The following is a 230,686-nucleotide window of genomic DNA, read 5'->3' as shown; positions in this document are numbered from 1 at the left end:
CGGCTACATGTTCCAGAACGACGCCGTGCAGCCGTGGCGGTCCGTGCTGGACAACGTGGCCGCCGGCCCGCGCTACCGCGGCGCCTCCAAGGCCACGGCCCGGGAACTGGCCCGGGTCTGGGTGGACAAGGTCGGCCTGGGCAAGTTCGCGGGCTACTACCCGCACCAGCTGTCCGGGGGCATGCGCAAGCGCGTGGCGCTGGCCGCGACCCTCGTGAACGAGCCGTCGATCCTGCTGATGGACGAGCCGTTCAGCGCGCTGGACGTGCAGACCCGGGCCCTGATGCAGGACGAACTGCTGCGCCTGTGGTCCGGCTCCAACGCCACTGGATCAATTCTCGACCCTGCCAGCAGGTCTTCGGTCATCTTCGTCACCCACGACCTCGACGAGGCCATTGCCTTGGCGGACAAGGTGATCGTGATGACCGCCAGCCCGGCGACCGTGAAGGCCGCCTTCGAGGTGAAGCTGCCGCGGCCGCGGCTGGTCGAGGAGATCCGGATGACGCCGGAGTTCCAGTCCGTGTACCGGGAGATCTGGGAATCGTTGCGGGAAGAGGTGGACAAGGCCCGTGAGCGCAGCAGTGTCGTTGCCAGCTGAGACCGTGCCGGCGCGAGAGCTCGCCAGCGCCGCCAGCGCACGGCGTAACCGCAAGCTCAAGGTGTGGTCGATCCGGGCCGCGCTGGTGGTGGCCTGGCTGGCCAGCTGGGAAATCGCCGCCACCTACTGGATCGACCCGTTCTTCTACTCCAAGCCCAGCCAGGTGTGGCTCAAGCTGGTGGACTGGTTCACCGTCGGCACCAGCCAGGGCTCGATCTGGACGAACATCGCCGCCACCATGGAGGAGGCCGTGATCGGCTTCCTGATCGGCGCGGCGGCCGGCATCGTGCTCGGCGTGCTGCTGGGCCGCAGCCCGCTGCTGTCGGACATCTGCGCGCCGTTCATCAAGGCGGTCAACGCCGTGCCCCGCATCGTGCTGGCGTCGCTGTTCGTGATCTGGTTCGGCCTCGGCATGCAGTCCAAGATCGCGACGGCGTTCATCCTGGTGTTCTTCGCCGTGTTCTTCAACGCCTTCCAGGGCGCCCGCGAGGTGGACCGCAACCTGATCAACAACGCCCGGGTGCTGGGCGCGAGCAGGTTCCAGGTGCTGATGACCATCGTGCTGCCCAGCGCCACCTCCTGGATCCTGGCCTCCCTGCACTCCGCCTTCGGCTTCGCCCTGATCGGCGCCGTGGTCGGTGAGGTCGTCGGCTCGGAGACCGGCCTCGGCCTGCTGATCGCCCGCTCCCAGGGCAACTTCGACACCCCCGGCATCTACGCCGGCATGATCGTCATCACCGTGCTGGCCCTGCTGGCCGAGGCGATCCTCACCGCGCTGGAGAAGCGGCTGCTCAAGTGGCGGCCGACCGCGGCGCACGAGCAAGGAGCCCAGATATGAACCTGCGTACCCCTGTCACGCTGGTCATCGCCGCGGCGACCGTGCTCAGCCTGGCCGCCTGCCGCGACTCGCGCACCGACTCCGCCGCCTCCGACCACCTGCGGATCATGGTTGGCGGCATCGACAAGGTGATCTACCTGCCGGCCAAGCTGGCTGACCAGCTCGGCTACTTCAAGGAGCAGGGCCTCACCGTCGACCTGGCCACCCAGCAGGCCGGCGTGAACGCGGAGAACTCCCTGATCTCCGGCGACGTGCAGGGCGTGGTCGGCTTCTACGACCACACCATCGACCTGCAGACCAAGGGCAAGTGCCTGACATCGGTGGTGCAGCTGGCCAACATTCCCGGCGAGGTCGAGATGGTGTCGCCCGCCCAGGCCGGCACGATCAAGTCGGCGGCCGACTTCAAGGGCCGCAAGCTGGGCGTGACCGACCTCGGCTCGTCCACCGACTTCCTCACCCAGTACCTGGCCCAGCAGCACGGGCTCAAGGCCGGCACCGACTTCTCGGAGGTGAAGGCCGGGGCCGGGTCGACTTTTGTCGCCTCGCTGGAAAACGGCCAAATTGACGCCGGCATGACCACCGACCCGACGGTGGCCCAGCTCACCGCCACCGGCAAGGGCAAGGTGCTGCTGGACATGCGCACCGAGGCCGGCACGAAGGCGGCGCTGGGCGGGCTGTACCCGGCCAGTTCGCTGTACATGTCGTGCGACTACGTCAACGCGCACAAACCGGTCGTGCAGAAGCTGGCCAACGCCCTGGTCAAGACCCTGCAATTCATCTCCACGCACTCCGGCGCGGAGATCGCCGCCAAGATGCCGGCCGACTACGCCGGCAGCGACAAGTCCCTGTACGAGAAGGCGATCGGGGACACGAAGTCGATGTTCAACGCGGATGGCAGGATGCCGGCGGACGGTGCCGCGAACGTGCTCACCGTGCTGAGTCAGTTCTCCCCCAACGTCAAGGGCAAGAAGGACAGCGTCCGGCTGACTGAGACGTACACCACGGAGTTCGTGGACCAGGTTAAGCCCTGATCCCTACAGCCCAGGGCTTGACCGGCCGACTAGCTTATTGAGGGTCGTGACGTACCAAGCGGTAACTCCGCTCGGGGCACAGTCGGCTCAACCCTGGGGTGCAAGGAGGATCGGTGGTACGCGCGTTGATGGCTTCGTCGGCCGTCGCGGTCGGTGCCTCGGCCATCGTCGGTGTGTTACTCGGCGCCTATCTGCACGAGCTCGACGCGAACGCGGCGACTCCGCCGCCCGCGGTCTCGTCCCTGCCGACCACGGTGAGCACCCAGGTGTCCACCGTGGTCGTCACGGTAACGCCGACGACCACGGCGACCAGCACCACCACGGCGACGCAGCAGGTGGACAGCCACCCACAGCAGACCACCACCAGGAACACGCCCACGACAACGAAGGCCACCCAGCCGCCGGTGCAGACGACCCAGCCCGCGCCGCCGCCGACCACCACGACCACGTGCTGGTTCCTCTGCGGCCACTGAGCCTCACGCGGCGGAAACCGGTCGGAAACAGCGGGCCGGCACGCTGGGTCACATGGGCACTTCCACTTGGCGACTACGGGTTCGGCTGGCCGACAGCCCGGGCGTGCTGGCCCGGTTGACCGTGCGACTGGCCGACCAGTACTGCAATGTGCTCGCGCTCACGGTGCTGCCGGTGCCGGACGGCGTGGTCGACGAGCTCGTGGTCACCGCGCCGGATCGGTTGCGGCCGGCTGATCTCGTGGCTCTGCTGGAGGCCGAGGGCGGTCGGGAGGTGTCGATCGCCGCCGCCTCGATGCACGACCTCGTCGACGAGCGGGCCGCCGCGCTGCGGGCCGTCGGCCGGGCGCTGGCCGAGCCGTCCGAGCTGGCGGCGTCGCTGCGTTCCGTGCTGGGCGCGGATTCCGTCACTCCGGTGACCCCAGGGCCGCAGATGACCGGCTGGGGCGTTTCCGCGCTCGACGGTCACCAGTTCGTGGTCAACCTTCCGGGTGGCAGCACGCTTCTCGTACGCAGAGCGTGGGCACCGTTCACCGACACCGAGCTGGCGCGGGCGTTCGCGTTGCTGGAAGTGCTGGGCTCGGCCGGACGTGAGGTCAGCGAGCCCCAGGCCGTGCTGACCACCGACGGCGCCGGTCTGGTGCTGCGCGTCGGCCGTCCCGCCGACGCCGACGACGTTGCCGCGCTGCACAAGCGCTGTTCGATGCGAACCCTGTTCACCCGCTACCACGCCGGCGTGCGGACCGTGCCGCGACGCTGGCTGCACCGCCTGCTGAGCCCGCCGCGCGGCATCACCGTGCTGGCCATGGCCGGCAGCGAGGTCGTCGCCGTCGGACAGCTGATCGGGATGTCGACCCCCGGGCTGGCCGAGGTGTCCCTGCTCGTCGAGGATGATTGGCAGCGGCGCGGCGTCGGCACGGCCCTGTTGTCCCATCTGGCTTCCGTCGCCCGCGGCGCCGGCTACGAAGAGCTTGTCGGGTGGTGCCTTCCGGCCGAGGACGCGCTCACCCGAACGGCCGCGCGGGCCGGTCTGAGCACACGACAGCGTGTGGAGGACGGGTTGCTCAGAGTGGCCGTTTCCGCGATCCGAACCGGTTCAGTTGCGCGTGTGAGCGCTTCCACGAATGACTTCAAGCGTTAAGCTCCTTGCCGAAAGCCGCCTCGTGCGAGAGCGGCTCGTGAGGAGCAGACGTGGTCGTGCACCGTCCCAACGACCGGCCGACCCTGGAGGACGTCGCGGCCCGCGCCGGGGTGTCCCGGGCGACCGCGTCCCGGGTGCTCAACGGCTCGCCGAAGGTGAGCCCGGCCGCGCTGGAGTCGGTCAACTCCGCGGTGCTCGAACTCGGCTACCAGCCCAACCAGGCCGCGCGCACCCTCGTCACCCGGCGCACCGGGGCCGTCGCCGTGCTCATCTCCGAGCCCCAGCCCAAGATATTCAACGACCCCCACTTCGCCGGCCTGGTCAAGTACTCCGCCATGGCCCTGGGCGCGCGGGACTCGCAGATGGTGCTCGTGCTCGTGCACACGCCCGAGGACCAGCTGCGGGCCCAGCGCTTCCTGGCCGGCGGGCACGTCGACGGGGCCCTGCTGTTCACCCCGCACCAGGACGACCCGCTGCCCCTGTCGGTGCGCAAGCTCCCGCTGCCCATCGTCTTCGGCGGCCGGCCGTGGGGCAGCCTGCGCGGGCTGCACACCGTCGACAACGACAACGAGAACGGCGCCGCCATGGCCACCCGGTACCTCATGGAACGGGGCTGCCGGCAGGTCGTCAGCGTCACCGGCCCCACCGACGAGCTCGCCGCCACCGACCGCCTCGCCGGCTTCCGCGCCGCCACCGGCGCCGCGTCCGATTCCCAGCTGGCCCAGATCACCGAGTGCGGCTTCTTCTCCCGTGAGGGCGGCGAACGCGCCATGACCGCGCTGTTGGCCCGGGTCCCCGACCTCGACGGCGTATTCGCCGCCAACGACCTGATGGCCGCCGGCGCCATGACCGCCCTGCGCGCCGCCGGCAAACGCGTGCCCCAGGACGTCGCCGTCGTCGGCTTCGACGACGACGAGTCCGTCGCCCCCCACACCGACCCGCCGCTCACCTCCGTCCGCCAGGACATCGGCCGCCAGGTCCAGTCCATGGTCGACCGCCTCTTCGCCCTCATCCGCGGCGAAGAACCCCGCCAGCGCCACCAACTCCTCCCCGTGGAGCTCGTGCACCGCCACTCGGCCTGAGTGATCTCGACGGGCAAAGCGGCTGCCTTCACGGCCTTTGAACGGCCGTAAAAACGGGCAGCCGGTTTGACATGCGAGCAGGCCACCTGGGGAAAGTATTCTTCGATAGCATCCTATAGCGACGTTGCTTGACGGTGACTCGGATCACATGAAGGCATCCTTTGCTGGTCTCGCACATCTTTATGTGCAACTAGGCAAACACGCCGGCAAATACACGAGCACTTGTTTCGAGGGGCGGATTGTGAACATCAACGCGAAGGTGATCCGGCGGGGCGCGACGGCGGTTGCGGCGGTGGCCGTGATGGGCGCGATGGGGGCGTGCTCGGCGAACGGGACGCTCACCGTCACGCCGGCGTCGCCGGGGGCCACGACCAGCAGCAGCGCGGCGGCCCAGGGCACGAATACCAGCGGCGGGGCAACGCAGGGCACGGACACCAAGGGCACGCCGGTGACCAACGGGCAGGGCTCGGGCGGCTCGGGCGGCCACCCGGCGTGCGCGAACATGAAGGTGTCGGACGTGTCGCCGGACGTGACCAACGGCGGCTCGCAGTGGAAGCTCCCGATCAAGCTGATCAACCAGGGCAGCACGGCCTGCACGGTGCAGGGCTTCCCGGGTGTCCGGCTGAACGGGGCGGACGGCACCACCTGGGACCTGGTCCGCACCGGCGACCCCATCACCCCGGTGCTGCTCGCCCCGGGCGAGTTCGCCATCGCCGACCTCACCTACCTCACGGCCGGCAGTGACGACGGCGGCAAGGGCTGGCACGTCTCCACGGTGTCGATCACGCCGCCCAACGGCACCAACACGCAGACCATCCCGTGGGCCGACAGCCTCGACCTGGTCAAGCAGGACGCCGCCACCCACCCGGGCACCTACATCGGCCCGGCCCACGCCGGCAGGTAACGACGTCGAATGCCGTGGGAATCGGGGGTTCCCACGGCATTCGACGTTTTTCTACACGGCGATGGCGGCCGGATGGCGCTGGGTGTTCTCGGTGACCATCAAAGGCAATTCCGGATAGTCGATGCCGAGACGGAGCATGAGCTCGGCGAAGGCCTCGTCAGTGCCGTCGGAGAACTGGGTGGCGAGCAGGCGAACGCCACGCAGGCCGGGGTGGCCGCCGCCGGTGACGCCGAGGGCGTCCTCGGCGGGAACGACGCGGGTGGGCCCGTAACAGGTGACGCCGTACCAGTTGACGGGTTCGGCGATGACGTCCAGGTCGCCGTCAAGGACCACGGAGTCCCAGGGGCCGAGCCACGCGGTGTCGGCGAGGACGTCGGCGGGGTAGCCACGGCCGAAGAGGGGGTCGAGGAAGAAGCGGTTGCGCAGGCCGTCGACCTTGCGGAAGGCGGTGGTGTGCGCGTGGTCGTCCCGGTCGACGAGCACGGTGGTGAGGTTCAGCACGATGGAAACCTCCTGCTCGGGGGCTCGGTCGCGAATCTCTGAGACCGCGAGGCCATGCCCGAGCAGGAGGTGGTGGGCGGAGCGCAGCGCGCCGACGGGGTCGTGGGGGAAGCCGAGGAAGGCGGCGCGGGAGGGCTCGTCGAGGGTGGTCCACAGCCGGACCCGGTCGCCGAGGGCGTCGTGCACGGCGGCGGTGTACTCGCCGAAGCGCAGGGCGGTGTCGCGGTCGGCCCAGCCGCCGGCCTCGTCGAGGGCCTGCGGCAGGTCCCACTGGTAGAGGGTGACGATCGGGGTGACGCCCTTGTCCAGCAACCGGTCCACGAGCCGGTCGTAGTAGGCGAGGCACGCCCGCGGCACGGGGCCGCGTCCGTCGGGCTGGACACCGGCCCAGGCCACCGGGAAGCGGTAGGCCGGCCGGCCGAAGCCGGCGAAGGTGTCCCAGCAGCCGTCGGCGGTGGCGGCGACCGTCCGGCTTCTGCCCATCGTCCGTCCTCCCTCGACAGCGAGCGGTGAGAGCGCTCTCACCTTGACCGTGACAGCGCTCACTGTCAAGGCGTTGACAAGTTTCCGCAGCTAGTCGCAACCGAGCCGGTACCATGACCGACGGTGACGAGAGGAGGTGGTCGTGGTGAGTAGCGACGGAAGTAGTAGCAGCTGTCCCACGGCCGCCCGGTACCCGTCTGTCTGATCCCCAGCCAGCGCACCGCGGGGCCTTCACCCACGCGCGCTGGGAGTCCCGTCATGACCAGGACGACGCAGGCCGTCGCCGCCACGCTCACCGAACTGTCCGCGATGGACGCCGCGATGCTGATCCGCCACCTCGGCGCCAGCCCGGCCGGCCTGACCACCCTCGAACGCAATGCCCGGCTGGCCCGGCACGGCCGCAACGAGGTCGCGGGCCGGAGCCCGCACTGGACGGCGCGGCTGCTGCGCGGCCTGCGCAGCCCGTTCGTCGGCCTGCTGCTGGGCCTGGACCTGGTGCTGGCGCTCACGGCCAACTACGCGGGCGCCGTCACGGTCGGCGTGATGGTCCTGGTCAGCGTCCTGCTCCGGATCACCCAGGAGTACCGCTCGGACCGGGCCGCCAAGCGCTTGCGGGACCTGGTCGCGACGACGGCGGTCGTGGCCAAGCGCGGAACCGGCTCGCCGCGCCGGTTCACCGAGCCGGCGGCCGCGGCGCTCGGCGCGGTCACCGCCGAGGTGCCGGTCGAAGAGCTGGTGCCCGGCGACGTCGTACACCTCAAGGCCGGTGACCTGGTGCCGGCCGACTGCCGGCTGCTCACCGCCAACAACCTCGTGGTCGAGCAGGCGACGCTGTCCGGGGAGTCGCTGCCGGTGCGCAAGACCGTGACGACCGACCGGATCGCCGGCAATGTGCTCGACTCGCCGGTGTTCTGTTTCCTCGGTTCCACGGTGGTCGGCGGTTCGGCGACGGCGGTGGTGGTCGGCACCGGCCGGTGCACCTACCTGGGCGCCATCGCCAGCCGCCTCACCGACCACGACCGTGACACCGACGCCGGGATGCGCTCGGTGAGCTGGACGCTGATCCGGTTCACGCTGGTGCTGGCGCCGATCGTGCTGCTGGTCAGCGGCCTCACCCACGGCGACTGGACGGAGGCGGCGCTGCTGGCGGTCTCGGTGGCCGTGGGCCTGACGCCGGAGATGCTGCCGGTGATCGTCGCCGCCAACCTGGCCAAGGGCGCGAGCGACCTGGCCAGGCAGCAGGTGATCGTGAAGCGGCTGCGGGCCGTGCACGAGTTCGGGCAGCTGGACGTGCTCTGCGTGGACAAGACCGGCACGCTCACCGACGACCGGATCGTGCTGGCCGACCACACCGACAACCGCACGCTCGAACTGGCCTACGTCAACGCCGCGCTGCAGACCGGACTGCGCAACCCGTTCGACCGCGCGGTGATCGACGCCGTCGAGCCGGACCACCGGCTCATCCTCGAGGCTGGCTGGCGGCTGGTCGACGAGCTGCCGTTCGACCACGAGCGCCGGCGCATGTCGGTGGTCGTCCGCGACACCGAGGGCCGGCACCTGCTGGTGACCAAGGGCGCGGTCGAACACGACGAGGCGGCGAACGGCACAAGGGTGCTCGGCGTGTGGTGCAAGGAGGTTGACGCCCGGCATATCTACCAGCTGGCCGACGAGGACGGCGCTGACCTGGTGGGCCACCTCTTCTTCCAGGACCCGCCGAAAGAGTCGGCGGCCCAGGCCGTCAAGCAGCTGCGCGAGCTGGGCATCGAGATCGTCGTCGTCACCGGCGACAACGAGCGGGTGGCCGGCAAGGTGTGCCGGGACATCGGCATTCCGGACGCCACCGTGCACGCCCGCGCCACGCCGGCCCGCAAGGCCGAGATCGTCCGGGAGTTGCGGGAAGCCGGCCACACGGTCGGTTTCCTCGGCGACGGCGTGAACGACGCGGCCGCGCTGCGCGAGGCCGACCTGGCCATCTCGGTCGGCGGCGCGCTGCCGGTCGCGCGGGACACCGCCGAGGTGATCCTGCTGCGCAAGGACCTCACCGTGCTGGCCGGCGGCGTGCTGGCCGGCCGCCGCACCTTCGCCAACACGATGAAGTACGTGAAGCTGACCGCCAGCTCCAACTTCGGCAACGTGCTCAGTGTGCTGGCGGCGGCCGTGCTGCTGCCGTTCCTGCCGATGCTGCCGGTCCAACTGCTCGTCCAGAACCTGATGTATGACATTGCTCAACTGGCGATCCCGTGGGATGGCGTGGATCGTGAGCAGGTGAGCTCCCCTCGCAAGTGGGCCGGCGGCGACCTCGCCCGGTTCATGCTGTTGGTCGGCCCGCTCAGTTCCGTGTTCGACCTCGCCCTGTTCGCCGCGATGGGCCACTTCGATCCCGCGACCTTCCAGACGGGATGGTTCGTCGAGGGTTTGCTGTCCCAGCTGCTGATCGTGCACGTGATCCGCACGCAGCGACTGCGCTCCCGGGCCAGCCTGCCGGTGCTGGCCGCGACCGCCGTCGTGGCGGCGATCGGCCTGGCGCTGCCGTTCACCGGGCTGTTCGGCCTGGTGGCGCTGCCCACCGGCTACTTCCCGTGGCTGGCCGCCGTCCTCGTCGGCTACTGCGCGCTGGTGCAGGCCGTGAAGTCCCGCTATGTCCGCAAGTTCGCCACCTGGCTGTGAGGAATTCTCGTGAACACCCTTGACATGGCCCTGCGCCTGCTGGCGGGCGTCGGACTCGGCTCGGCGATCGGCTTCGAGCGGCAGTACCGGGCCCGGATGGCCGGCCTGCGGACCAACGCGCTGGTCGCCGCGGGCGCGACCCTGTTCGTGCTGCTGTCCGGGTACGGCTTCGACGCCGTGCCCGGGCACGCCAGCGCCGACCCGACCCGGGTCGCCGCGCAGATCGTGTCCGGCATCGGCTTCCTCGGCGCCGGCGTGATCATGCGGGATGGCCTGAACGTGCGCGGCCTGAACACCGCGGCCACGCTGTGGTGCTCGGCCGCGGTCGGCGCGCTGGCCGGGGCCGGGCTGTTCGAGCCGGCGGTGGCCGGCACGGCGGTGGTGCTGGTGGCCAACGTGGCGCTGCGCTGGGTGGGCCGGGTGGTGGACCGCCGGCCGGCCTCGGGCGAGGAGACCACCACGGCGTACACCTTCATGGCCGTCACCAAGGACGACGCCGAGGCGCACATCCGGGCGCTGCTGGTGCAGTCCATGACCGGCACCTCGTTCCAGCTCCAGTCCGTGTCCAGCAAGAACAGCTCGGTCGAGGGCTACGTGGAGGTGCGCGCCGACCTGCTCACCGACAACCGCGACGACAAGCAGATGGAGTCGGCGGTGTCCCGGCTGAGCATGGAGCCCCAGGTGACCAGCGTCCGCTGGACGGCCCGGGCCACCCGTAACGGTGCTTCCCGGGACGACGACTGAGCCGCATTGGTAGGGTCACGCGTCGGCGGGGGCCGGCCTCGAGACGGGGGTACCTGTGGGACTGATCGATAAGATCAAGGGCGAGTTCATCGACATCATCGAGTGGACCGACGACAGTCGGGACACCATTGTCTGGCGGTTCCCCCGCTACGACAACGAGATCAAGATGAACGCGAAGCTGACGGTGCGCGAGTCGCAGGCGGCGGTGTTCGTCAACGAGGGCCAGATCGCCGACGCGTTCCCGCCCGGCATGTACACGCTGCAGACGCAGAACATGCCGATCCTGTCGACGCTCAAGGGCTGGAAGTACGGCTTCAACTCGCCGTTCAAGGCCGAGGTCTACTTCGTCAACACCCGGCAGTTCACCGACCTCAAGTGGGGCACGCAGAACCCGGTCATCCTGCGCGACCCCGAGTTCGGCATGGTGCGGCTGCGCGCCTTCGGCGCGTTCTCCATCCGGGTCATCGACCCGCCGGCCCTGCTGCGCGAGCTGGCCGGCACCGACCCGCAGTTCCGCACCGAGGAGGTCTCCGAGTACCTCCGCCAGATCATCGTCGGCCGGCTGGGCACCGCGCTGGCCACCTCCGGCGTGCCGATGCTGGACCTGGCCACCCAGCAGGGCTCGATCGGCGACCGGCTGGCCCAGGCGCTGAGCCAGGAGCTGGCCTCGGTCGGCATCGCGATCCCCAAGTTCGTCATCGAGAACATCTCGCTGCCGCCCGAGGTCGAGGCCGCGCTGGACAAGCGCACCCAGATGGGCATCGTCGGCGACCTGAACCAGTACACCCAGTTCCAGGCGGCCAACGCGATCCAGGACGCCGCCAACAACCCGGGCGGCGCGGGCGAGGGCCTGGGCGTCGGCCTGGGCATGGCGCTGGGCCAGCGGGTCGGGCAGCAGTTCCAGCAGCAGCAGCCCTATCCGCAGCAGGGTTACCCCCAGCAGCAGCCGGGTTACGGCACTCCGCCGCAGGGTTACCCCCAGCCGGGGTACCAGCAGCAGGCCCCGCCGCCGATGGCGCCGCCGCCGCTGCCGCAGCAGACCCAGTGGTACATCGGGGCGAACGGCCAGCAGGCCGGCCCGTTCGACCAGAACGGGCTGCAGCAGCAGGTCGCCGCGGGCGTGCTGACGCCGCAGTCCCTGGTGTGGCACCAGGGCATGGCGCAGTGGACGCCGGCCGCACAGGTGCCGGAGCTGACGCCGCTGTTCGGCGCCACCCCGCCGCCGCTGCCCCCGCAGGGGTGACCCGGTGACCGGACCCTTCACGCCCGGCGGGACGGTGTCCCCCAACGCCTTTCCGTGTGGCGGCTGCGGCGCGCGCGTCGAGTTCGCGCCCGGCACCACCGCCATGCGCTGCCCGTACTGCGGGTACGAGCAGCAGATCAGCCACGGCGACAAGCAGATCCAGGAGCACTCGTTAGCCGAGCTCGGCACGCTGTCCCGCAAGCCGGTCGCCCAGCTCGGCGCCTACGTCTACGTGTGCCAGCGCTGCGCGGCGCAGACCCAGAGCAACGACACCGCCACGCTGTGCCAGTTCTGCGGCAGTCCGCTGGTGCTGGATCCCAATGCCAGCGGGCAGATCGTGCCCGAGGCCGTGCTGCCGTTCATGCTGGACCGCAACGGCGTGCGCGAGTCGCTGCGCAAGTGGATCAACTCCCGCTGGTTCGCGCCGAACGCGCTGAAGAAGGTCAGCGAGGCGGAGTCCACCCGTGGCACCTACGTGCCGCACTGGACCTACGACTCGCAGACCTACTCCAGCTACTCCGGGGCCCGCGGCGAGCACTACTACGTCACCGAGCGGTTCACCAACAGCGACGGCAGGACCGAGACCCGGCAGGTGCAGAAGACCCGCTGGTACCCGGTTTCCGGTCAGGTCAGCCGGTTCTTCGACGACGTGCTGGTGCCGGCCAACACGGCCAACGTGCCGCCGGCCAAGGTGGACGCCATCGCGCCGTGGCCGCTGCCCGAGGCCGCCCCGTACGCCCCGCAGTACCTGGCCGGCTTCAACTCGCTGCGCTACGACGTCGAGCCGGAGGCCGGCCTGGACGAGGCCAAGCGGCGGATGGCCGGCGTCATCCACGACGACTGCCGGCGCGACATCGGCGGCGACGAGCAGCGGGTCGACGGCGTCAACACCAACTACACCGCCGTCACCTTCAAGCTGATGCTGCTGCCGATCTGGATCGCCTGCTACCTCTACGGCGGCAAGACCTGGCAGATCCTGGTCAACGGCCGCACCGGCGAGGTCAACGGCGAACGCCCGTACAGCAAGCTGAAGATCTTCTTCGCGGTGCTGGTGGCCATCCTCGTGCTGGTCGTGATCGCCTACTTCTGGCTGCACGGCCACAGCACCACAACCACCGTCCACAGCCCGACGACAACCCACCATCATTAGCGCGGGGCAGGTCCCCGCGCAAGCCCTTGATGTTGTGAAAGGACCATTCCTCTCATCCAACGAGAGGAATGGTCCTTTCCAACTATGGGGTCAGGGGCCGAGCAGGGTGGTGAGGCGGGTGGGTTCGGGGGCGTGGCAGCGGGCGTAGAGGTCGCGGGCCTCGCGCCAGTGCGGCTGGGCGGCGAGCGCGCCGACGGTGCCGCGTAAGGCGATTCCCAGTGTGCACAGGGTGGCGGCGACGCCGAGGCGGTCGCCGGACTGCCGCTGCACGGACAGGGCCTCGGTGGCCAACTCGGCGGCGCGAGAGGGCTGCGGCCCGCCGAGCGCGATGTCGGCCAGCACGGACAGCGCCCGCCCTTGCAGGGCAAGGTAACCGGCGTCCATGGCGATGCCGAGGGCGTGCTGCGCGTAGTCGGAGGCCAGCGTGAGTACGCCGTCGCACACCAGGTTGGCGGCCATGACGATCAGGGCCTCGCACTCGACGTGCCGCGCGCCGATGGCCCGCGCGAGGGTGAGGGCGCGCTCGCATTCCTCGGTGCCGCCAAGGATCGCGCCGAGCATCATCCGCCCGCACGCCTCCGTGCGCTGGTCCCCGAGGTCGACGCCGAACTCGACGGCGGCGTGGGCGGCGGCCAGCGCCTCGTCCCGCCGGCCGGCGGCGTGCTGGATCCCGGCGATGTACGCCTGCAACTGCGCTTCCTCGATCCGCGCGCCGATCTCATGGCAGCACGCCAATCCCGTGACGCAGCTGTCCAACGCCTCGTCGAGATCACCGCGCAGGCACAACGCCCCACCGAGGTAGACCAGCACCGCGCCCTCGCCACGGGGGTTGATCTCCCGCTGCACGGTCAGCGCCCGCCGATGGAAATCCACCGCCCGGTCGGCTTCGCCCCGCAGGTAGCAGACGATGCCGAGATTGGTCAGCGCCATCTCCTCGGTGTGCCGGTTGCCCAGCCGCAGCCCGATCCGCAGCGCCTGCTCGCAGTGCACGGCCGCCTGCTCCAACTCGCCGGTGGACATGGCGATCAGGCCGAGATTGTTGAGCACGGACGCCTGCCCGGAGAGCCATTCGGTCTCACGGCACAGATCCAGCGCCGCGGTGCACAGCTCGGTCGCCTCGCGGTACTGGTTCACGGCGTAGTGCGCGGTGCCGAGGCTGAACAGGGCGGCGGCCTTGGCCCGGGGGTCGCCGGTGGCCAGCGCGAGCGCGAGGCGGGCGGTGGCGAACCAGTCGGCGAATTCCCCGCCCTGGAACAGATATCCGCGGATGGCGTCGGCCAGCAGCCAGGCCCGCGTCCGCTGCCCGGCCCGCGCGGCATGGTGGATGGCGGCGATCAGGCTGGGCCGCTCCACGTCCAGCCAGGCCAGCGCGGACGCGAAGTCGTCGAACAGATCCTTGGTCGGCGGGGCCAGTTGCAGCATGTGCGGGTACAGCACGCCGACCGCCGCGCGGGCGTGCCGCAGGTACTCGTCGAGCAGCCGGCACAGCACACTTTCCCGCTCCTCGGCGCTGTCCTGCTCGTCGGCGCGGTCACGGGCGTAGTGCCGCAACAGGTCGTGGCAGGTGTAGCGGCCGAACACCGGCTGGTCGACCAGGTGCGCGGCGGCCAACTGGTCCAGCAGCCGGGCCGTCTCGCACGGGGTCGACTCGATCAGCACCGCCGCGGTCTGGGCACTGATGTCCGGTCCAGGGGCCAAACCCAAGCGGCGGAACAGTTCCTGGGCCTCCGGCTTCAGCCCGGAGTAGGACAGGTCGAACGCGGCCCGCACGGCGCTCTGCTCGTCGCCGTCGATCCGCAGCGACGTCAGCAGGTCGTTCTGGTCCAGGGTGGCGACGTAGTCGGAAATCGGCCGCGACGGGTGGTTCACCAGCTGGGCGGCAGTGATCCGCAGCGCCAGCGGCAGGTGCGCGCACGTGTCGGCCAGCTCCCGCGCGGAGTCCGGCTCGGCGTCGATCCGCTCGCCACCGATCATCCGACGCAGCAAGGAAAGCGCCTCGTCCGGGGACATCACGTCCAGCGCGAGCCGCTGGGCCGCGTCCAACGCGACCAGCCCGTCGAGGCGGTCCCGGCTGGTGATCACGACCTGGCACCGCGGGCCGGCCGGCAGCAGCGGCCGCACCTGCTCGGCGCTGACCGCGTTGTCCAGCAGCACCAACATCTTCCGGTCGGCCAGCAGCGAGCGGTACAGGCCGGCCGCCTCGGCCGGGTCCACCGGCACCTGGTCCGGCGGCACGCCGACGGCCCGCAGGAACTGGGACAGCGCCTGCAACGGCTGCACCGGCGGCCCGACCGAGTAGCCGTTGAGGTTGACGTAGAGCTGGCCGTCCGGGAACGTCGCCCGCGACCGGTGCCCCCACTGCACAGCCAGCGCTGTCTTGCCCACGCCGGCCGTACCGACCAGCAGCGTCACCGCGCCGGCCCGGTCCAGGGCCGCGAACTGGGCCTCGCGGCCGGTGAAGTCGCCGATGGCCGGCGGCAGCAGCGCCGGCGCGGTCATCGTCACCGCCGGCTGGCCGGCGCTGATCGTGAGGGCCGGGTCATTGCGCAGGACGGCCAGCTCCAGCCGGCTCAGCTCCTCGCCTGGGTCGATGCCCAGCTCCTCGGCCAGCACGGTCCGGGTCCGCCGTGACACGGCCAGCGCCCGGCTGCTCTGGCCGCCGCGGTGCAGCGCCAGCATCAGCTGCCCGACCAGGCGTTCCCGGGTCGGATGCTGGTCGGTCAGGGTGGTCAGCTCACCGAGCGTCTCCTGGTGCCGGCCCAGCCGCAGCAGCGTGTCGAACCGGTCCTCCTGGGCCACCAGCCGGGTCTCGGTGACCCCGCCGACCAGCTCCTCGACCACCTCCGGGTCGGCCGTGTCGACCAGCGCCGGCCCCCGCCACAGCGCCAGCGCCTCGTCCAGCTCGGCCAGCCGGGACTGGTCGTCAGCGGCGTCCCGGGAGCGGGTCAGCAGCTCCTGGAAGCGGTGCACGTCGATCAGCATCGGATCGGCCCGCAGCTGGTAGCCGGAACCCCGGGTGACGACCGTCAGGTCGGCGCCGGCCTCGGAGAGCAGGCCCCGGATGCTCGACACCGACACCCGAACCGCGTGTGAGGCCGTGCGGGGCGGCCGCACCGGCCATACCAGCTCGACCAGCCGGTCCACCGGGACCAGCCGGTTGACCTCGATCGCCAGCACCGCCAGCACCAGCCGGCGCTGCCGGGGACCGAGGTCGACGACTCTCTCCCCGATCCGCGCCTGCACCGGCCCGAGAAGCCGAATTTCCATGTGTCCCCCAGGACATTCCGCCGCTGGGAGACAGGAGCGCATCCCCTGTTCCTGGATACACGAATGGCGCTCGCCCCCGACGGACGAGCGCCACCCGGCTCTTGGAATTGGCTTCTAGGCTTCGGCCATGCCCGCGACGATGGACGTCCGGGCCGCCCGGCGGGCCGGGGCCAGCGCCGCCAGCACCGCGGCCAGCACCGCCGCCACCAGCAGCACACCCAGCTGGCCGCCCGGGATCGCCAGCCCCAGCTGGAGCTGCGGCGTGGAGATGGCCGTGATCAGCACCCAGGCGAACGCGCCGCCGAGCACCACGCCGAGCAGCGCGCCCATCACGCCCATCAGCACCGACTCGATCACCAGCATCAGCCGCAGCTGGCCCTTGGTCAGGCCCAGCGCCCGCAGCAGCGCCGACTCCCGGGTGCGCTCCAGCACCGACAGGCCCAGCGTGTTGGCGATGCCGAACAGGGCGATCACCACCGCCAGCCCGATCAGCGCCCACATCAGCGCCAGCAGGTTGTCGACCTGGCTGTTGAGCTGCTGCTTGGTCGCGGCCGCGCTGCTGACCTTGGCCACCGGCACGTTCGCGGTCGCCTGGTCCATCGCCGCCTGGCCGTCGCCCGGCGACACGCCCGGCTTGGTCTTGACCAGCACCTGGCTGTAGCCGACGACCTTGGGCGCGAGCGACGCGAAGGTGTCCAGCGTGACCAGGGCGTCGTCCAGGCCCTGCGAGTCGTAGACGGCCACGAGCTTGAGCATCTTGTTGCCGTCCGGCGTGCTGACCAGCACCTGGTCGCCCAGTTTGGCCCCGCCGACCGCCGACTTGTACAGCGCGACCGCGCCCGGGCCGAGCTGGCTCAGGTCGCCGCTGACCAGCGTCGGGTTGACCATGCTGCCCAGCGCTGACTGGTCGACGCCCATGACCTCCTGGTCGCCGGACTGGCCCACGGTCATCACCGTCTGGGCGCTGGCCGCGACCTGCCCGATCTGGGACACCGAGCGCAGCTGGCCGGGCAGCGTGGCCGGCAGCGGGTGGTCGTACACCGAGGACGTGACCACGAAGTCGGCCGGGAACCGCTGGTCCACCTGGGCGCTGGCGGCCTGCTTGCCGCTGGTGGCGACCACCGTCACCATCGTCACGATGGTCACGCCGATGATCAGCGCGGCCGTGGTGGCGGCGGTGCGCCGCGGGTTGCGGCCGGCGTTGACCGTGGCCAGCTTGGCCGGCACGCCGAACAGCAGCGCGGGGATCGCGCCGAGCACCTTGTTGATCGGGCCGACGATGAGCGGGCCCACCACGATCACGCCCAGCAGCATCACCATCGTGCCGCCGCCGACGACGAGCATCGCCGACATCTGGTCCAGCCCCATGCCCAGGCCGATCAGGCCGGCCCCGCCGAACAGCAGCACCGCGGCGCTGACGATGCGCCGGACGCCGGTGCGGCGGACCTCGTCGCGGCTGTCGGGCTGGCTGCGCAGGGCGGCCAGCGGGGCCACCTTGGTCGCCCGCAGCGCCGGCAGGGCCGCCGACGCCACCGTGACCAGGACGCCGACAGCGAAGGCCGCGAGCACCACGGTGCCGGTCATCGGGAGGCCGGTCGGAGCGGTCTCGCCGCCGCTGGCCAGGCTGACCGCCTGCTCCAGCAACGCGGCCAGGCCTACGCCGGCGCCGAGGCCGAGCACCGAGGCCACCAGGCCCATCACCAGGGCCTCCAGCAGCACGCTGCCGAACACCTGGCGGCGGTCGGCGCCCAGGCAGCGCAGCAGCGCCAGCTCACGGGTGCGCTGGGCGACCAGGATCGTGAACGTGTTGTAGATGACCATCGCCGCGACCACCAGCGAGATCAGCGCGAAGATCAGCATGATCTGGGTCAGGCCGCCGGAGCCCCGGGCCGCGTGGGTGAGCGTGTCCTGGGTGAAGGCGTCACCGGTCTGCACCGAGTAGGCCTTGCCCAGCTGGGCCGTGATCCGGTCGACCAGCTGCTGCTGGCTCACGCCCGGCGCCCCGGCCACCACGATCTGGTAGATGCCGGACTGCTTGCTCAGCGACTGCATCGCCGTCGACGTGAGCAGGACCTGGTAGTCGCTCAGCGACATCGTGTTGGCACCCTGGCTGTACGTGCCGACCACGGTCAGTGGCACGGCCTTGTCGCCGTCGGCCAGCACCGACACCTTCTGGCCGACGCCGATGCCGGTCGTCTTGGCCGTCCGCACGTCCAGCGCGATCTCGTTGTCCGCCTTGGGGAACGCCCCCGAGGCCAGGTCGAACTCCCGCAGCTGCGGCGTGCTCTCGATGGTGGAGACGAAGGCCGAGGCCGCCTTGCCGTTCGGCTTGACCAGCGGGATCTCCGTGGCGCCGCGGCCGTCCGCGCCGGCCACACCCGGGATCTTGCGGATCGCCTCGACCGTGTCCTGGCCCAGCTTGGCCTGGTTGGCGGTCGGCGTGTTCTCGGTCTCGTCGTCCCGGTTGATCGTGATCGACGCGTCGACGCCCTTGGTCTGGCGGGCGAGCTCGTCGTGCACCTGCTCGTTGAGGGCGTTGCCCAGGACCAGCGTGCCGCTGACGAAGGCGACGCCGAGGATGATCGCTATCGAGGACAGCACCATCCTCGCCGTGCGGGCGCGCAGACCCGCGAGCGTGGCCCGGAACATCACGCTCCCAGGTGCTTGAGGGCCGACAGCACGGAGTCGGCGGTGGGCTGGTTGATCTCGCCGGCGAGCCGGCCGTCGGCCAGCAGCACCACGCGGTCGGCGTAGGAGGCGGCCACCGGGTCGTGCGTCACCATGATCACCGTCTGGCCCAGCTTGCGCACCGACATGCGCAGGAAGTCCAGCACCTCCGCGCCCGAGCGGGAGTCCAGGTTGCCCGTCGGCTCGTCCGCGAACACCACTTCCGGCCGCGCCACCAGGGCCCGCGCGCACGCCACCCGCTGCTGCTGGCCGCCCGACAGCTCACTCGGCTTGTGGGTCAGGCGCTGGCGCAGGCCCACCGTGTCCACAATCGTGTCGTACCAGGCCTTGTCCGGCTTGCGGCCGGCCAACTCCAGGCCCAGCAGGATGTTCTGCTCCGCGGTCAGCGTCGGCAGCAGGTTGAACGACTGGAACACGAAGCCCACCCGGTCGCGGCGCAGCCGCGTCAGATCCCGGTCCGACAGCTTCGTGATGTCCGTCTGTCCGATGTAGACCTGGCCGTGGTCCACCGAGTCCAGGCCGGCCAGGCAGTGCATCAGCGTCGACTTGCCCGAGCCGGACGGCCCCATGATCGCCGTGAACTTCCCGGCCGCGAACGCCACGCTCACCCCGTCCAGGGCCCGCACCGCCGTGTCGCCCCGGCCGTAGACCTTCACCAGCTCGCGGGCCTGCACCGCGGTACGCAGCCCGACGTCGGACGCCACAGCAGACATTGTCGCTCCTCACCTGGAATTCGATGAGGCAGAACCTATGGTCGCCCGGGGTCCGCCAACATCCACTCGCGGGCGGGAAGCCACGTCGTCCCCGAGGCTGACGGACGTCATCCCCCAGGCGTACAACCCCCGGACCACCCGCACGTCGGTCCTGCCCGACCCGCCGGCGGACCTGGGAGACTTGCCGCCATGACGGAGATGTCCGAAGAGCGCAAGGCCGCGTTCCGGCTGGAGGTTCTCGCCACTGTCGTCCGGGCGGAGCTGGTGGCGGCGGGGTTGCCGGTGATGCCCGAGGACGACCCGCCAGGGACCGCCGGCGCGCTCGTGCGCGTGGATCGGCCGGACATGCGGGGTGTGCTGGTGGACTGGCAGTCGCACAGCGTGCTGATGGACGCGGCGCTGGAGGCCTGGGCTGAAGACCCGTTACAGGAGGGCGAGGAGACCGCGGCGTTCAAGCGGCTGAACGACGGCATCGGCGAGGCGATGCAGGAAGCCATGCGCAAGATCATGACCACCGCCGGGCTCGAGGTGGTCGACACGGACAACGACTACGCCCCGCACGAACTCCTGGTCACCCGCCTGCTCACGAAATCCCCTTGGCAGCAACGCCGTAGTGCGGCGCACGAGCGCCGTGGCGACCGAATGCGGGCGGCCTGGAACCAGCGCCACGAGGACGAGCGGCGCAAGCAGCAGGACTCCGACGGCCAGGCGTGATCTGACGTGGACCTGCTACGAGAGCGGATCGACGCCAGTGCTCAGGACTCCAGCAAGCCTCGGTCGTAGGCCGTGGCGACGGCTTCGGCGCGGCGGCTGGCGCCGAGTTTGGCCATGATGCGGGAGAGGTGGACGCTGACGGTCTTCTCGCTGATGTAGAGCTCTTCGCCGACCTCGCGGTTGGTGCGGCCCATGGCCACCAGCGCCAGCACGGAGCGTTCGCGAGGGGTGAGGAGGTCGACGGTGTCGCGGGGGACGGCGTCGCCGAGTTGGATGCGGCCACGGCGGGCGAGTTCGGCGATGGCGGTGCCGAGGGGGACGGCGCCGAGGCGGCCGGCGGACTCGGCGGCGAGGCGGAGTTGTCGGGCGGCGCCGTCTTTGTCGTCGTCGGCGAGCAGGGCGGCGGCGAGGCGCCAGCGGGCGAGGGCGCGTTCGTAGCCATGGCCGTAGCCGAAGGCGTCGACCACCTGCCGCCAGGCGGCGGGATCGCCGGTGCCGTCGTCAAGGCGGGTGATCTCGGCGGCCAGGCGCGCATGCCAGGCCCGGCCCTCGGGACCGAGTTTTCCGCTGCGGGGCCTGGACTTGGCGGCGACGAAGCCCAGCTCGGCGAGTCGCCGGGCGGAGTCGAGGGCTGCGGCCTCGGCGTCGGAGTCACGACGACGCCGAGCGCCCCGGGCGATGTCGGCGGCGGCGGAGACACCCAGGGCGGCGAGGCGAACCTCGCCGGTGAGGCCGGCCTGGAGGGCCTCAAGCGAGTCGATGCCGTCCTCGGCGGCGGCCAGAGCCAGGTCGAAACGGCCACGCCAGCTGTGCAACTCGACGGCGGCGGCGGTGCAGTTCAGGGGCAGCTGGTAGTCCCGCTGCCACTCGGGCCGCAGCCGGTGCAGCAGCTGCTCGGCGTGGTCAAGACGACCGGCGCCGACCTCGGTGGCCAGGCCGGAGGCGGCGACGATGGCGGTGCCGATGCTGGCCACGGGGTCGCCGGGCAGCCGGGCGGCCTCGGCGCTGCCGGCCCAGTCGCCAGCCACATAGCGGGCGGTCACCAGCAGCGCCCGCAGCTGGAAGCCCGAAGGGCCCCAGGACAGTCCGTTCTGCTCGGAGCGGCGCAGGCCCTCGGAGAAGACCTTCACGGCCTCGCCGATCAGGCCCTGCTCGTACCGGTTGACGCCGAGGTTGTACCAGGCCCGCAGCTCCACGGTGAGCGCGCCGGCCTCGATGGCCCGGTCCCGGGCGATGAGCAGCCGGGAGCACGCGTCGTCGACGAGGCCGTCCTTCTCGTCCATCAGGGCGATGGTGATCAGCGCGTCAGCCTCGGCGCTGCGCGAACCGGCGTGCATCGCGGTCCGCACCGCCTCCTCGGCGGCCTCCCGGGCCAGTGGCTCGCAGGTGGCGCGCAGCATGCGGGCCCGAACCGCCAGCACCCACGCCTTGTTCACCGAGTACGGCTCGTCCCGCACCAGCTGCCAGGCCCGGTCGATGACCTCGGCGGCCTCGTCCTCACGACCGTCCAAATTGACCAGTGCCAACGACAAGCGGCGCAGCGCCTCGATCTTCTCCTCGCCCTCGGCCACCCGCACGGTCTGGCGGGCGAAGGCGATGCCCCGCTCCAGCTCGCCGGCGCTGACCGCGAACATGCTGGCCAGCTTGGTCAGCTTCACCTCGTTGACGCCGGCGTGGGCCTCGGCGTCGGGCACGGCGGGCCATATCTTCAGGGCCTGCTCGGCGTAGTGCAGCGCCTCGCTCGGCGCGCCGGCCTCGTCAGCCTCCCGCGCGGCCTGCACGGAGGCCTGCAAAGCCTGTGGCAGGGCATGGCTTTCCATGCTGTGGTAGGCCAGTTTCGCCGCATTGCCACGGATTCCCGACTCGGAGGCGATCAGCTTGGCATACGCCGCGTGCAACCGGACCCGTTCGCCCGGCAGCAGGTCGGTGTAGATCGCCTCGCGCAGCAGGGCGTGCCGGAAGGCGTAGTGCTCGTCGGCGTCGATCGTCTGCAAAACGTTGTGCTGCACGGCTTCCCGCAGCGCGTCCTCCAGCTCCGGCGGCGCCATCGCGGCGACCTCGTGCAACCGCGCGTAGCGGACCCGACGGCCGCCGGCCGACGCCGCGCGCAGCACCTGTTGCGCCTGCGGGCTGAGGCGTTCGATCCGGGCCAGCAGCACATCGGCCAGCGCGGTCGGCACGCCCGGGTCGCAGTCGGCGGCGCTGGCCACCAGCTCCTCGGCGTAGAACGCGTTGCCCTCGGAGCGTTCGGCGATGCGCAGCACCTGCGCGTCGGTGAGGTCGTCCTCGGCCAGCGAGCGGACGAACAGGGTCGCGTCCTCGGGGCTGAACGGCGTCAGGTCCAGCCGCTCCACCGCGGACAGCCGCACCAGTTCGGCCAGCACCGGCCGCAGCGGGTGCCGGCGGTGCAGCTCGTCGGCGCGATAGGTGACGGTGACGAGCAGCCGCTGGGTGCTCAGCCGGGACAGCAGGAACGTCAACAGGTTGCGGGACGACGAGTCGGCCCAGTGCACGTCCTCGATCGTCAGCAGCACGGTCCGGTCGGCGGCCAGCTCGGCCAGCAGGCTGTGCACGGCGTCGAACAGCTGGAGCTGCCCCAGCTCCGCGTCGTCCTCACGGCTCGACGTCTGCACGGCCAGGTCGGGCAACAGCCGGGCCAGCGCCGGACGGCTGTGCAGGGCTTCCGGACAGTCGCCACGCAACTGCGCCAGCACATCGGCGAACGGCAGGTACGGCAGACCCGCCCCGGAGCCGACGCACCGCCCGGTCAGCACCAGCGCGCCGTCCCGTTCCGCGGTCGCGGCCAGGTCGGTCACCAGCCGCGTCTTGCCCACGCCGGCGTCCCCCGACATCAGCACCGCGGCGGCCCCGCCCTGCCCGGCCCGCACGAGGGCGGCACGCAGCCGGCCGATCTCGGCGCTGCGTGCCACCAGCGGAATTCCCGATCCCAGACGCGGCACGGTGGGCATATTCGCACACCTCAGGCGGCTCGGTGGGCGGCTTTCCCGTCATGCCCGTCACTCGACTCGTGCCAGTGGAACAGCCGCGACAGCCAGGTCGGGGACTCCTTCGCCGACACCGGCTGAGCCAGCTCACGGGCCCGCGCCTGCCGGTACTCGATCTCGGCCCGCAGCGACTCGGGGGCACTGAACTCCAACATCGTTTCCTCCTCAGCGTTTCCGACGAGAAGGAGATTCGTCCTGAGGGTGCGCGGCCGACATCGGGCGAACACCTACCCGCCCCCTTACCTGGCCGGGCCAAGACAGCCTGAGGGCCGAGTAAGGCCCCTCAGCATCACTCGCGAGTCCCGCTCTCAGGCAACTGAATGTCGAGTTCCGGAACTCGACACATGGTTGATCGAGAGCGGGACTCGCGAGGGTTCAGGCGGGGGTGCGGACGGAGACCCGGGCGCGGGCCAGGCGGGCGCGGACGGCGTCCGCCTCGGGGGCGCCGAGGTCGGTGAGCACGGACAGGGAGCGCTGCCAGTGCGGCAGGGCCGACTGGTCGCCGAGGAAGTCGAGCGCCTGGGCGATGCGGTCGTGGGCGATGCCCTGGTGGTAGACGCTGCTGGCCTCGACGGCCACCTCCAGCGACCGCTTGGCCGCGACGAGGGCATCCGTCCCCTGCCCGAGGGCGAGCAGGGAGGACACCAGGTCGCTGAGCCCGGCGGTCTCGCCGACGGCGTCGCCGAGCTCGCGGTAGATCGCCAGCGCGGCGGTGACCTGCTGCACGGCGTCGGTGTGCCGGCGCTCCCCCGCGTACAGCACGGCCAGGTTGTGCAGGTTGTTGGCCTCGGCGAACTGGGCGCCGGTGCGCTTGCTGATCTCGGCCGCCCGCAGGTACTGGGCCTCGGCCTCGTGGGCCCGGCCGGTGGACTGGAGGATGTTGGCGATCGAGGTGTACGCCCGCGCCTGCCACTCGCCGTGCCCCTGCCGCCGGCTCACGGAAAGCGCTTCCCGCTCGGCGTCGAGGGCTTCGTCGTAGCGCTCGTGCAGGGTCAGCGCGACGCCGAGGTTGTGCAGGGTGACGAACTGCGCCAGCGGATCCTTCAACCGCCGCACCACGGGCGTGGCGGCCTCGTGCGTGGCCAGCCACGAGTCGCGGTCGGCCAGCAGCCAGCACAGTCGGCTCAGCGTGTACGGCAGCTGCCACGCGTGCACCGGCCAGTCGTGCGTGACGGCGTACGCGGCGACGGCCAACAGGTTGACCCGCTCGGCCTCCAGCCACGCCATGGCGGTGGCGGCGGAATCGATCACGGGGATCTCCGCCGGCACCGACGAAGGCGATATCTCCACGGTGCCACGGGTGATCGGCAGCAGGCCGTCGGCCAGGTCGGCGCAGTACAGGTAGTAGTCGAGCATCCGGCCGGCCACGGCCCGTTGCTCGTCTTCGCTGAGCTCCTCGCCGGCCAGGGTCACGCTGTAGGCCCGTACGAGGTCGTGCGGCAGGTACCGGCCGAGCTCGACCACCGTGAGCAGGTGCGCGGCCTCCAACGAGTCCAACGCGCGCAGGGCGTCGCACAGCCGGACCTCGGCCAGCGCGGCGACCATGTGCGGGGTGATGTCGTGACCGGGGTGCATGCCCAGCAGCGCCAGCAGCCGCGCGGGCAACGGCGGCAGCGCGCGGCGTGAGGCGTCGAACGCCGACCGCACGGCACTCGCGCCGCCCTCCAACCCGAGCGCCGCCAAGCGCCCCTGCTCGTCGTCGAGCTCGGAGACGAGCGCGGCCACGGGCTGTCGTGGCGCGACGGCCAGCCGCGCGGCGGCGATGCGCAGCGCCAGCGGCAGGCGGTCGCACAGCGAGGCCAGCCGCGCCACCTGGGCCGGCTCCTCCCGCAGGCGGGCGCTGCCGGCGATCCGGCCGAGCAGGTTCACGGCCTCGTCGTCGTTGAGCATGTCGACGTCGAGCAGCTTGGCGTCGGCGTGTGCGACCAGCCCGTCCAGCCGCCGCCGGCTGGTCACCAGCACGCAGCAGCCGGAGCCGGCCAGCAGCGGCATCAGCTCGTCGGAGTTGCGGGCGTTGTCCAACATGACGATCATTCGGCGGTCCGAGACCATGGTCCGGAACAGCGCCGCGCGCTCGTCAACGGTGGACGGCACCTCACCGGCGGCCACCCCCAGCGCCCGCAGGAAGCGCCGCAGCACCTCGTTGGCGTCCAACGGGTCCCGCTGCGGGTCGTAGCCGTGCAGGTCGACGTGCAGCTGGCCGTCGGGGAAGTCGGCCCGCACCCGGTGCGCCCAGTGCACGGCCAGCGCGGTCTTGCCCACGCCGGCCGGGCCGGTGATCGCCACCACCAGGCCCGAGGGCGTCTCGGCCCGCAGTGCGTCCAGCCGGGCCAGCAGGTCCTGCCGGCCGACGAAGGTGGCCGTGTCCGGCGGCAGCTGCCCGGGCGCGGCCGCGGTGACCACGACCTGGGGCCGCTGCTCGGAGCCGGACAGGTCCTCCCCGGCCAGCACGGACTGGTGCAGGCGTTGCAGCTCCGGCCCCGGCTCCACGCCCAGCTCGTCGATCAGCACCTGGCGGGCGGTGCGGTAGGCGGCCAGCGCCTCGGCCTGCCGGCCGGTCTGGCACAGGGCCCGCATGGTCATGCCGTACAGGCGTTCCCGCAGCGGGTACTCGGCGACCAGTCGGCTCAGCTCGGCCACCACGTCGGCGCCGCGGCCCAGCTCCAGCCGGATGTCGGCGCGCTCCTCGATCACGGTGAGCCGCCGCTCCACCAGCCGGCTGCGCTCCACCTCGGCGAACAGGCCCGGCAACCCGCCCAGCGGGTCGCCGCGCCAGAGCCTCAGGGCAGCGTCCAGCTCCTCGGCGGCGCCGGCCAGGTCGCCGACGGCGCGCAGCCGGGCGGCAGCCGTGGTCCGGGTGTCGAACACGTCCAGGTCCACCCACGACGGGTCCAGTCTCAACCGGTAGCCGTCGCCGGAGGAGCGCAGCAGGTCGCCCTGCGCACGGCTGGCCCGGCTGGGCTCCAGCGCCCGGCGCAGGCCGGCCACGTAGGTGTGCACGACGTTGACGGCGCTGCTCGGGGCCTGTTCGCCCCACAGCGCGTCGATGATCTGGTCCCGGCCCACGACTGTGTTGCGCCCCAGCACCAGGACCGCGAACACGGTCCGCTGCTTGGGCGCCCCCAGCGCCACCTCCTGGCCGTCCCGGCTGGCGCGCAGCGCGCCCAGCACCTCGAACCACCAGGTCGATCCGTCTGACAAGCGATCAGCCCTCCATGCCGCCACGGTGCGGCGGTCGAAGCCTAATCGGGCCTCCAGACGTACTCCAGAGGTTGTGTGGACGGATCAGTAATCATTGTTACCAGTTCCACCCGATGGAACCAGCCGGAGCCCGCAAGCTCCCCACAGACGACGCGGGCCGATCGATGTGCAGAGGGCAACAGCCCGCGGCGGCGGAACATCGATCGGTTCGCGTCCCCCAGTGACCGGCCTCGGACGCGCGCCTTCGTCCGAGGCCGGTCCCATGCGCCGATGCGGGTCGGGTTCCCCCACGGCGCCGACGGCTCGCGCGGGCTCAGGTCCGCCGGAACCCGTCCCTGCTGGCGGTGGCCAGGAAGCGCCGCCAGCTCGACTCGCCGACCAGCAGCGAGCCGCCGGCCGGGTTCTTGGAGTCACGCACGGCGGTGTCCGCCCCGGCGAAGGCGATCTCCACGCAGCAGACGTCGCGGGGACCGCTGTAGCTGCTCTTGCGCCAGGTCAGGTCGGCCTGGGTTTCGATCACGACAGCACACTCCTTGGTTGCAGCCCCTCGCCCGCCTGCCGTACGGACCGGCCGGGGCCTAGTCGAATTGACTGGCCGCGTCCTCGATGAAGGCGACGGAGTCCTTGGGGCTCAGCCCCGCGGCGACCAGATGCCCCCACAGCATCGAGTAGTAGTCGACCTCATCGGCGTTCTCCTGGAACGTCCCGTCGACGGTGCCTTCGACGTAGACCACGTCGCGGTCGGCGGGGTCGGGGAATTCCATGATCACGAATGACGCGCCCATACCGGGGTACGAGCGGTGTGCGAAAGGGATCACCTGGAAGGTGACGTTCGGCCTGGTGGACAGGTCCACCAGGTGTTCCAGCTGGGTCCGCATCACGTCGGGGCCGCCGACCGGACGCCGCAGCACGCTCTCGTCGAGCACGAACGAGACCCGCGGCGGGTCCTCGCGCTCCAGGATCCGCTTGCGCGTCAAGCGCATCGTGATCCGACGTTCCGCCTCGTCCGGCGACATGTCCGGCGCGCCCTCGGCGATCAGGGCCCGGATGTAGGCCTCGCTCTGCGCGAGTCCGGGCACCAGCATCGCGTTGTAGGTGCGCAGGAGCGCCGCCTCGGCCTCGAAGCCGAGGAAGGCTCCGCGGCCGACGTCGCCGAAGGACTCCCACCAACCCTTGATCCGGGCCTCGCGGGCGATCTGCACGAGATACTCGCGCTGTTCCTCCGGCACCCCGTAGAGCAGCAGCATGTCGCGCACGTCCCGGGGCGTGACCCCGACCCGCAGCGTCTCGATGCGACTGATCTTCGACGGCGAGCACTCCAGTTTCTCGCCGACGTCCTCGATGGTCAGCCCGGCCGCCTCTCGCAGCCGGCGCAGCTCACTGGCGAGACGACGCTTGCGAACCGTGGGGCTCGGTTGCATGGTCACCTGTCAACCGCCTTTCGCACGAAACTCAGTGTGGAACGGGACTTGAGGGCCGGCAAAGGCCTGTCATCCAATCGTGTAGTGCAACTTGCAGAAAACCGTTGCCCGGTCGCAGGCTGCTAGCCAACACGCCGCTCCGGGGATGTCAAGCGGATGCCACCCACCAACCGTGGAAGGACCAAGGATGACCGAGTTCACCGGACGTCGTTGGGACATCGCCTGCCTGGACGCGCTGGACCGGAAGCGGCAGGTGCAGGTGTGGTCCGGACCCGGCCGGATCGTCATGATCTCACCGCCCGCCGAGACCTCCACCCTGTCCATCGCCGAGGCCAACCAGCTGCGCAAGAGCCTCGAGCGCGCCATCGAAGAGGCCACCGCCCTGCTCGTGAACAGGGCCGGGTGACCCGACCCCATGCCCACCAGCGTGTTCAGTCAACTCGACAAGTCCCTGCACGAGCATTTGTCCGACCTGATGCGACTGGCCGCCAAGGCTGACGACCGTACCGCGATCGGCCTGGCGCGGGCCGAGCTACCCCGCATGGTGACCGCCCTCAAGGCCCTGCTCGACGAGCACCAGCCCGACGAGAACGGCCGCTGTCCCACCTGCCGCACCCGCCGCTTCAGCCGGCGGCTGCCCTCGCCGTGCCGCGCCTACCTGGCCGCGCACCTGTGCCTGACGATCACCCGCGAGGAACAGCGGACGACCAGGGACGAGCAGCCGGCCGGCCGCCGTCACCTGCGCAGCGCCGGCTGAGGGTCCAGCCCCGGCGCTCGAGAAAACCCCACAGACGACGCGGACCCCGAGTCCGTGGTCGATCCGGGTGGCGCTTCACCCCGTACGCCCCCTCCCCCGCGCCACCCGGACCACACACGATCCCCGCCCCACTCCCAGACCATCGCCGGGCGGGGATCGTGTGTGTTTATCACCCGTTCGAGTGACCCTTTCGCCACATGTGGCGCACATGTGGCACTGGAAGCCACATGTGGACCACATGTGGCGAAAAAGCCGGGTGGAGGGTCAGCGACGTGAGGAATCCTCGGATGCCGCGACGCCGCTGATGTTCTTGATCACGTAGGTCGCGCCGTCCACGGTGTCGAGCAGGTCTCGCATCACCGCCCGCAGCGCCCTGCTCCGCGGATCGGGCCGCAGCAGCGCGACCTGGGCCATGGCCCAGTCCTGCACCCACTTCCCGACCGGATGCCGCTGTTCGTGATACGTGTCGAGCAGCCCCGCCGGCGCGGTGCCGCGAATCGTGTCGGCGAGCTTCCAGCCGAGATCGGCCGCGTCGCCGATGCCGAGGTTCATGCCCTGGCCGCCGTAGGGCGGGTGCACGTGGGCGGCATCGCCGGCCAGCAGCACCCGCCCCTGGCGGTACGTCGCCGCCTGGCGGGTCGCGTCGGTGGAACGGGAGCCGTAGTGCAGGCGCGTGATCGTCACCGGCCGACCGCTGATCTTGCGCAGGGTTTCCTGCACCAACTCGGCCGTCACGGGCACATCCCGTTCCACCGCACCGGAAACGTATTCAGTGGTGCCGACCAGGTGCGCGTCTCCGGGTAGCGGGCCGTGCACATAGAAGCCGGCGTCGCCGAATCCCTCGCTGGGCAGATCGCCCGCCAGCTCCACGATGGCCTGGATCGACACCTGTTCCGGCTCCACACCGGGAAAGTCGATGCCGGCAATGCGGCGCACCCGGCTGTGCGCGCCGTCGCAGCCGACCAGCCAGCCGGCCCGAATCTGTTCTGTACCAACATGAATCGTCACGCCGTTGTCGTCAGCCTCGAAGCCGGTCACCTCGGCCCCGTGCCGGATCTCGACCCCGAGTTCCCGCGCCCGATCGGCCAGCAGCTCCACCAGGTCCGCCCGGTACACGAAGCCGCCGCCGTTGACCGCGCGACCGACCCGCCGGATGTCCGGGTCCTCCTGATCGAGCAACCGGCTCTGGATGAACAGCAGCGAGAAGTGCCCGACGACGGCGGAGTCGCCGTCACCGTCCTTGCCCCACGGGTTGGGTGCCTTCTCCTGCGCCTCGCGCAGCGCTGCCCCCAGGCCACGCCGGTCGAGGTGCTCGACCGTGGGCACATTCATCGCCCGCATGCCCATCGGGCCGTCGGCCTCGCGCCGCTGCTGCGGCGTCAGCTTCTCCAGCACCAGCACGTCCAGGCCGGCCAGCCCCAGTTCGACGGCCAGCGTCATGCCGACCGGGCCGCCGCCCGCGATCACCACGTCCACAGTTCTCCCCCTTTAATCGAGAACATCGTTCGCGGTTTTCACGCTACCGAACTGGGTACAGTGTTCGCAATGAACGACTCGACGATCTGGGAGCGCCCCGAGCAGGGCGACCGCGGGCCTCGGCGGGCGCACAGCCGGGAGCGGATCGCCGTGACCGCGGTGGCCATCGCCGACGCCGAGGGCATCGAGTCGGTGTCGATGCGGCGAGTGGCCCGGGAGTTCCGCACCGGGGCCGCGTCGCTCTACCGCTACGTCGACAAGAAGGACGAGCTGTTCGACCTGATGCTCGACGCGGTGCTCGGCGAGGAATGGCTGACCCCGCACACCGGGGACTGGCGGCGGGACCTGCGTGAGATCGCGTACCGCGCCCGACGGCTGATCCTGCGGCACCCGTGGGCCGCGGCGCTCACCGCCGGCCGGCCGATCCTCGGACCGAACAGTCTGCACAGCACCGAGCACGCACTGGCCGCCCTCGACGGACTGCCGCTGGACGCCAACCAGTCGATGCTCGTCATCGAGACACTGCTGGCCTTCGTGCGCGGCCACACCATGAAGGAGGTGGCCGAGAGCGAGGCGGTCCGCCGCTCCGGCCAGGATTTCGCCCAGTACATCCAGGGTCAGGCCCGGTACGCGGAGACCGTCGTGGCCAGCGGCCTTTACCCGAGGCTCACTCGATACTGGGTGGAGGCGACCACCCCACACGCCCCGGACCGCGAGAACCTGGCTTTCGAACAGGGCCTGAGCAGCGTCATCAACGGATTCGCCACCCTGTTGCCGCAGCAGTGATCACGTTGCGTGGCAAGCAAACGGGCAAACATCACCAAACACTCATCCAAAAGAGCGTGATCGTCACCACTTCTCCGGTCAAGGCTGAGGGTAAAGTAATATTTACGTACCGTTGACCTCCCCAGGGGGTGACTCTCGGCATCATGGAGGTCACGGTCCATCGGCCACCGAGTTCTGGGGAGTCCCACCTTGTCCGTTTCCGAGTCACGCTCGAAGAAGGCGCATCCGGGCAACGAAGCCGACACCGGCCCGCCCACGGGTCTGCGGGCCGTGCTGCGCTACGACCTGCCCGCCTCCTTCGTGGTCTTCCTGGTGGCGGTCCCGCTGTCGCTGGGCATCGCCGCCGCCTCCGGCGCGCCGCTGATCGCCGGCCTGATCGCCGCGGTCGTCGGTGGTGTGCTGGGCGGCCTGCTCAGCGGGGCCCCGCTCCAGGTCGCCGGCCCGGCCGCCGGCCTGACGGTGATCGTCGCCGGCCTGGTCGCGCAGTTCGGCTGGGCCGCCACCGCCGCCATCACCGTGGGCGCCGGCCTGCTCCAGATCCTGCTCGGCCTGACCAGGGTCGGCCGCCTCGCGCTGTCGCTGTCGCCGGCCGTGGTGCACGGCATGCTGGCCGGCATCGGCGTCACCATCGCCGTCGGCCAGCTGCACGTCATGTTGGGCGGCTCCAACCAGGGCTCGGTCCTGGAGAACCTGGCCGGGCTGCCGGCCCAGATCCTCGGCCTGCACCCGGGCGCGCTGCTGGTCGGCGCGATCACCATCGCGGTGATGATGCTGTGGCCGAAGCTGCCCAAGGTCAACGTCGTGCCGGCCCCGCTGGTCGCGGTAGGCCTGGGCACGGCGGTGGCCGCCGGCTTCCAGCTCGACCTGGTCCGGGTGGCGCTGCCGTCGGACATCATCAACGAGGTCGTGCTGCCGCAACTGCCCAGCGGACCGGTGCTGGCGATCGTCGGCGGCGTGCTGACCGTGGCCCTGGTGGCCAGCGTGGAGTCGCTGCTGTCGGCGGTGGCCGTGGACAAGCTGCACGACGGCCCCCGCGCCAACCTGGACAAGGAGCTGGTCGCCCAGGGCGCGGCCAACATGGTGTCCGGCGCGCTCGGCGGCCTACCGGTGACCGGCGTGATCGTGCGCAGCTCCACCAACGTGGCCGCCGGCGCGAAAACCCGCTGGTCCACGGTTTTGCACGGCGTCTGGATGCTGCTGGCGGTGCTGCTGCTGGCCGGCGTGCTGCGGCAGATCCCGATGGCCGCGCTGGCCGCGGTGCTGGTGGTGATCGGCGTCAAGCTGGTCAGCGTCGCCCACATGAAGCAGCTGTGGCGGCACCGGGAGATGGTGGTGTACGCCGCGACCCTGCTCGGCGTGATCGCGTTCGGCCTGGTCGAGGGCGTGCTGGTCGGTCTGGCGGTAGCCCTGGTCCGGGCGTTCTACCGGCTCACGCACTCCACTGTGGACGTTCAGCGGGTGGACGGCCGCTGGTGGGTGACCGTGCGCGGCTCCCTGGTCTTCCTGGGCGCCGGCCGGCTGGTCCGTGAGCTGCGGGCGATCCCGTTGCGCGAGAGCGTGGTGCTGGAGCTGCACGTCGACTTCATGGACCACGGCGTGTTCGAGGTGATCAACGACTGGCGCGTCGGCTACGAGCGCACCGGCGGCAAGGTCCGCGTGGACGAGGTGCTGGACAGCTGGTACCACCGGGCCATCGGCGGCCGGCCGGCGCGGCGCAAGTCCATCCGCTCCACGGTGCCGCCGCGCTGGTTCGCCCCGTGGTCGCACTGGCAGCTGGCCGAGCCGGCCGACGTGCAGCTGCCGGCCCAGGCCGCGGAGGACGACCACCTCATCGCCGGCGTGCGGGCGTTCGACCAGCACGCCGCCGACCTGGTGCGGCCGTTCCTGAGCGAGCTGGCCGAGCACGGGCAGAAGCCCAAGCAGCTGTTCATCACCTGCTCGGACTCCCGGGTGCTGCCCAACATGTTCACCAGCAGCGGCCCCGGCGACCAGTTCAGCCTGCGCAACGTCGGCAACCTGGTGCCCGCCCACGGCGTGGACGCCTCGGTCGGCGCGGCCGTCGAGTACGCCGTGGACGTGTTGGCCGTGCAGGAGATCGTGGTCTGTGGGCACTCCGACTGCGGCGCCATGAAGGCCGTGCTGGCCCAGTCCGTGGGCGAGGGTTCCGCGCTGTACGACTGGCTGCGTTACGCCGAGCCCAGCCTGCTCCGGCTGGCCGCCACCGCCGGCGAGGACGCCGAGCTGCCGGCCAACGAGCGGCTGTGCCTGGCCAACATCGCGCAGCAGCTGGAGAACCTGCGCAGCTACCCCAACGTCGCCGCGGCCGTGGCGGCCGGCAAGGTCAAGCTGGTCGGCATGTACTTCGACATCGCCGCGGCCAAGGCCTTCCTGGTCGACCCCGACCGCCGGGCCCTGCGCGACATCACCGTGTGACCGAAGGGGGTTGGTGGGACGGCAGCCGCACGCCCACACCACCCCCGCGAGTCCCGCTCTCGGGCAACCATGATGCGAGTTCGCGAACTCGACATTCAGTTTCCTGAGAGCGGGACTCGCGCGACAACACGGATGGCGGCCGGGGTGGCGCGCCCCCCTGCCGCGCCACCCCGGTCACTGCCAGATCCTCAGATCAGGCCTTCGCGCACCGCGAAGGCCACCGCGTGCGAGCGGTTGCGCAGCTCGAACCGCACGGTCACGTCGTGCAGCAGGCTCTTGACCGTGCGCTCCGAGTAGCACAGCTTCTTGGCGATCTCCCGGGTGCTCAGGCCCTGGGCGATCAGCCGCAGCACGTCGGTCTCGCGGGCGGAGATGCCCGACAGCCGCAGCCCCCGCGGCTCGAGCACCTTGGTCTGCAGCCGGCCCACCCGGTCCAGCAGGCGGCCCAGCAGGTCCGGCGGCATCGAGCCCTCCCCGGCCCGGGCCGCGTTGACCAAGCGGACCAACGCGTCGGCGTCGATCTCGCCGCGCCGGGCCACCGCGCAGACCCCCGACTGCACGGCGGCCAGCACCTCGTTGTCGTCGATGTCACCGGCTACCAGCACGATGCGCCGGTAGCCACGGCCGCGCATGCGTCGAAGCAGCGCGGTCACCCGCTCGTCGAAGCGGTCCCCCACCGCGAGCACGACGGTCCGGGCCGGATCGGCCTGGGCGTCGTCGACGAGCTGGATCTCCGGTCGCCCGCGCAGCGCCATCACGATGCCACCACGCAGGATCGGGTCGGTCGCGCACACGAATACCGCGGTGCGAGTCATGGTGTTGAGCACGATTCCCCTGCCTCCCCATCAGGCACGTCCACGTTCGGCGCGCCGTGCACTCACGATGCCCTTTGGGGCTTCCCGAGCGCATGGGTGCACAGTCCCGACATCCCGGGAGGGCGTACCCAAATTTGGCCACTACCGGGTCATTTGGGTCACGGACCGGTCACGGTCGGGCCACCGCGCCGCAGGCGGTCGGACTGTTGGAGGCGGACAGTCTCATCGCGACTCGACCTAGCTGCGACTGCTGCCGGCGAGCAAGACTCAGAAAAGCGTGACGCCGCAGCCGCCGGGGAGCGGATGCGGCGTCACGCCGAGCGCACGGCCAGGCTCGTGCACAGACTACTCAAAACCGTCTAGCAGCTGTGCGTCCACGAGCACTCCAGGCTCGCCCGAGGGTCGGTCGCCTTGCCGGCGGTCTGGGACCGCGGGGCGAACTTCGGCGCGTGCGAAGTGTCGTTGGCCCCGTTGTACTGGGCCAGCCGGACCGCCACGGCGTCCTCGACGTCCTTCACCGAGCCGGGCACGAAGTTGTTGGACAGCAACGAGAACACCAGCTTCTCGCCGTCAGCGGCGGTGACGTAGCCGGACAGGGCGCTGACGCCGGTCTCCGAACCGGTCTTGGCGTGCACGTTGTTCGCGGCGGCGGTGCCGACCATCCGGTTGGCCAGCGTGCCGCCGATCGCCGGGTTGGTGTTGCCGGCCACCGGCAGCGCGTTGTACCAGGTCTGGAACCACGGCCGGGACTGGGCGTTGATCAGCAGCTGGGCGATCTCGGCCGGGCTGACGATGTCCATCCTGGACAGTCCGGAGCCGTCGAACTGGTTGTACTTGTTGTAGTCGATGCCCAGCGCGGCCAGCTTCGAGGTCAGCGCGTTGACGCCGGCGACGAAGCTGCCGGAGGCGAACCGCTGCACGCCGGCGGCCTTGGTCAGCGTCTCGGCGACCAGGTTGTCGCTCTGTTTGAACAACGGCGTCAGCAGCTGGCTGATGGGGGCCGAGGTGTGGCTGGCCACCGCTGTGGTGCCCGAGGGCATCTTCTGGAACGCGGTGGTGCCGGCGACCGACACGCCCGCGTCGGACAGGGCCTTGCCGAACAGCGACGCCACGAACCCGGTCGGGTTGTCCACCGACATCTGCTCGGTGGACGGGGCCGCGCCGGCAGCGATCGAGCCGCTGACGGTGATCGTGTTGGTGCCGTGCACGCGGTTCACCGACAGGCCCGTCGAAGTTCCGGTGGTCGCGGTGTTGTTGACGGTCAGGTAGGTGTTGGGCGGCGTCATGGTCACCACCGCCGGCTGGCCCTGCGCGCCGGGCGCGACCGTCACGTTCACCGAGCCCGAGGTGGAGTTGGCGTCCGGGGACACGGTCAGCGCCGACACCTGGGCGCTGTACCAGTACGGCTCGTCGTCCCAGGCCCAACCGGGGCCGAGCCGCACGCTGTCGTAGTACGAGTCGTCGGCGATCAGGTGGCCGGTGACGCTGGTGATGCCGGCCTGCTTCACCTGGGCCGCCATCGCCTGGTAGTCGGCGAGAGTGGTGCTCGGATCGCCGTAGCCCTTGAGGTACAGGTCGCCGTTGAGCGTGCCGTTCGACAGCGTGCCGGTGGACCGGACCAGGGTGTCGAACGTGTAGTCGGCGCCGAGCAGGTCCAGCGCCGTCGCCGAGGTCACCAGCTTCATGTTGGACGCCGGCACCATCAGGTTGTCGCCGAGGCGGGAGTACAGGGTGGCGCCGGTGTCGGCGTTGCGGACCACCAGGCCGGCCTGGCCGCCCGCGAGTTCGGGGTTGGCCAGCAGGGAGTCGAGATCCGTGCCGAGGGCCGAGGCGTTGGCCGAGCCCGCGCTGGCCGCCGCCGGCAGCGCGAGCAGCACGGCCGCGACACAGCCGATCGCGATATTGCGCGAAGAGGTTCTCACGATGTCCATGACGGCACACCACCGGTCGAAGTTGCAAACCGGGGCGGAAATGACCGGCTTTTCTGTCCGGGCGGCCCCATCGGCGTTGCGCTGACCGCCCCCCGAACCAATGTCCGAAAGGGCATTCTTCGTCATGAAGGGCCCCATCCTGACGTTCAACGTGAGGAAGGGGCCCTTCATGACGTTCGATGCCGGGAAGGTCAGGCGTCCTGCTCGGTGCGGTCGCCGCTCCACAGGGTGTGGAAGCTGGCCTCGCCCCGGTCGACCCGGCGGTAGGTGTGCGCGCCGAAGAAGTCCCGCAGGCCCTGGATCAGGGCCGCCGGCAGCCGCTCGGCCCGCAGCGCGTCGTAGTAGGACAGGGCCGAGGAGAAGCCCGGGGCCGGCACGCCGGCGCCGGTGGCCGCCACGACGACCCGCCGCCACGACTCCTGCGCCTTGATCACCGCGTCCGCGAAGTACTCGTCGACCAGCAGCGACGGCAGGTTGCCGTCCTTGTCGTAGGCCTCCTTGATCCGGTTGAGGAACCGGGCCCGGATGATGCAGCCGCCGCGCCAGATGGTGGCCATCGAGCCGAGGTCGATCTGCCAGCCGTAGGTGTCGGCGGCGGTGCGGATCTCGTCGAAGCCCTGGGCGTAGGCCACGACCTTGGAGGCGTACAGCGCCTGCCGGACGTCCTCGACGAACGCGTCGCGGTCGGCGATCGCCGGCTTGGCCGTCGGGCCGGGCAGCACCTTCTGCGCGGCGGCTCGCTGGCCGACGTGGCCGGACAGGGACCGGGCGAACACCGCCTCGGCGATGCCGGTGACCGGCACGCCCAGCTCCAGGGCCTCCTGCACGGTCCAGCGGCCGGTGCCCTTCTGCTCGGCCTGGTCGGCGATGATCTCCACGAACGGCTTGCCGGTGGCCGCGTCGACGTGCCCGAGCACCTCGGCGGTGATCTCCACCAGGTAGGACTCCAGGTCGCCGGTGTTCCAGCCGCGGAACACCTCGGCGATCTCGGCGGGGGTCATGCCGGCCACGTTGGTCAGCAGGTCGAACGCCTCGGCGATGAGCTGCATGTCGGCGTACTCGATGCCGTTGTGCACCATCTTCACGAAGTGGCCGGCGCCGTCCTCGCCGACGTGCGTGCAGCACGGCACGCCGTCGACCTGCGCCGCGATCGCCTCCAGCACGGGGCCGAGGTGCTGGTAGGACTCGGCCGAGCCACCGGGCATGATGCTCGGCCCGTTGAGCGCGCCCTCCTCGCCGCCGGAGATGCCGGTGCCGACGAAGTGCAGCCCGCGCTCGCGCAGCGCCTTCTCCCGGCGGCGGGTGTCGGCGAAGTGCGCGTTGCCGCCGTCGACGATCATGTCGCCGGGCTCCATCAGGTCGGCCAGCTCGTCGATCACCGCGTCGGTGGGGCCGCCGGCCTTGACCATGATGATCACCTGGCGCGGCTTCTGCAGCGACGCCACGAACTCGGCGGTCGTCTCGGCCGGCACGAACTCGCCCTCGGAGCCGTGCTGCTCGACCAAGGCCTTGGTGCGCGCGGACGACCGGTTGTGCACGGCGACCCGGAAACCGTGACGAGCGAGGTTGCGAGCCAGGTTGCTGCCCATCACGGCCAGGCCCGTGACGCCGATCCGAGCCTTCTCTTCAGTTGCCATGGGCCCAGCCTGCCCGCCCCGGCGCGCAAGTTCCACCCGGGGCGGCTAAATCGATCTCGTGGGCTTCCCGGACGTGTCCAGGCGCAGCAGCACAGCCAGCAACTGCTCGCGTTCGGCCGGGTCCAGCGTGCCGAACATCTCCTCGGCGGCGCCCCGCTTGGCCTCGTCGATACGGCTGACCAGCTGCCGGCCGGCCTCGGTGAGAGTGACCAGCATGGAGCGGCGGTCGCCGGGGTCGGGCCGGCGCAGCACCAGGCCCTGCTCCTCCAACCCGTCCACCACCGAGGTGGCCGAGCGGGGCACGATGTCGAGCCTGCCGGCCAGGTCGGCCATCCGGATCCCGTCGCCGGCCCGGGCGATCACGCCCAGGGCCCGGCCCTGGCCCGGGGTGAGGCCGAGCGGCGCGAGCTGGTGCATCCAGCAGCCGCGGATGCGCTTTGCCACATGCATCAGGGCATCCGCCAGGCGCGCGGTGGTGGCATCGGTCACGTGAACCTCCCGTTGCCGCACCCTTAATACTGACCTAGCCTCATTATATGACAGGCTCATCATTCACGACGCAGGCGCTGGTCGCGACCGATCGGCCCTCCCGCTACCTGGTGCAGCTCTGCAAGCACTTCGGCCACAAGATCCAGACCGTGTGGACCGAGCACGAGGGCGAGCTGCACTTCGACCTCGGCACCGCCCTGCTGCACGCCCAGGCCGACGGCCTGCGCATCACCGTCACCGCCGGCGACGCCGAGTCGCTGGCCCAGCTGGCCGACGTGGTCGAGCGGCACCTGGTTCGCTTCGGGAGCAAGGACGAGCTCGTGGTCGCCTGGACCTCGACGGGTCACGCCGCCTGACACTAGGGTTCGCCGACATGGAGCTGCCTGACTGGGTGCCGGCGACCATGGACGTCACCAAGCCGAGTCCCGCCCGGATGTACGACTACTACCTGGGCGGCACCCACAACTTCGAGGTCGACCGGGACGCCGCCGAGCGGGCCATCGCCGCGATGCCGTACACGATCCAAGGCGCCAGGGGGAACCGCGACTTCCTGCGGCGGGCGGTGCGGCTGCTCGTCGACTCCGGCATCCGGCAGCTGCTCGACCTCGGCTCGGGCATCCCCACCGTGGGCAACGTGCACGACGTCGCGCAGCGCCGGGACCCCACCACCCGCGTGGTGTACGTGGACATCGACCCGGTCGCGGTCGCGCACAGCAGCGCCATCCTGCGCAGCAACCCGCTGGCCGCCGTGGTGCAGGCCGACATGCGGGACGTGGACGCCGTGCTGGGCTGCCGCGAGGTGAAGGACCTGATCGACTTCTCCGAGCCGGTCGGCCTGATCATGGCCTCGGTGCTGCACTTCGTGCCGGACAGCAGCCGGCCGGCCGAGATCGTCGCCGGCTACCGGGAGGCCGTGCCGGCCGGCAGCCACCTGGCGCTGTCCCACATCGGCGCCGAGGAGCCGGACAACCGCAACAGCATGCTGGCCGACTTCAAGGCCGTGTACCAGAACACCACGAACCCGGTCGTGCTGCGCACCCGCCCGCAGATCCTGACCCTGTTCGAGGGCTTCGACCTGCTGGAGCCGGGCGTGGTGCTGGTGCACCAGTGGCGGCCCGACGCCGACCAGGAGGTGCCGGCCAAGCTGCCGCCGGGCTACGGGGGCGTCGGGGTCAAGAAGTAATGCTCAACCCCGTAGGCCCGAAACACCGGGTGTTCAACTAGGGTTCACCGAACTCCGCACGGCACCCCTTACCGTGCCGCTGAACCCCGCAGTCACCCCCGGAAGGCATTTGATGTCGGACCTGAGCTACGTCGAGGCCATCGCCGTCGGGCTGCTCCAGGGGGTGAGCGAGCTGTTCCCGGTCTCCAGCCTGGGACACAGCGTGCTGCTACCGGCGCTGGCCGGCGGCCAGTGGGCCAAGGACCTGAGCCTGAGCGGCAAGGAGACGCCGTACCTGGCCGTGCTGGTGGCCATGCACGTGGCCACCGCGCTGGCCCTGGTCGTCTTCTACTGGCGGGACTGGGTGCGCATCGTGCGCGGCCTGTGGACGTCCATCGTCAGCCGGAAGATCGAGAACGCCGAGCAGCGGCTGGGCTGGCTGCTGGTGGTCGGCACCATCCCGGTCGGCATCGCCGGCATCGCGCTGGACAGCCTGGTCCGCAACGTGCTGGGCAAACCGGTGCCGACCGCGCTGTTCCTGGCGTTGAACGGCCTGGTGCTGTTCGCCGTGGAACGCCTGCAGCGCCGGCGGAAGTCCACGGAGGAGTACGCGTCCCCGGACCAGACGATGGTCATCCCCAGCGCCGCGTTCGCGCCCGGCGACACCGCCCCGCTGCACGCCATCACCGCCGAGCCGCTGTCCGCCGACGAGGCGTCCGAGCGGCGGCTGTCCAAGCTGACGTGGAAGGAGACGGCGATGATCGGCGGGGCGCAGGCGCTGGCCCTGCTGCCCGGCATCAGCCGCTCCGGCATCACCATCGTCGCCGGCCTGACCCGCGGCCTGCGGCACGACGACGCCGCCCGGTTCGCCTTCCTGCTGGCCACCCCGGTCATCCTCGGCGCCGGCGTGCTCAAGATGCCGGAGCTGTTCCACCCCGAGGTCGTCGGCTCGCTCGGCCCGGCCCTGGTCGGCAGCCTGGTCGCCGGCGTCGCGGCCTACGTCTCGGCCCGCTTCCTGGCCTCCTACTTCGAGACCAAGACCCTCAACCCGTTCGCCATCTACTGCATGGTCGCGGGCCTGGGCTCCCTGGCCTACTTCCTCATCGCCGGCATCAACTGACACCCGCCAAAACTCGCGAGTCCCGCTCTCGGGCAACCATATGTCGAGTTTCGAACTCGACATTCAGTTGCCTGAGAGCGGGACTCGCGGGGTTCAGGGGAGGACTCGGAGGAGGCCTTCCTGGACGACGGTGGCGACGAGTTTGCCGTCGCGGGTGAAGAAGTGGCCGGTGGCCAGGCCCCGGGCGTTGGAGGCGCTGGGCGAGGTGCAGTCGTAGAGGAACCACTCGTCGGCCCGAAACGGGCGGTGGAACCACATCGCGTGGTCCAGGCTGGCCCCCTGCACCTGGTCGGTGCCCCAGTACACGCCGTGCCGGGCCAGGATCGAGTCCAGCAGCGTCATGTCCGAGGCGTAGGCCAGCACGCAGACGTGCAGCAGGTCGTCGTCGGGCAGCTTGCCGTCCGCCCGCATCCAGACCTGGTTGCGGGCCTCGTGCGGGCCGTTCTCCCGGGTGATCCACGGCGGGTCGGAGACGTAGCGCAGGTCGATCGGGCGCTGCCGCTCCCGGCCCAGCTTCACCGCGTCCGCGCCCAGCTGGGCGATCCGCTCGCCGAACGTGGGCAGCGACTCCGGGTCCGGCACCTGGGGCATCGGCTCGGCGTGGTCCATGCCCGGCTCGATCTTCTGGAACGAGGCCGACAGCGAGAAGATCGCCTTGCCGTGCTGCACCGCGATCACGCGGCGGGTGGTGAACGAGCGGCCGTCGCGAATGCGGTCCACCTCGTACACGATCGGCACGCGCGGGTCGCCGGGCCGGATGAAGTAGGCGTGCAGGGAGTGCACCTTGCGCTCCGACGGCACGGTGCGGCCGGCCGCCACCAGCGCCTGGCCGGCGACCTGGCCGCCGAACACCCGGACCGGGGAGTCGGCCGGGCTGACGCCGCGGAAGATGTTCTCCTCGATGCGCTCCAGGTCCAGCAGCGCGACCAGGCGGTCGAGCACCGGCTGCCCGTGCGGCACCCCGTCGAGCGTCAACGGCACCGACCCCGGAGCTTGGGTCGCTCCGGGGTCGGCCGCCGCGGCGCGAGCCGCTTCAGTCAATGGTCACTCCTAGGCGTGATCGTCCTCCCCCAGCCGGTGCACCCGGATGAGGTTGGTCGACCCTACGGTGCCGGGCGGCGAGCCGGCCACGATGACCACCAGGTCACCGGGCTGGTAGCGGCCGATGGACAGCATCGAGATGTCGACCTGTCGGACCATCTGGTCGGTGGAGTCCACCTTAGGCACCAGGAAGGTCTCCGTGCCCCAGGTGAGAGCAAGCTGACTGAGCACGTCCGGCTCCGGCGTGAAGGCCAGCAGCGGGAGGTGGGTGTGCAGCCGGGCCAGGCGGCGCACCGTGTCGCCGGACTGGGTGAACGCGACCAGGGCCTTGGCGTTCAGGCGCTCGCCGATGTCGCGGGCCGCGTAGGAGATGACGCCCCGCTTGGTGCGCGGCACGTGGGTCAGCGGCGGCACGACGGTGGACTCGCTCTCCACCGCCACGATGATCTTGGCCATCGTCTCCACGGACTCGATGGCGTAGCGGCCCACGCTGGTCTCGCCGGACAGCATCAGCGCGTCCGCGCCGTCCAGCACCGCGTTGGCCACGTCCGAGGCCTCGGCCCGGGTCGGCCGGGAGTTGGTGATCATCGAGTCCAGCATCTGGGTGGCCACGATGACCGGCTTGGCGTTCTCCCGGGAGATCTGGATGGCCCGCTTCTGCACCAGCGGCACCTGCTCCAGCGGCAGCTCCACGCCCAGGTCGCCACGGGCCACCATGACGCCGTCGAAGGCCAGCACGATGGCCTCGAGGTTGTCGACGGCCTCCGGCTTCTCGATCTTGGCGACCACCGGCAGCCGGCCCTTGCCCACCCGGTCCATCACCTGGTGCACCAGGTCGATGTCGGCCGGGGAGCGGACGAAGGACAGGGCGATGAAGTCGACGCCCAGGCTGAGGGCGAACTCCAGGTCCTCGATGTCCTTCTCGGACAGCGCCGGCACGGAGACGTCCATGCCGGGCAGCGACAGGCCCTTGTTGTTGCTGACCGGGCCGCCCTCGGTGACCTCGCAGACCACGTCCTGGCCCTCGACGGCGGTGACCACCAGGCCCACCTTGCCGTCGTCGACCAGCAGCCGGTCCCCGACGCGGGCGTCCTTGGCCAGGTTCTTGTAGGTGGTGGACACCCGGTCATGGGTGCCGGCGACGTCGTCGACGGTGACCCGCACGACGTCGCCCGTCCGCCACTCCACAGGGCCGCCCGCGAACGTGCCGAGGCGGATCTTGGGGCCCTGCAGGTCAGCCAGGATGCCGACCGCGCGGCCCGACTCGGCGGCGGTGGTCCGCACCAGGTCGTACACCTGCTTGTGGTCGGCGTGGCTGCCGTGGCTGAAGTTCATCCGGGCCACGTCCATGCCCGCCGCGACCAGGTCGCGCATCTTCTCCGGGGTGGACGTCGCTGGCCCGAGGGTACAGACGATCTTCGCTCGTCGGCTCACGTTCCAGCAGCTTAGACCGTCGTACTGGACCGATCCCGAACTACCCGGCGGTAATGTTGGGCAACCACCTAGAAATGACCCGGCAACCCGGATTTTTTCAGCGCACGGTCACGCCCTCATCACTCCTCGTTCACCGTTTCGTCGACGGCGGCGGCAACCTCGACCGGCTTGACGGCGCCCGAGCGCTCCGCGGCCAGCTCCTCCAGGCCGTACCGGGCGACGATCTCGGCGTCGCCCAGGTCGATCACCCGCAGGTCCTCCGCGGCCAGCCGCTCGTTCACCTGGTCGAAGTGGTCCCGGATGATCTGCTTCTCGGCGTCGTTGACCTTGCCGCGGTGCGGCTTGCCGGCGTGCTCCAGGCTGCCGTAGTTGATCTTCGGCTCGCCGGTGGCCTTGGCCCGGGCCGGCTTGGCGTAGGACTTCTTGGCCGCCTTGAGCACCACGTCCATCGGGTCGTCGGTGGCCAGCCGGTCGAACTCGGCCAGCGGCATCACCATCGTGCGCGACGCCTCGCCCGGGGCGTGCACCTCGAAGCTGACCACGTCGATGCCCTTGTCCTCGATGGCCGCCAGCTCGGCCGGGGCGGCCTCGATCTCCACCGGGCCGTCCAGCAGCGCCGGGTGCTGGGTGACGACGACCTTCACCAGCTCGCCGTCCTCGACGATCTTGCCGCTCAGGTCCGAGAACAGCACAACCTTCTGGCCCATGGCCGGTATTTCCTCTCGTCGGGGCGGGCGCGGACTAGGGGCGGAGTCTGCCACAGACGACCCGCCGACCCGGTCACGCGACACGCTGGCTTAGAACGGGTGTTCGAGTCTAGCGTGGATCCGGGTTGTCGCATTCCGGGCCGGAGGTTCGACGTATGGGCATGCAGACAGTCACGTCCAAGGACGGCACCTCGATCGCGTACTCGCTGGCCGGGCAGGGACCCGCCCTTGTGCTGGTCGGCGGCGCCTTCATGACCCGCCACTCCTTTGCTCCCCTGGCCGAGGCGCTGGCCCCCGAGTTCTCCGTCGTCGCCTACGACCGCCGGGGCCGGGGCGACAGCACCATCACCGCGCCCTACGCCGTCGACCGCGAACTCGAGGACCTCGCCGCCGTCCTCGACGCCGTCGGCGGCGCTTTCGTCCACGGCATGTCCTCCGGCGCCGCCCTCGCCTTCCTCGCCGCCGGTTCCGGCCTGCCCATCCAGCGCGTCTCCGGCATGGAGCCCCCGTACCGCCTACCCGACCACCCGCCCATCACCGCCGCCTACGGCGCCACCCTCGCCCGCCTCACCGAGGCCGGCCGCTTCGACGACGCCGTCGCCCACTTCATGGTCAACGGCGTCGGCCAGCCCCGCGAGGTCGTCGACCAGATGAAGGCCGACCCCTTCTGGCCCCAACTGGTCGCCCTCGCCCCCACCCTCGTGCACGACAACGCCGTCATGGCCGGCTACCGCCTGCCCGACCACCTCTCCCGGATCTCCGTCCCCGCCCTCGTCCTCAGCAGCACCGGCTCCTTCCCCTGGCTCCAGGAGGCCGCCGCTGCCACCGCAGCCGCCCTCCCCGCCGGCCGCCACCTCTCCCGCGACGGCAGCTTCCACGACCTCCCACCCGCCACCATCGCCACCGCCCTGACCGAGTTCTTCAAGGGCTGACTAGATCCCGGACCGCGGCCGCCACGTCGGCGAAGGGCAGGTCCGGGATCTCGTCCCAGCCGAACCACCGGTGCTCGGTGTTCTCCTCCGACAACGTGATCACGGCCTCGTCGGGGATGCGGCAGGTGAAGGCGATGCCGACGGTCGTCATGCCGGTGTCGCCGTAGACCGAGGCGTACGTGCCCACCGGTCGGAGGTCAAGGACCGGGCAGCCGATCTCCTCCCGGGCCTCACGGACGAGGTTCTGCTCCGCGGTCTCGCCGGCGGTGAGGAAACCGCCGACGGTGTCCCACGCCCCGACCGCCGGTGGCTGGGCGCGGCGGAGCAGAAGCATCGACCGGCCACGGCAGATCAGGCCGATGGTGGTGGGCAAGGGATTGTCGTACTTGCTGAAGCCGCAGTCCCCGCACGAGGCGTGCCGCTCGGGGCCTTCGCCGCTCAACACCAGGGACTTCCCGCAGCGGGGGCAGAATCTCCAGTCCTCCACCGGATCAGCAGACACCACCGCGCTGGGCGGCATCAAGCTAGTGGGCCAGCTTGCCGCCCCAGGAATCCTGGTGGCTGTCGGGATCGGCCTGCGTCGACCACCAGTGAGCCAGGCCGTAGTCGGAGCCACGGGCGACGACATCGATGCGGTTGTCGGGTCCCACCACCGCCGCGGGGGTGTCGGTGATCGTGCCGTGCCAGGGCTGCCGTTGATTAGGCGGGATTGGCGCCGTAGGTCCAGGAAACCTGCTCCAGGCCGCTTCCGTCGGCGCATTGCGCGAAGGCGATCTGCTCGATTCCCACCGCCACCACGCTGGGGGTGCCGACGACGCTCGGAGCGGGCCACACGTCATTGACGGGCGCCCCATCCGTGTCGTTCTGGTAGAAGTGCTGGAGGGTGCCGTTCTCGCCGGTGGCGAAGGCGTGCAACTGGTGGAGGGTGACCATCGTGGCCGGATCGCTGGTGATCGGGCCGCCCCACGACGTCTTGGTGACCGGATCGGTGTCACCGGCCCTGGTCCACCGGTACAGCAGGCCGTAGGAGTCGCGGGCGAAGACGTAGCGCTGGCCTTCGAAAGTCACCGCCGCCGGCCGTCCGACGAGCAGGCCGCCCCAGGTGTCCTGGTGGTGATCGCCGGTCTGGTCACGCCAGAAGTGCTGCATTCTGCTGTCGGCGCCTCGAACGAAAACCTGCACCTGATGGTTCCATTCGATGACGGTCGGATCGCCGGCTATCTGCCCGCCCCAGGATTCCTGCTCGTGATGGCCGTCGGTGACCACGATGTCCCGCAGGGTCCCGTCGGACGCACGGGCGAACACATCGATCTCGGTGTCGTCGATCAGCGCGACCGGGTCGCCGGCGATCCGAATGTCGTCCCACGACTCGACGCGCCGGCCGTCAGCTGCCGAAACGTAGTGCAGCAACGTGCCGTCGGCACTGCGCGCGAACACGTGGAGCGCATTGCCGAAATACACCGCCGGTGCCCCGGGAAGGGGGTTATCGGCCACCTGCGGGTGCGGAAAGAGCCCTTCCCAGATGGGAATCCGGAAGATGTAGACGGTGAGACCGGTGCAGGTGGTCAACAGTGTGATGACCAGGGCCAGGACGATCGCGCGGAGGCGGTCACCGATGTACACGGAACCGTGCACAGTCCGCGCCAGCACGGAATTGCGCACTTTGCCGGTGATGACGTGCTGCGCCTGCGACGGGGCCTGGTCGGGGTCCGGGCCGCTCTCGTCGTCCACCACGATCCTGCTTCCCTGTGCGGCCGCTCCGGCCCGCGTCCATCGGCGAACACCCCTCCGGAGCGGACTCCGCGCTCCAGTGTGATTCAGCCCTGGACCGCCGGCCAAGCCCGACACCCGGTCGGGCGGCCTTTTCACTCCGGGGAAATCACCGGCGGGCGCGCGAGTTCTCACTGACGCCGACGTGGTCGGCGGCCCATTCGTTGAACGGGCGGAGCTGGCGCCAGGCCTTGCGGACGCGGTCGAAGGAGCCGCGTTCGTGCAGGACGTCGTCGGGCTCCCAGAGCATCGAGGCATAGAGGGACTTGTGCCGCAGGAGGTCGATGCGGGGGTGGTCGAGCTCGTAGCCGCGGGGCTTGGTCTTGAGCTGCTCGCCCTTGATCACGAAGCCGGCCTTGGACAGCTTGGCGATGATCTTCTGCAGGGCCTCGCCGCGGCGGGAGTCGTCGATGGCGACGCGGAAGCGGGCGAGCTGGTCGGCCTCGAGGTGGAAGCAGCCGCCGCCGACCATGAGGCCCTCGGGACCGACCTGCACGTAGTACGCCCCGCCGCCCCGGCCCTGCTCGATGACACCGCCGCAGTGGGTCTTGTACGGGGTCTTCTCCTTGGAGAAGCGGACATCCCGGTACGGCCGGAATACCTTGGGCTCGCCCAGTCCACCGAACTCGGGCTCCAGCTCGGCGAGCAGGGCCTCCATGGGCGCCCGCACATCACCCTGGTAGAGGTGCTTGTTGGCGTCCCAGTAGACCTTGGAGTTGTCGGCCTCCAGGCCGTCGTAGAAGTCGATGGCGTGCTCGCCGAAGCCCGTGAACGTCACGGGCAAGACCATACGACCCACCCCTGACAGACCGGACGTCAGACGGCGTCGGCGAGAAACGCGAGGATCTCCGACCACGACTGCCGGGCAGCGGCGGCGTTGGCGGCGGAGGTGCCGCCGAAGTCCATGGTGATCCCGGGGCCGGGAGCCAGTGCGCCGAACGAGGAACACCGGTCGCGTCGGCTCCACTGGCGTCATGGACCACAGCAATCCGCGGGCGACACCGTCACCTCGACTGCCATGGTCCTAGCTCTGGTCACGGGGCGACGAGTTCGCCCTGCCGGGGATGAACGCGGCCATCAAATAGACCGCCGGTTCGATGGTGTGTCGATCCACGACAGCGAGCCCAAGCGACTGGAGCCTGTTCACGTCGCGAGTCACTGTCTTGTCACTACGTCCGGCGAACTGCTCGGCCAACTCCGGCGTGAGTCTGCGAACGGCGCTGAGCGGAGTCGGCCCGTCAGGCAGCGACAGCAGCAGCGTCCGCTGGCGGGCAGTCGCCTCGGTGTTGGGCAACGACTGGAACCGCTGGTACACGAAGTTGACCCACGAGACGCGAAGTTGTTGGCGCTGCACGAGTTCGATCTGCTCGCGGAGCAGATCCACGAAACCCTGCGCGGCGTAGCAGATGAAGCCGGTGACGTCGCCGTGGCGAGAGGCGTTGGAAAGTCTCCGGTAGTACTCGGACCGGGTGCGGTTGTAGTGGTCGGACAACAGATTCGCGGACAGCCACGGCACCAGGCCGCTGTTGGTCAGGATCGCGCATTCCAGCAACCGCGCGGTCCTGCCGTTCCCGTCGCCGAAGGGATGGATCCAGGCCAGGTACAGGTGGCTCAGCGTCGCGGCCAGGAAGGCACCGAAGAAGCGCACGTTGGGCGGTTGATCGTTGTGGCCTTCGGTGAGCTGCGCGATCCAGGCCACCAGTCGGTCCATCAGGTACGGCACGTCCCGCGGCGGCGCGCCACGGTAGTTGCCGACGACCACATTGGACACTGTGAAATCACCCGGCACGACGTGATCGTCGGTTTCGAGCTCAGCCAGCACCTGACGGTTCTGTTCCCTGATCCAGTCGACCGTGATGGCGGTGCCGCCGTGTCGGCTGTTGCGGTCGATGGCCCGCAGTGCCGCGACGACGTTTTCCACCTCCTGCTGGAGATACCGCTGCGAGGGTGGCAGCATGCGGCCGCCGTAGAGAATGTCGGTCACGTCTGTCTCGGACAGGGTGTTGCCCTCGATCGCCGTGGTGGCCAGCGCCCCCTTGGCCAGGTAGACCGCACCGAGCTCCTGCGCGACCCCGGGCGTCAGCGGGGTGCCGGTCAGATGCTGACACTTCGAGAACGCTTCCCCCAGACGGGCCCAGAGCTGAGCTTTCAGTTCAAAGTCGAGGCGGTAGTCGAAGGTCAGCCACGGGTGGCTGGTGAGGTAGTCGTGCTCCTGCGTCACACCACGATACTAGATTTCACCCCCCTGTTTTGTCCAAGTGATTGACCGGCGGAGTGTCCAGAAGGTTGACCAGGGTCTTGGGGGCGATCGCGCGGTAGGCGTCGGTGACGATCTCGGCGATCTCGGCCCAGTCCTGGGGCACGTCCAGGTATATCCCGAGCCAGCCCCGGTGTCCGACGTATGGCGGACGGAAGAAGCGCACGGGGTCGGCGGCGACCAGCTCGGCCTGGGCGCCGGGGGCGGCGGCGCACCAGAAGCCGACACGGTCGTCGTGGTGGTGGTCGCGGTAGGAGACGAAGTTCTTCTTGTCCCGCACGAACCACGCGGGCTCGCCGTGGCTGAGCCGCTCGGTGGTCTCGGGCAGGGCCAGGCACAGCCGTCGCAGTCGAGGGAGGGGTTCGGCCATGGCCGAAAGGGTAAGCACACACCCGTCGCCACGGGACAGCGGAACTCGTGGCGCAGACTGATCGCCACAGGAGAGGAGTAACCATGCGGATCGGCTTCACCCTGCCCCAGTACGGCCCGGTGGCGAACCGGCCGGCGGACATCACGAGGTTCGCGGCGGAGGCGGAACGGCTGGGCGCGGACGCGCTGTGGGTGGGCGACCGGCTGCTGCGGCCGCTGGGGCCGAAGATCGGCTACGGCATGAGCGGCCCGGGCCCGTTCCCGCCGGAGTTCGGGTCGGTGTTCGACCCGTTCACGGCGCTGACGCTGGCCGCCACCGTGACGAGCCGGGTCCGGCTGGGCACGAACGTGCTGAACGCGCCGTTCTACACGCCGCTGCCGCTGGCCCGCACCCTGACCTCGATCGACCGGGCCTCCGACGGCCGGCTGGTGGCGGGCTTCGGCGTCGGCTGGTCACCGGACGAGTTCGACGCGGTGGGCGTGCCGTTCGCCGAGCGCGGCCGGCGGCTGGACGAGATTCTGGACGTGCTGGACAAGGTCTGGACCGACGACGTGGTCGAGCACAACGGTCCACAGTGGAAGGTGCCGCCGAGCGAGATCGGCCACCGGCCGGCCAAGCGCCCGCCGGTGCAGCTGGGCGGCTTCGCGCCGGCGGCGCTGAGCCGGATCGGCCGCCGCGCGGACGGCTGGCTGGCGGCGGGCGCGCTGCCGGGCATGCTGAAGGCGGAGTACCTGAAGCCGCCGCTGGCGGCGATCCGCCAGGCCGCGCAGGAGGCGGGCCGCGACCCGTCGGCGATCGAGGTGGTGCTGCGGGTCAACCCCCAGCAGGGTGTGTCGGCCAAGGAGATCGCCGAGCAGACGCTGGCGGTGCACGAGGAGATCCGGTCTCACGGAGGCGTTCGTGGAGCTGTGCTACGTCGCCCCGGAGACCGATCACGCGCTCGAACTGGCGGCGGAGTTGCTGGGCCTGCTCAGGTGAGCCTGGCCAGCGCGGAGTCGAAGGCGTCGGGACCGATGTTGGCCCCGCCGTTGAACGGGTCCTGCAGCTGGTAGATGGCGAACAGCAGCAGTGTCATGGTCGCGGCCAGCACGCCGACGATGATCACGTGGGCGATCAGCTTGGGGCCGCCGAACAGGTAGGTGAAGATCATGGACAGGACGCTGCCGGCGATCATGGCGAACCAGGTCACCGCGTTGACCCCGCTGCCGTCGGCGGCGTCCAGCCGGTCCTGCCGGAACTGGTAGACCTGCCAGAGCTGGTTGGACGCCTCGGTCTTGCGGTCCTTGAGCCAGTCGTCGCCGTTGTCGGCGGCCTGGTCGATGGCCTCGTGGATCTGCGACAGGTACTGCGCGCCCGGGCCGGTGACCGGGTCGCCGGCCTGCATCTGCGGCCACTCCTGGTCGCGCACCGCGGTGGCGTACTTGCGGGCCAGGTCGTGCACCTGCACCCGGGTGGCCTCGGGGAACGAGTCGGCGGCCCAGGTGACCGCGACCAGGCTGTTGGCTTCCTGCTGGGCGTTGTCCTGGGCCGAGTTGACCGCGTCGAACAGCGAGATCAGCACGAACGCCACCAGCACGGCCTGCAGGCCGCCGACGATGACGAAGACGTTGCCGGCCGACTCGTTGTTCGAGGATCTCCCGTCGCCGGAGGTGAGTCGGTGTATCAGCACGGTGAGCGCGCCGGCGACAATCGCCACGCCGAGCACCCACACCAGCCCCTGCAGGTAGATGTCCATTCACTCTCCTATGTGCTGACAAGAGATTCAAGCACCGTTACCGTGGGGACCGTATCCGCCAACTCGCTGAAACAGGAAATCGGTGCCGCGTGATCAGGATTCTGCGCATGACGGGGGCTCTTTTACCCGTTCTAGCGATAACGGCGCTCTTTTCTCCCCGATCGGACGCGGTAACACCCACGGTGTGTGAGGCAATCCTGGTCCGTACGGGTGAGCATGGCGGTGGAACCACCCTTTCGAGGGTCGATCTTCCGAGTGGGGCCGAGACGGCGCTGTCGAGCTCGCCGAGCGAGTTGAACGCGTTGGGTTACGACGCGTCACAGGATCTGGTGTACGGCATCGGCCATCACGGTCACGTCGTGCGGATCACCCGATCGGGCGGAGTGACCGATCTCGGCTACCCGCACGGCGTGCCCCGGGACGACCTCGCGCTGGCCACCGCCGGCGCGGTGGTGGGCGGCGCGCTGGTGGTCCGGCTGGACGACCGGCTGTTCGCCATCGACGTCACCCCGTCGAGCAAGACGTACCTCAGCGTGACGCGGGTGGTGCGGATGCGGCCCGAGGCCGACGGCCTGGACGACTTCGCCGTCGACCCGGCCGACGGGCTGCTCTACGGCGTGAGTTCCATGCACGGGCCGCCGGTCGTGGTCAGCGTCGACCCGGGCAGCGGAGCCGTGCGCACCGTGGCCACCCCGGCCGGTCTGCCGCACGGCACCAGCTACGGCGCCGCGGTGATCGACTCGTCGCGCACGCTGTACGTCCTCGACAACGACGACGGCCATCGGAGCCGGTTGTTCGCCATCCCCCGCGGCGGTGCCGCCCGGGAGCTGGCGTCCGCGGCGCCGGTCGGTTCGTCGGACGCCGCCGGCTGTCTCGGCATGCCGACGCCGCCTCCCCCACCGCCACCTCCGCCTCCGGCGACGACCACCACCACGACACCGGTTCCGCCCCCGGCGCCGTCGAGTCCGGCGCCGCCACCGCCGTCACCCTCGCCGGCCCCCGTTGTGGTGCCTCCGCCGCCGCCCTCGCAACGGCCGGTAGTCACCCCGACGACGGCCAAGCCGTGGACGGCTCAGCAGGTCAAGCCGGTGGCCGCCGAGAATCACCAGGAACGCACCAAGCAGCGCCGTTGGGCGCTGGTCACGGTGCTTCTCCTGGTCGGCGGCGGGGCCGCGACGCACGCGGCCTCACGGGCCAGAGGACGCTAGCCCATTCCGTCTTTTCCGGTGCGTCGGCCGGCGTACCGGAAAAGAAGGGCATAGCGGCGGAAAATTCGTGGTGAATTCACCCGATCGCCGCGCGAGCGGGATGGAGAATGCGCTCCCGATATGGTCACGGACGCTTGGCGAAGAACTCCCGGGCCGATTCCAGTGACCAGCGCAGGACCCGCGCGACGCCGATGACCGGGATGACCACGTGAAACATCGGCGAGGACGACTCGTGCTCGCCCGAAACTCCCCTGGTAAAAGTCGTGCCGGGCGGAGATACCCGCCCGGCACGACCGAACCTAGACCACCGCCAGCGGCAGCAGGTTGGGCTGCACCGGGGAGGGCAGCTCGGAGGAGCCGGTGAGGAACTTGTCGACGGCGTTGGCCACGGAGCGGCCCTCGGCGATGGCCCACACCACCAGGGAAGCGCCGCGGTGGGCGTCGCCGCAGGCGAAGACGCCGGGGGCGGACGTCTGCCAGGCGGAGTCGACGGACAGGGTGCCGCGACCGGACAGGTCCAGGCCGAGACCGTCCAGCAGGGGCATGTGCTCGACGCCCTCGAAGCCGATGGCCAGCAGGACCATGTCGGCCGGGATGACCTCGACCTCGTCGGCCACGGGCTCGACGACACGGCGGCCGTCGGCGTCCCGGGTGACCCGGACCTGGCGCAGCTCGATGGACCGCACGTGCCCGTCGGAGTCGCCGACAAAGCGTTGCACGGCAACGGAGAACTTCCGCGAGCCGCCCTCGTCGTGGGCGGGGTAGTTGCGGATGAGCAGCGGCCAGGTCGGCCACGGGGACACCGAGAAGTCCTGAGTGGACGGTGGCTCCGGGTACTGGTCCAGCTGCACGACCGAAGCAGCGCCCTGGCGGTGGGCGGTGCCCAGGCAGTCGGCCGCGGTGTCGCCGCCGCCGATGATCACGACGTGCTTGCCGGCGGCGTCCACGGAGGTCGGCCCGTCTCCCTCGACGGCCCGGTTGGCCGGCACGAGGTGCTCCATGGCCAGGTGCACGCCGGCGAGCGAACGCCCGGGGATCTCCGTGGCGTCCCGACCCCGCAGGGCCCCGACGGCCAGCACCACGGCGTCGTAGCCGGCCCGCAGCTGCTCGATGGTCAGGTCGACGCCAACCTCGCAGCTGGTGACGAAGCGGGTGCCCTCGGCCCGCAGCTGCGCGAGCCGCCGGTCCAGCACCTTCTTCTCCATCTTGAACTCGGGAATGCCGTAGCGCAGCAGCCCGCCGAGCCGGTCGTCCCGCTCGTACACGGTGACGTCGTGCCCGGCCCGGGTCAGCTGCTGGGCGGCGGCCAGCCCGGCCGGCCCGGAGCCCACCACGGCGACCCGCTTGCCGGAGGCGACGGCGGCCTGGTGCGGCGCCACGGCGCCGTTCTCCCACGACACGTCGGCGATGGCCTGCTCGACCCGCTTGATGGCGACGGCGCCGCCGGCCTCGGGCGTGCCGGACAGCACGCACGCGGCCTCACACGGGGCCGGGCAGAGCCGGCCGGTGAACTCGGGGAAGTTGTTGGTGGCGTGCAGGCGGTCGCCCGCCTGCGTCCAGTCCCCGCGCCGCACCAGGTCGTTCCACTCCGGGATCAGGTTGCCCAGCGGGCAGCCGGCGGTGCCGGAGTGGCAGAACGGGATGCCGCAGTCCATGCAGCGGGACGCCTGGGTGCGCACCTGCTGCTCCCGCTCGGCGGCGGGCTGCTGGCTGTACACCTCGTGCCAGTCGTGCACACGCTCGGCGGCCGGCCGCTTGGGCGCCTCGGCCCGGGCGAACTTGAGAAAGCCGTTCGGGTCAGCCACGGGACGCCTCCATGATCGCCTCGTCGACGTCGCGGCCCTGGGCGCGGGCCAGTCGCATCGCCTCCAACACACGCTGGTAGTCGCTCGGCATCACCTTGGTGAAGCCGGCGGAGCGGCGCGGCCAGTCGCCCAGCAGCGACGCGGCCACCGCGGAGCCGGTGAGCCGGTGGTGGCGCTCCACGGTCTCGCGCAGCCACCGCAGGTCGTCGCCGTTGGGCCGCTGCAGCTCGACCATGTCGGCGTTGACCAGCATCGGGTCCAGTTCGAGCACATAGGCGATGCCGCCGGACATGCCGGCCGCCAGGTTGCGCCCGGTCGGCCCGAGCACCACGGCCCGGCCGCCGGTCATGTACTCGAAGGCGTGGTCGCCGACGCCCTCGGACACCGCGACCATGCCGGAGTTGCGCACACAGAACCGCTCACCGACCCGGCCGCGCAGGAATATCTCGCCGCCGGTCGCGCCGTAGCCGATCACGTTGCCGGCGATCACCTGCTGCTCGGCGGCGAACGGCGCGTCCTCGTGCGGGCGCACCACGATCCGCCCGCCGGACAGGCCCTTGCCGACGTAGTCGTTGGCGTCGCCGACCAGTTCCAGCGTCACACCCTTGGGCAGGAACGCGCCCAGGGACTGGCCGGCCGAGCCGGACAGCGCGACGTGGATGGTGTCCTCGGGCAGTCCGTCACCGCCGTAGCGACGCGTCACCTCGGAGCCGAGCAGGGTGCCGACGGTGCGGTTCACGTTGCGCACCGGCAGTTCCAGCCGCACCGGATGGGCGTCCTCCAGGGCGGCCTCGGCCAGCTGGATCAGCGTCCGGTCCAGGGCGTGCTCCAGGCCGTGGTCCTGGCCGCGCAGCCGCCGCCGGGCCGAGCCGTAGCGGGTCGCGGTCGGCACCTCGAACACCGGTGACAGGTCGAGGCCCTTGGCCTTCCAGTGCTCGACCGCCTCGTCGGTGTCCAGCAGCTCGGCGTGGCCGATGGCCTCGTCGAGGGTGTGGAACCCGAGCTCGGCAAGGAGTTCCCGGACTTCCTCGGCCACGAACTGGAAGTACTGCTCGACGAACTCCGGCTTGCCGGTGTAGCGCTTGCGCAGCACGGGGTTCTGCGTCGCGACGCCCACCGGGCAGGTGTCCAGGTGGCAGACGCGCATCATCACGCAGCCGGCGACCACCAGCGGCGCGGTGGCGAAGCCGTACTCCTCCGCGCCCAGCAGCGCGGCGATCACGACGTCCCGACCGGTCTTCATGGCCCCGTCCACCTGCACGGTGATCCGGTCCCGCAAACCGTTGAGCATCAACGTCTGCTGGGTCTCGGCCAGGCCGATCTCCCACGGCGTGCCGGCGTGCTTCAACGAGTTCAGCGGGGAGGCGCCGGTGCCGCCGTCGTGCCCGGAGATCAGCACCACGTCGGCGTGGGCCTTGGCCACGCCGGTCGCGACCGTGCCGACGCCGAGCTCGGAGACCAGCTTCACGTGGATGCGGGCCTGCTCGTTGGCGTTCTTCAGGTCGTGGATCAGCTGGGCCAGGTCCTCGATGGAGTAGATGTCGTGGTGCGGCGGCGGGGAGATCAGGCCGACGCCCGGCGTGGAGTGCCGGGTCCGCGCGATCCACGGGTACACCTTGTGCGCGGGCAGCTGGCCGCCCTCGCCGGGCTTCGCGCCCTGGGCCATCTTGATCTGGATGTCGTCGGCGTGCACCAGGTACTCGCTGGTGACGCCGAACCGGCCACTGGCGACCTGCTTGATCGCCGAGCGGCGCTCGGGGTCGTAGAGGCGCTCGGGGTCCTCGCCGCCCTCGCCGGTGTTGGACCGGCCGCCGAGCCGGTTCATGGCGATGGCCAGGGTCTCGTGAGCCTCGGACGAGATCGAGCCGTACGACATGGCGCCGGTGTTGAAGCGCTTGAGGATCGACTCGACCGGCTCGACCTCGGCCAGCGGCACCGGGGTGCGCTCGGAGGAGAACTTGAACAGGCCGCGCAGCCCGCCGCCCTCGCGGACCAGCCGCTCGACCTCGTCGGCGTACTGCTTGTACACCTCGGTCCGGCGGGTTTTTGTGGCGTGCTGCAACAGGAACACGGTCTCGGGCGTGAACAGGTGCAGCTCGCCCTCGCGGCGGTAGGCGTATTCGCCGCCGACCTCCAGCCGCCGGTGCGAGCGGTCGGTCGGGTTGTCCGGGTAGGCGCGGTGGTGCCGGACGGCGACCTCGGCGGCCAGCTCGTCCAGCCCGACGCCGCCGAGCTTGGAGTGGGTGCCGGTGAAGTACTCGTCCAGCAACGGGTCGGCGATGCCGACGGCCTCGAAGACCTGGGCCGCGGTGTAGGCGCCGACGGTGGAGATGCCCATCTTGGACATGATCTTCAGCACGCCCTTGACCAGGGCCGAGACATAGCGCCGGATGGCCACCCGCGGTTCGATGCCGCCGAGGGCGTTCTGGCTGATCAGGTCCTCGATCGTCTCGAAGGCCAGGTACGGGTTGACCGCGGCGGCGCCGTAACCCAGCAGCAGCGCCACGTGGTGGACCTCGCGGCAGTCGCCGGTCTCCACCACCAGGGCCACCCGCAGCCGCTCCTTGGTGCGGACCAGGTGGTGGTGCACCGCGGAAACCAGCAGCAGCGACGGGATCGGGGCCATCCGGTGGTCGGAATCCCGGTCCGACAACACAAGCGTGCGGGCGCCGGCGGCGATCGCCTCGGACGCCTGGCGGCGCACCCGCTCGATCGCGTCGGCCAGCGCCCGGCCGCCGCCGTCCACTTCGTACAGTCCGGAAAGGACGGTGCAGGCGAAGCCGGGCAGGTCCCCGTCGTCGTTGACGTGGATGAGCTTGGCCAGCTCGTCGTTGTCGATGACCGGATAGGGCAGGCCGATGTGCCGGCAGGAGGCCGGACCCGGGTCGAGCAGGTTCTGCTCGGGGCCCATCACCCGGGACACCGAGGTGACGATCTCCTCGCGGATGGCGTCCAGCGGCGGGTTGGTCACCTGCGCGAAGTTCTGCACGAAGTAGTCGTAGAGCAGCCGGGATCGCTTGGACAGCGCGGCGATCGGGGTGTCCGAGCCCATCGAGCCGATCGGCTCGGCGCCGTTCTCGGCCATCGGCGCGAGCAGGATGCGCAGCTCTTCCTCGGTGTAGCCGAAGGTGAGCTGGCGGCGCACCACGGACTCGTGGCTCTGCACCACGTGCTCACGGTCGGGCAGGTCGGCCAGCTCCAGCAGGCCGGCGTGCAGCCACTCGTCGTAGGGCAGCTTCTCCGACAGCCGGGCCTTCACCTCGTCGTCGTCGACGATGCGGCCGGCCATAGTGTCGACCAGGAACATGCGGCCGGGCTGCAGGCGGCCCTTGGCCACCACGCGGTGCGGCGGCAGATCGAGCACGCCGGCCTCGCTGGCCAGCACCACCCGGTCGTCGTCGGTGCGCCACCAGCGGGCCGGGCGCAGGCCGTTGCGGTCCAGCACCGCGCCGACCAGCGTGCCGTCGGTGAAGGTGACGCAGGCCGGGCCGTCCCACGGCTCCATCAGGCTGGCGTGGAACTGGTAGAAGGCGCGGCGCTTGGGGTCCATGGTGGCGTGGTTCTCCCACGCCTCCGGGATCATCATCAGCACCGCGTGCGGCAGCGACCGGCCGCCCAGGTGCAGCAACTCCAGGACCTCGTCCAGGGAGGCCGAGTCGGAGCCCTCGCCGTCGATGATCGGGAACAGCCGGGCCAGGTCGCCCGGGATGAGATCGCTGGCCAGCAGCGACTCCCGGGCCCGCATCCGGTTCCGGTTGCCGCGAATGGTGTTGATCTCACCGTTGTGCGCAACGTAGCGAAACGGGTGGGCCAGCGGCCACGACGGGAAGGTGTTGGTGGAGAACCGGCTGTGCACCAAGGCGATGGCGCTGGTTAGCCGCTCGTCGACCAGGTCGGGGAAGAACGCCGGCAGCTGGCCGGTGGTGAGCATGCCCTTGTACACCAGCGTGCGCGCGGACAGCGACGGGAAGTAGCTGCCGATGCCGGCGGCGACGGTGTCGCGCTCGGATCGCTTGCGCAGACAGAAGGTCAGCCGGTCCAGGTCCACATCGGACGGACGGTTGCCGTCGGCGTCGGCCAGGCCGGCCACCACCAGCATGGCGAAGTGCGGCATCACCGAGCGGGCGGTCGGGCCCACGTCGGCGGCGTCCGGGTCGACGGGCACGTCCCGCCAGCCCAACACTTCCAGGCTTTCCTCGCCCGCGATCCGCTCGATCAGCGCGACGGCCTCGGCCCGCTGCACGGGATCGGCCGGCAGGAACGCGATACCGGCGGCGTACTCGCCGGCCTTGGGCAGCGTGAACCCGCACACGTCGCGCAGCAGCGCGTCCGGCACCTGGAGCAGGATGCCCGCGCCGTCGCCGCTGGTCGGCTCGGCGCCGGCGGCCCCCCGGTGCTCCAGGTTGGCCAGCGCGGTCAGGGCATCCACCACGATGCCGTGCGACCGCCGCCCCTTGATGTCGGCCACCATGGCCACACCGCAGGCGTCCCGTTCCGCGCTCGGGTCGTACAGGCCCTGCGGGCCGGGAAGGGCGGAGAAGATCGTCACGACTCGAGACCTCCCTCGTCGTCCTTTTGCTTGCGCATCTCGGGACGACGGTGGCCCGTGGTTGACAAAACCTTAACAGTCACGAAACGTCGAGGCACCATCAAACGGGTGATCTCGAACCACGGTCCGTAACGATCTGGGCTACCCGGACGACATTGCCGCGGACATCAACCAGAAACTTCGGTTCGCGAAGCATAGCCGACACACAGCCGACATGCGCGCCTCGCGACCAGGCCGTATCGACGGTGATTCCAATCACAGCCGGTGGCCGCTTGATAGCGTCCGGTTGTGAACCGCACAATGCCCGCCCTCGTGGTGGCCGCCGCGCTGGCCCTGACCGGCTGCGCGACCCACAGCGAGCCCCCCACCAGCGCGAACCCGGCCGACTCGGCCTTCCCGGTGACGGTGACCCCGGCCGGCGGCAAGGCCGTGACGATCGCCGCCAAACCGGCTCGCATCGTGTCGCTGAGCCCCACGACCACCGAAGACCTGTTCGCCATCGGCGCCGGGTCGCAGGTCACGACGGTCGACAAGTACTCCGACTACCCCGCGTCGGCGCCGCGCGGCGACCTCGACTCGACCAAGCCCAGCGTCGAGGCGATCGCCGCGCACAAGCCGGACCTGGTGGCGGTCTCGGCCGACAGCAACGGCGTGGTGGCGGGGCTGACCCAGCTCAAGATCCCGGTGCTGGTGCTGCCCGCGGCCACCGCCGTGGACGGCGTGTACGAGCATATCTCGCTGCTGGGCAAGGCCACCGGGCACACCGCCGAGGCGGACAAGCTGGTCGGCGACATGAAGTCGCAGATCGCCGACGCGGTGGCCAAGGCTCCGAAGAAGTCGCTCACCTATTTCCACGAGATATCCCCGGACGGCTACACCGAGACCTCCAAGACCTTCATCGGCCAGGTCTACAGCCTGTTCGGGCTGCGCAACGTCGCCGACTCGGCCGGCGGCACCGGCGACTACCCGCAACTGTCGGCGGAGAAGGTGATCGCCGCCGACCCGGACCTGATCTTCCTGGCCGACACCACCTGCTGCCAGCAGAGCGCCGCCACCGTGGCCGCGCGTCCGGGCTGGTCGACGCTGCGGGCCGTGCACAACGGCAACGTCGTCGCACTGGACGACAGCGTCGCCTCCCGGTGGGGGCCGCGCGTGGTCGACCTGGTGAAGGCCGTCGCCGCGGCCGTCCAGAAGGCTTCCTGAGCCCGATGGCCAAGCCGACCCGGCTGGCCTGGTGGCACCTGCTCGTCGTCCTGGCGGCGCTGCTGGTCGTGGTTGTCGGCGCGGTGCTGCTGGGCGCGATCGACCTGGGCTGGTCGCGGGTGCTGGGCGAGGTGTGGGCCCAGCTGACCGGCGGCCTTTCGCCGTTGAGCGCGCAGGAATCGGCGATCCTGTGGCAGCTGCGGATGCCGCGGGTGGTGCTCGCCGGCCTGGTCGGGGCGGCGCTGGCCTGCGCCGGGGCGACGTTCCAGGGGGTGTTCCGCAATCCCCTGGCCGACCCGTACCTGCTGGGGGCGGCGGCCGGCGCCGGCATGGTGGTGACGATCCTGGTCGTGCTGACGCCGGGCGCGACCGCTTTCCTGCCGGCAGCGGCGTTCGTCGGAGCGCTCGGCGGCGTGGCCCTGACCTGGGGACTCGGTCGCTCCGCCGGGGCCGGCACGGCCACGCTGCTGCTGGCCGGCGTTGCCGTGGCGTCCTTCCTGACGGCCGTACAGACCTTCGTGCAGCAGCTGAACACCCTTACGCTGCAACAGGTCTACGGCTGGATCCTGGGTGGACTGTCCACCAGCGGCTGGGGCCAGGTGCTGTCCGTGCTGCCCTATCTGGCGGTCGCGCTGGTGGTCCTGTGCTCTTGTTCGGGCCTGCTGGATGTGCTGGCGCTGGGCGACGAGGAGGCGGCGTCGCTGGGCGTTCGGCCGGGACTGGTGCGGTTGGTGGTGCTGGGCGCGGCGTCGCTGGCCACGGCGGCGGCGGTATCGGCCAGTGGCTTGATCGGATTCGTGGGAATCGTTGTGCCGCACGTGATTCGGTTGCTGTTCGGGGCCAGCTACCGCGTTGTGGTTCCTTTGTCGTTGGCCGGCGGAGCCATTTTCCTCATCCTCGCCGACATCGTGGCCCGGACGGCGCTGGCCCCGGCGGAATTGCCGATCGGCGTCGTGACCGCGTTTACCGGCGCGCCGTTCTTCGTTCTTGTGCTCCGGAGGCGATCACCGTGACCGCGCTACGGCTGACCGCCGTGACCGCCGGCTATCGGGGCCGCCCGGTGGTTCGGGACGTGAGCGTGCACGTGCCGGCCGGCAGCTGGCTGGCCATCATCGGCCCGAACGGGGCCGGCAAGTCCACACTGTTGAAGGCGGCCGCCGGTCTGGTGCCGGCCACCGGCGAGGTGCTGCTGGGCGAGAAATCCGTTGCGGCGCTTGGACATCGCGAGCGGGCCCGGACCATCGGCTACGCCCCGCAGACGCCGTCGCTGCCGGACGGCCTGACCGTCACCGACTACGCCCTGCTGGGCCGGACCCCGCATCTCGGGCCGCTGGGCCGGGAGAGTCGTTCTGATCTGGAGGTCGTGTCCGGCGCGTTGGCCCGGCTCGACCTGTCGACGCTGGCCAACCGTCCACTGAGGACGTTGTCCGGCGGCGAGCGACAGCGGGCTGTGCTGGCTCGGGTGTTGGCCCAGCAGGCCGGCGTGCTGCTGCTGGACGAGCCGACGACCGGGTTGGACATCGGCCACGCCCAGTCGTTGCTGGAACTCGTCGACCGGCTGCGCAAGGCCGATGGCACCACGGTGATCAGCACCCTGCACGACCTCACGCTGGCCGCCCAGTACCCGGACCAGGTGCTGCTGCTGGACAACGGCGAGGTCGCGGCGGTCGGCACCCCGGCCGAGGTGCTGACCGCCGATCGCCTGTCCCGGCACTACGCGGCTTCGGTGACCGTGCTGACCGCCGAGGACGGCAGCCCGGTCGTCGCGCCGCGGCGGCACTGAGTCAGGGGTGGCCTCCGGACGAGGACAGGAGACCCGTCCGGAGACCACCCGGCGGCGCGGCCTCACCCGGATGAACCGGGCAATGCCGGATCGGGAAGGGCCGGCGCGCCGGGAAGGTCACCGGCACGCCGACCCCTGCTCAGGGGCGTGGGTCGCGGTCTCGGGGAACCACGGCCCACGCCGCCGCCTCGGCCGTGGCAGCGGCTCTCGGCGGCATTGCCCGGCTTTCCGGCCAGGCACACGCTTTTTCCTGGTATCGCTGACTTTCCGGTCGATCAGGCGGTGCCGATGCTCAGGCAGTCACGACCTGCTCGGCGGCGTCCCGCTCCACGTCGACCGTGGACGGGTTGTCCAGCACCTGCTTGAGCCGGTCCCGGTCCAGTTCGCCCTGCCAGCGGGCGATCACCAGGCTGCCCACGCCGCTGCCGATCACGTTGGTCAGCGCGCGGGCCTCGGACATGAAGCGGTCGATGCCGACGATCAACGCGATGCCCACGACCGGGATCACCGTGCCGAACGCGCTCAGCGAGGCGGCCAGCGTGACCAGGCCGGCGCCGGTGACACCGGCCGCGCCCTTGCTGGAGATCAGCATGAACAGCAGCAGCCCGATCTGGGTGCCGATGCCGATGTCGTGACCGGTGGCCTGCGCGATGAACAGCGCGCCCATGGTCAGGTAGATGCAGGTGCCGTCCAGGTTGAACGAGTAGCCGGTGGGCACGGTCAGGCCGACCACCGAGCGGCTCGCGCCGGCCGCCTCCAGCTTGGTCATCAGCCGCGGCAGCACCGTCTCGCTGGACGAGGTGCCCAGCACGATGAGCAGCTCGTCCTTGATGTAGCGCAGGAACTTGAAGATGTTGAAGCCGACCCAGCGGGCGATCAGCCCCAGCACCACCACGATGAACACCAGGCAGGTCAGGTAGAACGCCACCATCAGGAAGGCCAGGCTGCCCAGGATCTTGCTGCCGAACGCGCCGACCGTGTAGGCGATGCCGCCGAACGCGCCGATCGGGGCGACCCACATGACCGCCTTGATCACGCCGAACATGAGGGCCTGCAGCGACTCCAGCGCCCGCAGGATCGGCTTGCCGCGCTCACCGAGGCCGGACAGTCCGATCGCGACGAAGATGGCGACCACCAGCACCTGGATCAGCTGGGTGCCGGTGAAGGCGCCGACCAGCGAGCTCGGCACCAGGCTGAGGACGAAGTCGGTGACGCCCTCGCTGGCCTGTCCGGCCGCCTTGAGGGTGCTGTCGGCCGCCTTCGGGTCGACCGTCAGGTTCAGGCCGCTGCCCGGGTGCAGCACGTTCACCACGACCAGGCCGATGACCAGCGCGACCAGCGTCATGACGATGAAGTAGGCGATCGCCCGCAGCGCCAGGCCACCGGCCTTGGCCAGGTTGCCGAGGCTGGAGATGCCGACCACCACGGTCAGGAAGATGATCGGCGCGGTGACCATCCTGATCAGGTTCACGAACAGGTCGGCCAGCCATTTGGAGCCGGCGGCCGCGTGCGGGAACACCAGGCCGAACACGATGCCCAGCACGATCGCCGCGAGCACCCAGAAGTACAGCTGGCGGTACAGCGGTTTGCGGGCGGTGGTCGCCGTCGACATGCCCTCACTCCTTTATCGCCCGTACGTGGGAATTGCAGTGATCCTTGGCACACGGCGACCGCTCGGCAAGGTTGCATGCCGAAACTTTGGGTTCACCTGACGTTGACGACTACCCTTCCTGCCATGCTGGACCGGCGGGCGCTGCTGCGGGGGCTGGCCGCCGTGGGCGTCGGGTCCGTGGTGGCGGGCTGCTCCGGGCCCCAGGCCCCTGACCTGGCCCGGCTGGTGCTGCTGACCGGGCCGCCCGGGGCCGTGTTCCGGGAGATCGGGGCGTCCCTGGTGGCGGCGCTCAAGCCGCACCTGCCGCGCACCGTCCTGACCGCCCAGGAGACCGGGTCCTCGGTCGACAACCTGCGGCTGCTGGCCGACGGCACCGGGCAGCTGGGGTTCGCGTCGCTGGACGCCATCGAGAAGACCCGCACGTCGCCGGCCGGGCTCAGCGCCGTCGGGCGGCTCTACGACAGCTTCATGCACCTGGTCGTGCTCAAGGAATCGCCGATCCAGTCGTTCAAGGACATCGACGGCAAGCGGGTCTCACTGGGCGCGCCCGGATCCAGCACCGGGTTCACCGCCGACCGGCTGCTGGCCATGACCGGCGTTCGGCCCGTCGGGAGCCAGCTCTCCCAGACCGACGCCGCCAACGCCTTGGCCGCCGGCACCCTCGACGCGTTGCTGACCCTGACCGGCATCCCCACGCCGGCGATCACCGACCTGGCCCGCAAGCGACCGATCCGGCTCGTCGACCTCACCGCCGAGGCCAAGGCCCTCGCCGCCGCCTTCCCCGGTCCTTACGTGCCGGCCACCATTCCCACCACCACCTACAAGAACGTCGAGCCGTGCCAGACCGTCTCCGTGCCCAACCTGCTGCTGACCCGTGACGACCTCGGCGACGACGTCGTGCGGATCGTCACCGAGACCACCTTCACCGAGGTCGCCGCGTTCACCAAGGGGCATCCCGAGGCCAGCCACATCAACGTGCGCACCGGCATCGCCACCGGCATCGTGCCGCTGCACCCCGGGGCCGCCGGCTGGTTCCGGGACGTGAAGCGCTGAATGCTGCTCCTGCTGAACGGGCCACCCGGGGTCGGCAAGTCGACATTGGCCGCGCGGTACGTGGACGAGCATCCGTTGGCGCTGAACCTCGACATCGACGTGCTGCGCGGCCAACTCGGCCGGTGGCAGGATGATCCCGTCACCGCCGGCCTTGCGGCCCGGGCTCTGGCGTTGGCCGCCGCCCGCACGCATCTCGCGGCCGGCCACGACGTCGTCGTTCCCCAGTTCCTGGCCCGGGTCGAGTTCATCCTTCAGCTGGAGGCCCTGGCCGCCGAGGTCGGCGTCGACTTCGTCGAGGTGGTTCTGTTGGACAGCAAGGAGAACGTCCAGCGTCGGTTTCAGGCTCGCGACGACCCGGTGAAGCACACGGATCCGGCCGCGTTGTCCGCCATGCACGACCGGCTCCTGGCGTTGCTGGCCGACCGCCCGCGCGCCAGGATCGTCCACACCACCGGAATCCACGAAACCTACAACGCCCTCCGTCACACCCTGGGCCGTGGGACAGGGCGTCAGTAACCGAGACTCCACTGCTGGTTGGCGGCGGCATCGCAGGTCCCCTGGACTACATTCGCGCCATCCGCGACGCTGGCGTCCGCGACCTCCAGGCACTTCCGACTGTGCCGCGCCACCGCCAGGTAGCTGTTGTCGCCCACGTAGTAGAAGGACCACTGCTGGTTGGCGGCGGTGGCATCGCAGGTCCCCTGGACCACATTCGCGCCATCCGCGACGCTGGCGTCCGCAACCTCCAGACATTTCCCACTGTGCCGCGCCACCATCAGGTACCTGTTGTCGTCCAGATAGAGGAAGGACCACAGCTGGTTGGGGCTGCCATCACACGTCCGCTGATCCACATTCGCGCCGTCTTCGGTGCTGGCGTCCGCAACCTCCAGACACTTCACACTGTGCCGCGCCACAATGATGAACGTGTACGCCGGGCCGGCATGGCTCGGTGGAGTGGAGAATGCGGGACCGCCCACGGCCTGAGCGTCGGCCCGGGACGCCGCCGCCGGAAGGGCGAGCGCGACGGCAACGATCAGCACCGCGAGTAGGGCCTGCATCGATCTCGGTTCACGCATGTTCCCTCCGCCTTTCACATGCTGCCGTAGTAGGGATGCGCGGAGGGTTCCTCCGCGCATCCCTACTACGGTCGACGAGTCGGGCGGTGGTGGCGTGCCACCGTCGTAGGCACTGGCTGGTCAGGTTCTGGGCAGAGTCAGCAGACGGTGGCGGGCTGGGGCTTCAGCACGGACAGAACGAGTTCGCGGCGAACGGTGAAGCCGAGCGCCTCGTACAGCCGGATGGCGTTGGCGTTGGTCGCCGCGACGTGCAGGAAGGCGCGGTCGCCCTGGGCGGCGATGCCGGCGAGCAGCGCTCGGATGAGGGCGGTGCCGAGGCCCTGGCCCCGGTGTTCGGGGGACGTGCAGACGGCGCTGATCTCCACCCAGCCGGTCGGGCGCATGCGTTCGCCGGCCATCGCGGCGAGCTCGCCGTCGAGGCGAATACCCAGATAGGTGCCCATCTCGACGGTACGGGGCAGGAACGGGCCGGGCGCGGTGCGGCGGGCCAGGTCCAGCATCTCCGGGGCATCCGCCGCGGTGAGGCGGACGGCACGGGCATCGGGCGCGCCGACCAGGCCCGGCGGCGCGGTCATCTGCACGAGATCAAGCCGCCGGACGACAGTCCAGTTCGCCGGCGTCGGCTTGGGGAGATGCACGTACGCGGCAGTGCCGGAGCCCACCAGCGTGGCGGCGTCGTGCCAGTCCTGCTCAGTCGGGTCGTCAGGCAGTCCGATGAACGGCGCCACGTCGTCGAGATAGCGCAGGACCCGCCCCTGCCCCTTGGCCAGATGGCTGTGAGCGGGGTTGGAAAGCGAGGAGTACACCGGGTTGTCGAGCACACCGTCAGCATCACTCGGCCCCTATTATGAAGCAAATCGATGGAGCTCATCTCCAGATTGGCAGATTCGATGGGCGTGACCTTGCGTCAGCTGGCCGTGTTCGTGGCCATCGCCGACCACGGCGGCTTCGGCGCGGCCGCCACCGCGCTCGGTATGAGCCAGTCCTCGGCGTCGCACTCCCTCGCGTCGCTGGAATCGGCCGTGCACGGCGAACTCGTCCAGCGGACCGCCCCGGTCCGGCCGACCGCGCTGGGCGAGACGCTGCTCCCGCACGCCCGGGCCACGCTCGCCGCCGCCCGGGCCTTCGACGCCGCTGCCGCCGCACACACCAGCGCCGCCGTAGGCGGCACCGTCAACCTCTCCGTGCCACCGACCGTGGCCCGCGGCCTGCTGCCCGGGCTGCTGCGGCGCTGGCACGCCAACCGGCCGGACCTGGAGATCACCGTCTTCGAGGCCGTCGACGACGAAATCGCGCAGTGGCTGGAGAACGGCACCGTCGACGCCGCCTTCCTCATCGACCCCGATCCCCTGCCGCCCGGCGCCCGCCTCGTCGCCACCGACGACTACCAGGCCGTCGTCCGCACCGACCACCCGCTGGCCGGCGAGGAATCCATCGAGCTGGCCGACCTGCTGGAGGATCCCCTGCTGGTCCCCACCTCCGGCTTCGGGCCGCCGATCGCACGCCTGCATGCCATGGCCGGCCTGCCCTACCGACCGTCCCGCCTCATCCGCGAGCTGCTGACCCTGCTGTCCATGGTCGAGGCCGGTCTCGGCGTCGCGATCCTGCCCTCCCTGGCCGCGAGCATGCTCTCCGACGCCCTCACCCTGGTCCCGCTCCAGCCGCTGCTGGAACGCCAACTCGTGCTCACCGGCCCGACCACCCGCCCCTGGCATCCCGGCGTCACCACTCTCGTCACCCTGACCCCTGGGCTATGACGGCGTCCAAGCCGGGATTCGCGTCCTCCAAACGGAGTTCGCCGCCGGCGGCGGCCACGAGGTCGGCGCAGATGGACAGACCCAGGCCGGTGCCGGAGATGTTCTGGTGGCGCGGGGAACGCCAGAAGCGGTTGAGCGCCTGCTTGCGGTCCTCCTCGCTCAGGCCGATGCCGTTGTCGGCGACGTGCAGCTCACCGTCCACAAAGAACACTCGGACCTTGGTGGCGCCGGACAGGCGCGCGGCGTTGGCCACGAGTTCGTCGAGCACGCTGCCGTAGGAGACGGGAACCCGTTGCCCGGCAGGCACATCGGTCTCGACGGCGACGCGGAGGGCCTGCCACTTGGGCAGGTGGGTGGAGACCAGCAGGGCGAGGTCGACGGTCTCGGCGGCGGCGTCGAGGCGGGTGGCGGCCAGCAGGGCGTCGAGCACGTTGCCCATCTCCTGGGCCTCCTCGACGGCGATCTGGTGCGCTTCCTGGGCCGGCTCGGCCGAAGGCAGGTGCGGCTCCAGGTTGTCGACGGCCAACCGCAGGCTGGCCAAGGGATTGCGGAGCTGGTGGGAGGCGTCGGCGACGAAGTCGCGCTGCCGGCGCATGGCGGTGTTGACCACGTCGACCATGGTGTTGAAGGAAGTGCTGAGGCGGCGCAGCTCCGGCGGACCACCGACGTCGACGTGGGTGTCGACGAGCCCGCCGGCGATGGCGGCGGTGGCCTCGTCGAGCCGCCGCACGGGCCGCAGGATCCAGCGCGAGATGGGCCACGCGGCGGCGATGACGGCCAGCAGTGGCAACGCCCCCAGCACGGCCAGCCAACCCCACTGGGACAGGATGTCGGCCCGCAGTCGATCGGTCGGCGACACGGCGACGACGGCCGCCACGACTTCGCTGTCCCGCCCCACCGGCTCCACCACGACCAGCGGCGCGGTCTCCCACGGCAGCACCGCGGACGGCGGACTCGGCCGGTAGCCGGCGAAGGCGGCGCTCAGCCCGGCCATCACGGCCGGATCGGTCAGGTCGGGCCGCTGCGGCGAAGTCAGCACGACTTCGCCACCGGCGGCCACAACAGCGACCGGAATGCCGTACAGCTGGCCGTACCGATTGAGCTCGTCCCGCAACGCCGCCTGGCCGCCGGGCACGGCGGCGCTCTCGGCCAGCGCGGTCTGCGCCAGCGACGCGAAACGGCTCACGTCGGCCAGCCGGTCGAGGTACGTCGTCTGGGTCTCCCGCTCGGCCACGGCGTTGGCCAGCGGCACACCCAGCGCCGCGGCCAGCAGCAACAGCAGCGGGATCAGCACCAACAGCAGGCGGCGCAGCATCAGCCCACCAGGCGGTAGCCGACGCCCCGCACGGTCTCGATCCGCACCAGCCCGCCGAGTTTTCCGCGCAGCGCGGCCACATGCGTGTCCAACGTCCGCGTGGGCGCCTCGTACGAGGCCTGCCACACCTGGTCCATGATCAGGTCCCGGCTCACCACCTGCCCCGGCCGCGCGGCCAGCAGCGCCAGCAGGTCGAACTCCTTGCGGGTCAACGCCAGCTCGCGCCCCTGCACCGACACGGCCCGGGTGGCGCTGTCCAGCTTCAGCGGGCCGACCTCGACGGCCTCGGCGTCGGACACCTCGGCCCGGGCCTTGCGGGTGCGCCGCAGCACCGCCTCGATCCGGGCCAGCAGCTCGGCCGTGCCGAACGGCTTGACCACGTAGTCGTCGGCCCCGGCCCGCAGGCCCAGCACCCGGTCCCGCTCCTCGCCCCGGGCGGTCACGGCAATCACCGCAGTCCCGGAGTCGCGCAGCCGGCGCAGCACCTCCAGGCCGCTCCCGTCGGGCAGACCCATGTCGAGCAGCACCACGTCCACCGGCGGCGCGCTGACCGCGTCCGCCACCGTGCCCACCCGGTGCACGTCGTAGCCGGCGTGGCGCAGTGCCGTCACGAGGCCCCGCGCCACCCGGTCATCGTCCTCGACGACGAGGATCCGCATGGACAGCGATGGTATGCGGCCTCAGCTCTTGCGCTCGGCCGCCTCTTCGACCCGGGACTCTTCCGAGACCGACTCGTCGCCGGCGGTCTCGGTGTCCTCGGATTTCTCGACGGTCTCGGCCTTGTCCGCGGTCTCGGCGGGCTCCTCGTCGACCAGCTTCTCCGACGGTTCCGCCTTCTCGCCCTCGACCTCGCCGTCGACCACGTCGGCAGCCTCGCCGGCGGCGTCCGTCAGGCCGGCCTCGTGCGCCTCGCGGATGGCCACCAAGTCCTCACGCGGGCCGCGCTTGCGAGCCAGGATCACGTAGATCACCGCGCCGATGAACACGATCGCCGCCACGAAGACGTTGATCCGCACGCCGAACACCAGCGTGGCGGTGTCGTCGCGCATCAGCTCGATCCAGAACCGGCCGGCCGTGTAGGCGGCCACGTACAGGCCGAACGCGCGGCCGTGGCCCAGCCGGAACTTCTTGTCGGCCCACACCACCAGGATGGCCACGCCGATGTTCCACAACAGCTCGTAGAGGAACGTCGGGTGCACCAGCTTCTCGGGCGCGCCCTGGGCGATGCCGTTGATCGGGTCGGCCAGGCCGGTGCTCGGGTCGACCCGGTTGTAGATCTCCAGCGCCCACGGCACGTCGGTGACCCGGCCGTAGAGCTCCTGGTTGAAGTAGTTGCCGATGCGGCCGATGGCCTGGGCCAGCACGATGCCCGGCGCGATCGCGTCGGCCACCGCGGGCAGCGGCACGCCGCGCCGCCGGGCCCCGATCCACGCCCCGACGCCGCCCAGCGCGACGGCGCCCCAGATGCCGAGGCCGCCGTTCCACACCTCCAGCGCCCCGATCGGGTTGCCGCCCGGGCCGAAGTAGGTCCGCCAGTCGGTGGCCAGGTGGTACAGCCGGCCGCCGACCAGGCCGAACGGCACGGCCCAGACCGCCAGGTCGGTGATGAAGCCCTTCTCCCCGCCGCGGGCCTGCCAGCGGCGCTCACCCCACACGATCGCCACGATGATGCCGGCGATGATGCACAGCGCGTAGGCACGGATCGGTATGGGACCGAGGTGCCACACGCCCTGGGGCGGGCTGGGGAAGCTGGCCAGGATCAGGTTGTTCGGCACGCGCCCACCGTACTTGAGGCTGTGTGACGGCTGTGTCCGACCCAGGTCCGCATCAGGTCACAAAGCGGTGGCCACCGGGTTGCGCACGCCCTCGGCCAGCTCCTTGGCCAGTTCGGCCACCCCGGGCTCGCCGTCGGCCGAGCGGGTCACGAAGGCCGAGCCGACGATGACCGCGTCGGCGAACGCCGCGAGCTCGGCCGCCTGCGACCCGGACTTCACGCCCAGACCGACACCAACCGGCAGGTCGGTGTGCGCGCGGACCCGCCGCACCAGCTCCGGGGCCGCCGTGCCGACCGCGTCCCGCGCGCCGGTCACGCCCATCACCGACGTGGCGTACAGGAAGCCGCTGCTGGCGGCCGCGGTCATCGCGATGCGCTCCTCGGTGGAGGACGGCGCGACCAGGAAGATGCGGTTGAGGCCGTGGGCCTGCGAGGCCTCCATCCACTCCGCGGCCTCGTCCGGCACCAGGTCCGGCGTGATGATGCCCAGGCCGCCGGCCGCGGCCAGGTCACGGGAGAACCGGTCCACGCCGTAGTGGTAGATCGGGTTCCAGTAGCTCATCACCACGGCCTTGCCGCCGGCCGCCGACACGGCCTCGACGACCTCGAACACGTGCCGCAGCCGGAAACCTTCGGCCAGCGCCCGGTCGGCGGCGGCCTGGATGGTCGGGCCGTCCATCACCGGGTCCGAGTAGGGCACGCCCACCTCGACCAGGTCGCAGCCGCCGTCGATCATGGCCTTGAGCAGCGACTTGGAGCCCTCGACGGTGGGGAAGCCGGCCGGCAGGTAGCCGATCAGCGAGGAGCGTCCCTCGGCGAGCAGCGGCATCAGGACTCACTCTCCGGCACGAGGTTGAAGAACTTGTTGGCGGTGCCCATGTCCTTGTCGCCGCGGCCGGACAGGTTGACCAGGATGACGCCGTCCGGGCCGAGCTCACGGCCCAGCACCAGGGCGCCGGCCAGCGCGTGCGAGGACTCGATGGCCGGGATGATGCCCTCGGTGCGGGACAGCAGCATCATCGCGGCCATGGCCTCGGCGTCGGTCACCGGCCGGTACTCGGCGCGGCCGATGTCCTTGAGGTGCGAGTGCTCCGGGCCGACGCCCGGGTAGTCCAGGCCGGCCGAGATCGAGTACGCCTCGACGGTCTGGCCGTCCTCGTCCTGCAACAGGTACGAGCGGGCGCCGTGCAGCATGCCCGGAGTGCCCTCGGTCAGCGTCGCGCCGTGCTCGCCGGAGGAGATGCCGTGCCCGCCCGGCTCCAGCCCGACCAGCCGCACGTCGGGGTCGTCGAGGAAGCCGTGGAAGATGCCGATGGCGTTGGAACCGCCGCCCACGCAGGCCGCCACCACGTCGGGCAGCCGGCCGATCAGGTCCAGGCACTGCTGCCGGGCCTCGATGCCGATGATCCGGTGGAAGTTGCGGACCATCACCGGGAACGGGTGGCCGCCGGCGGCGGTGCCCAGCAGGTAGTGGGTGTCCTCGACGTTGGCCACCCAGTCCCGCAGCGCCTCGTTGATGGCGTCCTTGAGGGTGCGCGAGCCCGTCCTGACCGGGATCACCTCGGCCCCGAGCAGCCGCATCCGGGCCACGTTCAGGGCCTGCCGCTCGGTGTCGACCTCGCCCATGTAGATCACGCAGTCCAGGCCCATCAGCGCGCAGGCGGTGGCCGTGGCCACGCCGTGCTGGCCGGCGCCGGTCTCGGCGATGACCCGCTTCTTGCCCATGCGCTTGGTCAGCAGGGCCTGCCCGAGGACGTTGTTGATCTTGTGCGAGCCGGTGTGGTTGAGGTCCTCGCGCTTGAGCAGGATCCGCGCCCCGCCGGCGTGCTCGGCGAACCGCTTGGCCTCGGTCAGCAGCGACGGCCGGCCGGCGTAGTCCCGCAACAGCCGCTCGAACTCGTTCACGAACTCGGGGTCGAGGCGGGCCTTCTCGTACACCGCGGTCAGCTCGTCCATGGCGGCGATCAGCGCCTCCGGCATGAACCGGCCGCCGTACTCGCCGAAGTAGCCGCGCTGGTCGGGGTCGTGCTTGTCGGTCATGTCTCCCCAGGAGATCCGTGTTTAACGACTCGGCCGCGGGCACGCGGGGTGCGAGCCGGCGGTGACCAGCTGCGTCACGGCGGCCTTGGGATCGCCGCTGGTGATCAGGCTCTCGCCGACCAGCACCGAGTCCGCGCCGGCGCCGGCGTAGGTCATCAGGTCGCCGGGGCTGCGCACGCCGGACTCGGCCACCTTGTAGGTGTCGAACGGCAGACCGGGGGCCAGGCGGCTGAACATGTCCCGGTCCACCTCGAGTGTGTGCGGGTTGCGCGCGTTCACGTCGAGCACCTTGGCCCCGGCCTCCAGCGCGCGGTCGCACTCCTCGGCGTTGTGCACCTCGACCAGCGCGACCATGCCCAGCGACTCGACGCGGTCCAGCAGCGCCTCCAGGGCGTTCTGCTCCAACGCGGCCACCATCAGCAGCACCATGTCGGCGCCGTGCGCGCGGGCCTCGTGCACCTGGTACGGGCTGACGACGAAGTCCTTGCACAGCAAGGGAACGCTCACCGCGGCCCGGACCGCGGCCAGGTCGGCCAGCGAGCCGCCGAAGTGCCGCCGCTCGGTCAGCACGCTGATCACCCGCGCGCCCGCGGCCTGGTATTCCCTTGCCAGCTCGGCGGGATCGAGCACCGGGGCCAGTTCGCCGCGCGCCGGGCTACGCCGCTTGACCTCGGCGATGACGCCGATGCCGGGCGCGTTCAGAGCGGCCATCACGTCTCGCGGCGCCGGTGCCGCCTGCGAGCGCTCCTTGATGACCTCGAATGGGATTTCGGCCTGGCGCACGGCCAGGTCGGCGCGGACGCCGTCGATGATCGAGTCGAGCACGGTCACGCCAACTCCCCTTCCCGCCTCCACGATGCTAACCCCGTGAGGGATGCGGCACGTACGGCGGGTCACCGAAAGACCCCCTGGTAGTCAAGGCCCTATCCGGTAACAATCACGCCGCGTGCCGCTTCCGTCACTGATTGGCGGTGGGGTCCGAGCCGGCGTCCAACTGCTGCCAGAGCTCCCGATCCGGGTCGGCCACCCGCCTGGCCTGCGCCGGGGCCTGGTACTTGCCGCCGAGCCGGGGCATCCGGTGCCCGGACCGGACCAACAGGACACCGGCCAGCGTCACCGCCAGCCCGGCCAGCACCGCCAGGCCGTGGCCGACCGCGATCGTCACAAACGGGTAAGCGGCGGGGTGCGCGTCGAAGACCTCGCCGGCGCCGTCGAAGGCCAGCCAGATCGTGCCCACGCCGACCAGGAAGACCACGCCGCCGGCGATGCGCCGCACCAGGCCGCCGGTCGCCACCACGGCGGCGATCAGGGCCAGCGCGACCAGGGCCAGCGGCACCAGCCCGGTCTCCCGCTCCGCGCCGGTGAGCTTGGCGGTGACCACTCCGGTCAGCGGATCGCTGTGCTGCGACCAGGACCACGTCATCAGCGACGACACCCACAGCAGCAGCGAGGCCAGCGCCAGCAGCCCGACCACTGTCCAGAGTGGACGCCGGTCAGACATCGGCGGTCACCGACTCCCGGGCCGGCCGCAACGTCTCCGCGGTGGCGATGGCGGCCAGCACCGCCCGCGCCTTGTTCAGGCACTCGGTGTCCTCGGCCAGCGGGTTCGAGTCGGCCACGATGCCGGCGCCGGCCTGCACGTAGGCCACGCCGTCGCGGACCAGCGCGGTGCGGATGGCGATCGCGGTGTCGGCGTCGCCGGCGAAGTCCAGGTAGCCGACGATGCCGCCGTACAGGCCGCGCCGGGTCGGCTCCAGCTCCTCGATCAGCTCCATGGCCCGCGGCTTGGGCGCGCCGGACAGCGTGCCGGCCGGGAAGCAGGCGGCCATCGCGTCGAACGCGGTGCGGCCCTCGTCCAGCTCGCCGGTCACCGTGGACACGATGTGCATCACGTGGCTGTACCGCTCCACCTTGAAGAAGTCGACCACGTGCACCGAGCCCGGCTTGCAGACCCGGCCCAGGTCGTTGCGGCCCAGGTCGACCAGCATCAGGTGCTCGGCCCGCTCCTTGGCGTCGGCGAGCAGGTCCTTCTCCAGCAGCGCGTCCTCGTCGGCGTCGGCGCCGCGCCAGCGGGTGCCGGCGATGGGGTGCGAGGTGGCCTTGCCCTCCCGCACCGTCACCAGGGCCTCCGGGCTGGCGCCGACGATGTCGAAGCCGTCCAGCCGCAGCAGGTACATGTACGGGCTGGGGTTCGTGGTCCGCAGCACCCGGTAGACATCCAGGGCGTCGGCGGTGGTCTCCATCTCGAACCGCTGTGAGAGCACCACCTGGAACGCCTCGCCGGCGCGGATGGCCTCCTTGGCCGTCTCCACCGCCGCGCCGAACTCCTCGGTGGTGCGGCGGCGGCGCATCCGCACCTCGGCCGGCCGCAGCACCGACGCCGTCGGCGGGGCCTCGTGGGACAGGCCCTCGGTCATCGAGTCGAGCCGGCGCACCGCGTCGTCGTAGGCGGCGTCCACCCGCTCCGGGGAGTCGTCCCAGTTGACGGCGTTGGCGATCAGCGTGATGGAGCCCGAGTGGTGGTCCAGCGCGGCCAGGTCGGTGGCCAGCAGCATCACCATCTCGGGCAGGTTCAGGTCGTTCTCGGTCAGCTCGGGCAGCCGTTCCAGGCGGCGCACCGCGTCGTAGCCGACGAAGCCGACCATGCCGCCGGTCAGCGGCGGCAGGCCCGGCAGCGGATCGGTGCGCAGCGTCTCGATGGTCTCGCGCAGGGCCTGCATCGGGTCCCCGCCGCTGGGCAGGCCGACCGGCGGGGTGCCGGTCCAGGCCGCCTCCCCGTCGATCACGGTCAGCGCCGCCGCGCTGCGCACGCCGACGAAGGACCAGCGTGTCCAGGAGCTGCCGTTCTCGGCCGACTCGAACAGGAAGGTGCCCGGTCGGTCGGCGGCGAGCTTGCGGTACACCCCCACCGGCGTCTCGGCGTCCGCGAGCAGGCGGCGGACGACCGGGATGACCCTGCGCTGCGCCGCCAGCGCGCGGAACTCCTCGCGGCTGGGACTGACCTCCCCGAAGGCACTGACCATGACTGCCATTCTGGCCTATGGAGTTGACGCCCAGGGGACGCGGTCCTAGATTTCAATGGTTGTTGAAATAAGGAGTGCACGGTGACGGATCCGAAGCGGCGGGGCCGCCGCCCCGCCGGCGAGGACACCAAGGCGGCCCTGCTCGCGGCCGCCCGGGAGGTCTTCACCGAACAGGGCTTCGACGGGGCCACCGTACGCGCCATCGCCAGCCGGGCCGAAGTCGATCCGGCCATGGTCAACCACTGGTTCGGCGGCAAGCAGGGCCTGTTCGCGGCGGCCGTCGAGCTGCCGGTGACGCCCGAGTTCATCCGCGAGCGCGTCTTCGCCGCCGGCCCGCCCGGGGAGATCGCCGTGCGGGTCGTGCGCACCTTCATCACCACCTGGGACAACACCGGCGGCGGTGGCTTCGCCGCCCTTGTGCGCAGCGCCGCCACCCAGGAGTCCGCCGCCCAGATGCTGCGCGAGTTCATCAGCGTCGTGTTCGGCGGCGCCCTACGCGAACTCGACGTCGACCGGCCCGAGCTGCGCCTGGGCCTGTTCGGCTCGCAGATCGCCGGCCTCGGCCTGGCCCGCTACGTGATGCGGTTGGAGCCGATCGCCTCCGCCGATGTCGAGACCCTGGTGGCGACGATCGCTCCGACCCTGCAGCACTACCTCACCGGCGACCTGCCCGTGACCCAGCGCTGATCCACCGTGGACCGGATCACCGCTCGGCCAACAGGTGCGGATTGCCCGCGAGCGAGGCCACCATCGCGGCTCGGCTGGTCACGTCCAGCTTCGCGAACACCCGCCTCAGGTGCGTGGACACCGTGTAGAGGCTGATCGCCAGCGAATCGGCGATCGCGCGGTTGGTGTGCCCGAGCGCGACCAACTGCGCGATCTCTCGCTCGCGCGGGCTGAGCAGCCCGGCCACCCCGCCCGGTCTGACGTCGCGCGGCAGCAGCAGGCAGCGCATGCCCAGCTCCTCGCAGTCGAGCACCGGCCGGTCGGACGTCGGCGGACCGCCGATCTCGGCGACCCGGCGCACCAGCGCTCTGAGCAGGTTCTGCACCAGCTCATCCTGTCCGGGATCCTCGACCACCCGCGGAAACCGGACCTTGACGACGTTCCCGTCCCCTGGTGGCAGTCCCGAAACCGCCACCCCTTTGTTCCCCATGCACGGACCTCCGCTAGCCCTGCTCCCCCGTGACGGGTCCCCTCCCGCCTCGACAGGCAGCTGTCGTCCAGTGGAATCAAGGAAAGCGCAAACGGCCCACATGCGCATCGCCGAAATGTGTGACACACAGATGAACTAGGGGCTTCGTGTCGCACGGGTTCGTGCGACTACCGGCCGGCGGCCGGTCCGGGTGCACTCGGTGCCGCGGACGACCGCCCGCTGGGAGGAGCCTGACATGGCGCAGCTGGAGTTCGAGGAAGAACTCGAAGGCGAGTACGAGGAAGAGTTCGCCGACGAACTGGAGGCCCTGGTCGGCGAGGGGGAGTTCGAGCAGCTCGACGAGGGCGAGGCGTTCTCGCTCCGGGGCCTGCGCAGGGGTCTGCGTGGCGTCGGCCGGTTCGTGAAGCGGGGCGCGAAGGTGTTGCGTCCGCTGGCGAAGATCGCGGCCCCGATCGTGGGCAGCGCACTGGGCGGGCCGCTCGGCGGCATCGCCGGCGACGTGCTCGCCTCAGCTCTGGAAGGCGAATACGAGCAGGAGTACGAAAACCGGCCGCTGACCGCCGAGCACGCGCAGGCGGAGGCCTTGGCGGCGCAGGCCGCGCAGAGCGAATCCGAGGCCGAGGCCGAGGCCTTGGTGGGAGCGGCGGCGGCAACGTTGTTGTCCCGCCCGGAACGCAAGGCCCTGCGCGCGGTGCACGCGGACCTGGTGCGCGGTGCGGCCGTGCTGGCCGAGCTGCTGCACCGCCGGCACGAGACCCGGCCGTTCACCGGCGTGGTGCCGACGATCGTCGACCGCACCGCGCACACCCTCAGCCGTCACGTCCACAGTGGACGGAAGCTGAGCAGGCCGTTGGCCGCGAAGGTGATGGCCGCGCACACCCACAACGTGCTCGGCGACAGCCGGGACGCGCTGGTCCGGCACGTTCGCGGTGTGCGCAAGGCGGGCGCGATCGGCACGTACCCCGGCCCGCTGCGTTCCCCGGTGGTGCACGCCGGCCACCACGGCCACCGCCACGGCTCGACGGTCGAGGTCGTCACCCCGGTCCGGGTGCCGGCGCGCAACGGCCGGCCGGCACGGGTGGTGCGCGTGGTCAGCAAGGTTCCCGTGCCGTCGGGCGCGGTTCCCGCCGGTCGCACGGCGGTGGTCAGGACAGCAGACGAGCTGGGAGGACGAGCATGAGCCGCGGCTACCCCGCGATCGAGGGCGAACTGGAGTACGAGCTCAACGGCCACCACGAGCTGGAGCTCGAGGACGAGTTCGAGCAGCACGAGTTCGAGGGCGAGGGCGAGGAGGAGCTCGAACTGGAGGACGAGTACGGGCAGCACGAGTACGAGTCCCACGAGTACGAGCTCGAAGGGGAGTTCGAGGAGGAGGACGAGTTCCTCTACGAGGAGGAGGACGAGGGGGAGTTCGAGTTCGAGGACTTCGCCGACCCCAACTTCCGCGCCTCCCGGCTGGGCCTGGCGAGCGAGGCCGAGCTGATGGCGCACCTGGCCACCCGTGCCGCCGAGGCGGAGTCGGAGGCCGAGGCCGAGGCGTTCCTCGGCGGGCTGATCGGGGTCGCCGGCAAGTTGGCCGCCAAGGCCGCGCCGAAGCTGATGCGGGCCGTGGGCAAGCCGCTGGTCCGGGGCATCACCAAGATCGGCACCGACCTGTGGCGGAGTCCGCAGACTCGTTCGCTGATCAAGGCGCTGCCCTCGGTCGCCCTGAACACCGTGAAGGACCTGGCCCACCAGTACGCCGACGGCCAACAGATCACCGCCCGCGGGGCGGTCGGCTCGCTGCTGCGCAACGCCTCCCAGGTGTCGCCGGCGCACGGCCACCCGCGCTCGCGCCAGCACCACCACCGACAGCACCGCGCGCACGCGGCCCATCGCGCGCATGCGGCCCGCCGCGCCGTGCACGCCACCAACGTGCTCAACCACCGCTACCACTCGCGACCCGCCAGGGGGCACCGTGCTCGTCGCCGCTGAGCGCACGGTCACGCGGCCCGCCAATAGTGATCGGGGCGTCCGTGACTGGGTGCTCAGCCAGGCGCTGAACGTGGAGCGCCACCTGGCCGCGCTGCGGCCGTTCTCCGTCGACGAGTTCGGCGATCCGGCGACCGGTCCCAGTCGCGGGCACGTGGAGGCGGCCAACGCGCTGATCAGCACCCTGCGCCGGCCGCTGCGCACGGCGTCGGCGCAGGTCCGCGACGCCGCCGAGACCGCGCTGGCCCAGCCCGACCGGGCCGCCATGACCGAGCTGCTGCACCAGAAATCCCGCGCACAGGACTTCGTGCGGATGGTCGAGCAGGTGTGGGACTTCTACCTGGAGCTGTTCGGCCAGCGGCAGTCCGCGTTCGCGCCGTGGCTGGTGGCCTGCGACCGGATCGCGCTGGACTGCTACCAGTACGCGTACCTGGGCGTCGGCGTGGCCAAGCCGATCCCGGCGCCACCACCGTTCAGCTACCTGCGCACGGGTTTCTCGCCGGCGACGTTCCGGCGCGGCGTCCGGCTGAGCAAGATCGGCCGGCAGCTCAACCCCTTTCCGCTGATCCAGCTGCCGTACCACCGGATGGTCAACCCGTGGACGCTGGGCGCGGTGCTGCACGAAGTCAGCCACAACCTGCAGAACGACCTCGGGCTGCAGCGGGTGATCCCGGTGGGCGTCGCCCGGCGGCTGCTCGCCGACGGACTGCCGAAGTCGGTCGCGTCCACCTGGACCAGGTGGAACCGCGAGACCTTCGCGGACATGTCCGGTCTGCTGCTCGGCGGCCCGGCCTTCGTCGGCTCGCTGTTCGACGTGATCGGGCGCAACCGCGGGCAGGCGCTGCGCTACTCGCCCGGCGGCGTGCACCCGACCCCGTACCTGCGGGCCAAGCTCTCGGTGGAGTTGTTGCGCCGCATGGGTTTCACCGAGGACTCACGGCGGTACGACCGGCTGTGGCGGACGATGTACCCGGACACCAGGGGCAGCAGCATGCCGGAAGCGCTGCTGCGCACCGCCGACCGCGCGGTGCCGCTGGTGGTGGACACCATGTGCCACACCCGCTACCCGTCACTGGGCAACCGGACGCTGGCCGCGGTGCTCCGGTTCGAGCACAAGGAACAGGCGATGATCGAGGAGGCGGCCGGCCGGCTGGCCCGCGGCGTCGACCCCGGGGTGGTGCCGGAGCGGTTCCTGATCGGCGCGGTGCGTCTCGCGCTGGACCGCAGGCTGGCCGGCCCGGACGTGTTGACCAGGAACTTCTTCGGCGAGCTCGGCAGGCGATCGCGTTGACGTACCAGGGATGGAGTGGGAATGACCAGCACTGAGGACCGGCCGCCGCAGCCGCCGCCGACCGACATCGACACCGCGTACCCGATCCTGACCCGCGAGGTGTCCACCGCGACGCCGACCAGCCGGTCCGACGGCCCGGTCGGCGACCAGGCCGCGCAGGCGATCAGCGACGTGCTCGGCTGGAAGTGGCGCAACGGTGACACCAACGGCTTCGTCGCCGCGCTGACCGGCAGCTTCGCCCTGTCCAAAGTGGAGGGACACACCGAGGCGAAGTGGACGCCGCGCGGCTACGCGGTGCAGGCCGACCTGGGCGCGGTCACCGGCGCGCAGGCGTCGCTGGCGGCGCGGGCGCGCACGGCCGTGAAGGACTCCGGCGAGCTGTTGGACTCCCTGACGCCGCTGCGGGTGGACTTCAACAAGGAGGTCGCGGAGGGCTTCCGCGCGCTCGTCCACCACGACCTGGAGGAGCTGCGCAAGGAGTTCGAGAGCCCGCTGATCCGGGTGCCGCGGGTGGACCAGATCTTCCAGCTGCTGCTGTTCGTCAGCGACCAGCCCGCGCCGTCCGCCGTGGGCGGTGGCGGCGGCCCGGTGACGATCGACCCGGACACCGTGGGTGGGCACCTCGGCATGGTGCGCGACGCGTTCGGGCTGGTCCCGGACCTGGTCGACTCGGTCGGCGACGAGCGCGTGCAGACCTCGTACATCACCATCGTGGACTGGGTGGCGTCGTTGTACTACAGCTGGCAGGCGCAGCGCGGCAAGATCGACCCGTTCACGCTGCCGCCCGGCAGCCAGGGCTACTTCGGGCCGGCGCTGGTCGCGCTGTCCCAGCTGCTCGCGGCGACCGCGAGCCAGGTCGACGAGCTGACCGACGCGTTCGACTCGGTGCTGATCAACGCGGGCGAACGCGAGGTGCTGCGCGTGCCGATCCCGGGCGGCGGCACCATGCCGCTGGGCGGGCTGCTGCGCTGGATCTCCGACTTCGCCACCACCGAGGGCCAGCAGTTCATCACCAGCGCCGGCAAGGACGGCGTGGACAGCGCCTTCACCCAGGTGGTGAAGCAGCTGGTGTCGATCGTGGTGCTGCTGCCCACCGCGCCCGGTGGCCAGCCGGCGCTGCCGCCCGGCTTCTACAGCAGGCGGGTGCAGATCGGCATCGACTCGCTCATCGACGACCTCAACGAGGTCGTGTCGGTGGCGGCGCCGGTGCGCCACCCGGACGACAACGGGTCGGCGTCGCTACGCGCGGTCCGGCCGAGCCGCGCCCTGCCGTCCACAGTAGACACCTCCGCGCCGGTCCAGACGCGGCGGCAGTCCGAACCGGACGCGTGAGGAGGACAAGATGGGCACCGAGAAGGACTATCGCGATCTGTTCGACCGGGTCGCCGCGCTGCGCGAGCAGGTCGCCGACAAGCTGGGCGACCGGCTCACCAGCAACCCGCAGCTGGGCGACGCCATCCTCAAGCAGATCGACGGCATGCTGGAGCAGGTCGACGCGGCCGAGCGGGCGCAGCCGCCCACCCCGGACGGCGGCCTGGCCGGCATGGTCGGCATCGGCCCGGACGCGGCGGCGGACCTGGGCCAGACCCGGATGCCGCGCGGCGTCGAGGCGTACGACGAGAGCGTCGCGTCCGAGCGCATCATCGCCGTCGGCGACCTGTACTACCTGTACCAGCACGAGCGGATCGGGGTGTTCCGCGTGGTGCAGAAGCTCCAGGAGCTGTTCCAGGGCGGCGCGATCCGGCTGTCCGACGGGCCCGGCGCGTTCGGGCTGTACCGGTTCGACCGCCGGGACGTGCTGCGCTACACCAAGAAGGACCGGATCGCCGCGTACCGCCGGATCCTGGGCTACGGCCGGGGCGCCGGCGCGGCCAACTCGCGGCCGAACGTGGACTTCCACCGGCTGTTCGTGCACCTGAACAACCAGGTCGCGCTGTTCTGGCGGGACAAGCGGATCTCCGACGTGATCAGGGCGCGGGCCTACGACCCGAGCTTCGGCTCCATCGCGATCGTCCGCCGGGCCGGCCTCGACCTGCGCAACAACCTGAAGTTCACCTCGTACGGCCACCTCAACGTGCTGCGCGTGGAGGTCATGCAGCTGCTGGAGGAGGCGTTCCGCATCCTCAACGCGCCGGACGTCAAGGAGCTGTTCGGCGCCGCGAACGCGTGGGACGTGGTGGACGAGGTCCTGATCCGCTACTTCGACGAGCGGCTCGTCACCTCGCCCCGGCAGCGGATGGGGGTCACCGGCCGGCAGGTGCTGCGCTGGCTGGCCGCGCCGCACATCCTGGAGTCGACGCGGTCCGAGTTCGAGGCGCTGCTGCTGGAGATCGCCGAACCCGCCGAGGAGTGGATCACCTCCGCGCAGTCGATGCGGCTGGCCGAGCGGACCGAGGTGGAGCGGGTGCTGCCCTGGGACGCGCACCGCCCGGTCGGCGTCGCCGCGCCGCATCAGGGCGGCCAGTTCAAGGGCGGCCCGCGCACGCACGCGTTCGCCAAGCGCGGCGGGCTCGGGGTTTACAAGGGAAGCGGGGTGCCGGCGGTCGTCAACGGCGCCCGCCGGTGAAAGCCGCGCTGGCGTACGCGCATCGGAATCGAGGCCGGTTCGTCGAGGAGATCGCCGAGCTGGCGGCGATTCCGAGCGTGAGCTCGGACCGCCCGCAGGCGCGCCGGGCCGCGACATGGCTCGCGGCCCGGCTGCGGCGTGCCGGGCTCGGCGTGCGAATCGTTGACACACCGGGGAATCCCCTGGTGGTCGGTGGTTGGGGCCGGCGGCCGGACCGGCCGACGGTGGTGCTGTACGGGCACTACGACGTCCGCCCCGCCGGGGATCTCCGGCAGTGGCGGACGCCGCCGTTCCAGCCAGTTGTCCACAATGGATTCATGCTGGGGCGCGGCGTTTCCGACGACAAGGGCCAACTGCTCGCGCATGTGGCCGCCGTGGAGAGCTGGCTGCGCGGCGGCGGGACATTGCCGGTGAACGTCCGGTTGCTGTTGGACGGCGAGGAGGAGGTCGGAAGTCCCCACCTGGCCGGCTTTCTCGACCGCTGGGGTGTGACGCCGTCGGTGGCGGTGATCAGCGACACCGCCATGCACAGCCCTTCGGTGCCGGCGCTGACCGTGTCGCTGCGGGGTGTCGTGCGGCTGGCCGTCACGGTTCGCCGGCCCGGCACCGACCTGCACTCCGGCACCTACGGCGGCCGGGTTGTGGATCCTGGCCGGCAGTTGTGCCGGCTGATCGCTTCGCTGCGTGTTCACGGCACGTCGATGACGATCTCCAGGTTGCGGGCCGGTCGCGGCGACGGTGTGCTGGCCGCCGAGGCCTCTGCCCGCTTGGAGTTCCGTCTCTCCCCGGGTGTCTCTCCCGACGCCGTGATCCGTTCACTGCGTCGGTCGGTCGCCGGTGTCGAGGGCGCGTCCGCCCGTGTTGTCCTTGCGCGACCACCGGTCCGCGTCCCGCGCACCGGCTGGGCCATCGACGCCGCTCGTGTCGCGAGCCGGCACGGATTCGGCCACGAGCCGGTGTTTCAGGGCTCCGGCGGCGGCATCGCGGCCGCCGGCCTGTTCGCCGACCGCGGCATTCCCGTGCTGCTGCTCGGCTTCGCGGTGCCCGACAACCGCATGCACGCCCCGAACGAGCGCCTGTCCCTGGCCGCCTTCGCCCGCTCCGTCGACACCTGCATAGCCCTGCTACCAGCCCTGGCAGATCGCCGGCCTCCAGCACCACCTCACCGGCAAGCTGCCCGTCTAACGCCCGCTCTCAGTCCAAGAGACCGCTCGGCCGCGCCGGTGCCTGGACTGTCGCCGGATTTCGATCGCCGCACCCGACGCAACCCACCACGTGCGCCGACGCGGCGATCGAAATCCGGCTAAGGAAGGCACCGGTCACGAGCGGCCGAGCCCGCCCCGCCGGAGGCGGGGCCAAGAATACTGCCGGCGTCGAAACAGGTTCGGTCGCCGGTGTGGCAGGCCCCGCCTTCCTGGTCGACCACCAGCAGCACGGTGTCACCGTCGCAGTCCAGCCGCACTTCGTGCACACGCTGGGTGTGGCCCGAGGTCTCGCCCTTGATCCACTGCTGGTTGCGGCTGCGGGAGAAGTACGTCGCCTCGCGGGTGGTCAGCGTCCGGTGCAGCGCCGCGTCGTCCATCCACGCCACCATCAGCACCTCGCCGGTGCCGCGCTGCTGCGCCACCGCGCACACCAGCCCGTCGGCGTTTCGCTTGAGCCGCTTGGCGATCTCGGGGTCGAGCGTGTCGGTCATGTCGTGCTTCCCATGTGTCGTCGGGCCGGCAGGGTGATCTGGAGAACCAGCGCGTACACGTGCGCCGCGGCCAGCACGCCCGACAGCACCGCCAGCCACACGTCGCTGGCCAGCAGCGCGAACGAGGCCTGCAGCAGCGCCACCAGCACCGTCCACAGCAGGGCCGGGAAGCGCACCGGCCGCACCCCGGCCAGCAGGCCCGCCCCCAGCCCCAGGCTGATCACCGCGACCGGGGCCGGCAGGATGAGCGACCCCAGGTCCCCGGCCTGGATGCCGAGCACCAGAAACGTCAGCAGGAACACGAGTCCGCCGCCGGCCAGCACCAGCGACGCGATCTTGATCTCCAGCGGGGCCGAGGACCCGGGCAGCACCTGCTTCACCGGACCACCACTCCCGCGCCGCGCAGCTCGTCCTTCACCTCGCCGATGCTGAGCGCGCCGAAGTGGAACACGCTCGCCGCCAGCACCGCGTCCGCGCCCGCCTCGACCGCCGGCGGGAAGTGGTCCACCTGGCCGGCGCCGCCGCTGGCGATCAGCGGCACGCCCACCATGGCTCGCACCATGCGGATCAGCTCCAGGTCGAAGCCGGCCTTCGTGCCGTCAGCGTCCATCGAGTTCAGCAGGATCTCGCCGACCCCCAGCTCCTCGCCGCGAGCCGCCCACTCCACCGCGTCGATGCCCGTGCCCCGGCGGCCGCCGTGCGTGGTCACCTCGAAGCCCGACGGCGTCGGCTGCCCGTCTGCCGGCACCCGCCGCGCGTCCACCGACAGCACGATGCACTGCGCCCCGAACCGCTGCGACGCCTCGCGGAGCAGCTCCGGGCGGGCGATCGCCGCCGTGTTGATGCTGACCTTGTCCGCCCCGGCCCGCAGCAGCCGGTCCACGTCCTCCGGGGCCCGCACCCCGCCGCCCACCGTGAGCGGGATGAACACCTGCTCGGCGGTGCGGCGGACCACGTCGTAGGTGGTCTCCCGGTCCGACGACGAGGCCGTCACGTCCAGGAATGTCAGCTCGTCCGCGCCCGCCGCGTCGTAGGCGGCCGCCAGCTCCACCGGGTCGCCCGCGTCACGCAGGTCGGTGAAGTTGACGCCTTTGACCACACGGCCCCGGTCGACGTCGAGACAGGGGATGACACGGACTGCGACTGGCATGAGCCCAGCCTACGGCCCGGTGAGCAGATGACGCAGGTAGCGGTCCGGGTCGGCGAGGAACTCCCGGGTCAGCCGCACCGGCAGCGCCGTGTCGAAGTCCACCGGCTCCACCGCGCCGTCCTCCCCCACCTCCAGGATCGCCGCCCCCGGCAGCGACAGCAGGACCGGCGAGTGCGTGGCCACGATCAGCTGGCAGCCCTGCACCACCAGCTCCGCCATCCTCGCCACCAGCGCCAGGCAGCCCCGCACCGACAGCGCCGCCTCCGGCTCGTCCAGGATGTACAGCCCGTTCGGACCGAAGCGATGGGTCACCAGGTCCAGAAAGGACTCCCCGTGCGACCGCTCGTGCGGCGAATGCCCGCCGTAGTGCCGGATCGACTTCTCGCCCAGCCGCTCGATCTCCGTCGCCACGTTGTAGTACGACTCCGCCCGCAGGAAGAACCCCGTGCGCGGCTTGCTGATCCCCCTGGTCAGCGTCAGATAGTCCCCCAGCGACGACTCCGACGCCCTCGTCGCGAACCGGAAGTCCTGGCTGCCGCCCTCCGGGTTGAAGCCCGCCGCCACCGCGACGGCCTCCACCAGCGTCGACTTGCCTGCCCCGTTCTCCCCGATCAGGAACGTCGCGCCGGGCTTGAGGTCCAGGCCGTCCGATGTGGACAGCCACCGCACCACCGGCAGCGTGAAGGGGTAACGACCGGTCGACGGCTCGTCCAGCCGAACCCGGCGAATGAACAGACCGGCCACGCCTCCACCTTACGTGGTGAGCTCGTCCAGACGGTCCAGGTGAATGCGCAACGGGAACGGCACCGACGTGACGAACTCGCCGGTGACACCGCCGTTGTCCTGATAGCCGAACTCACCCGCGAGGTGGCAGTCGATCAGCGATACAGGATCGTTGAGGTCGATGATCCAGTAGTACGGAATGCCAGCGTCGGCGTATTCGCCGCGCTTGGTGATGTTGTCCATGCGGACCGACCCGGGCGACACGATCTCCACGGCGAGCAGCACTTCGGAGGCACGAACCAACCTGCCCTCCCTCTGCGCACGGCGCGCGGTCTCCAACTCGATGACAATCAGATCGGGGCAGCGGGCGTTACCAGGGGCATCCGGCGGGCGAAGCTCCAGATTGACCTCCATCTCCGCATACGCGCGCAGATTGCCGGCCAGCTGCGGCTTCATCTGGTCACCAAGCTCCCCCAACGCCGACACATGCAGCGGCCGCGGTCTCGGGCTCATCACGAGTGAGCCCTCCTGGAGTTCCCAGCGGTGTTCGGTGTCTTCGGGCAGGCGTTCATACTCGGCAATCGTCATCGGGTGATCGAACTCGGGCGACGATGGCCAGCCCTGAGGCAACGCGGTCACAGCAACTCCTCACGTCTGGTCGAAGTCTTCCACACACCAGCCACTCAATCCCCCGTTCGAGCCGGGTGACCCACTCTCGTGTCGGCTGAATCGCGAGTTCCGGTCCGCTACCGTGACGGAACGTGGCAATCACCGAGGTGGACCGCCTGTCGGCGGGGAAGTACCTGTTGCTGACCACGTTCCGCAAGGACGGCACGCCGATGCCGTCCCCGGTGTGGGTGACCCGGGACGACGACCGGCTGCTGGTGTGGACGGCGGCGAACTCGGGCAAGGTGAAGCGGATCCGCCGCGACGGGCATGTGGAGCTCGCGCCGTGCGACGTGCGGGGCACGCCGACGGGGGCGTCGGTGACGGGCACGGCCCAACTGTTGGACGAGGTGGGCACGGCCACCGCCCGGCGCCTGATCGCGAAGAAGTATCCGCTGACCGGACGGCTGCTGATCCTCGGCAGCGCGGTGCGCCGGGGCGCGAGGGGCACGGTGGGCATCGCGATCGAGCCGTCAACCAACAGTTGACGTGAACCCAAAAGTCAACCTACAGTTGACGGCATGACGCAACCACGACTCGACGACATGATCAATCTGGTCACCCGGCTACACCCGGCGGGCGACCCCCTGGAGCGGCTGTCCGAGGCGGTGCTGCAGGCCGACCATCTCGGGGAGCTGTCCGACCACCTGGTCGGGCACTTCGTGGACCAGGCCCGCCGGGCCGGCGCGACCTGGACGGACATCGGGCGCAGCATGGGGGTGAGCAAGCAGGCGGCGCAGAAACGCTTCGTGCCCAAGGAAGAGCCGATGGACTGGGGCCCGTTCAGCCGGTTCACCGACCTCGCTCGCCAGGTGGTGGTCGGGGCCCGCGACGAGGCCAAGGCCGCCGGCCACCGCTACATCGGCACCGAGCACGTGCTGCTCGGCCTGATCGCCACGCCGAAGGGGCTGGCCGCGAAGGCGCTGATCGCGCAGGGCATCACCGAGGAGCAGATCCGCGCGGCGGTGAAGGTCGCCGCGCCCCACACCGACGAGAAGATCACCGACGAGATCCCCTTCACGCCGCGGGTGCGCAAGGTGCTGGAGCTCGCCGTGCGCGAGGCGCTGCGGCTCACGCACAACTTCGTCGGCACCGAACACCTGCTGCTCGGCCTGATCGCCGAGGGCGACGGCGTCGGCCCGCAGGTGCTGACCGGGCTCGGTCTGAACGCCGAGGAGCTGGAGCGCTGGATCCTGACGAAGTTCAGCGAACTGCAGCGAGAGCGTCGGGGAGAGTGAACGCGCCGGCGTAGAGGGCCTTGCCGACGATCGCGCCCTCGACGCCGTCCGCGGCCAGCCCGGCCAGCGCGACCAGATCGTCCACACTGGACACACCGCCGGAGGCGATCACCGGGGCGTCGGTCCGGTCGCACACCGCCCGCAGCAGCTCCAGGTTGGGGCCGCGCAGGGTGCCGTCCTTGCTCACGTCGGTCACCACGTACCGGGAGCAGCCGTCCCGGTCCAGCCGGTCCAGCACGTCCCACAGATCGCCGCCGTCGCTGGTCCAGCCGCGGGCGGCCAGCCGGTGGCCCTGCTCGGTGATCCGCACGTCCAGCCCCACCGCCACCTTGTCGCCGTGCTCGGCGATCGCCTTGGCGCACCACTGCGGGTTCTCCAGCGCGGCGGTGCCCAGGTTGACCCGGGTGCAGCCGGTGGACAGGGCGGCGGCCAGCGACTCGTCGTCGCGGATGCCGCCGGACAGCTCCACCTTCACGTCCAGCTTGCCGACCACCCCGGCCAGCAGCTCACGGTTGGAACCGCGGCCGAACGCGGCGTCGAGGTCGACGAGATGGATCCACTCGGCGCCGTCGTTCTGCCACGCGAGCGCGGCCTCCAGCGGGTCGCCGTAGGAGGTCTCGGTGCCGGCCTCGCCCTGGACCAGCCGGACGGCCTTGCCGTCGGCGACATCGACGGCGGGGAGCAGGTAAAACGTCACGGCGGCAGCCTATCGCGTCGAGCTGAGCCAGTTCTCCAGCAGGTGCGCGCCGGCGTCGCCGGACTTCTCCGGGTGGAACTGGGTGGCGCACAGCGCGCCGTTCTCCACCGCGGCCACGAAGTCCTCGCCGTGGTTGGCCCACGTCACCAGCGGCGCCCGCAGGGTGCTGTCCGGCACCAGCTCCCACTTGCGCACGCCGTAGGAGTGCACGAAGTAGAACCGGGCGTCGTCATCGAGGCCGTCGAACAGCACGGAGCCCTCGGCGGCGCGCACGGTGTTCCAGCCCATGTGCGGCAGCACGTCCGCGTGCAGTCGCTCCACGGTGCCCGGCCACTCGCCGCAGCCGGCCGACTCGATGCCGTGCTCGACGCCGCGCTCGAACAGGATCTGCATGCCGACGCAGATGCCCAGCACCGGCCGGCCGCCGGCCAGCCGCTCGCCGATGATCCGGCCGCCGCGAACGGCGTCCAGGCCTGTCATGCACGCCGCGTACGCGCCGACTCCGGGCACGACGAGGGCGTCCGCGGCCAGCGCGGCCCGATGGTCGGCGGTCACCTCCACATCGGCGCCGACGCGGCGCAGCGCCCGCTCGGCGGAGCGGAGGTTGCCTGATCCGTAATCCAGCACGACTACCCGGGTCACGGGGTCCAGCTTAATGGGCCCATCGAACGTGATCTACGTCACGCTACGGAACGTGTTCCCGCCGGCAGGCCAACCATTCGGGCGGCTCGTCCGTCTAACGGGCTATGCCCGGTGTCGTACCGTAGCCGGCTGCTGCTGCCGTCGAGAACGTCGAAGGACTTCCCTGTGACTCAGCTGGCCACCGCTAGCCCGTCCGAGAGCACCCAGCAGTCGATGCCGCTCAGCGGTCGGTTGCCCTCGCTCACCGGCCTGCGCTGGGTGGCCGCCTTCCTGGTGTTCGGCATGCACGTGCGCAACTTCGGCTTCTTCGGCCCCGGCCCGGCGGCCAACGTGATGGCCACCGTGTTCCAGGCCGGCGGCACCGGCGTCTCGTTCTTCTTCATCCTGTCCGGCTTCGTGCTGATGTGGTCGTCCCGGCCCAAGGACACCGCGCTCGGCTTCCTGCGCCGCCGGGTCGCCCGCATCTACCCGGTGCACCTGGTCTGCGTGCTGGCCGCGCTGCTGCTGGCGGTGACCATCGGCTCCGAGATGACGCCGGGCGCGGGACCGCTGCTGGCCAACGTGTTCCTGCTGCACTCGTGGTGGCCGGACTACAACTACTACCAAAGCCTCGACCCGGTCAGCTGGTCGCTGGTCTGCGAGCTGCTGTTCTACGTCTCGTTCCCGCTGTTCGGGCGGCTGGCCCGACACCTGCAGGCCCGTGGCGCGGCGGTGTTCGCGGTGGCCAGCGCGGTGGCGGTGGTCGCGGTCCCGGTGGCCATCACCGTGCACCCGATCTCGTGGCCGATCTACTTCTTCCCGCTGGCCCGGCTGGGCGAGTTCACCCTCGGCATCGCGCTGGCCCGGCTGGTGATGCTGGGCCGCTGGCGTGGCCCCGGCCTCGACGTCGCGCTGGCCGTCACCCTGATCGGCTACTTCGTGGTGCCGGCGCTGCCCAACGCGTTCGGCAACACCTTCTGCACGCTGCTCGGCTTCAGCCTGCTCATCCCGGCCGCCGCGACGGCCGACATCCGCGGCACCCACTCAGTGTGGCGCAAGCCGGCGATGGAGCGGCTCGGCGAGTGGTCGTTCTCGTTCTACATGGTGCACGTGCTGGTGCTCGGCGCCGTGAAGACGCTGCTGCCCGGCACGATCTCGCTCAGCGCGCCGGCCGGGCTGGTGGTCGTGTTGGCGATGTTCGGCGTGAGCCTGGGCCTGGCCTGGGCGCTGTTCACGTTCGTCGAGACGCCGGGCCGCAAGTTCATCACCGGCGGCCGCCGGAAGCCGGTTAGGACGGCGCCATCCCCTGCGTGACCGGCACGACCGGCAGCACGGTGTTCAGCGGGGCCTCCCGCACCACCTTGTGGCTGGCGTCGGCCGGCAGCTTGGCCAGCCACGCGTCGGCGTGACCGGCGTCCACCAGCGACGCCACCTGGGCCACGTCGTCCCGGCCCGCCGCGGTGAACAGCGCCGCCAGCGCCTGCGGGCCGCCCGACGACCAGTCCTGCACCCGGTCGAGCATCGCCTGGTCGGCGGCGTCCAGCGTCTCACCGAACCGGCGGGCCACCGCGTCGTGCCGGCTGCGCTGGTCCCGCTTGTCGCTGTGCAGCAGGAACATGCCGCGCAGCAGCAGCCGGGCCGCCGGGCCGCTCGGGTTGGTCGCCTGCAACAGCGTCAGCACCTCGCGGTGCGCGCCCCAGGCCCAGCCGTACAGGGCCTTGTCGTAGATCGGGTGCGCCGTGACCGCGCGGTCGTCCCAGCGCACCGCCAGCGCCCGCTGGCCGATCCGCAGGCAGGTGCGGGCCAGCGCCACCGCGCGCGGAAAGCGCGCCGCCGGCGCGGGCAGCACCACGGTGCCGGAGCCGACCGGGACCAGCACCGCCGGCCCCTCGCCCTCCTCGTGCAGCCGCATCTGCAGCTTCGCGGTCGGCACGGGCGTCCAGATGAGCGTCCTCGCGGTCACGGAAGCAGAGTATTCGTGCCCTGTGTTCGGTATGGGGCGAGGCTGCCTGTAAACCACCCTCGCGACCGCCGTGTCGATCGATGCGGCCGAACGGGCGCACGACCCTGGCCGATGGATACGGCCGAGAGGGCGTCCGGCTGATCGGGTGACCATCATTTGGGCTGTTCCACTTGCTGCTAGCGTGGCTTCGATGTCTTCGGCGGAGCGGTGTTGCGCGGTCTGCGGGAAGGTGCTCGCCGACCAGCAGCGCGTGCGCTACTGCTCCAACGCCTGCCGGCAGCGGGCCTACCGGAAGCGGGCGACCACGGCCACGCGGGCCACCATTCCGGCGGCGGCAAACTCCGACATTCCGGGCGCGTTGCCGGCGCTGGTGGACAGCTTCGTCGGCCGCCGGCCCGAGATCGAGCGGCTGACCCACCTGCTCGGGCAGCGCCGGCTGATCACGCTGGTCGGTCCGGCCGGCGTCGGCAAGACCCGGCTGGCGCTGGAAGTCGCCGGCCGGCTGCCGCAGCCGGCGGTGCTGGTCGAACTGGACAGCCTCGACGACGGCGACCGCGTCACCCAGGTGGTGGCCGGGGCGTTCGGCGTGCGCGAACTCCCGGGCCGGACCATCTCGGAAGCCCTGTTCACGACGCTGCGCGGCGCCCGCGCGCTGCTCGTCCTGGACAACTGCGAGCACCTGGTCGACGCCACCGCCCAGTTCGTGGACCTGGCGCTGCGCCGCTGCCGCGGCCTGCGGGTGCTGGCCACCAGCAGGGAAGCGCTGGCCATCCCGGGCGAGCTGGTGTTCTCCCTCGACGGCCTGCCGCTGCCCAGCGGCGAGTCGGACCCGATGCGCAGCGACGCGGTGCGGCTGTTCGTCGACCGGGCCCGCGAGCGGGACCAGGACTTCGCGCTCGACGACGACACCCTAGGCCAGATCGCCGCCGTGTGCGCCGAGCTGGACGGCAGCCCGCTGGCCATCGAGCTCGCCGCGCACCGGATCCCGATGCTCTCGGTGGACGTCATCCACGCCCGGCTGGCCGGCCGGTTCGAGCTGTTGACAACGGCCCACCGGACGGGGAAAGCACGTCAGCGCAGCCTTCGGCAGGCCATCGACTGGAGCCACCAGCTGCTCGGACCGGACGAGCAGGTCGTGTTCCGCCGGTTGTCGGTGCTCAGCGGCACGTTCGACCTGGACACCGCGATCGCGGTCTGCGCCGACGACGAGTTCCGCCCGGAGCAGGTGTTCGAGCTGGCCTTCCGGCTGCAGGCCGGCTCGCTGATCACCACGGCGGGCTCGTCGAGGCTGCGCATGCTGGAGTCCATCCGGTTGTACGCGCGGCAGCGCCTGGACGCCTCCCCGGACGGGACCGCCACCCACGACCGGTTGACGAGCTGGCTGACCGAGTTGGCCCAGCCGCTGGTCGGGGCGCCTGTGTGGTTCCCGCTGGCGGCGCAGCGCCGATTGGAGGGATTGATCGACAACTTGCTGGTGGCGGTGCGCTGGACCGCGTCGACCGACGACGAGCGCAACGCGGTGCTCACCGTGGCCACCGTCCGCTGCTGGATGCCCAAGGGCTTCCTCACCGAGGGCCGCAAGCTGCTGCGGGCCGCGCTGGACCTGGTGCACGTCCGGCCGGAGCACCGCTGCCTGCTGCTCACCTACGCCGGCTACCTGGCGACCGTGCAGGGCGACACCCACGAGGGCGTCACCTACCTCGCCGAGGCGCTGGCGCTGGCCCGCACCACCGGCGACCCGGTGCCGCTGATCAGCGCGCTGTACACCATGGGCGCGGTCTGTCAGGCCACCGAGCGGCTGGCCGACGCCGAGGAGCGGTTCACCGAGGCGTTGCGGCTGGCCGAGGGGCTACGGGACGAGACCGCCGTCGCCATGATGCTGGAGCGGCTGGCGCTGACCGCGCACTGGAAGAGCGAGCTGGACCGGGCCGACGAGCTGATCACCGGTGCGCTGCGCCGGCTGCGGGCCGGGCCCGTCTGCCACGGCATGAGCCTCGCGCTGCACACTGCCGGCACCATCGCGCTGCGCCGCGGACAACTCGCCGCCGCCGAGGAGTTCTTCGGGGACAGCCTGCGCAACGCGCCGGCCAGCTGGCTCGAGGTGCCGTTCGCGCTGGAGGGCCTGGCCATGGCCGCCGGGCGGCGAGGCGACGGCGAGCGAGCCATCCGCCTGTTCTGCGCGGCCCGCAACATCCGCGGCGGCGACCGCCTCTACGCCGAGCCCGCTTGGCGTCGGCAGGTCGAAGGCAGCCTGGGCGACTGGGGTGTGCCCGATGACGATGAGATCGCCCGCATCGCCGGCGAGGTCAGCCGTCTCAACCGCGAGCAGGTCGTGGCCTACGCCCTGCACGACGTCTGGACCGCGCCGTCGGGGTCGGCCGGGCAGCGCCTCGGCGAGGACGAGCAGGAGGTGGCCACGCTGGTCGCCGCCGGGCTCACCAACCCCGAGATCGCGGCTCGGCTGGGCGTGAGCGTGCGGACCGTGGCCTATCGGCTGCATCGGATCCGGACCAAGCTGGGCCTGCGGACCCGGCAGGATGTGGTGGCCTGGGGCGACCCGGCCCGTTCGACGCCACCGGAGGAGACCTCGGTCAGTCCCTGACCGGGAGGGATCATCGCCCGCGCCTGGTGGCGGCGGAAGCCACCGAAGGCGCTTGCCCTGGATTGCTGACGGAATGCGCTTGCCCGGGCTGTCGGCCGGGCCTGGGGCGCTCGCACCGGTGGGCGGCGGACGCCACCGGAATGCGTTTTCCCGTCAGGCGCTGACCAGGCGGGCGTTGTGCGCGAGGATCGCGGCCTGCACGCGGTTGTCGCAGCTGAGCTTGGTGAGCAGACGGCTGACATGGGCCTTGACCGCGCCCTCGCTCAGGTAGAGCTTGCGGGCGATCTGGAGGTTGCCCATGCCCTGCGCGAGCAGGCCGAGGACCTCCCGCTCACGGCCGGTGAGATGGCCGACCAGGCTCCGGGCCCGCTCGACCGGCTCGGGGTCGATGTCGACGATCCGCTCCAGCACACGCCGGGTGATGGCCGGCGACAGCATCGCCTCGCCGGCGGCCACCGCGCGCACGGCCGCGACCAGTTCACGCGGACTGCCGTCCTTGAGCAGGAAGCCGGTGGCGCCCGCGCGCAGCGCCCGGCGGATGTGGCTGTCGTCGGCGAGCGAGGTCAGCAGCACCACCGCCGTGCCCGGGGACAGCCCTCTGACCTGCTCGGTTGCGGCGAGCCCGTCCAGTCCGGGCATCCGCACGTCCATCAGCAGCACCCGGGGGTGGTGCTTGCGCACGAGTTCGACCGCGCCCGACCCGCTGGCGGCCTCGGCCACGACCCGCACGTCCGGCGCCTGTTCGAGGACACGGCGGATGCCGCCGCGCACCAGCGCCTCGGAGTCGACGACTCCCACGGTGATCGGTTGGTTCATGGCCCCGATTGTGGGGGTCGGCGGGCCGAATGAAAACCGTTGCGTAACGGTTTGCAGGGCTGCACGTAACGCGGAACCGGGTCCGCCGCCGATACGACTCTAAGGTCCCGCCCGACCGGTCAACCGGTGAACTGGTCGGAAGATACGGCGGCCGCCGGCCATCGTGTCCGCCCGACGACGCCCGCCGCCGATGACTGTCATCGGGCCAGGCCCCCCACCATCCCGATCATCCGCCGCCCGCCGCTGGAACGGGCCGGCGCGTGGTCGGCGATCCGCTCGGCTTCCCTCGGTCGCTCGCGGACGCCGCCGAACGGGCCGCCTGGACGGGCGAGCAGGGCTCGCTTCTGGACGCGGTCGATGGTCGCGGGCCGGGGTGGACACCGCCTCGAAGGGTCGCCCGGTCGACGGAGTGGACGCGCCGAATCCGGGCCGGGACCGACCGGCGGTGCACGGGGTGAGGCGGATGCAGCGAGTGGTGCTGGTGATGCGCACGGTGGTGAAACCCGTTCGGCCGACCGGAATCCGGCGTGGGCGGGCGGGGGAGTGCGCGTTCGAGTTAACTCCAGGTTAGGCTCAACGGGTGGTGAAACTCCCCGACTGGCTGTCCATCGGACAGGTGGCCGAACGCAGCGGAGTCGCGCAGACGGCGCTGCGGTTCTACGAGGAACGAGGCCTGATCGTGGCCGAGCGGACGGCGGGCAACCAGCGCCGGTATCCACGCTCGGTGCTGCGCCGGCTGGCGTTCATCCGCTCGGCGCAGCGGGTGGGTCTCAGCCTCGAGGACATCGGCGCGGCGCTGGCGACACTGCCCGAGCAGCGCACCCCGACCAAGGCCGACTGGGCCCGGCTGTCGCGGGAGTGGAAGGCCGAGCTCGACGCCAGAATCGACTCCCTGCAACGACTTCGGGACAAGTTGGAGGGCTGCGTCGGCTGCGGCTGCCTGTCGATGCGGATGTGCTCGCTGTTCAATGCCGACGATCGGATGTCCGACTACGGTCCGGGTGCGCCCCGCCTGCGCGCTGCGGCCGAGGGGGGTATCGACTGAGTGTCGCCGGTCGGCGCAGGGTGATCACCGTTGCGCCATAAGGATGCAGCTGTCCGCGCCGGCTTGAAGCGGGTGTCGGGCAGTCGCAGACTGGACACGTGAAGGTCATCTCGGACGCCGAAGTGCGTGCCACCCTGCTCGCCGGGGCGGCTGTCCGAGTTTCCCGAGACGCCCTCGTGGACGCCCACCGCGGCACCCTCAAGGCCCCGCCGCGCGCCGGGATTGACGTCGGCTCAACGGAACTCGTGTTCACCGCCGGCGGAAACTCTTCAGGAACCGTGGGATTCCGGTGCTACGGACTGTGGCCCGGGCATGCTGACCAGCTGGTCGCGGTGTGGGACGACAAGGGCTCGCTGCGCGGAGTGGTGGTCGGCACCGCGCTCGGCGCGCTGCGCACCGGCGCGCTCGGCGGAGCCGCCGTCGACGCGCTGGCCAAGCCCGACGCCTCGGTGTGCGCGGTCATCGGCTCCGGCACGCAGTCGTGGGCGCAGCTGTGGGGCGCCTGCGCGGTGCGGACGTTCAGCGAGGTGCGGGTCAGCTCGCCGACCCCGGAGAACCGGGCCAAGTTCGCCGCGCGGGCCCGTGACGAGCTCGGCCTGAACGCGGTCGACCTGGCCGACTCGGTCGAAGCCGTGCGGGACGCCGACGTCGTGCTGGTGGCCACCAAGTCGACCAAGCCGGTGCTGCCGGCGACCGCGTTCGCCCCCGGCTGCCACGTGAACACCATCGGCCCCAAGCTGCGCGGCGCCAGCGAGCTGCCGCCGGAGCTGGCCAGCGTGGCCGCCATCGTGGCCAGCGACTCCCCCGCCCAGGCCGCCGCCTACGGCAACCCGTTCTTCACCGGCCGCAAGCTGGCCCACCTGGGCGGCATCATCGCCGGCGAGCTGCCCGGCCGGATCAGCGAGGGCCAGATCACCCTGTACTGCTCGACCGGCCTGGCCGGGGCCGACGTGCTGCTGGCCGACCACGTGCTGAGCGAACTGGACCTGGCGGCCTGACCCGAATTCCCTGGACGCCGGCCCCTCCCCCGCGCACACTTGCCGGACATGAACGAGAAAGACACGATCCGCGTTTCCAAGCGGCTGGCGCGACATCTCAGACACGCGCCCGAGGAGATCGGCATCCAGCTCACCGCGGACGGCTGGACCGAGGTCGACCCGTTGCTGGCCGCGCTGGGCATCAGCCGCGAGCAGCTGGACCACGTGGTGGCCACCAACGACAAGCGCCGCTACGCCTTCGACGACACCGGCACCCGGATCCGGGCCAGCCAAGGCCATTCCGTGCCGGTGGAGCTGAACCTGCCGGCGGCGACGCCCCCGGACACGCTGTACCACGGCACGGTCGCCCGGTTCCTGGACGCGATCATGGCCGAGGGACTGCGGCCGATGAGCCGGCACGACGTCCACCTGTCGCCGGATGTCGCCACGGCGATCAGGGTGGGGTCACGCCGTGGCAAAGCGGTCGTGCTGGCTGTCGACGCCAAGGCGCTTCACGCCGACGGGCACGTGTTCCGGTTGAGTGCCAACGGAGTCTGGCTCACTGCCCACGTGCCCGCCCGCTACCTCAGTTCGACATGAACCACGCGACCGCGCCGCCGGCGGCCAGCAGGGCGAGCACGCCCAGCACGGCGGCGGCGATCCTGGAGGCCTGCTTCCACATCGTGTAGACGCCGCCGATCAGGAAGCCGGCCACGGCCAGCAGCGCGATGGCGATGTACTGGTGCTGGGTCATCACAGCACCCCCTTCGTGGAGGGCACGCCCGACACCCGCGGGTCGGGCTCGGTGGCGGCCCGCAGCGCGCGGGCGATCGCCTTGTACTCGGCCTCGGTGATGTGGTGCGGGTCCCGGCCGTGGATCACCCGCACGTGCAGGGCGATCTGGGCGTGGAAGGCCAGCGACTCGAACACGTGCCGGTTGAGCACGGTCGCGTAGTTGTTGCCGACGGTGAAGGACTCCATCGACTCGGGCTCGCCGACGTGCACGCAGTACGGCCGGCCGCTGGCGTCGATCGCGGCGTGGGCCAGGGTCTCGTCCATCGGGATCCAGCAGTCGCCGAACCGCCGGATGCCGGCCTTGTCGCCCAGTGCCTGGCGGATCGCCTGGCCGAGCACGATGGCCACGTCCTCCACGGTGTGGTGGGCGTCGATGTGCACGTCGCCGGTGGCCCGCACCACCAGGTCGAAACTGCCGTGCACGCCGAAGGCGGTCAGCATGTGGTCGTAGAACGGCACACCGGTGTCGATCTCGACCTTGCCCGAGCCGTCGAGGTCGATCTCGACCAGCACGGACGATTCCTTGGTGGCGCGCTCAACGCGCCCGATCCGGGTCACCTGGAAATCTCCTTGCTGGCAGCCAGAAACGCGTCGTTCTCGTCGGGCGTCCCGATGCTGACCCTGAGGTGGTTGGCGATGCCGACGTCCCGGATCAGCACGCCACGGTCCAAATAGGACTGCCAGGCGGCCCGGGCGTCGTCGAACCGTCCGAACAGGACGAAGTTGGCGTCGCTGGGCACGACCTGGAATCCCATGCCGGCCAGGGCGTCCACCACGCGGTGGCGCTCGGCGACCAGCTTGGCCACCGAGGCCAGTGTCTGCTCGCCGTGCCGCAGCGCGGCCAGCGCGGCGGCCTGGGTCAGCGACGCCAGGTGGTAGGGCAGCCGCACCAGCTGCAACGCGTCCACCAGGGCGGGCGCGGCGGCCAGGTAGCCCAGCCGGCCGCCGGCGAAGGCGAACGCCTTGCTCATGGTCCGCGTGACCACCAGCTTGTCGGCGAATTCCTCAAGCAGGCCAAGGGTGCTGGCGTGCTCGTTGAACTCCGCGTACGCCTCGTCGATCACCACGATGCCCGGCGTGACGGCGATCAGCGCCCGCAGCTGGTCCAGCGGGATGGCCTGGCCGGTCGGGTTGTTCGGGCTGGTGATGAACACCATGTCCGGCGCGCGTTCCACGATGATGCGCGCCGCTTCCTCGGTGTCCAGCGAGAAGTCGGCCCGACGCGGCGTGGGCACCCAGTCGGTGCGGGTGCCGGCGGCGATGATCGGGTGCATCGAGTACGACGGCTCGAAGCCCAGGGCGCTGCGGCCGGGTCCGCCGAAGGCCTGCAGCAGCTGCTGGAGGATCTCGTTGGAGCCGTTGGCGGCCCACACGTTGGCCACCGTCACCGGCACGCCGGTGGAGGAGGCCAGGTAGGCGGCCAGTTCCGTGCGCAGGGCGATCGCGTCGCGGTCCGGGTAGCGGTGCAGCGTCGCCGCCACCTCGGCCGCCGCCGCGGCCACGTCGGCGACCAGCTCCGGGGGCGGCGGATACGGGTTCTCGTTGGTGTTCAGGCGGATCGGCACGTCCAGCTGTGGCGCCCCGTAGGGCGTGCGGCCACGCAGGTCGTCGCGCAGCGGCAGGTCGGCGAGCTGGACCCGCGCGCCAATGGGATCGGTCATTCAGGCGTCCTTGAAACGGGCGGTGACGGCTTGGCCGTGTGCGGGCAGGTCCTCGGCGTTGGCCAGCGCGACCACCTTGTCGGCGACGTCGCGCAACGCGTCCTCGGTGTAGTCGATGACGTGGATGCCGCGCAGGAAGGTCTGCACGGACAGGCCCGAGGAATGGCGGGCGCAGCCGCCGGTGGGCAGCACGTGGTTGGAGCCGGCGCAGTAGTCGCCGAGCGAGACGGGGGCGTAGGCGCCGACGAAGATCGCGCCGGCGTTGCGGACCCGGGCCGCGACCGCGCGGGAGTCGGCGGTCTGGATCTCCAGGTGCTCGGCGGCGTACGCGTCGACCACCTTCAGCCCTTCATCCACAGTGGACACCAGGATGCAGCCGGACTGCCGGCCCGCCAGCGCTTCCGCCACGCGGGCGCTGTGCTTGGTCGCGCCGACCTGCTTGTGCAGCTCGACGTCGACCGCGTCGGCCAGTTCCTCGGAGTCCGTGACCAGCACGCTGGCCGCCAGCGTGTCGTGCTCGGCCTGGCTGATCAGGTCGGCCGCCACGTGCGCCGGGTCGGCCGTGCCGTCGGCCAGGATGGCGATCTCGGTCGGGCCGGCCTCGGAGTCGATGCCCAGCTGGCCGCGCAGCAGCCGCTTGGCCGCCGTCATGTAGATGTTGCCCGGACCGGTGACCATGTCCACCGCTTCGAGCTCCGCGCCGTCGGTGTCCACGCCGCCGTAGGCGAGCAGCGCGATCGCCTGCGCCCCGCCGACCGCCCACACCTCCTCGACGTCCAGCAGCGCCGCCGCGGCCAGGATCGTCGGGTGCGGCAGGCCCCCGTGCTCGGCCTGCGGCGGCGAGCACACCACCAGCGAGCCCACGCCCGCCGTCTGCGCCGGCACCACGTTCATCACCACGCTCGACGGGTACACCGCCAGGCCGCCCGGCGCGTACAGGCCGACCCGGCCCACCGGCACCCAGCGCTCGGTGACCGTGCCGCCCGGCACCACCTCGGTCGTCTTGTCGGTGCGCCGCTGGTCGGCGTGCACCTTGCGAGCGCGGGCGATCGACTCCTCCAGCGCCGCCCTGACCTTCGGGTCCAGCTCGTCCAGGGCCTGCCTGATCCTGTCCCGCGGCACCCGGACCGACGCCGGCTTGATCCGGTCGAACCGCTCCGCGAACTCCAGCACCGCCGGCACGCCCCGCTCGCGCACCGCCTCCACGATCGGCCGCACCTGATGCAGCACCACGTCCACGTCGACCTCGGCGCGCGGCAGCGTGGCGCGCAGGTGGGCCGGGGACGGGACGTGACCACGCAGGTCGGTGCGATTGAGCATGGCCATCAGGGTACCGAGCCGAGTTGTCAAGTTTTCCGGCACCGGGCCCGCGTCACAGGCGGAGGGATCCCACGTGCACTCCAGTCTCCACATACGCCGCCAGTTGGCCCACCAGTTCGCGCAGCCGCCTCTCTCGCCACTCGGCCACCGTCGGATTGACCGACCGCGCCAGATAGTTCACGACGACCAGGTCACGTAGGGCCAGGTAGTCGGTGAATTCCGCCATGGCGGGCAGGGGACGTTGGGACGCGTAGCCCTCGAGAAATCGGTGCGCAAACGTTTGGTAGCCGCTTGGCTCGGACCGGTCCAGGCGAGCGACGGAGTCGAGGAAGGCGGCGATGTCGAGAAGGTCGTGACCCCAGCCGCAATCCTCGAAATCGATGACGGCCAGTTCGCCCCGTCGCGAACAGAGGAAGTTGCCGCGGTGGAGGTCGCCGTGGATCAGGATCTCGCGACCGGTTTCCGCTGGAGCCCCGCTGCCGATTCGACGTGCCGCGGCGGTCAGCACCCCAGCGGCGTCGTCGCCCAGGACGCGGTCGACTTCGGGGAGGTTGTCGGACAGGGCGGCGGTGATGGACTGGAAGGTCATTACCGGGCGAATGAAGGTGACATCGGGAGTGAAGCCATCCGCCTGGGCGTGGACGGTTGCGACAATACGGCCGTAGTCGGCGGCCAGTGGCGTGTCGTAGGTGATTCGGGGAACCCTGCCGTCGAGCCAGGTTGTCATGACAACAACGGCCGGGAAGTCGGGCAGTTCGACCACCCATTCACCGGCCGATGGCATCAGCGGAACCGGACGGCGAATCTCCGAGAGCCGGGCCAGCCAGCGCATTTCGGAAGCGATATGCGCCGAGGAGAGATCCGGTCGGGTCGAGAGGCGGAGGAAGAACTTTCCCGACGGGCTGGTGAGCTGGTAGATGCCGTTCAGCTCGTACTGGACGAGGCGGAGCCGGCCAGGCGGGAGGTCGAAGGCGGACAGGCCGGTCAGGGCGGCGGCGCGGAGCAGCCGGAGCTGGCGGGGACGGGAGAGGGTGGCGAACCGGCTCAGCGGGCGGTCCACAGTTCGACGTTCCACCACGGACCCCAGGCCAGCGGCCCGTGCACGGACGGCTCGGTGATCGCCACGGAGCCGGACCAGTTGTCGTGCACGGCGTAGGTGTGGGTGACGAAGGCCAGGGTGACCAGGCCGGGGTCGCCGATGTAGGCCCGCTGGGCGGCGCGGAAGGCAGTGGCGCGGGCGGCTGGGTCGGTGGCCTTGTGGGCGTTGTCCAGGGCGGCGTCGACGGCGGAGTCGCTGTAGCCGGTGGTGTTGTCGGCGCCGCCGGTGTGCAGCACGGACCGCACGGCCAGATCGGGGTCGAAGGGGTTGCCGCCGGAGACGACCTGGGCGGTGTCGGGGCCGCCGCCGGCGACCGCGGTGACGTCGAAGCCGACGGCCCGGAGCTGGGTGGCAAACGCTTGCGCGATGGCCTTGCGGTCCAGGTCGCCGGCCGGGTAGCCGACGGAGAAGGCGGCCCGCACGCCGCCGTGGGAGCGGATGCCGTCGGGGCCGGCGACCCAGCCGGCCTGGTCCAGGATGCGGCCGGCGGCGGCGCGGTCGAAGCGATAGGTGGCCGCGGGATCCACGAACTCGGGCAGCGAGTCGGGCATCGGGGTGTAGGCGGGCGTGCCCTTGCCCCCGAGGGCGGTGCCGATCAGATCCTTGCGGTCGACGGCGAAGTTCAGGGCCAGCCGCACGGCCCGGTCGCCGGTGACGGGACCGGCCGGCAGGGACACGGCCCGGTAGTCGGCGCTGTCCTCGGTGACCATCTTGACGTTGTCGAACTTGGCCACGGCGACGGCCTGCTGCTGCGGCACCTCGATGCCGTCGAAGTCGCCGGCCTTCATGCGGGCGATGCGGGAGGCGTCGTCCGGCACGAAGACCACGGTCATCTTCACGATCTTGGGCGGCACGCCGTAGTAGTGCTTGTTCGGGCTCAGCACCACCTGCTTGCCCTTGTCCCAGGCGGTCACCGTGTAGGCCCCGGTGCCGGGCGGCCGCGGATCGGTCGGCGCGGCGGTGTGCGGGATGATGCCGAGCACCAGCCGGGTCGGGAACGACGGGAACGGGAACGACAGGTCGAAGCGCACGGTCAGGTCGTCCACGGCGACCGCGCCGGCCAGCATGTCGAAGTCGGGCCGCAGCGGGGACTTCACGGCCGGGTTGAGCACGGCGTTGTACTCGGCGGCCACGTCGGCGGCGGTGAGCGGGCTGCCGTCGGCGAAGTGGACCCGCTGGTGCAGCTTCACCGTCCACGACTTGCCGTCCGGCGACGGCAGCGGCATGTCCGTGGCCAGCAGCGGCCGTAGCGAGCGGCCGGCGTTGTAGGTGAGCAGCCCGTCGTACATCCGCGACGACCCGTACGGCGCGAAGCCCTGCACCGGGTTCAGGCTGGCTGGCTCGGTGGAGGCGGCCACGGTGATGGTGGTGTTGTCGTCGACTGTCCCGCCCGACCGGCTCGGCGCCGGGTCGCCGGTGCACGCCGCCACGACCACGGCGGCGGTGAGCAGGCAGACGGAGAGCAGGAGTCGACGCAGCACAGCCCCCGACAGTATCTCTGCCGCGCGTTCCGCGCGGGACGAGGTCGCTCTAAGCCGGTCTCTTCGCCTTGGCCGAGAAAATCGCTGGACAGATGCGATTTTCTCGGCCCGCGGCTCCAGAGACCGGCGCGACCTCGTGTCAGACCAACTGACGTCTGCCTGAGGGGCCTCACACGGACCGTGACGGCCACCGCTCCGGGCAGGGATCGTCGGCGAACCAGCGCAGCCAGCCCGCGACCTGCCGCAGCCGCGAGTGCGACGACGCTACATGTCGAGACCCAGGTCCAAGGCCGGGGACGAGTGCGTGAGGCCGCCGACCGACAGATAGTCGACGCAGGTCTCCGCGTACGCCCGGGCAACGTCCAAGGTCAGGCCGCCGGAGGCCTCCAGCAGGGTGCCGGCGCCGGCGGCCTTGGTGCGGCGGAAGGCCTCGGCGCACTGCTCAGGGGTGAAGTTGTCCAGCAGCACCAGTTCGGCGCTGGCGGCCAGGGCCTCGTCGAGCTGGTCCAGGGTGTCGACCTCGACCTCGCACGTCAGCGTGGGCGCATAGGCCCGCGCGGCGGCGAGGGCAGCGGTGACGGAGCCGGCGGCCTGGACGTGGTTGTCCTTGATGAGGATGGCGTCGCCGAGGCCGAGCCGGTGGTTGACGCCGCCGCCGCAGCGCACGGCGTACTTCTGCAGCAGCCGCAGGCCGGGCAGGGTCTTGCGGGAATCCCTTACCGCGCAACCGGTTCCCTCGATGGCGGTGACCCAGGCGGCGGTGGCGGTGGCGATGCCGGACAGGTGGGTCAACAGGTTCAGCGCGGTCCGCTCGGCGGTGACGAGGCCGCGGACCGGGCCCCGCACCACCAGGGCGGGCGAGCCGGCGTCCAGTCGTGAACCGTCCTCGACCTTGGACACGAGCTCGTAGTCGGTGACCTCGTCGAGCACGGCCAGCGCGGCCGGCACGCCGGCGATCACACCGGGCTTGCGCGGCGTGAAGCTGGCGACGGCCACGGCGTCGGCCGGCACGGTGGCCAGCGTGGTGGCGTCCGGACCGTAGCGAAGGTCCTCCTCCAGCGCGGTCTTGATGACTCGGCGGAGATCGTCAACATCGATGTCTTTGGATCTGATAGTCACGCCACACCCCCAAGAACGGGACGCTCGAACAGGAAGGGCCGCCCGGCGGCGTCCAGCCGCACCGGGACGGACCGCTGCCACAGGGCGTCGTTGCGGTTCGGATAGTCGGTGCGGACGTGGCAGCCGCGCGACTCGGTGCGCTCGGCGGCCACGGTCAGCAGGATCTCGGCGGCCATGGTCAGGGCCGCGTCCTCGACGCTCTCCCGCGTCCGCAGTGGACGGACGACGGTCGACTTCTCCAGCACGGCGGCGGCCGCGGCCAGACCGTCCACGGTGCGACCGATCGCCGCATGCCGGGACATGGTGCGCTGCAACACATCCCGCTCGGTCACGGCCGACGCCAGCGAGCCCAGCAGCTCCGCCTTGCGCGGGTCCCCGAGCAGGCCGCTGGCCCGGTCGTGGGCAACCGCGCGGGCGGCCCGGGCGCCGACGACCAGGCCTTCCAGCAGACTGTTGGAGGCCAACCGGTTCGCGCCGTGCAGACCGGACCGAGCGACCTCGCCGGCGGCGTACAGGCCGGGCACGGCCGTCCGCCCGTCAACGGTCGCGACCACGCCGCCGCACGAGAAATGAGCCGCCGGGGCAACGGGAATCGGGTCCACGGCCGGGTCGACGCCGATGGCCGCACAGGCCGCGAAGACGGTCGGGAATCGCTTGCGGAAGGCCGCTCCCGCCAGATGCGTTGCGTCCAGGAACACGTGATCCGTGCCGGTCTCGTTCATCCGGCGGGTGATCGCCGCCGACACCACGTCGCGAGGAGCCAGGTCGGCCAACGGATGCACGCCGACCATCACGCGGGAACCGTTGGCGTCGACCAGAACCGCGCCCTCGCCGCGCACGGCCTCAGTCACCAGCGGGCATCGCCCACGGGCGCCGGAACCCGTGTACAGCACGGTCGGGTGGAACTGCACGAACTCCAGGTCGGCCACGGTGGCGCCGGCGCGCAGGGCCAACGCGAGGCCGTCGGCGGTGGCGACCTCGGGGTTCGAGGTCACCTGGTACATCTGCCCGACGCCCCCGGTGGCCAGCAGCACGGCCGGCGCACGCAGCACGCCCGGCACGCCATCTCCGTCCAGCACAAGCAATCCGGCCACCGCACCCGACGGCGTACGCAGCGCCTCCACGGCAACGTGGTTGTCCAACATGGCGATCCGGCCGTCACGGGCTTGCGCCAGCAGGGCACGCTCGACCTCGGCCCCGGTCGCGTCGCCGCCGGCGTGCACAACACGGAACGCCGTGTGCCCGCCTTCCCGGGTACGCGCCAGCTTGCCGTCCTCCCCCTGGTCGAACACCGCGCCCCACCGGCGCAAGCGCTCCACCGCCGCCGGACCGTCGGCGATGATCGCCGCGACCGCCGACGAGTCGCACAGGCCCGCGCCGGCGGTCAGAGTGTCGGCGACGTGCCGGTCGACGGTGTCGCCCTCCTCGTGCTCACCGGGCAGCACCACGGCCACCCCGCCCTGGGCCCAACGGGTGTTCCCGTCCCCCAGCGCCGCCTTGGTGACGACCAGGACCCGCAGGCCGAGGGCGTGCGCGTCCAGCGCGGCGGTCAGGCCGGCCACGCCCGAGCCGACGACCACGAGGTCGGCGTCGGCCTCCCAGCGGGGCCTCACTCCGCACCGCCGGGCTGGCCGATCTCGATCATCCGCTGCACCGAGGCCCGGGCCCGCGAGGCCGTGTCGGCGTCCACGAACACCTCGTCGGCCTGGTCGCGCAGGCAGCGCAGCAGCGCCGCGGGCGTGATCATCTTCATGTACCGGCAGGACGCCCGGTCGTTGACCGCCTGGAAGTCGATCTCCGGCGCGGCCTTGCGCAGCTGGTGCAGCATGCCCACCTCGGTGGCCACCAGCACGCTGCGGGCGTTGGTGGCGCGGGCCGCGGTCAGCATGTCGCCGGTGGACAGGATCTTCACCTTGTCCGCCGGCACCGCGCCCTCGCCGGCCAGGTACAGCGCCGAGGTGGCGCAGCCGCACTCGGGGTGGATGAACAGGTCCGCCTCCGGGTTGGCAGCCGCCCGGTCGGCCAGCTCGGGGCCGTTGATGCCGGCGTGCACATGGCACTCGCCGGCCCAGATGTGCAGGTTGTCCCGGCCGGTCACGCGGCGCACGTGCGCGCCGAGGAACTGGTCCGGGCAGAACAGCACCTCGCGGTCAGCCGGGATGGAGGCGACCACGTCCACCGCGTTCGAGGACGTGCAGCAGATGTCGGTCTCGGCCTTCACCTCGGCGGTCGTGTTCACGTAGGAGACGACCACCGCCCCCGGGTGCTCGGCCTTCCACTCCCGCAGCTGCGCGCCGGTGATGGAGTCGGCCAGCGAGCAGCCGGCCCGGGCGTCCGGGATGAGCACCCGCTTGTCCGGGCTGAGGATCTTCGCCGTCTCGGCCATGAAGTGCACGCCGCAGAAGACGATCGTGGACGCGCTGCTGCTGGCCGCGATGCGGCTCAGGGCCAGCGAGTCGCCGGTGTGGTCGGCGATGTCCTGGATCTCGGGCAACTGGTAGTTGTGCGCGAGCAGGACGGCGTCGTGCTGGTCGGCCAGCCGCCGGACCTCCTCCCGCCAGGCGGCGTCCGGCCGGACCCCGGTCCAGCCGTCCTCGGTCCGCTCCAACTGCGCGGTAGCGGCCATGGTTCCTCCTCCGTTTGCGGTCCCCCGGTTTTCGCCTTACAATCGAAAACGTGCCAGATCCTATCAGCCAACCGGGGTTAACAGGCAATGAAGTACTGGCAGCAGTGCTCCAGGTGAGGCGGGAATCACTCCAGGTCCTGCTCTGGCGGCGCGCTCAGGAACCGCACGCCCACCGCTGGTCACTGCCCGGTGGGCGGCTGCGCGACGACGAGGACGTGGAGGCGTCGATCCGCCGGCAGCTCGCCGAGAAGGTGGACGTCAGGAAACTGGCACATGTCGAGCAGCTGGCCGTGTTCAGCGCGCCGGACCGGGTGCCGGGCGGCCGGATCGTGGCCAGCGCCTTCCTCGGGCTGATCCCCTGCGACGTCGACCCCGAGGTGCCCGAGGACACCGCGTGGCACCCGGTGGACGACCTGCCCGACACCGCCTTCGACCACGACGCCATCGTGCGGCGGGCGCAGAGCCGGCTGCGGGCCAAGCTGTCGTACACCAATCTCGGCTTCGGGCTGGCGCCGCCGGAGTTCACCATCTCCGCGCTGCGCGAGCTGTACTCGGCGGCGCTGGGCTACCGCGTCGCCGCGACCAACCTGCAGCGCGTGCTGTCCCGGCGGGGCCTGCTGGAGGCGACTGGTCACACCTCGCCGCCGGGGCCGTCCGGAGGCCGCCCAGCTGCGCTGTTCCGGTTCACCGGGCACGGCATGCTCGTGACCGATCCATTCGCCGTGCTGCGACCACCCAGCAAGGGGTCCGGCTCCGACGTACGGTAGACGGCGTGGCCGAGACGCTCCCGATCTTCCCGCTGGGCACCGTGCTGCTGCCCGGGGCGTCCCTGCCGTTGCACATCTTCGAACCGCGCTACCGGCAGCTCACCGTCGACCTGGTGACCGGCGCGGTGACCGGGCGCAGCTTCGGCGTGGTGGCGATCAGACAGGGCTGGTTCACCGACGTGGACGAGCTTTCCCAATTGCACGAGGTCGGCTGCTCGGCGACGCTGCGCCAGGTCAACCGGCTGCCCGACGGCCGGTTCGACATCGTCACCCGCGGCGAGCGCCGGTTTCGCCTGCTGGACCTGGATTCCGGCAGCGCGCCGTACCTGCTGGGCAGCGTGGAATGGCTGCCCGACGCGGAAGTCGCGCCGGCCAGCGTCTCCGCCGCGCCGCAGCTGACCGAGTCGGCGCGGGCCGCGCATCGCCGCTACTGCAACGCCGCCTGGCACCGTGAGGACTGGAACGAGCCGGAGATCGGCGCGGACACCGGCACGCTGGCGCACCTGCTGGCCGCCGACTGCCTGCTCACCATCGAGGACCGCCAGGGCCTGCTGGAGGAGCGCAACCCGCTGCGACGCCTGCGGATGGTGCGCCGGGTGCTCAACCGCGAGACCGGCATCCTGCGTGAGCTGCGGGCCATCCCGGCGGCGCTGTCGGAGTTCAGCATCAAGCCCAGCACGAACTGACCCTGACGTTATGAACGGACCGTTCCTCCACTCCCGGTGGAGGAACGGTCCGTTCCAAACGCAAGGGTTGACAAGGCCAGGCGGCCACCCGACGGCACTCCGGGAAGTGCTCGCCCGCGCCGCTGCCTGCCGGCAGCACAGGAGAGTGCTCGGCCGCGCCGCTGCCTGGACCGTCGCCGGATTTCACCCGCCGCCACCCAACGCAACCCACCACCCAAGCCGATGCGGCGGGTTAAATCCGGCCAGGGAAGGCAGCGGTCACGAGCGGCCGAGCCGCGACGCCGAAGGCGGCGCCAACAACACAGCGACGCCATCGCCGGTGCCGCACAACGACTGTTCGCTGTGAACGGCGGAACTCTGCTGCGGGCGCTGGCCTACGGGGCCATCGCCATCGCGGTGCTCGTGGTGTGCATCTACGGCTACCAGTTCATGCTGCTGATCAACAAGATCGCCGTTGTCCTGGGTAGCGCGATCATGTTGCTGGGCATCGTCGCCTTCGCCGGCTCCTTCGACCCCAGCTACGCCGGCACCGGCCACTACGCCCTCGGCTCGTTCTGGCCCACCTGGATCCTGGCCGCGCTGACCGTGATGGCCAACCCCATCTCCTTCGGCGCATTCCTCGGCGACTGGTCCCGCTACATCCCCAGCACCCACAGCCGCCGATCCCTGCTCGCCGCGCCGTTCCTGGCCCAGCTGGCCACCCTGCTGCCGTTCACGTTCGGCATCGCCACCGCCACCCTCGTGCCCGACGCCGGTGACTACATCAACGGCCTGACCGCGACTTCCCCGCTCTGGTACGCGATTCCGCTGATCCTGGTGGCGCTCATCGGCGGCCTGTCCACCGGCACCACCTCGCTGTACGGCACCGGGCTCGACTTCAGCTCCATCTTCGTGCGGCTCACCCGGGTGCAGGCCACGATCCTGATCGGCACGCTCTCGGTGGCCTTCATCTTCGTCGGCAACTTCGTGCTGGACATGGTGTCCAGCATCAACGCCTTCGCCACCCTGATCGTGCTGTGCACCTCGCCGTGGATGGTGATCATGATGATCGGCTTCGTGCAACGGCGCGGCCACTACGACGTCGAGGACCTGCAAGTCTTCAACCAGGGCCGGCAAGGCGGCCGCTACTGGTACCGCCGCGGGGTGAACTGGCGGGCGATGGCGGCCTGGATCCCCGCCACCGCGCTCGGCCTGCTGACGGCGAACACGCCGGTCATCGTCGGCCCGCTGCACGACATCGCCGGCGGCGTCGACGTCAGCCTGGTCTGCACCCTGTGCACCGCGGCCGTCGCCTACCCGATCCTGACCAGGCTCTTCCCCGAGCCCGCAGAGGTTTTCGGCTGAGCGTTCAGCCCAGGCGGCGGCCCAGGTCGTCCATGCCGTTCCAGGCGGTCATCGTGCCGTAGGCCAGGGCAGTGGCCAGCGGCTGGGCCAGGATGACCCAGCTGGACTCCAGCACCGGGGCCTGGTCGAAGACGGTGTGGTTGGCGGGCGTGCCGGGCAGCGCGTAGTGGCCGCCGGCCCAGGACACGCCGACCTTCATCGCCAGCCACGCGCCCAGCGCGGAGCCGAGCACGGCGGCGATCATGATCACCGGGCCGCGGCGTTCCCGCAGCAGCCAGACCACACCGCCGACGACCAGGCCCATGCCCAGGCCGAGCAGCACGAAGAGGATCAGGTCGTCGAACCGGTGGTAGCTCTCGTCCAGCAACGGGATCTGCTGGCCGTCGACCATGATCACCCGCTGCGCCGGGGCCAGGATCGACCACAGCCAGCCGACCAGCAGCCCGGTCAGGGCCACCGTGGACAGCACGCTGACCGCCGGCAGCAGGTCCCGCTTGACCACCACGCGGGGGCGTCTGGCCGCCGGCAGCATGGCCATGATCGCGGCCACCGACGGCACGTCGGCGGGAACCCCGTCGGCGGCCGACGCCGGCTCCGGATCCTTCTCCGTCACCGGCGGGATGCGCATCGGCTCGGCCCGCTCGCCCGCTTGCTCCGACATCCTGGTGACCCTAGTCGACCGACGGTGACGTCGACGTTCGCTCGCCGTGTCGGCTGCACCGGGCCACCCATCCGGCTGGCGTCACCTGGACCACCATGCGCCGGCCGCAGTCCGCGCAGAACCGCGGCGGGTCGATCGAGGCCAGCATGACAGCGCAGTGCCCGTGGTCGCCCTCGGCGGCGGCCTTGCCGCAGCGGGCGCAGAATTCGGCGTTCACGTCCACCTTCTACAGCGTCTGGTTCAACGCCTTGACCGGCATCTTCAGCTCGTCCAGCATCTCCAGGTCCTGGGCGGCGGGCCGGCCCAGGTTGGTCAGGTAGTTGCCGACGATGATCGCGTTGATGCCGCCCAGCATGCCCTGCTTGGTGCCGAGGTCGCCGAAGGTCAGCTCACGGCCGCCGGAGAAGCGCAGCAGCGGCCGCGGCATGGCCAGCCGGAACGCGGCCACGGTGCGCAGCGCGTCGCGGCCCTCGACCACCTCGTACTGCTCGTACGGGGTGCCCGGCTGCGGGATCAGGAAGTTCATCGTGCACTCGTCCGGGCCCAGCTCGGCCAGCTGCGCGGCGAACTCGGCCCGCTGCTCGACCGACTCGCCCATGCCGATGATGCCGCCGCAGCAGACCTCCATGCCGGCCTCGCGGATCATGCGCAGGGTCTCCCAGCGCTCCTCCCACGTGTGCGTGGTGACCACGTTCGGGAAGTGCGAGCGGGCGGTCTCCAGGTTGTGGTTGTAGCGGTGCACGCCCATCGCCACCAGCTCGTCGACCTGCTCCTGCGTGAGCATGCCCAGCGAGCAGGCGATCTGGATGTCGTTGCCGTCCGCGCGAATGGCCTTGATGCCCTCGCGGACCTGCGACATCAGCCGGGCGTCCGGGCCGCGCACGGCGGCCACGATGCAGAACTCGGTGGCGCCGGTCTCCCGCGTCTCCCGGGCCGAGCGCACCAGCCCCGGAATGTCCAGCCAGGCCGAGCGGACCGGTGACGGGAAGCGGCCGGACTGGGAGCAGAAGTGGCAGTCCTCGGGGCAGCCGCCGGTCTTCAGGCTGATGATGCCCTCGACCTCGACGTCCGGCCCGCACCAGCGCATCCGCACCTCGTGGGCCAGCCCCAGCAGCTCCTCCAGCCGGTCGTCGCCGAGGCGGAGCACCTCGAGGATCTGCTCCTGGGACAGCCCTTCACCGCGCTCCAGCACCTGCTCACGGGCGACGGCGATGATGTCGGTGTCCACGGCGGTCACAGGCGGCTCTCCTCCAGTTGGGGTCGGGTGCAGTCTGCCGCACGCGACCTCGCAGTCTCGTGTTACGAGGCTCACGCCGTGAACTGCTCGGCGAACACGTCCGGGTCGAACGTGCCGCCGAGCCACGGTGACATGCCGGCCCTCGCGACCTCAAGAAAGTCTGCGGGGTCCAGTAGTCCCGCGCCCTGGGGCAGCGCCCCGAGCAGCGGACCGCCGGCCGCCTCGGGCAGGTCCACCAGGTTGCACAGGGAGGCCAGGTCCGGCTCGGACGGCCAGCTGCCGATCACCACGCCCGCGCACTCGACGCCCCGTCGCAGCAGCACCTCGGCGGTCAGCGCGGTGTGGTTGAGGGTGCCCAGGCCGGCCTCGGACACGATCAGCACGATGGCGTTGAGCGCCCAGGCCACGTCGGCCAGGGTCGCGCCCTCGTCGTCGAACCGGACGAGCAGCCCGCCCGCGCCCTCGACCAGCACCAGGTCGTGCTCGGCGGCCAGCTCCGCCACCACCGAGGCGATCTCCCCGGGGTGCACCTGCGGCAGCTCGGCCCGGGCGGCCGCGGTGGCCGGGGCCAGCGGCTCGGGGTAGCGGCGCAGCTCCTTGGTCGTGATCTTGCCGGCGAACCGGGCGACCTCGTCCAGGTCACCGGGCTCGTGCGGGCCGACGCCCGTCTGGGCCGGCTTGACCACGGCGACCCGCTGGCCGCTGTCCACCGCCAGCGCCGCACAGGCCGCGGTGACCATGGTCTTGCCGACGCCGGTGCCGGTGCCGGTGATCACGAGGATGTTCACGACCCATCAGGTTAGTGGCTGGGCCGGGGTCGGGCTCAGCCGACCGTCGCGGCCGCAATGATGGCGTTGCACACCTGAGACAGGTCGTCGTCCCCGATCACGTACGGCGGCATGGTGTAGATGAGGTCGTTGAACGGCCGCAGCCACACGCCGTGGTCGACGGCTGCCTTGCTCGCGGCGGCCATGTCGACCGGGTGGTCGAGCTGCACGGCGCCGATCGCGCCGAACACCCGCACGTCGGCGACCCCGGGCAGGTCACGGGCGGCCTCCAGTTGGTGCAGGCCGGTCTCGATGCGCTTGATCTCGCCCTGCCAGTCCTGCCCGAGCAGCAGGTCGATCGAGGCGTTGGCGACGGCCGAGGACAGCGGGTTGCCCATGAAGGTCGGGCCGTGGGCCAGCACCGGCACCTCGCCACGGGAGATGCCCTCGGCCACGCGGGACGTGCACAGCGCGGCCGACATCGTCATGTAGCCGCCGGTCAGGGCCTTTCCGAGGCACATCACGTCGGGGCTGACGCCGGCGTGGTCGGCGGCGAACAGCTCGCCGGTGCGGCCGAAGCCGGTCGCGATCTCGTCGAAGACCAGCAGCACGTCGTTGGCCAGCGTGACCTCCCGCAGCACGTGCAGGTAGCGGGGGTCGTGGAAGCGCATGCCGCCGGCGTTCTGCACCACCGGCTCGACGACCACGGCGGCCAGCTCGTCGGCGTGCTGCTCAACCAGGTCCACGAGGTGCTGCACGTAGTCGTGCTCGAACTCGCGCGGCGGCGGATCGGCGAACACCTGCTGCGGGAGCACGCCGGTCCACAGGGAGTGCATGCCGCCCTCGGGGTCGCACACGCTCATCGGGTGGAAGGTGTCGCCGTGGTAGCCGCGCCGCCAGGTCAGCAGCCGGGTCTTGCCGGACCGGCCCAGCGACCGCCAGTACTGGAGGCACATCTTGATCGCCACCTCGACCGACACCGAGCCGGAGTCAGCCAGGAACACGTGTCGCAACGGCTCGGGGGTGATCTCCACAAGCTTGGTGGCCAGCCGCACGGCCGGCTCGTGGGTGAGCCCGCCGAACATGACGTGGCTCATCCGCCCCAACTGGTCCCGCACAGCCTCGTCGAGCACCGGATGCCGGTAACCGTGGATGGCCGACCACCACGAGGCCATGCCGTCGATCAGTTCCCGCCCGTCGGCCAGCCGCAGCCGCACCCCCTCGGCGTCGGTCACCACGAGCGGATCGATCTGGCCGGGCATCGGGCCGTAGGGATGCCAGACGTGGGCGCGGTCCAGGGCGATGAGCTCGTCGGGGGTCACGGCGAGGACCCTAACCCGGGCGGACCAGTCCGGTCTCGTACGCGAACACCACCGCCTGCGCGCGGTCGCGCAGGCCCAGTTTCGGCAGGATCCGGCTGACGTGCGTCTTGACGGTCGAGTGGGCCAGGTGCAGCCGGCCGGCGATCTCCGCGTTGGTCCGGCCGGCCGCCAGTTCGATCAGGACCTCCCGTTCCCGGGCGGTGAGCAGGTCGAGTGAGCCAGGGAACGACGGCCGCTCTCTGGCCAGCGCCTGCGCGACGGCGTGCTCGCGATCCTTGAGCACCTGCGCCCGACGCGTTCGCATGACAACGCCCAGCACCGCCGCGGCGACGGCGGCGATGGTCAGACTCGTTGCGGCGACGAGGAATCCGCCCCAGCTGAGGGCGTACGCGATGATGCCGGCCTCCAGGACCGCGGCGGCGGCGAACAGCCAGCGCAGGGCGCGGTGCGCGCCGACGGTGTAGACCGCCACCAGCAGCGCGATGTCCGCCGGCAGCCTGAAGTCGAGCAGCAGCTGGACAAAGGCGGCGCTGGCGACCAGGCCGAACACCAGGACCGGCGCCTGCCGGCGCCAGGCCAGCGGGGCCATCAGCGCGACCTGCAACGGCCACGCGTCGTGCACCAGGGCGAAGGTCGCCAGGAAGAGCGCGGCGGCAAGCAGGGCATCCGCCGCCACGGTTCGGTTCACGCCGCCAAAACTAGGCTGGACCAGCTGAGAAAGCGCTGAGCTACATCTCGGGATATAGGGCGAACTTACCTCTCCAGACAGACGCGACCAGGGCGGTTGCCGGCCTAGCGTTCGACCCGTGATGACACTTCTCACCGCGGCGGCGATGGTCGCCGCGACCGCCACGGGCATTCACCTGCCCGCGCCGACCGGACCGTTTCCGGTCGGCAGCAGCATCTTGCACCTCGTCGACCAAAGTCGGCCGGACATCTGGGAGCCGGCGAACCCCCGCGAGTTGATGGTCAGCCTCTACTACCCGGCGTTCCCCGGCGGACAACCCGTCCCCTACGCCTCGGCAGCCGAGACCCAGCTTCTCGTGCAGGCCCAGGGGTTGCCGGCCGCCGACGCCCAGGCCTTCGCCGACACCACGACGAACAGCCACGCCCAGGCCCCGCCGCTGCCCGGCCGACATCCGCTGGTGCTGCTCTCCCCCGGCCTCGGCGCGCCGCGCTACACCATGACGACCCTCGCCGAGGAGTTGGCCAGCCATGGCTACGTGGTCGCGTCCATCGATCACGCCTACGAGTCCGCCGGCACCCTCTTCCCCGACAACCGCATGCTGACGTGTGTCGCCTGCGCGGCAACCGATCTCCGTCCGCTGGTGCTCAACCGGGCCGAGGACGCCTCGTTCGTCGTCGACCAGCTGACCGCCCGGTTACCCGGCCTCATCGACCCCGACCGGATCGGGATGGCCGGCCACTCCATCGGCGGCGCCAGCGCCCTGGCCGCGATGGAGGCCGATCCACGGATCAAGGCCGGCGTCGACATGGACGGGGCGTTCCACGTCGACGCGCCGAACGGCATGAGCCGCCCGTTCCTCATGCTCGGCAACGCCGACCACGGCCCCGGCGGCGCCGACACGACCTGGGACCAGGTCTGGCCGCAGCTCGACGGCTGGAAGCGCTGGCTCACCGTCGCCGGCTCCAACCACCTGTCGTTCACCGACGCCCCCACCCTGCTGTCCCAGCTCGGCACCCCGATGCCTGGTCTGCCGGCGGACCGGTCCATCGCCATCACCCGGGACTACGTCACCGCCTTCTTCGACCAGACGTTGCGGCACCGGCCGGAGACGATCCTGGACGGGCCGACGGCGGCGAATCCGGAGGTGACATTCAACCCTTGAGCCGGGCCAGCAGCGCGGCCCCGTCCGGAGTACCCAGTCCCGTGCACGGGTCCCAGCCCGGTGACGCCGGATAGCCCTGGTTGTCGCCGGCGGTCACGTCCCGGAAGCCGGCCGTGCGCCGGCCAGGCTGAGAGTCCTTGTACAGCAACGGTTGCAGCAGGCCAAGGGGCCGGCCCAACTGCTGGGCCAGGCGGGCCACCAGGGCGGCCCAGAGCGGGGCGACGGCGCTGGTGCCGCCGGCGGGCGACATTTTCCCGTGCACCAGAATGGAATACCCGGTCCGTGGATCGGCGACACCGGCGACATCGGGCACGCCGCGACCGGAATCCGGGGCGCCACAAGTGGACTGGTAGTCGGGGCGGGGGAAGAAGACGCTGACCCCGCCGCCGGTGGCGTTCTTGCCGGCGCCGTTGTTCCACACGGTCTCACTGTCGATCACGCCGGTCGAGGGGTCGGCGTGCAGCGTGGTTCCGCCGCAGGACAACACATGCGGGCTCGACGCCGGGAAGTCGACGTGCCGCTGGCCGTCGGTCTGCTCGTCGCTGGCGCCCCAGTCGCCGCTGGAGACGATCACGGTGACGCCGAGGGCGGCGGCATCGGCGAAGGCGTCGTCGAGGGCCTTGCGGGTCTGCTCGGTCCACAGGTTCTCGGCCCCGCCCCAGCTGATGCTGACCGCCACCGGGGTGGGCGTGGCGTGCACGGCGGCGCCGACGGCGTCGACGAAGCCCTGGTCGGTGTTGGGCGCGAAGTAGACGACCTGCCGCACCTCGGGCGCGAGCCCGCCGATCACCTCGATGTCGAGCAGCACCTCGTCGTCGGCAGGCGTGTTCGGCGCGTTCACGCCGTCGTCCACCGCGACCGTGCGCACCGACACCGGCCCGACGCTGATGTCCTGGAAGTACTGGGACAGGTCGGCATCCGTGTAGCCGCCGCCGAGTTCGATCACCGCGATGGTCTGGTCGGCGCCGGCCACCGCGGCCGGGAAACCGTAGATCTTGCCGAGTTGAGGAGGCGTATAGGAAATCTGGGGCGCGTCGGCGTCGGCCCGGGGCCGGCGGACCTGTGGGCGGTCGTCCAGCCCGAGCACTGCCTGCACCACACCGTCCAGTTCGGCCGGCACCTCCAGTGCCCCGACCCGGCGCCGGTGGTGGGTGTCCCCGACCAGTGCGACACCGAACGCCCGGTTCAGCGCGGCCAGATCACCGCGCACGGTCAGCCGCCGCGAACCGAGGTCCTCGGCGACCACTTCCACTCCGAGTCCACTGAGGACGGTGCGAACCCGCTGCACATCGCCGGGATCTGCCCCGTAGCGGTCGACGAAGTCCTGCCGGCCGATTGTCGACGGTCCGAACACGAGACCGGCCGGCAGCTCGGCCCGCCGTCGCAACACCACTGTCGCGGTGATCACGGTGGCGGGATCGAGCGTGCCGGCCGGCCCGGCGCCCTGGGCCGCCGGACGAGTGCTGCCTACTAGTGGAACTCGTGCTGGCATGCCCTCGATAGCTACAGGACGACCGGCAGCTTCTCAAGTCCGTGGATGAGGATGCTGATCCGCCACTGGAGCTCGGCGGCCGACGCCGCGAGCTTCATGTCGGGGAAGGCCTTGAGCAGGCCGCGGAAGGCGATCTCGCCCTCCAGCCGGGCCAGCGGCGCGCCCAGGCAGTAGTGGATGCCGTGGCCGAAGGCCAGGTGCCCGCCCACCGGCCGGGTGATGTCGAGCTGGTCGGCGTGCTCGAAGTGGTTCTCGTCGCGGTTGGCCGAGCCCAGGCCGACCAGCACCATCGACTCGGCCGGGATGGTCACCTCGCCCAGCACCACCGGCTCGGTGGTGAACCGGAACGTGGACATATTGACCGGGCTGCGGAAGCGCAGGAACTCGTCGACCGCGCTGGCCATCAGCGACGGGTCGGCCTGGAGCAGGGCCAGCTGCTCCGGGTTGGTCAACAGGGCCAGCATGCCGTTGCCGATCAGGTTGACCGTGGTCTCGTGCCCGGCGACCAGCAGCAGGAACGCCATGGACACCAGTTCCTGCTCGCTGAACCGGTCGCTGTCCTCGCTGGTCTCGATCAGCGCCGACAGCAGGTCCTCGCCCGGGTTGGCCCGCTTGGCGGCGATCAGCTTGGCGAAGTAGCCGGCCATCCACTGGCCGGCCTGCTGGGTCTCCTCCGGACCCGAGCTGGCGATCAGCGTGTTGGAGGCGCGGCGGAACTGCTCGCGGTCCTCGTCGTCCACGCCCAGCAGCTCGCTGATCACGGTGATCGGCAGCGGGAAGGCGAACACGTCCAGCAGGTCGACCTCGTCACCGGCGGACAGCTTGCCCAGCAGCTCGGCGGTGATCTCCTCGATGCGCGGCCGCATCTGCTCGATGCGGCGGGCGGTGAAGGCCTTGGTCACCAGCCGGCGCAGCCGGGTGTGGTCCGGCGGGTCCATCGACAGCATGTGCGCGCTCAGGTCGGGAGCGAACTCCCGGGCCTCGGCGCCGGTGGTCTTGTTCTTGGCCATGGCCTCGCGCATACCGGCGCTGTTCTTCTGCACGGTCGGGTCGGCCAGCACCGCCTTGGCCTCCTCGTACCGGCTGACGATCCAGACCCGGAAGCCGTTGGGCGTGACGACCGCCCGGGCCGGGGTGTCGGCTCGTAACTCGGCCTGGAAGGACTGTGGGTCCTGGAAGAACTCCGGCGTGAACAACTCGGCGGGCGCCGTCTCGGTGCCTGTCATGGGGCTCTCCCCTCACGTGCCATGTAATCGGTGTTAACCAATGATAGGTTAACCCCGTTTACATCCAGTCTGCCCACGGGGTCCCCCGGGCGCATCCATTATCGATGAATGTGCCCGGGGTCACAGGCCCTTCAGCCCAGGCAACCCGGTCCCAACAGGGCCTTGAGGTCGCCCATCAGTGAGGGTGACGGCTCCACCCGCAGCGCGTCGTCCAGCCGCAGCATGGTGCCGCGCCGGCCGTTCATCAGGTTCAGGTGCACCTCGGTGGAGCCGGGGTGCGACTTGAGCACGTCCTTGAGCTGGGCCACCAGCGGCCGGGTGCACTTGGCCGCGTGCATGGTCAGCTTCACCGGCATGCCGCTGGCCGCCATCTCCAGGTCCGGCAGGGCCAGGTCGTTGGCGATCAGCGAGATCCGGTCGTCCCGCTTGGCGATGCGCGCCTTGACCAGCACGATCGCGTCCTCGGCCAGGCTCATGCCGACCACCGAGTACGTCTTCGGGAAGAACAGCACCTCGATGCCGCCGGCCAGGTCCTCCAGCTGGGCCGACGCCCACGAGTCGCCGGACTTGTTGATCCGCCGGGTCACCGACGCCAGGATGCCGCCCACGGTCACCTGGGCCCCGTCGGACAGGTTGCCTTCCAGGATGGTGGCGATCGCCGTGTCCGACTGGGCCTCCAGCACCCGCTCCACGCCGTTGAGCGGGTGGCCGGACACGTACAGGCCCAGCATCTCCCGCTCCAGGGTCAGCTGGTGCTTGGAGTCCCACTGCTCGTCGGGCACCTTCACGTCGAAGACGCCGCCGGCGTTGTCCTCGCCGTCGTCCCCGCCGCCGAACAGGTCGAACTGACCGACCGCCTCCGCCTTCTTGGTGTCCATGATCGCGTCGACGGCCTCGATGTGCACCATGTGCAGGCCCTTGCGCGGGTGGCCGAGCGAGTCGAACGCGCCGGCCTTGATCAGGGATTCGATGACCTTCTTGTTGCAGGCGTTGGCGTCCACCTTGCGCAGGTAGTCGGAGAAGTCGACAAACGCGCCCTTGGCGCCGCGGGCGGCCACGATCGAGTCGACCACGTTCGCGCCGACGTTGCGGATGGCGCCCAGGCCGAACCGGATGCTGTCGCCGACCGGCGCGAACTCGCGCATCGAGTCGTTGACGTCCGGCGGCAGCACGACGATGCCCATCTTGCGGCACTCGGCCAGGTAGATGGCGGCCTTGTCCTTGTCGTCGCCGACCGAGGTGAGCAGGCCGGCCATGTACTCGGCCGGGTAGTTGGCCTTGAGGTAGGCGGTCCAGTACGACACCAGGCCGTACGCGGCCGAGTGCGCCTTGTTGAAGGCGTAGTCGGCGAACGGGACCAGGATCTCCCACAGGGTCTTGACGGCGTCGGCCGGGTAGCCGTTGTCCAGCATGCCCTTCTCGAAGCCGGCGAACTCCTTGTCCAGGATCTCCTTCTTCTTCTTGCCCATCGCGCGGCGCAGCAGGTCGGCCTGTCCCAGCGTGTAGCCGGCCAGCTTCTGCGCGATGGCCATGACCTGCTCCTGGTACACGATCAGGCCGTAGGTGCCGCCGAGGATGTCCTCCAGCGCCTCGGCCAGCGCCGGGTGGATCGGCGTGATCTCCTGCTGCTTGTTCTTGCGCAGCGCGTAGTTCGTGTGCGACTTGGCGCCCATCGGGCCCGGCCGGTACAGCGCGCCGACGGCGGAGATGTCCTCGAAGTTGTCCGGGCGCATCAGGCGCAGCAGATCCCGCATGGGGCCGCCGTCCAGCTGGAACACGCCCAGCGTGTCGCCCCGGCCCAGCAGCTCGTAGGTCTTCTTGTCGTCCAGCGCCAGCTGGTCCAGGTCGGGCGGCGTCTTCCCGTTGAGCTTGATGTTCTTCATCGTGTCGTCGATGACGGTCAGGTTGCGCAGGCCCAGGAAGTCCATCTTGAGCAGGCCGAGCGTCTCGCAGGTCGGGTAGTCGAACTGCGTGATGATCGAGCCGTCCTGCGGCCGCTTCCACACCGGGATGTGGTCGGTCAGCGTCTCCGCGGACATGATCACCGCGCAGGCGTGCACGCCGGCGTTGCGGATCAGGCCCTCCAGGCCGCGACCGGTGTCGATGATCTCCTTGACCTGCGGGTCCTGCTCGTACAGGGCGCGGATCTCGGTGGCCTCGGCGTAGCGCTTGTGCTGCGGGTCGAACAGGCCGTTGAGCGGGATGTCCTTGGCCATCACGGCCGGCGGGTAGGCCTTGGAGATCCGGTCGGCCACCGCGTAGCCGGGCTGGCCGTAGAGCACGCGGGCCGAGTCCTTGATCGCCGCCTTGGCCTTGATGGTGCCGAAGGTGATCACCTGGGCGACCTTGTCCTCGCCCCACTTCTCGGTCACGTACCGGATGACGTCGCCGCGCCGGCGCTCGTCGAAGTCGATGTCGATGTCGGGGGGGCTGACCCGGTCCGGGTTGAGGAACCGCTCGAAGATCAGGCCGTGGGCCAGCGGGTCCAGGTCGGTGATGCCCATCGCGTAGGCGATCAGCGCGCCCGCGGCCGAGCCCCGGCCCGGGCCGACCCGGATGCCGTTGTTCTTGGCCCACATGATGAAGTCGGCGACCACCAGGAAGTAGGCCGGGAAGCCCATCTGCAGGATGACGCCGATCTCGAACTCCACCTGCTTGCGGTGGGTCTCGTCCACGCCGTTCGGGAAGCGCCGCTCCATGCCGGCCCAGACCTGCTGCTTGAAGTACTCGTCCTCGGTCATGCCCTCGGGGATCGGGAACCGCGGCATCAGGTTGTGGAACTCGAACATGCCGGTGGTGTCGACCTTCTCGGCCACCAGCAGGGTGTTGCGGCAGCCCTCCTGCCAGGGGTCCGAGGAGTCGATCGCGCGCATCTCGTCCGGCGACTTCAGGTAGTAGCCGGTGCCGTCGAACTTGAAGCGGGTCGGGTCCTGCAGCGTCTTGCCGGTCTGCACGCACAGCAGCACGCCGTGCGCGTCCCGGTCGGTGTCGTAGGTGTAGTGCGAGTCGTTGGTCACCACGAACGGCAGGTTCAGCTGCCGGGCCACCTTGACCAGCCCGTCACGGACCCGGCTCTCGATCTCGATGCCGTGGTCCATCAGCTCCACGAAGAAGTTGCCCTCGCCGTAGATGTCCTTCCAGTCGGAGGCCGCCTGCAGCGCCTCCTTCTCCTGGCCCAGCCGCAGCCGGGTCTGCACCTCGCCCGACGGGCAGCCCGTGGTGGCCATCAGCCCCTTGGTGTTCTGGGCGATCAGCTCGCGGTCCATCCGCGGCCACTTGCCCAGCTGGCCGTCGATCGAGGCGTAGCTGGAGGCCCGCATCAGGTTGTGCAGGCCCTCCTTGCTGGCCGCCCAGATCGTCTGGTGCGTGTAGGCGCCGCTGGCCGACACGTCGTCGTTCTTCTGGTGCGGCTCACCCCAGGTGACCCGCTTCTTCTCGTGTCGGGAGCCCGGCGCCATGTACGCCTCGATGCCGACGATCGGCTTGATCCCGGCGGCGGTGGCCTGCCTGAAGAAGTCGTAGGCCCCGTACATGTTGCCGTGATCGGTGATCGCGGCCGCCGGCATGCCCAACCGATCGCACTCGGTGAACATGTCCTTGAGCTTGGCGGCCCCGTCGAGCATCGAGTACTCGGTGTGCACGTGCAGGTGCACGAACGAGTCGGACATAGGTGACGGCCTCCCCTGGCATACAGCGACGAGCACCGCCCATCATGCCCCCCGCGCGCGGCGATCGGAAAACGCCATGCCGACCGCCCCGGCGAGGTCGGAAAAACCCTGCTGGCACAAACATGTTCGGCCACACCGGCGAACGCGCGGAACCAGGTCAGGAAGTTCACCCGGGCGAGCTTCCGCCATGTGACACAGAGTCACCTAGCCGAACGCCATGTGACAGAATCGGCGCCGGCTTTCCCGGGTCGTCTGGGGGCAGGCCCCCTTCCGCCGCGGGCGGCCCCGGGCGAGGCTGCGCGCCATGGACGAAGACCTGCTCTGGATCTTGGACGAGAAGGCCAACCACAACGAGGTCTCGCTCGACGAGCTGTGGGCCATGTCCGAGCCCCACAACCACAACCAGGTCGCCGGTGAGCGTCGCTGAGTTGCTGGCCACGGCCCGCAGCCGGTTCGACGAGGGGCGGGCGGTGGAGGCGGTGGAGCCGGCGCGACGGGCGTTGACGAAGGTGGAGCCGGAGTCGGCGCGGGCGGCGAACATCCACGTGGCGCTGAGCGCGATCCACGAGCGGCTGTCCCGGTACGACGAGGCGGAGCACCACGCCCGCCGGGCGGTGGAGCTGACGGATCTGCCGCCGCACGGGCGGTTGAGGGTGCACGCGCTGGCGAGCCTGGCGCTGATGGCCCGGATCAGGGGACGCCTGGAGGAAGCGGAAGGGCTCTACCTGGCGGCGCTGGCAATCGCGGAGGAGGACACTGCGAGCCTGTTGTGCGGCCTGGGCGTGGTGCACAAGTACGCGGGCCGCTACGACGACGCGGAGCGGGTCTACCGGGACGCGCTGGCGCTGATCGGCCCGGACGAGCCGGCGGCGGCGTCGGTGTGGCACAACCTGGGCGGCATCGAGCATTCCCGGGGCCGGCACGAGGACGGGGAGCCGCACGCGCGGAGGTCGGTGGAGCTGCGGCAGCGGACGCACGGCCCGGATCACCCGGCAGTGGCGGCGGACCGGGCGGCGCTGGCGTCGCTGCTGGTGGGCCAGCGCCGCTTCGACGAGGCGGAAGTGCTGTACCGGCAAGCGTTAGCGGTGTTCGAGCGGGTCTACCCGGCCGACCACTACGACGTGGCGGTCACGTGCAACGACCTCGGCACGCTGCTGGCCGCCCGCGGCGACGAGGCCGAGGCGCGCCGGTACTACCAGCGCGCCATCGACATCAAGCGGCGGATTCTCGGACCCGGTCACGCCGACACGGCGCTCACGGTGCGGAACCTTGCCGCACTGGGGAACTGAGCGGCACCAGCACCGGCCCGGTGGTCTGACACACCTGCCCACACGAGGATTCCAGCGTGCAGCACAGGGAACACACCGCCCCGCCGTGGTGCACGCAGTCGACGACGTCCGGCAGCTCGTACGGGTCCTCGCACACCACGCAGACGTGCGTCACGGTGAGGTCGGCGGCGCCGGATTCGGGGCCGGACACCAGGTTCGGCCGCGCGAGGTAGTAGCGGCCGCCGGTCAGCTTGGCCGTCACCGGCACGGCGACCATGGCCAGCGCGAGCGCGATGAACGGGCTCCAGGCGGCGGCGATCGGCCCGAACGCGCCGAAGTAGGCGACCACCGACACCACCGAGGCCAGCACCATCGAGCCGAAGCCGACCGGGTTCACGGCGTACAGGTAGGCCCGCTTGAACTCGACGTACGGCGGGCTCCAGCCCAGCGGCTTGCAGATCACCAGGTCGGCGACGACGGCCCCGATCCACGCGATGGCCACGTTGGAGTAGAAGCCGAGAATGTTGTTCAGGAAGGCGAAGGCCCCGAACTCCATCAACGCCAACGCGATGCCGCAGTTGACCAGCACGTACCAGGCCCGCCCGGGATGCCGGTGCAGCACCCGGGAGAAGAAGTTGGCGAACGACAGCGAGCCGGAGTAGGCGTTGGTGGTGTTGATCTTGATCTGGGAGACGACCACGAACAGCGCCGCCAGCGGCAGGGTCACGGCGCCCAGGGCCGGCCGCACGGCTTCCACGTAAGGGGCGATCGGCTCCAGGACGGCGGACTGTCCGATCGCCCCCAACGCGCAGAACGCCAGGAAAGCGCCGCCGAGCTGCTTCAGCGCCCCCAGCACCACCCAGCCGGGCCCGGCGGCGATCACGGCCGCCCACCAGGCCCGCCGGTTGGCCTCGGTCTTGGCCGGCATGAACCGCAGGTAGTCGGCCTGCTCGCCGATCTGCCCGATCAGCGACAGCGCCACGCCCGCGCCCAGCCCGACCCCGGTCAGCGACAGGCCGCCGCCGAACGACGTGAACTGGCCGAACTTCTCGGGATGCGTGGCCAGCACGACGACGAACGGCAGCACCAGCCCGGCGATCCACACCGGCTGGGTCCACACCTGCATCTTGGCCAGCGCCCGCATGCCGAACAGCACGAACGGCAGCACGATCAGCGTGGTCAGCAGGTAGCCGAGCGCCAGGGGTAAGCCGAAGGCCAGCTGGAAGGCCTGGGCCATGATCGACCCCTCCAGCGAGAAGAAGATCACCGTGAAGCTGGCGTAGATCAGCGAGGTCAGGGTCGACCCGAAGTAGCCGAAGCCGGCCCCTCGGGTCAGCAGGTCCATGTCCACGCCGTAGCGGGCGCAGGCGGTGGCGATCGGGATGCCGGTCAGGAAGATCACCACCGCCGCGATGCCGATGGCCAGCGCGGCCGACGAGAAGCCGTGCAGCATCACGATGCTGGCCCCGATGGCGAAGTCGGCGAGGTAGGCGATGCCGCCCAGCGCGGTGCTCGCCACCGCGAACGGGGACCAGCGGCGGAAGGCGTTGGCCGCGTAGCGCAGCGAGTAGTCCTCGCTGTCCTCGTTGGCCGCCAGCCAGGCGTAGCGGCGCTTGGGCCCGGTCTTCTCAGCGGTGACGGTCATGGCTGCGACGGTAGGAAGCGCCCTTTACGTCCACGTTCCGGCGCTGTTACCCCACCTGGGCAGGTGATCTTCGCGGTCCGGGCGCACCGGGACGGACGACGCGCCGGCCGACCGGGTAGCGTGCCAGGCGTGGCTGTGCCGGATCCTGTCGATTTCCGCCTGCTCTCGCTGATCGCCGAGCTGGGTCGGGCCGCTGTGCACGACGTCGCCGCGCGGCTGGGCATGGACCCGCGGGAGGCGGCGGCGCGGCTCGTCGCGCTGTCCGCGCAGGGCATGCCGCTGCTGGTCGGCGTGGAGTGCGACCCCAACGGGATCCGGGCCGCGCTGGCCGCCGCGAGCCGGCCGCAGCAGCAGTGGCCCGCGTACCCGCAGCAGCAACAGCAGCCGCAGTACGCCGCGCCGCAGCAGCAGATGCCGCCCCAGTACCAGCAGCAGCACCCCCAGCCGCAGTACGCTCCGCCGCCCCAGTACGCCGCGCCGCCGCAGAGCGTGCCGTTCCCGGTGCAGCAACCAGTGCAGCCGCCGCCGGTTTCCCCGCAAGCCCAGGCGCAGCCCCAACCTCAGGCCGCCGGCGGCACGTGGGGTCCGCCGCAGACGGCCGCGTGGGCCCGTGGCGACCAGCAGACGGTCAAGGCCGAGCCGGTGCCGCCGCCCAAGCTCACCGTCGGCTCCACGCAGCAGACCGTGGGCCTGGAGGGCGAGCAGCTGTCCATCCAGCTGGTCGAGGTCGTCGACCCGGCCGACTTCCTGTTCACCGCGGCCGGCTACCGGCTCCAGGAGGGCGAGCGGGCGGTGGTCGTGCACACGGAGCTGACCAACCGCGGCACGGTGCCGTTCTCCTCGCTGCCCGACCTGTACCTGCTGCTGGTGGCCACCGACGGCCAGACCGTCTCCAAGGCCCCGGTGTCGCTGTCCTCCCGGCCGCCGCACCGCATCGGCGTGCAGCCGGGCGAGACCGCCGGCGGGCACACCGTCTACGTGCTGCCGGACTCCACGGAGCTCACCTCGGTGCGCTGGAGCCCGCGCCCCGACGACCCCCAGCACTCCCTCACCTGGGAGATCGAGGCCTAGCCTCCTGACTCCCACCCCCGTTTTCCGCCACATGTGGTCCACATGTGGCGCTGGACGTCGAATGTGCGCCACATGTGGCGAAAAAGCGGGGGCAGCTGTCGGCGCGGGGGTGTCAGCTCTCGGCGCGGATACGCTCCAGGGCGATGCGCAGGTCGTCCGGGTACTGGCTCTCGAACGTCACCCACTCGCCGTCGGCCGGGTGGTGGAACGACAGCGTCTTGGCCTGCAGCCACTGCCGGGTCAGGTCGAGGCGCTTGGCCAGCACCGGGTCCGCCCCGTAGGTCAGGTCGCCGACGCACGGGTGGCGCAGCGCGGAGAAGTGCACACGGATCTGGTGGGTGCGGCCCGTCTCCAGGTGCACCTCCAGCAGCGACGCGGCCCGGAACGCCTCCAGCATCTCGTAGTGCGTGACGCTGGGGCGGCCGCCGGCGACGACGGCCCACTTGTAGTCGTGCTTGGGGTGTCGGTCGATCGGCGCGTCGATGGTGCCGCGCGTCGGATCGGGGTGCCCCTGCACGAGAGCGTGGTAGACCTTGTCCACGGTGCGTTCCTTGAACGCCCGCTTCAGCACGGTGTAGGCGTGCTCGCTCTTGGCCACGACCATCACGCCGGTGGTGCCGGCGTCCAGCCGGTGCACGACGCCCTGCCGCTCGGCCGCGCCCGAGGTGGAGATCCGGATGCCGGCGGCGGCCAGGCCGCCGACCACGGTCGGGCCGGTCCAGCCGGGACTGGGGTGCACGGCCACGCCGACCGGCTTGTCCACCACCACGACGTCGTCGTCCTCGTGCAGGATGACCAGTCCCTCGACCGGCACGGCCTGCACGGTGACCGGCTGCGCGGGCGCCGGCAGCGTCACCTCCAGCCACGACCCGGCGATGAGCCGGTCGGACTTGCCGACGGCGCGGCCGTCGACGACCACGTCGCCGGAGTCGGCGAGGGTGGCGACGGTGGTGCGGGACAGGCCGAGCAGCTTGGACAGGCCGGCGTCCACGCGCATGCCGTCGAGGCCGTCGGGCACGGGCAGCTCGCGCAGGTCACTCACTGGTCTTGGCCTCCCGCGTCGAGCGGCCGTCGTAGTCCCGGCCGAGGATCGCCATCAGCACGATCAGCGCACCGCCCACGCAGATCGCCGAGTCGGCGAAGTTGAACACCGGGAAGTACTGGGCGTTCGGCCCGAACACGGAGATGAAGTCGACGACGTGGCCCTGCAGCGCGCCGGGGGCCCGGAAGATCCGGTCCAGCAGGTTGCCGAGGGCGCCGCCGAACACGAAGCCGAGCCCGACGGCCCAGCCCCGCGAGCGCAGCCGCGGCGCCACCCAGATGATCGCGGCCAGCACGCCGACGCAGATCACGCTGAACACCCAGGTCATGCCGGTGACCCCGAGCGAGAACGCGGCGTACGGGTTGCGGATCACGTCCAGGTAGACCAGGCCGCCGGCCAGCGAGACCGGCGGCTTGCCCTCCAGGTTGGCCACGACCAGGGCCTTGGTGACGATGTCCAGCGCCAGCGCCACGACGGCGGCCGTCACCAGCAGGCCGATCCGGCGGGGCAGCAGCCGCTGCGCCGCGACCGGTTCGGTGTTGGGCTCGGTGCTCACACCACCCATTGTCCCTCAGGCCCGGACCGGCTCAAACTCGCACCTCAGGCGGCGACGAAGGGCGGCAGCGGGCGGTTGTCGTCCGCGGGCACCCAGCGGCCGTCCTCCTGCACGTATGTCCACTTCGGTCCCTCGGTGACCAGCCGGCGCAGCGCCCCGACGAGGCGGTCCACGTGCTCGGTGGTGCTGCCGAGACCGAGGCTCGCGCGCAGCGCCCGCTGCTCGGTGGCGTCCACGCGGTCCAGCAGCCGACGAGTGGCCACGTGCGCGCAGAACGCGCCGTCACGCACGCCGATGCCGTACTCGGCGGACAGCGCGGCGGCGATCAGGCCGGCCTCGTGGCCGTGGATGGTGAAGCTGACGACGCCGACCCGGTCCTGATTGCCGTGGAAGATGCTCAGCTCGTGCAGGCCCGGGATGGTGCGCAGGCCCTCGCGCAGGCGGATCAGCAGCGCCTGCTCATGGGCCACGATGCGGTCCCAGCCGTGGCGGGTGATCGTGTCGCACGCGGCGGCGAGGGCGTGCACGCCGACCACGTTGGGGGAGCCGGCCTCGTGCCGCTCCGGCACCGCCGACCACGACACGCCGAGGTGGTCGCCCCAGTCCACAACGTTCTTGGTGGCGCCGCCGCCGACCAGGTACGGCTCGGCCGCCGCCAGCCAGTCGGCGCGGCCGATGAGCGCGCCGGAGCCGTAGGGGGCGTAGAGCTTGTGGCCGGACAGCACCACGTAGTCCACGTCCAGGGCCTTGATGTCTACGGGCCGGTGCGGCGCCAGCTGCGCGGCGTCCAGCACGACGCGCGCCCCGAAGCGGCGGGCCACCGCCGCCAGCTCGGCCACCGGCCACAGCTCACCCGTCACGTTGGACGCGCCGGTGACGACCACCAGCCGCGGGCCCTCCGGGCACAGCTTCAGCGCCGCCTCCAGCGCCGGCACCGCCGCGGCCGGCGACTCCGGCGTCTGCACGCGACGGACGTTCGGGCCGCGCCACGGCAGCAGCGCCGCGTGGTGCTCGGTGTCGAACAGCACCACGGAAGTGCGGCGCGGCAACGACTTCGCCAGCAGGTTGAGCGAGTCGGTGGTGTTGCGGGTGAACACGACCGTGTCCGTGGAGCGCGCCCCCACGAAGCGGCGCAACGTGTCCCGGGCCTGCTCGTAGACCTTTGTGGACACCTGCGAGGCGAAACCCGCGCCACGGTGCACACTCGCGTACCAGGGCAGCAGTTCGTCGACGGCGTCGCGGACCTGCTCCAGACACGGCGCGCTGGCCGCGTGGTCGAGGTTGGCGTACTGCACGCGCTCGCCGGTCACCAGCGGCACCTGGAGCCGGGAGCCGACCACGGCCGGCACGGTGGGGATGTCGGCGGATTCGCTGCGGGCCGGCGGGATCGCGATGGTCACAGGGGTGCTCCTCGGGTCAGGGACCCGCCTGGAGTGGGTCCGCGCTTGCCCGGTCGCCTGGTGCGACGGGCCTGGTCCTCACCCGGGGCACCCCACCGCGGAGGAGGGTTGCCGGCCAGCTAGCCGGGGCTTGACGCTGGCACTCATGACCTAACGGGATTCACCGTAACCGACGGTGTGCGGTCCGGTCGAGGGTCCTTCCACATCGTGAGAGGGCTCACTAACGAGTGATTTCGTTCCCGGAGGGGTGACGGGCCGGTCTTTTTCCGGCCGTGCCGGCGCAGACTCGGCGGCGCACCACGTGTGGCCGTCCGCTGGGAGGTAGTCATGTTCCGCGAGCTCGACGACGAGCTCAACCGGCATCTGTCGATGCTGGCCGACCTCGCCCGCGACCCCGACGACAGCCTGGTCAGCAGCGTCACCCGCAGCCAGCTCCCGCGCGTCGTCGACGCCGTGGCCACCCTGCTCGGCGAGCACTCCCCCGACGCCGCCGGCCGCTGCGGCACCTGCCGCCCCGACCACTGGTGGCAGCCCCGCCCCACCTTCCCCTGCCCGGCCTACCTGGCCGTGCACCGCGCCCTGTTCGCCGGCACCCTCTCCTGAACCCCCGCGAGTCCCGCTCTGGGGCAACTGAATGTCGAGTTTCGAACTCGACATTCAGTTGTCTGAGCGCGGGACTCGCGGGAATCAGTCGGTGCCCGACTCGCCCTTCCACTTGGCGAAGCGGCCGGCGCGGTCCACGGCCCGGATGCGGCGCTCGGTAGCGTCCCGGGCGGTCTCGGTGGCGACCACCAGCAGCTGGTCCTCCTCCTGGAGCCGGGTGGTGGGCGTGGGCGTGAAGCCGGCGTCGTCGCGGACGATGAGGCTGATCGACGCGCCGGTGGGCAGGCGCAGCTCGGAGAGGTAGACGCCGTGCAGCTTGGACCCGGTCTGCACCTTCACCTGGATCAGCTCGGCCCCCAGGGTGTCCAGCGGGGCGGAGTCGACCTCGATCTCCTGGGCGTCGGTGGAGCCCTTGACCAGGCCCAGCCAGCGGGCGATCAGGGGCAGCGTCCCGCCCTGCACGAGGGTCAGCACGACGACGAGCACGAAGACGACGTCGACCAGGTGTTGCGCGCCGGGAACGCCGTTGGTCAGGGGAATCAGGGCGAGCACGATGGGCACCGCGCCGCGAAGTCCGGACCAGGACAGGAAGACCTGCTCCCGCCACTTCACCCGGAACGGCGTCACGGACAGGAACACCGACAGCGGCCGGGCCAGCAGGAGCAGCACGGCGCCGGCGACCAGGGCCGGAACCAGGGCGCTGAGCAGCCGTTGGGGCGAGGCGAACAGTCCCAGTAAGACGAACAGCCCGATCTGGGCCAGCCAGCCCAGGCCCTCGGCGAAGGACAGGGTGTCGGATCGGTGTGGCAGCCGGGAATTGCCCAGCACCAGGCCGGTCACGTAGGTGGCGAGCAGGCCCGAGGCGTGCAGGATGTCGCCGGCGGCGTAGGCCAGCACGCACATGGCGACCGTGGCCACCGGATACAGACCGGTGGCCGGCAGCGCGGCCCGCCGCAGGCCCATGGCGCCGAGCCAGCCGACGATCGCGCCGACGGCGGCGCCGGCGCCCAGCTCGTAGACGACCAGCAGCGGCGTGGTCCAGCCCACCGGGTCGGCGGCCACGAGCAGGACAACGGCGATGAACACGGGCGCGTCGTTGAGGCCGGATTCCAGTTCCAACGCGCCGACGAGCCGCTTGCTGACGCCGACTCCGCGCAGCACGCTGAACACGGCGGCGGCGTCGGTCGAGGACAGCACCGCGCCCCACAGCAGGGCGGTCCGCCAATCCAGGCCCAGCAGCAGGTGCAGTGCCTCGCCGGTGACGGCGATGCTGACCAGCACGGCCACAGTGGACAGTGTGATTCCCAGTCCCAGCGACCTTTTCACGTTCGACCACCGCGTGGTCAGCCCGCCCTCGGCCAGAATGAGGACCAGCGCCGCGATGCCGAGCGACTGGGTGAGCTCGGCGTTGTCGAACCGGATGCCGAAACCGCCCTCGCCGATCAGCAGGCCGATGCCGAGATAGAGCAGCAGTGAGGGCAGGCCGAGACGAACGGAGAGACGGACAGCGACCACGGAGAGCAACAGCACCAGCGCGCCAATACCAAGCGCAGTCGATAGATTGGCCATCCCACCTCCCGGATGTCACCTGTCCGCATGAACATTGTGCGTGACGATCACGGAAATGTACTAATCGACCACTTTGGATGTCCATAATGGACAGTGTGAACCCAGTGCTACACTAGAAGTTCGCGCAACCGCTCGAAAGCGTCCGGCAGTTCCACGATCTTGTCGCGACTGCGCTCCCCGGACACGATCACCACATCCTGCCGGCGGATGCCGAATGCGCCGGCCAGAGCCTTGCGCACAGCCTCGTTGGCCTTGCCTTCCACCGCCGGCGCGGCGACGGCCACCACCAGCGCCCCGTCACCCCACACACCGCCGACGGAGTCCCGGCGTGCGCCCGGTTTTACGCGTACAGCGAACCTCATTGGGCAATCATGAGCCGAAAGGCGCTGCGCGCGTACGCCACCGGATCGCCGATCGTCACGCCGCGGCGGTCGACCTGCACATGACCGAGCAGGAAGGTGTGCATCTGCAGGGCCCGCACCCGGGCGGTGTCCTCGTCGAAGCCCATCAACACCAGCCGGGAGGCCAGCAGTTCCAGCCGGCCCTCGCTCAGCCGCCGCATCGCCGCCGCCACCTGCGGGTCGTCGGTCGCGGCGATCATGGCGAACTCGACGTCGTTCTCCGGGCGGTCCACGATCACCCGGCTGAAGATCAGCCACAGCTGCTCGTCCGGCGGCCGCTCGACCGCCGCGAACGCTGCCATGCCGGTGGCGATGTCACCGGTCCAGCGGTCCAGCGCGGCCTGCAGCAACGCCTCGCGACTGGGGAAATGCCAGTAGGCGCTGCCCTTGGTCGCCCCCAGCCGCTGCGCGAGCGGCTCCACGGCCAACGCCCCCACGCCGCGCTCGGCGATCATCTCGAGGGCGGCGGCGACCCAATCATCCTTCGTCCGGCGCTTCCCGGCCACGGTTCCATACGCTACCGTATGGAATTGTTCCGTACGGCAGCGTATGGAGCAGGGTGAGGGAAACGTGCTGGGCCCAGGCAACGAGGCACTGTGCCGTGGCGACCCCGGTGCCATGGGGGTGACCGGGGTCGCCACCCTCACCTCAGGCCTTGGCCACCAGCACGGTGACCTCGCCGCCGTCGCCGACGGCCCCACTCACACCGTTGTCCACCGGCCCGTAGGCCACCGCGTCGGCCAGGGTCTCCGCGGCCAGGAACGCCTCGTGCACCCGCACCGCGGCGGCCACGTCCTCGGCCGCCGACACGGTCAGCGTGATCCGGTCCGACACGTCCAGGCCGGCGTCGCGCCGGGCCTGCTGCACCACGCGGACCACGTCCCGGGCCACGCCCTCGGCCGCCAGCTCGTCGGTGACGGCCGTGTCCAGCACGACCAAGCCGGCCCCGCCGGGCAGCGCCGCGGTCGCGGCCGGGTCGGTGGCCACCAGCCGCTGCTCGTACTCACCGGGCAGCAGGTCGATGCCGGCCGCGGACACCGAGCCGTCCTCGGCGGTGGTCCACTCGCCCGCCTTCACGGCCTTGATCACCTTCTGCACGGCCGCGCCCAGCCGCGGCCCGCAGGCTCGGGCGTTCACGGTCAGCTGGAACTGCCCGTGGGCCGCCACGTCGGTGGTCAGCTCGACCGCCTTCACGTTGACCTCGTCGCCGATCAGGCCGACGAACGGCCGCAGCGCCTCGGCGTCCGGCGTGGCCACCACCAGCTTGGCCAGCGGCAGCCGCACCCGCAGCTTGTTGGCCTTGCGCAGGGACAACGCCGCCGAGCAGACCTGCCGCACCTCGTCCATCGCCGACACCAGCGCCGCGTCGGCCGGCACCTCGTCGGGCTTGGGGAAGTCGGCCAGGTGCACCGACCGACCGCCGGTCAGGCCGCGCCACACCGACTCCGTGGTCAGCGGCAGCAGCGGGGCCGCCACCCGGCTCACCAGCTCCAGCACGGTGTGCAGGGTGTCGACGGCGTCCTGCTCGCCGGCCCAGAACCGGTCCCGGGAGCGCCGCACATACCAGTTGGTCAGGACCTCCAGGAAGTCCCGCACCGCGAAGCACGCGCCGGCCAGGTCGTAGTTGTCCAGCGCGCCGGTCACCTCGACCACCAGGTCGTGGGTCTTGGCCAGCACGTACCGGTCGAGCACGTGCTCGCTGTCCACCCGCCACGTGCCCTGCGTGCCGGCCGCGTTGGCGTACAGCGCGAGGAAGTACCACGAGTTCCACAGCGGCAGCACGGCCTGGCGCACCGAGTCGCGGATGCCCCGCTCGGTGACGACCAGGTTGCCGCCGCGCAGGATCGGGCTGGACATCAGGAACCAGCGCATGGCGTCCGAGCCGTCGCGCTCGAACACCTCGTTGACGTCCGGGTAGTTGTTCAGCGACTTGGACATCTTCTGGCCGTCGTCGCCGAGCACGATGCCGTGCGCGATGCAGTTGCGGAACGCCGGCCGGTCGAACAGGGCCGTGGCCAGCACGTGCATGTTGTAGAACCAGCCGCGGGTCTGCGCGCTGTACTCGACGATGAAGTCGCCGGGGTAGTGGTGCTCGAACCAGTCGGTGTTCTCGAACGGGTAGTGCACCTGGGCGAACGGCATCGAGCCGGACTCGAACCAGCAGTCCAGCACCTCGGGCACCCGGCGCATGGTCGACTTGCCGGTCGGGTCGTCCGGGTTGGGCCGGGTCAGCTCGTCGATGGTCGGCCGGTGCAGGTCCGCCGGCCGCACGCCGAAGTCCCGCGCCAGCTCGTCCAGCGAGCCGTAGACGTCGGTGCGCGGGTAGGCCGGGTCGTCGGACATCCACACCGGGATCGGCGAGCCCCAGAACCGGTTGCGGGAGATGTTCCAGTCCCGGGCGTTGGCCAGCCACTTGCCCATCTGGCCGTCCCGCACGTGGTCGGGCACCCAGTTGATCTCCTGGTTGAGCTCGACCATGCGGTCCCGGAACTTGGTCACCGCGACGAACCAGGAGGACACCGCCCGCTGGATCAGCGGCGTGTCGCAGCGCCAGCAGTGCGGGTAGGAGTGGTCGTAGGTCTCGTGCCGCAGCAGCACGCCCCGCTCGCGCAGGTCCTTGATGATCGGCTTGTTGGCCTCGAACACCTGGAGTTCGGCGTACGGCGGGATTTCGGCGGTGAACCGGCCGCGGGCGTCCACCGGCACGACGGGCTCGATGTCCGCGGCGTCGGTGACGACCTTGTCCTCCTCACCGAAGGCCGGCGCGATGTGCACCAGGCCGGTGCCGTCCTCGGTGGTGACGTAGTCGGCGGCCAGGATCTGGTGCGCGTTCGGGCGGCCGGCGAAGAAGTCGAACACCGGCGTGTAGCGGCGGCCCAGCAGGTCCGTGCCCTTGAACCGGGCCAGCACCGTCGGCTCCTCGCCCAGTTCGCGGGCGTAGGCGCGGACGCGGGCCTCGGCCAGCACGTACTTCTCGCCGTTGGCCTCGACCGTCACGTAGTCGACGTCCGGGTGCACGGCGATGGCCAGGTTGGACGGCAGCGTCCACGGCGTGGTGGTCCAGATCAGGGCCAGCTCACCGGATTCGAGCCGCATGCCGACCGTGACCGCCGGGTCCTGCCGGTCGCGGTAGGTGTCGTCCATGCGGGTCTCGGAGTTGGACAGCGGCGTCTCGCAGCGCCAGCAGTACCAGAGGACGCGGAAGCCCTCGTAGACCAGACCCTTGTCCCACAGGGTCTTGAAGGCCCACATGACGCTTTCCATGTAGTCCAGGTCGAGCGTCTTGTAGTCGTTGTCGAAGTCCACCCAGCGGGCCTGCCGGGTCACGTAGTCGCGCCACTCGGAGGTGTAGCGCAGCACCGAGGTGCGGCAGGCCTCGTTGAACTTGTCCACGCCGAGCGCCTCGATCTCCGCCTTGGAGGAGATGCCCAGCTCCTTCTCGGCCCGGACCTCGGCCGGCAGGCCGTGGCAGTCCCAGCCGAAGCGCCGCTCCACGTGGTGGCCGCGCATCGCCTGGTAGCGCGGGACGACGTCCTTGGCGTAGCCGGTCAGCAGGTGGCCGTAGTGCGGCAGGCCGTTGGCGAAGGGCGGGCCGTCGTAGAAGACGAACTCGTTGGCGCCGTTCTCACCGGCCGGGCGGTTGTCCACGCTGGCCTGGAAGGTGCGGTCCCGACCCCAGTAGTCCAGGACCGCGGTCTCCAGCTTGGGGAACGACGGCTGCGCCGGCACGCCGCCGTCGGTGAAGGATTCGAGTGGGTAGGCCATCGGTGCTGCTCCTCGCGGTCCCGTCGTCCGTCGTTCGTGACGGGGACGACGCACCTGGCCAGGCGCACCGCGGTACCACCCCGATTGCCGCCAGCGAGGTGGCGGCCACTCGTTTGCGGGCTGTGACGGGCCCACCCGTCCGGTTCTACTGGGGCCTCGCGGCCTGTTCTTCCGGAGACTCCCCGGTGATGGCCGGATCGACGCCTGCTGTGTCAAGAGTAACGCGGCCCGACAAATCACCTCGCGACCACCCGCCCCCGTTGCCACATGTGGTCCACATGTGGCGCTGGGAGTCGAATGTGCGCCACATGTGGCCAAAAGTGCCGGGTACAGGGGCGGCGCGAGAGGGGTCAGTCGGTGGCGCTTCTGGTCGCCGCCGCCAGCGTGGCGTCAGGGGTGCAGACGGCGCAGGGGGTGAAGCCCAGTTGCCGGGCCTCGTTGACCGGCAGCGGGATGACCGGGCGCTCGCCGAGCCAGCCGCAGGCGGCGAGGTGGTAGCGGGGCCGCTCGTCGAGCACCAGCACCTCGTCGGTCAGCTCCGAGACGACCAGCGCGTCGGCCGCGTCGGTGTCCTCCTCCGCGGGTTCCTGCTGATCATCACGATTCGTGCCGATCCGGACACCCCCGGTGGCAGGGCTGTCAAGATCACCTGTAGCCTGCGATTCTCCCGGTCCACCCTCGTCTTCCTGGGGGTCCGCATCAGATTCGTCGTCTCCGCCGTCGACGATCGGCTCGGCGGCAGCAGCTGTCCCACCGGCGGCCGGGCGCGCCTGTGCGCGACGCCGGCGCTGCCAGTCCAGCAGCAGCACCACGGCGCCGACGACGCTGAGCGCGACCGAACCCCACGCCCAGTAGGTCTGGGTGGACACGAGCGCGACGACCAGCAGCGCGAACGCACCCAGCACACAGAGCAGCACGACGTAGAGCAGCCCGGAAGACCTTCCGGGGCCACTCGACGACGCAGCGTTGTTCGACGACACGCAGCGACCCTACGGCACCGCACGGCCGTTCACGGTGGAACGACGCGGGCCGGTGTCGGCAGGTTGACACGTGCCATCGCCGGCAGACCCCAACAGCAGGTCTGCCTTCAGAGAGTCGTCAGACCCTCAGCCAGCCTCAGCCCGCGCGCCGAACGTGTAGCCACCGCTCTGACGGCCCTCGGAGGGCGCGGCAGAAGTGCGGTCGTTCAGCTCGGCCAGCTGCGACTCGAGCAGGCTCTTGAGTCGGGTCCGGTACTCGCGCTCCATCGTGCGGAGCATGTCGATCTTCTTCTCCAGCGCGTTCTTCTCCTGGGTGATGTTGCCCATCACCTCGGCGTGCTTGCGCTGCGCGTCGCGGTCCAGGGCCGCGGCCTTCTCCCGGGCGTTGCGCTCCAGGGTCTCGGACCGGGTCCGGGCGTCGTTGAGCATGGTCTCGGCGCGGGTGCGCGCCTCGTTGACCATGGTGTCGGCCTTCGCCCGCGCCTCGGAAAGCAGCTGCTCGGACTTGGTGCGGGCCTCGGCCAGCATCGAATCCGCCTCGCCCTTGGCCTCACCGGTGAGCCGGTCGGCCATCTCCTGGGCGAGACCCAGGACCTTGGCCGCCTGCACGTGGTGGTCGCCACCAGGCGTGGTCTGCTCCATCACCGACGGCGGCGGAACGGAAGCGAGGCGACGGGGTTCCTCGCGGCCGGGCATGGGGCCGGAGCCGACCTTGCTCCGGGCGTCGTCCAGGTCGGCGCGCGCGGCCTCCAGCTGGGAGTCCAGCTGCTCAACCTGCGCGCGCAGGTCGGAGTTCTCCTCGATCAGGCGGGCCAGCTCGCCCTCAACCAGGTCGAGGAAGGCGTCAACCTCGTCCTCGTTGTAGCCCCGCTTCCCGATAGGAGGCTTGCTGAACGCGACGTTGTGCACGTCAGCGGGGGTCAACGGCATCAGATCACCTCACGGCAGTCACGACCGGTACAGGTCCAGGATCCCCGTCACCTGGGCTGCGTCAGCCGCATCAGTATGTACGCGTCAGTTGCATCAGTATGTACACGACCAGGAACACGACCATAATCGATAGGTCCAGCCCGACGCCCCCGATTCGTACCATCGGTATCACGCGACGGGCCAACCGGACCGGAGGGTCTGTCACTGTGTAGATGGTCTCCAGCGTGACCGCAACCCCTCCCGCCGGCCGCCACTCCCGGGAGAACGCCCGGACGTACTCCACGACCAGGCGTGCCGAGAGCAGCAGCCAGAAGAAGAACAGCACGTAGTAGACGACCACCAAGACCGGTTGCACGCCACCACTGTGCCATCACTCATGACTTGGGGAGGAAGCCACCCTCCGCGAGGCGCCTCCGGTCCTCGGCGGTCACGTCGGTGTTGGGCGGTGAGAGAAGGAACACCTTGTTGGTGACCTTGTCCATGCTGCCCCGCAGCGCGAAGGCCAGCCCGGCGGCGAAGTCGACCAGCCGCTTGGCGTCCGCGTTGTCCATGTCGGTCAGGTTGATGATCACCGGCGTGCCGTCCCGGTAGTGCTCGCCGATGGTCCGCGCCTCGGTGTAGCTGCGCGGATGCAGGGTGATGATCTTGGCCAAGGGGTGTGCCACCGGATCCTGGGCCGGCCGCAGGCGCGTGACCGGCTCGTGCTTGGGCTCGACCGCGAGCGCGCCGTGGGTCGGCGCCTCGGTCGCCCAGCTGCGGCGGCCGCGCGGCCGGTCCTCGGGCAGCTCGTAGCCGTCCTCGTCGTAGTCGGCGCGGTAGGACGAGCGGGCCGACAGCGTGCTGCTGCCACCCGTGCGTCGCCGACCGCTCGAGTACCGATCGTAGTCGCCCTCGGCAGCGGAACGATCATCGCGGGTCCGGTCGTAGTCGTCCCGGTAGTCCGCGACGTAGCGGCCGTCCTCGTCGTAGCCGTCCAGGTCGTCGGCCGGCACCATCCCGAAGTAGGCCTTCAGCTTCTGAAGCGCACTCATGCCAGCCCAGCCCTTCCTCCGCGACTCCCCGACGAACACTGGACGCGCGACGACGCGCCCGGGTTCCCCGCCGCCTACGGCGAGGCTAGCCCTCTGTACCCCAACAGGCCCGTTCCGACACGCACGCACGTCGAACCCTGCCCGATCGCCACCGCCAGGTCTCCGCTCATCCCGGCGGACAGCTCGACCGCCGTCGGATGATCGGACCGAACCCGGTCGGCCGCCTTGGACAAGAGCTCGAACGCCGCCCGTGGATCCATGGACAATGGTGCGACTCCCATCACACCGCGCAAGATCAGTTCACCCGATCGGCCGATCTCGTCGGCCAGCTCGAGTAGACCCGACAACGGAACGCCACCACGCTCCGGGTCCCCGTCCAGGCTGGCCTGGATCAGCACGCTGAGCGGCTCGGTGCGGCTCCCCCTGGTGCGGGCCCCCGCGGCGGCCTTCGCGAGCGCAGCGGCGAGCCTGGGCGAGTCCACGGACTGGACCTCGTCGGCCCATCCCACGATCGAGCGAGCCTTGTTGCGCTGCATCCGACCCACCATGTGCCACCGGACGGGTGTGTCGGGCAGCGCCAAGGCCACCTCGGCGGCCTTCGGGGCGGCCTCCTGGTCCCGGTTCTCGGCGAAGTCGGTGACGCCCAGCCCGGCCAGCAGGATCGCGTCCGAGGCCGGGAAGGTCTTGGTCACGGCCAGCAGCTTCACCTCATCGGGACTGCGGCCGGCGGCCCGACACGCGTCGGCGATCTGCTCCCGGACGTCGGCCAGGCCGGCCTCGAGCTGGGCCCGGCGCTCCTCGGTCATGCCTCGATCCAGGTCACGGCGGCCAGCCGGCCGGTCTTGCCGTCGCGGCGGTGGCTGAACAGGGTCTTGTCCTCGACCGTGCAGCGCGGGTCCACGCCGATCTTGGCCACGCCCAGGCCGGCCAGCTGGTTCCACAGCCCGGCCCGCAGGTCCAGGGCCGGCGTGCCCTTGCGGGACTTGGTCGCGCTGCCCGGCAGGTGCGCCTCCACGTCGTCACGCATGGCGGCCGGCACCTCGTAGCACTCGCCGCAGACGCTGGGTCCGAGCAGCACCTCGATCTGGTCCGCCTTGGCCCCAGCCTCGACCATCGCCGCCACCGTCGCCGGCACCACGCCGACCCGGGCCCCCACCCGACCCGCGTGCACCGCCGCGACCACGCCGTTGTCGGCGTCGGCCAGCAGCACCGGCACGCAGTCGGCGACCAGCGCCACCAGCGCCAGGCCCGGCTGGTTGGTGACCAGGCCGTCGGTGGCCTCCGCCGGCTTGGCCCGCGGCCCGTCCACGGTGGTGACGGTCCGGCCGTGCACCTGCTCCATCCACACCAGGCGGTCAGCGGTCAGGCCGATGCCCTCGGCCAGGCGCTGCCGGTTGGCCCGCACCGCCGACGGTTCGTCGCCGACGTGATCACCCAGGTTGAACGACTCGTAGGGGGCCGCGGACCGACCGCCGGCCCGGGTCGTGACGACTCGACGAACGCGCATGCGCCCATTCTCCCTACCCCGGCGGTTCCCCATCTGAGTGGCTCATTTGACCCCGAACACGCACGTGAGTGGCTCACTTGACGGCAAAGTCAAGTGAGCCACTCAGGTGGGGAGGGGGTGGGGTCAGCGCCGCATGAAGGGCGGGACGTCCACCTCGTCGTCGGGGTCCTCCGGCAGCGGCACGGCCCGCGACGGCAGCGAGCCGCGGTGCTCCGTGGAGGACTGGTAGCCGTTGCCGGGCCGGCTCACCGGCGGCAGGCCGGAGCCCTGGGAACTCGGCTGCTGGTAGCCGGAGTTGGACGGCGGCACCGAGGTGTAGCCGTTGGACGGCGGCGGGGTCGGCGTGTGCGGCTGCTGCTGGATGTGCGGCTGCTGCTGCACCGGCTGCTGCTGCGGGGCCGGCGTGCTCAGCTGCCCGGACTCGGCGACGGCGGTGGCCGTGCTGGGCCTCGAGGGCGAGGTCAGCGCGGTCGGCTCCAGCTTCTTGTGGGTGGGGCCGCCGCTGTCGAAGCCCGCCGCGATCACCGTGACCCGCACCTCGTCGCCGAGGGAGTCGTCGATCACCGTGCCGAAGATGATGTTGGCGTCCGGGTGCGCGGCCTCCTGGACCAGCGACGCGGACTCGTTGATCTCGAACAGGCCCAGGTCGGAGCCGCCGGCGATGGCCAGCAGCACACCGTGGGCGCCGTCCATGGACGCCTCCAGCAGCGGCGAGTTGATCGCCTTCTGCGCGGCCTGCACCGCCCGCCCCTCGCCGCGGGCCGAGCCGATGCCCATCAGCGCGCTGCCGGCGCCGGACATGACGCTCTTCACGTCGGCGAAGTCCAGGTTGATCAGACCGGGGGTGGTGATCAGGTCGGTGATGCCCTGGACACCGGACAGCAGCACCTCGTCCGCGGAGCGGAAGGCGTCCATCAGGCTCACGCCGACGTCGCCGAGCTGCAGCAGCCGGTCGTTGGGGATCACGATCAGCGTGTCGCACTCGTTGCGCAGCTGGGTGATGCCGTCCTCGGCCTGCTTGGCCCGGCGCTTGCCCTCGAAGCTGAACGGCCGGGTGACCACGCCGATGGTGAGCGCGCCGAGCTTGCGGGCGATGGAGGCGACCACCGGCGCGCCGCCGGTGCCCGTGCCGCCGCCCTCGCCGGCGGTCACGAAGACCATGTCGGCCCCCTTGAGGACCTCCTCGATCTCCTCCCGGTGGTCCTCGGCGGCCTTGTGCCCGACTTCGGGGTTGGCGCCCGCGCCGAGGCCGCGGGTCAGCTCGCGGCCGATGTCGAGCTTGACGTCCGCGTCGGACATCAGCAGCGCCTGCGCGTCGGTGTTCACCGCGATGAACTCGACGCCCTTGAGCCCGACCTCGATCATGCGGTTGACGGCGTTGACGCCGCCGCCGCCGATGCCGACGACCTTGATCACCGCGAGGTAGTTGTGCGGGGGCGTCATCGGATCCGCCTTCCTGATCGTGGTACTCGAGCTCTCGTCCTGCGGTGGTCACCTTCCCGTCCTGGCCGCCCCCGGCCAGGCTCCGGTCAAACCCTCGACCTCAACCAGAGGCTTCAAGTTATGTCAACCCCGACATTGGGGTGGACGGTATGCACCACAGGTGCGACGGTCCAGCAGCCACGCCGAACACGGACCCAGGTCTTCGACGGCCGAGGTGTCGGCCGCCCCTCAATCAGGCATGTCCCCGAGTGCGGCATCCACGCCGAACCACGCACTGCAGAGCGTAGTCTGTGCGACCCGCGCCCGTGTGCCGCGGGGCGAGGTCCGGACAGTTCCCGGACATCGGGGCAGCACTTGTGGAACAAGCCGCGGCGGCGCCTTGACGTAGATCACCTCACCGCCGGCCACGGTCACGGTGGGTAGCCAGTACGGTGGGGTCGTGCCTGGTCCCGTGCGTGTCTGTCCCGAGTGCGGCCGACGGTTCGAGTTCGCCGATCCGGCGTGGCGCTGCTGCGGCGCGCCGATGCGGCTGGCCGCGCCGCCCGCGGCCCCCGTGCCGCTGGCCGAGCTGGCCGGCCGGCCCCTGACCACCTGGCGCTACGCCGAGGCCCTGGGCGTGCCGGCGGAACTGTGGCGGTTGGCCACGCTGGGTGAGGGGATCACTCCGCTGCTGGCGGCCGGCGACGGCATCTCCGTCAAGGTCGAGTATGCGAGCCCGACCTTGTCGTTCAAGGACCGCGGCGTGGTGCTGCTGCTGGCCCAGGCGCTGGCCGCCGGGGCCTCGCGGGTGATCGCCGACTCCAGCGGCAACGCCGGCACCGCTGTGGCCGCCTACTCGGCGCGGGTCGGGCTGCCGGCCGAGGTCTTCGTGCCCGAGCACACCTCGCCGAAGAAGATCGCGCAGGTCAGGGCGCACGGCGCCATGATCAACCTGGTGCCCGGCAACCGGGAGGCGACCGCCGCCGCGGCTGTGGCGGCCGTCGAGCGGGGCGGGTCGTTCTACGCCAGCCACGTCTACAACCCGGTGTTCCACCTGGGCACGGCGACCTACGCCTTCGAGGTGTGGGAGCAGCTGGGCGGGCGGCTGCCGGACACCTTCGTGCTGCCGGTGGGCAACGGGACTTTGGTGCTCGGAGTCACCCGAGCGGTGGCAGGGTTGCTGGCGGCCGGGCGGATCCCGAAGGCCCCGCGGATCGTGGCCGTACAGGCAGCCAACTGTGCACCGTTGACTGCCGCTTGGCGCGCGGGTTCCCCGACGCCGCTGCCGGTGGCCGCGGAGCCGACCATCGCCGAGGGCATCGCCATCGCCGCCCCGGCCCGTGGCGCGGAAATCCTCGCCGCCGTCGACGATTTCGCCACCGTGACCGAAGAGCAGCTGCTGGCCGGCCGGACCGAGCTGGCCCGAAAGGGTTGGTACGTCGAGGACACCGCCGCGGTGTGCTGGGCCGCGGCCCGTGCCGCCGCCGGCTCGTGGGGCGAGGTGGTCGTGCCCCTGTCCGGCGCCGGCCTGAAAACCGGCTGGACCGCATAACCCCGCGAGTCCCGCTCTGGAGCACACGAAATACAGGTTCCGAACGTGTCCGAAACCTGTATTTCGGTTGCCCGAGAGCGGGACTCGCGAAGGTCAGGGGTTGGAGATGGTGGCTAGCTGGGGGCTGGAGACGTCGTAAACCTTGCCGGGCTGGCTCATCAGGGCGGTGAGGACGCCGGCCTTGCGGGTGGAGTCGGCGGAGCCGCCCCAGCGGACCTGGCGGCCGGCGGAGAGGGCCAGCACCACCGAGTTGGGCGACTTGGCCGACACCGACAGGACCTCGGCGCGAACCTTGTCGGGCACGGCCATCAGGACCTGGACCACCGCGACGGCGGTCGGATCGGTGGGGTCGGCGCGCGGCAGCTCCAGCTCGGGCAGGCCGGCCGGCGCGGACGCGACGGTGGCGAAGTCCTTGGCGGTGTGGTCGACGAGGTGCGCGCCGTCCGGGGCCTTGATCACGCCGACGGCCACCCGCTCGGCGACGTCGATGCGCACGGTGCCGGGCCACGAGCGGGACACGTTGACCGAGGCGACCCGGTTGATCTGGGCGACCCGGTCGCGGATGGCCGCCAGGTTGATGGTCAGCATCGGCGAGCCGGAGTTCACCGCGGCGGCGTCGAGGACCTGCTTCTGGTTCAGGTCCTTGGTGCCCAGCACCTGCACCGACCGCACGCCCAGCAGCGGCGTGAAGTAGACGCCGTACAGCAGGCCGAGGGTGCCGAGGACCAGGACCAGGGCGACCACGCGCCGCCGCATGATCTTGGCCCGGCTCGGGCCGCGACGCCGGGAGCGGCCCCGCTCGACCCGCCGGGCGCGGGCGGAGATGGGTCGCTCGGAGGAGGGCCGCCCAGAACCGGATCGTTCGGCGTCCGACCGGGTCGAACGGTCGGCGGCACGACCGGAGGCGGGCCGGTCCGAACGAGATCGCTCAGCATCGGACCGGCCTGAGCCGCCGCGAGCCGAGGAGGACCGAGTCACGCCGGAGCGCTCCGAGACACGTCGCGCAGCGCCGGAACGGTCCGCGGAACCCGAGCGCTCGGAGGCCGACCGGGCCGAGTCCGACCGGCCCACGCCGGACCGCTGCGACGCGGACCGGTCCGAAGCAGTCCGGTCGGAACCGGACCGCTCGCGGGCCGGCCGCTCGGGCGGCCCCGCCTCCTCGGTCAACGCGCCTCCCCAGTCACAGAGCCGAAATCACAGAGCCGGATGCCGGCTTCACGGGGCCGGGGTCACGGCGGCGAGGATCTCGGGACCGAGCATGGTCACGTCACCCGCCCCCATGGTCAGCACCAGGTCGCCCGGCTTGACCAGGCCGGCGATCAGGGCCGGCACCCGGTCGAACGAGGGCTCGTAGTGCACGGCCCCGTCGGGCAGGGTCACGGCGTCGGCGACCAGCGCCCCGGTGACGCCGGGCATGGGGCTCTCCCGCGCGCCGTAGACGTCCAGCACGACCACCTCGTCGGCCAGGCCGAGGGCCTCGCCGAACTGGGCCGAGAACTCCCGCGTCCGCGAGTACAGGTGCGGCTGGAAGATCACCAGTAGCCGACCGTCGCCGGCCACCGGGCGGGCCCCGCGCAGGGCGGCAGCGACCTCGGTGGGGTGGTGGGCGTAGTCGTCGTACAGGCGCACCCCGCCGGTCTTGCCCTTGAACTCGAACCGCCGCCGCACGCCGCCGAAGGCGGCCAACCCGGCCAGCAGCCCGTCCAGGGGGGCGCCGAGTTCGAGCCCGGCCAGCAGGGCGCCGACCGCGTTGGCGGCCATGTGCGCGCCGGGCACGGCGGTCCGCACCTCGACCCGCTCCCCCTCGATCTCCACGACGGCGAGCCCGCCGGTCTCCACCGGCTGGTACGAGAGGATCCGCGCGTCCGGGCCGTCAGCGCCGTAGCGCCGGACCCGCACGCCGAGCTTCTCGGCCCGGTCGGCCAGCGCGGCCGAGCCGGGGTCGTCGGAACAGGCGATGAGCACGCCGTCGGGCTCGATACGCTGCACGAAGGCGTCGAAGACGCCGACGTAGGCCTCGACCGTGCCGTGGTGGTCCAGGTGGTCGGCCTCGACGTTGGTGACCACGGCGACCGTCGGCTCGAACACCAGGAACGAGCCGTCGCTCTCGTCGGCCTCGGCCACGAACACGTCGCCGGTGCCGTGGTGGGCGTTGGCCCCGGACTCGTTGAGGTCGCCGCCGATGGCGAACGACGGGTCGAGCCCGCAGTGCTGCAAGGCCACCGTGAGCATCGAGGTGGTGGAGGTCTTGCCGTGCGTGCCGGCGATGCAGGCCGCGCGCCGCCCCACCATCAGCGAGGCCAGCGCCTGTGACCGGTGCAGCACGGTGATGCCGCGGGCCTTGGCTTCGACCAGCTCCGGGTTGTCCGGCTTGATGGCGCTGGACACCACCAGCGTCTCGGCGTCGCCCAGGTGCTCGGCGGCGTGGCCCAGCTCGATGCGCGCCCCCTGCGCCCGCAGCGCGAGCACGGTGCGCGAGTCCTTGGCGTCCGACCCGGACACTTCGACCCCGCGGGCCAGCAGGATGCGGGCGATGCCGCTCATGCCGGCGCCGCCGATGCCGACGAAGTGGATCGGCGGCTTCACTTGTTCACCACGGACAGCACCATCTGGGCCAGCACGTCGGCGGCCACCCGGTGGCCGCCGTTGCGGGCGGCGTTGCTCATCACGGCCAGCCGGGTGCGATCCCCGACCAGCGGCAGTACCTCGTCCACGACCCGCTCCGGGGTGAGTTCGTCGTCGGGGATGAGCAGGCCGCCGCCGGACTCCACGATCGGGAGGGCGTTGAAGCGCTGCTCGCCGTTGCCGATCGGCAGCGGCACGAACACCGCCGGCAGCCCGACCGCGGACACCTCGGCCACGGTCATCGCGCCGGAACGGCACAGCATCAGGTCGGCCGCCGCGTAGGCGAGGTCCATCCGCTCCACGTACGGCACCGCGACGTACGGCGGCGCGCCCGGGACGTCCTGCACCACGAGCGTGTTCTTGGGGCCGTGCGCGTGTAGCACGCTCACGCCGGCCCGCGCGAACGCGGCGGCGGAGTTGGACACGGCGTTGTTCAGCGTCCGGGCGCCCTGCGAGCCGCCGGACACGAACAGCACCGGCGCGGTCGGGTGCAGCCCGAAGTACTGGCGGGCCTGGGCCCGCAGCGCGGCGCGGTCCATGGAGGTGATGGAGTAGCGCAGCGGGATGCCGATGATCTGGGCGTCGGGCAGGCCGGAGTTGGGCACCGCGGCGGCCACCTTGGCGGCGAACTTGGCGCCGACCTTGTTGGCCAGGCCGGCCATCGCGTTGGCCTCGTGCACCACGATCGGCACCCGGCCGCGGGCGGCCAGGTAGGCCGGCAGCGACACGTAGCCGCCGAAGCCGACCACCACGTCGGCGCCGACCCGGTCCAGCACCGCCCGGGTCTGCTTGATCGCCTCCCGCACCTTCAGCGGCATCTTGAGCAGGTCGGGCGTGGGCTTACGGGGCATCGGCACCGGCGGGATCATCTCCAGCGGGTAGCCCCGGGCCGGCACGATCTTGCTCTCCAGGCCGCGCGCCGTGCCCAGCGCGACCACCCGGGCGTCGGGGCGGGCCCGCATCACGGCGTCGGCCAGCGCCAACGCCGGCTCGATGTGGCCGGCGGTCCCGCCGCCCGCGACGACAACGCAGGGGCCCATCCGGTCTGGGGCGGTCAACGCCGTCCTCCTTCTGTCGAACGTCCGTGGCCGGAGCGCCAGGCGCTGCGCCGTCGATACTCGGTCGGCGGCGCAGAGCGGTGCACCCGTCGCCGCTCCTCGGGCGAGGGCGCGGCGGCCCGGCTGCCACCGGTGCGCCCGGTGGCGCGCGGGGAGCTCCCGCGCGGCGGTGTCGATGGTCGCACCGGCTTGCGCCGGGCTGGCGGCCGGTACGGTTCAGGCGCCGGCAGCCGCAGCAGCCCACCGACCCGGCCGGGGCCGAGGGAGCGCAGCGCCGCCACCGCGTCCGGCTCGTTGCGGGCGCAGTTGGCGAGGATCCCGAACGCCATCATGGTTATCACGATTGACGTGCCACCCGCCGAGATCAGCGGCAATGTGATACCCGTGACGGGAAGCAACCCGATCACGTAGCCGATGTTGATGGCGGCCTGGCCGACCACCCACGCGGTCAGCGCGGCGGCCACCAGCCGGATCCACGGGTCGGTGTTGCGGGCGGCGATACGCAGGCCGACCACGGCCAGCATGCCGAACAGGCCCAGCACCACCAGCGCGCCGATGAAGCCCAGCTCCTCGCCGATGAGCGCGAAGATGAAGTCGTTCTGGACGTTGGACAGATAGTTGAACTTGGACGGCCCCTGGCCGAGGCCGCGGCCGAACAGGCCGCCGTCGGCCAGCGCGTACAGCGCCTGCAGCGGCTGCTGGCCGGCGCCGAGCGGGTCCGAGCCGGGGTTGAGGAACACCAGCAGCCGGGTGTTGCGGTAGCCGCTGCCGAGGGAGGACACGACCACCGCGGCGGCCGCGCTGCCCAGCACCACGGCGAACAGCCGCATCGGCGCGCCGACGTACCAGAGCAGGGCCAGCAGCACGATGCCCAGGCTGACGGTGCTGCCCAGGTCGGGCTGGAGCATGATCAGCGCGAACAGCACCATGGACACCGGCACCAGCGGCACCAGCAGGTGCCGGTACTGGCTGAGCAGGGCCCGCTTGGTCACGAGCACGTGCGCGCCCCACAGGGCCAGCGCCACCTTGGCCAACTCGACCGGCTGGAACGACAGCGAGCCGAGGGTGAACCAGGAGTGCTCGCGGCCGTTGGCACCGGAGCCGAGCGGCGTCAGCACCAGCGCCAACAGCGCGCCGGAGATCAGCAGCAGGGTGGGGCTGAACTGGCGCAGCCAACGCAGCGGGACACGCAGCCCGAGGTAGAAGCCGATCAGGCCGAGCGCGTCCAGCAGCATCGGCTTGCCGAAGCTGGACAGCGTGGTCTTCTGCGCGTCCTGCACCGCCGACGCGGACAGCACCATCACCAGGCCGATCACCGCGAGCAGGCCGAACACGGCCAGCAGCAGGTGGAACGACGCGAGCGGGCGGCCCAGCCATGCGGTCAGGCCCTGCCGCAGCGAGGAGACCAGGCTCGTGCTCCGCGTGCGGCGCGCGGCCCGCTCCTTGGCCGGCGTGGTTGTCATGTGGGCAGGCCGAGACGGGTCAGCACCGCGTCGGCGAACGCGCGTCCCCGGTGTCCGTAGTCGGTGAACATGTCCATGGACGCCGCCGCCGGTGCCAGCAGCACGACATCACCCGGACGTGCCATTGCGCCCGCCAGCTCGACCGCACTCGTCATGGCCCCATCGTCTCCCGCGGTCACGGAGCGGACCGGGACATCCGGCGCGTGTCGCGCCAGCGCGGCGGCGATCACGTCCCGGTCCTGCCCGATCAGCACCACGCCGGCCAGCCGGGGCGCGGCCTCGGCCACCAGCTCGTCCACGGAGGCGCCCTTGAGCAGGCCGCCGGCGATCCACACCACGCGGTCGTGGGCCCGGATCGAGGCGGCGGCCGCGTGCGGGTTGGTCGCCTTCGAGTCGTTCACGTAGGTCACGCCGGCCAGCTCCGCGACCACCGCGGCGCGGTGGGCCGCCGGCCGGTAGCCACGCAGCCCGTCGGCCACGGCCGCTGCCGGCACGCCGTAGGCCCGCGCCACCGCCGCCGCCACCAGGGCGTCGGTCAGCCCGGGCGGGCCACCGGGGGTGACGTCGGTTATGGAGACCAGGTCTTCGTCGCCGAAGGCGCGGTCGACCAGCTTGCCGCCTTCGAGCCCGAGCTGGTCGTCGATCGGCTCGTCCAGCGTGACGCCGACCTTGCGCGGCGCCGGCGAGTTCACCAGCAGCTTGGCCACGTACGGGTCGTCGACGCCGCCGATGGCCACCTCGCCGGTCAGCGCCCGGGCCTTGGCCTGCGCGTACGCCTCCAGCGAGCCGTGCCAGTCCAGGTGGTCCTCGGCGATGTTGAGCAGCGCCCCCGCGGCCGGGCGCACCGATGGGGCCCAGTGCAGCTGGAAGCTGGACAGTTCCACGGCCAGCACCTCGGGGGCACTCTCCAGCGCCTCCAGCACCGGCAGCCCGATGTTGCCGCAGGCGATCGCGTGGACGCCGGCCGCCTTGAGGATCGACTCCAGCATGCCCACGGTGGTGGTCTTGCCGTTGGTGCCGGTGACGACCAGCCAAGCCGGCGGCGTCGCCATCCGCTGGCACGTCCGCCAGGCCAGCTCCACGTCGCCGATGACCTCGATGCCGGCCTCGGCCGCCGCCACCAGCAGCGGCGCGGTCGGCTTCCAGCCCGGCGCGGTCACCACCAGGTCGGTGCCGGCCGGCGGCTCGGTCAGGCCGACCGCCAGCTCCACCCCCGGCCCGGCCAGCTTGGCCAGCCGGTCCGCGTTGCCGTCGGTGACCGTCACGTGCGCCCCGTCGGCCAGCAGTGCGCGCACCACCGAGGGGCCGGTGACCCCGGCCCCGGCGACCAGGACCCGCATGCCGTCGCTCATCTGCCCTCGGTCATCCACTCAGACTCAGCCAGTCGCTGTAGAACAGCCCGAGGCCGAACATGCAGCAGATGCCGCCCAACAGCCAGAATCTGATGATCACCGTGGTTTCGGCCCAGCCGGCGAGCTCGAAGTGGTGGTGGAAGGGGGCCATCCGGAACAGTCGTCGCCGGGTGGTGCGGAACGCCGCGATCTGGCTGCTGACCGAGACCACCTCGACCACGAACAGGCCGCCGATGATGATCATGAGCAGCTCGGTGCGGGTGACCATGGACAGGCCGGCGACCAGGCCGCCCAGCGCCAGCGAGCCGGTGTCGCCCATGAAGATCTTGGCCGGGGCCGCGTTCCACCACAGGAAGCCGATGCAGCCGGCCATCGCCGAGGCCGCCACCAGGGCCACGTCCAGCGGGTCGCGCACGATGTAGCAGCCCAGCGAGGTCACCGTGGCGCAGTTCCAGCGGAACTGCCAGAACGAGATGATCACGTACGAGCCGAGCACCATCGCCGAGGTGCCGGCGGCCAGGCCGTCGGCGCCGTCGGTCAGGTTGACCGCGTTGGACCAGGCGCTGACCACGGCGTAGCAGAAGACGACGAAGCCGACGGTGCCGAAGGAGATCACCGACACGTCGCGCACGAAGGACAGGTTCACCGAGGCCGGGGTGATGCCGTCCCGGTTGGCGAACTGGACCGCCAGCAACGCGAAGGTGATGGTGGCGACGAACTGCCCGACCAGCTTGGCCGTGGCGTTGAGGCCCAGGTTGCGCTGCTTGCGGATCTTGATGAAGTCGTCCAGGAAGCCGACCAGGCCCAGCGCCGAGGTCAGGAACAGGATCAGCAGACCGGTGATGCTGATCGGCACGTCGGCCTGGGTCGAGCTGCGGGCCATGTAGCTGTACAGGTGGGAGACCAGGTAGCCGGCCCACATCGCGACCAGGATGGCGACGCCGCCCATGGTGGGCGTGCCACGCTTCTTCTGGTGGCTCTGCGGACCCTCCTCCCGGATCTCCTGGCCGAAGCCCTGCCGGGAGAAGACCCGGATCAGGTACGGCGTGAGCAGGATGGACACGACCAGCGCGACGGCGGCCGCGACCAGGATGTTCTTCATGTGTTGAGCAGCTCCTCGGCGACCCGCCACAGGGCCTCGGACTTGGACGCCTTGACCAGCACGACGTCACCGGCTTGCAACTCGTCACGCAGCAGGGCCACGGCCGCGTCGACGTCCGGCACCAGCACCGACTCTTCTCCCCAAGAGCCTTCCAGATGGGCGCCCTGGTGCATCGGCCGGGCCGCCTCGCCGATCACGACCAGCCGGTTGATGTCCAGCCGCACGGCCAGCCGGCCGATCTCGTCGTGCGCGCTCACGTGGGAGTCGCCGAGCTCGGCCATCTTGCCCAGCACGGCCCAGGAGCGGCGCTGGCCGCCGCCCGCGCGGGCCATCGTGGCCAGGCTCTTCAGCGCCGCCCGGACCGACTCGGGGTTGGCGTTGTACGCGTCGTCGACGACGGTCACGCCGTCGGCCCGGGTCCGGACGTCCATGCGGTGCTCGGACGCCCGCTGCGCGTTGGTCAGCCACTGCGCGGCCTGCTCGACGGTAGCCCCCAACTCCAGGGCGACCGCGACGGCGGACAGCGAGTTGCCGACCTGGTGCGCGCCGTGCACGGCCAGCTTCACGTCGGCCTCGCCCTGCGGCGTGACCAGCCGGTAGCTGGCGCGGGCCTGGTCGTCGAGCGTGATGTCGGTGGCCCTGATGTCGGCCTTTCCCAGAGAATCAGACTCCGTCTCGCCGACCAGGACCACGCGGGCCTTCGTCCGGCTGGCCATGGCGGCGACCAGCGGATCGTCGGCGTTGAGCACGGCCAGGCCGTCCTCGGGCAGGGCCTCGACCAGTTCGCCCTTGGTCTGGGCGATGCCCTCCCGGGAGCCGAACTCGCTGATGTGCGCGGTCCCGACGTTGAGCACCACACCGATACGGGGCGGGGCCACCTCGCACAGCTTGGCGATGTGGCCCAGGCCCCGGGCGGACATCTCCAGCACCAGGTACTTGGTGTCCTGGTCGGCCCGCAGCACCGTCCACGGGTGGCCGAGCTCGTTGTTGAACGAGCCGGGCGGCGCGACGGTCGTGCCCAGCGGGGCCAGCACCTGGCCGATCAGGTCCTTGGTCGAGGTCTTGCCGGACGAGCCGGTGACGCCGACGATCGTCAGGTCGGGCAGGCGGTCCGCGACGTGCCGCGCGAGCCGGGCCAGGCCGGCGAGCACCGCCGCGCCGGAGCCGTCCTTGTCGCTGCTGAGCACGAAGGCGCGGGCGTTGCCGTCGGTGACCGGCGGCACGATCACCGCCGGCGCGTCGACCTCTCGGGCGGCCAGCACGCCGGCCGCGCCCTGCTCAACGGCCTGGGCCGCCAGGTCGTGGCCGTCCACGCGGGCGCCGGGCAGCGCGATGTACAGGCCGCCCTTGGTCATCGCGCGGGTGTCGAACTCCACGGTGCCGGTGATCTTTACGTCCCCGGTTTGCCCAGAGTTGTCAGGACTGTGCAGGCGGCCGCCGACCACGTCGGCGATCTCGCGCAGGGTCAGCTCGATCACCGGGCCACCTCCGCGATGGCCGCGGTCAGCTCGTCCCGATCGGAGAATGGGTGGATCACTCCTGCGACCTCCTGGCCGGTCTCGTGTCCCTTGCCGGCGACGATCACCACGTCGCCGGGGCGGGCCTGCCCGACGGCGTGCCGGATGGCCGCGCGGCGGTCGGCGATCTCCACCACCGTGTCCCGCCGGTCGGCCGGCACGCCGGCGAGCATCTGCGCCCTGATGTCAGACGCGTTCTCGCTGCGAGGGTTGTCGTCTGTGACGATCGTCAGGTCGGCGCGCACCGCCGCCGCCTCGCCCATCAGCGGGCGCTTGGCCGCGTCGCGGTCGCCGCCGCAGCCCAGCACCACGAGCACCCGGCCCTCGGCCCGGGCCCGCACGGCGTCCAGGGCCAGCGCCACCGCCGCCGGCTTGTGCGAGTAGTCGACCACCGCGGTGAAGTCCTGGCCGAGGTCGACCCGCTCCATCCGGCCCGGCACCTGCACCTTGGCCAGGCCGGCGACGATCGCCTTCTCGTCCACGCCGATCGCGTCCAGCACGGCGATCGCCGTCAGCGCGTTGGCCACGTTGTAGGAGCCGGCCAGCAGGATCTCCACCGCCAGCTTGCGGCCGTGCCCGTGCGCGTAGAACGTCTGCGAGCCCGAGCGCGAGACCACGATGTCGCTGGCTGTCCAGGTCGCGTCATGCGCGGTGGACACGGTGATCGTGGCCGGCTTGACCAGCCGGTCGCCCCAGGGCGTGTCGGTGCAGACGACCTCCACCTCGGCCCGGCCGTCGAACAGCCGCGCCTTGGTCTGGAAGTAGTCCTCCAGGTCCGGGTGGAAGTCCAGGTGGTCCTGGGACAGGTTGGTGAAGGCGCCCGCCGCGTAGTGCGTGCCGCCGACCCGGCCCAGCGCCAGGGCGTGGCTCGACACCTCCATCGGCACGTGCGTGACGCTCTTCTCCAGCATCACCGCGAACAGCGCCTGCAGGTCCGGGGCCTCGGGGGTGGTCAGCGCGCTCTCGATCCGCTCGCCGGCGACGCGCAGCTCCACGCCACCGATCAGGCCCGTGCTCAGGCCGGCCGCCGCCAGGCCCGCCTCCAGCATGTACGTCGTGGTCGTCTTGCCCGACGTGCCCGTGACGCCCAGCACCTTCAGCCGCTGCGACGGGTTGCCGTACACCGTGGACGCCGCCGCGCCGAGAACCGCTCGGGGGTCGTCGTGCACCAGCAGCGGAACGTCCTTGAGGGACTCTCGCTCCGCGCCGGCCGGGTCCGTCAGCACCGCGACCGCGCCGGCGCGCAGCGCCTCGTGGGCGAAGTCCGCCCCGTGGGCCCGTGAGCCCGGCAGCGCGGCGTACAGGTCGCCCGGACGCACGTGCTGGGCGCGCAGTGTCACGCCCGTGACGGGCTGAGCGCTCTCGGCGTGGTCCAGCCGCGCCCCGATGGCCGCGGCCAGCCGCTCGGGCGCGGTCGGCTCAATCTTGCTCGGGCGGGGCGGGGCGATGGCGACCTTGCCCGGTAGTGAGTTGGCAGGCACGCGCGGAAGGCTACTGTGCTTTTTGCCGCGCGTTCCGCGCGGGGCTCGGCCCCTTCAGGGCCGACGCCTCGCCCTTGCTGAATTTCGCCCGCCGCGTCGGCTCAGGTGGGTGGGCGCGTTGGGTGGCGGCGGCCGAAATCCAGCAACCGTGCGAAGCGTCGGCGGGGCCGCGCACTCTCCTGCGTTGGCGGCTCAGGGTACGCGCCAGCACGCGAATCGGGTGGCGGCTGGGGAAAGGCGCGTTCACAACACTTAGGCCGGTACCCCGGAGAGCGCTCGGCCCCGCCGGTGCCTGGAGCGGTTGCCGGATTTCGAACGCCGCCACCTGACGCACCCCACCGCCCAAGCCGACGCGGCGCTCGAAATCCGGCAAGCGAAGGCACCGGGTCCGAGGGGCCGAGCCGCGACGCCGAAGGCGGCGCCAAAGACTCAGCCCTGGGCCGGCTTGATGTTGCCGTTGTGGCGGAACACGTTGCCCGGGTCGTAGGCGGCCTTGACGCGGGCCAGCCGCTCGTACTTCACCGGACCGTAGGCGACCTTGACCCGGTCCTGCTCGTAGTCGGCCATGAAGTTCACGTAGCCGCCGGTGTTGCTGGCGTGCGGCAGCAGCTTCTCCCAGTAGGCACGCACCCACGCGCGGTCGGCGGCCAGCAGCTCGGGGGCCGCGCAGATGGCGGTGATGCCGACGGCGAAGCGGGGGCTCCGCGTGCCGCCGAAGGCGGTGGCGTGGTCGGGCACGTCGGCATAGGCGCCGGCGATGAGCGCGATCGGGGTGGCCGACAGCGGCGAGGCCTTGCCCGGCAGGTTGGCCACCAGCACGTCGATCAGCCCGTCGGTGAGGTCCTCGGCGTAGACCGACTTCTCGTACGCGTAGTTGCCGCGGTACCCGATGCCGTCGAGCATCTTCTGCAACCCGGTGTAGGGCAACGGGGTCACCAGCTCGAACAGCGGCGGCAGCGTGTCCCGGACCCGCTGGGCCAGCTCGGAAAAGGCCTCGGTGCCGTCGAAACCGGCCAGCAGCACCGAGTAGCCGAGCTTGCCGTGGTGTTCGGCCGGCACGAACGGGGCCGGCGGCGCGGTCATGCCGACGACCATCATGCCGCCGCCGTTCAGCGTCGGCGCGAAGTCGCGGGCCAGCCTCAGAGCCTGCGTCCCGCGCTCGATCTCGAAGAAGAACAGGCCCACGTCGACCAACGGGCCGACCGGGTGCAGCCGGTACTCGAACTCCGTGACCACACCGAAGTTCCCGCCACCGCCCCGCAACGCCCAGAACAGGTCGGGGTGCGAGTCGGTGGAGGCCCGCACCACCCGGCCGTCGGCCAGCACCACCTCGGCCGAGATCAGGTTGTCCACCGCCAGGCCGTGTTTCCCGGTCAGCCAACCGAATCCGCCGCCAAGGGTGAGGCCGCCGATGCCGGTGTCGCTGTACGTCCCGGCCGGCACCGCCAGACCGTGGGCCTGCGTGGCCGCGTCGAGGTCGGCGTTGGTGGCGCCGCCGCCGACTCGCGCAGTCCGCGCCTCAGGGTCGACGTGCACGGTGCGCAGGCCACTCAGGTCGATCATCAGGGCCCCGTCGGCGACCGCCGCGCCGCCCATGTTGTGCCCGCCGCCGCGGACTGTGACGTCCAGGCCGTTGGCCTGGGCGTAGGCCAGGCAGCCGGCCACGTCGGCGGGACCGGTGACCTGAGCGATGATCGCCGGCTTGCGGTCGATCTCCCCGTTCCAGACCCGGCGGGCCTCGTCGTAGCCCGGGTCGCCGGGAACCAGCTGCGGGCACGTCACATCGGTGATGAGCGGCATGGCCGACATTGTCGCGCTGAACCGTCACGGCGGCGTCACGCGTAGCAACTGGCGGACGATCTCCCCACGACAGAAGGGAATTCCATCGTGTTCGACGATGCCAACAACTGGTGAGGTCTAACGGCGGCGGCGGGCCTGGTACCAGGTCAGGCCCGCCACCGTCGCGACCAGTGTGCCGGTGACACCGGCACCGGACAACACCGCCGGGGCCCCGAACGCCTCCGCGCACACGCCCGCGAGCAGCAGGCCCGTGCCCTGTGCGGTCCGCAACGCCGTCACCGCCAGGCCGAAAGCCTGGCCACGGCCGTGATCCGGCACCGACTGCACGAACGCCGAGCGGGCGACCATGTGGTAGGCGGAGCCGATGCCGGACACGACCAACAACACGATCATCACCGGCACCGAGGGACGGAAAGCCGCCAGCACCAAGGGAAGGCTGGCCAGCACGGCCAGCGGGCCGAGCAGTCTGAGCCGGCGGCCCGGCAGCAGGCGGCTGATCGCCCACATGCCGACGATCGCACCGGCCGGGCCGGCCGCCAGCAGCAGGCCGACCGCGCCGTCCGAGCCCGTCACGGCGACCGAGTACGGCACCGCCAGCGCCTCGATCGTCACGTAGAAACCGGCGACACAGGCCAGCAGCACCAGGGCCCGCAGCTTCGGCGTCGTCCACACCGTCACCGCCCCCGTCACCAGGGACGGCCACCACGGCTGCACCGGGTCGCGCACCGTCGGGAACGCCGGCACCGGGCGGTCGTGCACGCCCAGGCGGACGATCACCGCCGACACCAGGAACGTCGCCGCGTCGATCTGCAGGCCACGGTCCGGGCCCGTGGCCACGACCACCAGGCCGCCCACCGCGAAACCCAGCACCTGGGCCAGCTGGTCCACCATGTCGGCCGCGCCCGTGCCCAGCACGTAGCGGTCGCCCCGCAGCACCTGGGCCAGCGTCGCCGCCCGTGCCGCGCTGAACGGCGCCCCCAGCGCGTGCACACCAACCAGGAGGGCACACAGCAGCGGCAGCGGCACCCCCGGCAACGCCATCAGCGCCACCAGAATCGCTCGGGCCAGATCCGTCGCCACCATCACCGTTCGGCGCGGATAGCGGTCCGCGATGCCGGCCAGCAGCGGCCCCGCGAACAGGTCCGGCAGGTATGTCAGGGCGTAGGCCAGGGCGGTCAGGCTCGGCGACTGCGTGCGGTCGAACACCAGCACCGACAGCGCCACCCGGGCGAACTGGTCGCCGAGCACCGACAGCAGCTGGGCCGCGAACAGGGCACGGAACTCCCGCAGGGCGAAGACGTCCGAGTAGCGGGCCGCTTGCTGCTCGCAGACCATTCGCACCTCCCCGAGTCCGGCATTCCCTTCTACCTGACGCCCCGTCAACGAGCCGACGCCTGTCACCCGAAGAGCCCAGCCCTCGTTCCTACGATGCTACGACGCTGATAGCATCAGCCGTGCTGATCGCCACCCCCACGCTGGACGACGAGGACCGGCGGGTGCTCGCCGAGATCGCCTCCCACCAGCAGAAACTCCGCCACCAGGTGCGGGACCACCGCAAGTGGGAGGGGCAGCTGCGGCGCGGCCTGGTGGCCAACGCCATCAAGGGCTCCAACTCCATCGAGGGCGTCAACGTCAGCGCGCAGGACGCATCCGCGCTGGTAGAGGGCCAGGACATGTCGGCCGACGTCGACGATCAGACCAGGCGCGCGGTGGAGGGCTACTGCGACGCGCTCACCTGGGTACAGCAGTCGGCCGACATGAAGAACTTCAGCTATCACGAAATGCTGCTCAGCGCGTTGCACTTCATGATCCAGAAATCCGAGCTCCGCAAGTGGCCCGGCCGCTATCGCGAGGGCGGCATCTGGGTGACCGGATCGGACCCTCTCACCCCGTCCTACACCGGCCCTGATCATGACCTGGTGCCACAGCTTATGGCGGAGCTGGTCGACTGGCTGAACACCGGCGACCTGGACACACCGGCGCTGGTGCGGGCCTCGATGGCTCATCTGAACCTGGTGAGCATTCATCCTTGGCGGGACGGCAACGGCCGTACCTCGCGCTGCCTGCACACCCTCGTGCTGGCCCAGGACCGGGCGTTGGCACCGGAGTTCTCCTCCATCGAGGAGTGGCTCGGCGACGGCGTGAACACCCAGGACTACTATCGCGCCTTGCGATCCACCCGCTCATCCTGGCGGCCCGAAGTCACCGACGCTCATCAGTGGATGCGGTTCTGCCTGCGGGCGCACCATCTCCAGGCACAGACCGTGCAGCGGCGGGTGGACCGTGCGTCGATGCTCTGGGGCGCTCTGGAGGCCGTCGTCGTGGAGCACGAACTTGACGAGCGCATGGTCTCCGGCCTCTATGCCGCCGCCGTCGGCGAGCTACGGCGCGCCACGTACGCACAGGACGAGGACCTGACCCGGGACCAGTCTGTTCGCGACCTCCAGCGGCTGCGCAAGCGCGGCCTGATTCAGTCCGTCGGCCACGCCCGGACGCAGCGCTACGTGGCCGACGGGGAAATCGCCGAGATCAATGAGGCGATCATCGGCCAGCTCCGCCGCCCGCTGGAGGAGCCCTACGGCAGCTGACACTCCCCCTCTTTTCGGCTCTTCGTACTGATGTGTGGGTGGGTATGCCCAGGTAGCAGAAGGGCACGCCGGTGCAGCGTCTAGGTTTCTGAGCTGTCGAGGAACAGAAACTGCATAGACGGAGAACGACGTGCCCTCTACCAGGGTATGGGGTCGGCTGCTGGGCTTGCCCACCGCGGTCGTGGAGACAGTCGCGTTCGACGAGCACGAGCAGGTGTTCGTCGCTTCGGTCCGAGCCCGCAGGCGTGATCGTGGCCGATGCGGGATCTGCCAGCGCCGCTGCCCCGGGTACGACACCGGGCAGGGACGACGCCGATGGCGGGCGCTGGACCTGGGGACCGTGCGCGCGGTCGTGGAAGCCGACGCGCCCCGGGTGGCCTGTGCCGAGCATGGCGTCGTGGTCGCCGCGGTGCCCTGGGCCCGTCACGGCGCCGGACACACCCGGGCCTTCGACGACACCGTGGCCTGGCTGGCCACCACCTGCTCGAAGACCACGGTGCGGCAGCTGATGCGGATCGCCTGGCCCACCGTCGGCTCGATCATCACCCGGGTCCGGGCCGACATCGACGCCGAGGTGGACCGGCTGGCGGGGTTGCGTCGGATCGGGATCGACGAGATCAGTTACAAGAAAGGCCACAAGTACCTCACCATCGTTGTCGATCACGACACCGGGCGGCTGGTCTGGGCCGCGCCCGGCAACGACAAACAGACATTGACCCAGTTCTTCACGCTGCTGGGGCCCGCGCGCTGCGCGCAGATCACCCATGTGTCCGCGGACGCCGCGGCCTGGATCGCCCGCGTGGTCGAACAGCGCTGCCCGACCGCGATCCGCTGCGCCGACCCGTTCCACGTGGTCAAGTGGGCCACTGACGCGTTGGACGCGGTGCGGCGCCAAGCGTGGAACGCCCTGCGTCGCAGTCCGGGTGGCAGTGGTCGGGATCGCCGGGGCCGCGCCGCGTCGGCCGGGGCGGCGCGAGGGCTCAAACGAGCACGGTGGGCGCTGTGGAAGAACCCGGAGAACCTCACCGACAAGCAGCAGGTCACGCTGGACTGGATCGCCAAGGCCGACCCCCGGCTCTATCGGGCCTACCTGCTCAAGGAAGGACTCCGGTACGTCTTCGCCGTCGGCGGCCAGGACGGCAAGCACGCCTTGACGCGGTGGCTGTCCTGGGCCGCCCGGTGCCGGATACCGGAGTTCGTCAAGCTCGGACGCACGATCCGGACCGAACTCGCCGCCATCCACGCCAGCCTCGATCACGGACTGTCCAACGCCCTGATCGAGTCCACCAACACCAAGATCCGCCTGCTCACCCGGATGGCCTTCGGCTTCAAACGCCCCGAAGCTCTGATCTCGCTGGCACTGCTCGCTCTGGGTGGTTACCGACCGACCCTGCCAGGCCGGTAACCACCCACACATCCCTACCAAGAGCCGAAAAAACGGGGGTGGGGCTACGGCAGCTGGAGTTGGACGACCGGGGCGGGGGTGGCCGACATCGGGATCTGGAAGTGCTGGACCAGGTAGGTGCCGAACTGGTGGAACAGCGGGGCGGCCGAGGTGCCGGCCTGCAGGCCGTAGGTGGGCTTGTCCAGCATGATGCCGACGACCAGGCGGGGGTTGTCGGCGGGCAGGATGCCGGCGAAGGTGATCCAGTACTTGGTCTGGCTGTAGGCCCCGCCCAGGGCCGGGTCGGGCTGCTGGGCGGTGCCGGTCTTGCCGGACAGCTGGTAGCCGGCCAGGGCGGCCGGGTAGCCGGTGCCGTTCTGCAGGTAGTCCTTGGGGTCCTTCTGCATGACGGCCCGCATCATGTCCCGCACGGTCTTCGCGGTCTGCGGGCTGACCACGGGCACCGGATCGGGCTTGGGGGTGGGCACGACGGTGCCGTCGGGCTTGGTGACGGACTTGATGATCCGCGGCGGCACCCGCACCCCGTCGTTGGCGATGGCCTGGTACATCCCGGTCATCTGCAGCAGGGTCATGGACAGGCCCTGGCCGATGGGCAGGTTGGCGAAGGTGGAGCCGGACCAGGTGCTGCGCGGGGGCACCGAGCCGCCGCTCTCGCCGGGCAGTCCGACGCCGGTCTTCTGCCCGAGCCCGAACTTGGTGAGCAGGTCGACGAAGCGGTCCTCGCCGATCTTCTGCGCCACTTCGAGGGTGCCGATGTTGGAGGACTTGGCGATCACGCCGGCCATGGTCATCTTCACGTCGCCGTGCGCCCACGCGTCGGTGACGGTGCGGTCGGCCAGCTTGAACGACGCCGGCACGTCGATGACGCTGTCGGGCTGCTCGACGCCGTACTCGATGGCCCCGGCGGCGGTGACGACCTTGCCGACCGACCCGGGCTCGAAGGGGGTGGAGACGGCGGCGTTGCCGAGCTGGTCGTTGGACGTGACGTCGTTGAACTTGTTGGGGTTGAAGCCGTTGGTGACGGCCATCGCGTACAGCTCGCCGGTCTTGGCGTCCATCACGACCATGCTGGCGTCGGCGGCCCCGCTGGCCTTCTGGTACGAGTCCAGCATCTGCTGGGCCTGGTACTGCACGTCGGCGTCGATGGTCAGCTGCACGTTGGAGCCGGGCACCGCCGGCGTGCTGTCCCGGACGGTGCCGGGCAGCTGGAGGTCGTTGTTGTTGTTGGCGGTGTCGACGGTGGACACGCCGTTGGTGCCCTTGAGGGTGTCGTCGAGCGAGTTCTCCAGCCCGGCCAGGCCCACCGGCGCCTTGGCGTCCACGCCCCACTGGGCGTAGCCGACGATGTTGGACCCGACCGCCCCGTCCGGGTACACCCGCTGCTGCTGGGCGATGGGGGTGATCTCGGCGTACCGCTTGGTGATCGCGGTGGCCTCGACCGGGGTGGCCTGGGTGGTCAGCTCCACGTAGGGCTTGGCGGCGGACCGGATCTTGGTCAGCAGGTCGGCCGTCGTGGTCTGGTCGCCGACCTGCTGGTGGATGAAGTCGGCCATGCCCTGGGTGTAGGCGTCGTAGGTGTCGCCGTGGCCGAGTTCCTTGTAGAACGCGGCGTTCTTGGGATCGTCCCAGTTGGCCTTGAGCTGCTTGGGGTCGATCGACAGCAGCCGGGTCTCCACGCTGAACGCCAGCTGGGTGCCGTTGCGGTCGAGGATCTGCCCGCGCAGCGCCTGGGTGGTGGTCAGGGTGGCCCGCTGCCGCTCGGCGGCGGCCGACAGCTCGGCGGCCTGCACGCCCTGCACCTGCACCAGCCGCACGCCGGCGATGACCAGCACGGCGACCATCAGCAGCCGGCTCAGCACGATCCGCTTGGGGTGGTTGCCGACGCCGGCCGGCGCGCCGAGGCGCGACTTGCGGCCGGCCGGTCGCGGCGCCGGCCCCCCGCTGCGGACGACGGGGCGGGGACGCGTGGCTGGACGCCCGCCGGTGGTGCGGTTGGCGGGCATCTAGTGGCCTCCTCCTGAGGCAGGCGGCTGGCTGGTGGACGAGTTGGTGGTGGAGCTGTTGGCCGGCGGAGTCGAGGTGGATGACGAAGGTGGCGGCGTGGTGGTCGTGGTCGCGGCGGTCGGGCTGCCGGTCAGGCTCACCGAGCCATCCGGGTTGACCTTGAGCCGCCCCGGGTCGGGCGCCGGCACCATGCCCAGCTTGCGGGCCTGGTCGTAGAGCACCTCGGGCGACTCGCCCTTGGCCACGTCGGCCTTGAGCTGCTCCACCCGGCTGGTCAGGTCCGTGGTCTTCTTCCTGGCGTCCTCGAGCCGGTACGAGTCGGCGACCGCGGACAACGACAGGAACAGCGTCACCACCACGCCGGCCGCCAGCAGCCCCATCACCAGCAGCACGAACGGGGTGCGCGAGGCCACCTTCAGCCCGGCGGCCTGGTTCGCCCACGGCCACCGCTGCTTGCGGCTGGCCTTGCGGGCGTACGCGCGCTGGGCGGCGGTGGTCCGGCCGCGGGTGGCCCGGGTGCCGGGCTGCGCCGGATCGCGCTCGATCTTGCGTTCGCTGTCCCGGCCCTTCCGGCGGGTCGTGGTGTTGGGCGACGGCGCGCCCACGGGTGCGGGTGCGCTCATGACGCCCTCCGGATCCGTTCCGCGGCACGCAGCCGCACGGACGCCGACCGCGGGTTGTCGGCGATCTCCTGCTCACCCGCCTGCTCCGCGCCGCGGGTGACCAGCTTCAGCTCCGGGCCGTGCCCGGGCAGTTCCACCGGCAGGTCGAGCGGACTGGTCGACACCGACAGCTCGGTGAGGGCCCGCTTCACCAGCCGGTCCTCCAGCGAGTGGTACGACTCGACGACGATGCGGCCGCCGACAACCAACGCCGACAGCGCGGCCGGGACGGCCCGCCGCAGCACCTCCAGCTCGCCGTTGACCTCGATGCGCAGCGCCTGGAAGGTGCGCTTGGCCGGGTGCCCGCCGGTGCGCTTGCTGGCCGCCGGGATCACGTCGTGCAGCAGCTGCACCAGCCGCGGGCTGGTGGTGAACGGCTCCTTGGCCCGCTCGGCCACGATGGCCTTGGCGATCTTGCCGGCGAACCGCTCCTCGCCGTACTCGCGCAGGATCCGGGCCAGGTCGGCGAACGGGTAGCTGTTGAGCACATCGGCGGCGGTCTGCCCGGTGGTCGGGTCCATCCGCATGTCCAGCGGCGCGTCCTGGGCGTAGGCGAAGCCGCGCTCGGCCACGTCCAGCTGGAGCGAGGAGACGCCGAGGTCGAACAGAACACCGTTCACTTCAGCCACACCCTGCTGAACCAACACCGCTGGCAACTCGTCGTACACGGCATGGACAAGACGCACCCGGTCGCCGAACTCGGCCAGGCGCCGTCCGGCCAGGGACAGCGCCTCGGGATCGCGGTCCAGCCCGATCAGGGTGAGCTGTGGGTAGGCCGACAGCAGCGCGTGCGAATGGCCGCCCAGGCCGAGCGTGCAGTCCACCAGCACGGACGGCTGGCCGGACAGCGCGGGCGCGAACAGCTCCACGATGCGGTCGAGCAGGACGGGCACATGCTTGGCCCTTGGCTGGTCGGACATGTCGGTCACGGCCAACCCCCTTCCACCCGCGGCTGCCGCTCACTCCCCTTTCATCGGTTATGGGTCGAGCCTTGCCGGCTTCGGATGCAGTCAGGTCCCCGCCCGCCCGTCGAACCTGGCGCCGGGGAAGGTGCGCCAGGGCCGATAGCCGAGCGGACCGAGGCCAAACGGCACCCGGGTCGGTCATGACCCATTTCTCAGAACAGTCCGGGAAGAACCTCCTCCCGGGCCTGCGCGTAGTCGTCCTCGTGCTCGTCCAGGTAGCGCTGCCAGGCCTGCGCGTCCCAGATCTCCAGGCGGGTGATCGCGCCGATCACCACGCAGTCCTTGGCCAGCCCGGCGTAGCGGCGCAGTTCGGGGACGATGGTGACGCGTCCCTGGCCGTCCGGCCGCTGCTCGTCGGTGCCCGCGAACAGATAGCGCTGGTACGCCCGGACCGCCTCGTTGGTCAGGGGAGCCTCCGCCACTTTGCGGGCCATCTGCTCGAACTCCGCGCGCGGGAACACGTAGAGGCAGTGGTCCTGGCCCTTGGTGACCATGAGACCCCCTGCGAGCGCGTCCCGAAACTTCGCCGGCAGCGTCAGCCGACCCTTGTCATCCAGCTTGGGGGTGTGCGTGCCGAGGAACACCTCACGCCCACCTCCAACCCGAACCAAGTCCCCGGGCAGGGACCGGACCGGCGATGGGACCCCCGTTCGCCCCACCGGCCGCCACACTACCCCACTTTCCGCCACAGTCAACGCCGACAGGCCCGCCGGAATTCGTTTTTCTCGACGGTTTTCGCAGGTAGGAGCGGTGGGGGCCGGAGTGGGGCGGGATCGGGCTCACTCCACCCGGCGACACCCCCGATGATCGTCCGGACCCCCTCCCGGGACCCTTCGGCCGGCTCCGGTGGGGCGGAGTGGGGGATCCCGGGGGGGCGGGTCGGCGGGCGATTGCGCGGATTCCTTGGGGGCCTTCGCCGCGATTTGACACACTGCAAAGAACGCTGATGCCACGCGAGACCCTCGCGGTGGCCTTTGGAGGGCGAAGTTGACGTCGAGTACCCCGCCGACCACGCAGGCCCCCGGCCCCGCCGGCGCGCCGGAGCCGCCGCAGTCGGCGCTCGGCCGGCTGCACGACACCGCGCAGCGGATCGCGGCCAACGTCGAGCACGTGCTGGTGGGCAAACCCGAGGTGGTGCGGGTCGCGCTGGTCACGCTGCTGGCCGAGGGCCACCTGCTGGTCGAGGACGTGCCCGGGGTGGGCAAGACCTCGCTGGCCAAGGCGCTGGCCCGGTCCATCGACTGCACGGTCAGCCGCGTGCAGTTCACGCCGGACCTGCTGCCCAGCGACATCACCGGCGTCTCCATCTTCAACCGCAACACCAGCGACTTCGAGTTCCGCCCGGGTCCGGTGTTCGCCAACATCGTGGTCGGCGACGAGATCAACCGCGCCTCCCCCAAGACCCAGTCGGCGCTGCTGGAGTGCATGGAGGAGCACCAGGTCACCATCGACGGGCAGACCTACGCGCTGGGCTCCCCGTTCATGGTCATCGCCACCCAGAACCCGATCGAGATGGAGGGCACCTACGCCCTGCCCGAGGCCCAGCGGGACCGCTTCACCTGCCGGGTGTCCATCGGCTACCCGGACCCGCAGGCCGAGCTGGCCATGGTCGACGAGCACGCCGGCCGGGACCCGCTGGAGGACCTGCGCCCGGTGTCGGACGCCGAGCAGATCAAGCAGCTGGTGGCGGCGGTCCGCTCGGTGCACCTGTCGCCGGAGATCAAGCGGTACGCCGTCGAACTGGTCTCGGCCACCCGCCGGCTGCCGGAGCTGCGGCTGGGCGCCTCGCCGCGGTCGACGCTGCACCTGGTGCGGGCCGCGCGGGCGCAGGCGGCGCTGGCCGGCCGCGAGTTCGTGGTGCCGGACGACGTGCACGCGGTCGCGGTGCCGGTGCTGGCCCACCGCCTGGTGTTGACCGCTGAGGCGCTGGCCTCGCGGCGCTCGCCGGCCGACCTGATCCGCAGCGTGCTGCAGCGCGTGGTGATACCGCACGGCGGCAACGGCCAGGTCGCCCAACCCGTGTCCGGCCCCAACGGGCGCTGGCTGCGGCAAGGGCATTGATGAAGGTGCTCTCCGGACTGACGACCCGCGGACGCTGCCTGATGGCGGCGGGCCTGGCCGCGGCCGTCTGCTCCATGGTGCTCAACGAGCGCGACCTGCTGCGCATCGCCGTGTTCGTGGTGGCGCTGCCGGTGCTGGCCGCGCTGCTCACGTCGCGTTCCCGGGTCGGGTTGTCGGCCACCCGGTACGTGCTGCCGGACCGGGTGCCGGTCGGCGGCACCGCCGAGGTCCGCGTCGACATCCGCAGCGACGGCCGGCTGCCCACCGGCGGCCTGCTGCTGGAGGACGGCGTGCCGTACGCGCTGGGCAGCCGGCCCCGCTTCGTGCTGGAGCGGTTGCCGCGCCACCACCTCGTCCCGCTGCGCTACCAGCTGCGGCCGGTGCTGCGCGGGGTCCAGCACGTGGGCCCGCTGCTGGGGCGCATCACCGATCCGTTCGGCATGGCCGAGTTCGACCGCGAGCTGGCCGGCAGCACCCGCCTGGTCGTGGTGCCCCGCGTGCACGGCCTGACCGGGCTGCCCGGCGGCGCCGGCATGGGCGCGGGCGAGGAGGGCGCGGTGCGGCTGCGTTCCGGCCAGGGCGAGGACGACGCCGTGGTGCGGCAGTACCGGCACGGCGACGACCTGCGCAAGGTGCACTGGCGGTCCTCGGCCCGCCGGGACGAGCTGATGGTGCGGCTGGAGGAGAAGCCGTGGCGCGGCGGCACCACCGTGCTGCTCGACCACCGCTCGGCCGCGCACCGCGGCACCGGCCCGACCAGCAGTCTGGAGTGGGCCATCTCGATGACCGCCAGCATCTGCCTGCACCTGCACCGGCACGGCCACCAGGTGCGGCTGGTCACCGAGGACGGCAAGGTGCTCGCCGGCGGCTTCGCCGACGCCGGGCACAGCGACGTGGTGGTGCTGGACGCGCTGGCCGCGCTGCACCCGTCGCACCACCGGGACCTGGTGTGCGGCGGCGACCCCGGCAACGGGCAGGAGCTGATCGCCGTGCTCGGCGCGGCCAACCCGGCGGCGGCCAGTGAGCTGATGCGGCACCGACCGCGCGTCACGCGCAGCCTGGCGGTGCTGCTGGACGTCACGGCCTGGGCGCCGGGCGCGGACGCCACCGCGGCCACCGAACTGACCGACGCCGTCCGGCTGTTGCGCGGCTCCGGCTGGGGCGTGGTGATCGCCAAGCCGGACGTGCCGATGGGCGTGGTGTGGTCCGAGCTGTGCCGGGCCGGCACCCGGGGCGGCGCGATCACCATGGCCGAAGGGGGAATCGCCTGATGACCGCATCGGACGTGCGGCCGCCGCGGCACCGGGCCCAACCGTCGGTCCCGCCGCCCGAGCCGATCTGGACGCTGCCGACCACGCCGATCGCCGCCGGCTTCGCCGTGCTGTGCGCGGCCACGGCGCTGTCCGGCGTGGTGCAGGGCACGGTGTGGCTGTTCTACCTGCTGATCGCCATCGGCATGATCGTCGGCACCGGCATGCTGCTGCGGCAGCTGCGCATGCAGCCGCCGGTGATCGCGCTGGGCGAGCTGTTCGTGCTGCTGTGCCTGCTGACGATGTCGTTCAGCACCAACGGGATCCTGCTCATCCTGCCCGGGCCGGCGGCGCTGCGCGACCTGGCCGAGGTGCTGGGCAAGTCGGTCACCGCGGTGCAGACCGAGGTCCCGCCGGTGCCGGCCGACCCGCCCATCCTGTGCCTGATCGTGGTGGCCATCGGCCTGGTCACGGTGGTCGTGGACATGCTGACCGTGGAGGCCAAGGCGCCGGCCGCCTCCGGCCTGGTGCTGCTGTGCGTGTACGCGGTGCCGGCGTCGCTGGCCGACGAGATGCTGCCGTGGTGGAGCTTCGTGCTCGGCGCGGCCGCGTTCGCCGGACTGCTGGCCGTCGACGGCCGGCAGAAGCACAAGGCGTGGCGGGGCCGGCGCAGCGGGGCGATCGGCTCCACCCAGAACCCACCCAGCCACGAGGCCACCGGCGTGGTGATCGTCTCCATCGTGCTGGCCCTGATCGTCGGCGGCAGCTTCACCGTGATCGGCACCGTCGGCCGGCTGCCCGGCGGCGGGTCCGGCGGCGAGGGCGGCGGGCCGTTCGGGCTCAAGCCGTACACGAAGCTCGAAGGCCTGCTCAGCAGCCAGAGCAACCAGGAGCTGTTCCGGGTCACCGGCCTGAAGGACACCGACTACCTGCGGCTGGTCACGCTGGACAAGTTCGTGGACAACGACGGCTGGCAGGTCGGCGCGCCGATCGCCGACGGCGACCAGGTCGGCCGGCACGACCTGGCCACCGACAGCGCCATCGGCGGCCCGGTGACCACGATCAACATCCAGCCCAACCAGTTCACCGACCAGTGGGCCCCGGTGTTCGGCCGGCCGGTGTCGGTGCAGGGGCTGGGCTCGGACTGGCGCTGGGACCCGACCGCGCAGACCCTGTGGGCCCCCGGCACCCAGCAGTTCGGCACCTACGTCGAGCGGGCCCAGCTGACTATGCCCAGCCAGGACCAGCTGCGGTCCGAGGGCATCGTCGACGACACCCAGGTCGACCCGCGCTATCGGGCGCCGGTACAGGTGGACCAGCAGGTCAAGACCCTGATCCGGCAGGTGACCGGCAACCAGGGCACCACCTTCGACAAGGTGCGGGCCCTGACCCTGTTCCTCAACAGCGGCGAGAACGGCTTCAGCTACAGCCTGGACGCCACGCCCAAGAACCCGAACGTGCCCCGGCTGGACGACTTCCTGTTCAACAGCAAGAAGGGGTTCTGCGAGCAGTACGCGTCGGCGCTGGCCGCGATGACCCGGTCGATGGGCATCCCGACCCGGGTGGCCATCGGCTTCACGCCGGGCGTGTCGGTCAACGGCGACCCGAACGTGCGGACCATCACCGGCGGGGACGCGCACGCCTGGGTCGAGATCCACTTCCCGGACTACGGCTGGGTGCGGTTCGACCCGACGCCGGCCGGCAGCCGGGTGGTGGCGCCGCCGTACATGTCGGACACCAGCACGTCCAACAGCAACAACACCGGGCCCAGCACCTCCGGCTCGTCCGGGCCGACCACCAGCACCGCCACGCGCTCCGTCGTGCCGACGGCCACCGCCCCGACCAGCACGCAGAACGACGCGAGCACGTCGGTGCTCAACCCGACCGCGCCGCCCCTGTGGTTGATGGCGGTGCTGTTCCTGGTCGCGCTCGCGGTGTCCATCCTGCTCGGCCTGTTCGGACGGAAGCTGTCCGCCGGCGCCCCGACCCGGTTGAAGCTGCCGCGTTGGCTGCTGCCCCAGTGGCTGCTACCGGCGGCGGTTGGGGCCTGGGCGGTGGTGGTGCTGCTGCTCGCGTCGTACGTGTCGTGGTGGCTCACCGCGTTGCTGGCAGTGGTGCTGGTCTGCGTGGCCCCGGCGGCGATCCGCGCCTGGCGCCGACGTGTCCGGCTGCACCTGATCGCCGCGCTCGGGGCCGACGCCGCCAACGCCGCGTGGGCCGAGGTGCTGGCCGAGTCCGTGGACCGCGGCACGCCGGTGTCCGCGACCGAGACCGTCCGGGCCACCGGGCGGCGGCTGGCCCGTGAGCACGAACTGGACGAGCCCGGCCGGGAGGCGCTGCGTCAGGTCATCACCGCCGTCGAGGGCTCGTGGTACGGCGGCCGGGAGTCGGCCGACCCGTCGCTGGTGTCGGCGGTGTCCGAACTGCGGGCCAGCCTGCACCGGACCGCGCCGCTCGGCTTCCTGGCCCGGGTGCTGCCCCGCTCGGTGGTCAACCGGCGCTAGCGCTTGCGCCCCAGTCCCGCGTAGATGGCCTCGGACGACCCGGGGCCGTCCACGCGGTCGGGCCAGTTCGAGGCCAGCACCAGGCCCGGCGAGGCCAGGTCGAAGCCGTCGAAGAAGGTCAGCACCTCGGCGTGCGGGCGGGCCTGGAACGGCGAGCCGATGCCGGCCATGTGCTTGGCGAAGGCCGCCACCTCTTCCGGACGCAGGTCCTCGGTCAGGTGGGTCAGCGCGACCATGCTGCCGGGGACCATCGCGTCCCGGTAGCCGCCGATCACCGCGGCCGGGTCCTGCTCGTCCAGGATGAAGTGCGGCAGGGCCGTCATGAACACCCCGACCGGGCGGGTCAGGTCCAGGGTCTCGCGCACGGCGGCGGAGCCGAGCACCCGGTGCACATGGCACACGTCTGCGGTGAGGACCTGTACCCCGGGCTTGCCGCGCAGGGTGAGGGTGCAGTGCGCGGTGGCCACCTCGTCCCGGTCGACGTAGACCACCCGGCCGTCGGGGGCCAGCTCGTGCACGCTACCGGCGGCGAGCACCCCGCAGCCGAGGTCGAGGAACTGGTCGATGCCGTGGCCGAGCATGTGCAGGGTGGCCTCGCGCAGGAACCGGCGGCTGGCGATGGCCGCGGCCCGGATGCCCGGGGCGTCGCGCAGCACCTCGTCGGCCAGTGTCCGGTCGGACTGGAAGTTGTTGCCACCACCGAGCATGACGTCGTACAGCCGGGCGTCGGAGGGCCCGTCCTGGCCCGGCCGTCGCGCCGAATTGGTCACCGCGTACCCCGTGTTCTAGCGAATTGCTCAGGATAGGACCGCTATGCCCGGGCAGGATCCCCTGTCACCGTATCGGGGACGGACGTTGCGTCGACAGCAGGTGCACCTGCTGTGATTGTCGGCGGGCTGCCGGCGAGAGAGGGGACCATCCCATGGGAGTTCAGCGGTTCTTGGGCATGGGCGTGATCGTCGGCGCCGCCGTGGGCGCGATGCTGGCGATGCAGCCGGCGCAAGCCCAGGCTCGGGCCGCCACCCCCATCCCGGCCGGCTCGAAGTACGTGGCGCTGGGCAGTTCCTTCGCCGCCGGCCCGGGCATCCCGCCGAGCGAGCCCGGCGGTCCGGCCGCCTGCGGACGTTCCTCCCGCAACTACGCCAACCTGGTCGCCGGGCACCTCGGCCTGGCCCTGACCGACGCCACGTGCAGCGGGGCCACCACCGCCAACGTGCTCACCACCTCGCAGGCCGGGCAGCCGCCGCAGATCCAGGCCGTCACCGCCGACACCCGACTGGTGACCATGACCATCGGCGGCAACGACGTGGACTACCTGGGCAGCCTTGACAGCTACTCCTGCCAGGACAGCGGCCACACCTCGTGCGGCACCGTCGACCAGGCGGCGATCACCGCGGGCCTCAAGACCGTCGGCTCCCGCATCGCCGCGGTGATCGACGCCGTGCGGGCGCGGGCCCCGCAGGCCCGGGTGGTCGTCGTGGACTACCAGACGATCCTGCCCGTCACCGGGCCGTTGTGCACCGGCGTCCCGATGTCCGACGCGCACCTCGCCTTCGAACGCAACCTGCGTGTCCAGCTCGACGCCGCCACCCGGTCCGCCGCCGCCGACCGCCACGCCACCCTGGTCGACGTCGCTACGGCCAGCGTGTCGCACAACGCCTGCTCGACCACCCCGTGGATCGAGAAGTACGTGGTGCCAACGGGAATCGCGTCGTATCACCCCAAGCCGGCCGGTATGGCCGCCATCGCCACGATGGTCGAGGGCCGGCTCAGCTAGCGGCGATGTGGTCGGCGATGCGCTTGGCCAGCTCCGGCGCCAGCTGGCGCGGGACGCTGTGCCCCATGCCGGGGATGATCTCCAGCTCGGCGCCGGGGACGGCCGCGGCGATTGCCTTGCCGCCGCTCACATCGCACATGCGGTCGGCATCGCCGTGGATCACCAAGGTCGGAGTGGTCACGTCGGGCAGCCGGGACGTGATGTCGCCGGCGGACACCTGGGCGACGGCGTGGCGCATCATCGCCTCCGGGTCGTAGCCCCGGTCGTAGTAGCTGCCGGCCATCTTCGCGACCTCGGCCGGATCCTGGGGGAAGGCCCCGGAGCCGAAGATCGGCAGGGCGTGGACGTACCAGTCGACATAGCCGGCCCGGTCCTGCGGCTGCGGTCCCAGCTCCCCGAACAGCGCCATGTCGGCCTGCCCCACGGCCGGGTCACCGGTGGTGGACATCAGCACCGTCAGGGAGCGGACCCGCGCCGGATGCTCGATTGTCGTGAGCTGGGCGATGAAGCCGCCCATCGAGGCCCCGACCAGGTGGGCGCGGTCGACGCCGAGCACGTCCAGCAGCCCCACGGTGTCGTCGACCATGTCGTTGAGGGTGTACGAGGCGCTGCTGAGGTCCCCCTTCAGCGCCGCCATCACATCGGCCTTGGGGCCGTCGTGGAAGTGCGTGGACCGGCCGGCGTCCCGATTGTCGAACCGGATCACGTGCAGGCCATGGCCGGCCAGCTCCCGGCAGAAGACCTCCGGCCAGCTGATCATCTGGGCGTTGGCCCCCATGATCAGCAGCACCGCCGGGTCAGCTGGCTCCCCGAACCGCTCGTAGCAGACCTGGATCCGGGCCGGGCCGACGTTCTGAACCAGCTGCTCCACCACTACCTCCGCGAGTCACGCGCTGGGACACGGCGAATGTAGGTCTCGGGCACACCCGAATGTCACCTGCGCGTCGTTGTCGCCCCCAAAGGGCACAACCGCCGGGAACGCTCAAGGGCCCCCTCGGGGGAGGAGGCCCTTGAAGCGGGTGGGGAGTCGAAGGGATGTGTCGGGGTCACTCCTCTTCGAAGCGCTTGCGGAAACGATCTTCCATGCGCTGCGCGAAGCCGGAGCGGTGTGGGGTGCCGCCGGACTGGCCGGAAGCCTCGGCGGAGCCGCCTTTGGTCAGTGTTGTCAGTGTCAGCAGAGCACCGATGAACATGACCAGGAAGCCAAGCACGCTGACGATGGGGATGCTGGCGAGCTTGAGCGGCACGATCACACCGAATACGAGCAAAGCCACACCAACAAGGAAGGCGACGATGCCGTACAGCCGACGCCGTCGGGACGGCCGGCGGAGACGAGCACCACGCACAGTGGAGGCGAACTTCGGGTCCTCAGCGTAGAGCGCACGCTCGATCTGGTCGAGCAGTCGCTGCTCGTGCTCGGAGAGTGGCATGACTCCTCCTCCGGCACAGTGGGGTCGCGGGCGCCAGGGTCTCGGTTGCCGCCGAGACCGGCGGACACCCGCTTTGGGGCGTCACCGTCCAGGATACGATCCGCGAGGCTTGTCCACTAGCCGGTCGGGCCGCCAGAACCGGTGGCGTCAGGCACGATCATCCACTAGGGGTAGCCGACGGCGTCCGCTCCGGCGACCCGGACGGCGGTCCGCCGCCCCGCAGCCATCGCGGCGCGGCCATCAGCGCACCCGCTCCCACCAGCGCCAACATCGCCAGCAGCACGATCATGCCCGGGCTCGGCGGCGCCGGGTCGCCGGTCGACGGCGGATTGTCGCGGCCGGAGTAGGTGGCGGGAAGACCCGTGCCCGGGTGCGGCGATCCGGGCAGCGTCAGGATGTATCTCTGTGTTACCGAGGCCGGCAGCGTGACGGCACCCTTCCGCCCTTCGAGGGATTGTTCGTACGGCCGGGTGGCGCGGTCCGGTGGCGCGACGGCCGGGGCCGCCACCAGCGCCGCCGCGACGGCGGTGGCCGCGAGTGCGTGCACGGGTCTCGACCTCCTGGCGGGGAGACTCAGTTCGGTGGCGCGCCGGTCGCGGGGTGCAGGGCACCGCGACCGGCGGCTGCCGATGACTGTGCGTGACCTCACAGTCGCGGACAAGAGTGTCCGGTGACCGGGCGGAGCGTTCCCCGACGATCAGGGCCTTCCGCCGTGGAGCGCGGCCACCTACGGTGAACATTCACACCCCGTTCACACCCTGCGAACGCCCCCGGACGGATGAGCACCGAGCCGACACCGACGCCCCCCGGGCCAGAACTCGACGCCAGCCTCGTCGAGGCCCTGCGCTACGGCCCGTTCCCGCGGGCCCTGCGCACCGCCATCGCCCACCGCGGCCTGTCGCTGGCCCGACTCGGTGCGCACCTGGACCGGATGGGCGTGCACGTCGGGCAGTCCACCCTCAGCTACTGGCAGCGCGGCCTGCGCCATCCCGAGGTGCCGCGCGCCCTCACCGCCTTACGGGCCCTGGAGCGCGTGCTGGCCCTGCCGCCGGATTCGCTGGTCGTGCTCGTCGGCCCCCGCGCCCGGCCGACGGCCGACCGGCAGGCGGTCGGCTCCTTCGTCGAGTTCGGCTCGCTCTGGTCCGGATCCGCCGCGCTGCTGAGCGAACTGGACGTGCCGCCCGAGGCCACCCAGTGCAACGGGGAGCTGAGCATGCTCTCCGTGCACGACATGATCACGATCGACCAGCGCCGCTCGCAGCGCTCGTCGACGAGCCGGATGGTCGTGCAGGCCACCACCTCCGGACCGGACCGCTACATCGCGATGTATCACACCGACGACGGCAGTTCGGTCGACAACTGCGTGCTGCGCACCGCCGAGGGCTGCCGGACCGGGCGGATCCGGCGGCACGCCGAGTCGTCCACGATGGTCGCCGAGCTGCTGTTCGACCGCCGGCTCACCGAGGGCGAGCGGCACGTCTTCTGCTTCAGCCTGCACGACGAGCCGGCGCGGCCGACGCCCGGCACCAACCGCACCTTCCGTGAGCCCTCCGGCGAGTACCTGTTGCAGATCGCCTTCCACCGCAAGGCGATGCCGGCCCGCTGCACCAGCTACTTCCGGCTGCGGGACGACTCCGAGCCCACCCAGTCCGAGGACCTGGTGTGCGGCATCGGCGGCGTGGCGAGCGCCTACTTTCCTGCGGTCGGACGCGGTCTTGCCGGCATCGCGGTGGATTGGGACTAGGGCCGTTCAGCCCTTGACGATGATCACCGGGTCGATAGGTTCCGTGGCATTCCCGTTGAACGCCAAGGACCTTAACGAATGCGGACGAGACTCATCGTCGGCGCGGCGGCAGCCGCCCTGCTGATCATCGGCGGGGCGGTGTGGCTGTTCTCGTCGCCGCGCCAGATCGCCGGCACCTCCATCGCCGGCGCCGCCGGGCCACCGATCACCGGCGACGCCACCTACGTCACCACGACCACCACCGTCACGCCGACCACCACTTCGGCAGCGGCCACCACCACGGCGACCACCACCGGCAAACCGGCCACCACCACGGCCGCCACCGGTCAGTCGCCGGCCGCTCCCCCACCGGCCCGGGCCCCGCAGCAGCCGTCGAACCCGAACACTGCCGGTCAGATCACCTTCTACGGGGCCGCTGACAACGATCCCCCCGGCAGCCGCGAGATCGCGTTCCCGACCGTGCTGCACGGCCAGGCCGGCGGCGCCGGCACCTTCGAGGACCCCACCACCTTCGCCGCCCAGCAGGGCCACTTCGCCCCCGGCACCAAGATCTACGTGCCCGACGTGCAGCGCTACTTCATCCTCGAGGACACCTGCGCCGACTGCGCCGGCTCGCACATCGACCTGTGGACCGGCGCCGCCACCGACCGCGGCCTTGTCCGCTGCGAGGACTCGTTGACCCGCAACGGTTCCCGGCCCTACCAGGTCAATCCCCCGGCCGGCCTGCCGGTGTCGGCGGGCGAGCTGTACCACAACGGCCGCTGCTACCACGGATAAAGCGGTGGGGTCGACCGACTCGGTCGACCCCACCGCTGCTGTATTTCCCCGCCCGCCAGCTATCCGCCCAGCCGGGCCTCCTCTCCTTTTCCTCTCTTACTCGATGTTGATCTTGAACGTGGCCGTCGTGTTCTTCACGTCCTGCGCGTTGTCGCACAGCCGCAGGCCGTGGAAGGTCACCGAGCCGACGGCCGGGCCCTGGCCGGGCTCGGGGAGTTCGTTGGCCCACAGGCCGAAGCCGGACTTGGCCTGGAAGGCGTCGCCGGACAGGTGGGCGCCGCTGATGGTGACGCGGTCGAACTCGGTGTCGGCGATCGGGTAGGCCGCCTGTCCGTTGACGTAGTCGGTCTGGAACATGATGCCGCTGTAGGTCGGGTCGACGATGTCCACATCGGACACCCGGATGGCCTGGAACTTGTTGGTGGCGGAGAAGACCCAGATCGCCGGGAAGGTCTGCGCACCCCAGAAGTGCCCGCCTGAGCGTACGACCGAGAAGTTGTGCAGGGCGGTGGTGTCCGGGCCGAAGTCCCGCATGGTGACGCCGAAGTTCAGCGAGCTGATGGTCACACCGCTGCCGGCCAGGGTGTCGGCTACGACAACGTCCTGGAACGAGTTGGCCTGACCGCCGTAGACGGCGACGCCGGCGGCCCGCCACGGGGTGAGCGCGGTGAGGTGCTCGAACAGGTTGTCCCGCTGGTCGCCGTTGTGCAGGTCGGTGGCGGCCCACAGCGCGAAGCTGTCGTCACCGGTGCTGCGGGCCTCGTCGTTGACCACGTGGTTGCCGGTGCTGCCGTTGGTCAGGTTGATGCCGTCGGCCATCAGGTCCCGCGCCCGCGAGTTGGACACGGCGAGGTTGTGCACGTTGGTGCCCCACACCATGACCACGGAGTGCTCGACCCAGACGTTGTCGATCGACAGATCCGACACGTTGGCCAGGTCGAAGACGCGGCCCTGGCCATCCAGGCGGGTGTCGTAGTCGCCGAAGTAGGAGAAGCCGGCGAAGCTGGACCCGTTGGCGGAGCTGTCGATCCGGAAGCCGACGTCCACGTTCTTCTTGTCCTGTGGGGCCAGGAACCGGGTGAACCACGGGCCGGCGCCGACGATCTTCACGGCGCTGCCGGTGACGGTGAACTTGTCGGTGGTCCGGTAGTCGCCGGCCGGCAGGTAGACGCCGGTGTAGGCGCCGGTGATGTCGGCGCGGACCTTGTCCAGCGCGGCCTGCACGTCCTGCTGGGTGAAGCCGGCGGGCGTGACGAGATGCGCCGGGTCGGGGTTGGCGACCAGGGTGGCCAGCTCCAGGCTGACGAAGTCGATGGCGAAGGTGCCGGTGTTGGCGGCGTCCTTCTGGAGCCGGATCTTACTGCCGGCCGGCACCGTGGTGCCCAGCAACAGGTTCGCCTCGTCGTAGATGTGCCGCGCCGGGCCGGCGGCCGGGTCGTTGCTCGGCGACGCCTCGGGCCCGTAGAGCCAGACGTACTTGGGGTCCAGGGTGACCGGCTTGAGGAACCGGCCGTTGACGTAGACGTCCAAAGTGGACGCTGGGCCGTCGGGCACGGAGAACCGGGTGACCAGGGTGTTCGTCGACTCCTTGGTGGTGAACTCCACCGACGCGCCGGTCTGGTTCAGGGTCACGGCCTCGCGGCCGGACGCCTCGCCGGCCAGGTCGCCGATCGTCCGATCAGGACCGACAACCGCCGCCCCACCACGCAGAACCCCGTTCTCCGCCTCATACGTGTGGTACGGCATCGCCGCGCCGCGGCCGACGTAGAGGTCCTGGCTGGACACGTTGTTGGCCCGTTTGATGGCGACTTCGTTGGCGTCGTTGGAGAGTTCGGTCTTCACGGTGTAGCGGCCGTCGGCGGCGGCCCGCCAGGTGCCGAGCTTGACCGTGGCCGAGGCGCCGGGGGCCAACGCCCCGATCCGCACACCGACGAGCACCGTCTGGAGCCGGCCGGTGTAGGTGTCGGTGATCGTGGCCTTGACCGTGTGAGCGCCGGCCGCGGACGGCCGCGTGCCCTGGTTGCGCAGTGTGGCAACGAAGTTGACCGGGTCGCCGGCCGACGGCTCGTCCGGCGTCGGGCTGACCGTGGCGACCAGATCCGAGCTGGCGACCGGGCTGATGGTCAGCGGAGTCGGGTCGGCGAAGGAGTTGTTGACCTCATTGGCCTCGATGATCCGGTTGGCCTCGTCAACCTTGGCGGTCAGTTGGTACGGCCCGGCGTCGTGACGTCCGATGTTCGCCGAGACGGTGGCCGACGCGCCGATGGCCAGCGGCCCGACCTGGCCGGTGCCGACCTTGGTCGTGCCCAGGTAGAAGCCGACGTTGGTGCTGGCGCTGGTGGCCAACTGCCCGATGTTCTGGACGGTGGCGCTGACCGTCACGTTGTCGGTCTCGGACGGCGTGCCCGGCGTCCAGGCCGCGCCGGTGATCGTCAGGTCGGGGTTGGGCGAGGGGGTGCCGAACACGCCGAACTCGGAGATCTGACCGCCGCCGGAGCCGGTGTTGCCGGTGATCTTCAGCTGCACGTCGGCCACGCGGGCGGTCACCGGGATGGTCACGGTGTTGCCGGTGGCCGGGTCGAAGACGTAGGGGGTGCTGGCCACGAGGCTGGTGAAGCCGCTGGCGTCCTGGTCGCGGCCGAGCACCTCGATGGTCTGGGTGCGGGCGCCCCAGTCGGTGGACGGGTTGAGCCGCAACACGATCGACGTCACGTCGGCGTTGGAGCCGAGCGAGACGGTGAGCGTGTTGGGGAAGCTGTCGCCGGCGGCCTCCCAGTAGGTGGTCGGGTCGCCGTCGTCGGCGTTGCTGGCGGCGAAGTTGCCGACCACCGAGGAAGCGGTGATCGGCTTGCCGAGGGCGAGGTTGGTGGCGTCCGCCGGGACAGCTCTGTTGACGGCCGGGAACGCGGCCGGACCGCTCGCGATGAGCAGTCCGGCCGCGATCAGCGCGGGCAACACTCTTCTCAGGAGCATCAAGGGGGCCAATCTGCCGAATTTGCGGCTGGTTGGCGCTAATCCTGCGTCATGATGTCAATAACTTGCAGGATCCGGACCCCGTTCGACGGCAGGGTGTGCCCCTTTTGCCATGCTCAGCCCCGCGCCATGGCGAACACGTGCAGCGACGGTGTACCGGCCGTGGCCGCGCCGCTCACCGCCGGTAGCCGGATCGACGCCGTGGTCTTGCCGGCCTGCAACGGCACACCGACGTAGAAGACATCCGCCTTGCCCTGATAGGTCGTGTTGCCCTGGCGGTTCTGGTACGCGGCCTCGACCGCCACGTCACCGGCGCCGCCGAACCAGTCGGAGCTGGACAGCGTGAAGTCCTGGGTGCTGCCGTCGGTGTAGGTGACCGTGCCGGTGCCGCTGGCCGGACCATAGCTCGCGGTGACCAGGAATCCCACCGTGTTGCCGGATCCGCCCAGGGTGATCGTCTGTCCATTTGCGACGGTGTTGTCCGACGAGCCGGTGCCGGCCTGCGACGGCCACGTGAAGGTCAGGCCGCCATGGCTGACCGTGCCGCCGGCACGTGCGCCGGCATTGGCCAGCGCGGTCGCGGACATGCTGGCCCCGCCACCGTCGAGGTTGCCGGGGCTGGTGTTGTTGTCCGCGGTGACGCCGACGTTGTTGTACGTGGCGGACAACGAGTTCGCCACGGCCGCCTTGTCCAGGCCGATCTGCACCGGCCCGAAGTGCTTGGCCGAGGTCGCCGCCGTACCGGTGACCTGCGCGAACGGCAGCTGCGTGAACGGCGCGGCAGTCTTTTCGATCAGGTACTTGTGCCCCTGGGCGGTGTTGACGGTGAACTGCCCGGCGGTGGTCGGCGCGACCACGGTCGCCCCAGTGTTGGCGTCGATCACCTCCACCGACTGCCCGGACCACGGGCTGCGAACAGCCATCGCGGCGTTGCCGCCGGCCTCCAGCACCACCGTCACCGGCGTGCCGCCGCGCACCTGCACGTCGACCTTGCTGTTGTTCTGCACGGAAACCGTGCCGTCGCCGTCCCAGTCCGACGGCCACGCCGGGGCGATCCGCAGCAGGCCGTCGTAGTCCTGGGCCAGCGCCTCGTTCATGCTGGCCGCGACGATGCCGGTCTCCTCGTTGTACGGCTCGTCGCCGACGGTGCCGAACAGGCTGGCCATGCCCGACGGGTAGAGCTGGTACTTCTTGACGTTGTTGACCAGGTTGTTCTTGACCTCGCCGGCCAGATCCAGCCGGGCCGCGTACAGGGCGTCGTAGTCCCAGTCGGCGTTGTTCTGGAACTGCCGGGCGGTGTAGGAGCGCTTGGCCAGATCGGTCAGCGAGCCGGAGTTGTCGCCGATCACGCCGTACGAGAAGGTCGCCTCCAGGTCCAGGTTCTCGCCGTTGTTCAGCTGGGCCGCCGGCTGGGTGGAGTAGGCGATCACGTCCTGGCCGCCGGCGTCGTCCGCGGCGGTGAGCACCTGCTTGTGCGTGGCGGCGTCGGTGCGCGGCAGCGGCGGGATCTTCTGTTGCGCCGCTTGGAGTTGCGTCACCAGGGCCGAGTCGGTGTTCAGCGTCTGCGCCGCCGAGACGACCACCGGGAACAACGCCTGCATGGCCAGGATGTCGGTGACCGGGTCGGTGACGTTCCACTGCGTCTCATGGGCGTTGGCCGTGGTGTGCAGCTTGCCGTCGCTGCCGACCTTGGCGTACGACAACAGGAACTGCGCCGCCGCCTTCATCAGCGGATAGCCGTTCTGCAGGAAGGACTGACTGCGGTTCTGCAGGTAGGTCTGCCAGATCCACAGGCTCACCTCGGCGCCGGTGGACAGGTTGAGCGAGTTGTACGACGGCGCGATGGTCGAGTCACAGGAGGCGTTGCTGGCCGCGCTGCCACCGCCGTAGTAGCCGTTTCCGTTGAAGCGCATGGTTTCCGGCACGCACGCCCCGGTCGTGCCCGGGACGTGGGCCTGCGTCCAGTTCTGAATGTTGGCCAGGTTCGACGTGTACAGGTTGAAGTAGCTGGTGTTCAGCGCGGGCACGCCCGAGCTGAGGTTGGCCGCCAGTTGCATGCGCAGGTTCCAGAACCAGTAGTCGGCCGGCACCCAGTCCTGCGTGTCCTTGGAGAACGCGAACAGGTCGGCCACGCCGGCCTGTGTGCCCGGGTACTGGCCGCGGTTGAGGCTGGCCTCCTGGTACAGGTATATCGTCCGCAGGTTCTCCAGGTACTGCCCGGAACCGTCGGCCGAATTGGCCTCGATCAGGTTGGCCCCGGACCAGAAGTCGTGCCACCAGTTCAGATGATTGGTGTCCACTGTAGACGCCGTCGCGTCGTTGCCGAGCAGCGCCGCCGCGGTGCTCTGGGCGTTGCCGCCAGTCCAGTGGGGCACGCCCACGACCACCCGAAACGTGCCGTCGGCGTTGGGATTGAAGGTGGTTCGCACGGTCTGGCCGTCCACCACCGCCGAGTTGACGTTGCGGCCGCCGGCCGTCACCGCGAGCAGGCTGCCGAAGGTCTGGCCGGTGCCGCCGGTCGGGTTGTCCACCCAGGTCTCGGCCAGCGTGCCGATCGCACCGCTGGCCTGGGCCTGCGGCGACCGGCCCGACCACAGGTTTCCTTGGGCGGTCTGCGTGCTGTTCGGGTCCGCGCCCGAGACGTCGACCACCAGCTCGTCCTTGTCGGCCCGCAGGTAGACGCGGGCGGTCAGGCCGCCGCCGGTCTCGGTGAGCACGCCGTCGTAGAGGTCGAGGTGCGCCGCGAAGTCCGCGGCCGCGGTCAGCTTGGACAGACCTGGGATCGTCACCTGGCCCGGTGATTTGCGGTCCGGGAACGTGTCGTCGCGGTTGAGCTGCGCCGTGAATCCGTTGGCCGCCCACACCGCCGCCCCGGCGGTGCCGTTGCCCAGCGGCAGGGACTGGGTCGCCGCCGTGTTCGGCGCGCCGAGCACGATGTTGGAGCGGCTGACGACCGCGTGGCGGTCGATCTGGAAGGCGCCGTTCTGCCACGCCGTGGTCAGCGCGGCCGCGTCGGCGGTAGGGGTTGCGAGGCCGGCTACGGTCAGGGTGGTCGCCACGAAGGCGACTCGTAAGCGGCTGCTGGTGGACACCGTGTCTCCCTTGACAGGTGGAACAGCAATCATCGGACGTATGATGTAAGCCGCAATTAGTGGACAACAAGCCGCAAGGACCTGTCAACGCCTCAGTCCTGACCGATCAAGCTGGAGGGGCCGTCAGCGTTTGCGGGGGCGGCGCTTCTGCCAGCTCCGGCCGATGTGGTCGTCCATCGCCTGCGCGGCGCCCTCCGGGTCCTGGGCGATCAGGCGCTCGTAGATGGCCCGGTGCTCGCGGTTGGACTGCTCGAAGTCGGCCAGGGTGGGCTCGCCGATGTAGCGCAGGCTGCGGAACGCCTCCTCGTTCACGGTCCTGATCACGGCGCGGGCCAGGCGGTTGCCGGAGGCGGCCATGATCTCGTCGTGGAACTCCAGGTCGGCGCGGTAGAAGCGGGAGGCGTCGGCGGTCTCGTCGGTGACGTGCCGCAGGGCGGTGCCGATGCGGCGCAGGTGCTCGGCGTCGGCCCGCTCGGCGGCCTGGCCGGCCATCTGCGACTCCAGCGCCCGGCGCACGTTGACCAGGTCGGACAAAATCGCCAGCTCGGCGTCGTGTCGGATGCTCGCGGCCAGGACCACCGGGTCGAGCAGGTCCCAGTCCTCGGTGTCGCGCACGGTGGTGCCCTGGCCCTGCTGCACCTTGACCAGCCGCATGCCCTCCAGCGACTTGACGGCTTCCCGGATCACGGTGCGGCTGACCGAGAACATCTCGCACAGCACCGGCTCGATGGGCAGCGCGCTGCCGGGCGAGATCTCGCCGCCGACGATCCGGTCGACCAGGTCCTCGACCACGGCGGTGGCCAGTCGCCGGGGCCGGCGCGGCCACCCCGGCAGCGGTTGCGCCGCCTGCTCGTCCAGGCTCACAGGAGTCCGTTTCGTCCGGGGGCTGTCCGGCCGATCCTACCCTTGACGACATTCATAGTACGAATTATGTTGCCGCCGTGCGCATCACCGACGTGGAGTCGTTCCGCATCCCGCTCCCCGGCGCGAAGCCCGCCTTCGGGTGGCGGCGGGGCCTGCTGGGCTCCAGCCCGGACGGCGAGGCGTCGGTCCTGCGCGTCAGCACCGACGAGGGGGTCTCCGGCGTGGCGCTGGCGACCCGCGCAGGCATGGCGGCGGCGGTCGAGGACATCGTGGCGCGGGTCCTGCTCGAGGCCCTGACCGGCCAGGATCCGTTGCAGCGCGAGTGGTTGTGGCACCTGGTGTGGGAGCTGGACCGCACCGAGGAGTTTCCGCTGCCGGTGCTCGGTCTGGTCGACACCGCGCTGTGGGATCTGGCCGGGCGACTGAGCGGCCAGCCGGTGTGGCAGGTCCTCGGAGGTTTCCGGACCAAGATCCCCGCGTACGCCTCCACGGTCACGTTCCGTGACGTCGACGAGTACCTGGACGTCGCCACCCAGTGCCTGGAGCTGGGCTATCAGGCGATCAAGCTGCACGCCTGGGGCGACGCCCGCAAGGACGCGGAGCTGGGGCACAAGCTGCGCGCGCACGTCGGCGACGACGTGCCGCTGATGTACGACGGCTCGGCCGGCTTCGACCTGCCGGACGCGACGTATCTGGGGCAGGCCCTGCACGACGCCGGTTTCCTCTGGTACGAGGAGCCGATGCGCGAGTTCAGCGTCACCGCCTACCGACACCTGGCCCGATCGGTGCGGATTCCCTTGCTGGTGGCGGAAACCTCGGACGGCGCGCACATGAACACCGCCGCCATCGTTTCCGACAACGCAGCATCGCCGCCGGCGCGGCCACCTTCGGCGTGCGGGCCAGCGCGACGATGCGCGGCGGCATCACCGGGGCGATGCGGACCGCGCACCTGGCCGACTCGTTCCGGCTGCGCGCGGAGGTGCTCGGCGACGAGATCCCGAGCCGACACCTGGCCATGGCCATCTCCAACACCACCTACTACGAGTCGCTGATAACCGCGAACCCGGTGCGTCCCAAGGCAGAGGTCGACGCCGAGGGATTCGTGCACGCGCCCACCGGGCCGGGCATCGCGCTGCCGGCCGGGCTGGACTACCCGGCCGCCCTGGAGCCGTACGTCGAGGTGCTTACAGAGAGGTAAGACCCTATGCGCACTTCACCTCTTACCATCGCAGTGCTGGCCATCGCGCTGTGCGTGGCCGGTTGCAGCCGCAGCACCGTCCACAGCGACCAGTCGGCACTCGCCCCAGGGCAGGTGAAGGTAGCGCTCGTGCCCGGCGGCCCGCACCCGTACTTCCAGCCCTGGAAGGCCGCGCTGCAACAGGCCAAGACCGACTTCAAGCTGGGCGACACCACGTTCAACGAGACCTCGGCCTGGAACCAGACCACCCAGAACTCGGTGCTGAAGTCGTTGGCGGCGCAGGGTTTCAACGCCTTCGGCGTGTTCGGGGTGTCCCCCGACACGATCAACTCGACGTTCAGCGACCTGCGCAAGCAGGGCTTCCACCTGGCGTCGCTGGGCTCCTGCCCGGCCGGCGACACCGACAACGCCGACTTCTGCCTGGCCACCGACGTGCAACAAGCGGCGTACAAGGCGGCCAAGTCGGCGATCGAGGCGATGGGCGGCAGCGGCAACCTGGTGCACCTGACCGGGAACAAGACCGACTCCAACACCACCCGCCGGATCCAGGGCGTGCAGCAGGCCATCGACGAGACCGGCGGCAAGGTCAAGCTGCTCCAGACCGTCACCGACATCGACACCGACCTGCAGACCGCGCAGAAGGCGGTGGCCGACCTGATCGCGGCCAAGGGCGCCCAGATCAACGGCATCGTCACCACCGCGTACAACCCGGCGGTGGCCTCGGCGGCCGCGGTGAAGGCGGCGCGGTTGAATATTGCTGGGCTGCCGGTGAAGGTGGTGGCCATCGACGACGACCCGACCATTCTCGGCGACATCAAGGACGGCTCGGTCACCGCCTCGGTGGTGCAGAATCCGGTCGGCCAGGCCTATGTCGGCTCGTACGCACTGACCAAACTGGCCGGTGGCTGCACCATGAAGACCTCGGGCCAGGTGATCGACTCCGGCTCGTTCGTGGTCACCAAGGACAACGTGGCCAGCTACGACACGCAGCGGCAGCAGGAGACAGCCCAGCTGCGCAAGGACTTCGACGACAAGTACCTCACCTGCCCCAAGGCGTGAACATGAGGCGTGGCATCCCCGGCCGTGTTATCCCTTTTTGGGCAAATCCCCGCATCGGCCTGCTGGTCGTGATCGTCGTGCTGGTCGCGGTGTTCACCGCGCTGCGGCCGGCCTTCCTCGACGTCAACCTGACGATCGTGCCCATGCAGTCCGACCTCACGGTTTTTGTCGTGGTCGGACTGGCCCAGCTGGCCGTGTTGTCGCTGGGGCACATGAACCTGGCTGTCGGGCGGATGGCCGCCGTGTCGGCCTTCGCCTCCGGCTGGGCCTACGACAAGCTCGACGTCCCCCTGCCCGTCGGGCTGCTCATCGGCCTCGCGGTCGGCGCCCTCGTCGGGGCGGCCGCCGGCTGGACCATCGCCGCCACCGGCGTGAACTCCTTCGTGGTCACCCTGGCCCTCGACTTCGCCCTGATCGGCCTGGTTTCCCTGCTGTACAGCACGTTCAGCGACGGTGTCGCGTTCCACGTCTCCCCTGCCGGCATGGACATCCTGCGCGGCGACACCTTCGCCGACTACTGCATGGGCGACCTGTGCGGACCGCCGATTCCCCTGGTGGTGCCGATCGCCCTGGTGGCGGCGGTCCTGGTCGGCGTGTTGTTCCGGAACTCCCGGCTGGGTCGGGAGATCCTGATGACCGGCTCCAACCTCCAGGCGGCCAAGCTGTCCGGCATCCCGACCAACCGCCGCGTCATCCAGGCTCACATGCTGTCCGGTTTGTTGGCCGCCCTGGCCGGATTCCTGTTGGCTGTCAACAACGGCGCGTTCTCGGCCGACATCGGCGGCTCGTTCCTGCTGCCGTCGTTCCTGGGCCCGGTGCTGGGCGGCACGCTGCTGGCCGGCGGCGCGGTGAGCGTGCTCGGCGCCGTGTTCGGCGCGGCGCTGACCGAGGTGATCCAGACGGGGTTGAACCTCCTCCAGTTCGAGGTGGAGAAGTTCAAGATATACATCGGGATCGTGCTGCTGGTGGCGCTGTCGCTGGATCGGCTGCGGCACGTGTTGGCGGAATGGAGAAACACCGCCGCGCCGAGACCGGCGGCCGATCCCATGGCGGTTGAGCAGCAGGGTGGTGCGGCATGACTGCCCTTCGCCAGAAAATCTCCGTCCGTTCCACCGAATTCACGCTTGCTGTGCTGGCGGTCGCCGCGTTCGTGGTCCTGGCCCTCACCACGCGCGGCAGCGTCCTGCACGCCGACACCCTGACCGCCATCTTCCAGTTCCTGGCCGTGCCCATGGTGATCGGCCTGGCGCAGATGGTGGTGCTGGGGGTGGGCCAGATGAACCTCAGCGTCGGTGTGGTGACCGGGTTCTGCGCGATGGTCACCGCCTGGCTGATGGTCGATGTGGGCCTGCCGGCGTGGCTGGCGGTCATCGCGGGCATGGTCACCGGCTCGGCCATCGGGCTGGCGAACGGGCTGATCGTGGTGCTGACCAGGATCAACGGCTTCATCGTCACGCTGGCGACCATGACGATCATCGACGGCCTGCGCTACGGCGTGCACGGAACCGCCACCTACCAGGGGTATTCGCCGGGTCTGGTGCGGCTGGGGCAGGCCTCGGTCCTGGGCGTGCCGACGGTGTTCCTGTTCGCGGTGCTGGTGGCGATCGCGGTGGCGGTGTTCTTCCGGCGGATGGCCCTCGGCCGCCAGTTGCTGGCCAGCGGCGGGAATCCGCTGGCGGCAAGGCTTTCCGGGGTGTCGAACGACCGGTCGCTGGTGCTGGCCCACCTGCTGTCGGGGCTGCTGGCCGGCGTGGCGGGCGTGATCGTGGTGGCGCTGAGCGGATCGGTGAACGCGACCATCGGCGACGACCTGCTGCTGCCCAGCTTCGCGGCGCCGATCATCGGCGGGGTGGCGCTGGCCGGCGGCGTGGTGAGCGTGGTCGGCACCTGCCTGGCGGCGCTGATCGTGCGGCTGGTGGACGTGGCCCAGGCGCAGTACTCGATCAACCCGGACTGGGTGGACCTGATCGTCGGCGCGGTGGTGCTGGGCGCGGTCCTGATCACGCAACTCCGTGGGAGGGCGGCGAAATGACCGTGACCGCGGAGAAGCTGGTCAAGGTGTTCCCGGGCGTGCGGGCCCTGGACGAGGCCACGCTGCGGCTGTCCCCCGGCACCGTGCACGCGCTGCTCGGCGAGAACGGGGCCGGCAAGAGCACCCTGATCAAGATCATGACCGGCGTGCTGCGACCGGACGGCGGCCGCATCGTGCTGGCCGACGGAACCGAAGCGCACTTCTCCGGCCCGCACGACGCTCAGCGGGCCGGAATCGGTGTGGTGCACCAGGAACGGAACCTGATCCCGGCGTTCTCGGTGGCGGAGAACATCGCCCTGCAGGCCGTGCCGCGGAAGTTCGGCTTCGTGGACCGCAACGCCATGCGCGCGCTGGCCGAGAAGTGCCTGGGCCAGTTGGACGTTCGGCTGGACGTGGACCGGCCGGTCGCCGAGTTGTCGGTGGCGCAGATGCAGCTGGTGGAGATCGCCAAGGCGCTGGCGGTGGATTCGCAGGTGCTGCTGCTCGACGAGCCGACGGCCTCGCTGACCTCGGACGAGTCCGACCGGCTGTTCGCGGTGATGCGAGCACTGCGGGACCAGGGGCACGCCATCGTGCTGGTCAGCCACAAGCTCGACGAGGTGTTCGCGATCGCCGACACGGTGACCGTGCTGCGCGACGGCCGCAGCGTCGCCGAAGCCCAGCCCCTGACCGACTTCCGTACCGACGACATCGTCAACTTGATGGTCGGCCGCGCGCACGCCGTGCTGGAACTGGACCGCAAGCCGGTCGACCGGACCACCGCGCCGGCGCTGGAACTCGACACCATCAGCACCGACCAAGGCCATCGCGACGTGTCGCTGGCGGTCCGGCCCGGTGAGATCGTCGGCCTGTACGGGCTGGTCGGCGCGGGCCGCAGCGAGCTGGCCCGGGCCGTGCTCGGACTGGACAAGATCACCGCCGGCTCGATCCGCGTGCACGGCGAGCGGGTCCGGATCCGGGACGTCGGCGAGGCGCTGCGCCGCCACCGCATGGGCTACGTCACCGAGAACCGCAAGGAGGAGGGTGTCTTCCTGGAGCAGCCGATCAGCCGCAACATCGCCGTGACGGTGTGGCGGCGGCTGGCCCGTCTCGGCCTGGTCCGCGCCCGCGACGAGAACGCGCTGGTGGCGACCTACCAGGAACGGCTGGGCATGCGGCTGTCCGGGCCCGGGCAGCTGGCCGGGCAGCTCTCCGGCGGCAACCAGCAGAAGGTCAGCCTGGCCAAGTGGCTGGCCGCGGACTGCGACATCCTGGTCATCGACGAGCCGACCGTCGGCATCGACGTGCGCACCAAGGCCGCCTTCCACGAGCTGATCGTCGGCCTGGCCGGCGACGGCCTGGCCATCCTGCTGATCTCCTCCGACCTGCCGGAGATGGTCACCCTGGCCGACCGCGTGCTGGTCATGCGCGACCACCAGCTGGTCGGCGAGGTGGACAACGACCACAGCTATGAGCGCACGTCACAGGCGGTGGGCCGGCTGCTCCACAGCACTGGACGCATAAGTTAAGCAAGGCTAACCTCACCCCGAGCGAACATGGGTCGCAGAACAGGGGGGTGGGGCGTTGACCGCCGACACCGAACGCCAGGGGCCGTCAACGACCGACACCCTCACCCGGACCGAGGCCGCACGGGTGTCCGCGGCCCGCGGCAGCCGGTTCCGGCGTTGGTTACGCCGGCGGCCGGTGCGGCGGGCAATGGTGCTCACGCACCGCTGGACTTCGTTGGTGCTGGGCCTTTTCCTGGTGATCGAGACGACCAGCGGCGCGATCCTGCTGTACCGGGCCGAATACTTCCGCGCCACGCACGCCGAGCTCTACCAGCACACCGACGGCCCGGCCCCGATCAGTCTGAGCCAGGCCCGGGACCTGGTGCGCCAGGCGCACCCCGACTTCACGCCGGCCTGGGTGAGCAACGACCAGGGCATCATCGCCGTCGGCGACCCCACGTTCACCTACATCTACGCCGTCGACCCCGGCACCGGCCACCTCAACGGCTACGCCAACATCAACGACGGTTTCATGGGCCTGATGGCCAACATCCACGACTGCGCCCTGACCTGCCCCACCGACGCCGGCTACGTGGCCTGGATGGCCACGCCGATCCTCGGACAGACACTCGGCGGAATCCTCTTGGTGGTGCTGGGTTTGCTGATGGTCCTGCTGGCGATCACCGGCCTCATCACGTGGTGGCCCGGGTTCCGGCGGTTCTCCCACGGCTTCCGGGTCCGGCTCCATCGCGGCCGGTTCGCCCGGGACTACGACCTGCACAACGTGATCGGCCTGGTCGCCGTGCCGTTCGTGCTGATGTGGGGCGTCACCGGCGCGGCGTTCGAACTGCCGGCCGTGGAGAACGCCTGGCTGGCCATCACCGGCGGCACCTCCGTGGACGCCAATCGATACACGTTCACACCCGATCCCGCTGCCGCGAATGCCGCCGACATCGGCCTCGACCAAGCGGTTTCCACCGCGTTGCAACGTCATCCCGGCGACATCCGCTACGTCAGCCTGCCGAACGAGGACTCCGCCTACTACGGCGTGTCCATCTCCGGCTCCTACGCCCCGTACAACGCGCGAGCCTTCTTCGGTGGCGATGTCTTCGTCTACGTGGACGCCCAGGACGCCGCCCAGGCGTCCGTTGTGGACGGTGGCAACGCCGAACCGCTGGCCAACACGTTCTACGAGAAGGTGTTCGAGCCCGCACACTTCGGCTGGCTGGTCAACGGCTGGTGGCGGATCATCTGGGTGGTGCTGGGCCTGACCCCGCTGGCCCTGATGATCACTGGCCTGTCCACCTGGCTGTTCCGCGCCGGAACCAAGCGTCGCCGCCGGGCCAAGGCGTGATCGAGCCCCTGGCCTTCGCCACCACGGCCATCTGCGCGCTGTTGGCCCTGGCCTGCCTGCTGTTCGCCGCCCGCTACAACTTCGCTCGCGTGCTGCCCTACCTGGCGGCGATCGAAGTGGCCATGGTCGTGCAGACAATCGCCATCGTCATCGCCCGTCTCAGCGGCCACCAGCCTCGGGAGTCCGGCGAGAACTGGGCGTACGTGGTGACGTCACTGGTGGTGCTGCCGCTGATCGCCCCGCTGGCGCGGCGATCCCGATGGTGGGCGGCGGTGATCCTGGCTGTGGCCCTGGTGGTCGAGGCGATCGTGGTGATCAGGTTGCAGACCACCTGGCGGCGCTGACTACGCCGGCACCAGTTCCCGCTGCTTGCGGCGCGGCCGGGTGAGGAACCGCCGGCACGGCGTCTCCACGTACTCGTACAGCACCCAGGCCAGGCCCAGCGACACCGCGAAGATCCCGGCCACCACGAACAACTCGGCGGTGCTGCCCCGCTGCACGAGTGCCGGGAAGACGCGCCGCGCCACCCTGATCACCATCAGATGGATCATGTAGAAGGCGAACGACAGCTCTCCGAGTCGGACCATCGTCCGGGACCGCCAGAACGACGGGTCCTCGCGCAGGTCGGCCACGGCCGCGGCCGGGATGAGCACACCGATGCCGACCAGAGTGGCCACCGAGTAGCCGTACTGCCCGGGCCACACCGGCACCAGGAAGTAGCTGATCAGCATCACCGCCACCGCGATCTCCAGCCGCGGCCCGCGCCAACTGCCCAGCGCGACGAGGCGGGCCAGGGCGACACCGAGCGTGAACTCGCCGAGCCGGGCCGCCGGGAAGGACTGCAGGAACGACAACGACGGCTGGGCCACCGCTGGCAGCACCACCAGCACCACGCTGACCAGCGCGAACACTGTGGTGCCACGGGTCTGGAGCCGCCGGACCAGCAGGCCCCACACCGGGAACGTGAGATAGAAGAACGCCTCACAGGCCAGCGTCCAGCTGACCGTGTTCAACGACTGGTTCTGGCCCGGGATCCACGAGTGCACCAGGAACACGTTGGCCAGGAAGCTGCCGATGCTGGGCACCCCGTAGAAGTTGTCCGGGCGGACCAACTGCCCGAGGGTGACGCCGAGTAGCACCGCTAACAGCGCCGTGACCAGGTGCACCGGGTAGACCCGGGCCAGCCGACGCCGCCAGAACCGCAACGGGCTGTCACCGGGCCGGGCCGACCACATCAGCACGAAGCCGGACAACACGAAGAAGAACGACACCCCCACGTCACCCGCGCTGAACAGCAGCGTGGCGATCTTCGAGCCGGCGGCGACCGGCGAGAGCATCGAGGTGACCACGATATGCAGGCAGAACACCAGAAACGCGGCGGCCCAGCGCATTCCGGTCAGGGACGGAAGGTCGGCTCGGGTGGCTGTCACGGGTGTGCGTACGCCTCTCCAACGGGTGACAGGGCCCCGCCAACATACGTCACGTCTCCGATGACTCATCACGCAGTGTGCGCGAGGGTTGAACTCCTGGTGTCCCCTCGTTGAACGGATCTCGACATGACGCACAACTCGGCTACTGCCCGTAGCCCATACGAGAGCCATGACAGCTGGAATCTCGTGGCCCGCGGGGAGACACCGACCCAGCGGCTCGACCGCAACTACGCGGAGTTGCTGCAGGAGATCCGCGTCGCCCAGACCGGCGTGCAGCTGCTGCTGGCCTTCCTGCTGTCCCTGGCGTTCACGCCCCGCTTCGCCTCGCTGGGCCAGTTCGACCGCTCCGCCTTCGTCGCCAGCCTCGTCCTCGGCGCCGCCGCCACCGCCCTGCTCATCGCCCCCGCGCCCGTGCACCGCCTCGTGTTCCAGCACCGCCTCAAGCGCCAGCTCGTCCACCTCACCAGCGGCTTGGCCCTGTGCGGCCTGGTCCTGCTGATGCTGTCCCTGTCCTCCGCGCTCATGATGATCCTCGACGTCGTGCTCGGGCAGGAGTGGGCCGGCATGCTCACCGCCGGCATCGTCAGCTGGTTCGTCCTGTGGTGGTACATCGTGCCGCTGTGGCTGCGCTGGTGCCGGGGCCAGTCCCCCAGGGTCCGCAAGCGCCCCGTGCACGCCGGTCCGCCCCATCCCCGCCCCGGCGACACCCGCCCCGAGGCCCACCCAGCCCAGCGCCCCCAGCCCCGCGACGCCGAGCCCGCTGCGCACCCGCGCTCCCGCGACCGGGGTTCCGTGCCTCAGCCACATTCCCGCGACACCGGTTCCACCCAACGTTCGCACTCGCGCAACGAAGGCTCCGTCCCTCAGCCGCGTTCGCACGACACCGGGCTCACCCAGTATTCGCACTCCCACGACGGCGGTTCCGTGCCCCAGCCGCGCTCGCACGACACCGGGCCCACCCAACACCCGCGTTCGCGTGACACGGGTTCAACGCAGCAGCCGCGTTCCCGTGACGAGGGTTCCGTGCCGCGGCCACGCCTCGGCGATGCTCGCTCGGACTCCGGCGACCACCGCCGTCCCGGCAACCGTTCCGCCTGAAATCCCCCACCCGCCTCGGGGGGGCGTCCCCAGACCCAGTCTACCGGCCGCTGGCCCCGGGCACGCCCGCGAAGCGAGCCCTGTGGATGGACGGGCGATTGTCCACAAGCCACCTGAATCCGCTTGCCCGAAACCCCGACACGCGCGTTGGCCGAGTGGCGCGGCTCGGCCTCCGGCGCGATGTTCGGGCGGGCGGAGCCGGCGTCGGCCGGGCCACCTCCTCGGCCCGGCCGGCACCGGCCTTGGTGGGCTCAGCCGGAGGCGGCCTGACGCAGGCCGGCTTCCCGGGCGATGTCGGTGCGGGTGCGGACCTGAAGCTTGGCCAGGATGTGCGAGACGTGCGTGGTCACGGTGCGCCGGGACACGAACAGCCGCTCGGCGATCTGGGGGTTGGACAGCCCAGCCACGACCAGCTGCGCCACCGTCGCCTCGGCCGGGGTGAGGCTGTCCCACCCGGTCTTGGCCCGGCGGTGCTTGACCTTCGGCCCGCGCCGCAGCCCCAACCCCCGCAGTGCCGCCTGCGCCCGCGCCAGCTGCCACTCGGCCCCGAGCTCGGCGTACAGGTCCAACGCCCGCGACGCCGCCGCCCGCGCCGAGCTTGACTGTCCGTTGTGGACAAACGCCGCCGCGGCCGCCTCCAACGCCTTGGCCCGGGCCAGCGGCAAACCGCACTCCCGATAGACGGTGGCCGCCCGCAGCAGCTCCTCGCCGTCACCGGCAACGAGCCCACGGCAGTACGCGGCAGCGGCAATCCGGTGCCGCACCTCGGAATCCGCCGCCAGGCCCACGACTCGGCTGGTTGTTACCCGCGCGGTGTCAAGATCGCCGTCAGCCACCGCGAGCCGGACGATCTCCGGCAGTAGGTCGTCGTAGTCGGCGGTCATGCTCAACGCCGCCAGCGCTTCGCTGAGCTGGCCGGCCTGCTCCAGCTCCAAGCTGTTGACCAGCGCGAGGTGCAGCACGGGGTGTTTGCCCACCTGGGCCGCCCGCGCGACGGCCAGATGCCGTCCAGCCGCGACGTGATCGCCACGGTGCAGATGGATCAGGGCGGCGATGCTGTGGTCGGAGGCGGCGACGACCGGATTCCGCAGCTCGTCGGCGAGCATGTCCACATCGACCAGCACGTCATCCCACCGGCAGCAGTCGTACGTCATCTGCACGAGGGCGCTCTGCGCCTGCGCCATACGAACTGTGTTGCCGACGTGCTCGGCCAGCTGACGGACATCTCGCGCGGCGGCCACCGCCTCGTCGTAGCGGTCGACGCAGCACAGGGTGACCGCGCGATTGACGCGCAGCAGCAGGCTCAGCTCCGCGGTGCCACCGTCCCGGCCGATCGCCCGCACGGCGTGGTCCAACAGGTCCAGCGCATCTGCCATCTTGTTGCGCACCATGAGCACGATGCTGCGGACGTGCAGCGACCAGCCGACCGCCCACTCGTCTGCGGGCGCGGCGTCGGCGGCGTCCAGCGCGGCCTTCTCAGCGGCGTCCAGTTCACCCAGATCCCAGTGCGCCCTCGCAGTGAGCACGAGCAACCGGGCCCGCACCCGCCCGGTGGTGTTCGGATCCGCCAACGCGTGGTCCAGTTCGACGAGCGACTGCGCGACGCGACCGCTCATGCTGCGGCATTGCAGCAAGATGTGGTGCAGCCACACGATCTGCACCGGGTCCACGGACAACGCGAGCGCTCGGGTGGCCACCTGCTCGGCTTCGTCGAAGTCACCCGTGCGGTAGAGGGCGTCGCCGAACCGGCTGGCCAGCGACAACCGCCGGGTGTCCCAACTCGGCGTGGCGAGCACTCGGCGAAGCAGGTCCACCGCCGCGGACGGGGACTGGCCGATCAGCGCACCCGCGTTGTCGCACAACCAGTCCACGGTCCACTCGTCGGCGTCGGAGGCGACCAGCAGCTGCTTGGCGACGCGTTCGACCGGCGACCCGGCGTTGGACAACAGTCGTGCGGCCTCCAGATGCCAGGCCGCACGCACCGGTTGCGACATCCGTTCGTACAGGGCGGATCGCACCAGCGCGTGCCGGAACGACAGGCCGTCGCCGGACTCGACCAGCACACCGGCCGCCGTCGCCTGGTCGAGTGCGGGAAGCAGGTCGACAACCGAGCGGCCGAGCACGACGCTCAGGTCCGCGACCGAGAACACGACACCGAGCAGAGTGGCCGCGCGCAGCACATGCCGGGTCTGCTCGGACAGGAAGTCCATCCGGTGGTCGATCGCCGCGGCCAGCGAGCCCGGGCGAGTCGCGCCTTCGGCCACCGCGCTGACGAGTTCCGTCGCGTACAAAGGATTTCCGGCCGCCCCCTCGGCGTGACGGAGCAACTCGTCCGAGGGCTGCGTGCCGACCAGTTGCGCGACCAGCTCACCGATCGCGTCCGCAGGCAGTGGACCCAGGCTGATCTGGCCGTCGTCGCCGAGTTGCCGCCACAGCGCCGACAGGTCGTCGCGGACCGGGACCGGTCGCAGCGTGCCGATCAGCAGCAGCGGCAACTGGTCCACCAGCTTCACCAGTCGGCTGAACACCGCGACGGTGACCTTGTCGGCCCACTGGAGGTCGTCCAGCGCCAGCACCGCCGGTCCGTCGGAGCACAACTCCTCGACCATGCCCAGCACCCGCTCGGCCGCGACCGCCGACGGGTCGGCCACGGTCGGGATCTCGCCTCGCAGCAGCCGCAGCACCGCCTGGCCCTCGTCGGAACGCTCCGCGCGCAGCGCCTCGAGCAGAGGCAACAGCGGCAGCAACCGGCCGAGTTCATCGCCCGCGCCCCAGTGCACACGGCAGCCGTTTTCCAGGGCAGCGTCGCACACCGCGCGCAACAGGGTGGTCTTGCCAATGCCGGGTTCGCCGTCGACGAGCGCCGTGCCGCCCCGACCACCGGCGAGTTCACGGACTCGGACGGTCAGCCGGGCCAGTTCACGACTCCGCCCGATCAGCATGCCGGCCAGAATACAACAAAAACGACAGTTGAACAAGGGATTTCATTTATTCGAACTATTCTAGGTGAACACCGAGCGAAATAATTGCGATCGATTGTTCATTCGCCGCTGGTTCGGGCGTCACACGTCGACTGTCACCCTAGGTGTTGAATCGCGCACCACCTGTGTACTGATGAGTAATCACCACGGAGGAACAATGCGCTTCGCCCTGGCCGTCATGGCCTTCGCGCTCGCCATTTTCGCAGGTGCCGGCGCTGTCGCCAGCGCAGCCACGACGCAGACGACCAACGGTTCGGCCACCCCGGCCGCCGGCCAGCCGTACAACTAAACCGCTAATTCATCCCCCGTTCTTTCTGAGTTGTTCGTCCCAGCAATGAGGCTGGACGCACGGCCGCGCCGCCGAATCGGGAACGTGCCGAGTCGGCGGCCTGGTCTGCTTCCCGCCAGCCCCGCTCCGGGGCGTCGATGAACAGCTGTTCGCCGATCTCGGATGCCTGCGCCAATTGCTCGACTCGTACGCCGATCAGCCGAACGGCGCCATACGGAACGTTCTCGGTCAGCAGTTTCGCGGCGGCTTGATAGACCTCCTGGGTGACATCGGTGGCCACCGGCAGGGTCCTCGACCGGGTGATCGTGGTGAAATCCTCGAAACGCACCTTGATCGACACGGTCCGACCCCGCAGCCCCCGGGCCCGCAGCGTGGTCGCGGTCCGCTCGGACAGCCGCAGCAGCTCCCGCTTCAGCAGTTCCCGGTCGTGGTGGTCGACGTCGAACGTCTCCTCCGCGCCGATCGACTTCTCCGCCGACTCCGGCACCACCGGCCGCGAGTCGAGCCCCTTGGCCAGCGCGTACAGGTGATCGGCGGCGGCATTGCCGACCACCCGCCGAAGCCGGGCCGGCGGCGCGGCCGCCACGTCGCCGACGGTGCGCATGTCGATGCGCTCCAACGCCTCCGCGGTGCGGCCGCCGACGCCCCACAGCGCCGACACCGGCAGCGGGTGCAGGAACTCCAGCGACTGCTCCTTCGGCACCACCACCATGCCGTCCGGCTTGGCCAGGCCCGAGGCCAGCTTGGCGACGAACTTCGTGGCCGCCACCCCGACCGAGCAGTTCACGCCGGTCCGCTCCAGCACGTCGGCCCGCAGTTGTGCGCCGATCCGGGACGGCGTGGTGCGCAGCCGCCGCAGCGCGCCGGACACGTCCAGGAACGCCTCGTCCAGGCTGAGCGGCTCGACCAGCGGCGTGATCTCCCGGAACAGGTTCATGACGGTCCGGGACGCCTCGGTGTAGAGGGCGAAGGTGGGCGGGATGAACACCGCGTGCGGGCACAGCCGGCGAGCCCTCGTGGTCGGCATCGCCGAGCGCACGCCGTAGCCGCGGGCGATGTAGTTGGCCGAGGACACCACGCCCCGGTTGCCGGTGCCGCCCACGATCACCGGCTTGTCCCTGAGCTCCGGCCGCTCCCGGATCTCCACCGACGCGTAGAAGGCGTCCATGTCGACGTGCAGGATCGGGCAGCCGGCGTCGTCCGGCCACACGGTGTCCGACACCCGGAACCGCTCCACCAGGCCGCGGGGCAGGTTGCCACTGCGCCCCATGCGTCCCCCTCGATCACACGTTCGACTCGGTCGGGCCGAGTCTAGCGTCAGGGACTGACAAAACCGCAGCTCGTAACTGTGAGTGCCGCCAGTCGTTTGGCGGAGTGTCACCCGTGAGGGCGACACGAGACGATCCAGTCCCAGAATGTGACGCGAGTCACCTAGGAGGCGGAATGTCCCCCTGCGGCAGAACCCGATTCCTCGCAGTTCTCGCGCTGGCCGCCGCCGCGCTCGTACCCCTGTCCTTCGCGGCGCCTGTCGCCCAGGCCGCCCCGCTGCTGTCCGGTGGCCTGGTCGACCTCGGCTGCGCCACGAGCCACGCCCACTTCCACTGCCTGGGCAAGGCGATCAAGTCGCCCAACGGCCCCGGCCCGATGACCGTCACCAACCCCGTGGGCCTCGCGCCCGCCGACATCCAGTCCGCCTACGGCCTGACCAACCTGCACGCCAACGGCCGCACCGTGGCCATCGTGGACGCCATGGACGCGCCGACCGCCGAGGCCGACCTGGCCGTGTTCCGCAGCAAGCGCGGCCTGGCCCCGTGCACCACGGCCAACGGCTGCTTCAAGAAGGTGAACCAGAACGGGGCGGCCAGCCCGCTGCCGGCCGGCGACTACGGCTGGGCCGAGGAGATCAGCCTTGACCTGGACGCCGTCTCCTCCGCCTGCCCCGACTGCCACATCCTGTTGGTGGAAGCCAACTCCGCGGACACCGACCCGCTGATGACCGCCGTGGACACCGCTGCGGCGACCCCGGGCGTGGTGGCGATCTCGAACAGCTACGGCGGCGCCGAGGACGGCACCATCACGGCCGCTGACGCGCACCTGAACCACCCGGGCATCGCCGTCACCGCGTCCTCCGGCGACTCCGGCTACGGCGTCAGCTGGCCGGCGTCCTCGCCGTACGTCACCGCCGTCGGCGGCACCACGCTCACCAAGGCCGCCGGCACCCCGCGCGGCTGGACCGAGAAGGCGTGGTCCGGGGCCGGCAGCGGCTGCTCGGCGATCGAGCCCAAGCCGGCCTGGCAGCATGACACCGGGTGCGCCATGCGGACCGTCGCCGACGTCTCCGCGGACGCCGACCCGGCGTCCGGCCTGGGCATCTACGACACCTACAACAGCTGCGGCACGAGCTCGTTCTGCGATTTCCTGATCGCACTGGGCCTGGCCCAGGGCGCGGACGGCTGGGTGCAGGTGGGCGGCACCAGCCTGTCCTCGCCGATCATCGCCAGCGTCTACGCGCTGGCTGGCAACTCGGTCACCTCCGGCTCGTACCCGTACGCGCACACGTCCGGGCTGAACGACGTGACCACCGGCTCCAACGGCAGCTGCGGCGGCACCTACCTGTGCACCGCCGGGGCCGGCTACGACGGGCCGACCGGGCTGGGCACCCCCAACGGGGTCACCGGCTTCTGATTTCCCTTGGGCGGCGGGATGTTCACCGCATCCCGCCGCCCAGGTCAGGGCCGGCGGGCGAGGGCGTGCAGGCGAGAGGCGACGTCGCGGAGCGGGGGCTGGGTGGCGGCGGCGACCTCGAGCTGGGCGAGGGCCTCGGCGGCGCCGGGGCTGCCCTCCAGGACGGCGCCGGGCACGAGGTCGGCGACGACGCCGTAGCCCTGGAGGAGCTCGACGTCGAGGCCGGCGCCGCTGAGGGCGGAGCGGAGGCTGTCCACGTCGAAGCGGCGCTGGAGGGGGTCGCCGGGCAGCTGGCCGTCGGGGTCGTCGAGCAGCTGGCGGGCGTCGACGAGGCGGCCGGCGAGGACGCGGTTGATCAGGGCGGCGTAGCGGTTGGCGACCAGGACCGACACGGCCCCGCCGGGGGTGGCGGCGCCGGCGAGCTGGGCGAGGGCAGCGCGGAGGTCGTCGACGACTTCCAGGACGCCGTGCCCGAGCACGAGGTCGGCGCCGCCGGCGGGCACGAGGTCGGCGAGGGCGTCGGTGTCGCCCTGGACTGCGGTGACGAGGTCGGCGACACCGGCCTCGACGGCCCGGCGCTGGAGCGTGGCCAGGGCGTTGGGGCTGGGATCGACCACCGTGACCAGGCAACCGGCGGCGGCCAGGGGCACGGCCCACACGCCGGAGCCACCGCCCACGTCCAGCACACGGGGCGGCTCGGTGTGCCGGCGGCGGACCGCAGCCAGCTCGGTGTCGAGCGCCAAGCGGACGGCATCGGGTCGCATGGGCCCGAGTCTATGGGTGTGCCGGTGTCGTGATCTGCGCGGCTTGTCTGAGACCGTAGGCTGCCCGTGTGCATACGGTTGCGGTGTTGAGCCTCAAGGGCGGTGTCGGCAAGACCACGGTTGCCCTGGGCCTGGCCTCGGCGGCGCTGCGCCGGGGTGTTCGCACCCTGGTGGTGGACCTGGACCCGCAGTGCAACTCGACAGCCACGCTGGAACCGGCCGAGACCGAGGCCACCCTGTTCCACGTGCTGCAGAAGCCGACGCCCGACACAGTGCGCAAGGCCATCGCCCCCAGCGGCTGGGGCGAGGGCGTGGACGTGCTGGTCGGCGCGGAGGAGGTGGAGGGGCTCAACCACCCGGACCCCGGCACCAACAAGCTCAGCCGGCTGGAGAAGGCCCTGTCCACGGTGCACGACATGCTGGAGGAGGACGAGCAGCCCTACCAGCTGGTGCTGTTGGACTGCCCGCCCTCGCTGGGCCAGCTGACCCGTTCGGCGCTGGTCGCGGCCGACCGGGCGCTGTTGGTGACCGAGCCGACGATGTTCGCGGTGTCGGGCGTGCAGCGGGCGTTCGAGGCGGTGCAGGCGGAGCGGGAGGAGCACAACCCGGAGCTGCAGCCGCTGGGCGTGGTGGTGAACCGGGTGCGGCCGCGCTCGCACGAGCACCAGTTCCGGATCGACGAGCTGCGGGACATCTTCGGCCCGCTGGTGATGCCGGTGGCGCTGCCCGACCGGCTGGCCGTGCAGCAGGCGCAGGGCGCGTGCATGCCGATCCACATGTGGAACACGCCGGGCGCCCGCGAGGTGGCGCTGGCGTTCAATTTGCTGCTGGCCCGGGTGTTGCGGTCCAGCCGGCGCAGAACCCGCTCGGTGTTCGCGCAGGCCGAGGAGGAGGCCCCCGAGGTCGCAGAGACCGAGGTGGAGGAGACCGAGGTGGAGCAGACCCAGGCCGAGCCGGCGGCTCCCGAGCCCGGTCCGGTCGGCCGGCCGCAGTTCATGGAACCGCACCTGCCCTGATGCCCGAGGGCGACACGGTTTTCCTCACCGCGCACCGGCTGCACGATGCGTTGGCCGGCAAGGCGTTGACGCGCGGGGAGATCCGCCACCCCTCACTGTCCACTATGGACCTCGCCGGCCGAGAGGTCGCCGAGGTCGGCTCGGTGGGCAAGCACATCTTCACGCGCCTGCGTGACGGCGTCAGCCTGCACAGCCATCTGCGCATGGACGGCAGCTGGCACCTGTACCGTCCCGGCGAGCACTGGCGTCGCCCGACCCACCAGATCCGCGCCATTCTGTCCACTTCGGACCGTTCCGCCGTCGGTTTTCTCCTGCACGACTTGGAGTTGCTGCCGACCGCCAAGGAGTCCCGGCTCGTCGGCCACCTCGGGCCGGACCTGCTGCACCCGTCCTGGGACGCCGAGATGGCCGCCGAGGCCGTCCGGCGGCTGACCACCGAGCCGAGCCGCCAACTGGGCCTCGCACTGCTCGACCAGCGCGTGATGGCCGGGGTCGGCAATCTCTACAAGGCCGAGGTCTGCTTCCTGCTCGGCGTCTCCCCGTGGTCGCCGGTGTCCGCCACCGATCCGGCCCGCGCCGTCGAAATCAGTCACAAGTTGTTGCTACGTAACGCATGGCACCCGGAGCAGTCCACCACCGGCGAGCTGGCCCGAGGTCGGCAGCACTGGGTGTACGAGCGGCAGGGCAAGCGCTGTCTGCGCTGCGGCCAGGCCGTCGTGCGGGCCATGCAGGGCAGCGGCGTGCAGCAGCGGCCGACCTGGTACTGCCCACGCTGCCAACCCGGCCCGACTTCCTAGCAACTGCTCCGCTCGGGTGGCGATCAGGGCCACACGGGACTTCACCACCCCGGACCGGCCAGCACTGCTACCGTGAGGCCGATTGTCGTGAGGAGGCGTGGCATGGATCCGATCCTGGTCTCGATAGCCGGCGCGGTGGCCAAAGAGGTCGTGCCCGCCGGTGCGAAAGCTCTCGGCCAACTCGTGCAGCGGGTGAAAGAGAAGTTCGCCAACGACCGCAACGCCGAGCTCGTGCTGGCGTCCGCGCGGAAGGCCCCGGACAACGAGGCAGTCGTCGACATGCTGGCTCAGGTGCTGGACAACGCCGAGCAGGCGGATCCCGGGTTCGGCGCCGAACTGCGCACGCTGTGGGAGACGGCCAGGGCGGAGATCACGGTCACCAACGGCGGCGACGTCATCACCAACACCTTCACCGGCAACGTGACCGGGACCATGTTCCAGGTGGGCAAGATCAAGGGCGGCATTCACGACCACCGGCCCTGACCGACGTGGTCGAACCACCCTGGGTGCGGGTGCCCGTCGGCCCGCACGCGCCGACCTGGCGCACCGTGGCCGCCCAACGCCAGGTGCTGGCCGTCGTGCACAACGTCACGGCGCTGACCCGGCTGCTGGACGTGCTCGCGGTGTTCGAGGCGGATCCACGGGTGCAGGTGGTGTTCACCTGGACGCGGTCCTCGCCGTTCATCGACGGCGTGCCGGCGGCGATCGCCGCTGTGGGCGGCGTTTTCGTGCCGTGGGAACAGGCCGTGCAGCTGCCGTTCGATCTCGCGATCTCCGCCAGCCAGGGCGGTGACCTGCACGAACTGCTGGCCCCATTGGTCATCGTCGGCCACGGAACTGGCTACAATAAATACTCGCCCCGAAAAGCGAAAAGCGAAAAGCGAAAAGCGAAAAGCGACTCGCGACGTGCGGGGGCGACCGCCGGGCCGGGCGAAGTGCGGTCGACGGGAGACAAGAACTCGATCGGGCCGAGCAGCGGGGGCGAGACGTCGACCGGGCTGGACGCCGAGCGATGGCCGCGAGCCTCGTTCGGCCTGGGCGCGGAGCAGTTGCTGCGGGACGGCGAGCCCATCGCCGAGGCGTTCGTGCTCACCCACGACGAGCAGCTGGCCCGGCTCGCCCGATCCTGCCCGCCGGCGGTGGAAAACGCCGTGGTGGCCGGGGATCCGTGCTTCGACCGACTGCTGGCCAGCCGGCCCTGGCGGGCGGCCTACCGGGCGGCCCTCGGCGTCGGTGACGGCCAGCGGCTGGTCGTGATCAGCTCGACCTGGGGCGTCAACTCGCTGTTCGGGGCCCGGCCGGAGCTGTTCTCCCGGATCGTCGCGGAGCTCCCGGTCGACTCGCACCGGGTGGTCGCCGTGCTGCACCCGAACATCTGGCACGGCCACGGCGCCTGGCAGGTCCGCAGCTGGCTGGCGGAGGCGATGCGGTCCGGGTTGATGGTGGTGCCGCCGATGGACGGCTGGCGGGCGGCCCTGGTCGCCGCAGACTGCGTGCTCGGCGACCATGGCTCGACCACGTTCTACGGGGCCGCGCTGGGGATTCCGGTGCTGCTGGGCCAGTTTCCCGAGGATGCCGTCGACCCGTCCTCGCCGGTCGGTCAGCTCGGGGCAGTCGCTCCCGCGCTGGCCGACGACATTCCGGCGGCGGCGCAGGTCGACGCGGCGATCCGGCGGCCGGTGGACTTCGGCGCGGTGACCGAGCTGACCACCTCCCACCCCGGCAAGGCGTTGCTGCGCCTACGATCCGTCTGCTACGACATTCTCGACATCGACGAGCCGGCGCGCGAACCGGCCGTGCTGGCAGTTCCCCCGCCGGCGCCGGTCGAGCCCTATCCCACCGATGGCGCGCTCGTCGTGCAGGCCGTCGTCGAGGGCGACACCGTGCACGTCACTCGGCTGCCCGCGGCCGTCACGCTCGGCACCAAATGGGAGCCCGCCGACTCCCACCTCGTCGCCTTCGAGTCCTCAATGGACACTCACTGGGTCAACCTGGCCGATGTGGTCATCGGTTCCGGCCGGCACCCGGGCGCGCGGGTCGTCGCCGAGATCGACGGAACCGCCTGCGTAGCCGACGTTCGCGACGCCGGCACGGTCCGCCTGACCGGCCCGGACCCGACGGTGCTGGCCTCGGCCGCGTACGCCTGGCACCTCGCCGGCCGCCCCCTGTCGGAGCTGGCCGCGGCGCGGGTGACCGTCAGCTGAGGTCGTCGACCCGTTGCCGGGCAACGGGTTCGCGCGGATGCTCCAACACGTGCAGGATGGCGTGCGCCTTCCGGGCCTCGGCCAGCGCCGCTTCCCGGTCGCCCAACTGCTCGTGGGCCTGGCTGAGCAGGCCGCGGACAACGGCCTCCTGGAACATCCGGCGCCTCGCCACCATCACCTGGAGCGCACGTTCGAGCTCGGCGGCGGCTCTGGCCGGCTCGCCGGTCCGCAGGAACGTCTCGCCGATGCTGGTCAGCACCCGGGCCTCGTTGTACTGATCGCCCACGCCCTGCATGTGCTTCAGCGCCTCGCCGAGACCGGCGAACGCCTCGTCGTAGCGGCCCAGCGCGGACAGGAAGCGGGCCCGATGGTGGCCGAGCAGCGCCCGCTGCTGGTCCTGGGAGGCCAGCGGAATCGCCCGTTCGACGCAGTCCAGCGCCGCCGCGAACTCGCCGAGACTGTAGTGCGCCAACGCCAGCGACTCCAGGTCGGTGGCCAGTCCCTGGTGGTGGTCGGCCGGCTCCACCGCGACCGCCGCGGCGAACTCCTCCCTGGCAGTGGCGAAATCGTCCAGCTCGTAGTGGCGGAACCCGAGCTGGCAATGCATCCGCGCCTCGGCCCGGGGATCCTCCCGCCGCCGCGCCGCCCGGACCGCGACCTCGTTGACGGTCTTCCAGTCGGTGTACAGTTTGCGGCCGAAGTGCAGGCCCCACAACGCTTCCGCCAGCGCCAGCACCGCATCGTCCATTTCGGACTCGTACGCCGCGGTCACCACCTGCACGAAGTTGGCGCGGTCCGGCTCCAGCAGGTCCATCGCCTCGGCCTCGTCGCCCGCGAAGGCCGGCACGTCCCGGTACCGCTCGCTCAGCCGCCACCGCCGTGGCGAGATCACCTTGTCCGCGGCGATCGCCCGATCCACGTACCACCACACCATGGCTTGCAGCGCTTCCAACTGCTCGGCCGCACTGTCGGTGCGGTGCAGCTGCTGCAGGGCGTGCCCGAGGGCGAGCGGGTTGAACGAGTAGCGGTCGCCGTGCGCGGCCCGCAGCAGGTTCGCGTCCTCCAACGTGTCAAGCAGGTCCTCGCCGTCGGGATCCAGCGCCCCGGCCAGCTCGCCGGCGAAGTCGGCGCCGGGATGCATGGCCAGCAGCCGGTACAGACGCGCCGCCGCGGGCGGCAGACTCTGGTACGACACTTCGAAGATCGCCCTGCCTTCCCTGGCCAACAGCTTGAGCACAGCACTGCCATCCGACAGTTTGCGCTCCGCCTGGCGTTCCGTCAGCCGGTTGTCGGCGATCACCCGGCCGAGCACCGACAGTGCCTCCGGCAGCCGGCCGCACACCTTGATCAGCTTCGCGTTGCGCACCCCCAGCAGCTCGTAGGCGTGCTCGTCGTCGAACTCGGCCAGCGGCACTGGCAGCAGGCCGAGGCCGCTCAGCGGCCGGTGGCTGGTGACCACGACCCGGCTCTCGCCGCCGGGCAACAGATTCTCCACCTGCGCGGCGGTCACGGCGTCGTCCAGCAGCAGTCCCACCGGGTTGGCCTCGGTGACCGTGCGGAACAGCCCGACCTTGCCGGTCAGCGTGCGGGGCAGGTTGAAACCCTTGACCCCCAGCAGGATCAGCAGATCCTCCAGCACCAGCTCCGGGTCGGTGGCACCGAGCGTGGCATGCAGCAGGCGGCCCTCCGGGCGGAACAGCAGCCGCCGGGCCAGCCAGGTCTTACCCACACCGGGCGAGCCGTAGAGCACGATCCCCGGGGCGTCGCCGTAATCGCGCACCTGGTCGCGCCGGTCGACCAGCGGCTCCGGCGCGGTAAACATGCGGGGGACCGGCGCTTCCTCGCCCGTGTTCACGTAGAGGTCGCGGCATTGGACGATGTAGTCGGCGCGGCCACTGAACTCGTTGTGCACTCCCCCGGTCACGACGATCTAGGCTACTCCGGGCGTCGGCTGCGTCACACCACCGGTGGTCGCTGTCCGTGCACGGCCCGTGACCAGGCACGATAGGGGTCGTGGTGTACAAGCAGCTGGTGCGCAGGACGTTGTTCCGGTTCGGCGGGGGCGACCCCGAAGTGGCCCACGAGCGCACGATGGGCGTGCTGCGGCGGGTCGCCGGGATGCCGCCGGTGCTCTCGGCGCTCCGGGCCCGGTACGGCGTGGTCGCGCCGCGCACGGTGTTCGGCGTGCACTTCCCCAACCCGGTCGGGCTGGCCGCCGGCATGGACAAGGACGGCGTCGCCCTGCCCGCGTGGCCGGCGCTGGGCTTCGGCTTCGTCGAGGTCGGCACGGTCACCCGGCACGCCCAGCCCGGCAACGACCGGCCGCGGCTGTTCCGGCTGCCCGACAGTGAAGCCGTGATCAACCGGATGGGCTTCAACAACCGGGGCGCGCAAGCGCTTGCCGATCGGCTGTCCCGGCTCGGGCCGCTGAGCGTGCCGCTGGGCATCAGCCTCGGCAAGTCCAAGGTCACGCCGGTGGAACGGGCCGTCGAGGACTACCGGCACTCGATGCGGGTGCTCGGCCCGCACGGCGACTACTTCGCCGTGAACATCAGCTCCCCCAACACCCCCGGCCTACGCTCGCTGCAGGACCGGGCCGCGCTCAACGAGCTGCTGGCCGGCGTGCAGGAGGAGAACGAGGGCAACCGGCCGCTGCTGGTCAAGATCGCCCCCGACCTGACCGACAGCGCCATCGGAGAGCTGCTGGAGGTCTGCGGCGAGCACGAGATCAGCGGCGTGATCGCCACCAACACCACCCTCGGCCGCGACGGCCTCGCCCCCGCCGACCAGGCCAAGGCCGCGCAGGCCGGCGGCCTGTCCGGACGCCCCCTGGCCGGCCGGGCGCTGGAGGTGGTTCGCCTGGTGCACAAGGAAACCGGCGGCCGCCTGCCGATCATCGGAGTCGGCGGCATCTTCGACCCCGACTCGGCCCAGCGCATGATCGACGCCGGCGCGGACCTCGTGCAGGTCTACACCGGCTTCATCTACGAGGGCCCCGGCCTGATCCGCCGCATCAACCGCTCCCTGCGCTGAGCTCCCACAGCTGCGTGAAAGGACCATTTCGCACGTTGAACGCGTGGAATGGTCCTTTCCAAACAACAAGGGCTTGACAAACGCGTGTGGCGCCTGCCCCGGGAGAATCGGGCAGGCGCCACACGTGTGTCGAGCTACTAGATCAGGCCCAGGAAGAGCAGGCCGTTGGGCGTGCCCACGCCGGTGACGTTGTCGTAGCCACGGGTGGTCTGGATGGTCTGGCCCGTGTGGTTGAACGAGCGGACCGTGCGGATGAAGCCGTTGGCGTCGTCGATGCCGTTGGCGTAGTCCACGCGGACCTCACCGGCGCCGGTGACCGGCTTGACGTCGCTCACCGCGGGGGTGTGCGCCAGCGCCTTGTACAGCCACGGGTTGATGAACCCGTGCCGGCCGCCGAGCTGGTCGGCGACGGCCATCAGACCGGCCATCAGCGGCGACGCGAGCGACGTGCCGCCGATGCGGTACTCGCTGTACTTCACGGTGCCGTCGGGGAAGGTCTGGTGCAGGCCGATCAGCATGCCGGTGGTCGGGTCGGCGTCCATGGAGATGTCCGGCACGACGCGGCCGCGGTTGTTGCCGGTCTGGTTCTGCTTGGCCAGCGCGTCCGGCACGACACCCTTCTGGTAGTTGGGCTCCGGGAACAGCACCGAGGTGCCGCCGCCCGCGCCGTACAGCCAGGCGCCCGGGGCGGCCGGGCTCCACGCGCCGCTGGTGAGCGTGGACTTGCCGGTGGACCAGCCGGTCTCCAGCGTCTTGCGGCCGTCCTTGCCGATGCCCAGGCTGGTGCCGCCGACGGCGGTCACCCACGGGCTGGAGGCGGAGAAGTCCGCGGACGGGGCCGGCAGGCGGTGGCTCTCGTCACCGTTGTCGCCGGAGGAGAAGTACACGCCGATGCCCTCGGCCGCCGCCTGGATGGCGATGGTCTGGAACGCCTGCACCTCGTCGGCCGGGATGTCCTCGCCGGTGTCGCCGTAGGAGTTGGAGACGATCTGGGCCAGGTTCTTGGCCACGATCGTGTTCAGCGCCTTGTCCAGACCCACGTCGGAGCAGTCGGCACCGCCCACGTAGAGGATCTTCGCGGCCGGGGCCATGGCGTGCACTGCCTCGACGTCCAGGCTCTGCTCGCCGTACCAGCCGGAGGCGTCGCACTGCGAGGGGTCCTCGGAGCCCGGCGTCGGCGGGTAGACGATCTGGCTGTACTGGCCCTTGGTCAGCGGGTGCGACGGGTCGTGCCGCTGGGCGTACTCGGCCGCGTCGGCGTACAGCGTCGGCGAGGCGAAGGCGTCCACGATGGCGACGGTCACGCCGCGGCCGTCGAGGCCGGCGCGGGCGGCCAGGTCGAGCTGGCTGGCCGAGCGCAGCTGGGACGGGGTGTAGCCGCAGACCGCGTACGGCAGCTGCTGGCCGCCGTAGGCCGGGTCGGTGGTGTCGGTCTTCTGGCCGAAGTAGTCCGAGCACGGACCGGCGTTGACGAACGCGGCCGGCGGCGGGGCCACCGCCGGGGACGTCGCCTTCGGCTGGGCGACCGCGTCGGGCGTGGCGTCGCCGGCCGCGCCCACGTGGGACGGCTTGAGCAGCGCGGCGGCCTGGTCGATGTTGATCACGCCGGAGACGTACTGCGCGACCGTGGCCGGAACCGTCAGGTTGCGGTCCTGGGAGCGCAGGGTCTGGCCCTTGACCTTGTACTCGCCCAGGGTGACGCCGAACGCCTTCTGCACCTGGTCGACGGTGCCGGAGGCCTCGACGTAGGCGTTGTTGGCCGGCACCTCGCCGGCGGCGAAGCCGGCCTGGGTCAGCCAGTTGCGCACCGCGGCGACCGCGCCCGCGGTCGGCGCGAAGCGGGAGCGCACCTGGTCGGTGCTGAGGAACTTGCGGTAGGACGGGCTGCTCGGGTCGGACACGGCGTTGGCCGCCGCCTCGAGACCGGCCTGGTCGGCCAGCTTCAGGTAGACCCGGAAGGTCAGCTTGCTCGCCGTGTCGGCGTCGCCGACCTTGGCGTTCGGGCTGGCCCAGGTCGGGTGCGAGTCCGGGATGGCGGACTGGCCGGCCGCGGCGGCGGACGGCACGAGGCTGGCCATGCCAGCCCCGGTCATCGCCAGCGCGAGCAGCAGCGCAGGTGTTCTTCGCACGAATTCGGCCCCTTCTGAAGTCCCCGCGACAAACAGTCACGGAGGTAGATTTCAGCCCCCGACAGGGAATGGGTCCCGCAGCCCTCCCCCTCGGGTAGCAGGAAGGCTAACCCTGAGCAGAAGCTGAGGAAACAGGGAGATTTTCAATGTGATCGGTGTTTTTAACAGAACCGATCACACTTGGCGACGGGCCGTGTGCAGCGTTCGGAGCAGGGGATGCCCGACCACGATGAGCAGTGAGCCCCAGGCGATGCCACCCAACGCGACGCCGCCGATCGGCACGGTGAGGTTGCCGACCCCGGCCACCAGCGCCGCCCCCGCGATCATCAGATTGACCGGGTTGAGCAGGTCGACACGATTGTCCAGCCAGATCCGCACACCGACCAAGGCGATCAGTCCGTACAGCAGCAACATCGCGCCGCCGAGAACTCCGGTCGGCATCGTGTTGAGCAGCGTGCCGAATTTCGGGCAGAAAGACAGCCCGATCGCGCACACCGCGGCCACCGCGTAGGCGGCGGTCGAGTAGACCCTGGTGGCGGTCATCACGCCGATGTTCTCGGCGTAGGTCGTGGTGCCGGAGCCGCCGCCGACGCCGGCCAGCGCGGTGGACAGTCCGTTGGCGATCAGCGCGTCGCCGACGTTGCCGTCCAGGTTGCGGCCGGTCACCGCGGCGACCGCCTTGACGTGGCCGACGTTCTCCGCGACCAGCACCACCACGACCGGCAGCACGGTGAGCACCACGTTGGGACGCAGCTCCGGCGCGGTCAGCTGGGGGAAGCCGAACCAGGCGGCGTTGGCGAGAGCGTCGAGGCGGTCCGAGTCGATGCCGCCGAACAGCGCCGCGGCCAGCCAGCCGGAGAGCATGCCGACCAGCACCGAGGCCCGGGACAGCAGGCCGCGGCCGAGCACCCCGCAGAGCAGGATGACCGCCAGCGTGAACACCGCCAGCCCGGGCTGGCTCTGGAAGTTGTGGGTGGCCGTCGGGGCCAGGTTGAGCCCGATCAGCATCACCACCGCGCCGGTGACCACCGGCGGCATCAGCGACTCCAGCAGCCGCACGCCCAGCGCCTTGACCGCGATGCCCACGAACACCAGCAGCACGCCGACCGCGAGCACGCCGCCGAGCTGCGCCGGCAGGCCCTCCAGCCGGGAGGCGGCCAGCGGCGAGATGAACGCGAACGAGGAGCCCAGGTAGCTGGGGATCCGGTTGCGGGTGACCAGCAGGAACAGCAGCGTGCCGAGACCGGAGAACAGCAGTGTGGTGGCCACCGGGAAACCGGTGCTGGCCGGGACCAGTACGGTGGCGCCGAACATGGCCGCGACGTGCTGGAGGCCGAACCCGGCGGTCAGCGGCCAGCTCAGCCGCTCCTCGGGGGCCACCACCTCGCCGTCCGTCACACGGCGACCGTCGCCGTGCACGGTCCACAACGCCACGTCCGACCTCCCCGAAAGGTCCGGCTTGCCCAAGGGCCTGGCTGCACTGCCTCGCACGATCCTGCCACGCCGGGTAGCGGTCTCGGCTAGATAACAAAGTGATAATCACACGTTTGCTCGAAGAATCTCCACCGCCCCCCACGCTGCGCCGCCGGATCTGTCACATGGAGTCATAGATCGCGAGATCGTGTCGGCTAAGCGCCCGAACGGCGCAATGGTTCAGCCCCGGTCGGCGGAGCCGGTTCGGGCAGCACGTCCGCCCGAGCGAAGATCAGCCGGGCAGTCGGAGCTGGGCCGACAGGGCAAGCAGGCCCCGCCCGCCGGCTGACGTCATGAAGGGCCCCTTCCTGACGTTGAACGCGAGGAAGGGGCCCTTCATGCGGGAAAGGGGCAGCTCAGGAGAGGCTGTCGGGGCCGGCGAGTTCGCGGAGCGCCGAGGCCAGGCCAGAGAGGCGGTCGCTGGCGTCGAGCAGGGCCTCGTTGGGGGAGGCGGAGCTGCTGGCGATGACGGCCTGGCCGGCGGTGCCGATGAGGGCGACGTAGCCGTCCAAGCCCTCGTTGAGCCGGCGGCTGAGTTCGACGACGCCCTGGTCGAGGGGGCCGCGCTGGGAAAGCGGCGCGATGGAGCGGGCCCGTTCCACGGCCGACAGCTGGGCGGCGACGGCGCGCAGCGCGGTGGCGGCCTCGGTGGCGGACTCCTGGGCGTGGGCCAGCGACTCGGCCGGCAGCGGGGCGAGCCCGCCGGGCCGCGGCGTGCCGAGCTGGACGAGCAGCTCGGCCAGGCTGGCCTCGGCCTCGGCCAGCCGGCGCATGGGCTCCCGGGCGGCGGACCCGGCCGGGGGCAGCCGCACCGGCGGCGGCAGGGCCGCGGGCAGCGGCTGGCGGTGCAGCTCGACCAGCTTGCGCACGGACCCGGTGGTGCAGAACAGGAACGCGGCGGTGACCGCCATCGCGGTGAAGCCGCCGATGGTGCTGAACAGCTCGGCATGCACGGCGTCGACGCCGACCCACGCGCCGGTCAGCACGGTGGCGCCGGACCAGGCGATGGTCGCCTTCTTGGCCCGGCGACGGCGGCGCAGCAGCCGGGCGCGCGGATCGCGCCAGCCGTGCACCTTGTTGCGGACGGTGTCGGCGACCGGGCCGCGCAGCTGTTCGCTCACGGACTGGCCGAGCTTGATCAGCTCGCCCAGGTCGCGCCTGCGCGGTCCGGCCGCCATCGCCCTACTCCCCCGTGTTCAGCCTCAGGACTGCTTCTCCTGCGCGACCCGCTGCGCGATCTCGGCCTGGATGTTGGCCGCCGGGGTGGCGGCCGGCGCGGACGCGCCACTGGTGACCTCGCCGGCCACCGAGCCGCCGCGCAGCGAGGCGCGGATCTGCTCCAGCCGGGCGTTGCCGGCCATCTCGGTGGTGGACGCCTGGACCTCCAGCATGCGGCCCTGCACCGAGTTGCTGGCCAGTTCGGCCGAGCCGAGGGCGGTCGAGTACCGCTTCTCGATCTTGTCCCGGACCTCGTCCAGCGACGGCACGTTGCCGGGGGCGGCCAGCTCGCTCATCTGGTTGAGCGACTTGGACACCTGCTCCTGCATCTTGGCCTGCTCCAGCTGGCTGAGCAGCTTGGTCCGCTCGGCCAGCTTCTGCTGCAGCATCATCGAGTTGCGCTCGACGGCCGTCTTGGCCTGCGAGGCGGCCTGCAGGGCCTGGTCGTGCAGGGTCTTGAGGTCCTCGATGTTCTGCTCGGCGGTGACCAGCTGGGTGGCGAAGGACTGCGCGGCCTGCTCGAACTGGGTCGCCTTGGCCTCGTCGCCCTTGGACCGGGACTCGTCGGCCAGCACCAGCGACTGCCGGGCCGACGCCTGGAGCTTCTCCACCTCGCCCAGCTGCCGGTTCAGCTTCATCTCCAGCTGCCGCTGGTTGCCGATCACCGCGGCGGCCTGCTGGGACAGCGCCTGGTGCTGCTTCTGAGCCTCCTCGATGGCCTGTTGGATCTGCACCTTCGGATCGGCGTTCTCGTCAATCTTGGCGGAGAACGCCGCCATCAGGTACTTCCAAGCCTTCACGAAAGGGTTGGCCATCTCCTCCGCCTGCCTTCTGCTAACTCCTGGATGTGCGAGAACGCCGCGACCAGGCCAACGAGCCGGTGGCGGTGCGGGTTCCATCGTGTCAGGTGAGCTGGGCCGCTACCACCGACACCACCGAATATCAGGGTCGCCCCTGAGCGGTAATGTCCGGCAGTCGAGCCGCCAGCACCCGCACCTCGGCCAGGTTGGCCCGCAGTTCGACCAGCTCAACGCCCGGAACCGGGCCGACGACGTGCTGCGAATCACGAACTCGTTCCAACCCGGTGACGCACGCGTGCATGCGCGTCGTCAGGGCGTCCCTGGTCGCCCTGAGTCGCTCCACGGTAGCCAGCCGATCACACACCGCGCGGTGGGCGGCGCTCAGCTCCGAGCCGCCGCCCGCGTCGGCGGCCAGCCTGGTGGCCAACTGGTCTCGGGTCCGGCGCAGCCGAGAGGCGCGCAGCGCCGCCAGTGCGCGGCTGATCGTCTCGACCTCGGCCGCGGCGGCGCGCAGCTCGGCCAGCACGTCCTCGGCGTCGTCGCGGCACGGGCGGCCGCTCAGCTCGCCGACCGCGAGTTCGGCGCGGTCCACCCAGACGACGTCGTGCGGGCGCTCCCGGATCGGCGGGCCCGTCCGGGCGACGGGCCTGCGCCTGGTCAGCACCAGCAACGATCCGGCGGCGATGGCCAGCAGCACGAGCACCGCCAGCAACGCCACCAGCTCGAACTCGTCCAGGGTGGAGCGCCTCCTCCCGTTCCTAGGCGGCGACCACGACCTCTCCCCGCGGCGGGGTGAGGGTGGGCAGCCGGTGCGTGAGCGCCGGCTGGAGCCGGATGTCGCTGAGCTGGTCGCCGACCGACTCGCCGAGCAGCCGGCCGCCCTCGTAGGGGGCGCCCGCCGTCTCGCGCGGCTTGGCGGCGTCCTGCGCGGTGGGCGCGTTCGCGACCGCGGCCAGCGCGCTCATGTCGGAGGCGACTGTGTGCAGCAGATCGGCCATGGGCAGGTCCAGTGCGTCGCAGATGGCCGCCAGCAACTCGCTGGAGGCTTCCTTGCGGCCGCGTTCCACCTCGGACAGGTAGCCCAGGCTGACCCGTGCGGAGCGGGACACCTCACGCAGCGTGCGGTGTTGAGTGGTGCGAGTGTGGCGAAGCCGATCACCGATCGCCTCGCGAAGCAGCACTGTCATCGCGCGCCTCCTTCCAGCCGGGCCCGTACCGACCACGTTACCCAGACGGCACCCCCGGTGGCACCGACTTCTCGCCTCGTACGCCCAAGGCGAACGAGTGAATCAACCCGGATGTTCCCTGGCGCCCGGTGACCAGGCAAGATCCCCGGCAGGGCGTTGACCTGGGCTTGAGCCGCTCCAGGACAGCATCCTCCCGATCTTGGAACGCGTCACGGGGGCCACGGGTTCACCACCCCATCGAGCGGCTTGCCACACTTTGAGACAGCCGATCCGGGCACGTTTGGCTACCCGCGGTTCACCCCAGGCGGTGACGAAGCAGCTCCAGCACCGCGGTCACGCTGCCCTCGCGGACCTGATTCCGGCTCCCGGTCAGGGCCAGCCGGCGCACCTCGACCCCGGGCGGGCCGGCCACCGCCACGTACACCGTGCCGGGGGCGACGCCGTCCTGCGGGTCCGGGCCGGCGACGCCGGTCAGGCCCAGGCCCCAGGTCGCCGCGCAGCGCTCCCGCGCCCCGGCGGCGAGCTGGGCGGCGACGTCCGGGTGCACCGCCCCGTGCTCGGCCAGCAGTCCCCCGTCGACGCCGGCGAGCTTGGCCTTCAGTTCGGTCGCGTACACGATCAGGCCGCCCCGCAGCACCGCGCTCGCCCCCGGCACCGAGGCCAGCTCGGCGGCCACCAGGCCGGCCGTCAGCGACTCCGCCGTCGCCACCGTCTGCCGCAACTCGCGCAGCCGGGCCACCAGGTCCGCCGTCACGGCGCTCCCGCGACCGAGCGGCGGGCCACGGCGCGCAGCCGGAAGGCCCTGACCACGTAGTCCACGCCGGTCACCACGGTGAGCAGCACCGCGACGCCCATCGTCACCCAGCGCACGAACAGCAGCCACGGCGGCAGCGGCAGCAGGTAGAAGCCGATCGCCACGATCTGCATCAGCGTCTTGGCCTTGCCGCCGCGGCTGGCCGGGATGACGCCGTGCCGGATCACCCAGAACCTCAGCAGAGTCACGCCCAGCTCGCGGACCGCGATCACGATCGTCACCCACCACGGCAGGTCGCCCAGGATGGACAGCCCGACCAGGGCGGAGCCGGTCAGCGCCTTGTCGGCGATCGGGTCGGCGATCTTGCCGAAGTCGGTGACCAGGCCGCGCTTGCGGGCCAGGTCGCCGTCGATCCGGTCGGTGATCGAGGCGATCACGAACAGGCCGAACGCGACCATCCGCCACAGCAGGTCCACGCCGCCGCCGGTGAACAGCGCCAGCAGGAAGAACGGCACGATGACCAGCCGCGACACCGTCAACACGTTGGCGATGTTGAGCAGCGGCACGGCTCTGGGCTCGTCGGCGCTGTGCTCGCCGGCCGTGGGTGAGCTCATCGTGGCAGCACTTCGATCGGACGAACGATGAGGTCCACCCCCTCGCTGTCGATGACCTCGGCCCGCACCAGGTCGCCGACCTTCAGGCCTTCGGCCTCGACGACCACGCACTCGCCGTCGACCTCGGGCGCCTGGTGGGCGGCCCGGCCGACGCAGTCGCTGTCCTCATCTTCCTCGTGCTCGACGAGCACCACCACCTGCTGGCCGATCCGGTCCTCGGCCCGCTGGGTGGTCAGCTCCTCGACCAGCGCCGAGAACCGGGCCACCCGCTCCGCGACGGTGTCCGCGTCCAGCTTGCCGTCCAGGGTGAGGGCCTCGGTGCCGTCCTCGTCGGAGTAGCCGAACACGCCCACCGCGTCCAGCCGGCCCTCGGTCAGGAAGCGCTCCAGCTCCTTGAGGTCGTCCTCGGTCTCGCCGGGGAAGCCCACGATCACGTTGGTGCGGATGCCGGCGGTGGGGCTCAGCTCCCGGATCTGCTCGATCAGCGCCAGGAACGAGTCGGTGGAGCCGAAGCGGCGCATCCGGCGCAGCACCGCCTCGCTGGAGTGCTGGAAGGACAGGTCGAAGTAGTCCGCGACGCCCGGTGTCGTCGCGATCGCCTTGACCAGGCCCGGGCGGGTCTCGGCCGGCTGCAGGTAGGAGACCCGGACCCGGTCGATGCCCGGCACCTGCGCCAGCTGCGGGATCAGCGTCTCCAGCGCCCGGACGTCGCCCAGGTCCTTGCCGTACGAGGTCGAGTTCTCGCTCACCAGGAACAGCTCGCGGACGCCCTGCGTGGCCAGCCAGGCCGCCTCGCCCAGGATGTCCTCCGCGCTACGGGAGACGAAGGCGCCGCGGAAGCTCGGGATCGCGCAGAACGAGCAGCGCCGGTCGCAGCCCGAGGCGATCTTCAGCGGGGCCACCGGGGCGTTGTCCAGGCGGGTGCGTAGCACCTGCGGGCCCCAGGCCGTGCCGTGGCCGGGCAGCGCCACCTCGGGGGCCTTCTGCGGCCGCTGCACAGGGCTGATCGGCAGCAGCGTGCGGCGGTCCACCGGCTTGTGCGAGTCCAGCTTGCGGCCGGCCAGCACGTCGTCCAGCCGCTCACCCAGGTTCGGGTAGTGGTCGAAGCCCAGCACCGCGTCGGCCTCCGGCAGGCTCTCGGCCAGCTCCGCGCCGTAGCGCTCGGCCAGGCAGCCCACCGCCACCACCTTCGCCCCGGAATCCGAGGCCGCCAGCAGCGTGTCCACCGAGTCCTTCTTGGCCGACTCCACGAACCCGCACGTGTTCACCAGCACGACGTCCGCGCCGCCCTCGTCCGGGTCGACCAGCTGCCAGCCGTCGGCCGTCAGCCGCCCGGCCATCTCCTCGGAGTCGACCTCATTGCGGGCACAACCGAGGGTGAGCAGGGCGACACGGCGGGACGTGGAGGGGGAAGACACGTGCTTCAGGGTATCCGCCCGCGGCCGTGCTTCAGCCCGGGAGGACCTGCCGGACCAGTTTCCACACTCCTGTGGACGGGTTCCGACCATGATCCCGCCCACTCGGATCCAGCCGCTCCGCCCGCTCGACCGCGACGGCCACCCCCGGCTTGTACTGCGCGAAGTCGACACGAGACTTGTCATAGCCCGGAACGTGTTTGATCAACTTCGGTAGCAGTTGCTTGTAGCTCGAGCAGACGCCGCGGTGATCGGTGAAGTGAAGCAGCAGCCACAGTTCGAAGCACGGGTTGGACACCACCAGCCGCACCCCCAGCTCGTCCGCCAGCCGGGCGGCCTTCGCGATGTCGAACTCGTCCGCGTCCACGACGCACCACATCTCGTCGTAGTCGCTGCCGATGCGTTTGGCATGCCGGACGAGTTGGTCGGGCGCGACACCTTTGGCGATCACCGTCACCCGGACCGCCGAATTCCGTCGAGACCTCCTCAGCCCGTCGAAATAGTCCAGCTCGGTCCGGGTGCCACCGCACATGATCAGGATCTGACGGCGCTGCTGAGGCGTGGTGTTGCCGTCCCTGGCTGTGTCACGACGCACGGCGGCTCGGCGCTGCGTCGGCGAACTGCCACTCGTTCAGCTCCGGCACGCCGTCGTAGCTGCCGAAGAGGTAGCGCCGTTGCGTGTTCTCCCCCTTGCGCGGGCGGAAGGCCGACAGCGCGGAGAGCCGGCTCACCCCGTCGACTCCCTTCTCCACGAACCACACCTGATCGCGCCGGAGCACTTCCTCTCCGGGCTCGACACCGAGCATCGCCGTGCCGAGCAGCGTGGCGTCGTGCGTGATCAGCACGAGCTGCGCCCGACGGGAATTCGTCGCCGGCTTCTGGAACAGCCGGATCACCTGGGCCGTCAGCAGCGGGTGCAGGTTGGTGTCGATCTCATCCAGCACCAGGGTCCGCCCCTCGTCCAGCGCTTCGAGCACGGCGGGGATCAACAGCACCCAGTCCCTCGTCCCGCCCGCCTGCTCGTCGAACGAGAGCGCCCTGGAACCGCCCGAATGCGTGAACCACAGCTCCTCGCTGATCGGCAGGGCCGGGCCGCCTTCCCGCACGAGGGCGTCTCTCAGCAACGCCTCGGCTCGGGACCGGGGTGCCACCTCGACGCCGACGATGCCCATGTCCGCGTGGCGAACCAGGTCCACCAGACGATCTCGCTCGTCCGACTGAAGCACCCGGGCCACCCGGTCGAGGTCCTGCCGCCGCACACCTCGGGACCGGAAGGCCAGCTTCTCCGTCAGGAACCGGTGGACCGGCAGCACCTGGCCCACGTTGGACTGCGCGGCGACGCTCAGGAAGAGCGCGTTCGGCCGCACCAGCGCCTTGAGCACGTCCAGCTTTCCCCGCAGGTCGCCGACCGTGCTGCCGACCTTGATGCCGCCGGCCTCGCGCTCGAAGACGACCCGCTTGCGCTTCTCCGGATAGCTGTGGAGCCATTCCTCCCGCACGACCCGGTCGTCCACGACGAATCCGTACGTGTGGCGCACGCCCTCGGCGATGAACTCCGCGACGAAGCCCGACGGCTGTTCGGCCGCTTCCGGCGTGAGCTTGAACGGCTGGCGCGGCACGCCGCCGTCCGGCGACCAGCGGCCGAACGAGTCGCGCACCGCGGACGCCATGAACTCCAGCGCGCCGAACAGATTGGACTTGCCGGACGCGTTCGCGCCGTAGACCGCCGCCACGGGGACCGCCGGCTCGTCCCCGTAGACCGGCGTCAGCGCCAACTCCTGCTCGTCCCGGATCGACCGGTGGTTGAGCACCCGAAAGCTCCGAAGCACCTCTGACACCTCCCTGAAGAAATCTTCAGGCTCTTTCATGCAGAAAATCCGCGCGATGTGGCTCGAAGCTTAGCAGAGGCGCGGGTCAGGGCTCCTTTGATTTGTCGCCGGCGCCGGGCGCCTCGGAAATGTCGACATCTCGACACAGCAGTGGCGGGCCCCGACCGGGGCCCGCCACTGGGGAACAACGCCGCGGTCAGCTGACCGACTGGACGATCACCGAGGAGCGGCCGACGACGGTGCCGTCGGCGAGGACCAGGGTGAGCTCGCCGCGGAGCACACGGCCGGGGCCGGGCTGGGCGCCGGCGGTGACGGCGCCGGAGACGGTCCACGAGCTGCCGGACGGGCGGGCGGCGTTGGCGTCGGTGACGGTCACGCTGCCCAGCGACGGGGCGAGATAGGTGTCGCTGTAGTCGTAGGCGGTGGTGCCGGCCGGCACGTCGTAGCCGTCGATCTCCACGCGCCAGTGGCCCGCGGCGGGGTTGGCGATGGTGACCTGCTCCTCGGCGGTGGAGCCGCCGCTGGTGCCGGCCTGCACGCAGGGTCCGCCGGTGCAGTCGTAGACGACCATGTCGAGGTCGGCGCCGCGATCGGCGGGGTTGCCGATCTTGGCGGTGAACGAGGTGGCCCCGGCCGGCACGGTCACGTCGAACGTCTGGGCGGCGCCCTTGGCGATGGTCGGCCGGGTCACGGCCGAACTGCCCAGCGGCCCGCCGGCCAGCCGGCCGGTGATGGCGGCGAGCTGGTTGGACACGCTGTAGCTACGGGCCACCGGGCTGCCCAGCGGAGCCGAGGCGATGGTGTCGGTCTCGGGGCTGATCTTGGTGCCGATCAGCGAGGTGGTCAGCGTGAACGGGATGGTCGCGGCGTCGGAGGTGCGCCGCGCCTCGACGGCGATCTCCCACACGCCCGGCATCGGGTTGACGACCGTGCGGCTGGTCGCCGAGCCACCGGCGCATCCGGCGCCGGCGTCGGGCAGGTAGCAGTTGGTGGAGGTGTTGGAGTCCAGCGGAACACCGGTCGGGTCGTTGCGCAGGAACCGGATCTGCCCGGTGCTCGCGCCCAGGTCGACCTTGAGCGCGGACGCGCCGGCCGGCACCCGGACGAACACGCTGGAGCTCTCGTTGCGGCTGGCGCTGCCCTTGTGGCTCAGCGAATAACCGTTGGCGGCGGTGAAGTCCTTGACCGCGACCACGGTGTTCATGGTGAGCAGAGTGGTGCCGGCGACGCGGAGCAGCGCGGAGTGCACGCCATCGCCCTTCGGATCGACCTTCACGTCGAAGGTCACCGGCTTGTTCAGCGGCAACACCACGGATCCGGCGGAGCGGAAGGTGCCGTCGTTGCCGGTCCACTGCACGTCGTAGCGGGTGTTCCGGTTGGGGCCGGAGGTCCGGGTCAGCGTGTAGGTCCGGGTGTAGGACTTGCCGCTGGTCACGCCCTCGCGGTCGTAGATGCCGACGCCCTGGCCCGGCGTCTTGAGCTGGCCGGCGAGCACGGTGTTCACCGGCACGCTCGCGGTCACCGACACCGGCGAGACGTTGTCCTGCAAGCGGTGGAAGGCTGCGGAGACGTCCATCAGGCCCGCGCCCTGCTCGTACGCGCCGACACCGGGCACGAACTTCGCCGTGGACTTGATCGCCTCACGCAGCGCGGCGACCGGCGGCCGCTGCCCGTGGTGAGTCGCCTTGTACGCGCTGATCAGCAGGGCCGCCGCGCCGGTGGCCTGCGGGGACGCCATCGAGGTGCCGTTGAACATGGCGTACCCGCTGGGCAGCGGGTAGGTGCCGGCGACCGGGCCGCCAGGCTGCCAGCCGGGGATGGTGGAGATCGCCGAGCCGGGGGCGACGATGTCCGGCTTGAAGCCGCCGTCCTCACGCGGGCCGCGCGAGGAGAACGGGTGCAGGCCCTGCTTGGCCGCCGTGACCGAGCCGTAGTTGGACAGCCAGGTGGCATCGGTGATGTACGAGCCGACGCTGATGGCGTCGGTGGCCACTGACGGGTCGCCGACGGTGTTGGCCCCGGCGCCGCTGTTGCCGGCGGAGATGAACAGCTGCACGTTGTACTGCGCGATGGTCCGGTTGTAGAGGTCGGCGCGGGCGTTGTTGCCGTCGTTGAGGGCCGGCAGGCCGCCGATGGAGATGTTGATCGTGTCGGCGCCGTTGCGGGCGGCGTAGAGCAGCCCGTCGACCAGGCCGCTGGCGGTGCAGGAAGCCGAGGTCAGGCACACCTTGACCGCCATCAGCTTGGCGCCGGGGGCCGCGCCGGCCATCTTGCCGCCGAACAGCGAGTTGCCGGCGACGATGCCGGAGACGTGGGTGCCGTGGGCCGCGCCGGCGATGCCGATGTTGACCAGGGCGGTGCCGCCGTTGTCGTAGACCGAGCGGTCGGTCTGCACCACGAAGGGCACCGGGCCCAGGTGGCCGACGTCCTGGTGGACCTTGTAGTCGATCATCGGGGCGTTGTTGGTGAAGTCGCCGTCCCCGTCGGTGTCGACGCGGACCTCCTTGGTGGTGACGTCCTGCAGCACGCCGAAGGAGTCGACCTTGTCGCCGTCCCGGTTGAGGTCGCCGGCCAGCTCGCCGGCGGCCAGGTCGCCGGCGGTCTCGGCCAGCGTGCCGACGGTGTACGGGCCGCCGGTGGCCGGCGCGGTCCAGGTGCGGCCGCCGGCGGTGAACTTGCCGGTGTAGCGGGTCTTGGACATGGCGACCCAGGTGCCGTCGCCGGAGTCGGTGGAGTTCGCGTTGTACCAGTCGACGATCTTGCGCTCGCCCGTCGTGGTCCTGGCCAGCGCCGGGGTGTCCAGGTCGATGCCGGAGTCGAGGACCGCGACGGTGGTGCCACGGCCGTCCCACTGCGGCACCTGCTGCGCGAACTGCGCGGCGCCGGTGTCCCCGGTCGGCATGTACGGGTTGACGCGCGGGGTGTCCTTGCCCGGCGGCTTCTGCGGCAGCGGCGCGCTCGTGCCCTCCGGCTTCGGGTCGTCCTGCTTGATCAGGCCGTCCACGTCCACGGATTTCACGGCGCCGAGCTCGGCTGCCTTCTCGGCCTTGGCCCGCGGCACCTCGACCTTGATGTAGTCCACGTCCTTGGCGGCGGTCTGCACCACGCCGCCCAGGTCGCGCAGCTGCTGGGCCGCCTGGTCGGTGCGGCCGGGCTCGGCGGCGACCACCAGCGTCACGGTCGGCTTGCCGGCCCGCTCGGCCTCGGCGAGCAGCTCGCGGTCGTGCTTGTCCAGCTGTTTGGCCGAGCTCGGCTGGCGGGGGGCGTCCTCGGCGCTGGCAGCAGGGGTGGCCAACGCGAAGGCGCTCGCACCGAGCACGCCGGCCAGCGCGATGGCACCGGCCCGGCGTCTGAGGTGTGCGGTCACGGGGAAGTCCCTTTCCTGGGGAACAAACGCCCCAGAAGCACACCTTTCCTGTCAGACCGTCACAATCGGACATAAAGAGCATCTTCCGCCGATCGTCGTGAACCGGTCGGCCGAATGGTGCCCGTCGTGAGGTGCTTTTGCCTCACCCCGGCAGGTCGACGGCGTGCAGCGTCTGCAACTCCTCGTCCGGCAGGGCGTCAAGATCGACGTCGGGTCCGGCCAGCCGCACGGCCTGGCGGGCGACGGTCCGTTCCAGCAGGCCCCGAGCGGAGCGGCCGTTGGCGAAGCCGACGCCCCGGTCGATGGCGGCGACGGCGGCGGGCAGGGCAGTCCGCAGGTCGTCGGAGAGCAGGTAGCTCTGGCTCTTGGCCATCACCTCGAAGATGCCCACCAGCTCCTCGTCGGTGTAGTCCGGGAAGTCCACGGTGGCGCCGAACCGGGACCGCAGGCCGGAGTTGGCGTCCAGGAAGCGGTCCATGTCGGCGGGATAGCCTGCGGCGATCACCAGCAGGTCGTCGCGGTGGTTCTCCATCTGCACCAGGATCTCGGCGATGGCCTCCGGCCCGTAGTCGTGCTCACTGCCGTTGGCCAGCGTGTACGCCTCGTCGATGAACAGCACGCCGCCGATCGCCTTCTCGCACACGGCCCGGGTCTTGCCGGCGGTCTGCCCGAGGTACTCGGCGATCAGGTCGGGGCGGCCGGTCTCCACCAGGTGCCCGGACGACAGCACGCCGAGCTCACGGAACAGCTGGGCGATCAGCCGGGCCACGGTCGTCTTGGCGGTGCCGGGATTGCCGGTGAAGACCAGGTGCCGGCTGCGGGCCGCGACCTTGAGCCCGGCGGACCGGCGACGAGCGTCGACCCGAGTCTCGGCGACGAGCGTGCGCACCTGTTCCTTCACCGGGGCGAGGCCGATCATGCCGTCCAGCTCGGCCAGCAGCTCGGCCAGGCCGCGCCGCCGGCCGCCGTCGCCCTGCTGCACACCACTGTCCTCGGGCGCGGGCAAGTCGTCGGCCACCAAGGTGTTCAGCGCCGACGGCTCGATGTCGCCGGCCGCGGCCAGCCGCCCGGACTGCTTGGTGATGGTGGCCTCCAGCAGCTGGCGCGCCGACCGGCCGTTGGCGAAGCCGCGCCCGCGCGGGATGCGGGTGATCCGCTGCGGCAGCGCGGCGACGAGGTCCTCGGCCAGCTGGTAGCCCTGGCCCCCGGCCATCGCCGTGAAGATCCGGGCCAGCTCCTCGTTGCTGTAGTCGGGGAACTCGACGCGGTTGGCGAAGCGGGACCGGAGGCCGGGATTGGCCTCCATGAACTCGTCCATCTCCTTGGGGTAGCCGGCGGCGATGACGATCAGGTCGTCGCGGTGGTTCTCCATCTGCACCAACAGCTCCGCGACCGCCTCCGGGGCGAAGTCCTTCTCCCCGTTGGTGATCAGCGTGTACGCCTCGTCGATGAACAGGATGCCGCCCATGGCGCTCTCGCAGACGGCGCGGGTCTTCGGCGCGGTCTGGCCGATGTACTCGGCGACGAGGTCGGAGCGCTGCGTCTCGACGACGTGCCCGCCGCTGACCACCCCGAGCTCCCGGTAGATCTGCGCGATCAGCCGGGCCACGGTCGTCTTGGCGGTGCCGGGATTGCCGGTGAACACCAAGTGGCGGCTGCGTTCCGCGGTTTTCATGCCGGCCGCGCGCCGCTTGCTGTCGATGTCCATCTCGGCGACCATCGCCTTCACCCGCTGCTTCACGGGTTCCAGCCCGATCATGGCGTCCAGTTCGGACAGCAGCTCCGGCAGCGTCTTGCGCCGGCCGCCGCTTCCCTGCGCCACCCCGGCTTCGTCCGGCGCGGGCAGGTCGGCGGCGGTCAGCGCGTTCAGCGTCGCCGCGTCCGCCCGGCCGATTCCGGCCAGCCGCGCCGACTGCTGGGTGAGCGTCGCCTCCAGCAGCTGCCGGGCCGATCGCCCGTTGGCGAAGCCGCGGCCGCGCGGGATGAGGCGGATCCGGTCGGGCAGGGCCGCGACCAGGTCGTCCGCGGTGGTGTAGCCCTGGCCCTGGGCCATCGCCAGGAAGATCCTGGCCAGTTCCTCGTTGCTGTAGTCCGGGAACTCGACCCGGTTGGCGAACCGCGACCGCAGGCCCGGGTTGGTCTCCATGAACCCGTCCATCAGCTTCGGGTAGCCGGCGACGATCACGATCATGTCGGCGCGGTGGTTCTCCATCTGCACCAACAGCTCCGCCACGGCCTCGGCGCCGAAGTCGCCCTGCTCGCCGGTCAGCGTGTACGCCTCGTCGATGAACAGGATGCCGCCCAGCGCGTCCTCGCAGACGGCCCGTGTCTTGGGCGCGGTGGCACCGGTGTGCTCGGCGACCAGATCCGACCGCTGGGCCTCGATCACGTGTCCGGACGTGACCACGCCGAGCTCGCGGTAGATCTCGCCGATCAACCGGGCCACCGTGGTCTTGGCGGTGCCGGGATTTCCGGTGAACACCAGATGCCGGCTGCGGGCCGACACCGGCAGCCCCTGGGCCCGGCGCTGCTTGTCGACGTCCATCTCGGCGACCATCGCGCGGACCCGCCGCTTCACCGGCTCCAGGCCGATCATACCGTCCAATTCGGACAGCAGATCCGGCAGGCTGCGCTGCGCCCCGCCGGCGCCCATGCGCACACCGATGTCGCCGGGCGCCGGAATGTCGTTGGCCACCAACATGTTCAGCGAGGAGACGTCGGAGTTCGGGTCGGCCGCCAGCCGCGCCGACTGCCGGCTGATCGTCGCCTCCAGCAGCTGCCGCGCCGACCGGCCGTTGGCGAAGCCCTTGCCGCGGCTGATCCGGCTCATCCGCACCGGCAGCCCGGCCAACAGGTCCGGCCCCAGCTCGTAGCCCTGGGACTTGGCCATCAGCTGGAAGATCCGGCCCAGTTCCTCGTTGCTGTAGTCGGGGAACTCGATCCGGGTCTGGAACCGCGAGCGCAGGCCCGGGTTGGAGTCCAGGAACGTGCTCATCTCACGCGGGTAGCCGGCGACGATGACGATCAGGTCGTCGCGGTGGTTCTCCATCTGCGCCAGCAGCTCGGCGACCGCCTCGGGGCCGTAGTCCTCGTCGCCGCCCTGCACCAGGTTGTAGGCCTCGTCGATGAACAGCACGCCGCCGTAGGCCTGCTCGATCAGCTTGCGGGTCTTGCCGGACGTCTCGCCGATGTACTCGCCGACCAGATCGGCCCGCATGCACTCGACCAGCTGCCCGCCGGCCAGCACGCCCAGCTCCCGGTACAGCTCGGCGATGACCCGGGCCATCGTGGTCTTGGCGGTGCCGGGATTGCCCGTGAACACCAAGTGCCGGCTGCGCTGTGGGATCGGCATGCCGGCCGCCCGGCGGCGCTCGTCCACCTGCAACTCGGACACGAGGTTGTTGACCTGGCTTTTCACCGAGTCCAGGCCGACCATGGCGTTCAGCTCGTTGAGCAGTTCGGCGGCGGACTTCCGGCCGTCGCCGCTGGCCGCCTGCCGCAGTTCCGCCAGGTCGGCGACGTCGATGCGGACCAGGCCGGGCATGACGCTGCGCATGATCGCGCTCTGACAGGCCGTCTCCAGCAGGGCCTCGACCCGCCGGGCTCCGACCATCGTGCGGTGCGCACGGCCGCCGGTGACCAGATCGGCCAGGCCGGCGCGGGCCTGCGGCGTCATCGACGCCTGCCGTTCCCCGGCCAGCACGTCCAGCAGGACCTCGGCCGCCGACCGCTGCTCGAAGTCCGGCAGGTGGTAGACCAGCGCCCGCTGGGCGACCGCCGGCGCGGCGTCGGTCAGCTGCTTGAGGAAGGCCGGGCTGCCGGCCAGCACCAGGACGGCGCACTCGTCCTGGTCGTGCGCGACCTCCACGATGATGTCGATCATGCTGGCCCGGTCGCCGGCGTCGGCCAGCAGCGCGTCGGCGTTCTCGATCATCAGGACCGGCGTCTTCTGGTACGCCGCGCTGATCGCCGCCCGCACCACCGCTTCGAGTGGTTTCTCCTGCTCCTTGGCCGACAGGATCAGGCTGGCCGCGGTCTTGATCACCGGGTCCGGCTCGCTGATGGCGTCGGTCGCCTTCATGAACGGGGCGAACGAGCGCACCAACCGCCGCTGGCCGCTGTGCTGCTGGCCGACCAGCAGGATGATCGGGTTGGCCTGGCCCGCGGTGTTCTCGGCGTGGCGGATGCCGTCCGCCCACAGGATCACCCGCTTGGCCTTGTCGAAGAAGGCCGCCACCGCCTCGCCGGTGCGCACGAAGTGGCCGCCGCCGTACAGCGCCTCGGCCACCGCGACCGGGCCCTGCTGCTGCGGCAGCGGCGGGGGTCCCTGCTGCGGCAGCGGGGGCGGCGACTGCGGCTGCGCGGGCTGCATCGGCTGCGGGAAGGGCTGCGCGGCCGGCTGCGGGAAGGGCTGTGGCTGCGCGGGGAACTGCTGCGATGGGAACTGTTGGGCCGGGAACGGCTGGGACACCGGCTGCTGCGTCGGAAACGGCTGTGACACCGGGGCCTGGGGGTACTGCGGCTGCGCCGGGAACGGCTGCTGCTGCGGGGTTTCCGGGTAGAGCGAGCCCGGCTGCGGCACCGACTGGGGCGCGGGCTGTTGTGGGAAGGCCTGCTGCGGCATCGGCTGCTGGGGCATGGGCTGCTGGGGCATGGGCTGGCCGCCGGGCAGCTGGGCCGGCCGGGCCGTGGCACGGAAGGCCGGGTCCGGCGGCGGGGCCATCGGCCGCCACTGGCCGACGCCGCGCCACCACAGCCACGGCTGGCCCGGATTGAGCAGCCACCACGCGCCGTCCGGCGTGGTCAGCACCGTCGTGCGCCCCATCGAGGCCCCGCGCTCGGCCTCCGCGAACGGGTCCCAACCCGCGCCGGTCATCGCTCCCCCTCCGCTGACTGGGTCTGCCTGGCAGCTTACGGCGGCCCTCGTTCACCGGGGCGCTGGCGTGCAAGGTGCAACGGATAGGTTTACGCACGTGGACAACGTTGCAGTGCGCCGGGCTCGAATCGCCGACGTGCGCGCCATCAAGGCGCTCGTGGATCACTACGCGGGCAAGGTCTTGCTGACAAAACAGTTGGTTACGCTGTTCGAGTCCGTGCAGGAGTTCTGGGTCGCCGAGCTGGACGGCAAGGTGGTCGGCTGCGGGGCGCTGCACGTGCTGTGGGAGGACCTGGCCGAGATCCGCACCGTCGCCGTCGACCCGCTGGCCGCCGGGCGGGGCGTCGGGCACGCCATCGTCGGGCAGCTCGTGTCGCTGGCCCGGGAGCTGGGGCTGTCCCGGATCTTCGTGCTCACCTTCGAGACCCGGTTCTTCAGCCGGCACGGCTTCGTGGAGATCGAGGGCACCCCGGTGTCGCCCGAGGTCTACGACGAGATGCTGCGCTCGTTCGACGAGGGCGTGGCCGAGTTCCTCGATCTCACCTACGTGAAGCCGAACACACTGGGCAACACCCGAATGCTGCTCCAACTCTTCTAGTTGCGACTAGAAGAGTATTGACTGACCAAGTCGTGGCGCGCGAGGATTGTCTCGTGTCCGTGGAGGAGCTCGCCGCCGAGGTCGGCCTGCCGACCAGCACGATCCGCATGTACCAGACCAAGGGTCTGCTGCACGCCCCACGCCGCGTGGGCCGGACCGCGCGCTACGACGTCAGCCATGTGCAGCGGATCAGACTCGTGCAGCGCCTCCAGGACCGCGGCTTCTCGCTGCCGGCCATCGCGCAGCTGATCGAAGCGCGGGACCGCGGCGACTCCGTCGCCGACGTGCTCGGGCTGGCGCCCTACGGTCCCGAGGACTGGATTCCCATCGGCATCAACGAGATCCGGTCCCTGGTGTCGGTGCGGGAGCTGCGGCCCTCCCTGCTGCGCAAGGCCACCCAGATGGGCCTGGTCAAGTGGCGGCACGGGCGGCCCCACACCCGTCGCTGGGCCCTGGAGAGCGGCGCCCGCCTCTGCCAGCTCACCATCGGGCCGCAGGAGGTGCTCAGCCAGTACGAACGCCTGCGGGAGACCACCGACCGGGTCGCCGCCGACTTCGTCGACGTGTTCGAGCGGCACCTGTGGCCCGCCATCGCCGACACCAGCGGCCAGGCCGACCAGCTCGACAAGGTCCGGTCGCTGCTGATCGAGCTCACCAGCACCGCCGAGAGCGTCGTCGTCGGGGCGCTGCGGGAGTCCATCCGCGACGCCACCGAGCAGTTCGCGTACAAGCACGGCCTGCTCGAGGACGATCCGGCCTGGCTGCGGGAACCGGTGCCCAGCCTGGCCGAGCGCCTCACCGAGCCCGGTGGTGAGGAGCCGGACATCGAAGGATTCCTTGCGGGGGAGGAATAACCGGCTGGGTGCGTCGTCACCAGGGGGGACGGCGCACCCAGCCGCTAGTCTGCTCGGATGGCCAGCGGTGGCAGCGAGAACTCGATCACCGGCGACGTGTCCGGCTCGGTCGTGGCCCATGTCGTGCACGGCGATGTCACGCTCAACTACCACGCCGGACCTCCGTCGGACCCGACTCCGGCCGAGCCATGGGCCAAGCTGGTGCACTGCTCCAAGGTGTGGTGTGACGGCCAGGACCGGACTGCTGCCGTCGCCGTCGCGACGCATCTGGCTTCACTGCACCAGGACCTGCCCGCGGACCCGTGGCTCGACCGCGGCCTGGCCGACCGCTTCGCCAAGCGGGTCAGCTGGCTGGCCGGCAAGGTCGAGATCGAGTTCGGCGCCGCCGAGGCCACCCTGCTGTCCTTGATCCCCTTGCTGCACCAGGTGTTGTGGACCCGCGCCGCTGTCGACCGCTTGGACGGCCCGCCCCCGGAGTTCTACCGCGACCACAGCCGCCTGGCCGCCCGGATGGACGGCCACGACGAGGTCCGCTGGTGGCTGTTCCACCGCTGGCTGTGGCTCCAGGCCGAAGTCCTCAGGCCCGAGTCCATCGCCGTGCTGCTCACCGACGTCCCGGTGCCGCCCGTGCTCACCGCCGCCCGCGTCAGCAGCCTGCTCCAGGGCCTTCGGCTGGAGCCCAACGTCTTGTGCGGCAAGCAACGCATGGTGGAGCTGCGGCAGCGGGAAACCCTGTTCGGCGGCACCGACGCCGAGGAACACGTCCGCACCCCGCTGCTCGGCCTGCTGCTGGCCGTCGCCTACAGCATGTCCATTGACACCACCGGTTTGTCCGACATCATCGTCTGGCACACCCCTGTGGACTTCGAGGGCCTGCACTCCACCATCGCCGACGCCTCATGGGCCTTCCGGGCCGACTGTCCCGTGCTGTCCGCCACCTGCCACCACGCCTCCGTCGTCGAGGCCCTTCGCGAGCACACCGTCCGTCTCGACGCTCTGCTCCACGCCGTCCGCCAGGCCGCCGACGAGCACCCCGTCCTCGCTCCCCTGCGCTCCCTCCCCGAACGCGCCAGCAGCGACGACGTCCGTCCCTCCACCGGTCCCGACGGCAAGCCCGTCTTCTCCGGCTGGTCTCGCTTCCGTATGGACGAGCAGCGGGTGCAGGAACTCCTCATGGGCGAGCAGCTCTACCGCGACCGCTCCCTCGCCATTCGTGAGCTGTACCAGAACGCCCTCGACGCTTGCCGCTACCGCCGGGCTCGCGAGGAGTACCTCCGCCGCACCACCGACCGTGCCTCCGCCTGGTCCGGCCTCATCAGCTTCTCCCAGGGCATCGACCCTTCCGGCCGGCCCTACCTCGACTGCACCGACAACGGCGTCGGCATGGGCATCCCCGAACTCACCGGCGTCTTCGCCCAGGCCGGCGCCCGCTTCGCCGATTTGGCGGAGTTCCGCGACGAACAGGTCGACTGGTCGCGGTTGGATCCTCCCGTCGAGCTCTACCCCAACAGCCGCTTCGGCATCGGGGTTCTGAGCTACTTCATGCTGGCGGATGAAATCACCATCACCACCTGCCGCATGTCCCGCAAAACCGGCCTGCCTGGTCCGAAACTCGAAGTCGCCATCACTGGCCCCGGCCACCTGTTCGAGGTCAAGGAGATCGCCGCCCAAGGCACCCCCGGCACCACGGTGCGCCTCCATCTGCGCGCCGGAATCCAGGAATCCTGCGTCGAGACGCTGCGCCGCCTGCTGGCCATCGCCGAATTCGACACCGCCGCACGACACGGCCGGCTCGCTCTCCGCTGGCGAGCGGGAGAGTTCAAGCCTTCCCAAGGCCTTGGCCCCAACAGTTACAGCGGATACGGCGAAACCGTCACGAGCTCGACCGGCCAGGTTTTCTGGTGCGAATACGGCGGCGGTCCGCTTGTCGACGGCCTGCACACGGAGATCAAAGGAAGCCACCGGCCGAACTACAAGCCACGGGGTGCTCTGGTGAATCTGACCGGACCGACCGCGCCCCGGTTGTCCGTCGACCGAACAATCATCCTGGACGACGTGGTGGCCGCGGTCACCGAACTACAGCGGTCGGCGATACCGGACCTGCTCGGGGCGAACACGGTACTAACGTACAAGTGGCTGTCCACATTGGGTTTCGAGAACCCGACGCTGGCGGACATGATCGTCGACCAGTCACCGCGTCACCGCTGCTTTCCCGCCGACGCGTCACTGCTCGCCACCGAGCCGACACGGACTGGGCAACAAAGGCTGGATGGCTCCAGCCCTCTAAATCACATCTTACTGTGGCGACTGCTCGCCACGGACGACGCCGGTGATCTCGCGGAGCTCGTGCCCGAGCTCACTGACGCCCGGCGACTGCTCGCCCCGATGCCGTCGGACGTGAGCCTGTTGTGCAGCCATGGGGGATTCGCGTACAGCTGGGCTTCGGCCGAGGAAAACACCGCGCCCGGCCACGTGTTTTCCGTCGCCGCCCAAGCGGGGATGTCTCCGCAGGAAGCCGCCCACCGCCTCATCCAACTCGGTGTCGACGGCATCGACGTCAGCTGCTATCCAGCCGATCGCCAGCGATCGTACGAGACCGAAATGGTCTTGCTCAGCCGCCACGGTGACGGCCGATCACCTTGGTGCGAGCGCGGGGAAACCGTGCCAGGCCTGAGAATTCGCACTCTGTCGGCACAACACCACATCTCCGTCACTGAAGCGGCCCGCATGCTGTCGTCCTACGGGCTCATCGCCGGTCCACAACCAGAAATCGTCGAACAGGGCTACCCATCGCTGCGCGATCTGGTTCGTGCGGCGATCGATGCTGACGCCCACCCTCGCCAGCTCACCCGAGACACCCCGCCCAATCTGCTCGACCAGGGGTGGGACACCGTGAGCCCCGCAGTTCGGGAAGGCATCACCCCCATACCGGTCGGTGCTGTTCTCTCCCTGGCCGAACAGCTGTGCCAGCCGGCCGGACTGGTCGCCGCGCAGATCGCCGAGTTGGGTCTGGTGCCCCCGGATCTGCCGGTGAAACCCTCCACGGAAGACATCATGCTGGTCAGCACCCGGCTCGACGGCCTTGCGCCGTGGCTGGACATTCGGCGGCCGGTTCGGCTGCACCACCTCATCAAGGCTCACGCCGTGCTGAACCTGTCGCCGTTCTGGGTCGCCGACCGACTGACCCAGCTCGGCTTCACCGCACCCTCCGAGAACCTGCCCTACTACCCGGAGCTCCGCGACCTCACGTTGCTCCGAGTGTCCGACGGCGGCAAGTTCCTGGACCCGGACCAGCCGGTGCCGTTGGCACATCTCGTGTCGGTCAGCCGACAGCTGGGCCAGCACATCACGCAGGTCGCCGACCGGCTCCGCGAGCTGGGCATGATCGTGCCGGATCTGGGGACGATGATCCGGGAAGCGCTGGCCAAGGTGCCGGTGGAGAAGTAGCTACTCCTCCTCGTCACCGTCGTCGTCGGGCATGCCGCCGCCGCGGATGGTGAACAGGACGCCTTCCAGTTCGTCGGGCTTGATCAACACCTCGCGGGCCTTGGAGCCTTCGGAGGGGCCGACGACGCCGCGGGTCTCCAGGAGGTCCATGAGGCGGCCGGCCTTGGCGAAGCCGACGCGGAGTTTGCGTTGCAGCATCGAGGTGGAGCCGAACTGGCTGGTGACGATGAGTTCGGTGGCCTGGAGCAGGAGGTCGAGGTCGTCGCCGATGTCGGCGTCGATCTCCTTCTTCTCGCCGGCCTTGGCCGAGGTGACGCCGTCGGTGTAGTCGGGCTGGGCCTGCTCACGGGTGAAGCCGACGATGGTGTTGATCTCGTCGTCGCCGACATAGGCGCCCTGGATGCGGACCGGCTTGGCCGCGCCCATGGGCAGGAACAGACCATCGCCCATGCCGATGAGCTTCTCGGCGCCGGGCTGGTCGAGGATGACCCGGGAGTCGGTCAGCGACGAGGTGGCGAAGGCCAGGCGGGACGGGACATTGGTCTTGATCAGACCCGTGACGACGTCGACGGAGGGGCGCTGGGTGGCCAGCACGAGGTGGATGCCGGCGGCGCGGGCCTTCTGGGTGATGCGGACGATGGCGTCCTCGACGTCACGGGGGGCGGTCATCATGAGGTCGGCGAGCTCGTCGACGATGGCCAGGATGTAGGGCCGCGGCCGGTATTCACGCTCGGAGCCGGGGGGCGCGGTGATCTCGCCGGACTTGACCTTGCGGTTGAAGTCGTCGATGTGCCGGACCTTGTTGACCTGCATGTCCTGATACCGCTGCTCCATCTCCTCCACCAGCCAGGCCAGCGCGGCGGCGGCCTTCTTGGGCTGGGTGATGATGGGCGTGATCAGGTGCGGAATGCCCTCGTACGGCGTGAGCTCGACCATCTTCGGGTCGATCAGGATCATCCGGCACTCGTCGGGGGTGGCCCGGGCCAGCAGCGACACCAGCATGGAGTTGACGAAGCTGGACTTGCCGGAGCCGGTGGAGCCGGCGACGAGCAGGTGCGGCATCTTCGCCAGGTTGGCGGTGACGAAGTGCCCCTCGATGTCCTTGCCCAGGCCGACAACCAGCGGATGCTGGTCGGCGGTGGTGGACGGAGCGCGCAGCACGTCGCCGAGCCGGACCATCTCCCGGTCGCTGTTGGGCACCTCGATGCCGACGGCCGACTTGCCGGGGATGGGCGCCAACAGCCGCACGTTGTCGGTGGCGGCGGCGTAGGCGATGTTCTTGGTCAGGGCGGTGATCTTCTCGACCTTCACACCGGGACCGAGCTCGACCTCGTACCGGGTGACGGTCGGCCCACGGGTGAAGCCGGTGACCTGGGCGTCGATGGAGAACTGCTCCAGCACGCCGGTGATGGCCTCGATCATGGAGTCGTTGGCCCGGCTGCGGGCCTTGGGCGGGTCGCCGTCCTGGAGCATGTCCAGCGACGGCAAGGTGTAGTCGCCGTCGACGGCCCGCGGCGCGGCCGGCTTCGCCGCGGCAGCGGCGGGGGCCTTGCGGGGCTTGGGCGCGGGACGAACCGGCTCCGGTTCCGGCTCTTCCTCGGTCGGCAGCTCCAGCTGCTTGGGCGCTTCGACGTCGGCGGCCTGGCGGCGGCGTGAGGGCCGGCGCAGCCGCACCGCGGAGCTGTCCTTCTCGGTGACGTCCTCAGTGGACGTGGCCTCCGACGCCGACGGAGACGGCCGCCCGGAAGCGGACTGGTCGGCCAGGGTGCGAAGGCGGTTCGGCACGTCGCGGACGGGAGTGCCGGTGAGCAGCAGCACGCCGTAGACGGCGACCAGCCCGAGCAGCGGCGCGGCGACCCAGCCGGTGAGGCCCTGGGCCAGGAAGTGCCCGGCGAGCCACCCGATGGCCCCGCCGGCATCGCCACTGTCCGACGCGAGCTCGGGCGCGCCCAGGAACAGGTGCAGCAGGCCGAGCACCGACACCCCGAGCAGGATCATGCCGAAGACGATCCGAGGCCGGGCCTCGGGCAGCGGCTCGGAGCGCATCAGCACGATGCCGATGAACAGCAGCACGAACGGCAGCACGTAGGCGGCGGCGCCGATGACACTGCGCACGGCAATGTCCAGCCAGCCGCCGACAGGCCCGCCGGCGTGCCACCAGACACCGGCGGCGAAGATCACGCCGAGCCCGATCAGCACCATCGCCAGGCCGTCGCGGCGGTGCGCGGGATCGAGCTCCTTGGTGCGGCCGA

The 230,686-nt window shown here is 70.9% G+C and carries 198 protein-coding genes, 1 pseudogene and 1 riboswitch (2 of these 200 only partly in view); of the genes and pseudogenes, 78 read left to right on the top strand and 121 right to left on the bottom strand.

The features are described from left to right. The 7 genes from JJ691_RS48065 to JJ691_RS48035 form a co-directional block, all read left to right on the top strand. Positions 1–598 carry the 3' portion of an ABC transporter ATP-binding protein gene (locus tag JJ691_RS48065; RefSeq protein ID WP_211766033.1) on the top strand. 245 nt of this gene lie to the left of the window's left edge, so 598 of the gene's 843 nt are visible here — the last part of the coding sequence; its start codon lies beyond the left edge, outside the window; the stop codon is at positions 596–598. Beyond that, positions 570–1,436: an ABC transporter permease gene (locus JJ691_RS48060; protein ID WP_211766032.1), complete on the top strand. Its 867-nt coding sequence runs from the start codon at positions 570–572 to the stop codon at positions 1,434–1,436. The genes JJ691_RS48065 and JJ691_RS48060 overlap by 29 nt, the downstream gene beginning before the upstream one ends. Further along, positions 1,433–2,467, top strand: coding sequence for an ABC transporter substrate-binding protein (locus JJ691_RS48055; protein WP_211766031.1), 1,035 nt, complete (start codon positions 1,433–1,435; stop codon positions 2,465–2,467). The genes JJ691_RS48060 and JJ691_RS48055 overlap by 4 nt, the downstream gene beginning before the upstream one ends. A gap of 113 nt (positions 2,468–2,580) precedes the next feature. Beyond that, entirely contained in the window at positions 2,581–2,940 is a 360-nt protein-coding gene (locus JJ691_RS48050; protein WP_211766030.1) for a hypothetical protein, read from the top strand. Between the two features lie 52 nt (positions 2,941–2,992). Beyond that, positions 2,993–4,078, top strand: coding sequence for a GNAT family N-acetyltransferase (locus JJ691_RS48045; RefSeq protein ID WP_211766029.1), 1,086 nt, complete (start codon positions 2,993–2,995; stop codon positions 4,076–4,078). A gap of 50 nt (positions 4,079–4,128) precedes the next feature. Beyond that, on the top strand, positions 4,129–5,160 hold the full coding sequence (locus JJ691_RS48040) for a LacI family DNA-binding transcriptional regulator (protein ID WP_442912571.1): 1,032 nt from the start codon (positions 4,129–4,131) through the stop codon (positions 5,158–5,160). A 241-nt stretch (positions 5,161–5,401) separates the two neighbouring features. Next, positions 5,402–6,064 carry a DUF4232 domain-containing protein gene (locus JJ691_RS48035; protein ID WP_211766028.1) on the top strand — a complete coding sequence of 221 codons (663 nt, stop codon included), beginning with the start codon at positions 5,402–5,404 and terminating at the stop codon, positions 6,062–6,064. A 51-nt stretch (positions 6,065–6,115) separates the two neighbouring features. On the opposite strand, the gene JJ691_RS48030 is transcribed toward JJ691_RS48035, so the two are convergent. Then, positions 6,116–7,048: a family 1 glycosylhydrolase gene (locus JJ691_RS48030; RefSeq protein ID WP_211766027.1), complete on the bottom strand. Its 933-nt coding sequence runs from the start codon at positions 7,046–7,048 to the stop codon at positions 6,116–6,118. Between the two features lie 258 nt (positions 7,049–7,306). On the opposite strand from JJ691_RS48030, the gene JJ691_RS48025 reads away from it, so the two are divergent. The 4 genes from JJ691_RS48025 to JJ691_RS48010 are packed head-to-tail and all read left to right on the top strand — an operon-like array spanning position 7,307 to position 12,852. Next, positions 7,307–9,715 (top strand): HAD-IC family P-type ATPase, encoded by a 2,409-nt coding sequence (locus JJ691_RS48025; protein WP_249227504.1) that lies wholly within the window; start codon positions 7,307–7,309, stop codon positions 9,713–9,715. 9 nt (positions 9,716–9,724) lie between these two features. Next, a complete protein-coding gene (locus JJ691_RS48020; RefSeq protein ID WP_211766026.1) occupies positions 9,725–10,459 on the top strand; it encodes an MgtC/SapB family protein in 735 nt (244 codons plus the stop codon). 55 nt (positions 10,460–10,514) lie between these two features. Then, positions 10,515–11,702, top strand: a complete 1,188-nt coding sequence (locus tag JJ691_RS48015; RefSeq protein WP_211766025.1) for an SPFH domain-containing protein — start codon at positions 10,515–10,517, stop codon at positions 11,700–11,702. A gap of 4 nt (positions 11,703–11,706) precedes the next feature. Beyond that, the gene (locus tag JJ691_RS48010) at positions 11,707–12,852 is read left to right on the top strand and encodes an NADH pyrophosphatase zinc ribbon domain-containing protein (protein ID WP_211766024.1); all 1,146 of its coding nucleotides are present in this window, start codon (positions 11,707–11,709) and stop codon (positions 12,850–12,852) included. Positions 12,853–12,942: 90 nt separating this feature from the next. On the opposite strand, the gene JJ691_RS48005 is transcribed toward JJ691_RS48010, so the two are convergent. The 3 genes from JJ691_RS48005 to JJ691_RS47995 all read right to left on the bottom strand — a co-directional run bounded on the left by JJ691_RS48005 (position 12,943) and on the right by JJ691_RS47995 (position 19,520). Further along, positions 12,943–16,119, bottom strand: coding sequence for an AfsR/SARP family transcriptional regulator (locus JJ691_RS48005; RefSeq protein WP_211766023.1), 3,177 nt, complete (start codon positions 16,117–16,119; stop codon positions 12,943–12,945). Positions 16,120–16,233: 114 nt separating this feature from the next. Continuing rightward, a complete protein-coding gene (locus tag JJ691_RS48000) occupies positions 16,234–18,768 on the bottom strand; it encodes an ABC transporter permease (RefSeq protein ID WP_211766022.1) in 2,535 nt (844 codons plus the stop codon). Beyond that, a complete protein-coding gene (locus tag JJ691_RS47995) occupies positions 18,768–19,520 on the bottom strand; it encodes an ABC transporter ATP-binding protein (RefSeq protein WP_211766021.1) in 753 nt (250 codons plus the stop codon). Before JJ691_RS47995 ends, JJ691_RS48000 begins: the two co-directional genes overlap by 1 nt. Before the next feature lie 189 nt (positions 19,521–19,709). Here JJ691_RS47995 and JJ691_RS47990 point away from each other — a divergent pair, with 189 nt between their 5' ends. After that, positions 19,710–20,234: a hypothetical protein gene (locus tag JJ691_RS47990; RefSeq protein ID WP_249227503.1), complete on the top strand. Its 525-nt coding sequence runs from the start codon at positions 19,710–19,712 to the stop codon at positions 20,232–20,234. Positions 20,235–20,275: 41 nt separating this feature from the next. Here the strand turns inward: JJ691_RS47990 and JJ691_RS47985 are convergent, their stop codons facing one another. The 5 genes from JJ691_RS47985 to JJ691_RS47965 form a co-directional block, all read right to left on the bottom strand. Beyond that, on the bottom strand, positions 20,276–23,203 hold the full coding sequence (locus JJ691_RS47985) for a helix-turn-helix transcriptional regulator (RefSeq protein ID WP_211766020.1): 2,928 nt from the start codon (positions 23,201–23,203) through the stop codon (positions 20,276–20,278). A gap of 11 nt (positions 23,204–23,214) precedes the next feature. Continuing rightward, positions 23,215–23,394 carry a hypothetical protein gene (locus tag JJ691_RS47980; protein WP_211766019.1) on the bottom strand — a complete coding sequence of 60 codons (180 nt, stop codon included), beginning with the start codon at positions 23,392–23,394 and terminating at the stop codon, positions 23,215–23,217. 220 nt (positions 23,395–23,614) lie between these two features. Continuing rightward, positions 23,615–26,440: an AfsR/SARP family transcriptional regulator gene (locus JJ691_RS47975; RefSeq protein ID WP_249227502.1), complete on the bottom strand. Its 2,826-nt coding sequence runs from the start codon at positions 26,438–26,440 to the stop codon at positions 23,615–23,617. A gap of 313 nt (positions 26,441–26,753) precedes the next feature. Beyond that, entirely contained in the window at positions 26,754–26,960 is a 207-nt protein-coding gene (locus JJ691_RS47970) for a DUF397 domain-containing protein (protein WP_211766017.1), read from the bottom strand. A gap of 58 nt (positions 26,961–27,018) precedes the next feature. Beyond that, a complete protein-coding gene (locus tag JJ691_RS47965; protein WP_442912570.1) occupies positions 27,019–27,867 on the bottom strand; it encodes a helix-turn-helix domain-containing protein in 849 nt (282 codons plus the stop codon). 181 nt (positions 27,868–28,048) lie between these two features. On the opposite strand from JJ691_RS47965, the gene JJ691_RS47960 reads away from it, so the two are divergent. Both JJ691_RS47960 and JJ691_RS47955 read left to right on the top strand, forming a co-directional pair. Then, positions 28,049–28,267 carry a hypothetical protein gene (locus tag JJ691_RS47960; protein ID WP_211766016.1) on the top strand — a complete coding sequence of 73 codons (219 nt, stop codon included), beginning with the start codon at positions 28,049–28,051 and terminating at the stop codon, positions 28,265–28,267. 9 nt (positions 28,268–28,276) lie between these two features. Next, a complete protein-coding gene (locus tag JJ691_RS47955; protein ID WP_211766015.1) occupies positions 28,277–28,618 on the top strand; it encodes a hypothetical protein in 342 nt (113 codons plus the stop codon). 264 nt (positions 28,619–28,882) lie between these two features. On the opposite strand, the gene JJ691_RS47950 is transcribed toward JJ691_RS47955, so the two are convergent. Beyond that, complete coding sequence (locus JJ691_RS47950; protein ID WP_211766014.1) at positions 28,883–30,094, bottom strand: FAD-dependent oxidoreductase; 1,212 nt, start codon at positions 30,092–30,094, stop codon at positions 28,883–28,885. A gap of 69 nt (positions 30,095–30,163) precedes the next feature. Here JJ691_RS47950 and JJ691_RS47945 point away from each other — a divergent pair, with 69 nt between their 5' ends. Together JJ691_RS47945 and JJ691_RS47940 are read left to right on the top strand one after the other, a co-directional pair. Then, on the top strand, positions 30,164–30,880 hold the full coding sequence (locus JJ691_RS47945; protein WP_211766013.1) for a TetR/AcrR family transcriptional regulator: 717 nt from the start codon (positions 30,164–30,166) through the stop codon (positions 30,878–30,880). Between the two features lie 189 nt (positions 30,881–31,069). Then, a complete protein-coding gene (locus tag JJ691_RS47940) occupies positions 31,070–33,313 on the top strand; it encodes a SulP family inorganic anion transporter (RefSeq protein ID WP_249227501.1) in 2,244 nt (747 codons plus the stop codon). Positions 33,314–33,501: 188 nt separating this feature from the next. Here JJ691_RS47940 and JJ691_RS47935 read toward each other — a convergent pair whose 3' ends face one another. The 4 genes from JJ691_RS47935 to JJ691_RS47920 form a co-directional block, all read right to left on the bottom strand. Next, complete coding sequence (locus JJ691_RS47935) at positions 33,502–34,128, bottom strand: helix-turn-helix transcriptional regulator (protein WP_211772193.1); 627 nt, start codon at positions 34,126–34,128, stop codon at positions 33,502–33,504. 359 nt (positions 34,129–34,487) lie between these two features. Continuing rightward, positions 34,488–36,059 carry a D-alanyl-D-alanine carboxypeptidase/D-alanyl-D-alanine endopeptidase gene (dacB, locus tag JJ691_RS47930; protein ID WP_211766012.1) on the bottom strand — a complete coding sequence of 524 codons (1,572 nt, stop codon included), beginning with the start codon at positions 36,057–36,059 and terminating at the stop codon, positions 34,488–34,490. Between the two features lie 191 nt (positions 36,060–36,250). Then, positions 36,251–37,696 (bottom strand): NADP-dependent phosphogluconate dehydrogenase, encoded by a 1,446-nt coding sequence (gene gndA / locus JJ691_RS47925; RefSeq protein ID WP_211766011.1) that lies wholly within the window; start codon positions 37,694–37,696, stop codon positions 36,251–36,253. A 45-nt stretch (positions 37,697–37,741) separates the two neighbouring features. Further along, positions 37,742–38,185: a MarR family winged helix-turn-helix transcriptional regulator gene (locus JJ691_RS47920; protein ID WP_249227500.1), complete on the bottom strand. Its 444-nt coding sequence runs from the start codon at positions 38,183–38,185 to the stop codon at positions 37,742–37,744. 47 nt (positions 38,186–38,232) lie between these two features. On the opposite strand from JJ691_RS47920, the gene JJ691_RS47915 reads away from it, so the two are divergent. The 3 genes from JJ691_RS47915 to JJ691_RS47905 all read left to right on the top strand — a co-directional run bounded on the left by JJ691_RS47915 (position 38,233) and on the right by JJ691_RS47905 (position 40,467). Next, a complete protein-coding gene (locus JJ691_RS47915; protein WP_211766010.1) occupies positions 38,233–38,541 on the top strand; it encodes a DUF2218 domain-containing protein in 309 nt (102 codons plus the stop codon). 17 nt (positions 38,542–38,558) lie between these two features. Beyond that, the gene (locus tag JJ691_RS47910) at positions 38,559–39,368 is read left to right on the top strand and encodes an SAM-dependent methyltransferase (RefSeq protein WP_211766009.1); all 810 of its coding nucleotides are present in this window, start codon (positions 38,559–38,561) and stop codon (positions 39,366–39,368) included. 112 nt (positions 39,369–39,480) lie between these two features. After that, positions 39,481–40,467, top strand: a complete 987-nt coding sequence (locus tag JJ691_RS47905; RefSeq protein WP_211766008.1) for an undecaprenyl-diphosphate phosphatase — start codon at positions 39,481–39,483, stop codon at positions 40,465–40,467. Positions 40,468–40,560: 93 nt separating this feature from the next. Here JJ691_RS47905 and tesB read toward each other — a convergent pair whose 3' ends face one another. The 3 genes from tesB to JJ691_RS47890 all read right to left on the bottom strand — a co-directional run bounded on the left by tesB (position 40,561) and on the right by JJ691_RS47890 (position 43,649). After that, positions 40,561–41,508: an acyl-CoA thioesterase II gene (gene tesB / locus JJ691_RS47900; protein WP_211766007.1), complete on the bottom strand. Its 948-nt coding sequence runs from the start codon at positions 41,506–41,508 to the stop codon at positions 40,561–40,563. A 9-nt stretch (positions 41,509–41,517) separates the two neighbouring features. After that, on the bottom strand, positions 41,518–42,942 hold the full coding sequence (gene pyk, locus JJ691_RS47895) for a pyruvate kinase (RefSeq protein ID WP_211766006.1): 1,425 nt from the start codon (positions 42,940–42,942) through the stop codon (positions 41,518–41,520). 119 nt (positions 42,943–43,061) lie between these two features. Then, positions 43,062–43,649, bottom strand: a complete 588-nt coding sequence (locus JJ691_RS47890) for a hypothetical protein (RefSeq protein WP_211766005.1) — start codon at positions 43,647–43,649, stop codon at positions 43,062–43,064. 155 nt (positions 43,650–43,804) lie between these two features. On the opposite strand from JJ691_RS47890, the gene JJ691_RS47885 reads away from it, so the two are divergent. Continuing rightward, complete coding sequence (locus JJ691_RS47885) at positions 43,805–44,581, top strand: alpha/beta fold hydrolase (RefSeq protein WP_211766004.1); 777 nt, start codon at positions 43,805–43,807, stop codon at positions 44,579–44,581. On the opposite strand, the gene JJ691_RS47880 is transcribed toward JJ691_RS47885, so the two are convergent. The 7 genes from JJ691_RS47880 to JJ691_RS47855 form a co-directional block, all read right to left on the bottom strand. Then, entirely contained in the window at positions 44,571–45,026 is a 456-nt protein-coding gene (locus JJ691_RS47880; protein WP_249227499.1) for an NUDIX hydrolase, read from the bottom strand. The two genes, JJ691_RS47885 and JJ691_RS47880, sit on opposite strands and share 11 nt — an antisense overlap. Before the next feature lie 79 nt (positions 45,027–45,105). Further along, entirely contained in the window at positions 45,106–45,234 is a 129-nt protein-coding gene (locus JJ691_RS47875; protein WP_211766002.1) for a hypothetical protein, read from the bottom strand. 46 nt (positions 45,235–45,280) lie between these two features. Next, positions 45,281–46,312 carry a DUF346 domain-containing protein gene (locus JJ691_RS47870; RefSeq protein WP_211766001.1) on the bottom strand — a complete coding sequence of 344 codons (1,032 nt, stop codon included), beginning with the start codon at positions 46,310–46,312 and terminating at the stop codon, positions 45,281–45,283. 148 nt (positions 46,313–46,460) lie between these two features. After that, positions 46,461–47,129 (bottom strand): DUF2461 domain-containing protein, encoded by a 669-nt coding sequence (locus JJ691_RS47865; protein WP_211766000.1) that lies wholly within the window; start codon positions 47,127–47,129, stop codon positions 46,461–46,463. Positions 47,130–47,167: 38 nt separating this feature from the next. Then, on the bottom strand, positions 47,168–47,257 hold the full coding sequence (locus tag JJ691_RS53145) for an acyl-CoA thioester hydrolase/BAAT C-terminal domain-containing protein (protein ID WP_305874538.1): 90 nt from the start codon (positions 47,255–47,257) through the stop codon (positions 47,168–47,170). A gap of 118 nt (positions 47,258–47,375) precedes the next feature. Continuing rightward, a complete protein-coding gene (locus JJ691_RS47860) occupies positions 47,376–48,572 on the bottom strand; it encodes a Fic family protein (protein WP_211765999.1) in 1,197 nt (398 codons plus the stop codon). 16 nt (positions 48,573–48,588) lie between these two features. Beyond that, positions 48,589–48,978, bottom strand: a complete 390-nt coding sequence (locus tag JJ691_RS47855) for an MmcQ/YjbR family DNA-binding protein (RefSeq protein WP_211765998.1) — start codon at positions 48,976–48,978, stop codon at positions 48,589–48,591. Between the two features lie 83 nt (positions 48,979–49,061). Between JJ691_RS47855 and JJ691_RS47850 the strand changes: the two genes are divergently transcribed. After that, positions 49,062–50,030, top strand: coding sequence for a TIGR03619 family F420-dependent LLM class oxidoreductase (locus tag JJ691_RS47850; protein WP_306291343.1), 969 nt, complete (start codon positions 49,062–49,064; stop codon positions 50,028–50,030). On the opposite strand, the gene JJ691_RS47845 is transcribed toward JJ691_RS47850, so the two are convergent. Next, entirely contained in the window at positions 49,949–50,713 is a 765-nt protein-coding gene (locus JJ691_RS47845) for a bestrophin-like domain (RefSeq protein ID WP_211765997.1), read from the bottom strand. The two genes, JJ691_RS47850 and JJ691_RS47845, sit on opposite strands and share 82 nt — an antisense overlap. A gap of 107 nt (positions 50,714–50,820) precedes the next feature. On the opposite strand from JJ691_RS47845, the gene JJ691_RS47840 reads away from it, so the two are divergent. Further along, positions 50,821–51,921: a DUF6923 family protein gene (locus JJ691_RS47840; RefSeq protein ID WP_442912569.1), complete on the top strand. Its 1,101-nt coding sequence runs from the start codon at positions 50,821–50,823 to the stop codon at positions 51,919–51,921. A gap of 299 nt (positions 51,922–52,220) precedes the next feature. On the opposite strand, the gene JJ691_RS47835 is transcribed toward JJ691_RS47840, so the two are convergent. Next, positions 52,221–53,726, bottom strand: a complete 1,506-nt coding sequence (locus JJ691_RS47835; RefSeq protein ID WP_211765995.1) for a glutamate synthase subunit beta — start codon at positions 53,724–53,726, stop codon at positions 52,221–52,223. Further along, positions 53,719–58,275, bottom strand: coding sequence for a glutamate synthase large subunit (gene gltB, locus JJ691_RS47830; protein WP_256449332.1), 4,557 nt, complete (start codon positions 58,273–58,275; stop codon positions 53,719–53,721). Before gltB ends, JJ691_RS47835 begins: the two co-directional genes overlap by 8 nt. Positions 58,276–58,563: 288 nt before the next feature. Between gltB and JJ691_RS47825 the strand changes: the two genes are divergently transcribed. Genes JJ691_RS47825 through JJ691_RS47815 form a run of 3 tightly spaced genes read left to right on the top strand, consistent with a single transcriptional unit; the run spans position 58,564 to position 61,261 of the window. After that, a complete protein-coding gene (locus tag JJ691_RS47825) occupies positions 58,564–59,478 on the top strand; it encodes an ABC transporter substrate-binding protein (protein WP_249227498.1) in 915 nt (304 codons plus the stop codon). Between the two features lie 5 nt (positions 59,479–59,483). Beyond that, the gene (locus JJ691_RS47820) at positions 59,484–60,491 is read left to right on the top strand and encodes a FecCD family ABC transporter permease (RefSeq protein ID WP_211765994.1); all 1,008 of its coding nucleotides are present in this window, start codon (positions 59,484–59,486) and stop codon (positions 60,489–60,491) included. Next, on the top strand, positions 60,488–61,261 hold the full coding sequence (locus JJ691_RS47815) for an ABC transporter ATP-binding protein (RefSeq protein ID WP_211765993.1): 774 nt from the start codon (positions 60,488–60,490) through the stop codon (positions 61,259–61,261). Before JJ691_RS47820 ends, JJ691_RS47815 begins: the two co-directional genes overlap by 4 nt. Before the next feature lie 292 nt (positions 61,262–61,553). Here the strand turns inward: JJ691_RS47815 and dctA are convergent, their stop codons facing one another. Continuing rightward, a complete protein-coding gene (gene dctA / locus JJ691_RS47810; protein ID WP_211765992.1) occupies positions 61,554–62,873 on the bottom strand; it encodes a C4-dicarboxylate transporter DctA in 1,320 nt (439 codons plus the stop codon). Positions 62,874–62,996: 123 nt separating this feature from the next. Here dctA and JJ691_RS47805 point away from each other — a divergent pair, with 123 nt between their 5' ends. Further along, positions 62,997–63,926 carry a TAXI family TRAP transporter solute-binding subunit gene (locus JJ691_RS47805; protein ID WP_249227497.1) on the top strand — a complete coding sequence of 310 codons (930 nt, stop codon included), beginning with the start codon at positions 62,997–62,999 and terminating at the stop codon, positions 63,924–63,926. Beyond that, on the top strand, positions 63,927–64,442 hold the full coding sequence (locus tag JJ691_RS47800; protein WP_211765991.1) for an AAA family ATPase: 516 nt from the start codon (positions 63,927–63,929) through the stop codon (positions 64,440–64,442). It begins immediately after the preceding gene. Here JJ691_RS47800 and JJ691_RS47795 read toward each other — a convergent pair. Together JJ691_RS47795 and JJ691_RS47790 are read right to left on the bottom strand one after the other, a co-directional pair. Next, entirely contained in the window at positions 64,436–65,002 is a 567-nt protein-coding gene (locus JJ691_RS47795) for an RICIN domain-containing protein (protein ID WP_211765990.1), read from the bottom strand. The two genes, JJ691_RS47800 and JJ691_RS47795, sit on opposite strands and share 7 nt — an antisense overlap. Positions 65,003–65,139: 137 nt before the next feature. Next, entirely contained in the window at positions 65,140–65,823 is a 684-nt protein-coding gene (locus tag JJ691_RS47790; RefSeq protein WP_211765989.1) for a GNAT family N-acetyltransferase, read from the bottom strand. Positions 65,824–65,898: 75 nt separating this feature from the next. Between JJ691_RS47790 and JJ691_RS47785 the strand changes: the two genes are divergently transcribed. Next, positions 65,899–66,759: a LysR family transcriptional regulator substrate-binding protein gene (locus tag JJ691_RS47785; protein ID WP_211765988.1), complete on the top strand. Its 861-nt coding sequence runs from the start codon at positions 65,899–65,901 to the stop codon at positions 66,757–66,759. On the opposite strand, the gene JJ691_RS47780 is transcribed toward JJ691_RS47785, so the two are convergent. The 8 genes from JJ691_RS47780 to JJ691_RS47745 form a co-directional block, all read right to left on the bottom strand. After that, on the bottom strand, positions 66,737–68,074 hold the full coding sequence (locus JJ691_RS47780; protein ID WP_211765987.1) for a HAMP domain-containing sensor histidine kinase: 1,338 nt from the start codon (positions 68,072–68,074) through the stop codon (positions 66,737–66,739). The genes JJ691_RS47785 and JJ691_RS47780 overlap by 23 nt on opposite strands. After that, complete coding sequence (locus JJ691_RS47775; RefSeq protein ID WP_211765986.1) at positions 68,074–68,733, bottom strand: response regulator transcription factor; 660 nt, start codon at positions 68,731–68,733, stop codon at positions 68,074–68,076. Before JJ691_RS47775 ends, JJ691_RS47780 begins: the two co-directional genes overlap by 1 nt. 21 nt (positions 68,734–68,754) lie before the next feature. Next, positions 68,755–69,849, bottom strand: coding sequence for a prolipoprotein diacylglyceryl transferase (gene lgt / locus JJ691_RS47770; protein WP_249227496.1), 1,095 nt, complete (start codon positions 69,847–69,849; stop codon positions 68,755–68,757). 57 nt (positions 69,850–69,906) lie between these two features. Then, a complete protein-coding gene (gene trpA / locus JJ691_RS47765; RefSeq protein ID WP_211765985.1) occupies positions 69,907–70,677 on the bottom strand; it encodes a tryptophan synthase subunit alpha in 771 nt (256 codons plus the stop codon). Continuing rightward, positions 70,677–71,888, bottom strand: coding sequence for a tryptophan synthase subunit beta (trpB, locus tag JJ691_RS47760; protein ID WP_211765984.1), 1,212 nt, complete (start codon positions 71,886–71,888; stop codon positions 70,677–70,679). The genes trpA and trpB overlap by 1 nt, the downstream gene beginning before the upstream one ends. Positions 71,889–71,909: 21 nt before the next feature. Next, positions 71,910–72,719, bottom strand: a complete 810-nt coding sequence (gene trpC, locus JJ691_RS47755; RefSeq protein ID WP_211765983.1) for an indole-3-glycerol phosphate synthase TrpC — start codon at positions 72,717–72,719, stop codon at positions 71,910–71,912. A 127-nt stretch (positions 72,720–72,846) separates the two neighbouring features. After that, complete coding sequence (locus tag JJ691_RS47750) at positions 72,847–73,389, bottom strand: Trp biosynthesis-associated membrane protein (RefSeq protein ID WP_211765982.1); 543 nt, start codon at positions 73,387–73,389, stop codon at positions 72,847–72,849. Further along, complete coding sequence (locus JJ691_RS47745; protein WP_211765981.1) at positions 73,382–74,911, bottom strand: anthranilate synthase component I; 1,530 nt, start codon at positions 74,909–74,911, stop codon at positions 73,382–73,384. Before JJ691_RS47745 ends, JJ691_RS47750 begins: the two co-directional genes overlap by 8 nt. Before the next feature lie 81 nt (positions 74,912–74,992). Here JJ691_RS47745 and JJ691_RS47740 point away from each other — a divergent pair, with 81 nt between their 5' ends. Further along, a complete protein-coding gene (locus JJ691_RS47740) occupies positions 74,993–75,598 on the top strand; it encodes a TetR/AcrR family transcriptional regulator (RefSeq protein WP_211765980.1) in 606 nt (201 codons plus the stop codon). A gap of 16 nt (positions 75,599–75,614) precedes the next feature. Here JJ691_RS47740 and JJ691_RS47735 read toward each other — a convergent pair whose 3' ends face one another. After that, positions 75,615–76,067, bottom strand: a complete 453-nt coding sequence (locus JJ691_RS47735; protein ID WP_211765979.1) for a helix-turn-helix domain-containing protein — start codon at positions 76,065–76,067, stop codon at positions 75,615–75,617. Between the two features lie 235 nt (positions 76,068–76,302). Between JJ691_RS47735 and JJ691_RS47730 the strand changes: the two genes are divergently transcribed. Genes JJ691_RS47730 through JJ691_RS47705 form a run of 6 tightly spaced genes read left to right on the top strand, consistent with a single transcriptional unit; the run spans position 76,303 to position 83,202 of the window. Continuing rightward, positions 76,303–77,247 (top strand): hypothetical protein, encoded by a 945-nt coding sequence (locus JJ691_RS47730; protein WP_211765978.1) that lies wholly within the window; start codon positions 76,303–76,305, stop codon positions 77,245–77,247. After that, positions 77,244–78,041 carry a hypothetical protein gene (locus JJ691_RS47725; RefSeq protein ID WP_211765977.1) on the top strand — a complete coding sequence of 266 codons (798 nt, stop codon included), beginning with the start codon at positions 77,244–77,246 and terminating at the stop codon, positions 78,039–78,041. The genes JJ691_RS47730 and JJ691_RS47725 overlap by 4 nt, the downstream gene beginning before the upstream one ends. Further along, positions 78,025–79,329, top strand: a complete 1,305-nt coding sequence (locus tag JJ691_RS47720) for a hypothetical protein (RefSeq protein ID WP_211765976.1) — start codon at positions 78,025–78,027, stop codon at positions 79,327–79,329. The genes JJ691_RS47725 and JJ691_RS47720 overlap by 17 nt, the downstream gene beginning before the upstream one ends. Before the next feature lie 21 nt (positions 79,330–79,350). Beyond that, on the top strand, positions 79,351–80,661 hold the full coding sequence (locus JJ691_RS47715; RefSeq protein WP_211765975.1) for a hypothetical protein: 1,311 nt from the start codon (positions 79,351–79,353) through the stop codon (positions 80,659–80,661). A gap of 10 nt (positions 80,662–80,671) precedes the next feature. Beyond that, complete coding sequence (locus JJ691_RS47710) at positions 80,672–81,895, top strand: hypothetical protein (protein ID WP_249227495.1); 1,224 nt, start codon at positions 80,672–80,674, stop codon at positions 81,893–81,895. Then, positions 81,892–83,202 (top strand): M20/M25/M40 family metallo-hydrolase, encoded by a 1,311-nt coding sequence (locus JJ691_RS47705; RefSeq protein WP_211765974.1) that lies wholly within the window; start codon positions 81,892–81,894, stop codon positions 83,200–83,202. The genes JJ691_RS47710 and JJ691_RS47705 overlap by 4 nt, the downstream gene beginning before the upstream one ends. Here JJ691_RS47705 and hisI read toward each other — a convergent pair. The 5 genes from hisI to JJ691_RS47680 are packed head-to-tail and all read right to left on the bottom strand — an operon-like array spanning position 83,199 to position 86,103. After that, positions 83,199–83,591, bottom strand: coding sequence for a phosphoribosyl-AMP cyclohydrolase (gene hisI / locus JJ691_RS47700; protein WP_211765973.1), 393 nt, complete (start codon positions 83,589–83,591; stop codon positions 83,199–83,201). The genes JJ691_RS47705 and hisI overlap by 4 nt on opposite strands. Further along, complete coding sequence (locus JJ691_RS47695) at positions 83,588–83,971, bottom strand: hypothetical protein (RefSeq protein WP_211765972.1); 384 nt, start codon at positions 83,969–83,971, stop codon at positions 83,588–83,590. Before JJ691_RS47695 ends, hisI begins: the two co-directional genes overlap by 4 nt. Next, entirely contained in the window at positions 83,968–84,741 is a 774-nt protein-coding gene (gene hisF, locus JJ691_RS47690; RefSeq protein WP_211765971.1) for an imidazole glycerol phosphate synthase subunit HisF, read from the bottom strand. Before hisF ends, JJ691_RS47695 begins: the two co-directional genes overlap by 4 nt. Positions 84,742–84,750: 9 nt before the next feature. Further along, positions 84,751–85,485, bottom strand: coding sequence for an AAA family ATPase (locus JJ691_RS47685; protein WP_306291342.1), 735 nt, complete (start codon positions 85,483–85,485; stop codon positions 84,751–84,753). 9 nt (positions 85,486–85,494) lie between these two features. Then, positions 85,495–86,103, bottom strand: coding sequence for a Uma2 family endonuclease (locus tag JJ691_RS47680; protein WP_249227494.1), 609 nt, complete (start codon positions 86,101–86,103; stop codon positions 85,495–85,497). A 122-nt stretch (positions 86,104–86,225) separates the two neighbouring features. Here JJ691_RS47680 and JJ691_RS47675 point away from each other — a divergent pair, with 122 nt between their 5' ends. Both JJ691_RS47675 and JJ691_RS47670 read left to right on the top strand, forming a co-directional pair. Next, positions 86,226–86,618, top strand: coding sequence for a PPOX class F420-dependent oxidoreductase (locus tag JJ691_RS47675; RefSeq protein ID WP_249227493.1), 393 nt, complete (start codon positions 86,226–86,228; stop codon positions 86,616–86,618). Between the two features lie 33 nt (positions 86,619–86,651). Continuing rightward, a complete protein-coding gene (locus JJ691_RS47670; RefSeq protein ID WP_211765970.1) occupies positions 86,652–87,368 on the top strand; it encodes a Clp protease N-terminal domain-containing protein in 717 nt (238 codons plus the stop codon). Here the strand turns inward: JJ691_RS47670 and priA are convergent. Beyond that, on the bottom strand, positions 87,334–88,065 hold the full coding sequence (gene priA / locus JJ691_RS47665; RefSeq protein WP_211765969.1) for a bifunctional 1-(5-phosphoribosyl)-5-((5-phosphoribosylamino)methylideneamino)imidazole-4-carboxamide isomerase/phosphoribosylanthranilate isomerase PriA: 732 nt from the start codon (positions 88,063–88,065) through the stop codon (positions 87,334–87,336). The two genes, JJ691_RS47670 and priA, sit on opposite strands and share 35 nt — an antisense overlap. 9 nt (positions 88,066–88,074) lie before the next feature. Then, positions 88,075–88,707, bottom strand: coding sequence for an imidazole glycerol phosphate synthase subunit HisH (hisH, locus tag JJ691_RS47660; protein WP_211765968.1), 633 nt, complete (start codon positions 88,705–88,707; stop codon positions 88,075–88,077). 165 nt (positions 88,708–88,872) lie between these two features. Between hisH and JJ691_RS47655 the strand changes: the two genes are divergently transcribed. After that, complete coding sequence (locus tag JJ691_RS47655; protein ID WP_211765967.1) at positions 88,873–90,000, top strand: acyltransferase family protein; 1,128 nt, start codon at positions 88,873–88,875, stop codon at positions 89,998–90,000. On the opposite strand, the gene JJ691_RS47650 is transcribed toward JJ691_RS47655, so the two are convergent. Further along, positions 89,975–90,649 carry a hypothetical protein gene (locus JJ691_RS47650; protein ID WP_211765966.1) on the bottom strand — a complete coding sequence of 225 codons (675 nt, stop codon included), beginning with the start codon at positions 90,647–90,649 and terminating at the stop codon, positions 89,975–89,977. The two genes, JJ691_RS47655 and JJ691_RS47650, sit on opposite strands and share 26 nt — an antisense overlap. 190 nt (positions 90,650–90,839) lie before the next feature. On the opposite strand from JJ691_RS47650, the gene JJ691_RS47645 reads away from it, so the two are divergent. Continuing rightward, positions 90,840–93,251 carry an ATP-binding protein gene (locus JJ691_RS47645; RefSeq protein WP_211765965.1) on the top strand — a complete coding sequence of 804 codons (2,412 nt, stop codon included), beginning with the start codon at positions 90,840–90,842 and terminating at the stop codon, positions 93,249–93,251. Between the two features lie 153 nt (positions 93,252–93,404). On the opposite strand, the gene JJ691_RS47640 is transcribed toward JJ691_RS47645, so the two are convergent. Further along, on the bottom strand, positions 93,405–94,067 hold the full coding sequence (locus tag JJ691_RS47640; RefSeq protein WP_211765964.1) for a response regulator: 663 nt from the start codon (positions 94,065–94,067) through the stop codon (positions 93,405–93,407). A gap of 580 nt (positions 94,068–94,647) precedes the next feature. Here JJ691_RS47640 and soxR point away from each other — a divergent pair. The 3 genes from soxR (at position 94,648) to JJ691_RS47625 (ending at position 96,689) form a co-directional block, all read left to right on the top strand. Further along, complete coding sequence (soxR, locus tag JJ691_RS47635) at positions 94,648–95,112, top strand: redox-sensitive transcriptional activator SoxR (protein WP_211765963.1); 465 nt, start codon at positions 94,648–94,650, stop codon at positions 95,110–95,112. 98 nt (positions 95,113–95,210) lie between these two features. After that, positions 95,211–96,110 carry an ornithine cyclodeaminase family protein gene (locus JJ691_RS47630; RefSeq protein ID WP_211765962.1) on the top strand — a complete coding sequence of 300 codons (900 nt, stop codon included), beginning with the start codon at positions 95,211–95,213 and terminating at the stop codon, positions 96,108–96,110. A gap of 48 nt (positions 96,111–96,158) precedes the next feature. After that, positions 96,159–96,689, top strand: coding sequence for an RNA 2'-phosphotransferase (locus tag JJ691_RS47625; RefSeq protein WP_211765961.1), 531 nt, complete (start codon positions 96,159–96,161; stop codon positions 96,687–96,689). On the opposite strand, the gene JJ691_RS47620 is transcribed toward JJ691_RS47625, so the two are convergent. The 9 genes from JJ691_RS47620 to nadA form a co-directional block, all read right to left on the bottom strand. After that, positions 96,676–96,843 carry a hypothetical protein gene (locus tag JJ691_RS47620; RefSeq protein ID WP_211765960.1) on the bottom strand — a complete coding sequence of 56 codons (168 nt, stop codon included), beginning with the start codon at positions 96,841–96,843 and terminating at the stop codon, positions 96,676–96,678. The genes JJ691_RS47625 and JJ691_RS47620 overlap by 14 nt on opposite strands. Beyond that, positions 96,843–97,442, bottom strand: coding sequence for an imidazoleglycerol-phosphate dehydratase HisB (hisB, locus tag JJ691_RS47615; RefSeq protein WP_211765959.1), 600 nt, complete (start codon positions 97,440–97,442; stop codon positions 96,843–96,845). The genes JJ691_RS47620 and hisB overlap by 1 nt, the downstream gene beginning before the upstream one ends. After that, entirely contained in the window at positions 97,439–98,545 is a 1,107-nt protein-coding gene (locus JJ691_RS47610) for a histidinol-phosphate transaminase (protein WP_211765958.1), read from the bottom strand. Before JJ691_RS47610 ends, hisB begins: the two co-directional genes overlap by 4 nt. Then, on the bottom strand, positions 98,546–99,865 hold the full coding sequence (gene hisD, locus JJ691_RS47605) for a histidinol dehydrogenase (protein ID WP_211765956.1): 1,320 nt from the start codon (positions 99,863–99,865) through the stop codon (positions 98,546–98,548). Positions 99,866–99,917: 52 nt separating this feature from the next. Further along, on the bottom strand, positions 99,918–100,925 hold the full coding sequence (locus tag JJ691_RS47600) for a phosphotransferase enzyme family protein (RefSeq protein ID WP_211765955.1): 1,008 nt from the start codon (positions 100,923–100,925) through the stop codon (positions 99,918–99,920). After that, complete coding sequence (locus JJ691_RS47595; RefSeq protein WP_211765954.1) at positions 100,910–102,445, bottom strand: ABC transporter substrate-binding protein; 1,536 nt, start codon at positions 102,443–102,445, stop codon at positions 100,910–100,912. The genes JJ691_RS47600 and JJ691_RS47595 overlap by 16 nt, the downstream gene beginning before the upstream one ends. 264 nt (positions 102,446–102,709) lie before the next feature. After that, the gene (gene nadC, locus JJ691_RS47590) at positions 102,710–103,564 is read right to left on the bottom strand and encodes a carboxylating nicotinate-nucleotide diphosphorylase (RefSeq protein WP_211765953.1); all 855 of its coding nucleotides are present in this window, start codon (positions 103,562–103,564) and stop codon (positions 102,710–102,712) included. Then, positions 103,561–105,177, bottom strand: coding sequence for an L-aspartate oxidase (locus tag JJ691_RS47585; protein WP_211765952.1), 1,617 nt, complete (start codon positions 105,175–105,177; stop codon positions 103,561–103,563). Before JJ691_RS47585 ends, nadC begins: the two co-directional genes overlap by 4 nt. Continuing rightward, positions 105,174–106,190: a quinolinate synthase NadA gene (gene nadA / locus JJ691_RS47580; RefSeq protein WP_211765951.1), complete on the bottom strand. Its 1,017-nt coding sequence runs from the start codon at positions 106,188–106,190 to the stop codon at positions 105,174–105,176. The genes JJ691_RS47585 and nadA overlap by 4 nt, the downstream gene beginning before the upstream one ends. 104 nt (positions 106,191–106,294) lie before the next feature. Here nadA and JJ691_RS47575 point away from each other — a divergent pair, with 104 nt between their 5' ends. The 3 genes from JJ691_RS47575 to JJ691_RS47565 all read left to right on the top strand — a co-directional run bounded on the left by JJ691_RS47575 (position 106,295) and on the right by JJ691_RS47565 (position 108,987). Next, on the top strand, positions 106,295–106,957 hold the full coding sequence (locus JJ691_RS47575) for an NUDIX hydrolase (protein ID WP_256449331.1): 663 nt from the start codon (positions 106,295–106,297) through the stop codon (positions 106,955–106,957). A 5-nt stretch (positions 106,958–106,962) separates the two neighbouring features. Beyond that, positions 106,963–107,643 carry an LON peptidase substrate-binding domain-containing protein gene (locus JJ691_RS47570; RefSeq protein ID WP_211765949.1) on the top strand — a complete coding sequence of 227 codons (681 nt, stop codon included), beginning with the start codon at positions 106,963–106,965 and terminating at the stop codon, positions 107,641–107,643. A gap of 342 nt (positions 107,644–107,985) precedes the next feature. Then, positions 107,986–108,987 carry a purine-cytosine permease family protein gene (locus tag JJ691_RS47565; protein ID WP_442912568.1) on the top strand — a complete coding sequence of 334 codons (1,002 nt, stop codon included), beginning with the start codon at positions 107,986–107,988 and terminating at the stop codon, positions 108,985–108,987. Between the two features lie 4 nt (positions 108,988–108,991). On the opposite strand, the gene JJ691_RS47560 is transcribed toward JJ691_RS47565, so the two are convergent. The 6 genes from JJ691_RS47560 to JJ691_RS52800 form a co-directional block, all read right to left on the bottom strand. Next, the gene (locus JJ691_RS47560) at positions 108,992–109,648 is read right to left on the bottom strand and encodes a DUF2567 domain-containing protein (RefSeq protein ID WP_306291341.1); all 657 of its coding nucleotides are present in this window, start codon (positions 109,646–109,648) and stop codon (positions 108,992–108,994) included. 10 nt (positions 109,649–109,658) lie between these two features. Further along, a complete protein-coding gene (gene bsaP / locus JJ691_RS47555; RefSeq protein ID WP_211772183.1) occupies positions 109,659–109,865 on the bottom strand; it encodes a biotin synthase auxiliary protein BsaP in 207 nt (68 codons plus the stop codon). 9 nt (positions 109,866–109,874) lie between these two features. Next, on the bottom strand, positions 109,875–110,885 hold the full coding sequence (gene bioB / locus JJ691_RS47550) for a biotin synthase BioB (protein ID WP_211765948.1): 1,011 nt from the start codon (positions 110,883–110,885) through the stop codon (positions 109,875–109,877). Positions 110,886–110,956: 71 nt separating this feature from the next. After that, positions 110,957–111,673: a dethiobiotin synthase gene (bioD, locus tag JJ691_RS47545; protein WP_211765947.1), complete on the bottom strand. Its 717-nt coding sequence runs from the start codon at positions 111,671–111,673 to the stop codon at positions 110,957–110,959. Between the two features lie 35 nt (positions 111,674–111,708). Further along, a complete protein-coding gene (locus tag JJ691_RS47540; RefSeq protein ID WP_211765946.1) occupies positions 111,709–112,974 on the bottom strand; it encodes an adenosylmethionine--8-amino-7-oxononanoate transaminase in 1,266 nt (421 codons plus the stop codon). Positions 112,975–112,984: 10 nt separating this feature from the next. Continuing rightward, positions 112,985–113,662 carry a helix-turn-helix transcriptional regulator gene (locus tag JJ691_RS52800; protein ID WP_249227492.1) on the bottom strand — a complete coding sequence of 226 codons (678 nt, stop codon included), beginning with the start codon at positions 113,660–113,662 and terminating at the stop codon, positions 112,985–112,987. Positions 113,663–113,783: 121 nt separating this feature from the next. Between JJ691_RS52800 and JJ691_RS47530 the strand changes: the two genes are divergently transcribed. Beyond that, positions 113,784–114,824, top strand: coding sequence for an alpha/beta hydrolase family protein (locus tag JJ691_RS47530; RefSeq protein WP_211772180.1), 1,041 nt, complete (start codon positions 113,784–113,786; stop codon positions 114,822–114,824). Here the strand turns inward: JJ691_RS47530 and JJ691_RS47525 are convergent. The 3 genes from JJ691_RS47525 to dnaE all read right to left on the bottom strand — a co-directional run bounded on the left by JJ691_RS47525 (position 114,814) and on the right by dnaE (position 121,210). Next, complete coding sequence (locus JJ691_RS47525) at positions 114,814–116,316, bottom strand: S53 family peptidase (protein WP_249227491.1); 1,503 nt, start codon at positions 116,314–116,316, stop codon at positions 114,814–114,816. The two genes, JJ691_RS47530 and JJ691_RS47525, sit on opposite strands and share 11 nt — an antisense overlap. Before the next feature lie 11 nt (positions 116,317–116,327). After that, positions 116,328–117,542 carry a cytochrome P450 family protein gene (locus JJ691_RS47520; RefSeq protein ID WP_211765944.1) on the bottom strand — a complete coding sequence of 405 codons (1,215 nt, stop codon included), beginning with the start codon at positions 117,540–117,542 and terminating at the stop codon, positions 116,328–116,330. A gap of 131 nt (positions 117,543–117,673) precedes the next feature. After that, positions 117,674–121,210 (bottom strand): DNA polymerase III subunit alpha, encoded by a 3,537-nt coding sequence (dnaE, locus tag JJ691_RS47515; RefSeq protein ID WP_211765943.1) that lies wholly within the window; start codon positions 121,208–121,210, stop codon positions 117,674–117,676. A gap of 304 nt (positions 121,211–121,514) precedes the next feature. On the opposite strand from dnaE, the gene JJ691_RS53000 reads away from it, so the two are divergent. Together JJ691_RS53000 and JJ691_RS47510 are read left to right on the top strand one after the other, a co-directional pair. After that, positions 121,515–121,637: a hypothetical protein gene (locus tag JJ691_RS53000; protein WP_256449330.1), complete on the top strand. Its 123-nt coding sequence runs from the start codon at positions 121,515–121,517 to the stop codon at positions 121,635–121,637. Further along, positions 121,624–122,499, top strand: a complete 876-nt coding sequence (locus tag JJ691_RS47510; protein ID WP_211765942.1) for a tetratricopeptide repeat protein — start codon at positions 121,624–121,626, stop codon at positions 122,497–122,499. Before JJ691_RS53000 ends, JJ691_RS47510 begins: the two co-directional genes overlap by 14 nt. Here JJ691_RS47510 and JJ691_RS47505 read toward each other — a convergent pair. Further along, on the bottom strand, positions 122,465–124,123 hold the full coding sequence (locus JJ691_RS47505; RefSeq protein WP_211765941.1) for a purine-cytosine permease family protein: 1,659 nt from the start codon (positions 124,121–124,123) through the stop codon (positions 122,465–122,467). The genes JJ691_RS47510 and JJ691_RS47505 overlap by 35 nt on opposite strands. A 129-nt stretch (positions 124,124–124,252) precedes the next feature. Between JJ691_RS47505 and JJ691_RS47500 the strand changes: the two genes are divergently transcribed. After that, positions 124,253–125,194 (top strand): AsnC family protein, encoded by a 942-nt coding sequence (locus JJ691_RS47500; protein ID WP_211765940.1) that lies wholly within the window; start codon positions 124,253–124,255, stop codon positions 125,192–125,194. 112 nt (positions 125,195–125,306) lie between these two features. Here JJ691_RS47500 and JJ691_RS47495 read toward each other — a convergent pair whose 3' ends face one another. From JJ691_RS47495 to JJ691_RS47485, 3 genes are read right to left on the bottom strand one after another with little or no spacing between them, the layout of a single operon-like run. Further along, positions 125,307–126,191 (bottom strand): RluA family pseudouridine synthase, encoded by an 885-nt coding sequence (locus tag JJ691_RS47495; RefSeq protein ID WP_211772179.1) that lies wholly within the window; start codon positions 126,189–126,191, stop codon positions 125,307–125,309. 37 nt (positions 126,192–126,228) lie between these two features. Beyond that, positions 126,229–126,801, bottom strand: a complete 573-nt coding sequence (gene lspA, locus JJ691_RS47490; RefSeq protein ID WP_211765939.1) for a signal peptidase II — start codon at positions 126,799–126,801, stop codon at positions 126,229–126,231. A gap of 35 nt (positions 126,802–126,836) precedes the next feature. Next, a complete protein-coding gene (locus JJ691_RS47485; RefSeq protein ID WP_211765938.1) occupies positions 126,837–128,192 on the bottom strand; it encodes an aminotransferase class V-fold PLP-dependent enzyme in 1,356 nt (451 codons plus the stop codon). Positions 128,193–128,228: 36 nt separating this feature from the next. Then, a riboswitch (SAM riboswitch) is annotated at positions 128,229–128,343 on the bottom strand. A 176-nt stretch (positions 128,344–128,519) separates the two neighbouring features. Here JJ691_RS47485 and JJ691_RS47480 point away from each other — a divergent pair. Next, complete coding sequence (locus JJ691_RS47480) at positions 128,520–128,795, top strand: hypothetical protein (protein ID WP_211765937.1); 276 nt, start codon at positions 128,520–128,522, stop codon at positions 128,793–128,795. Positions 128,796–128,879: 84 nt separating this feature from the next. Here JJ691_RS47480 and JJ691_RS47475 read toward each other — a convergent pair whose 3' ends face one another. From JJ691_RS47475 to ftsZ, 11 genes are all read right to left on the bottom strand, one after another. Continuing rightward, positions 128,880–130,364 carry a potassium/proton antiporter gene (locus JJ691_RS47475; protein WP_211765936.1) on the bottom strand — a complete coding sequence of 495 codons (1,485 nt, stop codon included), beginning with the start codon at positions 130,362–130,364 and terminating at the stop codon, positions 128,880–128,882. Between the two features lie 107 nt (positions 130,365–130,471). Continuing rightward, a complete protein-coding gene (locus tag JJ691_RS47470) occupies positions 130,472–130,726 on the bottom strand; it encodes a DUF167 domain-containing protein (RefSeq protein ID WP_211765935.1) in 255 nt (84 codons plus the stop codon). Then, positions 130,723–131,271 (bottom strand): TetR/AcrR family transcriptional regulator, encoded by a 549-nt coding sequence (locus JJ691_RS47465; protein WP_211765934.1) that lies wholly within the window; start codon positions 131,269–131,271, stop codon positions 130,723–130,725. Before JJ691_RS47465 ends, JJ691_RS47470 begins: the two co-directional genes overlap by 4 nt. 142 nt (positions 131,272–131,413) lie before the next feature. Next, positions 131,414–134,530 carry an isoleucine--tRNA ligase gene (ileS, locus tag JJ691_RS47460; RefSeq protein WP_211765933.1) on the bottom strand — a complete coding sequence of 1,039 codons (3,117 nt, stop codon included), beginning with the start codon at positions 134,528–134,530 and terminating at the stop codon, positions 131,414–131,416. A gap of 350 nt (positions 134,531–134,880) precedes the next feature. After that, positions 134,881–135,510, bottom strand: a complete 630-nt coding sequence (locus tag JJ691_RS47455) for a hypothetical protein (protein ID WP_249227489.1) — start codon at positions 135,508–135,510, stop codon at positions 134,881–134,883. Between the two features lie 126 nt (positions 135,511–135,636). Further along, positions 135,637–136,440, bottom strand: a complete 804-nt coding sequence (wag31, locus tag JJ691_RS47450) for a DivIVA-like cell division protein Wag31 (RefSeq protein ID WP_043723091.1) — start codon at positions 136,438–136,440, stop codon at positions 135,637–135,639. A gap of 70 nt (positions 136,441–136,510) precedes the next feature. Beyond that, complete coding sequence (locus JJ691_RS47445) at positions 136,511–136,795, bottom strand: YggT family protein (protein ID WP_211765932.1); 285 nt, start codon at positions 136,793–136,795, stop codon at positions 136,511–136,513. A gap of 19 nt (positions 136,796–136,814) precedes the next feature. Continuing rightward, positions 136,815–137,471 (bottom strand): cell division protein SepF, encoded by a 657-nt coding sequence (locus tag JJ691_RS47440; protein ID WP_211765931.1) that lies wholly within the window; start codon positions 137,469–137,471, stop codon positions 136,815–136,817. Between the two features lie 74 nt (positions 137,472–137,545). Further along, positions 137,546–138,277 (bottom strand): YggS family pyridoxal phosphate-dependent enzyme, encoded by a 732-nt coding sequence (locus JJ691_RS47435; protein ID WP_211765930.1) that lies wholly within the window; start codon positions 138,275–138,277, stop codon positions 137,546–137,548. Further along, entirely contained in the window at positions 138,274–138,978 is a 705-nt protein-coding gene (pgeF, locus tag JJ691_RS47430; RefSeq protein WP_211765929.1) for a peptidoglycan editing factor PgeF, read from the bottom strand. Before pgeF ends, JJ691_RS47435 begins: the two co-directional genes overlap by 4 nt. A gap of 123 nt (positions 138,979–139,101) precedes the next feature. After that, positions 139,102–140,421 (bottom strand): cell division protein FtsZ, encoded by a 1,320-nt coding sequence (ftsZ, locus tag JJ691_RS47425; RefSeq protein WP_211765928.1) that lies wholly within the window; start codon positions 140,419–140,421, stop codon positions 139,102–139,104. A 439-nt stretch (positions 140,422–140,860) separates the two neighbouring features. Here ftsZ and JJ691_RS47420 point away from each other — a divergent pair, with 439 nt between their 5' ends. Beyond that, positions 140,861–141,952, top strand: coding sequence for a pyridoxal-phosphate dependent enzyme (locus JJ691_RS47420; RefSeq protein ID WP_211765927.1), 1,092 nt, complete (start codon positions 140,861–140,863; stop codon positions 141,950–141,952). Between the two features lie 93 nt (positions 141,953–142,045). Here the strand turns inward: JJ691_RS47420 and JJ691_RS47415 are convergent, their stop codons facing one another. From JJ691_RS47415 to JJ691_RS47370, 10 genes are all read right to left on the bottom strand, one after another. After that, on the bottom strand, positions 142,046–142,696 hold the full coding sequence (locus JJ691_RS47415) for a cell division protein FtsQ/DivIB (protein WP_249227488.1): 651 nt from the start codon (positions 142,694–142,696) through the stop codon (positions 142,046–142,048). A 471-nt stretch (positions 142,697–143,167) separates the two neighbouring features. Continuing rightward, positions 143,168–144,538, bottom strand: a complete 1,371-nt coding sequence (murC, locus tag JJ691_RS47410; protein WP_256449329.1) for a UDP-N-acetylmuramate--L-alanine ligase — start codon at positions 144,536–144,538, stop codon at positions 143,168–143,170. After that, a complete protein-coding gene (gene murG / locus JJ691_RS47405) occupies positions 144,535–145,617 on the bottom strand; it encodes an undecaprenyldiphospho-muramoylpentapeptide beta-N-acetylglucosaminyltransferase (RefSeq protein WP_211772176.1) in 1,083 nt (360 codons plus the stop codon). Before murG ends, murC begins: the two co-directional genes overlap by 4 nt. A gap of 14 nt (positions 145,618–145,631) precedes the next feature. Next, a complete protein-coding gene (locus tag JJ691_RS47400) occupies positions 145,632–147,098 on the bottom strand; it encodes an FtsW/RodA/SpoVE family cell cycle protein (protein WP_211765925.1) in 1,467 nt (488 codons plus the stop codon). Continuing rightward, entirely contained in the window at positions 147,095–148,450 is a 1,356-nt protein-coding gene (gene murD / locus JJ691_RS47395) for a UDP-N-acetylmuramoyl-L-alanine--D-glutamate ligase (protein WP_211765924.1), read from the bottom strand. The genes JJ691_RS47400 and murD overlap by 4 nt, the downstream gene beginning before the upstream one ends. 10 nt (positions 148,451–148,460) lie before the next feature. Continuing rightward, the gene (gene mraY, locus JJ691_RS47390; protein WP_211765923.1) at positions 148,461–149,552 is read right to left on the bottom strand and encodes a phospho-N-acetylmuramoyl-pentapeptide-transferase; all 1,092 of its coding nucleotides are present in this window, start codon (positions 149,550–149,552) and stop codon (positions 148,461–148,463) included. Beyond that, the gene (locus JJ691_RS47385) at positions 149,549–151,030 is read right to left on the bottom strand and encodes a UDP-N-acetylmuramoyl-tripeptide--D-alanyl-D-alanine ligase (RefSeq protein ID WP_211765922.1); all 1,482 of its coding nucleotides are present in this window, start codon (positions 151,028–151,030) and stop codon (positions 149,549–149,551) included. Before JJ691_RS47385 ends, mraY begins: the two co-directional genes overlap by 4 nt. Beyond that, positions 151,027–152,550: a UDP-N-acetylmuramoyl-L-alanyl-D-glutamate--2,6-diaminopimelate ligase gene (locus JJ691_RS47380; protein WP_211765921.1), complete on the bottom strand. Its 1,524-nt coding sequence runs from the start codon at positions 152,548–152,550 to the stop codon at positions 151,027–151,029. Before JJ691_RS47380 ends, JJ691_RS47385 begins: the two co-directional genes overlap by 4 nt. A 429-nt stretch (positions 152,551–152,979) precedes the next feature. Further along, positions 152,980–154,350, bottom strand: a complete 1,371-nt coding sequence (locus JJ691_RS47375) for an FAD-binding oxidoreductase (protein WP_249227487.1) — start codon at positions 154,348–154,350, stop codon at positions 152,980–152,982. A 117-nt stretch (positions 154,351–154,467) separates the two neighbouring features. Beyond that, the gene (locus JJ691_RS47370) at positions 154,468–155,685 is read right to left on the bottom strand and encodes an MFS transporter (RefSeq protein ID WP_211765919.1); all 1,218 of its coding nucleotides are present in this window, start codon (positions 155,683–155,685) and stop codon (positions 154,468–154,470) included. A 119-nt stretch (positions 155,686–155,804) separates the two neighbouring features. On the opposite strand from JJ691_RS47370, the gene JJ691_RS47365 reads away from it, so the two are divergent. Together JJ691_RS47365 and JJ691_RS47360 are read left to right on the top strand one after the other, a co-directional pair. Further along, positions 155,805–156,938 carry a Fic family protein gene (locus tag JJ691_RS47365; protein WP_211765918.1) on the top strand — a complete coding sequence of 378 codons (1,134 nt, stop codon included), beginning with the start codon at positions 155,805–155,807 and terminating at the stop codon, positions 156,936–156,938. A 130-nt stretch (positions 156,939–157,068) separates the two neighbouring features. Then, positions 157,069–158,343 (top strand): ISL3 family transposase, encoded by a 1,275-nt coding sequence (locus tag JJ691_RS47360; protein ID WP_211765917.1) that lies wholly within the window; start codon positions 157,069–157,071, stop codon positions 158,341–158,343. A gap of 44 nt (positions 158,344–158,387) precedes the next feature. Here the strand turns inward: JJ691_RS47360 and JJ691_RS47355 are convergent, their stop codons facing one another. From JJ691_RS47355 to mraZ, 4 genes are all read right to left on the bottom strand, one after another. Next, positions 158,388–160,346 carry a peptidoglycan D,D-transpeptidase FtsI family protein gene (locus JJ691_RS47355; protein WP_211765916.1) on the bottom strand — a complete coding sequence of 653 codons (1,959 nt, stop codon included), beginning with the start codon at positions 160,344–160,346 and terminating at the stop codon, positions 158,388–158,390. Next, positions 160,347–160,970: a hypothetical protein gene (locus JJ691_RS47350; protein WP_211765915.1), complete on the bottom strand. Its 624-nt coding sequence runs from the start codon at positions 160,968–160,970 to the stop codon at positions 160,347–160,349. After that, complete coding sequence (rsmH, locus tag JJ691_RS47345) at positions 160,967–161,929, bottom strand: 16S rRNA (cytosine(1402)-N(4))-methyltransferase RsmH (RefSeq protein WP_211772175.1); 963 nt, start codon at positions 161,927–161,929, stop codon at positions 160,967–160,969. Before rsmH ends, JJ691_RS47350 begins: the two co-directional genes overlap by 4 nt. 197 nt (positions 161,930–162,126) lie before the next feature. Further along, positions 162,127–162,558 (bottom strand): division/cell wall cluster transcriptional repressor MraZ, encoded by a 432-nt coding sequence (gene mraZ / locus JJ691_RS47340; RefSeq protein WP_211765914.1) that lies wholly within the window; start codon positions 162,556–162,558, stop codon positions 162,127–162,129. A gap of 403 nt (positions 162,559–162,961) precedes the next feature. Here mraZ and JJ691_RS47335 point away from each other — a divergent pair, with 403 nt between their 5' ends. The 3 genes from JJ691_RS47335 to JJ691_RS47325 are packed head-to-tail and all read left to right on the top strand — an operon-like array spanning position 162,962 to position 167,789. Continuing rightward, positions 162,962–164,035 (top strand): AAA family ATPase, encoded by a 1,074-nt coding sequence (locus JJ691_RS47335; RefSeq protein ID WP_211765913.1) that lies wholly within the window; start codon positions 162,962–162,964, stop codon positions 164,033–164,035. Continuing rightward, positions 164,032–165,306 carry a DUF58 domain-containing protein gene (locus tag JJ691_RS47330; RefSeq protein ID WP_211765912.1) on the top strand — a complete coding sequence of 425 codons (1,275 nt, stop codon included), beginning with the start codon at positions 164,032–164,034 and terminating at the stop codon, positions 165,304–165,306. Before JJ691_RS47335 ends, JJ691_RS47330 begins: the two co-directional genes overlap by 4 nt. Then, positions 165,306–167,789: a transglutaminase TgpA family protein gene (locus JJ691_RS47325; protein WP_211765911.1), complete on the top strand. Its 2,484-nt coding sequence runs from the start codon at positions 165,306–165,308 to the stop codon at positions 167,787–167,789. Before JJ691_RS47330 ends, JJ691_RS47325 begins: the two co-directional genes overlap by 1 nt. Here the strand turns inward: JJ691_RS47325 and JJ691_RS47320 are convergent. Beyond that, positions 167,786–168,559 carry an SAM-dependent methyltransferase gene (locus tag JJ691_RS47320; RefSeq protein ID WP_211765910.1) on the bottom strand — a complete coding sequence of 258 codons (774 nt, stop codon included), beginning with the start codon at positions 168,557–168,559 and terminating at the stop codon, positions 167,786–167,788. The two genes, JJ691_RS47325 and JJ691_RS47320, sit on opposite strands and share 4 nt — an antisense overlap. A gap of 152 nt (positions 168,560–168,711) precedes the next feature. Here JJ691_RS47320 and JJ691_RS47315 point away from each other — a divergent pair, with 152 nt between their 5' ends. After that, positions 168,712–169,566: an SGNH/GDSL hydrolase family protein gene (locus JJ691_RS47315; RefSeq protein ID WP_249227486.1), complete on the top strand. Its 855-nt coding sequence runs from the start codon at positions 168,712–168,714 to the stop codon at positions 169,564–169,566. Here JJ691_RS47315 and JJ691_RS47310 read toward each other — a convergent pair. The 3 genes from JJ691_RS47310 to JJ691_RS47300 all read right to left on the bottom strand — a co-directional run bounded on the left by JJ691_RS47310 (position 169,559) and on the right by JJ691_RS47300 (position 171,543). After that, positions 169,559–170,437 (bottom strand): alpha/beta fold hydrolase, encoded by an 879-nt coding sequence (locus tag JJ691_RS47310; protein ID WP_249227485.1) that lies wholly within the window; start codon positions 170,435–170,437, stop codon positions 169,559–169,561. The genes JJ691_RS47315 and JJ691_RS47310 overlap by 8 nt on opposite strands. Positions 170,438–170,612: 175 nt before the next feature. Next, positions 170,613–170,996, bottom strand: a complete 384-nt coding sequence (locus tag JJ691_RS47305) for a DUF3040 domain-containing protein (protein ID WP_211765909.1) — start codon at positions 170,994–170,996, stop codon at positions 170,613–170,615. A 157-nt stretch (positions 170,997–171,153) separates the two neighbouring features. After that, a complete protein-coding gene (locus JJ691_RS47300) occupies positions 171,154–171,543 on the bottom strand; it encodes a hypothetical protein (protein ID WP_211765908.1) in 390 nt (129 codons plus the stop codon). Between the two features lie 231 nt (positions 171,544–171,774). On the opposite strand from JJ691_RS47300, the gene JJ691_RS47295 reads away from it, so the two are divergent. Further along, positions 171,775–172,740, top strand: a complete 966-nt coding sequence (locus tag JJ691_RS47295; protein ID WP_211765907.1) for a helix-turn-helix domain-containing protein — start codon at positions 171,775–171,777, stop codon at positions 172,738–172,740. Between the two features lie 78 nt (positions 172,741–172,818). Next, positions 172,819–173,517 carry a hypothetical protein gene (locus JJ691_RS47290; protein ID WP_211765906.1) on the top strand — a complete coding sequence of 233 codons (699 nt, stop codon included), beginning with the start codon at positions 172,819–172,821 and terminating at the stop codon, positions 173,515–173,517. 96 nt (positions 173,518–173,613) lie between these two features. On the opposite strand, the gene JJ691_RS47285 is transcribed toward JJ691_RS47290, so the two are convergent. The 3 genes from JJ691_RS47285 to JJ691_RS47275 all read right to left on the bottom strand — a co-directional run bounded on the left by JJ691_RS47285 (position 173,614) and on the right by JJ691_RS47275 (position 180,446). Then, complete coding sequence (locus tag JJ691_RS47285) at positions 173,614–176,490, bottom strand: CARDB domain-containing protein (RefSeq protein WP_211765905.1); 2,877 nt, start codon at positions 176,488–176,490, stop codon at positions 173,614–173,616. A gap of 116 nt (positions 176,491–176,606) precedes the next feature. After that, positions 176,607–179,582, bottom strand: coding sequence for a glycosyl hydrolase family 95 catalytic domain-containing protein (locus tag JJ691_RS47280; RefSeq protein WP_211765904.1), 2,976 nt, complete (start codon positions 179,580–179,582; stop codon positions 176,607–176,609). Positions 179,583–179,705: 123 nt separating this feature from the next. Next, a complete protein-coding gene (locus JJ691_RS47275; RefSeq protein ID WP_249227484.1) occupies positions 179,706–180,446 on the bottom strand; it encodes a FadR/GntR family transcriptional regulator in 741 nt (246 codons plus the stop codon). A 77-nt stretch (positions 180,447–180,523) separates the two neighbouring features. On the opposite strand from JJ691_RS47275, the pseudogene JJ691_RS52795 reads away from it, so the two are divergent. From JJ691_RS52795 to JJ691_RS47235, 8 genes and pseudogenes are all read left to right on the top strand, one after another. Further along, positions 180,524–181,282, top strand: a pseudogene (locus JJ691_RS52795) (enolase C-terminal domain-like protein); the annotation flags it as partial. 74 nt (positions 181,283–181,356) lie between these two features. Next, positions 181,357–181,644, top strand: a complete 288-nt coding sequence (locus JJ691_RS53250) for an enolase C-terminal domain-like protein (protein WP_442912567.1) — start codon at positions 181,357–181,359, stop codon at positions 181,642–181,644. Between the two features lie 6 nt (positions 181,645–181,650). Next, entirely contained in the window at positions 181,651–182,703 is a 1,053-nt protein-coding gene (locus JJ691_RS47260; RefSeq protein ID WP_211765902.1) for a sugar ABC transporter substrate-binding protein, read from the top strand. 2 nt (positions 182,704–182,705) lie between these two features. Next, complete coding sequence (locus tag JJ691_RS47255; RefSeq protein WP_211765901.1) at positions 182,706–183,782, top strand: ABC transporter permease; 1,077 nt, start codon at positions 182,706–182,708, stop codon at positions 183,780–183,782. Beyond that, positions 183,779–184,735: an ABC transporter permease gene (locus JJ691_RS47250; protein WP_211765900.1), complete on the top strand. Its 957-nt coding sequence runs from the start codon at positions 183,779–183,781 to the stop codon at positions 184,733–184,735. The genes JJ691_RS47255 and JJ691_RS47250 overlap by 4 nt, the downstream gene beginning before the upstream one ends. Continuing rightward, entirely contained in the window at positions 184,732–186,243 is a 1,512-nt protein-coding gene (locus JJ691_RS47245; protein ID WP_211765899.1) for a sugar ABC transporter ATP-binding protein, read from the top strand. Before JJ691_RS47250 ends, JJ691_RS47245 begins: the two co-directional genes overlap by 4 nt. Positions 186,244–186,298: 55 nt before the next feature. After that, positions 186,299–187,576, top strand: a complete 1,278-nt coding sequence (locus JJ691_RS47240) for a PepSY-associated TM helix domain-containing protein (RefSeq protein ID WP_211765898.1) — start codon at positions 186,299–186,301, stop codon at positions 187,574–187,576. Beyond that, positions 187,573–187,920 carry a hypothetical protein gene (locus JJ691_RS47235; protein WP_211765897.1) on the top strand — a complete coding sequence of 116 codons (348 nt, stop codon included), beginning with the start codon at positions 187,573–187,575 and terminating at the stop codon, positions 187,918–187,920. The genes JJ691_RS47240 and JJ691_RS47235 overlap by 4 nt, the downstream gene beginning before the upstream one ends. On the opposite strand, the gene JJ691_RS47230 is transcribed toward JJ691_RS47235, so the two are convergent. Next, positions 187,921–189,006, bottom strand: coding sequence for an acyltransferase family protein (locus JJ691_RS47230; RefSeq protein ID WP_211765896.1), 1,086 nt, complete (start codon positions 189,004–189,006; stop codon positions 187,921–187,923). 126 nt (positions 189,007–189,132) lie between these two features. Here JJ691_RS47230 and JJ691_RS52785 point away from each other — a divergent pair, with 126 nt between their 5' ends. Continuing rightward, positions 189,133–190,104 (top strand): DUF6328 family protein, encoded by a 972-nt coding sequence (locus tag JJ691_RS52785; protein ID WP_249227483.1) that lies wholly within the window; start codon positions 189,133–189,135, stop codon positions 190,102–190,104. Between the two features lie 251 nt (positions 190,105–190,355). Here JJ691_RS52785 and JJ691_RS53140 read toward each other — a convergent pair whose 3' ends face one another. Beyond that, positions 190,356–193,046, bottom strand: a complete 2,691-nt coding sequence (locus JJ691_RS53140; protein ID WP_211765895.1) for an ATP-binding protein — start codon at positions 193,044–193,046, stop codon at positions 190,356–190,358. A 196-nt stretch (positions 193,047–193,242) separates the two neighbouring features. Here JJ691_RS53140 and JJ691_RS52990 point away from each other — a divergent pair, with 196 nt between their 5' ends. Continuing rightward, entirely contained in the window at positions 193,243–193,374 is a 132-nt protein-coding gene (locus tag JJ691_RS52990; RefSeq protein WP_256449328.1) for a hypothetical protein, read from the top strand. A gap of 4 nt (positions 193,375–193,378) precedes the next feature. On the opposite strand, the gene JJ691_RS47215 is transcribed toward JJ691_RS52990, so the two are convergent. Next, complete coding sequence (locus tag JJ691_RS47215) at positions 193,379–194,644, bottom strand: DNA polymerase IV (RefSeq protein ID WP_211765894.1); 1,266 nt, start codon at positions 194,642–194,644, stop codon at positions 193,379–193,381. A gap of 173 nt (positions 194,645–194,817) precedes the next feature. On the opposite strand from JJ691_RS47215, the gene JJ691_RS47210 reads away from it, so the two are divergent. Further along, a complete protein-coding gene (locus tag JJ691_RS47210) occupies positions 194,818–196,059 on the top strand; it encodes a S53 family peptidase (RefSeq protein WP_211765893.1) in 1,242 nt (413 codons plus the stop codon). A gap of 44 nt (positions 196,060–196,103) precedes the next feature. Here JJ691_RS47210 and JJ691_RS47205 read toward each other — a convergent pair whose 3' ends face one another. Continuing rightward, positions 196,104–196,823 (bottom strand): class I SAM-dependent methyltransferase, encoded by a 720-nt coding sequence (locus JJ691_RS47205; protein ID WP_211765892.1) that lies wholly within the window; start codon positions 196,821–196,823, stop codon positions 196,104–196,106. A 68-nt stretch (positions 196,824–196,891) separates the two neighbouring features. On the opposite strand from JJ691_RS47205, the gene JJ691_RS47200 reads away from it, so the two are divergent. From JJ691_RS47200 to JJ691_RS47185, 4 genes are all read left to right on the top strand, one after another. Continuing rightward, complete coding sequence (locus tag JJ691_RS47200; protein WP_211765891.1) at positions 196,892–197,839, top strand: ParA family protein; 948 nt, start codon at positions 196,892–196,894, stop codon at positions 197,837–197,839. Next, positions 197,839–198,636, top strand: coding sequence for a DNA-formamidopyrimidine glycosylase family protein (locus JJ691_RS47195; RefSeq protein WP_211765890.1), 798 nt, complete (start codon positions 197,839–197,841; stop codon positions 198,634–198,636). The genes JJ691_RS47200 and JJ691_RS47195 overlap by 1 nt, the downstream gene beginning before the upstream one ends. A gap of 102 nt (positions 198,637–198,738) precedes the next feature. Next, positions 198,739–199,119 carry a hypothetical protein gene (locus JJ691_RS47190; protein ID WP_211765889.1) on the top strand — a complete coding sequence of 127 codons (381 nt, stop codon included), beginning with the start codon at positions 198,739–198,741 and terminating at the stop codon, positions 199,117–199,119. A gap of 5 nt (positions 199,120–199,124) precedes the next feature. Then, a complete protein-coding gene (locus JJ691_RS47185) occupies positions 199,125–200,840 on the top strand; it encodes a hypothetical protein (RefSeq protein ID WP_211765888.1) in 1,716 nt (571 codons plus the stop codon). On the opposite strand, the gene JJ691_RS47180 is transcribed toward JJ691_RS47185, so the two are convergent. Then, positions 200,833–202,764 carry a tetratricopeptide repeat protein gene (locus JJ691_RS47180; protein ID WP_211765887.1) on the bottom strand — a complete coding sequence of 644 codons (1,932 nt, stop codon included), beginning with the start codon at positions 202,762–202,764 and terminating at the stop codon, positions 200,833–200,835. The genes JJ691_RS47185 and JJ691_RS47180 overlap by 8 nt on opposite strands. Before the next feature lie 89 nt (positions 202,765–202,853). Here JJ691_RS47180 and JJ691_RS47175 point away from each other — a divergent pair, with 89 nt between their 5' ends. Further along, positions 202,854–203,873 carry a quinone-dependent dihydroorotate dehydrogenase gene (locus JJ691_RS47175; RefSeq protein WP_211765886.1) on the top strand — a complete coding sequence of 340 codons (1,020 nt, stop codon included), beginning with the start codon at positions 202,854–202,856 and terminating at the stop codon, positions 203,871–203,873. Between the two features lie 137 nt (positions 203,874–204,010). On the opposite strand, the gene JJ691_RS47170 is transcribed toward JJ691_RS47175, so the two are convergent. The 13 genes from JJ691_RS47170 to JJ691_RS47110 all read right to left on the bottom strand — a co-directional run bounded on the left by JJ691_RS47170 (position 204,011) and on the right by JJ691_RS47110 (position 223,535). After that, positions 204,011–206,002: a S53 family peptidase gene (locus JJ691_RS47170; RefSeq protein WP_211765885.1), complete on the bottom strand. Its 1,992-nt coding sequence runs from the start codon at positions 206,000–206,002 to the stop codon at positions 204,011–204,013. Between the two features lie 174 nt (positions 206,003–206,176). Further along, entirely contained in the window at positions 206,177–207,436 is a 1,260-nt protein-coding gene (locus JJ691_RS47165; protein ID WP_211765884.1) for a uracil-xanthine permease family protein, read from the bottom strand. Between the two features lie 395 nt (positions 207,437–207,831). Then, the gene (gene pspM, locus JJ691_RS47160; protein ID WP_211765883.1) at positions 207,832–208,653 is read right to left on the bottom strand and encodes a phage shock envelope stress response protein PspM; all 822 of its coding nucleotides are present in this window, start codon (positions 208,651–208,653) and stop codon (positions 207,832–207,834) included. A gap of 24 nt (positions 208,654–208,677) precedes the next feature. After that, positions 208,678–209,508 carry a PspA/IM30 family protein gene (locus JJ691_RS47155; RefSeq protein ID WP_211765882.1) on the bottom strand — a complete coding sequence of 277 codons (831 nt, stop codon included), beginning with the start codon at positions 209,506–209,508 and terminating at the stop codon, positions 208,678–208,680. Positions 209,509–209,635: 127 nt separating this feature from the next. Further along, on the bottom strand, positions 209,636–210,211 hold the full coding sequence (locus tag JJ691_RS47150; protein ID WP_211765881.1) for a hypothetical protein: 576 nt from the start codon (positions 210,209–210,211) through the stop codon (positions 209,636–209,638). 40 nt (positions 210,212–210,251) lie between these two features. Further along, on the bottom strand, positions 210,252–210,680 hold the full coding sequence (locus tag JJ691_RS47145) for a helix-turn-helix domain-containing protein (RefSeq protein ID WP_211765880.1): 429 nt from the start codon (positions 210,678–210,680) through the stop codon (positions 210,252–210,254). A 295-nt stretch (positions 210,681–210,975) separates the two neighbouring features. Continuing rightward, positions 210,976–211,434 (bottom strand): CinA family protein, encoded by a 459-nt coding sequence (locus tag JJ691_RS47140; protein WP_249227482.1) that lies wholly within the window; start codon positions 211,432–211,434, stop codon positions 210,976–210,978. Continuing rightward, positions 211,431–212,048, bottom strand: a complete 618-nt coding sequence (gene pgsA, locus JJ691_RS47135) for a CDP-diacylglycerol--glycerol-3-phosphate 3-phosphatidyltransferase (RefSeq protein WP_211765879.1) — start codon at positions 212,046–212,048, stop codon at positions 211,431–211,433. Before pgsA ends, JJ691_RS47140 begins: the two co-directional genes overlap by 4 nt. Continuing rightward, positions 212,045–213,466, bottom strand: a complete 1,422-nt coding sequence (gene rimO, locus JJ691_RS47130) for a 30S ribosomal protein S12 methylthiotransferase RimO (RefSeq protein ID WP_211765878.1) — start codon at positions 213,464–213,466, stop codon at positions 212,045–212,047. Before rimO ends, pgsA begins: the two co-directional genes overlap by 4 nt. 31 nt (positions 213,467–213,497) lie before the next feature. Next, positions 213,498–213,995 (bottom strand): RloB family protein, encoded by a 498-nt coding sequence (locus JJ691_RS47125; RefSeq protein WP_249228357.1) that lies wholly within the window; start codon positions 213,993–213,995, stop codon positions 213,498–213,500. Positions 213,996–214,047: 52 nt separating this feature from the next. Beyond that, positions 214,048–215,292 carry an AAA family ATPase gene (locus JJ691_RS47120; protein WP_211765876.1) on the bottom strand — a complete coding sequence of 415 codons (1,245 nt, stop codon included), beginning with the start codon at positions 215,290–215,292 and terminating at the stop codon, positions 214,048–214,050. Between the two features lie 196 nt (positions 215,293–215,488). After that, on the bottom strand, positions 215,489–218,659 hold the full coding sequence (locus tag JJ691_RS47115; RefSeq protein ID WP_249227481.1) for a S8 family serine peptidase: 3,171 nt from the start codon (positions 218,657–218,659) through the stop codon (positions 215,489–215,491). Between the two features lie 142 nt (positions 218,660–218,801). Next, positions 218,802–223,535 carry an AAA family ATPase gene (locus JJ691_RS47110; protein ID WP_249227480.1) on the bottom strand — a complete coding sequence of 1,578 codons (4,734 nt, stop codon included), beginning with the start codon at positions 223,533–223,535 and terminating at the stop codon, positions 218,802–218,804. A gap of 97 nt (positions 223,536–223,632) precedes the next feature. On the opposite strand from JJ691_RS47110, the gene JJ691_RS52770 reads away from it, so the two are divergent. From JJ691_RS52770 to JJ691_RS47095, 3 genes are read left to right on the top strand one after another with little or no spacing between them, the layout of a single operon-like run. Beyond that, positions 223,633–224,133, top strand: a complete 501-nt coding sequence (locus tag JJ691_RS52770) for an amino-acid N-acetyltransferase (RefSeq protein ID WP_249227479.1) — start codon at positions 223,633–223,635, stop codon at positions 224,131–224,133. A gap of 53 nt (positions 224,134–224,186) precedes the next feature. Beyond that, positions 224,187–224,987 carry a MerR family transcriptional regulator gene (locus tag JJ691_RS47100; RefSeq protein WP_211765873.1) on the top strand — a complete coding sequence of 267 codons (801 nt, stop codon included), beginning with the start codon at positions 224,187–224,189 and terminating at the stop codon, positions 224,985–224,987. Positions 224,988–225,044: 57 nt separating this feature from the next. Continuing rightward, positions 225,045–228,434, top strand: a complete 3,390-nt coding sequence (locus JJ691_RS47095) for a wHTH domain-containing protein (RefSeq protein WP_211765872.1) — start codon at positions 225,045–225,047, stop codon at positions 228,432–228,434. On the opposite strand, the gene JJ691_RS47090 is transcribed toward JJ691_RS47095, so the two are convergent. Continuing rightward, positions 228,435–230,686 carry the 3' portion of an FtsK/SpoIIIE family DNA translocase gene (locus tag JJ691_RS47090; RefSeq protein WP_211765871.1) on the bottom strand. The gene runs 178 nt beyond the window's last position, so only the last 2,252 of its 2,430 coding nucleotides appear in the window; the start codon falls outside the window, past its right edge — the gene reads right to left on this strand; its stop codon occupies positions 228,435–228,437.

The organism is Kutzneria sp. CA-103260 (genome assembly GCF_018263855.1).
In the GTDB taxonomy this organism is placed as follows: Bacteria; Actinomycetota; Actinomycetes; order Mycobacteriales; family Pseudonocardiaceae; genus Kutzneria.
Note: the sequence above shows the minus strand (reverse complement) of the source record. Positions and strands in the feature narration are given on the sequence as shown.

What these genes read in the sequence shown, in the direction of transcription:
- JJ691_RS47315 (WP_249227486.1), top strand. Translation starts at nt 168,712, where the DNA reads ATGGGAGTTCAGCGGTTCTTGGGCATGGGCGTGATCGTCGGCGCCGCC.
- ftsZ (WP_211765928.1), bottom strand. Translation starts at nt 140,421, where the DNA reads ATGACGCCCCCGCACAACTACCTCGCGGTGATCAAGGTCGTCGGCATC.
- JJ691_RS47435 (WP_211765930.1), bottom strand. Translation starts at nt 138,277, where the DNA reads ATGACCGAGGAGCGCCGGGCCCAGCTCGAGGCCGGCCTGGCCGACGTC.
- JJ691_RS47745 (WP_211765981.1), bottom strand. Translation starts at nt 74,911, where the DNA reads ATGGTCAGTGCCTTCGGGGAGGTCAGTCCCAGCCGCGAGGAGTTCCGC.
- JJ691_RS48030 (WP_211766027.1), bottom strand. Translation starts at nt 7,048, where the DNA reads ATGGGCAGAAGCCGGACGGTCGCCGCCACCGCCGACGGCTGCTGGGAC.
- JJ691_RS47470 (WP_211765935.1), bottom strand. Translation starts at nt 130,726, where the DNA reads ATGAGGTTCGCTGTACGCGTAAAACCGGGCGCACGCCGGGACTCCGTC.
- JJ691_RS47525 (WP_249227491.1), bottom strand. Translation starts at nt 116,316, where the DNA reads ATGCCAGCACGAGTTCCACTAGTAGGCAGCACTCGTCCGGCGGCCCAG.
- JJ691_RS47905 (WP_211766008.1), top strand. Translation starts at nt 39,481, where the DNA reads ATGTCGGACCTGAGCTACGTCGAGGCCATCGCCGTCGGGCTGCTCCAG.
- JJ691_RS52785 (WP_249227483.1), top strand. Translation starts at nt 189,133, where the DNA reads ATGACGCACAACTCGGCTACTGCCCGTAGCCCATACGAGAGCCATGAC.
- JJ691_RS47670 (WP_211765970.1), top strand. Translation starts at nt 86,652, where the DNA reads ATGACGCAACCACGACTCGACGACATGATCAATCTGGTCACCCGGCTA.
- JJ691_RS47915 (WP_211766010.1), top strand. Translation starts at nt 38,233, where the DNA reads ATGACAGGCTCATCATTCACGACGCAGGCGCTGGTCGCGACCGATCGG.
- JJ691_RS47960 (WP_211766016.1), top strand. Translation starts at nt 28,049, where the DNA reads ATGACCGAGTTCACCGGACGTCGTTGGGACATCGCCTGCCTGGACGCG.
- JJ691_RS47155 (WP_211765882.1), bottom strand. Translation starts at nt 209,508, where the DNA reads ATGGCCAACCCTTTCGTGAAGGCTTGGAAGTACCTGATGGCGGCGTTC.
- JJ691_RS47245 (WP_211765899.1), top strand. Translation starts at nt 184,732, where the DNA reads ATGACCGTGACCGCGGAGAAGCTGGTCAAGGTGTTCCCGGGCGTGCGG.
- JJ691_RS47125 (WP_249228357.1), bottom strand. Translation starts at nt 213,995, where the DNA reads ATGTGCGGTGGCACCCGGACCGAGCTGGACTATTTCGACGGGCTGAGG.
- JJ691_RS47520 (WP_211765944.1), bottom strand. Translation starts at nt 117,542, where the DNA reads ATGACAGGCACCGAGACGGCGCCCGCCGAGTTGTTCACGCCGGAGTTC.
- JJ691_RS47890 (WP_211766005.1), bottom strand. Translation starts at nt 43,649, where the DNA reads ATGGGCCAGAAGGTTGTGCTGTTCTCGGACCTGAGCGGCAAGATCGTC.
- hisI (WP_211765973.1), bottom strand. Translation starts at nt 83,591, where the DNA reads ATGACCGACACGCTCGACCCCGAGATCGCCAAGCGGCTCAAGCGAAAC.
- JJ691_RS47400 (WP_211765925.1), bottom strand. Translation starts at nt 147,098, where the DNA reads ATGACAACCACGCCGGCCAAGGAGCGGGCCGCGCGCCGCACGCGGAGC.
- JJ691_RS47990 (WP_249227503.1), top strand. Translation starts at nt 19,710, where the DNA reads ATGACGGAGATGTCCGAAGAGCGCAAGGCCGCGTTCCGGCTGGAGGTT.
- JJ691_RS53145 (WP_305874538.1), bottom strand. Translation starts at nt 47,257, where the DNA reads ATGGACTTCGGCGGCACCTCCGCCGCCAACGCCGCCGCTGCCCGGCAG.
- ileS (WP_211765933.1), bottom strand. Translation starts at nt 134,530, where the DNA reads ATGGCCTACCCACTCGAATCCTTCACCGACGGCGGCGTGCCGGCGCAG.
- JJ691_RS47730 (WP_211765978.1), top strand. Translation starts at nt 76,303, where the DNA reads ATGGCGCAGCTGGAGTTCGAGGAAGAACTCGAAGGCGAGTACGAGGAA.
- JJ691_RS52990 (WP_256449328.1), top strand. Translation starts at nt 193,243, where the DNA reads ATGCGCTTCGCCCTGGCCGTCATGGCCTTCGCGCTCGCCATTTTCGCA.
- JJ691_RS48045 (WP_211766029.1), top strand. Translation starts at nt 2,993, where the DNA reads ATGGGCACTTCCACTTGGCGACTACGGGTTCGGCTGGCCGACAGCCCG.
- pgeF (WP_211765929.1), bottom strand. Translation starts at nt 138,978, where the DNA reads ATGCGCGTTCGTCGAGTCGTCACGACCCGGGCCGGCGGTCGGTCCGCG.
- JJ691_RS47210 (WP_211765893.1), top strand. Translation starts at nt 194,818, where the DNA reads ATGTCCCCCTGCGGCAGAACCCGATTCCTCGCAGTTCTCGCGCTGGCC.
- JJ691_RS47370 (WP_211765919.1), bottom strand. Translation starts at nt 155,685, where the DNA reads ATGGTCTGCGAGCAGCAAGCGGCCCGCTACTCGGACGTCTTCGCCCTG.
- JJ691_RS47190 (WP_211765889.1), top strand. Translation starts at nt 198,739, where the DNA reads ATGGATCCGATCCTGGTCTCGATAGCCGGCGCGGTGGCCAAAGAGGTC.
- JJ691_RS47945 (WP_211766013.1), top strand. Translation starts at nt 30,164, where the DNA reads ATGAACGACTCGACGATCTGGGAGCGCCCCGAGCAGGGCGACCGCGGG.
- JJ691_RS47285 (WP_211765905.1), bottom strand. Translation starts at nt 176,490, where the DNA reads ATGCTCCTGAGAAGAGTGTTGCCCGCGCTGATCGCGGCCGGACTGCTC.
- JJ691_RS47440 (WP_211765931.1), bottom strand. Translation starts at nt 137,471, where the DNA reads ATGAGTGCGCTTCAGAAGCTGAAGGCCTACTTCGGGATGGTGCCGGCC.
- JJ691_RS47260 (WP_211765902.1), top strand. Translation starts at nt 181,651, where the DNA reads ATGCGCACTTCACCTCTTACCATCGCAGTGCTGGCCATCGCGCTGTGC.
- JJ691_RS47290 (WP_211765906.1), top strand. Translation starts at nt 172,819, where the DNA reads ATGCGGACGAGACTCATCGTCGGCGCGGCGGCAGCCGCCCTGCTGATC.
- JJ691_RS47750 (WP_211765982.1), bottom strand. Translation starts at nt 73,389, where the DNA reads ATGTCTGACCGGCGTCCACTCTGGACAGTGGTCGGGCTGCTGGCGCTG.
- JJ691_RS47095 (WP_211765872.1), top strand. Translation starts at nt 225,045, where the DNA reads ATGGCCAGCGGTGGCAGCGAGAACTCGATCACCGGCGACGTGTCCGGC.
- JJ691_RS47475 (WP_211765936.1), bottom strand. Translation starts at nt 130,364, where the DNA reads ATGGCCAATCTATCGACTGCGCTTGGTATTGGCGCGCTGGTGCTGTTG.
- nadA (WP_211765951.1), bottom strand. Translation starts at nt 106,190, where the DNA reads ATGGCCGCTACCGCGCAGTTGGAGCGGACCGAGGACGGCTGGACCGGG.
- JJ691_RS47850 (WP_306291343.1), top strand. Translation starts at nt 49,062, where the DNA reads ATGCGGATCGGCTTCACCCTGCCCCAGTACGGCCCGGTGGCGAACCGG.
- JJ691_RS48005 (WP_211766023.1), bottom strand. Translation starts at nt 16,119, where the DNA reads ATGGAAATTCGGCTTCTCGGGCCGGTGCAGGCGCGGATCGGGGAGAGA.
- dctA (WP_211765992.1), bottom strand. Translation starts at nt 62,873, where the DNA reads ATGTCGACGGCGACCACCGCCCGCAAACCGCTGTACCGCCAGCTGTAC.
- hisD (WP_211765956.1), bottom strand. Translation starts at nt 99,865, where the DNA reads ATGCTCAATCGCACCGACCTGCGTGGTCACGTCCCGTCCCCGGCCCAC.
- JJ691_RS47560 (WP_306291341.1), bottom strand. Translation starts at nt 109,648, where the DNA reads ATGTCGGAGCAAGCGGGCGAGCGGGCCGAGCCGATGCGCATCCCGCCG.
- JJ691_RS47610 (WP_211765958.1), bottom strand. Translation starts at nt 98,545, where the DNA reads ATGACCGATCCCATTGGCGCGCGGGTCCAGCTCGCCGACCTGCCGCTG.
- JJ691_RS53140 (WP_211765895.1), bottom strand. Translation starts at nt 193,046, where the DNA reads ATGCTGATCGGGCGGAGTCGTGAACTGGCCCGGCTGACCGTCCGAGTC.
- JJ691_RS47645 (WP_211765965.1), top strand. Translation starts at nt 90,840, where the DNA reads ATGTCTTCGGCGGAGCGGTGTTGCGCGGTCTGCGGGAAGGTGCTCGCC.
- JJ691_RS47355 (WP_211765916.1), bottom strand. Translation starts at nt 160,346, where the DNA reads ATGCCCGCCAACCGCACCACCGGCGGGCGTCCAGCCACGCGTCCCCGC.
- JJ691_RS47710 (WP_249227495.1), top strand. Translation starts at nt 80,672, where the DNA reads ATGGGCACCGAGAAGGACTATCGCGATCTGTTCGACCGGGTCGCCGCG.
- JJ691_RS47795 (WP_211765990.1), bottom strand. Translation starts at nt 65,002, where the DNA reads ATGCGTGAACCGAGATCGATGCAGGCCCTACTCGCGGTGCTGATCGTT.
- gndA (WP_211766011.1), bottom strand. Translation starts at nt 37,696, where the DNA reads ATGGCAACTGAAGAGAAGGCTCGGATCGGCGTCACGGGCCTGGCCGTG.
- JJ691_RS47845 (WP_211765997.1), bottom strand. Translation starts at nt 50,713, where the DNA reads ATGGACATCTACCTGCAGGGGCTGGTGTGGGTGCTCGGCGTGGCGATT.
- trpB (WP_211765984.1), bottom strand. Translation starts at nt 71,888, where the DNA reads ATGACCGACAAGCACGACCCCGACCAGCGCGGCTACTTCGGCGAGTAC.
- JJ691_RS47955 (WP_211766015.1), top strand. Translation starts at nt 28,277, where the DNA reads ATGCCCACCAGCGTGTTCAGTCAACTCGACAAGTCCCTGCACGAGCAT.
- pspM (WP_211765883.1), bottom strand. Translation starts at nt 208,653, where the DNA reads ATGGCGGCCGGACCGCGCAGGCGCGACCTGGGCGAGCTGATCAAGCTC.
- JJ691_RS47215 (WP_211765894.1), bottom strand. Translation starts at nt 194,644, where the DNA reads ATGGGGCGCAGTGGCAACCTGCCCCGCGGCCTGGTGGAGCGGTTCCGG.
- JJ691_RS47805 (WP_249227497.1), top strand. Translation starts at nt 62,997, where the DNA reads ATGCTGGACCGGCGGGCGCTGCTGCGGGGGCTGGCCGCCGTGGGCGTC.
- JJ691_RS47715 (WP_211765975.1), top strand. Translation starts at nt 79,351, where the DNA reads ATGACCAGCACTGAGGACCGGCCGCCGCAGCCGCCGCCGACCGACATC.
- rsmH (WP_211772175.1), bottom strand. Translation starts at nt 161,929, where the DNA reads ATGTCCGACCAGCCAAGGGCCAAGCATGTGCCCGTCCTGCTCGACCGC.
- JJ691_RS47495 (WP_211772179.1), bottom strand. Translation starts at nt 126,191, where the DNA reads ATGCGCGTGGACGCCGGCCTGTCCAAGCTGCTCGGCCTGTCCCGCACC.
- JJ691_RS47775 (WP_211765986.1), bottom strand. Translation starts at nt 68,733, where the DNA reads ATGCGGATCCTCGTCGTCGAGGACGATGACCGGGTGGCGCGGGGCCTC.
- dacB (WP_211766012.1), bottom strand. Translation starts at nt 36,059, where the DNA reads ATGGACATCGTGAGAACCTCTTCGCGCAATATCGCGATCGGCTGTGTC.
- JJ691_RS47735 (WP_211765979.1), bottom strand. Translation starts at nt 76,067, where the DNA reads ATGGGGAACAAAGGGGTGGCGGTTTCGGGACTGCCACCAGGGGACGGG.
- trpA (WP_211765985.1), bottom strand. Translation starts at nt 70,677, where the DNA reads ATGCCGCTGCTCGCCGAGGGACGCTCCTCGCTGATCGGCTACCTGCCG.
- JJ691_RS47530 (WP_211772180.1), top strand. Translation starts at nt 113,784, where the DNA reads ATGACACTTCTCACCGCGGCGGCGATGGTCGCCGCGACCGCCACGGGC.
- JJ691_RS48000 (WP_211766022.1), bottom strand. Translation starts at nt 18,768, where the DNA reads ATGTTCCGGGCCACGCTCGCGGGTCTGCGCGCCCGCACGGCGAGGATG.
- JJ691_RS47820 (WP_211765994.1), top strand. Translation starts at nt 59,484, where the DNA reads ATGGCCAAGCCGACCCGGCTGGCCTGGTGGCACCTGCTCGTCGTCCTG.
- JJ691_RS47295 (WP_211765907.1), top strand. Translation starts at nt 171,775, where the DNA reads ATGAGCACCGAGCCGACACCGACGCCCCCCGGGCCAGAACTCGACGCC.
- JJ691_RS47640 (WP_211765964.1), bottom strand. Translation starts at nt 94,067, where the DNA reads ATGAACCAACCGATCACCGTGGGAGTCGTCGACTCCGAGGCGCTGGTG.
- JJ691_RS47935 (WP_211772193.1), bottom strand. Translation starts at nt 34,128, where the DNA reads ATGACTCGCACCGCGGTATTCGTGTGCGCGACCGACCCGATCCTGCGT.
- JJ691_RS47985 (WP_211766020.1), bottom strand. Translation starts at nt 23,203, where the DNA reads ATGCCCACCGTGCCGCGTCTGGGATCGGGAATTCCGCTGGTGGCACGC.
- JJ691_RS47625 (WP_211765961.1), top strand. Translation starts at nt 96,159, where the DNA reads ATGAACGAGAAAGACACGATCCGCGTTTCCAAGCGGCTGGCGCGACAT.
- JJ691_RS47620 (WP_211765960.1), bottom strand. Translation starts at nt 96,843, where the DNA reads ATGACCCAGCACCAGTACATCGCCATCGCGCTGCTGGCCGTGGCCGGC.
- JJ691_RS47110 (WP_249227480.1), bottom strand. Translation starts at nt 223,535, where the DNA reads ATGACCGGCGCGGGTTGGGACCCGTTCGCGGAGGCCGAGCGCGGGGCC.
- JJ691_RS47205 (WP_211765892.1), bottom strand. Translation starts at nt 196,823, where the DNA reads ATGCGACCCGATGCCGTCCGCTTGGCGCTCGACACCGAGCTGGCTGCG.
- JJ691_RS47145 (WP_211765880.1), bottom strand. Translation starts at nt 210,680, where the DNA reads ATGACAGTGCTGCTTCGCGAGGCGATCGGTGATCGGCTTCGCCACACT.
- JJ691_RS48055 (WP_211766031.1), top strand. Translation starts at nt 1,433, where the DNA reads ATGAACCTGCGTACCCCTGTCACGCTGGTCATCGCCGCGGCGACCGTG.
- JJ691_RS47800 (WP_211765991.1), top strand. Translation starts at nt 63,927, where the DNA reads ATGCTGCTCCTGCTGAACGGGCCACCCGGGGTCGGCAAGTCGACATTG.
- JJ691_RS48025 (WP_249227504.1), top strand. Translation starts at nt 7,307, where the DNA reads ATGACCAGGACGACGCAGGCCGTCGCCGCCACGCTCACCGAACTGTCC.
- JJ691_RS53250 (WP_442912567.1), top strand. Translation starts at nt 181,357, where the DNA reads ATGCGCGGCGGCATCACCGGGGCGATGCGGACCGCGCACCTGGCCGAC.
- JJ691_RS47725 (WP_211765977.1), top strand. Translation starts at nt 77,244, where the DNA reads ATGAGCCGCGGCTACCCCGCGATCGAGGGCGAACTGGAGTACGAGCTC.
- pgsA (WP_211765879.1), bottom strand. Translation starts at nt 212,048, where the DNA reads ATGAGCTCACCCACGGCCGGCGAGCACAGCGCCGACGAGCCCAGAGCC.
- mraY (WP_211765923.1), bottom strand. Translation starts at nt 149,552, where the DNA reads ATGAAGAACATCCTGGTCGCGGCCGCCGTCGCGCTGGTCGTGTCCATC.
- JJ691_RS47350 (WP_211765915.1), bottom strand. Translation starts at nt 160,970, where the DNA reads ATGAGCGCACCCGCACCCGTGGGCGCGCCGTCGCCCAACACCACGACC.
- dnaE (WP_211765943.1), bottom strand. Translation starts at nt 121,210, where the DNA reads ATGTCCGACTCGTTCGTGCACCTGCACGTGCACACCGAGTACTCGATG.
- JJ691_RS47250 (WP_211765900.1), top strand. Translation starts at nt 183,779, where the DNA reads ATGACTGCCCTTCGCCAGAAAATCTCCGTCCGTTCCACCGAATTCACG.
- JJ691_RS47780 (WP_211765987.1), bottom strand. Translation starts at nt 68,074, where the DNA reads ATGCTGCGCCGCCTGCTGTTGGTGCTGATCCCGCTGCTGTTGCTGCTG.
- JJ691_RS47840 (WP_442912569.1), top strand. Translation starts at nt 50,821, where the DNA reads ATGACGGGGGCTCTTTTACCCGTTCTAGCGATAACGGCGCTCTTTTCT.
- JJ691_RS47995 (WP_211766021.1), bottom strand. Translation starts at nt 19,520, where the DNA reads ATGTCTGCTGTGGCGTCCGACGTCGGGCTGCGTACCGCGGTGCAGGCC.
- JJ691_RS47375 (WP_249227487.1), bottom strand. Translation starts at nt 154,350, where the DNA reads ATGCCGCTCATCACCGATGTGACGTGCCCGCAGCTGGTTCCCGGCGAC.
- wag31 (WP_043723091.1), bottom strand. Translation starts at nt 136,440, where the DNA reads ATGCCGTTGACCCCCGCTGACGTGCACAACGTCGCGTTCAGCAAGCCT.
- JJ691_RS47910 (WP_211766009.1), top strand. Translation starts at nt 38,559, where the DNA reads ATGGAGCTGCCTGACTGGGTGCCGGCGACCATGGACGTCACCAAGCCG.
- murG (WP_211772176.1), bottom strand. Translation starts at nt 145,617, where the DNA reads ATGGGCCCCTGCGTTGTCGTCGCGGGCGGCGGGACCGCCGGCCACATC.
- lspA (WP_211765939.1), bottom strand. Translation starts at nt 126,801, where the DNA reads ATGGGTGGTGTGAGCACCGAGCCCAACACCGAACCGGTCGCGGCGCAG.
- JJ691_RS47885 (WP_211766004.1), top strand. Translation starts at nt 43,805, where the DNA reads ATGGGCATGCAGACAGTCACGTCCAAGGACGGCACCTCGATCGCGTAC.
- JJ691_RS53000 (WP_256449330.1), top strand. Translation starts at nt 121,515, where the DNA reads ATGGACGAAGACCTGCTCTGGATCTTGGACGAGAAGGCCAACCACAAC.
- JJ691_RS47195 (WP_211765890.1), top strand. Translation starts at nt 197,839, where the DNA reads ATGCCCGAGGGCGACACGGTTTTCCTCACCGCGCACCGGCTGCACGAT.
- JJ691_RS47325 (WP_211765911.1), top strand. Translation starts at nt 165,306, where the DNA reads ATGACCGCATCGGACGTGCGGCCGCCGCGGCACCGGGCCCAACCGTCG.
- murD (WP_211765924.1), bottom strand. Translation starts at nt 148,450, where the DNA reads ATGAGCGACGGCATGCGGGTCCTGGTCGCCGGGGCCGGGGTCACCGGC.
- JJ691_RS47305 (WP_211765909.1), bottom strand. Translation starts at nt 170,996, where the DNA reads ATGCCACTCTCCGAGCACGAGCAGCGACTGCTCGACCAGATCGAGCGT.
- JJ691_RS47255 (WP_211765901.1), top strand. Translation starts at nt 182,706, where the DNA reads ATGAGGCGTGGCATCCCCGGCCGTGTTATCCCTTTTTGGGCAAATCCC.
- hisF (WP_211765971.1), bottom strand. Translation starts at nt 84,741, where the DNA reads ATGCCAGTCGCAGTCCGTGTCATCCCCTGTCTCGACGTCGACCGGGGC.
- JJ691_RS47980 (WP_211766019.1), bottom strand. Translation starts at nt 23,394, where the DNA reads ATGTTGGAGTTCAGTGCCCCCGAGTCGCTGCGGGCCGAGATCGAGTAC.
- JJ691_RS47505 (WP_211765941.1), bottom strand. Translation starts at nt 124,123, where the DNA reads ATGACCGTCACCGCTGAGAAGACCGGGCCCAAGCGCCGCTACGCCTGG.
- JJ691_RS47855 (WP_211765998.1), bottom strand. Translation starts at nt 48,978, where the DNA reads ATGGCCGAACCCCTCCCTCGACTGCGACGGCTGTGCCTGGCCCTGCCC.
- JJ691_RS47480 (WP_211765937.1), top strand. Translation starts at nt 128,520, where the DNA reads ATGTTCCGCGAGCTCGACGACGAGCTCAACCGGCATCTGTCGATGCTG.